The 230,686-nt window shown below is 43.7% G+C and carries 196 protein-coding genes, 7 tRNA genes, 1 pseudogene and 2 riboswitches (2 of these 206 only partly in view); of the genes and pseudogenes, 129 read left to right on the plus strand and 75 right to left on the minus strand.

What is annotated here, in order from left to right:
- From DS891_RS18075 to DS891_RS18100, 6 genes are all read left to right on the plus strand, one after another.
- Positions 1-31: the final stretch of a DUF1629 domain-containing protein gene (locus DS891_RS18075; protein WP_174170541.1), read on the plus strand. Its footprint begins 605 nt before the window's first position; 31 of the gene's 636 nt are visible here — the last part of the coding sequence; the start codon falls outside the window, past its left edge; the stop codon is at positions 29-31.
- Between the two features lie 47 nt (positions 32-78).
- Positions 79-714 (plus strand): DUF1629 domain-containing protein, encoded by a 636-nt coding sequence (locus tag DS891_RS18080; RefSeq protein ID WP_174170542.1) that lies wholly within the window; start codon positions 79-81, stop codon positions 712-714.
- A gap of 63 nt (positions 715-777) precedes the next feature.
- Positions 778-1,410, plus strand: coding sequence for a hypothetical protein (locus tag DS891_RS18085; protein WP_286122605.1), 633 nt, complete (start codon positions 778-780; stop codon positions 1,408-1,410).
- A 141-nt stretch (positions 1,411-1,551) separates the two neighbouring features.
- A complete protein-coding gene (locus tag DS891_RS18090) occupies positions 1,552-2,166 on the plus strand; it encodes a DUF1629 domain-containing protein (RefSeq protein ID WP_174170543.1) in 615 nt (204 codons plus the stop codon).
- Between the two features lie 14 nt (positions 2,167-2,180).
- Entirely contained in the window at positions 2,181-2,816 is a 636-nt protein-coding gene (locus DS891_RS18095; RefSeq protein ID WP_174170544.1) for a DUF1629 domain-containing protein, read from the plus strand.
- 47 nt (positions 2,817-2,863) lie between these two features.
- On the plus strand, positions 2,864-3,499 hold the full coding sequence (locus DS891_RS18100; protein ID WP_174170545.1) for a DUF1629 domain-containing protein: 636 nt from the start codon (positions 2,864-2,866) through the stop codon (positions 3,497-3,499).
- A gap of 68 nt (positions 3,500-3,567) precedes the next feature.
- Here DS891_RS18100 and DS891_RS18105 read toward each other — a convergent pair whose 3' ends face one another.
- The 3 genes from DS891_RS18105 to DS891_RS18115 all read right to left on the minus strand — a co-directional run bounded on the left by DS891_RS18105 (position 3,568) and on the right by DS891_RS18115 (position 5,010).
- Positions 3,568-4,224 carry a hypothetical protein gene (locus tag DS891_RS18105; protein WP_174170546.1) on the minus strand — a complete coding sequence of 219 codons (657 nt, stop codon included), beginning with the start codon at positions 4,222-4,224 and terminating at the stop codon, positions 3,568-3,570.
- A complete protein-coding gene (locus DS891_RS18110) occupies positions 4,221-4,502 on the minus strand; it encodes a hypothetical protein (RefSeq protein ID WP_254605947.1) in 282 nt (93 codons plus the stop codon). Before DS891_RS18110 ends, DS891_RS18105 begins: the two co-directional genes overlap by 4 nt.
- A gap of 157 nt (positions 4,503-4,659) precedes the next feature.
- Positions 4,660-5,010, minus strand: coding sequence for a helix-turn-helix transcriptional regulator (locus DS891_RS18115; RefSeq protein WP_174170547.1), 351 nt, complete (start codon positions 5,008-5,010; stop codon positions 4,660-4,662).
- A 346-nt stretch (positions 5,011-5,356) separates the two neighbouring features.
- On the opposite strand from DS891_RS18115, the gene DS891_RS18120 reads away from it, so the two are divergent.
- The gene (locus tag DS891_RS18120) at positions 5,357-5,590 is read left to right on the plus strand and encodes a hypothetical protein (protein WP_010607079.1); all 234 of its coding nucleotides are present in this window, start codon (positions 5,357-5,359) and stop codon (positions 5,588-5,590) included.
- A 125-nt stretch (positions 5,591-5,715) separates the two neighbouring features.
- On the opposite strand, the gene DS891_RS18125 is transcribed toward DS891_RS18120, so the two are convergent.
- Positions 5,716-7,794 carry a TonB-dependent receptor gene (locus DS891_RS18125; protein WP_174170548.1) on the minus strand — a complete coding sequence of 693 codons (2,079 nt, stop codon included), beginning with the start codon at positions 7,792-7,794 and terminating at the stop codon, positions 5,716-5,718.
- 111 nt (positions 7,795-7,905) lie between these two features.
- Here DS891_RS18125 and DS891_RS18130 point away from each other — a divergent pair, with 111 nt between their 5' ends.
- The 8 genes from DS891_RS18130 to DS891_RS18165 all read left to right on the plus strand — a co-directional run bounded on the left by DS891_RS18130 (position 7,906) and on the right by DS891_RS18165 (position 15,473).
- A complete protein-coding gene (locus DS891_RS18130) occupies positions 7,906-8,313 on the plus strand; it encodes a thioesterase family protein (protein WP_010607081.1) in 408 nt (135 codons plus the stop codon).
- Positions 8,314-8,417: 104 nt separating this feature from the next.
- Positions 8,418-8,837 (plus strand): META domain-containing protein, encoded by a 420-nt coding sequence (locus DS891_RS18135; protein ID WP_010607082.1) that lies wholly within the window; start codon positions 8,418-8,420, stop codon positions 8,835-8,837.
- Between the two features lie 68 nt (positions 8,838-8,905).
- Positions 8,906-9,036: riboswitch (TPP riboswitch) on the plus strand.
- A 118-nt stretch (positions 9,037-9,154) separates the two neighbouring features.
- The gene (gene thiC, locus DS891_RS18140; protein WP_010607083.1) at positions 9,155-11,107 is read left to right on the plus strand and encodes a phosphomethylpyrimidine synthase ThiC; all 1,953 of its coding nucleotides are present in this window, start codon (positions 9,155-9,157) and stop codon (positions 11,105-11,107) included.
- A gap of 58 nt (positions 11,108-11,165) precedes the next feature.
- Positions 11,166-12,179 carry an FAD-dependent oxidoreductase gene (locus DS891_RS18145; RefSeq protein ID WP_174170549.1) on the plus strand — a complete coding sequence of 338 codons (1,014 nt, stop codon included), beginning with the start codon at positions 11,166-11,168 and terminating at the stop codon, positions 12,177-12,179.
- Positions 12,176-12,373, plus strand: a complete 198-nt coding sequence (thiS, locus tag DS891_RS18150; RefSeq protein ID WP_010368823.1) for a sulfur carrier protein ThiS — start codon at positions 12,176-12,178, stop codon at positions 12,371-12,373. The genes DS891_RS18145 and thiS overlap by 4 nt, the downstream gene beginning before the upstream one ends.
- Positions 12,374-12,375: 2 nt before the next feature.
- Positions 12,376-13,173, plus strand: coding sequence for a thiazole synthase (locus DS891_RS18155; protein WP_102057619.1), 798 nt, complete (start codon positions 12,376-12,378; stop codon positions 13,171-13,173).
- Positions 13,174-13,207: 34 nt separating this feature from the next.
- Positions 13,208-14,731 carry a thiamine phosphate synthase gene (gene thiE / locus DS891_RS18160; RefSeq protein WP_174170550.1) on the plus strand — a complete coding sequence of 508 codons (1,524 nt, stop codon included), beginning with the start codon at positions 13,208-13,210 and terminating at the stop codon, positions 14,729-14,731.
- Positions 14,724-15,473, plus strand: coding sequence for a HesA/MoeB/ThiF family protein (locus DS891_RS18165; RefSeq protein WP_174170551.1), 750 nt, complete (start codon positions 14,724-14,726; stop codon positions 15,471-15,473). The genes thiE and DS891_RS18165 overlap by 8 nt, the downstream gene beginning before the upstream one ends.
- Before the next feature lie 23 nt (positions 15,474-15,496).
- Here DS891_RS18165 and asd read toward each other — a convergent pair whose 3' ends face one another.
- Together asd and rsgA are read right to left on the minus strand one after the other, a co-directional pair.
- Positions 15,497-16,363: an archaetidylserine decarboxylase gene (gene asd, locus DS891_RS18170; protein ID WP_045965938.1), complete on the minus strand. Its 867-nt coding sequence runs from the start codon at positions 16,361-16,363 to the stop codon at positions 15,497-15,499.
- Between the two features lie 97 nt (positions 16,364-16,460).
- Positions 16,461-17,513 carry a small ribosomal subunit biogenesis GTPase RsgA gene (gene rsgA / locus DS891_RS18175; protein ID WP_010607089.1) on the minus strand — a complete coding sequence of 351 codons (1,053 nt, stop codon included), beginning with the start codon at positions 17,511-17,513 and terminating at the stop codon, positions 16,461-16,463.
- Positions 17,514-17,674: 161 nt separating this feature from the next.
- Between rsgA and orn the strand changes: the two genes are divergently transcribed.
- From orn to alr, 20 genes are all read left to right on the plus strand, one after another.
- A complete protein-coding gene (gene orn / locus DS891_RS18180; protein WP_010607090.1) occupies positions 17,675-18,220 on the plus strand; it encodes an oligoribonuclease in 546 nt (181 codons plus the stop codon).
- A gap of 244 nt (positions 18,221-18,464) precedes the next feature.
- Positions 18,465-18,540 (plus strand) — tRNA-Gly (locus DS891_RS18185).
- A gap of 128 nt (positions 18,541-18,668) precedes the next feature.
- Positions 18,669-18,744: transfer RNA gene (locus tag DS891_RS18190), tRNA-Gly, on the plus strand.
- A 194-nt stretch (positions 18,745-18,938) separates the two neighbouring features.
- A tRNA-Gly gene (locus DS891_RS18195) sits at positions 18,939-19,014 on the plus strand.
- Positions 19,015-19,128: 114 nt separating this feature from the next.
- Positions 19,129-19,204: transfer RNA gene (locus tag DS891_RS18200), tRNA-Gly, on the plus strand.
- A gap of 48 nt (positions 19,205-19,252) precedes the next feature.
- A tRNA-Gly gene (locus DS891_RS18205) sits at positions 19,253-19,328 on the plus strand.
- Between the two features lie 206 nt (positions 19,329-19,534).
- Complete coding sequence (gene rpsF / locus DS891_RS18210) at positions 19,535-19,876, plus strand: 30S ribosomal protein S6 (RefSeq protein ID WP_010368810.1); 342 nt, start codon at positions 19,535-19,537, stop codon at positions 19,874-19,876.
- A gap of 38 nt (positions 19,877-19,914) precedes the next feature.
- Positions 19,915-20,244 carry a primosomal replication protein N gene (gene priB, locus DS891_RS18215; protein ID WP_010368809.1) on the plus strand — a complete coding sequence of 110 codons (330 nt, stop codon included), beginning with the start codon at positions 19,915-19,917 and terminating at the stop codon, positions 20,242-20,244.
- A gap of 11 nt (positions 20,245-20,255) precedes the next feature.
- Entirely contained in the window at positions 20,256-20,483 is a 228-nt protein-coding gene (gene rpsR, locus DS891_RS18220; RefSeq protein ID WP_002962753.1) for a 30S ribosomal protein S18, read from the plus strand.
- 35 nt (positions 20,484-20,518) lie between these two features.
- Positions 20,519-20,971 carry a 50S ribosomal protein L9 gene (gene rplI / locus DS891_RS18225; protein ID WP_010368808.1) on the plus strand — a complete coding sequence of 151 codons (453 nt, stop codon included), beginning with the start codon at positions 20,519-20,521 and terminating at the stop codon, positions 20,969-20,971.
- Positions 20,972-21,406: 435 nt separating this feature from the next.
- Positions 21,407-21,820, plus strand: a complete 414-nt coding sequence (locus DS891_RS18230) for a type IV pilin protein (protein WP_010607091.1) — start codon at positions 21,407-21,409, stop codon at positions 21,818-21,820.
- A complete protein-coding gene (locus tag DS891_RS18235; RefSeq protein WP_010607092.1) occupies positions 21,804-22,262 on the plus strand; it encodes a GspH/FimT family pseudopilin in 459 nt (152 codons plus the stop codon). The genes DS891_RS18230 and DS891_RS18235 overlap by 17 nt, the downstream gene beginning before the upstream one ends.
- Positions 22,253-22,675 (plus strand): prepilin-type N-terminal cleavage/methylation domain-containing protein, encoded by a 423-nt coding sequence (locus DS891_RS18240; protein ID WP_010607093.1) that lies wholly within the window; start codon positions 22,253-22,255, stop codon positions 22,673-22,675. Before DS891_RS18235 ends, DS891_RS18240 begins: the two co-directional genes overlap by 10 nt.
- Positions 22,672-23,160, plus strand: coding sequence for a PilW family protein (locus DS891_RS18245; protein ID WP_010607094.1), 489 nt, complete (start codon positions 22,672-22,674; stop codon positions 23,158-23,160). Before DS891_RS18240 ends, DS891_RS18245 begins: the two co-directional genes overlap by 4 nt.
- 4 nt (positions 23,161-23,164) lie before the next feature.
- Positions 23,165-24,904: a polymer-forming cytoskeletal protein gene (locus tag DS891_RS18250; protein WP_174170552.1), complete on the plus strand. Its 1,740-nt coding sequence runs from the start codon at positions 23,165-23,167 to the stop codon at positions 24,902-24,904.
- Between the two features lie 373 nt (positions 24,905-25,277).
- The gene (locus DS891_RS18255) at positions 25,278-25,829 is read left to right on the plus strand and encodes an RNA polymerase sigma factor (RefSeq protein WP_010607096.1); all 552 of its coding nucleotides are present in this window, start codon (positions 25,278-25,280) and stop codon (positions 25,827-25,829) included.
- Positions 25,822-26,301, plus strand: a complete 480-nt coding sequence (locus DS891_RS18260) for a hypothetical protein (RefSeq protein ID WP_010607097.1) — start codon at positions 25,822-25,824, stop codon at positions 26,299-26,301. Before DS891_RS18255 ends, DS891_RS18260 begins: the two co-directional genes overlap by 8 nt.
- A gap of 10 nt (positions 26,302-26,311) precedes the next feature.
- On the plus strand, positions 26,312-27,250 hold the full coding sequence (locus DS891_RS18265; RefSeq protein ID WP_102057612.1) for a DUF4097 family beta strand repeat-containing protein: 939 nt from the start codon (positions 26,312-26,314) through the stop codon (positions 27,248-27,250).
- Positions 27,251-27,374: 124 nt separating this feature from the next.
- Positions 27,375-28,754: a replicative DNA helicase gene (dnaB, locus tag DS891_RS18270; protein WP_174170553.1), complete on the plus strand. Its 1,380-nt coding sequence runs from the start codon at positions 27,375-27,377 to the stop codon at positions 28,752-28,754.
- A gap of 19 nt (positions 28,755-28,773) precedes the next feature.
- Entirely contained in the window at positions 28,774-29,856 is a 1,083-nt protein-coding gene (gene alr, locus DS891_RS18275) for an alanine racemase (protein WP_010368798.1), read from the plus strand.
- A gap of 4 nt (positions 29,857-29,860) precedes the next feature.
- Here alr and DS891_RS18280 read toward each other — a convergent pair whose 3' ends face one another.
- The 4 genes from DS891_RS18280 to DS891_RS18295 all read right to left on the minus strand — a co-directional run bounded on the left by DS891_RS18280 (position 29,861) and on the right by DS891_RS18295 (position 33,890).
- Complete coding sequence (locus DS891_RS18280; RefSeq protein ID WP_102057611.1) at positions 29,861-30,292, minus strand: secondary thiamine-phosphate synthase enzyme YjbQ; 432 nt, start codon at positions 30,290-30,292, stop codon at positions 29,861-29,863.
- Positions 30,293-30,315: 23 nt separating this feature from the next.
- Positions 30,316-30,786, minus strand: a complete 471-nt coding sequence (locus tag DS891_RS18285; protein WP_010607100.1) for a chemotaxis protein CheX — start codon at positions 30,784-30,786, stop codon at positions 30,316-30,318.
- Positions 30,787-30,866: 80 nt separating this feature from the next.
- Positions 30,867-31,301: a zinc uptake transcriptional repressor Zur gene (zur, locus tag DS891_RS18290; RefSeq protein ID WP_010368795.1), complete on the minus strand. Its 435-nt coding sequence runs from the start codon at positions 31,299-31,301 to the stop codon at positions 30,867-30,869.
- 126 nt (positions 31,302-31,427) lie between these two features.
- Entirely contained in the window at positions 31,428-33,890 is a 2,463-nt protein-coding gene (locus DS891_RS18295) for an EAL domain-containing protein (protein ID WP_254605949.1), read from the minus strand.
- Positions 33,891-34,153: 263 nt separating this feature from the next.
- On the opposite strand from DS891_RS18295, the gene ggt reads away from it, so the two are divergent.
- From ggt to DS891_RS18355, 12 genes are all read left to right on the plus strand, one after another.
- Entirely contained in the window at positions 34,154-35,848 is a 1,695-nt protein-coding gene (gene ggt / locus DS891_RS18300) for a gamma-glutamyltransferase (RefSeq protein WP_174170554.1), read from the plus strand.
- A gap of 112 nt (positions 35,849-35,960) precedes the next feature.
- Positions 35,961-37,976 carry an amidohydrolase family protein gene (locus DS891_RS18305; protein ID WP_174170555.1) on the plus strand — a complete coding sequence of 672 codons (2,016 nt, stop codon included), beginning with the start codon at positions 35,961-35,963 and terminating at the stop codon, positions 37,974-37,976.
- A 784-nt stretch (positions 37,977-38,760) separates the two neighbouring features.
- On the plus strand, positions 38,761-48,687 hold the full coding sequence (locus tag DS891_RS18310; RefSeq protein WP_174170556.1) for a non-ribosomal peptide synthetase/type I polyketide synthase: 9,927 nt from the start codon (positions 38,761-38,763) through the stop codon (positions 48,685-48,687).
- Positions 48,687-58,514 (plus strand): non-ribosomal peptide synthetase, encoded by a 9,828-nt coding sequence (locus DS891_RS18315; RefSeq protein ID WP_174170557.1) that lies wholly within the window; start codon positions 48,687-48,689, stop codon positions 58,512-58,514. The genes DS891_RS18310 and DS891_RS18315 overlap by 1 nt, the downstream gene beginning before the upstream one ends.
- Positions 58,514-70,582 carry a non-ribosomal peptide synthetase gene (locus tag DS891_RS18320; RefSeq protein ID WP_174170631.1) on the plus strand — a complete coding sequence of 4,023 codons (12,069 nt, stop codon included), beginning with the start codon at positions 58,514-58,516 and terminating at the stop codon, positions 70,580-70,582. The genes DS891_RS18315 and DS891_RS18320 overlap by 1 nt, the downstream gene beginning before the upstream one ends.
- A gap of 32 nt (positions 70,583-70,614) precedes the next feature.
- On the plus strand, positions 70,615-71,583 hold the full coding sequence (locus tag DS891_RS18325; RefSeq protein WP_102057605.1) for a TauD/TfdA family dioxygenase: 969 nt from the start codon (positions 70,615-70,617) through the stop codon (positions 71,581-71,583).
- An 81-nt stretch (positions 71,584-71,664) separates the two neighbouring features.
- On the plus strand, positions 71,665-73,041 hold the full coding sequence (locus DS891_RS18330) for a serine hydrolase (RefSeq protein ID WP_174170558.1): 1,377 nt from the start codon (positions 71,665-71,667) through the stop codon (positions 73,039-73,041).
- A 266-nt stretch (positions 73,042-73,307) separates the two neighbouring features.
- Positions 73,308-73,868, plus strand: coding sequence for a YcjF family protein (locus tag DS891_RS18335; protein WP_010607109.1), 561 nt, complete (start codon positions 73,308-73,310; stop codon positions 73,866-73,868).
- A gap of 80 nt (positions 73,869-73,948) precedes the next feature.
- On the plus strand, positions 73,949-74,125 hold the full coding sequence (locus tag DS891_RS18340; protein ID WP_017217212.1) for a hypothetical protein: 177 nt from the start codon (positions 73,949-73,951) through the stop codon (positions 74,123-74,125).
- A 155-nt stretch (positions 74,126-74,280) separates the two neighbouring features.
- On the plus strand, positions 74,281-75,942 hold the full coding sequence (locus tag DS891_RS18345; protein WP_010607110.1) for a cyclic peptide export ABC transporter: 1,662 nt from the start codon (positions 74,281-74,283) through the stop codon (positions 75,940-75,942).
- Positions 75,939-77,018, plus strand: coding sequence for a prohibitin family protein (locus DS891_RS18350; protein ID WP_174170559.1), 1,080 nt, complete (start codon positions 75,939-75,941; stop codon positions 77,016-77,018). Before DS891_RS18345 ends, DS891_RS18350 begins: the two co-directional genes overlap by 4 nt.
- A 69-nt stretch (positions 77,019-77,087) precedes the next feature.
- Positions 77,088-78,149 carry a DUF6765 family protein gene (locus DS891_RS18355; protein WP_174170560.1) on the plus strand — a complete coding sequence of 354 codons (1,062 nt, stop codon included), beginning with the start codon at positions 77,088-77,090 and terminating at the stop codon, positions 78,147-78,149.
- Between the two features lie 43 nt (positions 78,150-78,192).
- Here DS891_RS18355 and DS891_RS18360 read toward each other — a convergent pair whose 3' ends face one another.
- The 3 genes from DS891_RS18360 to DS891_RS18370 all read right to left on the minus strand — a co-directional run bounded on the left by DS891_RS18360 (position 78,193) and on the right by DS891_RS18370 (position 80,136).
- Positions 78,193-78,939, minus strand: a complete 747-nt coding sequence (locus DS891_RS18360; protein WP_010607113.1) for a hypothetical protein — start codon at positions 78,937-78,939, stop codon at positions 78,193-78,195.
- 339 nt (positions 78,940-79,278) lie between these two features.
- A complete protein-coding gene (locus DS891_RS18365; RefSeq protein ID WP_174170561.1) occupies positions 79,279-79,929 on the minus strand; it encodes a hypothetical protein in 651 nt (216 codons plus the stop codon).
- Positions 79,930-80,136: a hypothetical protein gene (locus DS891_RS18370; RefSeq protein ID WP_069021385.1), complete on the minus strand. Its 207-nt coding sequence runs from the start codon at positions 80,134-80,136 to the stop codon at positions 79,930-79,932. It abuts the gene before it with no gap.
- 416 nt (positions 80,137-80,552) lie between these two features.
- Here DS891_RS18370 and DS891_RS18375 point away from each other — a divergent pair, with 416 nt between their 5' ends.
- The 5 genes from DS891_RS18375 to DS891_RS18395 are packed head-to-tail and all read left to right on the plus strand — an operon-like array spanning position 80,553 to position 88,225.
- Positions 80,553-82,049 (plus strand): tyrosine-type recombinase/integrase, encoded by a 1,497-nt coding sequence (locus DS891_RS18375; protein WP_174170562.1) that lies wholly within the window; start codon positions 80,553-80,555, stop codon positions 82,047-82,049.
- 1 nt (position 82,050) lies between these two features.
- Positions 82,051-84,888: a VPA1269 family protein gene (locus DS891_RS18380; RefSeq protein WP_174170563.1), complete on the plus strand. Its 2,838-nt coding sequence runs from the start codon at positions 82,051-82,053 to the stop codon at positions 84,886-84,888.
- Between the two features lie 13 nt (positions 84,889-84,901).
- Positions 84,902-85,570, plus strand: coding sequence for a gamma-mobile-trio protein GmtX (gene gmtX / locus DS891_RS18385; protein ID WP_174170564.1), 669 nt, complete (start codon positions 84,902-84,904; stop codon positions 85,568-85,570).
- Between the two features lies 1 nt (position 85,571).
- Entirely contained in the window at positions 85,572-86,015 is a 444-nt protein-coding gene (locus DS891_RS18390; RefSeq protein WP_254605951.1) for a VPA1267 family protein, read from the plus strand.
- Positions 86,012-88,225 carry an AAA family ATPase gene (locus DS891_RS18395; RefSeq protein WP_174170565.1) on the plus strand — a complete coding sequence of 738 codons (2,214 nt, stop codon included), beginning with the start codon at positions 86,012-86,014 and terminating at the stop codon, positions 88,223-88,225. Before DS891_RS18390 ends, DS891_RS18395 begins: the two co-directional genes overlap by 4 nt.
- A 122-nt stretch (positions 88,226-88,347) precedes the next feature.
- On the opposite strand, the gene DS891_RS18400 is transcribed toward DS891_RS18395, so the two are convergent.
- A complete protein-coding gene (locus DS891_RS18400; protein ID WP_174170566.1) occupies positions 88,348-88,665 on the minus strand; it encodes a hypothetical protein in 318 nt (105 codons plus the stop codon).
- A 239-nt stretch (positions 88,666-88,904) separates the two neighbouring features.
- Here DS891_RS18400 and DS891_RS18405 point away from each other — a divergent pair, with 239 nt between their 5' ends.
- Positions 88,905-89,258 carry a hypothetical protein gene (locus DS891_RS18405; RefSeq protein WP_174170567.1) on the plus strand — a complete coding sequence of 118 codons (354 nt, stop codon included), beginning with the start codon at positions 88,905-88,907 and terminating at the stop codon, positions 89,256-89,258.
- Between the two features lie 282 nt (positions 89,259-89,540).
- Here DS891_RS18405 and DS891_RS18410 read toward each other — a convergent pair whose 3' ends face one another.
- Genes DS891_RS18410 through DS891_RS18445 form a run of 8 tightly spaced genes read right to left on the minus strand, consistent with a single transcriptional unit; the run spans position 89,541 to position 98,285 of the window.
- Positions 89,541-89,873 (minus strand): DUF6488 family protein, encoded by a 333-nt coding sequence (locus DS891_RS18410; protein WP_174170568.1) that lies wholly within the window; start codon positions 89,871-89,873, stop codon positions 89,541-89,543.
- Positions 89,874-89,914: 41 nt separating this feature from the next.
- Positions 89,915-90,439 (minus strand): hypothetical protein, encoded by a 525-nt coding sequence (locus DS891_RS18415; RefSeq protein ID WP_062566917.1) that lies wholly within the window; start codon positions 90,437-90,439, stop codon positions 89,915-89,917.
- Positions 90,440-90,482: 43 nt separating this feature from the next.
- Entirely contained in the window at positions 90,483-91,178 is a 696-nt protein-coding gene (locus tag DS891_RS18420; protein ID WP_174170569.1) for a HupE/UreJ family protein, read from the minus strand.
- The gene (locus DS891_RS18425) at positions 91,168-94,311 is read right to left on the minus strand and encodes an efflux RND transporter permease subunit (protein ID WP_174170570.1); all 3,144 of its coding nucleotides are present in this window, start codon (positions 94,309-94,311) and stop codon (positions 91,168-91,170) included. The genes DS891_RS18420 and DS891_RS18425 overlap by 11 nt, the downstream gene beginning before the upstream one ends.
- 10 nt (positions 94,312-94,321) lie before the next feature.
- Positions 94,322-95,554: an efflux RND transporter periplasmic adaptor subunit gene (locus DS891_RS18430; RefSeq protein ID WP_174170571.1), complete on the minus strand. Its 1,233-nt coding sequence runs from the start codon at positions 95,552-95,554 to the stop codon at positions 94,322-94,324.
- A gap of 16 nt (positions 95,555-95,570) precedes the next feature.
- On the minus strand, positions 95,571-96,896 hold the full coding sequence (locus DS891_RS18435; RefSeq protein WP_174170572.1) for a TolC family protein: 1,326 nt from the start codon (positions 96,894-96,896) through the stop codon (positions 95,571-95,573).
- A gap of 13 nt (positions 96,897-96,909) precedes the next feature.
- Positions 96,910-97,899, minus strand: coding sequence for a M56 family metallopeptidase (locus DS891_RS18440; RefSeq protein ID WP_174170573.1), 990 nt, complete (start codon positions 97,897-97,899; stop codon positions 96,910-96,912).
- A 2-nt stretch (positions 97,900-97,901) separates the two neighbouring features.
- Positions 97,902-98,285, minus strand: a complete 384-nt coding sequence (locus DS891_RS18445; protein ID WP_028834938.1) for a BlaI/MecI/CopY family transcriptional regulator — start codon at positions 98,283-98,285, stop codon at positions 97,902-97,904.
- Positions 98,286-98,368: 83 nt separating this feature from the next.
- On the opposite strand from DS891_RS18445, the gene DS891_RS18450 reads away from it, so the two are divergent.
- Together DS891_RS18450 and DS891_RS18455 are read left to right on the plus strand one after the other, a co-directional pair.
- Positions 98,369-98,722, plus strand: a complete 354-nt coding sequence (locus DS891_RS18450; protein WP_174170574.1) for a DUF3147 family protein — start codon at positions 98,369-98,371, stop codon at positions 98,720-98,722.
- Between the two features lie 281 nt (positions 98,723-99,003).
- Positions 99,004-99,735 carry a hypothetical protein gene (locus DS891_RS18455; protein WP_174170575.1) on the plus strand — a complete coding sequence of 244 codons (732 nt, stop codon included), beginning with the start codon at positions 99,004-99,006 and terminating at the stop codon, positions 99,733-99,735.
- 208 nt (positions 99,736-99,943) lie between these two features.
- On the opposite strand, the gene DS891_RS18460 is transcribed toward DS891_RS18455, so the two are convergent.
- From DS891_RS18460 to cutA, 6 genes are all read right to left on the minus strand, one after another.
- Positions 99,944-100,019 (minus strand) — tRNA-Ile (locus DS891_RS18460).
- A 766-nt stretch (positions 100,020-100,785) separates the two neighbouring features.
- Positions 100,786-102,132 carry an acetyl-CoA carboxylase biotin carboxylase subunit gene (gene accC, locus DS891_RS18465; RefSeq protein WP_045987969.1) on the minus strand — a complete coding sequence of 449 codons (1,347 nt, stop codon included), beginning with the start codon at positions 102,130-102,132 and terminating at the stop codon, positions 100,786-100,788.
- 20 nt (positions 102,133-102,152) lie between these two features.
- The gene (gene accB, locus DS891_RS18470) at positions 102,153-102,626 is read right to left on the minus strand and encodes an acetyl-CoA carboxylase biotin carboxyl carrier protein (protein ID WP_174170576.1); all 474 of its coding nucleotides are present in this window, start codon (positions 102,624-102,626) and stop codon (positions 102,153-102,155) included.
- A 19-nt stretch (positions 102,627-102,645) separates the two neighbouring features.
- The gene (aroQ, locus tag DS891_RS18475; RefSeq protein WP_174170577.1) at positions 102,646-103,107 is read right to left on the minus strand and encodes a type II 3-dehydroquinate dehydratase; all 462 of its coding nucleotides are present in this window, start codon (positions 103,105-103,107) and stop codon (positions 102,646-102,648) included.
- Positions 103,108-103,301: 194 nt separating this feature from the next.
- Positions 103,302-105,128, minus strand: coding sequence for a protein-disulfide reductase DsbD (locus DS891_RS18480; protein WP_174170578.1), 1,827 nt, complete (start codon positions 105,126-105,128; stop codon positions 103,302-103,304).
- A complete protein-coding gene (gene cutA / locus DS891_RS18485; RefSeq protein WP_174170579.1) occupies positions 105,128-105,448 on the minus strand; it encodes a divalent-cation tolerance protein CutA in 321 nt (106 codons plus the stop codon). Before cutA ends, DS891_RS18480 begins: the two co-directional genes overlap by 1 nt.
- 129 nt (positions 105,449-105,577) lie before the next feature.
- On the opposite strand from cutA, the gene DS891_RS18490 reads away from it, so the two are divergent.
- The 5 genes from DS891_RS18490 to DS891_RS18510 all read left to right on the plus strand — a co-directional run bounded on the left by DS891_RS18490 (position 105,578) and on the right by DS891_RS18510 (position 109,184).
- Entirely contained in the window at positions 105,578-106,090 is a 513-nt protein-coding gene (locus DS891_RS18490; RefSeq protein ID WP_017217203.1) for an FxsA family protein, read from the plus strand.
- A gap of 156 nt (positions 106,091-106,246) precedes the next feature.
- Positions 106,247-106,534: a co-chaperone GroES gene (locus DS891_RS18495; RefSeq protein ID WP_010368755.1), complete on the plus strand. Its 288-nt coding sequence runs from the start codon at positions 106,247-106,249 to the stop codon at positions 106,532-106,534.
- A 50-nt stretch (positions 106,535-106,584) separates the two neighbouring features.
- On the plus strand, positions 106,585-108,231 hold the full coding sequence (gene groL, locus DS891_RS18500; RefSeq protein ID WP_010607119.1) for a chaperonin GroEL: 1,647 nt from the start codon (positions 106,585-106,587) through the stop codon (positions 108,229-108,231).
- A 351-nt stretch (positions 108,232-108,582) separates the two neighbouring features.
- Positions 108,583-108,879, plus strand: a complete 297-nt coding sequence (locus tag DS891_RS18505) for a DDE-type integrase/transposase/recombinase (protein ID WP_174170580.1) — start codon at positions 108,583-108,585, stop codon at positions 108,877-108,879.
- Positions 108,880-108,953: 74 nt separating this feature from the next.
- On the plus strand, positions 108,954-109,184 hold the full coding sequence (locus DS891_RS18510; protein WP_349237919.1) for an IS3 family transposase: 231 nt from the start codon (positions 108,954-108,956) through the stop codon (positions 109,182-109,184).
- A gap of 64 nt (positions 109,185-109,248) precedes the next feature.
- On the opposite strand, the gene argE is transcribed toward DS891_RS18510, so the two are convergent.
- On the minus strand, positions 109,249-110,397 hold the full coding sequence (gene argE, locus DS891_RS18515; RefSeq protein WP_174170582.1) for an acetylornithine deacetylase: 1,149 nt from the start codon (positions 110,395-110,397) through the stop codon (positions 109,249-109,251).
- A gap of 177 nt (positions 110,398-110,574) precedes the next feature.
- On the opposite strand from argE, the gene argC reads away from it, so the two are divergent.
- The 7 genes from argC (at position 110,575) to DS891_RS18550 (ending at position 117,252) form a co-directional block, all read left to right on the plus strand.
- Positions 110,575-111,585: an N-acetyl-gamma-glutamyl-phosphate reductase gene (gene argC, locus DS891_RS18520; protein ID WP_174170633.1), complete on the plus strand. Its 1,011-nt coding sequence runs from the start codon at positions 110,575-110,577 to the stop codon at positions 111,583-111,585.
- Positions 111,582-112,361, plus strand: a complete 780-nt coding sequence (argB, locus tag DS891_RS18525; RefSeq protein ID WP_010607124.1) for an acetylglutamate kinase — start codon at positions 111,582-111,584, stop codon at positions 112,359-112,361. Before argC ends, argB begins: the two co-directional genes overlap by 4 nt.
- A gap of 9 nt (positions 112,362-112,370) precedes the next feature.
- Positions 112,371-113,291 (plus strand): ornithine carbamoyltransferase, encoded by a 921-nt coding sequence (locus tag DS891_RS18530; RefSeq protein ID WP_174170583.1) that lies wholly within the window; start codon positions 112,371-112,373, stop codon positions 113,289-113,291.
- An 11-nt stretch (positions 113,292-113,302) separates the two neighbouring features.
- Positions 113,303-114,514, plus strand: coding sequence for an argininosuccinate synthase (locus DS891_RS18535; protein ID WP_174170584.1), 1,212 nt, complete (start codon positions 113,303-113,305; stop codon positions 114,512-114,514).
- Positions 114,515-114,528: 14 nt separating this feature from the next.
- Complete coding sequence (argH, locus tag DS891_RS18540) at positions 114,529-116,394, plus strand: argininosuccinate lyase (RefSeq protein ID WP_174170585.1); 1,866 nt, start codon at positions 114,529-114,531, stop codon at positions 116,392-116,394.
- Between the two features lie 177 nt (positions 116,395-116,571).
- Positions 116,572-116,730: a hypothetical protein gene (locus DS891_RS18545; protein WP_167310205.1), complete on the plus strand. Its 159-nt coding sequence runs from the start codon at positions 116,572-116,574 to the stop codon at positions 116,728-116,730.
- A gap of 66 nt (positions 116,731-116,796) precedes the next feature.
- On the plus strand, positions 116,797-117,252 hold the full coding sequence (locus DS891_RS18550) for a hypothetical protein (protein ID WP_254605953.1): 456 nt from the start codon (positions 116,797-116,799) through the stop codon (positions 117,250-117,252).
- Positions 117,253-117,442: 190 nt separating this feature from the next.
- Here DS891_RS18550 and DS891_RS18555 read toward each other — a convergent pair whose 3' ends face one another.
- On the minus strand, positions 117,443-118,801 hold the full coding sequence (locus DS891_RS18555) for a capsule assembly Wzi family protein (RefSeq protein WP_174170587.1): 1,359 nt from the start codon (positions 118,799-118,801) through the stop codon (positions 117,443-117,445).
- A complete protein-coding gene (gene coaD / locus DS891_RS18560) occupies positions 118,798-119,280 on the minus strand; it encodes a pantetheine-phosphate adenylyltransferase (protein ID WP_010374242.1) in 483 nt (160 codons plus the stop codon). The genes DS891_RS18555 and coaD overlap by 4 nt, the downstream gene beginning before the upstream one ends.
- A gap of 185 nt (positions 119,281-119,465) precedes the next feature.
- Between coaD and DS891_RS18565 the strand changes: the two genes are divergently transcribed.
- The 4 genes from DS891_RS18565 (at position 119,466) to DS891_RS18580 (ending at position 122,467) form a co-directional block, all read left to right on the plus strand.
- Positions 119,466-120,122: a TetR/AcrR family transcriptional regulator gene (locus tag DS891_RS18565; RefSeq protein ID WP_010374241.1), complete on the plus strand. Its 657-nt coding sequence runs from the start codon at positions 119,466-119,468 to the stop codon at positions 120,120-120,122.
- Positions 120,123-120,339: 217 nt separating this feature from the next.
- Positions 120,340-121,797, plus strand: a complete 1,458-nt coding sequence (gene thiI / locus DS891_RS18570; RefSeq protein ID WP_010607129.1) for a tRNA uracil 4-sulfurtransferase ThiI — start codon at positions 120,340-120,342, stop codon at positions 121,795-121,797.
- Between the two features lie 138 nt (positions 121,798-121,935).
- Positions 121,936-122,184, plus strand: coding sequence for a type II toxin-antitoxin system Phd/YefM family antitoxin (locus tag DS891_RS18575; RefSeq protein WP_010607130.1), 249 nt, complete (start codon positions 121,936-121,938; stop codon positions 122,182-122,184).
- A complete protein-coding gene (locus tag DS891_RS18580) occupies positions 122,174-122,467 on the plus strand; it encodes a type II toxin-antitoxin system RelE/ParE family toxin (protein ID WP_174170588.1) in 294 nt (97 codons plus the stop codon). Before DS891_RS18575 ends, DS891_RS18580 begins: the two co-directional genes overlap by 11 nt.
- Positions 122,468-122,695: 228 nt before the next feature.
- Here the strand turns inward: DS891_RS18580 and DS891_RS18585 are convergent, their stop codons facing one another.
- Together DS891_RS18585 and DS891_RS18590 are read right to left on the minus strand one after the other, a co-directional pair.
- Positions 122,696-123,598 carry a ketopantoate reductase family protein gene (locus DS891_RS18585; RefSeq protein ID WP_174170589.1) on the minus strand — a complete coding sequence of 301 codons (903 nt, stop codon included), beginning with the start codon at positions 123,596-123,598 and terminating at the stop codon, positions 122,696-122,698.
- A complete protein-coding gene (locus DS891_RS18590; RefSeq protein WP_174170590.1) occupies positions 123,591-123,941 on the minus strand; it encodes a VanZ family protein in 351 nt (116 codons plus the stop codon). Before DS891_RS18590 ends, DS891_RS18585 begins: the two co-directional genes overlap by 8 nt.
- Before the next feature lie 152 nt (positions 123,942-124,093).
- Here DS891_RS18590 and DS891_RS18595 point away from each other — a divergent pair, with 152 nt between their 5' ends.
- The 3 genes from DS891_RS18595 to DS891_RS18605 all read left to right on the plus strand — a co-directional run bounded on the left by DS891_RS18595 (position 124,094) and on the right by DS891_RS18605 (position 127,947).
- Positions 124,094-124,576, plus strand: coding sequence for a YajQ family cyclic di-GMP-binding protein (locus tag DS891_RS18595; protein WP_174170591.1), 483 nt, complete (start codon positions 124,094-124,096; stop codon positions 124,574-124,576).
- 89 nt (positions 124,577-124,665) lie between these two features.
- Positions 124,666-124,912, plus strand: a riboswitch (cobalamin riboswitch).
- A gap of 34 nt (positions 124,913-124,946) precedes the next feature.
- A complete protein-coding gene (locus DS891_RS18600) occupies positions 124,947-126,809 on the plus strand; it encodes a TonB-dependent receptor (protein WP_102057583.1) in 1,863 nt (620 codons plus the stop codon).
- 160 nt (positions 126,810-126,969) lie between these two features.
- The gene (locus tag DS891_RS18605; RefSeq protein ID WP_010607135.1) at positions 126,970-127,947 is read left to right on the plus strand and encodes a hypothetical protein; all 978 of its coding nucleotides are present in this window, start codon (positions 126,970-126,972) and stop codon (positions 127,945-127,947) included.
- Between the two features lie 41 nt (positions 127,948-127,988).
- On the opposite strand, the gene msrA is transcribed toward DS891_RS18605, so the two are convergent.
- From msrA to DS891_RS18620, 3 genes are read right to left on the minus strand one after another with little or no spacing between them, the layout of a single operon-like run.
- Positions 127,989-128,525 carry a peptide-methionine (S)-S-oxide reductase MsrA gene (gene msrA / locus DS891_RS18610; protein WP_174170634.1) on the minus strand — a complete coding sequence of 179 codons (537 nt, stop codon included), beginning with the start codon at positions 128,523-128,525 and terminating at the stop codon, positions 127,989-127,991.
- The gene (locus DS891_RS18615; protein WP_039492778.1) at positions 128,522-131,620 is read right to left on the minus strand and encodes an efflux RND transporter permease subunit; all 3,099 of its coding nucleotides are present in this window, start codon (positions 131,618-131,620) and stop codon (positions 128,522-128,524) included. The genes msrA and DS891_RS18615 overlap by 4 nt, the downstream gene beginning before the upstream one ends.
- Before the next feature lie 6 nt (positions 131,621-131,626).
- Positions 131,627-132,679 (minus strand): efflux RND transporter periplasmic adaptor subunit, encoded by a 1,053-nt coding sequence (locus DS891_RS18620; protein WP_010607138.1) that lies wholly within the window; start codon positions 132,677-132,679, stop codon positions 131,627-131,629.
- Positions 132,680-132,907: 228 nt separating this feature from the next.
- On the opposite strand from DS891_RS18620, the gene DS891_RS18625 reads away from it, so the two are divergent.
- From DS891_RS18625 to DS891_RS18645, 5 genes are all read left to right on the plus strand, one after another.
- Positions 132,908-133,612 carry a DUF2982 domain-containing protein gene (locus tag DS891_RS18625; protein ID WP_017218431.1) on the plus strand — a complete coding sequence of 235 codons (705 nt, stop codon included), beginning with the start codon at positions 132,908-132,910 and terminating at the stop codon, positions 133,610-133,612.
- A 22-nt stretch (positions 133,613-133,634) separates the two neighbouring features.
- On the plus strand, positions 133,635-133,967 hold the full coding sequence (locus DS891_RS18630; RefSeq protein ID WP_102057579.1) for a hypothetical protein: 333 nt from the start codon (positions 133,635-133,637) through the stop codon (positions 133,965-133,967).
- 15 nt (positions 133,968-133,982) lie between these two features.
- On the plus strand, positions 133,983-135,668 hold the full coding sequence (locus tag DS891_RS18635; RefSeq protein WP_102057578.1) for a DUF1566 domain-containing protein: 1,686 nt from the start codon (positions 133,983-133,985) through the stop codon (positions 135,666-135,668).
- A 10-nt stretch (positions 135,669-135,678) separates the two neighbouring features.
- Positions 135,679-136,182, plus strand: a complete 504-nt coding sequence (locus tag DS891_RS18640) for a DUF1566 domain-containing protein (RefSeq protein WP_010607142.1) — start codon at positions 135,679-135,681, stop codon at positions 136,180-136,182.
- Positions 136,183-136,360: 178 nt separating this feature from the next.
- The gene (locus DS891_RS18645; protein ID WP_174170592.1) at positions 136,361-137,131 is read left to right on the plus strand and encodes a YggN family protein; all 771 of its coding nucleotides are present in this window, start codon (positions 136,361-136,363) and stop codon (positions 137,129-137,131) included.
- On the opposite strand, the gene DS891_RS18650 is transcribed toward DS891_RS18645, so the two are convergent.
- From DS891_RS18650 to DS891_RS18680, 7 genes are all read right to left on the minus strand, one after another.
- Complete coding sequence (locus tag DS891_RS18650) at positions 137,126-137,959, minus strand: amidohydrolase (protein WP_174170593.1); 834 nt, start codon at positions 137,957-137,959, stop codon at positions 137,126-137,128. The two genes, DS891_RS18645 and DS891_RS18650, sit on opposite strands and share 6 nt — an antisense overlap.
- A gap of 14 nt (positions 137,960-137,973) precedes the next feature.
- On the minus strand, positions 137,974-138,702 hold the full coding sequence (locus DS891_RS18655) for an SDR family NAD(P)-dependent oxidoreductase (RefSeq protein ID WP_174170635.1): 729 nt from the start codon (positions 138,700-138,702) through the stop codon (positions 137,974-137,976).
- Positions 138,703-138,704: 2 nt separating this feature from the next.
- The gene (locus tag DS891_RS18660) at positions 138,705-139,193 is read right to left on the minus strand and encodes a peptidylprolyl isomerase (protein ID WP_010607145.1); all 489 of its coding nucleotides are present in this window, start codon (positions 139,191-139,193) and stop codon (positions 138,705-138,707) included.
- Between the two features lie 101 nt (positions 139,194-139,294).
- Positions 139,295-140,653 (minus strand): LysM peptidoglycan-binding domain-containing protein, encoded by a 1,359-nt coding sequence (locus DS891_RS18665; protein ID WP_174170636.1) that lies wholly within the window; start codon positions 140,651-140,653, stop codon positions 139,295-139,297.
- Positions 140,654-140,818: 165 nt separating this feature from the next.
- The gene (locus DS891_RS18670) at positions 140,819-141,799 is read right to left on the minus strand and encodes a hypothetical protein (protein ID WP_174170594.1); all 981 of its coding nucleotides are present in this window, start codon (positions 141,797-141,799) and stop codon (positions 140,819-140,821) included.
- Positions 141,799-142,083, minus strand: a complete 285-nt coding sequence (locus DS891_RS18675; RefSeq protein WP_010607148.1) for a cell division protein ZapA — start codon at positions 142,081-142,083, stop codon at positions 141,799-141,801. Before DS891_RS18675 ends, DS891_RS18670 begins: the two co-directional genes overlap by 1 nt.
- The gene (locus DS891_RS18680) at positions 142,083-142,310 is read right to left on the minus strand and encodes a hypothetical protein (RefSeq protein ID WP_010374211.1); all 228 of its coding nucleotides are present in this window, start codon (positions 142,308-142,310) and stop codon (positions 142,083-142,085) included. The genes DS891_RS18675 and DS891_RS18680 overlap by 1 nt, the downstream gene beginning before the upstream one ends.
- Positions 142,311-142,544: 234 nt before the next feature.
- Between DS891_RS18680 and DS891_RS18685 the strand changes: the two genes are divergently transcribed.
- Positions 142,545-143,387 carry a 23S rRNA (adenine(2030)-N(6))-methyltransferase RlmJ gene (locus DS891_RS18685; protein WP_102057574.1) on the plus strand — a complete coding sequence of 281 codons (843 nt, stop codon included), beginning with the start codon at positions 142,545-142,547 and terminating at the stop codon, positions 143,385-143,387.
- A gap of 384 nt (positions 143,388-143,771) precedes the next feature.
- Positions 143,772-143,962: pseudogene (locus DS891_RS24595) on the plus strand (hypothetical protein).
- Positions 143,963-143,969: 7 nt separating this feature from the next.
- On the opposite strand, the gene DS891_RS18690 reads toward DS891_RS24595, so the two are convergent.
- Together DS891_RS18690 and DS891_RS18695 are read right to left on the minus strand one after the other, a co-directional pair.
- Positions 143,970-144,539 (minus strand): alkylphosphonate utilization protein, encoded by a 570-nt coding sequence (locus DS891_RS18690; RefSeq protein ID WP_174170595.1) that lies wholly within the window; start codon positions 144,537-144,539, stop codon positions 143,970-143,972.
- Between the two features lie 107 nt (positions 144,540-144,646).
- Positions 144,647-145,384 carry an ABC transporter substrate-binding protein gene (locus DS891_RS18695; RefSeq protein WP_174170596.1) on the minus strand — a complete coding sequence of 246 codons (738 nt, stop codon included), beginning with the start codon at positions 145,382-145,384 and terminating at the stop codon, positions 144,647-144,649.
- Positions 145,385-145,593: 209 nt separating this feature from the next.
- Here DS891_RS18695 and DS891_RS18700 point away from each other — a divergent pair, with 209 nt between their 5' ends.
- On the plus strand, positions 145,594-146,871 hold the full coding sequence (locus DS891_RS18700; RefSeq protein WP_029215901.1) for an EAL and HDOD domain-containing protein: 1,278 nt from the start codon (positions 145,594-145,596) through the stop codon (positions 146,869-146,871).
- Between the two features lie 122 nt (positions 146,872-146,993).
- On the opposite strand, the gene DS891_RS18705 is transcribed toward DS891_RS18700, so the two are convergent.
- From DS891_RS18705 to DS891_RS18715, 3 genes are all read right to left on the minus strand, one after another.
- Positions 146,994-148,478, minus strand: coding sequence for an exopolyphosphatase (locus DS891_RS18705; RefSeq protein WP_174170597.1), 1,485 nt, complete (start codon positions 148,476-148,478; stop codon positions 146,994-146,996).
- Positions 148,479-148,495: 17 nt separating this feature from the next.
- Entirely contained in the window at positions 148,496-150,592 is a 2,097-nt protein-coding gene (gene ppk1, locus DS891_RS18710) for a polyphosphate kinase 1 (protein WP_174170598.1), read from the minus strand.
- A 119-nt stretch (positions 150,593-150,711) separates the two neighbouring features.
- Positions 150,712-151,218 carry a glycine cleavage system protein R gene (locus DS891_RS18715; protein ID WP_010607154.1) on the minus strand — a complete coding sequence of 169 codons (507 nt, stop codon included), beginning with the start codon at positions 151,216-151,218 and terminating at the stop codon, positions 150,712-150,714.
- A gap of 305 nt (positions 151,219-151,523) precedes the next feature.
- Between DS891_RS18715 and DS891_RS18720 the strand changes: the two genes are divergently transcribed.
- The 10 genes from DS891_RS18720 to DS891_RS18765 all read left to right on the plus strand — a co-directional run bounded on the left by DS891_RS18720 (position 151,524) and on the right by DS891_RS18765 (position 162,258).
- Entirely contained in the window at positions 151,524-153,758 is a 2,235-nt protein-coding gene (locus DS891_RS18720) for an ABC transporter permease subunit (protein WP_174170599.1), read from the plus strand.
- Between the two features lie 15 nt (positions 153,759-153,773).
- The gene (gene pstA / locus DS891_RS18725; RefSeq protein WP_174170600.1) at positions 153,774-155,423 is read left to right on the plus strand and encodes a phosphate ABC transporter permease PstA; all 1,650 of its coding nucleotides are present in this window, start codon (positions 153,774-153,776) and stop codon (positions 155,421-155,423) included.
- Positions 155,424-155,450: 27 nt separating this feature from the next.
- Positions 155,451-156,278, plus strand: a complete 828-nt coding sequence (gene pstB / locus DS891_RS18730) for a phosphate ABC transporter ATP-binding protein PstB (protein ID WP_010607157.1) — start codon at positions 155,451-155,453, stop codon at positions 156,276-156,278.
- Between the two features lie 23 nt (positions 156,279-156,301).
- Positions 156,302-157,003 (plus strand): phosphate signaling complex protein PhoU, encoded by a 702-nt coding sequence (phoU, locus tag DS891_RS18735; RefSeq protein WP_010607158.1) that lies wholly within the window; start codon positions 156,302-156,304, stop codon positions 157,001-157,003.
- 142 nt (positions 157,004-157,145) lie between these two features.
- Complete coding sequence (locus DS891_RS18740; protein WP_010607159.1) at positions 157,146-157,823, plus strand: TIGR00153 family protein; 678 nt, start codon at positions 157,146-157,148, stop codon at positions 157,821-157,823.
- A gap of 36 nt (positions 157,824-157,859) precedes the next feature.
- The gene (locus tag DS891_RS18745; RefSeq protein ID WP_010607160.1) at positions 157,860-159,128 is read left to right on the plus strand and encodes an inorganic phosphate transporter; all 1,269 of its coding nucleotides are present in this window, start codon (positions 157,860-157,862) and stop codon (positions 159,126-159,128) included.
- Between the two features lie 108 nt (positions 159,129-159,236).
- The gene (locus DS891_RS18750) at positions 159,237-160,148 is read left to right on the plus strand and encodes a hydrogen peroxide-inducible genes activator (protein ID WP_039492743.1); all 912 of its coding nucleotides are present in this window, start codon (positions 159,237-159,239) and stop codon (positions 160,146-160,148) included.
- Positions 160,149-160,266: 118 nt separating this feature from the next.
- On the plus strand, positions 160,267-160,806 hold the full coding sequence (locus DS891_RS18755; RefSeq protein WP_010607162.1) for an RNA polymerase sigma factor: 540 nt from the start codon (positions 160,267-160,269) through the stop codon (positions 160,804-160,806).
- The gene (locus tag DS891_RS18760) at positions 160,799-161,371 is read left to right on the plus strand and encodes a hypothetical protein (protein ID WP_045962626.1); all 573 of its coding nucleotides are present in this window, start codon (positions 160,799-160,801) and stop codon (positions 161,369-161,371) included. The genes DS891_RS18755 and DS891_RS18760 overlap by 8 nt, the downstream gene beginning before the upstream one ends.
- A complete protein-coding gene (locus DS891_RS18765; protein ID WP_010607164.1) occupies positions 161,368-162,258 on the plus strand; it encodes a hypothetical protein in 891 nt (296 codons plus the stop codon). Before DS891_RS18760 ends, DS891_RS18765 begins: the two co-directional genes overlap by 4 nt.
- Before the next feature lie 107 nt (positions 162,259-162,365).
- Here DS891_RS18765 and DS891_RS18770 read toward each other — a convergent pair whose 3' ends face one another.
- Both DS891_RS18770 and DS891_RS18775 read right to left on the minus strand, forming a co-directional pair.
- On the minus strand, positions 162,366-162,563 hold the full coding sequence (locus DS891_RS18770) for a hypothetical protein (RefSeq protein ID WP_010607165.1): 198 nt from the start codon (positions 162,561-162,563) through the stop codon (positions 162,366-162,368).
- Between the two features lie 158 nt (positions 162,564-162,721).
- Complete coding sequence (locus DS891_RS18775) at positions 162,722-165,229, minus strand: EAL domain-containing protein (RefSeq protein ID WP_174170601.1); 2,508 nt, start codon at positions 165,227-165,229, stop codon at positions 162,722-162,724.
- 320 nt (positions 165,230-165,549) lie between these two features.
- Between DS891_RS18775 and queA the strand changes: the two genes are divergently transcribed.
- The 8 genes from queA (at position 165,550) to DS891_RS18815 (ending at position 174,583) form a co-directional block, all read left to right on the plus strand.
- Positions 165,550-166,587 carry a tRNA preQ1(34) S-adenosylmethionine ribosyltransferase-isomerase QueA gene (gene queA / locus DS891_RS18780; RefSeq protein ID WP_010607167.1) on the plus strand — a complete coding sequence of 346 codons (1,038 nt, stop codon included), beginning with the start codon at positions 165,550-165,552 and terminating at the stop codon, positions 166,585-166,587.
- Between the two features lie 214 nt (positions 166,588-166,801).
- Entirely contained in the window at positions 166,802-167,941 is a 1,140-nt protein-coding gene (gene tgt, locus DS891_RS18785; protein WP_174170602.1) for a tRNA guanosine(34) transglycosylase Tgt, read from the plus strand.
- 21 nt (positions 167,942-167,962) lie between these two features.
- Entirely contained in the window at positions 167,963-168,301 is a 339-nt protein-coding gene (gene yajC / locus DS891_RS18790; RefSeq protein ID WP_099642395.1) for a preprotein translocase subunit YajC, read from the plus strand.
- A 24-nt stretch (positions 168,302-168,325) separates the two neighbouring features.
- Positions 168,326-170,185, plus strand: a complete 1,860-nt coding sequence (gene secD / locus DS891_RS18795; protein WP_010607168.1) for a protein translocase subunit SecD — start codon at positions 168,326-168,328, stop codon at positions 170,183-170,185.
- A gap of 9 nt (positions 170,186-170,194) precedes the next feature.
- Positions 170,195-171,139 (plus strand): protein translocase subunit SecF, encoded by a 945-nt coding sequence (secF, locus tag DS891_RS18800; RefSeq protein WP_010607169.1) that lies wholly within the window; start codon positions 170,195-170,197, stop codon positions 171,137-171,139.
- Between the two features lie 132 nt (positions 171,140-171,271).
- Positions 171,272-171,799: a hypothetical protein gene (locus DS891_RS18805; RefSeq protein WP_174170603.1), complete on the plus strand. Its 528-nt coding sequence runs from the start codon at positions 171,272-171,274 to the stop codon at positions 171,797-171,799.
- Positions 171,800-171,911: 112 nt separating this feature from the next.
- Positions 171,912-173,693 carry a bifunctional diguanylate cyclase/phosphodiesterase gene (locus tag DS891_RS18810; protein WP_010607171.1) on the plus strand — a complete coding sequence of 594 codons (1,782 nt, stop codon included), beginning with the start codon at positions 171,912-171,914 and terminating at the stop codon, positions 173,691-173,693.
- An 86-nt stretch (positions 173,694-173,779) separates the two neighbouring features.
- Positions 173,780-174,583 carry an ABC transporter substrate-binding protein gene (locus tag DS891_RS18815; RefSeq protein WP_010607172.1) on the plus strand — a complete coding sequence of 268 codons (804 nt, stop codon included), beginning with the start codon at positions 173,780-173,782 and terminating at the stop codon, positions 174,581-174,583.
- Here DS891_RS18815 and DS891_RS24600 read toward each other — a convergent pair.
- The 5 genes from DS891_RS24600 to DS891_RS18835 form a co-directional block, all read right to left on the minus strand.
- Positions 174,580-174,891: a hypothetical protein gene (locus DS891_RS24600; protein ID WP_227386835.1), complete on the minus strand. Its 312-nt coding sequence runs from the start codon at positions 174,889-174,891 to the stop codon at positions 174,580-174,582. The two genes, DS891_RS18815 and DS891_RS24600, sit on opposite strands and share 4 nt — an antisense overlap.
- A 324-nt stretch (positions 174,892-175,215) precedes the next feature.
- On the minus strand, positions 175,216-175,338 hold the full coding sequence (locus DS891_RS24745) for a hypothetical protein (RefSeq protein WP_264484056.1): 123 nt from the start codon (positions 175,336-175,338) through the stop codon (positions 175,216-175,218).
- Positions 175,339-175,589: 251 nt separating this feature from the next.
- Positions 175,590-177,221 (minus strand): methyl-accepting chemotaxis protein, encoded by a 1,632-nt coding sequence (locus DS891_RS18825; RefSeq protein WP_174170604.1) that lies wholly within the window; start codon positions 177,219-177,221, stop codon positions 175,590-175,592.
- Between the two features lie 126 nt (positions 177,222-177,347).
- A complete protein-coding gene (gene rsuA, locus DS891_RS18830; RefSeq protein ID WP_174170605.1) occupies positions 177,348-178,058 on the minus strand; it encodes a 16S rRNA pseudouridine(516) synthase RsuA in 711 nt (236 codons plus the stop codon).
- 23 nt (positions 178,059-178,081) lie between these two features.
- Positions 178,082-178,411, minus strand: coding sequence for a 5-carboxymethyl-2-hydroxymuconate Delta-isomerase (locus DS891_RS18835; protein WP_102057560.1), 330 nt, complete (start codon positions 178,409-178,411; stop codon positions 178,082-178,084).
- An 81-nt stretch (positions 178,412-178,492) separates the two neighbouring features.
- Here DS891_RS18835 and DS891_RS18840 point away from each other — a divergent pair, with 81 nt between their 5' ends.
- From DS891_RS18840 to DS891_RS18860, 5 genes are all read left to right on the plus strand, one after another.
- The gene (locus DS891_RS18840) at positions 178,493-179,284 is read left to right on the plus strand and encodes a hypothetical protein (RefSeq protein WP_102057559.1); all 792 of its coding nucleotides are present in this window, start codon (positions 178,493-178,495) and stop codon (positions 179,282-179,284) included.
- On the plus strand, positions 179,268-179,891 hold the full coding sequence (locus tag DS891_RS18845; protein WP_010607178.1) for a LysE family transporter: 624 nt from the start codon (positions 179,268-179,270) through the stop codon (positions 179,889-179,891). The genes DS891_RS18840 and DS891_RS18845 overlap by 17 nt, the downstream gene beginning before the upstream one ends.
- Positions 179,891-180,421 carry a gamma-glutamylcyclotransferase family protein gene (locus DS891_RS18850; RefSeq protein WP_102057558.1) on the plus strand — a complete coding sequence of 177 codons (531 nt, stop codon included), beginning with the start codon at positions 179,891-179,893 and terminating at the stop codon, positions 180,419-180,421. The genes DS891_RS18845 and DS891_RS18850 overlap by 1 nt, the downstream gene beginning before the upstream one ends.
- 45 nt (positions 180,422-180,466) lie before the next feature.
- Complete coding sequence (locus DS891_RS18855; protein WP_174170606.1) at positions 180,467-182,029, plus strand: serine hydrolase; 1,563 nt, start codon at positions 180,467-180,469, stop codon at positions 182,027-182,029.
- Between the two features lie 104 nt (positions 182,030-182,133).
- Complete coding sequence (locus tag DS891_RS18860) at positions 182,134-183,054, plus strand: histone deacetylase family protein (RefSeq protein WP_174170607.1); 921 nt, start codon at positions 182,134-182,136, stop codon at positions 183,052-183,054.
- Here the strand turns inward: DS891_RS18860 and DS891_RS18865 are convergent.
- The gene (locus tag DS891_RS18865; protein ID WP_010607182.1) at positions 183,051-183,350 is read right to left on the minus strand and encodes a DUF4144 family protein; all 300 of its coding nucleotides are present in this window, start codon (positions 183,348-183,350) and stop codon (positions 183,051-183,053) included. The two genes, DS891_RS18860 and DS891_RS18865, sit on opposite strands and share 4 nt — an antisense overlap.
- Before the next feature lie 76 nt (positions 183,351-183,426).
- Between DS891_RS18865 and DS891_RS18870 the strand changes: the two genes are divergently transcribed.
- Complete coding sequence (locus DS891_RS18870; protein ID WP_174170608.1) at positions 183,427-185,943, plus strand: EAL domain-containing protein; 2,517 nt, start codon at positions 183,427-183,429, stop codon at positions 185,941-185,943.
- Here DS891_RS18870 and DS891_RS18875 read toward each other — a convergent pair.
- From DS891_RS18875 to rsmD, 12 genes are all read right to left on the minus strand, one after another.
- Positions 185,916-186,737: a DUF2797 domain-containing protein gene (locus DS891_RS18875; protein WP_174170609.1), complete on the minus strand. Its 822-nt coding sequence runs from the start codon at positions 186,735-186,737 to the stop codon at positions 185,916-185,918. The genes DS891_RS18870 and DS891_RS18875 overlap by 28 nt on opposite strands.
- Before the next feature lie 114 nt (positions 186,738-186,851).
- Positions 186,852-188,135, minus strand: a complete 1,284-nt coding sequence (purD, locus tag DS891_RS18880; protein WP_010607185.1) for a phosphoribosylamine--glycine ligase — start codon at positions 188,133-188,135, stop codon at positions 186,852-186,854.
- A gap of 15 nt (positions 188,136-188,150) precedes the next feature.
- Positions 188,151-188,987 (minus strand): class I SAM-dependent methyltransferase, encoded by an 837-nt coding sequence (locus DS891_RS18885; RefSeq protein WP_102057551.1) that lies wholly within the window; start codon positions 188,985-188,987, stop codon positions 188,151-188,153.
- A 100-nt stretch (positions 188,988-189,087) separates the two neighbouring features.
- Positions 189,088-190,674: a bifunctional phosphoribosylaminoimidazolecarboxamide formyltransferase/IMP cyclohydrolase gene (gene purH, locus DS891_RS18890; protein ID WP_174170610.1), complete on the minus strand. Its 1,587-nt coding sequence runs from the start codon at positions 190,672-190,674 to the stop codon at positions 189,088-189,090.
- A gap of 211 nt (positions 190,675-190,885) precedes the next feature.
- Entirely contained in the window at positions 190,886-191,176 is a 291-nt protein-coding gene (gene fis / locus DS891_RS18895) for a DNA-binding transcriptional regulator Fis (RefSeq protein ID WP_010374122.1), read from the minus strand.
- A 45-nt stretch (positions 191,177-191,221) separates the two neighbouring features.
- Positions 191,222-192,187, minus strand: a complete 966-nt coding sequence (gene dusB / locus DS891_RS18900) for a tRNA dihydrouridine synthase DusB (RefSeq protein ID WP_010374120.1) — start codon at positions 192,185-192,187, stop codon at positions 191,222-191,224.
- A gap of 303 nt (positions 192,188-192,490) precedes the next feature.
- Positions 192,491-193,363, minus strand: a complete 873-nt coding sequence (gene prmA / locus DS891_RS18905; protein ID WP_010607189.1) for a 50S ribosomal protein L11 methyltransferase — start codon at positions 193,361-193,363, stop codon at positions 192,491-192,493.
- Between the two features lie 74 nt (positions 193,364-193,437).
- On the minus strand, positions 193,438-195,288 hold the full coding sequence (gene rpoD / locus DS891_RS18910; protein WP_010607190.1) for an RNA polymerase sigma factor RpoD: 1,851 nt from the start codon (positions 195,286-195,288) through the stop codon (positions 193,438-193,440).
- A 121-nt stretch (positions 195,289-195,409) separates the two neighbouring features.
- Positions 195,410-197,149: a DNA primase gene (gene dnaG / locus DS891_RS18915; protein ID WP_174170611.1), complete on the minus strand. Its 1,740-nt coding sequence runs from the start codon at positions 197,147-197,149 to the stop codon at positions 195,410-195,412.
- 177 nt (positions 197,150-197,326) lie between these two features.
- Entirely contained in the window at positions 197,327-197,773 is a 447-nt protein-coding gene (locus DS891_RS18920; protein WP_010374111.1) for a GatB/YqeY domain-containing protein, read from the minus strand.
- Between the two features lie 20 nt (positions 197,774-197,793).
- Positions 197,794-198,009, minus strand: coding sequence for a 30S ribosomal protein S21 (gene rpsU, locus DS891_RS18925; protein WP_010362466.1), 216 nt, complete (start codon positions 198,007-198,009; stop codon positions 197,794-197,796).
- A gap of 186 nt (positions 198,010-198,195) precedes the next feature.
- Entirely contained in the window at positions 198,196-198,780 is a 585-nt protein-coding gene (gene rsmD / locus DS891_RS18930) for a 16S rRNA (guanine(966)-N(2))-methyltransferase RsmD (RefSeq protein WP_174170612.1), read from the minus strand.
- A 262-nt stretch (positions 198,781-199,042) separates the two neighbouring features.
- Between rsmD and ftsY the strand changes: the two genes are divergently transcribed.
- From ftsY to DS891_RS18965, 7 genes are all read left to right on the plus strand, one after another.
- Complete coding sequence (ftsY, locus tag DS891_RS18935) at positions 199,043-201,130, plus strand: signal recognition particle-docking protein FtsY (RefSeq protein WP_174170613.1); 2,088 nt, start codon at positions 199,043-199,045, stop codon at positions 201,128-201,130.
- A gap of 113 nt (positions 201,131-201,243) precedes the next feature.
- Positions 201,244-201,921 carry a cell division ATP-binding protein FtsE gene (gene ftsE / locus DS891_RS18940; protein WP_017218471.1) on the plus strand — a complete coding sequence of 226 codons (678 nt, stop codon included), beginning with the start codon at positions 201,244-201,246 and terminating at the stop codon, positions 201,919-201,921.
- Positions 201,918-202,904 carry a permease-like cell division protein FtsX gene (gene ftsX / locus DS891_RS18945; RefSeq protein WP_010607197.1) on the plus strand — a complete coding sequence of 329 codons (987 nt, stop codon included), beginning with the start codon at positions 201,918-201,920 and terminating at the stop codon, positions 202,902-202,904. The genes ftsE and ftsX overlap by 4 nt, the downstream gene beginning before the upstream one ends.
- A gap of 298 nt (positions 202,905-203,202) precedes the next feature.
- Positions 203,203-204,060: an RNA polymerase sigma factor RpoH gene (gene rpoH, locus DS891_RS18950; RefSeq protein WP_010374102.1), complete on the plus strand. Its 858-nt coding sequence runs from the start codon at positions 203,203-203,205 to the stop codon at positions 204,058-204,060.
- A 194-nt stretch (positions 204,061-204,254) separates the two neighbouring features.
- The gene (locus DS891_RS18955; RefSeq protein WP_029215903.1) at positions 204,255-204,968 is read left to right on the plus strand and encodes a 1-acylglycerol-3-phosphate O-acyltransferase; all 714 of its coding nucleotides are present in this window, start codon (positions 204,255-204,257) and stop codon (positions 204,966-204,968) included.
- The gene (gene rraB / locus DS891_RS18960; RefSeq protein WP_010374098.1) at positions 204,968-205,303 is read left to right on the plus strand and encodes a ribonuclease E inhibitor RraB; all 336 of its coding nucleotides are present in this window, start codon (positions 204,968-204,970) and stop codon (positions 205,301-205,303) included. The genes DS891_RS18955 and rraB overlap by 1 nt, the downstream gene beginning before the upstream one ends.
- Before the next feature lie 225 nt (positions 205,304-205,528).
- The gene (locus DS891_RS18965) at positions 205,529-206,803 is read left to right on the plus strand and encodes an HD-GYP domain-containing protein (RefSeq protein ID WP_174170614.1); all 1,275 of its coding nucleotides are present in this window, start codon (positions 205,529-205,531) and stop codon (positions 206,801-206,803) included.
- Here the strand turns inward: DS891_RS18965 and DS891_RS18970 are convergent.
- Positions 206,800-207,117 (minus strand): hypothetical protein, encoded by a 318-nt coding sequence (locus DS891_RS18970; protein ID WP_010374094.1) that lies wholly within the window; start codon positions 207,115-207,117, stop codon positions 206,800-206,802. The genes DS891_RS18965 and DS891_RS18970 overlap by 4 nt on opposite strands.
- A 373-nt stretch (positions 207,118-207,490) precedes the next feature.
- On the opposite strand from DS891_RS18970, the gene DS891_RS18975 reads away from it, so the two are divergent.
- Positions 207,491-208,747, plus strand: a complete 1,257-nt coding sequence (locus tag DS891_RS18975; protein WP_102057547.1) for an outer membrane protein transport protein — start codon at positions 207,491-207,493, stop codon at positions 208,745-208,747.
- 47 nt (positions 208,748-208,794) lie between these two features.
- Here the strand turns inward: DS891_RS18975 and mutS are convergent, their stop codons facing one another.
- Positions 208,795-211,386, minus strand: a complete 2,592-nt coding sequence (gene mutS / locus DS891_RS18980) for a DNA mismatch repair protein MutS (RefSeq protein WP_174170615.1) — start codon at positions 211,384-211,386, stop codon at positions 208,795-208,797.
- Positions 211,387-211,410: 24 nt separating this feature from the next.
- Here mutS and DS891_RS18985 point away from each other — a divergent pair, with 24 nt between their 5' ends.
- The 4 genes from DS891_RS18985 (at position 211,411) to DS891_RS19000 (ending at position 215,561) form a co-directional block, all read left to right on the plus strand.
- A complete protein-coding gene (locus tag DS891_RS18985) occupies positions 211,411-211,902 on the plus strand; it encodes a CinA family protein (RefSeq protein ID WP_174170616.1) in 492 nt (163 codons plus the stop codon).
- Between the two features lie 66 nt (positions 211,903-211,968).
- On the plus strand, positions 211,969-213,024 hold the full coding sequence (recA, locus tag DS891_RS18990) for a recombinase RecA (protein WP_095729681.1): 1,056 nt from the start codon (positions 211,969-211,971) through the stop codon (positions 213,022-213,024).
- A 339-nt stretch (positions 213,025-213,363) separates the two neighbouring features.
- Positions 213,364-214,680 carry an adenylosuccinate synthase gene (locus DS891_RS18995; RefSeq protein ID WP_010378944.1) on the plus strand — a complete coding sequence of 439 codons (1,317 nt, stop codon included), beginning with the start codon at positions 213,364-213,366 and terminating at the stop codon, positions 214,678-214,680.
- A 242-nt stretch (positions 214,681-214,922) separates the two neighbouring features.
- Positions 214,923-215,561, plus strand: coding sequence for a tetratricopeptide repeat protein (locus DS891_RS19000; RefSeq protein WP_010378945.1), 639 nt, complete (start codon positions 214,923-214,925; stop codon positions 215,559-215,561).
- A gap of 347 nt (positions 215,562-215,908) precedes the next feature.
- Here the strand turns inward: DS891_RS19000 and DS891_RS19005 are convergent, their stop codons facing one another.
- On the minus strand, positions 215,909-217,780 hold the full coding sequence (locus DS891_RS19005; protein WP_174170617.1) for a sodium:proton antiporter: 1,872 nt from the start codon (positions 217,778-217,780) through the stop codon (positions 215,909-215,911).
- A 571-nt stretch (positions 217,781-218,351) separates the two neighbouring features.
- Between DS891_RS19005 and proB the strand changes: the two genes are divergently transcribed.
- Positions 218,352-219,452, plus strand: a complete 1,101-nt coding sequence (gene proB, locus DS891_RS19010; RefSeq protein ID WP_174170618.1) for a glutamate 5-kinase — start codon at positions 218,352-218,354, stop codon at positions 219,450-219,452.
- A 3-nt stretch (positions 219,453-219,455) separates the two neighbouring features.
- On the plus strand, positions 219,456-220,703 hold the full coding sequence (locus DS891_RS19015; RefSeq protein ID WP_174170619.1) for a glutamate-5-semialdehyde dehydrogenase: 1,248 nt from the start codon (positions 219,456-219,458) through the stop codon (positions 220,701-220,703).
- Between the two features lie 144 nt (positions 220,704-220,847).
- Here DS891_RS19015 and DS891_RS19020 read toward each other — a convergent pair.
- A tRNA-Ala gene (locus DS891_RS19020) sits at positions 220,848-220,923 on the minus strand.
- A 129-nt stretch (positions 220,924-221,052) separates the two neighbouring features.
- Between DS891_RS19020 and DS891_RS19025 the strand changes: the two genes are divergently transcribed.
- Positions 221,053-221,448 (plus strand): hypothetical protein, encoded by a 396-nt coding sequence (locus tag DS891_RS19025; RefSeq protein ID WP_095729676.1) that lies wholly within the window; start codon positions 221,053-221,055, stop codon positions 221,446-221,448.
- On the plus strand, positions 221,445-221,957 hold the full coding sequence (locus DS891_RS19030) for a prolyl-tRNA synthetase associated domain-containing protein (protein WP_174170620.1): 513 nt from the start codon (positions 221,445-221,447) through the stop codon (positions 221,955-221,957). Before DS891_RS19025 ends, DS891_RS19030 begins: the two co-directional genes overlap by 4 nt.
- Here the strand turns inward: DS891_RS19030 and DS891_RS19035 are convergent.
- Entirely contained in the window at positions 221,916-223,049 is a 1,134-nt protein-coding gene (locus DS891_RS19035; protein ID WP_174170621.1) for an MFS transporter, read from the minus strand. The genes DS891_RS19030 and DS891_RS19035 overlap by 42 nt on opposite strands.
- A 188-nt stretch (positions 223,050-223,237) precedes the next feature.
- Here DS891_RS19035 and DS891_RS19040 point away from each other — a divergent pair, with 188 nt between their 5' ends.
- The 4 genes from DS891_RS19040 to DS891_RS19055 all read left to right on the plus strand — a co-directional run bounded on the left by DS891_RS19040 (position 223,238) and on the right by DS891_RS19055 (position 226,243).
- Positions 223,238-223,774: a DUF2058 domain-containing protein gene (locus DS891_RS19040; RefSeq protein ID WP_088531806.1), complete on the plus strand. Its 537-nt coding sequence runs from the start codon at positions 223,238-223,240 to the stop codon at positions 223,772-223,774.
- Between the two features lie 72 nt (positions 223,775-223,846).
- Entirely contained in the window at positions 223,847-224,170 is a 324-nt protein-coding gene (locus DS891_RS19045; RefSeq protein ID WP_174170622.1) for a c-type cytochrome, read from the plus strand.
- 121 nt (positions 224,171-224,291) lie between these two features.
- Positions 224,292-225,059, plus strand: a complete 768-nt coding sequence (locus DS891_RS19050) for a class II aldolase/adducin family protein (protein ID WP_010607214.1) — start codon at positions 224,292-224,294, stop codon at positions 225,057-225,059.
- Positions 225,060-225,067: 8 nt separating this feature from the next.
- On the plus strand, positions 225,068-226,243 hold the full coding sequence (locus DS891_RS19055) for a mandelate racemase/muconate lactonizing enzyme family protein (protein WP_088531804.1): 1,176 nt from the start codon (positions 225,068-225,070) through the stop codon (positions 226,241-226,243).
- A gap of 84 nt (positions 226,244-226,327) precedes the next feature.
- Here DS891_RS19055 and DS891_RS19060 read toward each other — a convergent pair whose 3' ends face one another.
- Positions 226,328-227,875 carry a S41 family peptidase gene (locus tag DS891_RS19060; protein WP_010607216.1) on the minus strand — a complete coding sequence of 516 codons (1,548 nt, stop codon included), beginning with the start codon at positions 227,873-227,875 and terminating at the stop codon, positions 226,328-226,330.
- Between the two features lie 240 nt (positions 227,876-228,115).
- Complete coding sequence (gene suhB / locus DS891_RS19065; protein WP_010607217.1) at positions 228,116-228,919, minus strand: inositol-1-monophosphatase; 804 nt, start codon at positions 228,917-228,919, stop codon at positions 228,116-228,118.
- Positions 228,920-229,134: 215 nt separating this feature from the next.
- Between suhB and trmJ the strand changes: the two genes are divergently transcribed.
- The 3 genes from trmJ to DS891_RS19080 form a co-directional block, all read left to right on the plus strand.
- Positions 229,135-229,863 carry a tRNA (cytosine(32)/uridine(32)-2'-O)-methyltransferase TrmJ gene (trmJ, locus tag DS891_RS19070; protein ID WP_010607218.1) on the plus strand — a complete coding sequence of 243 codons (729 nt, stop codon included), beginning with the start codon at positions 229,135-229,137 and terminating at the stop codon, positions 229,861-229,863.
- A 290-nt stretch (positions 229,864-230,153) separates the two neighbouring features.
- The gene (gene iscR / locus DS891_RS19075; protein WP_010378960.1) at positions 230,154-230,645 is read left to right on the plus strand and encodes a Fe-S cluster assembly transcriptional regulator IscR; all 492 of its coding nucleotides are present in this window, start codon (positions 230,154-230,156) and stop codon (positions 230,643-230,645) included.
- Positions 230,646-230,668: 23 nt separating this feature from the next.
- On the plus strand, positions 230,669-230,686 hold the start of the coding sequence (locus tag DS891_RS19080) for an IscS subfamily cysteine desulfurase (protein ID WP_010378962.1). It continues 1,197 nt past the right edge of the window; the window shows 18 of its 1,215 coding nt (coding positions 1-18); the start codon lies at positions 230,669-230,671; its stop codon lies beyond the right edge, outside the window.

A 230,686-nucleotide genomic window follows, 5' to 3' on the forward strand; every position in this document is an offset into this window, starting at 1 on the left:
ATCCGACTTTGAAGAAGGGATGCAGTTTTAGTTTGCCAACTAGTTAGGAGACTACTTTACATAAAGGTTGGAAGTGCAATGACAAGAGATTTTAACGACCAATATTACATCATTTTAAAAAATTATAGCGAAGTAACATTGCACCTTACTGCTTTGCAAAAGTCGGCGGATAGAGATTATGAGTTTGAACAGTTAGTTTGGGGGAAAGAACCGCTATTTTTCGAAAATGCGTATAGAGATAAAGATAATGCGAATGGAGTTATACGTCCTATCCCCAGTGTTTTACTAGACGCTACGATCCCTATCGTTAGCTCAAAAATTAGAGAACGGTTAAAGCTCTTTAATTTTGTTGGGATGCAGCTATATCCTGCTGTGTACATTGACGATGGTGATAACTATCACGAAGACTTTTGGTGCATGAATTTTTGGCAAGAGCTTGACTGCTGGGATCGAGCAAAGTCAAAAATAGAAAAATTCACTGCAGAGGAGATGTTAGAGCCTGACTATTTAAAAGGTTGCGATATATATAAATACCATATAGATAGTGAAGTCTTGGATAAAACCCCAGAGGAAGAGCGTTTGATATTTAAACAAGCTGGCGGTCTGAAATATGTCTTTGTCCATCAAAAAATTGCGGATATCTTTTTTGAGGAGAAGGCGACAGGCGTTAATTTAGTCAAAGTATCCGACTTTGAAGAAGGGATGCAGTTTTAAAGCTTTATAATTAAATTCTCATGTTATAATTTTTTCGTTGTATATTACAAAAAAGGAAGTTTAGTGAACTACAATGCGGCTTATTTTATAATTATTCCCAGATTTAATGAATTGGCAATGTACTTAAAACCGTTGAAGAAAACAGCGAGAAGGAATTTTGACTTTGAGAGGTTGGAATGGGGAGAAGAGCCTTTGTTTTTTGAAAATGCTTTTAAGGATGAGTATCAAAATTTAGGCCGTTGTTGCGTATTACCTGATGTATCATTTTATGCGACTATCCCGATTTTAAACGATAGTATAAGAAACAAACTAAAATTCTATAACTTTAGTAATGTTCAGTTATACCCTACGGTTTTTATTGATGACAATAATACCTACCATGAAAATCTTTGGTGTATGAATTTTTGGGAAGAGTTGGACTGCTTGGATAGAGAAAAGTCCAAATTTTCAAAGCGAGCGATGGAAAAACTAAAATTAGATCCTCTAGCTGACGGTTTGTCGACCTACAAGTACAGCCTTGATAGTGATGTATTAGATAAAATTCCAGAAGAAGAGCGGCTGATTTTTAAAATGGGGCCCGATGATATGGGTTATGTCTTTGTCCATCAAAAAATTGCGGATATCTTTTTTGAGGAGAAGGCGACTGGCGTTAACTTAGTCAAAGTATCCGACTTTGAAGAAGGGATGCAGTTTTAGCTTTATAGCATTAGCTGGATGCATCGAATTGTGACGTAAGTGATAGAGAGCATAGTAGTGAAATACATTCAAAGCTAGCAGTGGAAAATGTGTAAAAACTATCGAGATTGCAACGGTAAAATGTAATTTAAGGGCAAGGGAATGAGCGGGTTCAATGAAGTTTACTACGTTGCTTGTGGTAATAGCTATGAAGAGCAAATGAGATTATCGATTAATAAAAAGTCTGATGGCTATTTTTTTTATGGTGAAATAGCCAAAGAAGGAGAGCCTATATTCTTTGAGCCTAGCTTTCAAGAGCGAAATAAAAAGCTGGGTATTGCTTCAGTAAAAACAGACGTAATGTTCGACGGGCCGAGCTTTGTTGTTAACAACAATATAAAAAAAGAGTTGGATAAATATGATTTGCACGGTATTCAGCTATGTCCTGCTATAGTTATTGAATCAACAGGGTGGGATGAAGGATACTGGTATTTAAATATTTATCAGTATCTTGATTGTTGGGATAAAGATAAATCGATCACTCGACCTCTAAAAGCTGGAAGAGATATTGAAGATACGAAAGTACTAAAATATCACCTTGATAAAAGTGTACTAAATAAAATCCCAGAAAATAATCGTATGATATTTAAGATGGGTGGGGGTTTTTATAGCCATATATTTATACATGAAAAACTTGTCACCTACTTCTTGAAAAATAATATTACAGGAATACGCTTTTTTAAAGTATCTGACTTTGAAGAAGGGATGCAAATCTAGAACTATAAAATTAAATGTCAAAAAATTACAATGAAGAATACTATATACTTCTCACGGATTACAATGAAAATACATTGTATACAATGCCGCTAGAGCGAAGTGCGACTCGTCACTTTGGTATTAAAAAGCTTAATTGGGGAGATGATCCTCTTTTTTTTGAGAACTTTTACAAGGAAAGGGATGCTTTAAATAATTTTACACGTCCAATTTTGGACGTATTTTTTGATGCTACAGTACCTATTATAAACTCAAAAATAAGAGATAAGTTAAAGTTTTTATATCTAAAAGATATGCAACTTTATCCTGCTGTTTTTATTAATGATGAAGGAGCTTATATAGAAGACTATTGGTATATGAACTTTTGGCAAGAACTTGACTGTTGGGATCGGGAAAAGTCAAAGATAGAAACATTCACAGCAGAAGAAATGTTAGATCCAGATTATTTAGAGGACTGTGAGATATATAAATATCATTTAGACAGTGAAGTGTTAGACAACATCCCAGAAGAAGAACGTTTGATCTTTAAACAAGCTGGTGGTGTAAAGTATATTTTTGTTCATCAAACGGTTGCAGATATCTTTTTTGAGGAGAAGGCGACAGGCGTTAACTTAGTCAAAGTATCCGACTTTGAAGAAGGGATGCAGTTTTAGTTTGCCAACTAGTTAGGAGCCTACTTTACATAAAGGTTGGAAGTGCAATGACAAGAGATTTTAACGACCAATATTACATCATTTTAAAAAATTATTGCGAAGTAACATTGCACCTTACTGCTTTGCAAAAGTCGGCGGATAGAGATTATGAGTTTGAACAGTTAGTTTGGGGGAAAGAACCGCTATTTTTCGAAAATGCGTATAGAGATAAAGATAATGCGAATGGAGTTATACGTCCTATCCCCAGTGTTTTACTAGACGCTACGATCCCTATCGTTAGCTCAAAAATTAGAGAACGGTTAAAGCTCTTTAATTTTGTCGGGATGCAGCTATATCCAGCTGTTTACATTGACGATGGTGGTAACTATCACGAAGATTATTGGTGCATGAACTTTTGGCAAGAACTGGATTGTTGGGATAGAGAAAAGTCTAAAACAGAGAAAGCGACGAAAGAAGAATTAGCAGATCCATACTTTATGTCGAGAATCGACGTTTATAAATACCACTTAGATAGTGAAGTATTGGATAAAATCCCAGAGGAAGAGCGTTTGATATTTAAACAAGCTGGTGGTCTGAAGTATGTCTTTGTCCATCAAAAAATTGCGGATATCTTTTTTGAGGAGAAGGCGACTGGCGTTAACTTAGTCAAAGTGTCCGATTTTGAAGAAGGGATGCAGTTTTAGCCTTACACCTGAGTAGAATAAAAAATAAAACCCGCGGGAGCGGGCTTTATTTTTTACAAGCTATTGCCCTATTTGGGTTCGCTTTCTAATTCCTCATCTGGCGTATCAGGGCGCTGTCGTTCGACAAAAATGGTAGCTAGTATGGTGGTGACTACGCAGGAGAGTAAAATCGACTTTAGGATTTCGTAGTTATAGTATATTAAGCCCCAGCTCCAGAATTGTTTGGCAAAGCTTTCATCTACGCCGAAATGTTCTAAATTACGAATAATATTTTCACCGAAGGCCGCGAGGTCAACTAGAATAAACGCAAAGTAAATGCCATATAGGATAGGGTCTGCATGAGTCATATATATGGAACGCCAATTATTTGAACTAGTATGCTTGATATAGCGTAAAGACAAGCTAACGCGATATTTAAGAAATAACAGGGTCACGAAGTCTACAATAAAATGGCTCCCAAAAATAAAACCATTTCCTTGATACGCAGGTAACCCTGAGGCACTTAATTCCAAGATATACTTGATTAAAACATATTCAACGGCTGTAATTGCAAGGAGCGCCACTGATATATGTTGCAAATTCACTAACTGACGAGAGAGACATGTCAAAACAACCAAAAGTACCATTGTGTGAATTTGGTAGGCAAAATCAGTATAATAATGAATAGCTGCAAATGCAGCTGTCATTAAGATCACCAATAGAAAAAAGTACCAAGAGTTTTTCATTTATTTCCCTTTAGTAATGGACTAGTTGTAATTCCGCGAGATGAGGGCTTATCGAGCTTTGGATCATCTAATTTATCTCCATGACTTCCACCAGTCACTTGATTGATCGAATTTATATTCAGTGATAACTTTCTACTTGGCGCTGCCGAGTCACTTTCGAGTTTTGGATCTTTTACTTTTGGCCCAAGCGATCCACCAGATACCCTGTTAGCTTGTTTTTGGGAAAGTGCTGTTAAAGTTACGAGTCGGTTAGCTATATTTTTTATAAAAAAGCGCATAATGACGTCCTTTCTAAGTTAAGTTTTGCGGTGTTTAGTTTCCACTCCACTTTACTCCTTAACAATAAAGTTGAAAACATTGTGTTGCAAATGGACCTTATTCGTAACTTTATTGTTTGCCATTGTGGTGAGGGGCAATGAAAGTGCGCGTCTTTCATTAGCTATTATCCTCGTTACTTGATTTGCTATTTCGTGGTGTTGGAGACTTGCGCCATAACTTGGCGTCGTCAATTTTGTCTCTTAAGGCAAGGATTTGTTCTCTAAGTGGATTAAGGTTGATGCCGCAGGCGTCGCACCATACTTCAAAATATTCGTAGGGAAATTTGCTGACGCCTTTTTCGTAGTTTTCGTAAGTGCCACGCTCCACGCCGACCAAGTTAGCCATTTCTTGCGTGGTTTTGCCAGCGACTTTGCGCATGCGGCGCAGGTCGTCTCCTGTAAAGCGCTTATCAAATTTCCCCACCAACTCAATCCTTTTTGCCTGTCGCACTCGCGTCACAAACAGCATTAGTCCCTATGTAGCCGGATGTATGCTATTTGTTTGTCTCTATTGTTCGCTTAACCAAGTTGCATTTTTGTATCTAAACCGTAAACGCGAGTCTATCGTAGAAATTTTCTTTTTCAAGCCTATTCAGTCGAAAAATGAACATTTTGTTGCATTTAATGAGTCTTCGCTCGATTTTTTAGGCGAAGCCTGAGATGAGTAACTCTTGAGTCAACGGAGGTGTTGCTATGATGGTGCTGGCGTTTTTAATTAATTTACAAATAAATTCAAAAAAATTTTCTTCGCGCAGATTTTTGCCCGAAGCTTTTGTTACTTTAGTGTGAAATAAAGTGACATGTTGGAGAGCAATATGGATTATCTACGCCAATATCATGACTTAACGATTTATTACGATGCCCTCAAGAAGGCGGCAAGGCAGGGTGACGAGGTGCCAGACACCACAACCAAATGGTTAGCACTGGTGGAAACAACCTTGTTTGAACTGCAAGAGCTTGCCCATATGGAAAAGGCTTACATGCAGAAGTCAAAAACGATGAATAATCTGGTTGAGTTGGTGTATTCCAGTGCCCCAAGCATGGAGTAACTAAAAGGGTAATTGCTTTTTGAGTTTTTGCGGTGAGGGGGAACGTTTTACTCTAATTTTACGTTCCCCCTTTTTTCTTTTTGTGCCCGTTTATCGCCTGATGTGTAGGCGATAAACGGGTCGTACTACAGTTCGTAAGTAAAACTTAGACCATAAACGCGCGGCTCGCCGTACTGTACATAGGTATTGTCTTGCCAGCCGTCTAGTGGATTATTACCAAACCTAAAGCCACGTACTACAATGTCTTCGTCTGCTAGGTTTCTACCCCAAGCCGTTAATGACCAGTTGTCGCCATAGTAACTAAGGCTTGCGTTGATCAGGTTATGATTGCGTGCTTGCTCGTTGTGACTGTCCGAGAGGTAATAGTTGTCTTTGCCTTCCACCCCCAATTCAACCACGAGGTTATCCATTAACTCGTAATTGACGGCAAACGAGTATTGATAATTTGGCGCTTGTGCTTGGTCACGACCATCAAGGTTTAGGCCACTGGCAGCCACAAAGTCTTCAATCTCGGTCTCTAAATAGCCTGCGCTATAGCTAAAACCAAGGCGGTCCGTGTATTGTAGGTTGCCTTCAACTTCTAGGCCGTAGTTACTGCCTTTACTGGCGTTGTCGATGTAGCCTGCAAATTGTTGGTTAGAAACTTGCCATTGCTTTAACTGGATATCATCGCGTTGCATATAAAACGCGGTAACACGCACAAGGTGACGTTTGTCTTCAGATTCACCTTTTACGCCAAACTCAGCGTTCCAAACATACTCAGGGTCAAAGTAATGGTGTTCGGCCGGAATGTTTAAACCTTCATCTTTGGCTTTTGCCAGTGCTTCGCCGTTTACACCGCCGACTTTGTAACCACGAGTAAGGCTGGTGTAGATCATCGTGCGCGGTACAACTTGATATTCAAGTGCAACTTTTCCGCCCCACATTACATCATCGGTTTCAATGGTAAAGCCGTTACTATCTAAATAGTCAGCGTCATATTGCTCCGCGCGAAGGCCACCGATAAGACGGGTTTTGTCAGATAGGTGATGTACGTATTGACCAAAAATCGCTCTACTTTCTACGGTGTATGCTGACGTAAATGGGTTCTCAAGCCAAGTGTAATGACGGGTCAAATCAACATCGTTACGCTTTGCAAAAACACCTACCACCCAGTCATTTTGCTTATCTTTGATTAAAAACTCTATATTGCCATTTTCATGGTTACGCTCGTAGGCATCGGTTGAGCTGTATCCTTCTGGGTGCAAGCCTGCTGCACATAGCGCTGGTTGAGCTGCGTCGTTACATACCCAATCTTCGTCGTAGCTATATAAAGTATCAGCATCTAGCCCAGATACTTTAAATTCGACATTGAATAAGTCTGAGCGAGTGTAAATTCCGCGTAGTGAAAACGCATCGGAGCTGAGGTTGTCTTGGCCCGGGGTATCAGCGACGCTGTTACGTGAATTATCTAGGGTAAAACCGTCGTACCCGTTTTCAGTATCAATATGGTGATAAGCGAACTCTAGTGCGAGGTTGTCGCTCACTTGAGAGTTAAGTTTCACTCTTGCTACTTGCTCGTCTTGTTGCTGAGTGGGTTTGTTTAGGTAGAGGTTATCTACGTAACCGTCAGACTCTCGCTGATAAAGGCTGACGCGCACTGCGGTGTCGTCGCTTAATCCAGTGCCAGCAGCAAGGCCTGCTTCATAGCTACCGTAATTGCCTGCACCTAATTTCACTTTTAATGATGGCGCTGTGGTGGCGGCTTGGGTATTTACTTCAACGATTCCAGCTAAAGCATCTGAACCGAATTTAGTGCCTTGAGGGCCGCGATACACTATCACTGACTCAGTATCAAAAAGCAGCGCACTTGCGCCTAATCCTGAATAATTAATACCGTCAATTAATAAGCCAACGCTGGGATAAATAGGATCAACAAACTGTGAACGTAAGCCGATACCACGGATTTGCATAAAGCGACCACGAGATGCACCTGCCGTAAAGTTAACGTTAGCGGTGGCACCTAGTATCTCATCTAAATATTGCGCACCACGTTTAGCGATAGTGAGTTCGTCCACCACCGAAGCGCTTGCACTTAATGTCTGGATAGTTTCATTCTGAAAATCGCCGGTGACGACAATGGTTTCTAGGTTATCGTCGGCAAGTACCTGATGAGAGAAAAATGGCAGCAGTGCCAAGGTGATCGTAGAGAGTTTTAACTTCATGCTTAATCTTTGTCCCATTTTTAATTGGGCACAGTTTAACAAAAGCCAGACCAGTTGACAGTGAAATTGTGTTATATGTTAGCCCGAAAATGTTAAACAAATAGGCCAGATATGAGTTTTAAAGTCGATTTTAAAGTCCGAGATTACGAGTGTGACTTACAGGGAATAGTTAATAACAGCGTGTATTTTAATTATTTAGAGCATGCAAGGCATGAGTTTTTACTGGCGAATAACGTTGATTTTGCAGCGCTTGCTGAGCAAAAAGTGAACTTAGTCGTTATTCGGAGCGAAATGAATTACAAAGACTCGTTACGCCCAGGTGATGAGTTTTATGTTGAAGTCGCACTCGAGCGTGAAAGCAGAGTAAAGTTCGCATTTAAGCAAAAAGTAATAAGAGCGCATGACGATAAGCTCATGCTAGATGCTGTGGTAACAGGGACTTCGGTGAATGAGCGCGGTAGACCGTTTTTACCAGACGCTATTACGCACTTATTTGAAGAGCAGCAATTTGTGAAATAGTTGGTGTTAAAATATTCAGGTAAGACAATTTTACAGAATTTTACTGCAATTTTTGTGTCTTGAAACGTTATAATAAACTCAGGGCATAAAATAGATGGTTTACCATGAAATTCATCAGCATAATCGGCGCAATAATGGCGCTAAGTGGATGTATATCGACAGGGAAGGTAGACACGGAAGCGCTTAAGTATTCCGCTTGGCAGTTACAGAGTATAAATGGTCAACATATTACGCAGTTACAATCAGACGCTGGACTTGGTGAAAAGCCTATTGATATTCGTTTTATCGACGCACTGCAGGTCAACGGTTTTGCGGGTTGTAATCGCTTTTTTGGCGAAGGCGAAATTGTCGAAGGGCAGCTAAAAGTTAAAAACTTAGGCATGACGCGTAAATACTGTGGTGAAGAAATCGCTCAGGTTGAATCACAGCTTATCAACCAATTACAAATTGGTGTCTTGCTTGAAGTAAATGCTAATAAGTTGACCTTGAAAGGAAAACCTCAGTTTAGTTTTATTAAACAATAAGCTGAAAATAAGAATTCCAGTGTCAGTGCTTGCGAGCTTTCGTGTTAGCAAGTAGACTGGCGCTAATTCGTTACTTGTCGGAGTGCCTTGAGTTTTTGCAGCAAATTTGTGTGCAGATATTCGGGCTGAGATCGCATTTTGCGGGATCCGTGGACCTGATCAGGTTAATGCCTGCGTAGGGAACAAGACAGCAAACGCGTTGCGTTTGTCTGTAGCAATAGTGGTTTATTGCTATCCACCTTACCCGAGGACTATCCTCGTCTCTCTCCTTTTGGAGATCTGACAAGACACCTTTGTATGAAAATAAGAGGAACGTCATGTCAAACAATAGTAGCAAGCTAAGTCGTCGTGAAGCGCGAGCAGCCGCGGCAGAATTTATCCATAACCTTAAAGGCCAACCTTTTCCAAACTCACATAAAGTTTATGTGGAGGGAGAACAAGCAGGCGTACGCGTTGGTATGCGTGAAATCACGCTAAGTGATTCGTTTGTTGGTGGCACCGAAGAAAATCCGGTATTTGAATCAAACGATCCCATTCGTGTTTATGATACTTCAGGTCCATACACAGATCCTGAAGTGCCGGTTGACGTTCGTGCTGGTCTTCCTAAATTTAGAGAGCAGTGGATAGTTGAGCGCGATGATACCGAAATGCTAGAGTCGGTGACGTCACAGTTTTCTCAGCAGCGTATGGCGGATGAAGGGCTTGACCATATTCGCTTTGAACATTTACCTAAAATTCGCCGTGCTAAGGCGGGTAAAAATGTCACGCAAATGCACTACGCCCGTCAAGGCATAGTGACGCCTGAAATGGAATATGTAGCGATCCGTGAAAATATGGGACGCGCTAAGTTGCGTGAAGAATTGCTCGCGCAGCAACACAAAGGCCAATCGTTTGGAGCCAGTATTCCTGAGTTTATTACGCCTGAATTTGTGCGTGATGAAATTGCCCGTGGTCGTGCTGTACTGCCAAACAATATTAATCACCCTGAGACCGAGCCGATGATCATCGGACGTAACTTCCTAGTAAAAGTTAACGCCAATATCGGTAACTCATCAGTGACTTCTTCTATCGAAGAAGAAGTGGAAAAAATGGTATGGTCGACCCGTTGGGGTGCAGATACCGTAATGGATCTGTCGACAGGGCGCTACATTCATGAAACCCGCGAGTGGGTGGTACGTAACTCTCCAGTGCCTATCGGTACGGTTCCAATCTATCAGGCACTAGAAAAAGTAAATGGTGTTGCTGAAGATCTAACGTGGGAGATCTTCCGCGATACCTTGATTGAGCAAGCTGAGCAAGGCGTGGATTACTTTACTATCCACGCGGGAGTACTACTGCGTTACGTGCCGATGACGGCAAAACGCGTGACCGGTATTGTGTCTCGCGGTGGTTCAATTATGGCGAAGTGGTGTTTAGCGCATCACAAAGAAAACTTCCTCTACACGCACTTTGAAGACATCTGTGAAATCTTAAAGCAATACGATGTTTGTTTCTCATTGGGTGATGGTTTGCGTCCGGGTTCTATTGCCGATGCCAATGACGAAGCGCAATTTAGCGAACTGCGTACCCTTGGTGAGTTGACTAAGCTTGCGTGGAAACACGATGTTCAGGTCTTTATTGAAGGCCCAGGACATGTGCCGATGCATATGATCAAAGAGAATATGGAAGAGCAGCTAAAGCACTGCGATGAAGCTCCATTTTACACGCTTGGTCCACTCACAACTGATATCGCTCCGGGTTATGATCACTTCACTTCAGGGATCGGTGCGGCGCAAATTGCGTGGTATGGCTGTGCGATGCTGTGCTACGTGACACCAAAAGAACATTTAGGCTTACCGAATAAAGAAGATGTAAAAGAAGGTTTGATCACCTACAAAATCGCGGCGCATGCAGCGGATCTGGCGAAAGGCCATCCGGGTGCTCAAGTTCGTGACAATGCGCTGTCTAAAGCACGCTTTGAGTTCCGCTGGCACGATCAGTTTAATCTCGGTCTAGATCCAGAGCGTGCTCGTGAATATCACGATGAGACCTTGCCGCAAGAATCGGGCAAAGTTGCTCACTTCTGCTCTATGTGTGGTCCTAAATTCTGCTCGATGAAGATCACTCAGGATGTGCGTGACTATGCGAAAGCGTTAGAAGCGCGAGGCATCGACCCTAATAATGTAGGCGAAGAGATCAGCATTAAAATGGTGGATGTTGAAGCTGAGATGAAAGCAAAATCGGAAGAGTTTAAGCAATCAGGCTCTGAGCTTTACCACAAAGCGATATAACCTATCCCATCATAGCCACCTTGATCCCCGTCGGGTGGCTAATTTTAGGAGTGTAGCTATGTCTACTCAAGCACGTGTTGCTATCTTGGGTTTTGGCTTAACTGGGCGCATTGCTGCATTGATGCTCGCTGAGCGTTATCAAATCAGCGTGTTTGAACAAGCAAAGCAAGGTAGGGAGAGCTCAGCAGGTAGTGTGGCGGCGGCCATGTTAGCGCCCTTGGCTGAGTCTGTGATATGCGATGAAGCGTTGGCGCTGCAAGGGCTGGAGTCCATGAAACTTTGGCCACAATTACTGGCGAAACTGGAAAGCCCGGTATTTTTCCAGCAGCAAGGCTCTCTTATTGTGGCACATGGTCAAGACCGTGGTGATTTAGTGAGTTTTCAGCAGCGCTTAAAACCGTTAAAAGATCATAGCGCGGAAGTGGTAAATGGTGCTCAGATCGCGCAATTGGAACCAGAGCTTGGCGGTGTCTTCCATCAAGGCTTGTATTTACCTTGCGAAGGCCAGCTTGATAATCAGGCGCTTTATCAAAGTAGTGCGGCAACATTGACGCAGCAAGGGGTAGAGATTAACTACGGTGTTCATTGTGATGAAGTGCAAAAGGCGAAGCTTAGTCAAGCGTATGACTGGGTAATTGATTGTCGCGGTCTTGGTGCGAAAGCCACGTGTAATGGGCTTCGTGGCGTGCGCGGCGAAGTGGCGAGAATTTATGCCCCAGAAGTGACCTTGACTCGACCTGTGCGCTTGATGCACCCAAGATACCCCATTTACATTGCGCCAAAGCCAGACCATCAGTTTGTTATTGGTGCGACGGAAATTGAGTCGCAAGATAATGGTGAGATAACGGTACGTTCTACACTCGAATTACTCTCTGCTGCTTATTCAGTTCATCGTGGGTTTGCCGAAGCGCGAGTATTGTCTTTATTAGCAGGGCTTAGACCTGCGTTTAAAGATAATCACCCCAAAATTGAACAACAAGGTAATGTGATCAGTATCAATGGTCTATACAGACACGGTTATTTGCTGGCACCGCTTATCGTGAAACAAGCACTATCTAAGGAGTTATTATGAAAGTCGAATTTAATGGCGAAACGATTAATATCAACCGCGAGCAAAATATTCAGGAATTTATTGAAGCCAGAGGTGCCAAACCGCCTTTTGCCGTCGCGCTTAATGGTACTTTTGTTTCCCGTACGGAGCTGCCAAGCGTGACATTGAGCGACGGTGATAAGATTGAGCTTTTATCGCCAATTCAAGGGGGATAAATATGCAGTCTTTGACTGATACTAAGCTCACTATTTATGGTGAACAATTTACTAGCCGCATGTTAATTGGCTCGGCACTTTATCCTTCTCCGGAGGTAATGCAGGCAGCCATCGCCACCTCGGGTGCTGAGATTGTTACTGTGTCGCTGAGACGCCAGCAAACTAAGCAGGCGGGTGATGACTTTTGGTCGCTTATCAAAGAGATGGGACTACGAGTCTTACCAAACACGGCAGGCTGTCACAGCGTAAAAGAAGCGGTGACCTTGGCGCAGATGTGCCGGGAAGTGTTTGCCACGGATTGGATTAAACTTGAACTCATTGGTGATGAATATAACTTACAGCCAGACCCAATTGCATTGCTCGAAGCCACCGAAATTTTGCTAAAAGACGGTTTTAAGGTATTGCCCTATTGTACTGATGATTTGGTGCTGTGTCAGCGTTTGGATGCGCTGGGATGCGAGGTTTTAATGCCTTGGGGCGCGCCAATTGGTACGGGAAAAGGGCTGTTAAATCCATATAACCTGCAAACCATTCGCACACGTTTACCCCATCAAACCTTGATTGTCGATGCGGGACTCGGTTTGCCGTCTCATGCTTGCCAAGCACTTGAGCTGGGTTATGATGCCGTATTATTAAATTCGGCAGTGGCAGGGGCGGGCTGTCCTATCACCATGGCAAAAGCGTTTGAAGCCAGCACGGTTGCAGGGCGTCTGTCTTATTTGGCAAAAGCAATGCCACAAAAAGAGGTGGCATCACCTTCTACGCCAACCTTAGGCATGCCTTTTTGGCACACAAACTAACTTGAATTGCGGATAACTATATAAGGAGTTCTCTTTGTCACATATCGTTTGGAGTATTGCGGGTTCTGATTCTGGCGGCGGCGCTGGTATTCAAGCGGATATCAAAGCAACGCAGAGCTTTAATGTTCATTGTTGTACCGTAGTAACTGCGTTGACGGCGCAAAATAGTTTAGGGGTGGAGGCGTTAAACCCGGTTTCGACCACGGTTATCGACTCTCAGCTGACGGCGCTTTCGCAAGATATGCCTGCAACGGTGATAAAGATTGGTATGCTCGCCAATGTTCAGCAGATCCAACTGATTGCTGAACACCTCGAGCATTATAAAGCAACATGGGAAAAGCCGCCGCTTGTGGTTTATGATCCAGTAGCTATCGCGACCAGCGGGGATTCATTAACCGAAGAAGACACGGTGGATGCGTTAAAAACCCATTTATTACCGCTGGTGGATATCATTACACCCAATACACACGAAACTCAGCTGCTGACAGGCGTGTATTTGATAGGTCCTGATGCTGTCAAAGAGGCTGCTGCCAAATTGCGTGAATTCGGTGCAAAGTCGGTGATCATTAAAGGCGGTCATTGGGATTACCCAAAAGGCTACTGCATTGATTATGGCTTAGCGGATGATACCGAGTATTGGCTTGGCAATGAGAAAATTCAAACACCGCATAGCCATGGTACTGGGTGTAGTTTATCGTCAGTGATCGCGGCATGTATGGCCAAGGAGTACCCATTTAAAGATGCTTTTATTCTCGCTAAGGCATACATCAATGCAGGGCTAAAAGCGGCGATACGTTATGGTGAAGGCGTGGGCCCTGTTGCGCATACGAGTTTTCCTGTTGATCTCAATGATTACCCGCAAGTGATAGAAGCGGGCTCTTGGCTTGCTGATGAACTAGAGTTTGCATTACCTGAGGAGTTTAATTTTGCCGCTGGCTTTGCCAGCATTGACGACCCTATTGGCCTTTATGCCGTGGTGGACAGCGCTGACTGGGTGGAAAAGTGCCTTGCTTTAGGTGTCGATACGGTGCAGCTGAGAATTAAAGATCCAGAGCAAGCTAATCTCGAAGCTGAAATACAAACCGCCATTGCACTTGGACAAAAATACGATGCGAAGGTGTTTATTAACGACTACTGGCAGTTAGCGATTAAACACGGCGCTTATGGAATTCATTTGGGCCAAGAGGATATCGATAAAGCTAATCTTGTTGCCATCCAAGAGGCAGGGCTGCGCTTAGGCATTTCGACCCATGGTTTTTATGAAATGCTCAGGGCACATAACTATCGCCCTAGTTATTTGGCTTTTGGTGCTATCTACCCAACCACGACCAAAGACATGACCGGCCAAATCCAAGGGCTGGAAAAGCTGACACATTTTGTACCTTTGATGCAAAGCAGCTATCCAACAGTCGCCATTGGAGGCATTGATCTAAGTCGCGTGCCAGAAGTGGCTGCAACTGGCGTATCTAGTATTGCGGTTGTAAGAGCTATCACTGAGGCTCAAGACCCAGAGCAAGCTGTACTTGAATTAAAGCAAGCTATGGCGCGGCATGATTGAACTCAATGACAAAGAGCGGCTAAGGTATAGTCGCCATTTGCTGTTAAAAGAGGTTGGTGAGCAAGGCCAACTCGCATTGAAACAGGCGCATGTGGCTGTGATTGGCTGCGGTGGGTTGGGAAGTCCCGCGTTGTTTTACTTAGCGGCGAGTGGCATTGGTAAGCTTACTTTTGTTGATGACGACGACGTGGAATTGTCTAACTTACAAAGGCAAATTCTGTATAAGGTGAACCACCTTGGTCAGCAAAAAGCCAAAGCAGCAGGAAAGGTGCTGGCAAGTCTTAATAACGAGATCACACTAGTACCAATAAATGCGAGGTTGACCGATAAGAACGTCGCCGAGTTACTCCGTGATGCCGATATTGTCTTGGATTGCAGCGATAACTTTACTACCCGTTATTTGCTCAATAGGTATTGTCATCAAGCGAGCAAGGTGTTGATAGCTGGCGCTGCGATTGCCACGCAGGGCCAACTCATGTGCTTTGATTTTAGGGCTGAGTCACCTTGTTATGCTTGCGTTTTCCCTGAGGGTTCGCAAACACCAGTGGAGAGTTGTGACAACTTTGGCGTCATTAGTCCATTACTGGGGGTGATCGGTGCGCAGCAAGCTTTATTGACCATAAACGTGCTACTTGGACATCACCAAGGGAGCGTATTTTGTACGCTAGATGGTATGAGTTTGCAGCAAAAGCAGTATGGGCTCAGTAAAAACCCCGAGTGTGATTGTTGTGGCTTGAAGTAGTTTCAAGCCACTAATACAGTGGTCTACTCTGCTATTTTTGCGAAAGGCGTACCCATGCGTGTGACGGTCTCTGGGTTTTGGCCATCTAAGAACTCAGCCTTATTTGCCCCCCACGCTAAGATCACGGTAGAGCCAAGCTTAAAGCGACCCATCTCTTCGCCTTTTTTCAGCGTTATCGCGTTGTCACCTTCTGCTGGATATGTCCAAGTAAAGACATCTCTTCCGGCTGGTGGTGTCACTGTACCGGCCCAAATCGTCTCAATGCTAGCGACGATAGTTGCACCAACCAATACCATAGAAAGCGGACCAATCTCAGTGTCAAAAATAGCAACAACTCGCTCGTTACGAGCAAATAAATTAGGCACATTTTGCGCAGTAAGTGGATTTACTGAGAATAAGTCGCCCGGTACATAAATCATTTTACGAAGTGTGCCATCAACCGGCATGTGGATACGGTGATAATCCTTCGGTGCTAGATAAATCGTTGCAAACTTACCACCAACATAAGGCGCAACGTCTTCTTCTTTACCGCCTAGCAGCGTCTGTAAGCTGTAGTTGTGACCCTTAGCTTGGATAATTTGACCATCGACGACATCACCAAGTTGGCTGATTGCACCATCAACTGGGTGGGCAAGGATATCGCTATCTTCTGCCAAAGGACGGATCCCTGGCTTCAGTGGACGGGTAAAAAACTCGTTAAAGGTTTTGTAGTGAGCTGGATCTTCGTGCAATGCCTCGCTCATGTCGATTTTATATTGTTTGATAAACAGCTTAATTAGCTTTGTGGTTAAGGCGCCAGCTTCTGCTGCGGCAAGCTTACCAACCAAACGAGAAACCGCATGTTTAGGTAATGCATATTGCATGGCAATTTTTAGTTTATCCAAATTCACTTTTAACAGTTCCTAATTATTAGTCTTGTCACTTTCGGTTTTTGTATTGCGAAGTGACTATAGGGCTCAAGTCATTGAGCCAATTTAGCAAATATTATCAGACTCTCGGCGCGCGCGCACCTGCGCGGCCATCAGCCATAGATTCTAAAATACGATGGTAACTTTCAAAACGTAATTCGCTGATTTTACCTTCATCTACGGCTTCACGAAGTAAGCATCCCGGATCGTTCAGGTGTTTACAGTCTCTAAAGCGGCAGCCACCAATAAACTCTCTAAATTCTTTAAAGCACCAAGTGACGCGTTCCACGTCTAAGTGCCATAGGCCGAACTCACGGATCCCTGGGCTGTCGATCAGGTTTCCACCGGACGGCAAGTGGTGTAAGCGCGATACTGTGGTTGTATGTTGCCCTAAGCCGCTATTTTCGGAGACTTCTTTGGTGAGAATATCTGCATTGGGCAGTACCGTATTGACCAACGTTGATTTGCCAACCCCTGATTGTCCAACAAAAATGTTATTTTTGTCCTCAAGCATGTGTTTTAACTCGTCAATGCCTTCGCCTGATTTTGTACTGACTAACAGTACGCGATAGCCAAGCTCACGATATATATCTAAGACTTCATCAATATATTCGAGGCTTTCTTGGTCAAGCAAATCAATTTTATTGAGTAATAAAATCGGCTCTATCCCCATATCCTCACAAGCGACTAAATAGCGATCGATGATTTGAGGGGTGAATTCGGGCACAACGGCCGACACCATCAATATTTGGTCAATATTCGCAGCGACAACTTTCACACCGTCATAAAAATCCGGACGAGTGAGTTGTGTGCGCCTTTCATGTACAGCCTCAATTACGCCGGCTAAGTCACCATCACTGACCTTGGCACGACGAAAAATGACTTCATCACCGCAAACTAAGCTTGTTACGGTACGACGGATATTGCAACGCAAAACCTCTTGGTCTGTGGTTTCTATATCCGCATGTTGGCCGAAGCGGCTGATCACCACTGCGGCTTCTGTTGGCCCTAAGTTGTCGTTTTGCCATGAAACATCAGATACCTCTGTCTCTTTCGCTTTATCGATTCGCTTCTGATGATTGGCTCTAATCCGACGGGATTGGCCTTTACTGAGTTTCTTTTTCTTTGCCATGTTTATAATCTGTTTAAGCTTTGGCGTGCAGAGCGTTCAAATTTAGGCTATAAATCAATAAAACGCCGCGCATGGTAAAAAAAGCTTTAGGTCGAGTGTTTAAACTAATATGATATATCTAATTGCATTGGATCTAAAGGAAAGTACCGCTAAGGTAAAGTATGACTTTTCATGAATCAAACTTGATCTGGCTCGATCTAGAGATGACGGGGCTAGAACCGAAAACAGATAAAATCTTAGAAATCGCGACGGTGATCACAGACGGTGATCTCAATGTTTTAGCTGAAGGTCCAGTAGTGGCAATTCATCAAAGTGATGAGCTGTTGGACAATATGGATGAGTGGTGCACCAATCAACATGGTCGCTCAGGTCTGACTGCTCGCTGTAAAGCGAGTAAGTTCACGGAAGCAGATGCAGTTAAGCAAACACTAGATTTCCTTAAAGAGTGGGTGCCGCCAGGTGCTTCACCAATGTGTGGTAACTCTATTGGTCAAGACCGTAGATTCCTCAACAAATACATGCCAGAGCTAGAAGCTTATTTCCACTATCGCAATTTGGACGTCAGTACGATAAAAGAACTTGCGAGACGCTGGAAGCCTGAGCTATTGGGTGAGATAAAGAAAAAAAGCTCTCACTTAGCACTGGATGATATCAAAGACTCCATCATGGAGCTGAAAGTTTACCAAGAAAAATTCTTCAAAGTTTAAAAAACACTTGCAAAGCAAATTTTATCTTGTAGAATCCTGCCCCGCTTGAGATGACAAGCCTTGCGGGGTTTCTTGAGCATTAATAAAGCAGTATAAGCTCAGCTGTTATAGGTAAAACGCGACCTAGCGTAGTTACCGAACAATATAGAGCTAAATATTGTGATGCGGCACTAGCTCAGCTGCTAAAACGTTAGACGCGACCTCAAGGTTGCGCCCAGCGGAAAACTAAGAGCTATATCGGAATGCGGCACTAGCTCAGCTGGTAGAGCGCGACCTTGCCAAGGTCGAGGTCACGAGTTCGAACCTCGTGTGCCGCTCCAAACTTCTCAGTTTATATTCGACTGGAAAAATAAAGAATATGATGTGATGCGGCACTAGCTCAGCTGCTAAAACGTTAGACGCGACCTCAAGGTTGCGCCCAGCGGAAAACTAAGAGCTATATCGGAATGCGGCACTAGCTCAGCTGGTAGAGCGCGACCTTGCCAAGGTCGAGGTCACGAGTTCGAACCTCGTGTGCCGCTCCAAACACTTGCTTTAGGTGTATAAACTAAAAATGAAATGCGGCACTAGCTCAGCTGCAGTAGGTAATCAACGCGACCTTGCCTTTATTACCGACAACGTAACGAGCTAACTATGGAATGCGGCACTAGCTCAGCTGCTACAGGTAAGGACGCGACCTTGCGTTATTATCGACAACATAATGAGCTAACTATGGAATGCGGCACTAGCTCAGCTGGTAGAGCGCGACCTTGCCAAGGTCGAGGTCACGAGTTCGAACCTCGTGTGCCGCTCCAAACACTTACTTTAGGTGTATAAACTAAAAAATGTGATGCAGCACAGGCTCAGCTGCTACAGGTGAAGACGCGACCTAGCGTAGTTACCGACAAATCCAGAGCTAAATATGTGATGCGGCACTAGCTCAGCTGGTAGAGCGCGACCTTGCCAAGGTCGAGGTCACGAGTTCGAACCTCGTGTGCCGCTCCAAACTTCTCAGTTTATATTCGACTGGAAAAATAAAGAATATGATGTGATGCGGCACTAGCTCAGCTGGTAGAGCGCGACCTTGCCAAGGTCGAGGTCACGAGTTCGAACCTCGTGTGCCGCTCCAACTCTCCTAAATATCCTTGTTTTTCAATCACTCTAAAAAAACCTTGCAGATATAGTCTTATTCCACCAATTTTTCATAACAAACTGATTGCTTAATTTTAATGCTACGCGTAAAATACGCGCTCTTTCGGCCTTACTATTATCGTTCCTTGCCTTACCCCGACTGGCCGAAACGGGACAAGGCTATACTAACCGTAAGGAATATCCATGCGTCATTACGAAATCGTATTCATGGTTCACCCAGACCAAAGTGAGCAAGTACCTGGTATGATCGAGCGTTATACTGGTGCTATCACTGAAGCTGGCGGTACTATTCACCGTCTAGAAGACTGGGGTCGTCGTCAACTGGCTTACCCAATCGAAAAGCTTCACAAAGCACACTATGTTCTATTGAACGTTGAAGCACCAACTGAAGTAATCAACGAGCTTGAAACTTCTTTCCGCTACAACGATGCAGTGCTTCGTAACCTAGTTATGCGTACTAAAAACGCGGTAACTGAAGCGTCTCCTCTTGCAAAAGAAGAGAAAAAAGAAGCAGCTTCTGCTTAATCGTTGTTGATTTCGGATTTGACTAACCTTTCGAGGTAATGGTGAGTAATCAGGTTGACCTGTATACCAATCAATATCTGCTTTCGGGCGTGATTTGTAAAACACCTAAATTTAGTCAAAGCCCAGCTGGGATCCCACATTGCATATTTGTACTTGAGCACAAATCAATGCAATTAGAGGCTGACCTTACTCGAAATGCCTACGTGCGTATTCAAGTGGTTGCCAGTGGAGAACAGTTCCGAAACCAAACTGAGCATTTATACGTTGGGCAAGCATTACAAGTTCGCGGTTTTATAAATCGCCACGAGAGCCGAAATGGCTTGAGTCAGCTGGTATTGCACGCACAACATATTGAAAGAATTAATTGAGGAAATTACTCATGGCACGTTATTTCAGACGTCGTAAGTTCTGCCGTTTTAAAGCGGAAGGCGTACAACAAATTGATTACAAAGATCTGGCTACTCTTAGAAACTACGTAACAGAAAGTGGCAAAATCGTACCTAGCCGTATCACAGGTACTAGCGCTAAATACCAGCGTCAGCTAGCAACTGCTATCAAGCGTGCTCGCTACCTAGCCCTTCTTCCATACACTGACTTACACAAGTAAGCAGCTGATTACTAGTTTTTAAAAGGTGTAGAGACATGCAAGTTATTCTACTAGACAAAATTGCAAACCTAGGTAGCCTAGGTGATCAGGTTAATGTTAAATCTGGCTTCGCACGTAACTTCTTATTCCCTAAGGGTAAAGCAGTTCCTGCAACTAAATCTAACATTGAAACTTTCGAAGCACGTCGCGCTGAGCTTGAAGCGAAAATCGCTGAAGAGCTAGTTGCTGCACAGGCACGCGCTGAAAAACTAGAAGCACTAGCTGAAGTAACTCTAGTTTCTAAAGCGGGTGACGAAGGTAAGCTATTCGGTTCTATCGGTACTCGCGATATTGCTGATGCTATCTCTGCAGTAGGTGTTGAGGTATCTAAGTCAGAAGTTCGTCTACCTCTTGGTACTATCCGTGAGACTGGCGAGTTCGATGTAGCTATCCAAGTACACTCTGACGTTACAGCTACGATCAAAGTAATCGTAATTGCTGAAGCTTAATTTTTAATTGAGCTTAAAAAAGCCGTGTATTTTTATGCACGGCTTTTTATTCACTTAATTTACCTAAATGCGCCCGTATACCGGATAGTAAAAGCTTAGCTAACAGATGTTCTTAATGCTGAATGTATTGAATTTAAAAATATTAGCTTTGTTGTTATCCCAATCTTAGGTTGAATTAAGTAACCCCTCGAAGAAAATCATAATAATAATCTTATTCATACCAATTTAAGGTGTGACATGGATGATCCTCTCGCTCAAAGTTTGCCTTATATCAAAAGGTAATACTGTTGTAATGTGGTGTAATAAGTTTCCTTTTTAGAAACTTTCGCTCCATGTTATGTTTACATATTATAGGTTAATCCTTTTCTTTGTCTTTTGTCTGTCATAAAGTGGAATAAAATGACAGCGCTATCAATTTAGTGGTGGAATAATTAAATGTCGGTAAATAAAGGTTTTACGCTTACAGAGCTATTAATTGCGGTTGCAATAGTGGCGATCACAGCCAGCGTGGCATATCCGTCATATGTGGAATACGTTCAGGATGGACGTCGTTCGCAAGCACAACAGCAAATGTTGGAAATGGCAGGTGTGATTGAGCGCATATATAGCCGTAATAGTGGCTACCCTGATGCGAGTTTACTTACAGACCTGCCTGAGTCTAAATTCTACACGTTTAAATATATTCCCACTGATAAACCAAATGGCGCAGTTGGGCAATACCGTAACTTGGGGTATCAATTTACAGCTACGCCAATAGCGGGAAAAGCACAAGCGGCTGACAGGTGTGGTGTACTAAGTATCAACCATCTTGGTGAACAGGGACCGAAGAACAATGACTGCTGGCAATAGATATTTAGGGTTTACCCTGCTTGAGCTGCTTATTTCCATGGCAATACTTGCAATTTTAGCTTCGATAGCTGCGCCAAGTTTTATAAAGCAAATTCAGCAAGACAGACTCACGACGCATGCTAATCAACTGCAGGCGGTATATCGTCTGGCCCGCAGTGAAGCGGTTCGACGAGAGCAGCAGGTGTCACTGGTCGTAGAGGACAGCGACTGGGTTGTGAAAACCAATGAAAATGGCCAATTGACCGAAGTAGGGCGGTTTTCTATTAAACATAGCTCGATAGAAGTGGCACTTGCCGATCAAGTTGTGCGTGAAAGTGGCGAAGTGCTGGCAACAAACAATATATTGATTACCGACAACATTGCCAATACTCAGGATTATCGTTTATGTGTATTGGTCAGCGGTCAAAGTTGGTTAGCTGAGGCGGAACAAAATTGCAGTTAAGTAAGGGGTTTTCTCTCATTGAGGTCGTGGTGTCGATGTTGGTGGCTGGGTTAATGTTGCTTGGTTTGGCTGCGACGCAGCTTAAGTCATTACAGTTTGCCTCCAATAGCTTTCAATACACAATGGCGTTAATTCATGGTCAAAACGCAATTGAGAGAATATGGCCGTTGTTATGTGAATTGCAACATAACAACAATGATATGACGCTCGCCAATCCACTTATTCAACAGCTGCATCCTGCGGATAGTCGCTTTACGTTAGTGTTGCCTGCGACCTATAGCAATAACATGCAGCTTACGGTGAGCTGGGAAGATAAGCGAGTAAAAAACCCTGCTGAAAACCAAATTTCTTTAACTACCAGTTACCCAGAGGTTGCGGACACTTGTTCTCCGCCGGCAGGAGGGGGCTCATGAAACAGATAAATGGGTATACCTTACTGGAACTCATGGTTGCTATGGTTGTGGGGTTGGTATTGGTTATGGGGATTGCAACGTCGTACACGTCGATAAAAGAAACGGTGACGACAAGCCAGCAGCTTGCAACATCGCAAGAGATTGTTCGCTATACCAATCGAGTGATGATGCGCAGCATCAAGCAAACTCAGGAAGTCCCTACTGTGACGGCGACCGATATTACGATCCGCCAATTGGCAGGGGTCCCCGCTTGTGATGGCAGTGTCCCCATGGTTGACTACACTGAGCGCTATTTTTTACAAGATGGGTATTTAGTGTGCGATCGCGGCACGGGTGATATCAATCTTTTGAAGGGGGTAACTGGACTCACATTTGCAACCGATGCCAGTGGTCAGTTAATTACAGTCACAATACAGGGTAGTAGTTTTCCGACACAATATGGTGCAGGCATACAGATGAATTTTTACGCTGGATTAGGTAGCTAATACAATGAAACAACAACAAGGTTTTACACTGGTTAAAGTGATGCTGCTCGGCGGCATGGCTAGCGTTGTGGTATTCGCTTCCCTCAAGGAAGGTGTAGTACAAGAAAGATTAAGTGGTAACTTCCAAAAAGACATTAATGCAAGATTAGTGGCTGAACAAGGGATCAGAGAATATCGTCAAAAGCTGGATGCGGCGTTAAGTGGCAATCCGCAAGACGTCAATGCGCTGATAAATGGTATAAACAAAACGGGTAGCGGTGCAGTTCCTGATTCGCAATATCAGATCTCGGTTAATGCCAATGGCAATGAGTTTGAAATCGAAAGCTTAGGTCAACGTCATGGTGAGCACGCGAACCATCGGCTAGTTGCGCGCTTTGAGTTACAGCCAGCGGCGAAAGAGTCCATATTCCAAAATGCGGTTACTGGCTGTAAAGGGGTGAATCTATCTGGTAGTGGCTCTGTCGATAGCTATGACTCATCGAAAGGCACTTACGAAGAAACAAAAAGCCATGATGGTGATGTACACACTGTGGTAGGCGATGCAGATGTGGTGCTATCAGGCCACTCTCCGATTAAAGGTGATGTTGAAGCATCTGGTGTGATTTACTTAAAAGGCTCTTCACCGATTTTGGGTGACGTTAGGTCAAATACCGGGGTAGATATTTCGCCGTCATCGAGTGGTATTCGAGTGGAAGGTAATGTCTATAGCCGCGGCTTTTTCACGCATAGAGGCGGAAAGATCCAAGGTTATGTACGTGCAATGGGTGACGCGAAAATGGAGTGGGGCGCTGAGATCCTCAACCAAAATGGCGATGCGTTCGATATTCAATATACTGGCAGCGGTCAATTTAAAGATACTGGCTTGCAAGTTCAAGATGGTGTGCATTACTCCGATGCTAAATTTAGAGTCGCAGACTTAGTGGTTGAACCGGTAAAAGTGTACGATCCAGATTCTCCCGGCTACGACCCAGCAAGGCCAAATAAAGAATGTGATCCTTTGGCGTTGCCTTTTAATATGGATAGCATTATCGATCCTCGTAATCGATTCACTCCTCTAAATGTAGGCGCGCAACAAATCTTGCACTTTAAACCTAAACAGGCCGTGTACGAGCGTAATGGCTCAAGTGTGTATGTTGCAAAAGAGCACACCATTTATTTGTTCCAAGGGGTAGATCAGAATCTCGGCACAGCGACAGAAAAAACGCAGCTTGCGTTCCCTTTTAAAGGGTTGAAGTTAGGATCTGACGGAAAAATAAAGATCTCTGGTGGCGATGTGATTTGGTTGATTGATGGTGACCTCACATTAACTGGCGACACCCATATCTGGATAGAAAAAGAAAGTTCTTTGACCGTGTTCACTACCGGCAAAGTTTCTATTGGCGCAAGTGCTAAGGTTATTGCTGAGCAAGAAGGCTTAACCAAGAAGAGCAAACTGCCGGTATTTAGTGTGTATTCTTCATTTGATGGCCCTAATGGTTTTGTATTTAGCGGCGCATCGTCACTATATGCTGCTATTTATTCACCGTTGACTTCTATTCTGTTGAACGGCAGTGGGCAATTGTACGGTACAGTTCGAGGGGCATCGATTACTGGTACCGGTGGTACAGGGATCCACTTTGATCAAGCATTAAAAAATGCAGGCATTGGCGTGCAGCCGCCGGGACAAAAGCCGACATTGGTCTTTAAGGGCTGGCACTACAAACCGTACCAAGTTGCCGATGAGAGTGAAGCTAATACCAATTGAATTAATTCTCTAATCAATTTGAAGGGTGAAATAGCATATTAGCTTCGTTAAAAATTTCTCATTTAGAACAACTAAATAGCAAAATTTTTGCCTTGCTACTAAAGCTATTTCTCCGCTTCAAGATAGATCATTTACTTAATACAACTGGTATAAAAGCGCTGAGTAACTTTCCTAAGTGGAGCGCCAACGCTCCACTTTTGCTGCTAAATAAAAAAGTAAAAATTTTTTCAAACCCCTTTAAACCATTTCTGATTTCTCTCGCGTCTAAATAAGTACTTTATAAAAAAGTAGAAATTGGCAATTGAGCGTTGGTGACTTTGTTTGTTCCATTCGATATGCGAAGATGAAGGAATCAACCCAAAGGAACAGACGCATGATAATTAATGCCAAAGAGGCATTTACACAAGAACAAACCGATGCGCTAGTGGCTAGGTGCCAGCAAGGGGATCAAAGTGCATTTCGCGAACTATTTGAGCAACATCATCGTCGCGTATATGCATTATGTCTTAGATTGCTCGCTGAGCCTGCTCATGCAGAAGATGCATGTCAGGAAGTTTTTGTGCAATTGTGGCAAAAGATAGACCAATTTAAAGGGCAATCACAATTTACGACTTGGCTTCATAGTGTGACCAGTAATATTGCTATCAGCTATCTTAGAAAGCAAAAAAACTGGTTACAAAAGGTCGTAAGCTTTGAGCAGTCCGGTCTGGATGAGCAAGGTGCTGAGCAGCTAGGAGAGCTAAATGGCTTAGATAAACTCATTGTCAGATTGCCAGAACGTGCCAGGTTGGTTTTCGTATTACATGCTGTCGAAGGGTATCGCCACGAGGAAATTGCCAATATGTTAAACATGGCCGTAGGGTCGAGTAAATCGCAATATCACCGAGCACGTAACTTATTACAGGAGTGGTACAACAATGACTAAACCATCTTTTGATGAATTTATGCATACCGCACTGAATGACGAACAGTCGCAGCCAAAGCCACAACGTGACTTATGGCAAGGCGTTGAGCGTGCAATCAATCAAGCACAACCGATGCAGCCGCCGAAGCAAAATAATTGGCAAAAGTTATCTGGTATTGCGGCGTGTACTATTGCGGGCTTACTTGCTTGGCAAGTCATTATGAATCAGCCCAAGCAAGACTCACTGGCTAACATTAGCGCTTTTTTTGAGCAGCAAAAGCAGTCTTTACTGGTTCAATATGAAACGCAGCCAGCGCTGACTTCTGATTGGCAGACACAATTGCAAGAGCTCGAGCAGGCGGAACAAGCGATTAAGTTGTCTTTAAAGCAAGATCCTGAGAATGCTGCGCTGTTAAAAATGTTAGCTCAGGTTTATCAGCAGCAACTCGACTTAATCAATAAGGTTCACCAACCTCGTTGGCAACAAATTTAGGAGAATTAGGATGAAAGCATTAATTATTGGCCTAGCGGCGCTACCTGCAATAGTGTTCGCTGGAGAATCTATCGATAAAGAACTGTCGGTTCCTGCAAATGGTAAAGTTGTCATCGAGAATCAGCGCGGTGACGTAACGATAAAAACATGGGATAAAAACGTTTTTAAAGTGACAGGCGAGTTAGACGATAAAGCCGAGGGTTATAAACTAGAAACCTCTGGTGAGGTAACCGAGTTTATCGTGAAGATGCCAAGACGCTATAAAAGTTGGGGCGGTGGTGATGGCTCTAAACTCACCATTTACATGCCTCGTAGTAGTGAATTAAATTTTGAAGGGGTGGTAGTTGACGTTGAAGCTGCTGATTTAACGGCGGGCGCCCGTATCAAAACAGTCAACGGCAATATTAAAGCGAGTAAAATCAGCGGTAAAATTGCATTAGAAACGGTAAATGGTGATATTGATAGTCGTGACTTAGATGGCAATATTCAGTTTGAAACCGTCAATGGGGACATTGAAGATATCGCTTCGAGCGGTAAGCTAAGATTTAACGCCGTTAATGGCGAAATTAAAACGCAAACCACCGCAACCGAGCTGCGCTTAGAAAACGTCAATGGCGAAGTCGAGTTGAAGATGGCTGAGTTAAAAGACTTACGCTTATCTACCGTTAACGGCGAAATAGCAGTATATGCAGCAAAGTTACTGGATAACGCCAATATAAATATGGACAGCGTTAGTGGCGATATTGAGCTTTATTTCCCTGCAGATGTATCAGCAAGGTTTGAAATCAACGCGCATTCAGGTGGCCATATCACCAATGAGCTAAGTTCAGATCAAGTTAAAAAAGCCAAATATGGCCCAGCTCGTTCACTCGAGTTTGTGCTTAACGGTGGTAATGCAGATGTAGAAATCGATACTGTTAGCGGCAATATTGAGCTAAAGCGTAACTAGTGAAGCAATAGAGCAGTAAGAACAACAAAAGGCCAGAGTTTCCCCCAAACTCTGGCCTTTTGTTATTTGCACTTATGGGTAGACCAGATACAATAGAGGGCCTTCAATTTCTCAATGTTGTGATATGGCTAAACCAGATATACAAGTCGATACCTTAAAAGTTCCACCGCACTCAATTGAAGCTGAGCAATCTGTGCTCGGTGGCTTGATGCTAGATAATGAAGCCTTCGACCGTGTTGCGGAATTGGTGGTGTCTCATGACTTTTATACCAGAACCCACAAGCTGATCTTTGAAGCGATGGAAAAGCTGGTAGAGCTTAGTCAACCTATCGACTTAATCACGATTTCTGAGAATCTAGAAAAGAACAATCAGTTAGAAACCATAGGTGGTTTCTCCTATCTTGCTGAGATTGCTAAAAACACGCCAAGTGCTGCAAACATTGATGCATACGCGAGTATCGTCCGTGAGCGTGCGGTTGTTCGCGAAATGATTAGTGTGGCGAATGAAATAGCAGAGGCTGGCTTTAATCCTGAGGGACGAGATAGCCATGAGCTGTTAGATTTAGCTGAGAGCAAGGTATTTAAGATTGCTGAGCAGCGCACTAAAAGCACTGAAGGTCCGCAGAGTATTCACAGCATCCTAGAGAAAACCGTTGATAAAATTGAAGAACTTTACCAATCTCCACAAGATGGTGTTACCGGGGTAAGTACAGGCTACGGCGACTTAGACAAGATGACAGCAGGACTACAGCCTTCTGATTTGATCATTGTTGCAGCGCGTCCGTCGATGGGTAAAACCACATTTGCGATGAACTTGGCTGAGCATGCCGCGATGACGCAAGATAAGCCAGTACTGATCTACTCGCTAGAGATGCCTTCAGAACAGATCATGATGAGGATGCTCGCCTCACTCGGCCGTATCAACCAAACCAAGGTACGTACCGGTCAATTAGATGATGACGATTGGGCACGTTTGTCATCCACCATGGGCTTACTGATGGAAAAGGGCAAGATGTACATAGATGATGCATCCGGTCTTACGCCAACAGATGTGCGTTCACGCGCGAGACGAATTGCGCGCGATCACGGTGGGATCAGCATGATCATGGTGGACTACTTGCAGCTCATGCGCGTACCGAGCCTTTCGGACAACCGTACGCTTGAGATTGCTGAAATTTCTCGTTCATTAAAGGCACTAGCCAAAGAGCTGCAGTGTCCAGTTATCGCGCTTTCTCAGCTTAACCGTACGCTAGAACAACGTGCAGATAAACGCCCAGTAAACTCTGACTTACGTGAATCAGGCTCTATCGAGCAGGATGCCGACTTAATCATGTTTATTTATCGTGATGAAGTTTACAACGACGATAGCCTAGACAAAGGCACGGCCGAAATCATCATAGGTAAGCAACGTAACGGTCCGATCGGTAAGGTTAGGTTAACCTTCCAAGGTCAATACTCTCGATTCGATAACTATGCGGGTCCAGCAATGGACGACGAATATTAACTGTCAATTGAGTAGTGAAATGCGACTAGCAAGTGCTGAAATCGATTTAACCGCGCTGAGAGAAAACCTACAGCTAACACAAAAACTGGCGCCAAAAAGTAAGATTATGGCGGTACTTAAGGCCAACGCTTATGGTCATGGTTTGGTTAAAATAGCTCAGCATTTGCAAGATGCGGATGCATTCGCTGTGGCGAGAGTTGATGAAGCGCTCGCGCTTAGAACAGGTGGCATCACTAAACCAATTGTCTTGTTAGAAGGTTTTTTTCATCCTTCTGATTTACCTATTTTACTTGCCAATAATTTGCAAACCATAGTGCATGACATTTCTCAGCTTGAAGCCATTGAGCGTGCTAATTTAGATGCACCGCTCACAGTGTGGCTAAAAGTAGATACCGGTATGCATCGTCTCGGCGTTGAGCCTGAAGAGTTTGAAGCGTTTTATGCTCGCCTTAAGCGATCAAAAAATGTTGCTGATAAAATCCACTTAATGACACACTTTGCTTGTGCCGATGATATCAAAGACAATAAAACCGAAGTACAGCAAGTACTATTTAAGTCGTTAGTTGGCCAAAGTCACGCACCATTGTGTTTGGCAAACTCCGCGGGGATCATAGGTTGGCCAGAATCTCATGGCGACTGGATCCGTCCGGGCCTAATGCTTTATGGCGTTTCACCTATGCTTGCGCGTGTTGGCCAGCAACACGGTTTAAAGCCCGTCATGCGCTTGACTACTAAAGTTATTGCCATCAAGCGGGTGAGAGCACATCAGGCGGTAGGTTATGGCGGACGTTGGCAATGTGAACAGGACACCTATCTTGCCGTTATTGGTGTTGGCTATGGAGACGGTTATCCCAGACACGCTAAAATTGGCACTCCGGTGGTTATTGGTAACCAGCGTTACGGTATAGTCGGCACCGTGTCTATGGATATGATCAGTGTGAATATTGGTGACAATTCTAATGGCATTCAAGTTGGTGAAGAAGTAGAAATGTGGGGACCAAACCTGCCCGTAGAAGAGATAGCGCAATGTGCAGATACGATTCCATATGAGCTGCTGTGTAACGTCACCCCAAGAGTAAGCTACGAATACATCGAAGGCTAAGCGCCTAGCCTTTTCTGTCACCTTGAAGCGTTGCGATAACGCGTCTTGCACCACCATGGTCACGATGCTCACCGAGATAAATACCTTGCCAAGTACCTAAACGCAGGCGGCCCTCAGAAATGGGAATGGTTACTTCACATCCTAAGGTGCTGGATTTGATATGTGCTGGCATATCGTCATCACCCTCATAGTCATGGCGGTAGTAGCTTTGCCTCTGTGGTACAAAATGATTAAAGTGGCTTTCCATATCCATACGTACCGTAGGGTCGGCATTTTCGTTAATTGTTAGGCTGGCGGAGGTGTGTTGTATAAACAGGTGCAGCAGCCCTATACGATAGTCATGTAGTTCAGGAAGCTGCGAGATAATCTCGTCGTCTACCAAGTGAAAGCCTCGTTTTCGAGGCTTCAAGATAATTTGTTTTTGAGTCCAACTCATAAAGTAACGTGTGTTTTTAACTGTTAGGCGAGTTTGTCGAAGCTGACTTCGATATTGGCATTACCGTCAGGAGAGGTGAATGGCATAATAAGTTTAGGACCATCACATTTATGAGTGATGGTATGGCCTGGGCCTGAAACGACAACCGGTGTTGCCATATCAAACTCGTAGCCTTTTTCGCCGAGCAGGTTTTTAGCACCGCCAGTGACCATATTGGTGATTTCACCAACCATATCAGTGACGTCTTCATTTATGGAGTCTGGGCGTTCACCAAGCATACGCTCCATAATGGTTAGCGCTAAGTTTTCTTCAAAGGTGATCGAAAATGACCCTTTTGTCTGTGGACCAACCATACCAATCAGACCCGATACATCACCTTGTGCGACTTCGTCTTTCTTCACTTTTGGCTTACCCGGCGTCAATTCTGTTTGCGCCATTGTAGCCAATACATTGATTAGAGATGATAAAAAGGGGTTGATGAACTCTACATTCATATTGACTTTCCCTTACGCTTTTTTAATAAATTAGTGTCGCTCTTAGTGATAAGTGTAGTGGGCTTTTTTACTCACTGCACTTAATCTTTACATTTTTCGCAACGGCCATGAGCCTCGATGGTTTGCTCTGTAACCACAAATCCGGTTTCCGCAGCTAGGCTGTTCAGTTCATGCGAAATCGTGTTTGAATGTAACTCTTGAACGTTACCGCAACTATCACAGATCAGTAACTGCACTGGATGTGTGTGGTCGAAGTGATGGCAAAGCATAAACGCATTAGTGCTTTCTATTTTATGGATAAAACCCAACTCAGAAAGAAAGTCTAAGGCACGATATACGGTAGCTGGTTTTGCAGCCGCTTCCGTCAACTTGAGCTCTTCAAGTAAGTCGTATGCGCCAACGCCACCTTGTTTAGAGGCGAGTAGTCTAAATACTTTTTCTCTAATAGGAGTAAATCGTGCACCACGGTTGTCACATACTTGCTTGGCTTTGCTAACTAGTAACTCTATATTCATGATTCAAAATCCTTACACTGCCTTGCAATACTAACATATTATTTTTATTAGTCTTGTGTTTACCCAGATTTATTATCTTAAGTGGATATTCGGGCGCGATGTTGCTTTTAAAGTTTGTTTTGCTTGCTAAGATGAACGCTTAACTGGTTCGATCTTAGTATGGTAAAAGCTTTCAAATTGTGCAGCAGAAAGCGGCTTGCTGATCAGATATCCTTGACCAAAATCACACTCTAGCTGCTGCAATAAACGCAATTGCTCCAGTGTCTCCACGCCTTCGGCGACTACTTTCATCGATAAATTATGCGCCATGGCAATAATGGTTTTAACTAACGCTTTAGACTCGTGAGTGGTGAGCATATCGCTGATAAAACTGCGGTCTATTTTGAGTAAATCGAAGGGGTAATGACGGAGATAGTTCAGTGACGAATAGCCCGTACCAAAATCATCCAAAGATAATTTAAACCCTAACTGATGTAATTGGGTTAGGGTCTGTTTTACCTGTGCCTGTCCTGAGATCAGTACGCCTTCTGTGATCTCCAGCTCGATAAAGCGATTGGCAATCGGGATGTCTTTTACTAATAGCTCAATCTGTTTCAAAAGGTTTGGGTCTTTAAACTGCCTTGGTGATAAATTGATTGCGATACGGATGTCGGAGTCTAAGTGTTGCTGCCATTGGTGTGCTTGGTTAATAGCCGTTGAGAGCACAAACAATCCGATGTCGATGATCAAACCGCTTTGTTCCGCAACGGGAATAAATTCCGCGGGAGAGACATTACCCAGTGTTTTACTGTGCCAGCGAAGTAAAGCTTCCGCGCCAAATACATCACTGTTTTCAATATAAAATTGAGGTTGGTAAAACACTTCTAACTCGTGTTCATTTAGTGCTACGCGCAGTGCTTCCTCAATTTCAATGCGTCGAGACAACTGTTGACTCATCTTTTGATTAAATAGACAGTAGTTGTTGCGACCATTACTTTTGGCATTGTACATTGCGGTATCAGCGCAGCTAAGTAACTCTTGGGGGGAGTTCGCGTCTAAAGGATAGATAGCAACGCCTATACTGACTGAAATATTAAAATCTTTATCGTCGACAATAATGGGATGGTGAAAAAGTTTGATGAGCATATCGGCAACTGAGGTAATGTCTGCAGTATGTTTAAATCCTCCCATCAACACAATAAACTCATCACCACTAAGACGTGACACGGTATCTTGCTCACGTAGCGATTGCTTGAGTCTTTCTCCCGAAGCGATGAGAATTTGATCCCCCGTTTCGTGTCCGAGTGAATCATTGATCCTTTTAAAATCATCTAAATCAATAAAAAACACCACCGCAAGCTCATCGTTGCGTTCGGCATCAAACAGTTGCTGCGCTAGCCGCTCCATCGCTAAAAAGCGATTTGGTAAATCGGTCAATGAGTCATAAAAAGCGTGATGTAAAATGACTTCTTCTTGACGCTTTTTCTCGGTGATATCTCGCACTGCAATAACCAATTGATCTGTTCCTGGAATAGGGGATAACCGAGCTTCAAATAACTTCGCTTGATCAGCAATTGTCAGTGGATATTCTATTTGGGTTAATTGGTGGCGCTGATTGGCAGACTTGATGGCTTGGCTAAAGTGTTTAGCTGCGTGGGAGGGCAGTACTTCCGACATTTTCTTGTTGATAAATTGCTCAGGCGACATATACAAGTCGTCTGATTTTCCGGTATGACATTCTAAGATAGTGCCATCCGTATTGATTATAAAGAAAATATCCGGTAAAGCCTCAAAAACACTATTAATAAGAGCGTGACGGCGCTGTAATTCCTGGGTGCTTTGTAATTGTTGTTGCCAGTTTTTTTCTAACGTTTGTGCCATGACATTGAATTGCTTGGCAAGGACTCCAAGCTCGCCATGTCCCACAATGTCGGCTCTACTGCTCAAAGACTTTGTGGATAATGCATTGCCTACTTGGATCAGTCTTTTGATCGGTTTATGAATGAAGTAATGGGTAAAGCTTAGTAGCGCGATAATGATGAGTATCAAAAACACCGCTAAAATACCCGCCTTCGTTATCAACTGTTGCTTTAACGAAAGAAAAACGGTGCTTACGTCATAAATAGCAATCAGCCTAACTACATCAGCGGACTCAGCGACGGGCACTTTAGGAGAAATGGGAATAGCTGCGAGAAAGTGCTGCTGATTAGGGTCAAATGCCACTGTGAGGTCAAGTGTGCGTAGTGTTGCTGTCACTTGCGCCTGACTGATAACTTGATTAAATACTTGCAGTCCAACCGCTGAGTGTTGGGTCTCGTTGATGAGCGTTTCTCCTTGAATAAGGAAGAGCGCTTTATATTTACCGTCAGAATAATAATCCTCGAGAGTCAGACTTATCTGATTATCGTTGCCCTCCACAAATTCAGTGAAAAGATGTCTACCTAAATGCGTAAAGTTTTGTCTCAGCCTCGCCTCATAGCTTTCGAGCAGCATGTCTCGCTGGCTAACATATGAAATGGAGATAATAAAAGACGAGATCATCAAGCCACAGAGTACCGTGCCCCAAGTCAATGTTTGTTTTAAGTTTATAGAAATAACCCGATTACTCATAAATAACCAATTCAATTATCCTGATCTCGATTAGGTTTATTTTTTCTGCGTAGCACTTCAACATTTAAGTGTAGTCCAGCTGCAAAAGCTTGTATTAGATTTGAGCGAATACTCTTGTGGCAGAGCGAGTGCTATGGCGATGGTGTCTTGAGTTTTCGCATTAGGTCCAATCTCGTTTTCTTTCGCTTTGACCGCAAATGAATTGCTGTAAGCGAATTGGCTTTTTATATTGGTTAAAAAGAAAACAACAAAAGAGAAAAATAATGAATAAGGTCGTTAAGTGCACACTGGTTAGTATGCTATGTGCTTCTGTAAGCTCAGCGGCTCTCGCATATGACAGGATCACGGGAAAAGCTTTTGCTAGCCGTTCAGAGGTTATTGCAACTCAGGGCATGGCAGCAACTTCTCAACCACTGGCAACCCAAGTCGCAATAGAGGTATTGAAGCAAGGCGGAAACGCCATAGATGCTGCAATTGCAGCCAATGCCATGCTTGGCCTAGTGGAACCTACAGGTTGCGGTATCGGTGGCGACTTATTTGCTATTGTGTGGGACGCGAAGCAACAAAAGTTATTTGGTCTCAATGCTTCAGGGCGCTCACCAAAAAGCCTTTCGCTAGCAAAGCTACAGCAGCAAGGCGATACAATTCCAAGTTATGGGCCGCTTCCTGTTTCAGTGCCCGGTGCGGTCGATGGTTGGTTTGAACTGCACAAAACATTTGGCAAACTGCCAATGAAACAGTTACTTCAACCCAGTATCGACTACGCTAGAAGCGGCTTTCCAGTTTCGGAGTTGATTGCTTATTACATGCAGCGCTCGGTGTCAGCTCGTGAGCAATATTCCGGATTTAAAGAAGTATTTATGCCTGAGGGAGAAATGCCTAAAAAGGGAGAGATATTTAAGAATCCGGCACTCGCTAATACCTATGAGTTACTTGCAGAAAAAGGCCGCGATGCCTTTTATAAAGGCGAAATTGCTAAAGAAATCGACCGTTACATGAAGGCCAATGGTGGATACTTAAGTTACCAAGACTTGGCTGAGCACCACAGTGAGTGGGTTGACCCCGTAAGTGCTGATTATCGCGGCTACACGTTATGGGAACTACCTCCCAATGGTCAGGGCATTGCCGCCCAGCAAATTCTCAATATTTTAGAGGGCTATGATATCAAGGCTATGGGATTCGACAGCCCTGAGTATATTCACACCTTTGTTGAAGCAAAAAAACTTGCCTTTGCAGATAGAGCAAAATACTACGCCGATCCAGACTTTAATGAGATACCAGTCGCGACGCTTATTTCGCAAGCATATGCTGACGAAAGGCGTGCATTGATTGATCCAAATAAAGCAGCTAAACGCGATCATGCAGGGCCTGTAGAAGGGGATACCATTTATCTTACGACTGCCGATAAAGAAGGGAATATGGTGTCGCTGATCCAAAGTAATTTCCGTGGTATGGGCTCAGGTATGACTCCAGCTAAACTTGGCTTTGTCTTGCAAAATAGAGGCGAGCTATTTGCGTTAGATAAAAACCACTACAACGGTTATGCGCCGGGAAAAAGACCATTTCACACCATTATTCCTGCCTTTGTCACAAAAGATGGTAAACCATGGATGAGTTATGGCGTGATGGGAGGTGCGACTCAACCGCAAATGCATGCGCAGATCCTCATTAACATGATTGATTTTGGTATGAATCTACAAGAAGCGGGCGATGCGCCTCGAATTTTGCATAGTGGTTCATCGCAGCCAACCGGTGAAATCATGACGGATGGAGGGTATATCAGTCTCGAGTCTGGCTTTTCGATGGAAACCCGTAGAGAGCTGATAAAAAAAGGTCATAAGTTACAACAAGCAGTTGGTCCTTATGGCGGTTATCAAGCGATTATGCGAGATGGTAAAACTGGAGTGTACTATGGTGCATCCGAAACAAGAAAGGATGGCCAAGCAGCAGGTTACTAAAAGCCTGATTGGGTAGTGAAATCCACACGAATTGTAACAGTTAAAGCACTTCGCTTTTTGTTATCTTGATGTAATATTATTGTCGTTAAACGGAAATTTAAGGAACAATAACATGACAAAAATAATAACAAAGCGAAGTGCCTTGTCGACACTCGTTGCGGCGCTTTTAACTACGCAGAGTTGGGTAGTATTTGCTGACACCATTATCAATAATGTTTACTCAGAAAAGGGCTTAGCAGGTACGCTAACCCAAGAAAAAATCAACGAGCAAAACTATACAGCCAAAATTGAGTTTGGCTGGAACAACCGTCGGATCTTAATTGATGAAACCTTAAAGTTGAATGAAAAAGGGCTACCCATCAATTTTAGTCTTAAAGGACGTTCTGCTTTTGGCTCCACAATTGACGAAACGTTTAGTTATAACAGAGGCATTGCGCAGTGGAAAAGTGTCAATGAATCAGGCATTAAAGCTGACGCGACACTCGATTTCTACGTACCGTCTAATAACCACCTTGCACTAGATAACGCGACGATGCGTTATGTTCTAAAAAATAATAAATACGAATTAGATGTTTACCCTCAAGGTAAAATGCTTATCGAAAAAATGAAGACGATGAAGTTGGGGGAACAAACCGTTCATCTATTAGTAACGAGTGGCCTTAGTCTTACTCCTAATTTTGCATGGTATGACGACGATGGTAACTATTTCGCGCAAAGTTGGGGGCCAATGTATGTCTTGCGCGACGGCTACACCAAAGCACAGTTCGAAGAACTTGAGGCTATCCAAAAACAAGCCGAACAGCAACATCTAGAAAACCTCGCTAACAAGCTGACACATAATGTCCCTGTATTACTGATTGAAAATGTTGCCGTCTTTGATGGTGAGCAGAAAAAACTGCTGAAAAACCATGATGTGTTGATTAAAAATGGCAAGATTGTAGAAGTAGCTAAACATATTAAAAAGCAAAATGGTGCAGTTAGCCTTGATGGAAAAGGGAAAACCTTGATCCCAGGGCTTTGGGATATGCACGGTCATTTATCAAAAGAGAACGGTATTTTAAATATTGCGAACGGTGTTACCAGCGTTAGAGACATGGGTAACGAGCACGACAATATTATGGAAATTGAAGCGCTATTTAATACCAATCAGGTGTTGGGCTCGCGTGTATATCGTGCTGGCTTTATGGATAAATTCAGTGAAAACTCAGCAGGCTTAAGTGTGAAGTCATTGGAAGAAGCGCTCGAGACGGTCGATTTCTTTGCCGATAATGGCTATGTTCAAGTGAAGCTCTATTCTTCTATCGATCCGAACTGGGTAAAGCCTATTTCTGAACGTGCACATAGCCGTGGATTGAGGCTTAGCGGTCACGTGCCCGCGTTTATGACCGCAGAGCAAGCCATTGAAAATGGCTATGACGAGATTCAGCACATTAATATGCTATTCCTTAATTTCCTTGCTGGTGAAGAAGTGGATACCAGAACACAAAAACGGTTTTCACTGATGGGAGAGCAAGCTTCTGGCTTATCACTTGATAGTCCAGAGATGAATGCATTCATCAAGCTACTAAGTGATAAGCGCATCGTTGTGGATCCTACCGTATCAACATTCAGAAGCTTATTGATGGCAGAAGATCAAAAGATCAATCCGGAATTTGCTGCTATTTCAGAGCATATGCCAATTGCATTCGCTCGCGGTTTAAAAGGGGCTGAGATGCATGTTGATGAACAGTTTAAACTGAGCTATCAAGAGTCAGGTGAAGCAATGCAAAAAATGCTGAAAAAGCTCTATGATGCTGGTGTTCCAATGGTACCTGGAACGGATAATATTGCAGGCTTTACCTTGATCCGTGAGCTAGCACTTTACGTTGATGCGGGCATTCCTGCGGCCGATGTGCTGAATATGGCAACGCTTGAGAGTGCTAAATTGATGGGGGTTGCACATCAAACCGGTTCAATTGCCAAAGGCAAAGTGGCAGATCTAGTGTTGATCGATGGCGATCCACTTAAGGATATAACAGCACTGCAAAAAGCGACATTGGTGATCAAAGGTGAGCAAGCGTTTAAGCCTGCTGAAATTTACCAAGCGATTGGAGTGAAGCCGTTCACTACCTCGCCTTCGCTAAAGTAATTTTTAACGCAGTTAGCGTCAAATTTGCTCCTTCAAATTGAGCAAATATCAAGACAAATTGGTATTAAGCACATCACAAAAGTAATAGTTTGATGCTATAAAACCAGTGCAAAAAATATAACACTTGCACTGGTTCTATTTTCGTTACCTCGATATCAGACTAAATTGTATTTCTGAGTTTTACCAAAAGTGTTTCTAAAACAGAGGTTTGTTTAAAAAACAAACAAATTGTTCTGGCTTTCCTGTTACTACCTAATAAAAAATTCCTAAAAACGGTTTGGTGTAATCTTGTGTAATGGATAAATTTACTTTTTTGTTAATAAAGCGGTTTATTTATCAGTTTCTTGTGCTAGCCTTTTTCAGTACAGATCACGAGTCGTTGATGTGAAGCCATACAAATTGTGTGTGTTTTACCAGCTTCGGTATGGTCTTTTTTATAACTCTATTTGAGACTTTGATGTCGTCACCCTCGCGTACAAGGATGGTAAAAAAGTTGCCATATTCAAGCGTTAAAGTGACAGTGAGTGATTACAGCAATGTTGTATATATGCTGCAAGCAAATAGCAAAAGGTGCTGTTGATTAACTTGGCTCGCGGTTTTAGCGGTTAGTTAACCTTTATAGATATACCCTACAAACGTTTTCCTACTTAAGTGGGTACTGTGTTTGTTGCGGTTAAGTAATTGATTGGTTTTTTACAACGTTACTGATGGTTAACTGTCGCAAGCCAAATTGATACTGCTCGCGCTGTTGCCAAAGGAATCCCAACCAAGTTATGGGGATGGCATGAATACAAATATTGTTACTATACTCGCGAGTTTAGCGCGTACTCGATCTCAAGATATTGCCTATCAGTATTTTTACGATGAGGCATTACCAAGTAAAACTATTTCCTACCAAGAACTGCATGAGCGTGCAGCCTCTATTGCTGAGACATTGAGTGAATATTTTGAACCGGGTGACAGAGCATTATTACTGTACAACTCTGGATTTGAATTTATTGAAGCCTTTTTTGCTTGTTTATACGCAGGGATAATTGCGGTACCGGTTTATCCCCCTAAAAAGAATCAAAATGTTGATCGTCTGCGTGCCATCATCGAAGACGCAGGTGCCAAAGGTGCGCTTACCAGTGAAAAGATCAATGAAATCGCCAAGCCATTGCTTGATTCTGAGCCAAGTCTAGCGCAGTTAGCACTATTTACTACCGATAACATTGCACTTAAATCGATCACTCAACAGTGGCCTCGTGCACAAATCCGTGGTGAGCAACTGGCATTTTTGCAATATACCTCAGGCTCGACGGGCACACCTAAAGGCGTAATGGTAACTCACGACAATATTCTTGATAATCAGGCGCTAATGAAAGAAGCGTTTGGTCATGACAGCAACTCTTCGATTGTAAGTTGGTTGCCTCATTTCCATGATATGGGACTGATTTTTGGCATTATGCATCCAATCTATATCGGTGCGACAGCGGCGCTGATGAATCCGGCTTATTTCCTGCAAAAACCACTACGTTGGCTAAAACTGCTTTCACAAACCAAAGCATTAACGTCAAGTGCGCCAAACTTTGCCTATGATCTGTGTGTGGACACCGTCAAAGATGAAGACCTTAAAGACTTAGATTTGTCCCATTGGCGCTCAGCATTAAATGGCGCGGAACCAGTGCGTGCCAGCACGTTAGAGCGCTTTTATCAAAAGTTTAAAGTGTGTGGCTTACAAAGAGAGAGTATCGCACCTTGTTACGGCATGGCAGAAACCACTTTATTTGCAACTGGTGGACGTCTTCTAGAAAAGCCAAAGATATTACGTATTGATGCAGCCAAGCTACAGCAGGGCATAGCCGAACAAGTCGCAGATGAAGATACAGTAGATGCGTTTTATGCATTAGATGTGGCTGATGAACAGCAACCTTATTACGCCGTATCTTCTGGCGTGAGTTGGGGCGAGCATTGTATTGCGATTGTTAACCCTGAGTCTTTTGAAGCATGCAATGATGGTGAAACCGGAGAAATTTGGGTAACTGGTCCAAGTGTAGCAAAGGGGTATTGGAATAACCCAGCGGCAACTGAGGCTACATTTCATGCCAGAATTAAAGGTGCTGACGAGCGGGCTTATCTCCGTACTGGTGATTTAGGCTTTATCCAGCGTGGGGAATTGTTCGTTACAGGACGCGCCAAAGACGTGCTTATCTTCCGCGGTAAAAACTACTACCCGCAAGATATAGAGCTTACGGTTACACAAGCAAGCGATAGCTTAGAACAAAATGGCGGCGCAGCGTTTTCGGTCGCCGCTAATGGTAATGAAGAGCGTTTGGTGATAGTACAACAAGTAAAGCGTACTGCACTAAGAAAGTTAAATGCTGAGCAGGTATTACAGCAGATCACCGCTGCGATCGTTGAGCACCACGGCATTACGCCCTATGACATCGTATTGATAAAGCCCGGTCGCATTCATAAAACATCGAGCGGTAAAATTCAGCGCCAAGAGAATAAGCGCAGCTATTTAGCCGATAACTTTGAAGTAATTGCGCGCGCCCGTGAAGCTGCTGTACCACAGCAAGCTGAGGCGCCATCGTCCTCATCGTCACTACAACAAATTCAGCGATTATTACAAGATTTAGTCGCACAAGAAATAGATAAGCCCGCGCGTAGTTTGGATATCGACGCGCCATTCTTGGCATTAGGTGTGGATTCGATGAAAGCGGTGCGGATCTCAGGGGAGTTAATGGAAGTACACGAGCTAGACCTTGAGCCTACGGTACTTTACGAATATCCCTCCATTCGCGAATTAGCCCAGTATTTAAGTCAGTTTAGTACGCTAACTCAAGCTCTAGGGCAGACAGAGCTTAACGAGTCGAAAGGTGCCACTGAGCAAGCGAATAAGACGCAGCCTACTCGCCGAGCTGAAGATATTGCGGATACAGATATTGCCGTGATTGGCATGGCCTGTCGTTATCCTTTAGCAAATGGATTAGATGCATTTTGGCAGCTGTTAAGCCAGCAGGGCGATGGGATCACCACGCCAGATCCTAAGCGCCAGCAGCTTTGCCCGAATCTTGAAGCCGACCGACTCGGTGGCTATTTAGAGAATGTCGATGAGTTTGATGCTGCATTATTCGGCATCTCGCCACTCGAAGCTAAGCATATCGACCCACAACATAGATTACTGCTCCAAACGACTTATCACGCTATACAGCATGCCGGTTACCAACCCGCCACGCTCGCAGGTAGCAATATTGGCGTGTATGTCGGTATATCGCAAAATGATTACTTTTTATTGTCGCAACAACAGCAAAAAAGTACCGCGTATTTAGGCACGGGCACAGCACTGAGCATTGCAGCAAACCGTATTTCTTATAGCTTTAATTTTACCGGCCCGAGCGTGGCGATTGATACGGCGTGCTCGTCATCGCTGGTGGCACTTCATCATGCAATTCAAGCACTAAGAAATGGAGAAACGAACGCGGCGTTGGTGGCGGGCGTTAATCTTATTCTGAGCGATGATGTGACTAAGGCCTGTGAAAACGCACAAATGTTGGCAGCAGACGGCCATTGCAAAACCTTTTCACAAGCAGCGGATGGCTATGTGCGAAGTGAAGGAGTTGGGGTGGTGATGCTAAAGCCGCTACAACAAGCCATGGCAGACAACGACCCAATTGTTGGTGTACTCAAAGGCAGTGCAATTAATCAAGACGGCCGCAGCAATGGCATTACCGCGCCAAATAGTGCCGCGCAACAGGCTGTGATCAATGCCGCCCTTGATAATGCCAAGATGCTGGCGGGAGATATCCACTATGTGGAAACCCATGGCACGGGTACGGAGCTTGGCGATCCTATCGAGATCACAGCATTAAACCGCACGTATGGAGAACATCATAGTCGTCATGATCCGGTTATTCTCGGTGCGGTAAAAGCGAATATTGGTCACCTTGAATCCGGTGCGGGTATTGCTGGGCTTATCAAAACGCTACTGTGTTTACAGCATGGGCAAATTCCTGCGCAGCGTTACAGTGAGGTGTTAAATCCGCATATCCCATGGCAAAAGCTCCCATTTATGGTGCCGCAAAACATGCAGACATGGTCTGTACAACAAGGGGGGATAAGAGCCGCTGGATTAAGCTCTTTTGGTTTTGGTGGTACTAATGCACATGTGATCTGCGCACAAGCGCCTGTACTTGAACTCAGCACACAAGCTGAAGTAACACCGCCTTCGTTTTATCTATTGCCTCTCGCTGCTAAATCTAAAGCTGCATTGCAGAAACTTGCTGGTCACTATAGTGAACGATTGTCGAGTTTGACTCCTCAAGCATTTGATGACTTCTGCGCACAAAATGCCGAGCAAGTGCCGCTTAAAGGTGTGCATAAAACGTTTGGTGGTGTGAGTAGAGAAGCACTTATTTCGCAACTGAATAGTCCCATTATTGCTGAACAGTCCTCGGCAAATACTGCACCAGAAGTTGCGCTTTTGTTCACCGGGCAAGGTTCACAATACCCCTTGATGGCCCTCTCTTTATATCAACACTATGCCGTGTTTCGCAGTCACTTAGATGACATTGACAGCCTGATTGGCGAGCGCTTTGGAGCACGCCTGTTGGATGTGTTATTCGATGAAAAGCATAGTGAACTGCTGGCACAAACCCGTTGGACGCAAGTGAGCTTGTTTGCCGTTGAATACAGTGTGGCAAACTTATTGATGCATTATGGGGTGAAGCCATCCCAGCTACTCAGTCATAGTGTTGGTGAGTATGCAGCGGCTTGTATTGCTGGCGTGTTCTCGCTTCGAGATGGTGTTGAGTTGATTGCAGCGCGCGGTCAACTAATGCATGAATTACCGATAAAAGGCAGCATGATCGCCGCAAGATGTGATGAAATAACCGCACGTAATTGCTTGAGTGAGATTCAGGAGCAAGTGGTTATCTCAGCCTTCCATGGTGAGGCTGGGGTAGTATTCTCCGGTGCTGATGAAGCAATCACTGCCCTCAGTGACATGCTTGCAGCACAGCAAATTAAAGTAAAATCTCTGCATACGGCAAACGCTTTCCACTCTCCACTGATGACTCCCATGTTAGACGCCTTTAGGGAAGTCGCTGAACAGGTTAGATTTCAACAGCCTCGGCTGCCTTTTGTTTCGTCCATGACGGGGCAAGTAGAGACCGCACGCATTGCAACAGCTGAGTATTGGGTTGAACAAATTAAGGCACCGGTTCGCTTTGTTGACTGTGTAACTGCGCTTGAGTCACTAGAGCATGGCTTAGCGATTGAGCTTGGTCCCAAACCTATTTTGAGTGGCTTACTACAAGAAAACAGCAATAACAAAGCGCTCAGTTATGCCCATGTATTGCACCCCAAAGGCGATGACAGCAAGAGGTTCGCCGAGTGTTTGGGCACATACCTCGACTTAGGCGGGGCGCTCGAATGGCAACAGGTGTATGGCAATCGTCCAAGCGCTAGAGCGAGCTTGCCGCAATATCCATTTGATTGCAGCTCATACTGGATTTTTGGTACTGAACAATCACAGCCCGAAGCTCTGACTGTGGTGGATACAAGTGACCGTGATGCTCAGATCCGTAGCTTTGTGCTCAATACCCTAGCGGGACTCTTGTCGATGCCCGCTAATGCTATCCAAACCAACCTCCCTTTGCTAGAAATGGGGGTTGATTCGTTGATGATCATGCAGGCCGTTAGAGTATATGAGCGGGAATTCGGTTTAGAGTTTAGTGTTCGTCAATTTTATCAAGAGCTCAGCGATGTCGATAAGTTAGTGGCCTATATTCAAAGCCATAGTGACTATCTCAAAGTGCCGCAAGGTTCACAACAAGCTGGCAGTTTGCCATCACCTGCATCGGTGACGACTGATACGCCAAAAGGTAGTGTAGTAGAGGCTGACAACCACACGCTTGTCGCTATCTATCAGGCGCAATTGCAGGCGGCAAGCACAGTGACCAACGCTGAAGCGAGAGCTGCGTTAGAAGCGGTGGTGGGACAGCAGTTACGCCATATTCAGGGCGCGAAAGTTGAAAACAGTGCAGTCACCTCGACAGCAACCTTGGTATCAAAGCCCCAGCCAAGCAGAGCCCAATCTGTATTACCAGGCGCACAACAAAAACAAGTACAGCGTGCCAATAGCAGCCCGGCCATACGCCAACATCTTGCTGCATTGAGTGATGCTTACATTGCGAAAACGCACAGTTCAAAAGCGCTAGTGAGCGAATATCGCGCACGCCTTGCGGATTGCCGAGCATCGGCAGGTTTTAGACTATCGAGCAAAGAGCTACTTTATCCGGTGTTCTCTAAGCGCTGTGAGGGCGCATATATCTGGGATATTGATGATAATCGCTATATTGATATCACCATGGACTTTGGTACTAACTTATTTGGTCATAATCCTGATTTTATCAAAGCAGCGCTGGCGCAACAGCTTGAATCCGGGATGCAACTTGGACTTGCAAGTCCTGATGCGCCCGAGGTCGCCGCACTTATCTGTGAGCTGACGGGGCTTGAGCGGGCATCGTTTTGTAACTCTGGTACAGAGGCGGTCATGACGGCGCTACGCTTGGCAAGAACGGTGACCAAGCGCGATAAAATTGTTCAGTTCTCAGGTGCGTACCATGGTCACTATGATGGTACTTTAGCAACTGAGTCGCCAGAGCAAGGCGTAGAGACAATGTGTGCTGGAGTGCGTTATGGCGCAATCGCCGATAATCTTGTTTTACCTTATGGTGATGATGAGGCGCTAGAGGTTATTACCCGAGAGGCACAACATATTGCCGCGGTGATTGTTGAGCCGGTGCAAAGCCGTCATCCTGAAAATCAGCCTTGGGCGTTTTTACGTAAACTACGTACGCTTACCGAAGCGTATGGTATTGCCCTCATTTTTGACGAAATGATCACTGGCTTTAGAGCACACCCCGGTGGTGTTCAAGGCTTGATAGGGGTTAAGGCCGATATGGCAACCTATGGCAAAATCGTCGGTGGTGGTATGCCTATCGGTGTAGTCGCGGGGGCCGCTACCTATCTCGATGCCATTGACGGAGGAAATTGGCAATACGGAGATGACTCCTACCCTTTGACCGATACCACCTTCTTTGCCGGGACTTTCTGCAAACATCCAATGACCATGGCGAGCGCCAAAGCGGTGTTGCAAGCTATCCAGTCGCAAGGTCCAACGTTACAACAAGGGATCAACGACAAAACCACAGCATTTAAAGCACATCTCAATGCGTTTTTTGAAACCCATGACGTACCCATTCGAATAGAAGCGTTTGCCTCATTATTCCGTTTTCGCTTTTCGCAAAATCTTGATGTGTTCTTTTATGAAATGCTAGAGCGCGGTGTGTTTATCTGGGAAGGGCGAAACTGCTTTTTCAGTGCCGCGCATACAGATGAAGACATTGCAGCGGTGATAAACGCAGTTGAAGCCAGTGTACTTAGCTTAAAACGTGCGGGCTACTTTGGTGAAACGAGTCAAAGTGATGACGATGCTGCATTTCCACTTAGCCATAGCCAGCAGCAGCTATTAGCGATGGCGTTGACCTCAAGCGATGGAGCGAGTGCATATCAACTACAAGCGATATTAAAGCTCTCCGGCAAGCTCGATTTACCGCGGCTGCAACAAGCCGTTACCGCGGTCTGCCGCGACTTCCCAATCTTGCGTTTTGGTGTCGATAGTGACCGCTTAATGCAATATTGCCGAGTGGAAAAAGCCGAGTTGCATGTTGAGCCATGGAGTGAGGACGACCAAGTAACATTGCAAACGCGGTTATCCGCGCTGCGTTATCAACCATTTGACTTTGCAAAAGACCCACTTTGTAGAGTGACGCTGTTGAGTGATGGCAAAGCGCAGCACTATCTAAGTGTTGTAGCCCATCATGTGATCTGCGATGGGCTTTCACTACAAATGGTGCTGGCAGCAATCGCTGAGCGCTACAATCAAGATGCAAAACAAAATGAGGTGGCAAGCCGAGCTGTCTCCTTTAGTCACTATGTTAATAGCTTGCAGGCATATTCGCATTCACCAGAAGCTGCAAAAAACCAAGCTTTTTGGCATCAGTGCTTAGCTAATTCAACACCACTTGAGCTGCCAAAATCAACGACGGTGAGCGTGGCTTCATATCAAGTTAACCAGCTCACATTACCCATTTCATCGAGTGCAATCCGAAACACTGAGACCCTAGCTCAATTTATGCGTTGTGGGCAATTTGCAACCATGCTTGCACTGTATTGCTTGTGGCTACACAAGTTAAGCGGCCAGACTGTGATAAGTGTAGGAGTGCCGGTATCAGATAGGCAACGACTGGCATCGCAGTTTGAGCCTGAGTTACTCGACCAAGCGTTACTGGGTTATTGCACCAATATCTTGCCCATTGTGGTGGATATAGTAGGCCTTAGCACTATCGGTGAGCTGGTACAGCGGGTGCAAAACACCTTACTTGATGCCTTTGATCACCAAACTCATCCGTATGCAAGCCTTGCCGATGAACAGCTAATTCTACCTAGTACTTTGTTTAATCTAGATAAAGTTACTACTTTGCCGAGCTTTAACAGGTTAGAAGTTGAGGTACAGCCAAGTGTCGCTAAATTTGGCCAATTTGAACTGACGACAAATATGACCTGTGTTGCGGGACAGTGGTCACTGTTAGTGGAATATCACACAGCAAAATTTGATACTGAACTAATGACCCAGTACGTGGCTAAGTTTGTCCATTTGCTGTCGCAGGTTCAAGGCAACACACCGATAGGGGCTCAAAATGAGCTGATACAAAGTAGTGATGATGTGTATCGATTGGTTGAGTTACCGCTACAGCAAGAGAAATCGGTTAAGGTCGCGACGAGTTTCGTTGAAACTTGGCAGCACAATGTGTCGCGTTGCAGCGCACGTACGGCACTGGTAACGGATGATGTGAGTCTCAGTTATGAGGCACTAGATTCGCGTGTTAACCAACTCGCTCACTACTTGATGAAGCAGCAGGTAACGCCCAATAGTATCGTGGCGGTGGCATTACCACGCAGGGTGGAGCTGTTGATAGCACTCATGGCGGTGATGAAAGCTGGAGCGGCATTTTTACCACTCGATCTCACCTTTCCTGACGAGCGCATCGCGCATATCTTAGAGGATGCCAAAGCGAGTGTTGTGCTGTGTGATGCCAGCAGTGCAGAGTCTGCGTTATTCAATCATGGTCGTTTCAAACGAGTCTGTATGGATAGCGATGCCGAAGTCATTGCCAAAAGTTCGACTCGCAGCCCAAGCTTGCTAATTCAAGCTCAGCAGCGTGCTTACGTGATTTATACCTCTGGTTCCACGGGGTTACCCAAGGGCGTTGAAGTCGATCACGGGGCATTTGCTAATCTGCTTGCATCTATGTGTCGTGAGCCGGGGCTGGTGGCAGATGACCGCTTATTGGCCATCACCACGGTGGCATTTGATATTGCCTTGCTAGAGTTGTTTGGGCCATTACTGGTTGGTGCGTCGGTGGTGCTGGCAAGTGATGAAAGTATTAGCGATCCTGCTGTGCTTGGCGCGCTTATTGAACAGCAGCAGATCACGGTGATGCAGGCAACGCCAACGCTATGGCAATTAGTGTTAAATGCGGCACCAGCATGCACTTCTGGCATAAAAGTATGGAGTGGCGGTGAGCCTTTACCTCAGGCACTGGCCGCGCAGTTACTTAGTCACAGTAAAGCGGTTTATAACTTATACGGGCCAACCGAAACCACGATTTGGTCGGCGGTGGCACATATCGACAATGCCGCAGAGATAGCCATTGGTAAAGCGATACAAAATACTAGCTTATTTGTGCTCCCAACAGAGTGCCATGGTGAAGGGCTGCCTTTACCCGACGGCGTATGGGGCGAGTTATACATTGGTGGCAGTGGTGTTGCTATGGGTTATTTACATCAAGCGGAGCTGACCGAGCAGCGTTTTATCAATCATCAATTTACAACTTCCATTAGCCGCCGCTTATACAAGACGGGAGACAAAGCGAGGCGTTTAGCTGATGGCCATTTTGAATTAAAAGGACGCTTAGATAATCAAATTAAACTCCATGGTCATCGTATAGAGCTTGGCGATATTAGCCATCACCTAGGGCGGATACTCAATACTAGTGAAGTCGATGTTTGCGTACAAACGCTAGAAACTGGCCCATGTCTGTGTGGTTATATGATTGATGATGGTGAGCTATCAACCGAGTGGTCTTCGCCTCGGCTGCGCCAAGCGCTCGGTGAATGGTTACCAAGTTACATGGTGCCTGAGCATTTTGTTTGGTTAAGTCAATGGCCGATGACACCAAATGGTAAGCGCGACCGAAAAGCACTACCAATGCCTGCTGTTGAGCCAGTATCAGAAATATGCACGTTGGCTCCTCGCACTGAAACAGAAAAACAGCTGCATCAACATTATATAGCGCTTCTCCCTGTTGAGCAGTTGGGCGTCACAGCACGTTTTGTGGATAGCGGCGGCAATTCGGTGATTGGTATGCAGTTGGTATCGAGACTCAACCGAGCTTTCAATATTAAATTGACCATTGGCGACATCTTTGAGCACGCCTGTATTGCAGAGCTTGCTGAGTGTATCGAAGCGCTAAAACAAGCTCATGATGCTATTTCGGTGGAGGTGCAAACTCCAAACGTAGAGAAAGTCAGTGATATTGTAAGCGACCGAGATTTGAGTGCTGCGCTAAGTGATAAATCTATGACGGAGATGGACTTGTAATGATGGAAAACTTTGCAATAAAACAGTGGTTAGATGAGCTGGACCGTCAACAGATTTATGTTTATTTACAGCAAGATAAATTAAAACTTAGAACACCGCTTGGGCAGGTGCCTGAGGGTATTCTGGATAAGATAAAGGCGCACAAAACTGCGCTTATCACCTACCTTCAGGGGCAACAAAAGCAATCTGCTGCGCTCTCGGCAGCACAGCAAAGAATGTGGTTTATTGATAAATATGAAGGGGGCACTGCGGCATACAACATGGCTGGGCTAGTTAAATTATCGCAGCCATTTTCAGTCACGGACATTGAACAAGCGTTGAGCCGCTTGATAGCTAAGTACGATATTTTGAGAGCACGATTTATCACGGTTGAAGGGAAGGTGGTGCAGCAAATTGAACCTGCTGAGGCGATGAAAATTGCTGTGATGACCGTGGATGAAGAAGCGCTACCCAATCAGCTACCAGAGTCGACTAAAGAGGCTGTGGGGTATCAGTTTGATCTTGCCAACGAGTCGCTGCTGCAAGTGACGGCTTTAGTGAGTAACTCTCACACTGCTTGCCGCTGGTTACTCGTTAACATGCATCATATTATTAGTGATGGCTGGAGCGTGACTATATTTATCAACGCACTGCTGTATGAGCTATCGGAGGCGTGTGTTGAGCTTCCCGATTTACAGTATGTTGACTATGTGCACTGGGAGCAGCAATTAAGACAATCCCCAGACTATCAACAACAATTGGCTTATTGGACTGAGCAGTTAGAGGCATTTACACCGTTTGAATTGTCCACCAGCTATCCAAGAAAAAAAGAAAAGCAGTACCAAGGTGACACGGTTCGTTGTTCGTTTAACGCAGAACAAATACAACGATTAGATAAAGCTTGCCACAGCGATGGCGTAACACATTTTACCGCCTTGCTGGGCGTGTTTTACATCTTGCTTTATCGCTACAGTGAGCAAGCCGATATTACCTTAGGGGTGCCGGTTGCAAATCGTCAGCAAAGCGAGTTTGAAGCTATGCTTGGCTGCTTTATTAATACCTTGCCACTGCGTATGCAGATAAACGGACATCACTCCATGAGTGAGGCGATTAAGGCGCTGCAATACAAAGTATTGCAAGGGCTTAGTAATCAAAACGCTGCCGTGGAAGACATCATTGAAGCGCTAGAGCTACCCAAATCCGCCGCGCATTCCGCCTTGTTTCAAGTGTTATTTAACTACAATGGTGTAGCCAGTAGTAAGGTGTCGGTAAATAACCAATTAGAAGCCGAGTTAATTGCCCTAGATAATGGCACTGCGAAATTTGACTTAACCCTATCTGTTGATGATACAGATGATGCCCTTGTGTGTGACTTTGTTTATGCAACAGGGCTTTATGACCATGCGCTTATTCAGCAATTTGCCGATGATTATTTGGCACTTGTCCAGTGCTATTGTGCTAAAGAGGCGCTGCCGATTGACGACTTGGTGCTCAAATCAACGAACTTACCGACAAAGGCGGCAAATATCAATCACAACATCAGCCAGCCGGCGCTGGTGTCACAAGCAATCAGAAGTATAGCGCAAACTCAAGGTGAGGCGATTGCAGTGGTTGTGCCAAGCACCAATGGCGAAGCATCGCGGGCCCTAACGTATCAGCAGCTACAATCTCAAAGCCTACAAATTGCCAACAACTTAGATGTTCCAGCGTCAATCATTGCGCTGATAACAACGGGCGATATGAGTGACATTGTCACTATGCTTGGCGTAATGCAAAGTGGCCGTGCGTATTTACCTATTGATGGCAATATGCCCACTGCCAGAGCGCTACAAATGCTAGCGCAAGCTGAGTGTAATACGGTGGTGGTAAGTGTCGAAACGCCACTTTGCCAAGCGCTACGAGAAGCTGACATCAGAGTGCTTACATATAGTGAGCTGAGCCAAAACAAAGGAGCGCCGCAGCAAACTTATTCACCAAGTTTTGATGATAGCGCGTATGTGTTGTTTACTTCTGGTTCTACTGGTGTGCCCAAAGGGGTTGAGATCAGCCATGGCGCGCTGAGTCACTATTGCAGCAGCATCGCGGCGAGATTGAGTTACAACCAAGATACGCGAGCGGGCGTGGTCACAGGACTTGCCACGGATTTATGCTTAACGGCTGTGTATCCGGTGCTTACTCATGGCGGCACTGTGGTACTCACCCTTGCAAACCAAGCGCCAGAACCGACTGAAATTGCAGCCAAGTTAGTGGCTGAGCAAGTTAACTTGATAAAATTAACCCCTTCTTTTGCCGCGGTGCTGTTGCCTCAATTTGCTGAGCAAAAGCCCGCTATTTCGCAGTGGGTGTTAGGTGGAGAAGCATTAGGTGAGCAGCTTGTTGATAGCATTCGCGCGCTGACGCCAAGGGCGCGTATTTTCAACCATTATGGTCCGACGGAGGCTTGTGTTGGAGTGGTTTGTCATGAAGTCACAGACAGCAGGCTAACCGGCCACAGTTATCCGATCGGTGCGCCTTTGGCACATGTCACCACCTGCGTATTCAACAAACAGGGGAAGCCAACACCCGCTGGCATGCCTGGAGAGCTCTATATTGGCGGGCCGAGCCTCGCCAAAGGATATATAAATGCGCCTTCAGAGACCGCAGCTCAGTTTACAAGTAGCTTGCAACATAGTGCCCAATGCGCCCGTTTTTACCGCAGTGGTGATAGCGTTAGGCTGAATGTGAGCGGCGAGCTTGAATTTCTCGGTCGAATTGACAAACAAGCGAAAATTCGCGGTTACCGCGTTGATCTCAATGAAATAGAAGCTGCACTGTTAGCGCTTGATGAGGTATCGCAGGCAGCAGTCGTGGTGCGCAAGCTCGGCAAGCAAGATGCTTTGGTTGCTTTTGTGGTAAGTGGTGGTGGCAGCCAGTGCGCCGCAACCAATCTGCGCGAGGTGATCCGCCAAGGCTTGAAGCGTCGCTTGCCCGAGCCGATGATCCCAAGTTGGATAGAGCTTTGCCAGCACTTACCCACCCTGAGTAATGGCAAGATAGACCGCCAACAATTACAGTCTTTGGCATTAACTTCTCAAAGCCAAAGTAGTGAGGTGACAAGTGCGTTGCAGCGACAGTTAATCACACTCTATCAAACCTTAACGGGCGCACCAGAAGTGGGGCTGCACGATAGCTTTTTCAGCATCGGTGGTCACTCTTTATTGGCAATGCAATTACTCAATGAACTAAGAGCCCAGCTCTCGGTGGAGGTGAGCTTAAAGCAACTGTTTGCCAATCCTAGCGTATTTGAACTAAGCGAGATGTTGGTTAACTCTCAGTCTCAATCTTCATTACCAAGTCTACAACCTGCGCCACCACAGCCCAATTATCCTTTGTCATTTGCACAGCGGCGCTTGTGGTTTGTAGACCAACTGCAAGGGCACAGCAACCAGTATAACCTACAGGGCATATTTCAATTGCAAGGCAAGCTGAATACTGAAGCCTTAGAGCAAGCCTTTATTGCAGTGATTAAGCAACATCCAGTCTTGGCGTTTAATTACCATCAAAATGAGCAAGGAGAACCGCACCAAAGCATTAACCTTGATGCTCGATTTACCCTGGTTAAGCACGACTGGACAGATAAATCTGCTGAGCAACAAGCACATGCGTTAGAGCAGGCCATCGCAGAAGATTACGCAACCAGCTTCGATTTAAGCCGTGATTTAATGCTGCGCGCCAGTCTTTATCAACAAGAGGCGATGCAGGCTACCCTTGTGATCACCTTACATCATATCGCTGCCGATGGTTGGTCTATTGCGTGTTTGAGTGACGCTTTAAGACAGGCATACAAAGCTGCTCTCAGCGGCGAAACCTTATCGCTACAAGAGGTGCATTACGTTGATTATGTAATGTGGCAACAGCAGCTGGAACAGGGGGAGTTATGGCAACAGGAGCTCGACTATTGGCGTATGCAATTACAAGGTCTGCCCAAGGTGCATGAACTACCGCTTGATTACCGCAGAGAAGCAACAACTTCTGCACGCGGCGCGTTAGTGAGTGAGCCCATACCTGCGGCGCTAGTCAGTGCGCTTCGAGCGTATCAAACTCGCTCAGGGCAAACCTTATTCGTGTTACTGCAAACGCTATTTTCCTTGTGGTTAAGCCGCTTTTCTCAACAGCGCGATGTGGTTGTTGGTACGCCAGTATCAGGACGTCACCTTAAAGCGTTTGAAAATATGATTGGTAACTTTATCAATACCTTAGTACTTAGGAGCGAATGGAGTGAAGATACTAGTTTCACGCAAGCGTTACAGCAAACCCAAGGCTTACTCAACGACGCATTGCAACATCAACATATTCCCTTCGATGTGTTAGTGGATGAGCTAGACGTTGAACGCTCAAGCGCCCAGCATCCGCTGCATCAAATCGTGTTCCGGGTAAATAATCAGGTAAATGAAAACCTTACGCTAGCGCAACTGGAAGTGACGCCCTGCCAAAGCAAAATACGCGGTGCCAAACTAGATTTAGAAGTCGCAGTGATAGACGAGGGGGATGTACTCACCGTTGAATGGCTTTATGACAGCAATTTGTGGCAAGAAGCGAGTGTGGTTAGTTTCCATCAGCAGTTTTGTTATGTGTTATCGCAGTGTCTTGCAGAGCCAAATACCCCGTTGTCAGCATTGTCATTGTGGCCCGCTGAGCAGCAGTTAGCGCTATTAAAACAGCTGCAAAGTGTTGCGGTAGAAGTGACAGAGCAACAGCCATGGGTGACTCAGTTTAGTCAGGCGGCTCTTCAGACTCCACTACAGACTGCGGTGCGCATGGGGGAGTTTACTTGTAGTTATCTCACCTTAGAAAAATGCGCGAACCAACTTGCTAATAGCTTATTAGAAATGGCATTTGCCGAGCAAAGTCGCATTGCTATTTTACTGCCGTCTTCGAGTTACATGGTGGCCGCGGTGCTGGCAATATTAAAAGCGCGCCATACCTATGTGCCCATTCATCATGACACGCCAACCGATACCTTAGCCTATATCATGAATGATGCAGACATCGTATTGACGCTGGCGCTAAGTGAAGATGCCGAGCGCTTGATTGAAGCCGGTAGTGACTTTTTGTTGCTTGATGATCTGTTCGAAGCCGAGGGGAACTTTGCGTTTTACGATACCTGTTTGCTGGTAGATGAAGACGCATCTGCATTTAACCAAGCCGAGCTTGCCTATGTTATTTATACCTCAGGTTCAACCGGGCAGCCAAAAGGGGTGCCCATTAGTCATGGCAACCTCAATAATTATCTGCGCTTTGCGTGTCAGCGCTATCTGCCACAATCCGGTGATATAACCAAGGCAGTACTCAGTACACCGCTGGCGTTTGATGCGACGGTGACCGCCTTAGTGCCTATCTTAATGCGAGGTGGTGAGCTTGAGTTGCTTCCCACAGGCGCAGAATTGTTGCCCGCCTTACAAACGCAGATTTTTGCAGCTAACGAAGCCAAGTTATTCAAGTTAACACCGGCTCACCTACGCGCGGTATTTGCATTAAGTGACGCACAAACTCGCAGTAATATCGCCCACCGATTTGTGGTTGGGGGTGAAGGGCTGAGCGCAGCTTTGGTTGATAAGCTGATGGATAAGATCCCTAATGCCCTGTGGGTAAACGAATATGGCCCAACTGAGGCAACAGTCGGCTGTAGTATCTATGCTGTAAGCCGTGAGTCGCGCCACTTGTTAGCGGGCCATGAAGAAGTGCCTATTGGTCATGCTATCGATAATATGACCCTTGCGGTAGTCGACGATTTTGGCGAACTGGCTTTACCTAACATGCCCGGAGAGCTTTGGCTGGCGGGAGATGGCGTGTGTGAAGGCTATATTAATCTCGCGAGTGTGACGCAAACACGCTTTGTTGAGCAAGCAGTGCCTGCGTCTGGTACTTCAAGCATGCGTTGGTATCGCAGTGGCGACAAGGCAAAGTGGCATGCGAATGCGCGCGGTGAGGCAGACTATCTTTGTTATTTAGGGCGGTTAGACGAACAAGTAAAACTGCGAGGCTACCGTATTTCTCTTGTGGCAATCGCCCATCAAATCGACGCGTTGGCGCAAGTAAAAAGCTGCGCTGTGAGTGTTGATGAAGCACAAGAAAGCCTAGTGGCTCATGTGGTTTTAAATGGTGAGGCTGAGCTCACACTTGTGCAGTTGCGCCAAGCTTTATCGCAGTCGCTGCCCAGTTACATGTTACCTGCCGCACTGGATATCGTTGCTGATCTTCCACTGACTGCAAACGGAAAAGTAGACAAGCAAGCATTACAGCTTGCCTATCAGGCTCAGGCGAAAAGCCAAGAGGTCGCTGAGGTAATTGATGGATCTAAGCTCACGGACATACAGCGTTATTTACTTGAGTTATATCGTGAGCTACTGCCGAGCCAAGTACGGAGTATTAACGATAGTTTCTTTGACTTAGGCGGGCATTCTCTGCTTGCCATAAAAGTGATCAGCCGAGTGCGCAGTGAGCAGCGGCGAGATATCACCTTACCACAACTCTTTGATGCGCCAAGTGTTGCAGCGTTTGCTGAAGTGATAACCGCAAGTTCGATGATTGCGCACAGCAATACCATTGAGCCGGTATCAAGAGCCCAAGCGTTACCTCTGTCTTTTGCTCAGCAGCGTTTGTGGTTAATCGATCAGTTACATGAGCAAAGTCTGCAATACCATATGCCAGCGAGCTATTGGTGTGAGGGAGCCTTAGATATTGATGCTTTAACACAAGCGTTAAGCGCGATTGTTGCGCGTCATGAAGTGCTCCGTACGGTCATCGTTCCTGCAAGTGGTGATCACGGTGCTGTGCAGCAAGTTCGTGCTCAAGTAGCTTGTCCTGTGGAATTAGTAGATTTGTCTGGGCTGAATACCGCCGAGCAACAGCAGCGTTGGCAAACATTACAGCAGCAATCGCTCAGCAAGCCTTTTGATTTATGCCAAGACACTATGCTGCGCGTTATCTGTGTACAGTTTAGTCACAACCGATTTGGACTCTTGTTTAACATGCATCACATTGCCAGCGATGGTTGGTCGATGGCGCTGCTTGCCAAAGAATTTGTGGCGTTTTATCGGCACTTTAGTGAAGCGCCAGCGTATCCGTTGCCAGAGCAATACGCTAAATCGCTAGCGGTGCAGTATGCAGACTTTGCCTACTGGCAGCAGCAACAGCAAGATAGCTATCAGGCAGATCTTTCTTATTGGCAAACTCAGTTACAGCAGTGTCCTGTTGTTCATGAATTACCGCTGGACTTTGAGCGACCACAAGTTCAGTCCCTTGATGGTGAATGCATTCGTCATACTCTTACAACGTCGCAAGTTGAGGCGATAAAAGCGCATTGCCAAGCACAAGGGGTGACCTTGTATATGTGGTTGCAAAGTGCCTTTTCGCTGTTGATGCTTCGTCTAAGTCAAACGCAGGATATTGTCATTGGCTCGCCCATTGCAGGACGTGAGGTGAAAGAGTTAGAGGGGTTACTGGGGTGCTTTGTGAATACCTTGGCTATTCGCGCTCGCAAAGTGGGGTCGCCTTCATTTAACGACTGGCTAAGTGAACAAAAACAGGTGATCTTGTCGGCTTTTTCCCATCAGAATCTACCCTTTGAGCAGCTTGTTGATGCCATTAATCCACCGCGCAGCTTAGCGCATTCGCCCGTATTACAAATACTCTTTGCACTACAAAATAACGAACAAAGTAACTTCAAGCTACCTTACCTAAAAATCGAGCAACAGCTTGATCTTAAGCCTGCAATGAAGTTCGACTTAGAAGTCAATGCACAAGAATCGGGCTGTGAGATCACGGTGCAGTGGAATTATGCCAAAGCCTTGTTTAAACACACTAGCGTACAGGCGATGGTTGATGCTTTTGTGACCTTAATTGACGCGGCGCTGACAAGCCCTGAGCAAAGTGTGAATACCTTACCATTAGTTGATAGCAAAGTACTCAGCGAGTTAGGGTTTGCCACGCAAGCGCAGCCGCAATCTCCTTGGTTTATCAGCGATAAAATACGGGACTTTGCTCAGCATAGTGCACAGCAAAATGCTGTACGAGATATGACTGGCAAGCGGTTAAGTTTTGGCGAATTGGAGTCACAAAGTAATCAACTTGCGCGTTACTTGATTGAACAAGGCGTAACGGCAAGGTCGCAGGTCGCAATAAGCTTAGCGCCAAGCTGTGAGCAAGTTGTGGCACTTTTGGCAATCTTAAAAGTTGGGGCCGTGTATGTGCCGCTTGACCCAAATGCACCGAGTCAGCGTCAGCACTATATATTGCGTGACAGCAAAGCGACTTGCCTTATCACTACCTCAGCGCTACTTCCGAACAGCGCAGAACTTAGCTGCCGTTTGGTGCTAATGGACACCGCACCGCATTGGCAGAACATGCCTGTAGAGGCGCTAGCGCCATTAAGTGATATTGATGCGCCTGCTTATATGATTTATACCTCTGGCACTACAGGACAACCCAAAGGCGTGGTGATCAGCCATCGTAATCTGCACCTTTACCTTGAGCACGTCAGCCACAGTTATCTCCAAGGCGATATACACGAGAGCGTTGTCAGCACGCCTTTAGCGTTTGATGCGACTGTAACGAGCTTATGGGGAGCGCTGGTTAATGGTCTTAGTGTAGTACTGCTAAGCGATGGTGAGCAATTAATCACAGAGCTTAGTGCGTGTTTAGCGCGTGATGAGGCGCTGCTGTTTAAGCTGACTCCAGCCCACTTGCAAGGCGTGCTGGCGCGATTACAACCGAGCAATGCTGCGCACCAAATTGTGGTGGGGGGAGAAGCTTTATCTAGCAGCGTGGTTGCTCAAGTTGGGGCACTGTTGCCACAGGCTTATTTTTATAACGAATATGGCCCAACAGAAGCAACAGTCGGGTGCTGTGTGTATCGCTGTAACGGCCAAGATGCGGTTTCCCTTGCGCAGCAATCGCAGCGCTTTGTGCCAATCGGTAGCGCCATTCAAGGCACTCATTTGGTGGTGCTGGATCAGCATCAACAGCTTGTTCCTATGGGCATGCCCGGAGAGTTATACATCGCGGGCGATAATGTGGCTCAGGCGTATTTTGGGTTGCCTGAGCTCAGCGCCAGTAAATTTGTGTCATTGTCTTTGAGCAATAACTTGCAGCGTTATTATCAGACGGGCGACCAAGTGCGTTGGCTGCTAGATGAAGAGGGCTGCCCTTGCGTGCTGCAGTTTATTGGTCGTCGAGACAACCAAGTTAAGCTGCGTGGCTATCGCATCGAGCTTGAAGAGATCGCGGCGCAACTTGAGCAACTAGATGCAGTGCAACAAGCACATGTGTTACTTAACGAAAGTAAAGATAACTTACTGGCTTGTGTGGTGCTAACTACGCCATCCCAAAGAGATACCATCTGTGAGCTTGAACAGGCGCTACACACTCAGATTTTAACCTCGTTAGCAGAGGTCCTACCAAGTTATATGTTGCCTTACAAGCTGTATGCACTGGCTGCTATGCCGCTCACTAATAATGGCAAAGTAGACTCGGGCGCGCTTGCACAACTGGTGCAATCGCAACAGGCGCAAGCGCTTACAGCACCTTTAGCTCCTATGACTGAACTACAAATGCTGCTGGCAGAAATTTTTGCTCAAGTGCTCAACACTCAAGTTCGAGATATTAACAGTAACTTCTTTGAGTTAGGGGGGCACTCTTTATCAGCAAGCCAAGCGGTTGCCTTAATTGAGCAGGCGCTTGAGGTGCCCATTACCTTAAAAATATTGTTCGAGCGGCCAAGCGTAAGCGCACTTGCAACTTGGTGTGAGATCCATCGTGCAGCCAAAGCGGCGGACGAAAACGGTCAGTCTGAGGAGATGTTTTTGTGATGAATGAACAGCAAAGACAGATAGAGGCATTGATCGCAGAAGCATTAGCAGCTGGCGTGACCTTGTATGAAAAAAACGGTGGCTTGGCATTTAAGCAAACCGCTGGGTTTCCTCCACAGTTAAAACAGCAGGTGGTTGAATATAAATCAGAGATCATTGCCTATTTTCAGCAACAAAGCCATGATGTGGCGAGCTCATCGCCGAAAATAGTCGCGCAGCCAAGCGCGGGGAAAATCTTACCGCTGAGCTTTGCGCAGGAAGGACTGTGGTTTATTGAGCAACTGCAAGGTAGCAAGCAGTATTATATGCCCGCCGAGTTTTTGTTACGCGGCAAGCTTAATATTCAAGCAATGCGCAGCGCCGTACAAGATGTGGTGCAGCGCCACGAAATACTGCGTGCTAGGTTTGTAAAAAATGAACAAGATGGCCAACCCCAGCTGCAAATAACGGATGATATTAGTGCGCCGTTCGAGTGGCTTGATGCCAGTGTAGCAGCTGAGGAAACACGGCAAGCCTACATTGCTTCGCGCATCGCAGCACATCAGAACAAGCCTTTTGATTTGGCTCATGATTGTTTGCTTCGCGTGCTGGTGGTAAGTAATGGCGATGAGCATCACCTTGCTTTTAATATGCACCATATTGTCTCTGACGGGGCGTCAATGGCGCTACTTGCACAAGAGATAGAGGCTGGCTATTGCAAACACATAGGCGCATCTTATACACCGCTTGCAACTATGCAGGTGCAATATAGTGATTTTAGTCAGTGGCAGCGAGCACAGCTAACGCCAGATCGCATCGAGGCACCACTGGCGCAACTAAAACAGCAATTTGGCGAATTAGCGCCGTTGCAGTCATTGCCTTGTGATTTTGTCCGTCCTGCGGTGCAGTCGTTAACGGGGAAGGTATATCGCCAAGCGCTTGATGCGTCGTTATTTGCGGCGATCTCGACACAGGCGAAGTCGCTCCAGCTCACACCCTTTATGTGGCTGCTCAATACCTTTATGTTGTTTATCGCAAGGCTTACGCAATCGCAGCAGGTAGTTGTAGGCACGCCAGAGCTTGGCCGTCATCATCCTGAATTAACGCCGTTAATTGGCTTGTTCGTTAATACCTTAGTGATGCATGCAAAGCTCGACAGTGATATGCCATTTAGCCAATGGTTGCAGCAACAAAAAGCCCTCAACCTAGCGGCGTTTGAATATCGCGATATTCCTTTTGATAAAGTGGTGGAAGCGGTTGGTGCTCCAAGAGATTTAAGTCACCATCCGCTAGTGCAAATATTATTTACACTGGAAACCCGTGATGAGCGTGCTTTTACGCTTCCGGGATTATCGGTTCAAGAAGTGCAAAAACAACAGGCGGATAGCATAGCAGTAAAATGCGACTTAGAACTCAATGCCGTAGTTGATGAGCAGGCACTTTATTTACATTGGAAGTTTGATAGCAACCTTTACACAGCAGAGACCATCAAGCATTGGGCGGATTGTTTCCATACGCTGCTTCAAGCTTGTGTTACAGCCCCTCATACCGCCGTTGGTGAACTTGCGTTACTGAACCAAAAACAGCAACAAGCATTAATAACGGGCGCTCAATGCCAAGCGGCAACTTGGCCTAAGCAAGACACCATCACCAGTTTATTCACGCGCTACGCCGAGCACTTTGCCACACGTACAGCCGTGCAAGATAGCACGACTATGCTGAATTATCGTGAGCTTAACGATCGAGTCAATGCGCTGGCGGTAATGCTGTTACAACAAGGGGTCACGCCACGAACCATACTGGTGGTGAGTGTATCACGCAGCATAGAGATGATAGTGACCTTGCTAGCAGTGCTTAGAGTGGGTGCTGCCTATGTGCCGGTAGATCCCGACTACCCGCAAGAGCGCATTGAGTATATTTTGGGAGACGTGCAAAGCCCATGGCTGCTTTGTGACAACGCTACGCAGGCACAGTTTAGTCAGCTTTCATACCAGCTAATTAATGTGTCACAGGCAGAGCATCAGGCCAGCCGCGAAGCCCTTAAGCAGCTTGATGCTATTCAGATTGAGCCGCAAGACTTGGCGTATATGATCTATACCTCTGGCACCACAGGGAGACCAAAAGGCGTACAAATTGAGCATCGTCATGTGGTGCGCTTACTTCATGTAGAGCCCAACTTATTCGATTTTAATGAGCAAGATATTTGGACCTTGTTTCATTCCTTCTGCTTTGATTTCTCTGTGTGGGAGATGTATGGCGCGTTACTCTTTGGTGGTCATCTTGTGGTTGTGGATAAAGCGACTGCGCAAGACACTCAAGCTTTTGCTCAGTTGTTGGTTGATGCTCGTGTTACGGTCTTAAATCAAACACCAAGTGCGTTTTACGCACTACAAGCCACGCTACTCAATGACAGTCAACTGGCGAGCCAATGTGCAGTGCGGTACGTGATTTTTGGTGGTGAAGCGTTGCAGCCAAGTAAGCTACAACCTTGGGCACAGCACTTACCAAATTGTCAGTTAATCAATATGTATGGCATTACCGAAACCACGGTACATGTTACGTTTAAGGCGCTGGAGCCTGCGGATCTGACGCTCGGCACCAGTAATATAGGTCGTGCTATTCCGACCACCAGCTGCTATGTGCTTGATGACAAGCAAAGGCTCTTGCCGCAAGGTGTCGTGGGCGAGTTGTACGTAGGGGGCGAGGGGGTTTGTCGGGGGTATTGGCAACGTGACGAATTAAACGCGACCCGCTTTATTCAAAACCCATTTAGTGAAGCGTCCGAGCAGCGATTATATCGCTCAGGCGATCTCGTGCGCTTAATGGCCAGCGGTGAGCTGAGCTATGTTGGCCGAATTGACGACCAGGTAAAAGTTCGGGGTTATCGCATTGAATTAGGCGAAATTGAAAACCAGTTGCGCCATCATCCCGAAGTGGCTGAGGTCACTGTGCTGTTAAATCGGCAAGACCCAGAAAATGTCTGGATCTGCGCTTTTGTGGTGTTACACAAACAGGTCGAGTTCGACGACATCACTTTGGTCATGCAGCAGTTTTTAAAACAAAATTTACCTGACCATATGTTGCCGGCCAAAGTGCAAACGGTGACAGCTATGCCACTGACCAGCAATGGTAAAGTAGATAAAAAAGCACTATTGCAGCAACTTGATATAAGCTTTAACGAAAACACTTATGAAGCACCGATTGGCGAGCTTGAAACCCAACTTGCAAGCTATTTTGCCGAGATACTGCAGCGCGAGTCAGTTGGTCGCTATGACGACTTTTTTAGACTCGGCGGGCACTCGCTGCTTGCTGCAAAACTGGCAAATCATATTCGCAAGACGCTGCACATTGAGTTACCGCTGCAAGCGATTTTTACGCACCCTACGGTGCAAGGTTTAGCTACAGCACTTGAAAAGCAAGACGCGCAGCTAAGTACAATTGCTGTGGTAGATAAAACTAATGGTGTGGTGCTGTCTTTTGCTCAGCAGCGTTTGTGGACATTAGATCAAATGCAGCAGGGCAGCCAGCAATATCAAATTCAAGCGTTATTGGCGTTTTCAGGGGAGCTTGATCTGAGTGCATTCGAGCAAAGTTGGCAAAAGGTGTTGTCACGGCATCAGGTGTTGCACTCGGCTATCATCAACACTACCGATGAGCCCAAACAGTACCTTGTCGCTTTGCCTGAGCATTTTGTTACGCTCATTGACGTCTCCACACAATCGCCGCTTTGGCAAAATGTGGTTTGGCAGCGCGCGGTACGAGACGACCAAGCGCAGGGTTTTGATCTTAGTAAAGATCTAATGATCCGCGCAACCCTAGTTCGCTTTTCATCAGATTACCATCGGCTTATCGTCAATATGCATCACATTGCTAGTGATGCTCGCTCCATTGAAGTATTAATGCGAGAGCTGACGCAATTTTATGCCCGTTACGCCCAAGGTTGTGAACTTGCCCATGACTTGATTGCGCCGCCTGAAGTGCAATACGCGGATTATGCCCATTGGCATCGATCACAGTGCCAAGGCACGCAGCAAAGTGCAGACATGGCATTTTGGTCTGCGCACCTTGACGATGCGCCGCCACTGCACCAATTACCGCTCGATACGCCTCGTGGGCAGGCCGTGAACAATAGCGCGCAAGCATTTAATGAACAGCTAAGCGTAGAGACATGGCAACGGCTGCAACAGTTTTGTCAGCGTTTGGGAATAACCCCGTTTATTTGGTTGCATAGCGCGTATGCGGTGATGCTCGCTAAGTTTAGCCAAGTGGATGATATTGTGATTGGTGCGCCATTTTCAGGGCGGCATCACCCACAAGTGGAGCAGTTGATTGGCTTTTTCGTCAATGCCTTACCTATTCGCGTGAAGCTCGATTGGCAGCAGAGTTTCAGCCAACTACTCGATATACAAAAAGAGCAGATTGAGCAAGTACATCAACACCAATCTTTGCCCTTTGAGCAGCTCATTGATCATCTTGGTGTTAGCCGAGAGTTGAGTCACCAGAGTGTTTTCCAGTTGAGTTTTGCGTTTAATCCCGAGCCACAGCACACGCCAGAGTTTGTAGGCCTTAGTACGGAAGTTTTAACGTCGGAAAATGCGCGTGCCAAGTTTGATCTCGAGCTCAGTGCAACAGAAAGTGGGCAAGGGTTGAGACTGCACTGGCTATACAACAGTGGACTATTTGAAAGAGAAACTGTGGCTAGCATTGCAGAGTGTTTTAATGCCGTGATAGTGCAATTACTCGCGCAACCTGAGTGCCCGCTTGCGGATATAAAACTTTGCAAGGATCAGCCGCTAGAGAATCATGCGATTTCAGGCAACTCAGCGCCGGAACACTTTGAGCAGTCAGTGCTTGAGCAAATTGAGCGACATATGGCAGAGCCTGCACAAGCCGAGCGAGTTGCGGTAATTGACACAAACTCAAATCAAACCTTGAGTTATGGTGAGCTTACTGAAAGAGCCAAGGCATTGGCGGCGCTGTTATTAAGTGAAGGGCTGCAACCAGAGCAGCCTGTGCTTGTTGCGATGACGGGTAGCGCAGATCTCATTGTGGCGATGTTAGCTGTGTTAAAAGCGGGTGGGTGTTATGTACCTGTGGACCCTCATTACCCTCAAGCTCGGGTTAACTATATTGCCAAAGACAGCGGTGCAGCGCTGGTTTTAACAAAGTGTGAGTTTGCCGCTCGCTTTGAGATAGCTGAGTTAGATGATAATCACCTTGAGGCTGAATATCGCTCCTCACATGTCATTTGTGTTGATGACGCCAACGTGCAAGCGCGCCTTGCGACAATACTACTACCTCAGCAGTTTCCAAAAGTTAAAGCGGAGCAGCTGGCCTATGTGATTTATACCTCAGGCACAACAGGTAATCCTAAAGGCGTGATGATAGCCCACCAAGGGTTGGCGAATTTATGTGGTTGGCACCGACGAGCTTTTGCGGTGGATAATCATAGCGTTGCGAGTCAAACCGCCAACCCCGCCTTTGACGCGGCAACATGGGAAATTTGGCCTTATTTATGTGCTGGCGCGAGCCTCGTGTGTGTGACAAAAGCGGTGCTACAGTCACCGGCCGAATTAACAGCCTGTTTCAATACACACCAAGTCACGCATAGTTTTATTGCAACGCCAATCGCTCAAGCGCTGCTCACTGAGTCTTTGTTTAACCCGCAAAGCTTGCGCTATTTATTGGTTGGCGGCGATAAACTCGGTGCGCTTCAAGCAAAAGAATACGGATTTACCTTAGTCAATAACTATGGACCCACCGAAGCCTCGGTGGTCGCGACTTCAGGTGTGGTTGAGTTTGACGGAAAGGTGCCAGATATCGGCTTGCCCGTCGACAATAGCCAGCTATTTATTTTAGACCCACAACTGCGTGCTGTGCCTCAGGGGATGATTGGGGAGTTATACGTAACAGGGGCAGGACTTGCCAGAGGATATTTACATCAACCACAGCTTAGTGCTGAGCGTTTTGTTGAGCTACAAGTCTCTCCCTCGCACATGGTGCGAGCCTATAAAACGGGAGATTTGGTTCGCCTGCTTAGCAGCGGCCGTATCGCCTATATGGGTCGTAACGATGGACAAGTAAAACTGCGAGGGTATCGTATTGAGTTGGCCGAAATTGAACAGCAAATTGGGCTGCTATCGAGCGTACAAGAATGCGCAGTTCAGATAACCACAAGTGCGTCAGGGCAGCCACAGTTGCAGGCATTTGTGGTGGCAAACACTGAGCCTCAAGTGCTTCAAGCCCGGCTAAAGGAAAGACTACCAAGTTATATGGTGCCAGAGCATTTTGTTATGCTCGCAAGGCTACCTTTGACACCGCATGGCAAGGTTGACCATCGTGCCTTGGCAACACTTGGTAAAACTCAACAGACTATCACAGTAACCGAGCAGAGCGCGGTCACACCACAGGCTAACAGCATCGTAGCCCAGTTACTGGCGATTTATCGGCAGGTATTAAATACACCATCGATGACCGCTGAAGACGACTATTTTGCTTTAGGCGGCGACTCTATTTTGAGTATTCAAATCGCAAGTAAAGCCAAAGCACTCAAGTTACCTGTTAGTGCTACCGACGTGTTTACCTACCCCAGTGTTTCGGCACTTGCAGCAAGACTTGCCCAGCAAGATATTCACCTGACTATGGGTAAAGAAAGGCAGCCATTGGTTGGTCAACTCGATAAATTACCAATTCAGCATTGGTTTTTTGCCCAACAATTTGCCAAACCCAGTCATTGGGATCAAAGCGTGCTGGTGAGTGTAGATAAATCCGTCACACCAGCGCAGCTCAAGCAAGTGATAGGGTATTTGATAGCTCAGCACGATGCGCTACGTTTGGTGGTTGCGGATGAAAATACCCTATTTGTACGTGATGGCATTGATATTAAAAAGGTATTTACGGCGCATACGCTTGAGCGTGACGCATGGCAAGCTGAGCTGAGCGAGTTCAGTGAGCAAGTGCAGCAAGGTTTTGCGTTTACTGGCACGCCACTGTTTAAAGCTGTGTTATTTGTTACACCTGACGGCGAAGCCAACAATCGCTTGCTGTTTAGCGCACATCACTTGCTAGTGGATGGCGTCTCTTGGCGTGTGTTACTTGAAGATGTAAGTCAGCTATTACAGCAGCAAACAAACAATGTGCCGCTGGAGCTTCCAGCCGCAAGCGCAAACTTGGCAGAACTTGCAGGCTTTTATCGTGAACTTGCTACCAATGAGCGCAATTTGCCCAAATGGCAGAAGGTGGCTGCACTGGCTGAAACTTCGCACTTATTGAGTCTTAAAGATACAAGCGCGACCCCAACCATAGCCAAAGTTCGCCACACATTGTCAGCAGCGCACACCCGTGCGCTACTGGGATCCGCCAACACCAGTTATGGTACGACGGCGCAAGCATTGCTGCTTAGTGCGCTTGCCTGGTGTGCGCAAAAGTGTGGTGCAGGCAGTGAAGTGATCATGCTAGAAGGGCATGGTCGCGAGTTACTGACGGAGGCACTGGATAGCAGCCGAACCATTGGCTGGTTAACGGCGCTCTATCCAATGCAGTTATTTAGTAATGGTAGCCGCTTGCATGATGTGATTTGCAGTATCAAGGCAGAGCTTGAAAGGAGCGCTAAAGTCGCCAGTAGTTATGGTGCAGCGCGGTATTTACACCCAGAACCAAACGTTCGCTCGTCGCTTGAGATTGATACCCGAGGCTTACTGTTTTTCAACTATTTAGGCCAGCTAGATACAGTCATTGAGCAACAAGGTTTGCTGGGAGATGCTCGTGAGTCGACTGGCACTTTGGTTGCAGAGTCAAACCTCAGTTACTTTGGAGCACAACTAACGGCGGCAGTTGTCGATGGTCAATTGGCGTTAACGTTAGAGTTTGACAGCCTGCGCTTAGCGTCTGAAGCAGCAGAGCGATTAAGTAAAGAGATACTCGAAAGTCTAATTCAGGTTATCGAGCATTGCCAATCCCAGCCTCAACGTCATTACACAGTCAGTGACTTTGCACTTCTCAGCGGCATTTCTGAACGGCAGTTACAGCGCATAGTTGGGCAGGTTGAAGGGGAAGTTGAGGATATTTACCCTCTAACAGGCTTACAGCAAGGCATGTGGTTTCACAGTCAAACTGTACATGAGGCGCACGCTCAAAGCACGCTACCTTACGTCGAGCAAACCAGCTTATTGTTGCAAGGAAGTATAGATATTGAAGCGCTGAGTTATGCTTGGCAGCAATTGATTAAGCAGCACAGCATATTACGCTCGGCATTTATAGACGTTGCTGGCGAGCCGCTGCAAGTGGTCTGTAAACATGCCGATGTGCCACTCAAACTGCTGCACAGCAGTGTCATTGCAGAAGAGCAATCGCAAATAGTGAAATCACAGGCCGCGGTGGAGCTTGCCGAGCCGCTTAGGCTTTCACAAGCGCCTTGTATGCGATTGAAGTTAATTGCTTTTGAGGATGGCAATGTTGGGGTGGTTTGGACTTATCATCATCTCATCATGGATGGTTGGTCGCTGCCGGTATTATTTGCTGAATTATTGGCATTTTATCAAGCCCGTTGCCAAGGTGAGTTACGGCCCATTGTGGTAGATAATTTCCGCGATCATATCGAATATTTGCATACGCATGTTGACCGCGACGAAGCGTTTTGGCGGGAGTATCTGGGTGGAGTTACCGCGCCCACATTACTCAGCGAAAAGGTACTTCACACTGAAAATCACACTGAAAATAAAGCGGCTGGTGTTAAAGAACTTAGTGTGACTTTACCGCAATCGCTGCAAGATGCCGTGACTCGCTTTACAGGCGAACAAGGACTTACCGTCAATCAGTTTATCCAAGGGCTCTGGGCGTATTGGGTGGCAAATTGCTGCAACGAACCGTATGCCTTATTTGGTCAAACCATTGCGGGCAGACCTACAGCGCTTAGTAGAATGGCGCAGCGCGTTGGCTTGTATATCAATACGCAAGCGGTCCATGTCGCGATAGATCAAGCTGCGCCTGTGAAAGATTACCTGCAAGCGGTGAAGTCGCAGCTTACGGCATTGGCGCAGCACCCGCATACACCACTGACACAAGTTCATCAGTGGTCGGGTATTGAGAACGACAGTCCATTGTTTGATTGCTTGTATGTTTTTGAAAATTATCCGCAAGATCCGTTGCAAAATAGCGCTGCGCTGCCATTTATTGCAACAACCTTAAGCGAAGTTGACGAAACACACTACCCATTGACCTTTGTGGTCGGCGTTGGGGCGAGTTTATCGCTCACGCTGAGCTATCAGCAGCAATGCTTTGATGAAGTGTTTATCGAGCAAAGCCTTGCGGCGATGCAGCAGCTGATGTTAGCTGCGACACAACAGCCCGAACAAACACTTGGGAAATTGTCTTGGCAGCCTCAACACGCGCAGTACAGCAAGGCATTGCCTCTACCTACTTTTTCACTGACGCAAGCGGTGCAATATCAAACGCCAAATTTACCAATTCAGCAATTATTTGCTCAAGTTGTTGCTGAATTTCCTGAGCATATTGCTATTCGTGAATATAGTACCGCCTCTGGGGAGGCTCGCTGTTATCGCTATTCACAGCTGGATAAAGACGCCAATCAGCTCGCCCATTACCTTGCTTCACGACTAGAGCCGAGTACAGCCCCCGTTATTATTGGCCTGTGTCTAGAGGCGAATTACCAGCTTATTGTGGCTATGCTTGCAGTGCTCAAATTGGGCGCAGCTTATCTACCAATTGCACCAACACTACCCGAGTCTCGACGTCGTTTGCTGTTGCAAAATGCCAATGCAGCCATGCTGGTTACTAAAATAGAATATTGGCAGGGTAGCTCGGAGCAAGTAGTGCCTCAAGTCGATTTAGATAGTATTCAGGGCGCTTTGGCCGAGCAGCCTAGCCGTTGCTTTACTGCGCCATGCCAGATTGACGACCTCTGTTATGTAATTTATACCTCGGGCACCACGGGCATGCCAAAAGGGGTGATGGTGGAGCATGCCAGTGTCGTTAATTATGTGCAGGCATTAGCCGCGCAATATGCGATTACGCCAAGCGACAATTACCTGCAATTTGCTAGCATGAGTTTTGATGTGTTTGCCGAAGAAGTCTTTTGTACTTTACTTCGTGGCGCAACCTTGGTGATGGCACCGACAGACGACATGTTGGACCCCAATAAGTTGGCGCAATTAAGCCAAGATGCCGAGTTAACACTGATGAGTTTACCAACGGCGTATTGGCATCAACTTGCAGCGACTTCAGTCACCTTGCCAAGCTCGCTGAGGATCATCACCATAGGTGGCGAGCAAATGCAGATTGCCGCGCTCACCGATTGGCAGCAGCGCTATGGCGACCGTATTCGAATTATTAACGCCTATGGCCCGACTGAAGCAACCATTTCTGCAACCCTTAATGATGTCACACACTTCAGCGGTGCACGCGTGCCAATCGGTCAGCCCGTCGCGGGTTTGTCTTTATATTTACTTGATGAGCAGCTTCGAGCGGTGGCTACCGGTGTGGAAGGGGATTTATACATTGCAGGTATTGGCCTTGCCAGAGGCTATCTCAATGACGAAGAAAAGACGCAGCAGGCCTTTATCATTGAGCCAAATAGCAGCCAGCGATTTTATAAAACTGGCGATCGCGCTTGCTGCTTAGCCTCAAATGAATTGCTGTATCTAGGTCGTGGTGATGACCAAGTTAAAGTGCGCGGTTACCGCATCGAATTGGGTGAGATTGAGCGGCAACTTCAGCTGCTAGACGAAGTTGCTGCTTGTGCTGTGGTGGTGCGTGAAGATAGCTGTAACAACGCGCAATTAGTGGCATTTGTGCAGCCAACGCAGCATACGGAAGTGAATGATGCAGCTCTGCGAGCGCAATTACGCGCAGTACTACCCACTTACATGGTCCCTGAGTTGTTTCAATCAGTTAGCCAACTTCCGCTGACAACGAACGGCAAAGTAGATCGCAAACAGCTCATTGCGCTGGCCGGATCATACACTCCGCCTCAACCCTTGGGGCAAGAGGCTAAGCTGGAAAGGCTTACACCACTACAAACTCAATTAGTGCAGCAGTTTGCTAGTCGTTTGCTGGTGGATGGAGTGTACCTTGACGATAACTTCTTTAATTTAGGTGGTCATTCGCTATTAGCGATGCGTTTAGTGGGTGATATTAATCAGCACCTACAGCTCAATTTGCCACTGTCGGCACTTTTTGAGCATCCGACTGTGCGTGGGCTCAGCCAGTATATTCAAGCATTGAGGGATAGTTTCGGCGAATGTCATGGTAAACCTCAATCGCTTGAAACCTTAGTGTGTTTGCAAGAGGGCGAGCTTGGTTTTACACCAGTGGTGTTGATTGCGGGAGCGGGGGGTTGGTTAATGGCATTTCATGCGTTAGTGAATGGGCTTGATAGCCGTATACCCGTTTATGGCTTGCAGCCAGAGGCGCTAGCCGAGGAACCCGAGACGCTAACCTCGATTAGACACACCGCAGCGTATTACTTGAGTGTATTAGCAGGCGCTGAACTTGGTGAGCAAGTGCATTTGGTCGGACATTCTTTTGGCAGCTTTATCGCCTATCAACTTGCCACTTTACTTGAGCAGCAAGGTCGAATTGGCTGTTCGGTAACTGTGATTGATACGCCTGTACCGAGCAACCCAGCGCTTAACTTAGATGAAGCGCAAATCGCACAAATGATGCTGGATAATCTGATAACGTTTTTTCGTCTCAGTGTCTCTGATGCTGAAACCAGTGCCTATAAGCAAGGTGATGCTTCAGCACGCATTGCCTATCTCAATCACTGGATACATCAAGCTGGATTTAACTTTAGTGATGCGCATTTACGCCACTTTCAACAAGTTTTTAGTGCCCAACTGCGAGCAAATATTGAGATGCCGTCTATGCTTAGCGACACCCTAATCTGTGTTGTAAAAACGCAGCAAACGCAAGAATTTGAAGGCCATCCTGTGAATAAAGACATGGGATGGAAACCATTTAGTCACTCTCTCTCTTGTTATGAAGTCAAAGGAGATCATTTGTCCTGCCTGCAAGCCGAGCAAGTAGGGCAGTTGGTTAACATAATTGAGCGCAACTATGTGTTGCACTAGCAAAAGTACATACTTTTAAGGATGGGAAAACAATGGATCACGCACTTTCTTTGGAATTGGATCCGACATCGATTGCAGCAGACCCTCGGATACATGACTTATCTGAGGTTAAACAAAGCGGCATGGCATGGGTGAAAAACCACGTTCAAGAGGTGAATAACTGGGTTGAGCGAGATGGTTTTGCATTGCTTCGTGGCTTAAATATTGTGAGCACGAATCAGTTTAGCGCCATACTTGAGACCTTGTTTGGTGAGCGTTTAAGCCAGTATGTTTATCGCTCTTCGCCACGAACGGCACTGAACAACAATATTTACACCACCACGGAATATCATGCCGATCAAGTGATCCTGCAGCATAACGAAAATGCTTACTCCAATGTTTGGCCGATGCGAATGGGCTTTTTTTGTGTGATCCCAGCAACCACGGGTGGGTGCACACCACTTGCCGACAGCCGTGAAGTATATCGTCGTATTCCTAGTGAATTAAGAGACAAGTTTGAGCGTTTAGGTGTGCAGTACGTGCGTAACTACGGTGATATCGACCTACCTTGGCAAGAGGTTTTTCAGACTGAGAGTAAAGCCGAAGTTGAGCAATATTGCCGACAAAATGAAATCGAATTTACTTGGCTTGATGATAAAAGGCTACAAACCAAGCAATGGCGTCCGGCGGTCATGCGCCATCCAAAAAGTGGTGAAAAGGTATGGTTTAATCAAGCTCACTTGTTCCACTGCTCGAGCCTAGATAATCAACTCAGTGCACAAATGCGTGACAGTATCGGCAGCGAATTTTTACCTCGTAACGCCTTTTTTGGTGATGGTAGCGAAATAAGTGACCAAGACATCAAGCTCATCAATCAGGTTTATCAAGACCTCACTTTTGCTTACCCGTGGCAAAGAAACGATATTTTGCTGCTGGATAATATGCTGTTTACTCATGGCAGAGAGGCCTATACAGGCACTCGTAAAGTACTAGTTGGCATGGCAAATATCGCGTCAGCATAACTAGTTGGTACTCATTCCGATGAAAATCGGGCAACAACATTTGTTAGTGGTTACGTGGTTGGCAATGTAAGGAATGAAAAAATGAAATGGCTAATACAACTACGGCTAAGAATGATGATGCTATTTTGCATCACCTTAGCACTGGCTTCTTGTTTGCAGAAAAAGAGCGTCGCAGATAATCACACCATTATGCCTAATCAATTAGAAATGATAGCGGCGGTGGTGAATGAATATTGCGATGCCAACCTATTCTTTGGCACGGTTTATATCACCTCGGTTGATAAGGTGGTGTACCAGTCCAACTGCGGACCACAGAACATGCAATATGATGTAGATAACAGCGTTAAGTCCAAGTATCGCATTGGCTCCAATACCAAAGCGTTTTCGGCTGCTATTTTAATGAAGATGTTAGATGGTAAGGACTTACGGCAGGAAACCATTGGTGATCACTTGCCTTGGTACCCAGATAACCAATGTGCGGATGTTTCGCTGCATCATTTGCTTACCATGTCATCTGGGATCAATAACTACAGCGACAACGAAGCCGTGTACGATAATTACGGTTGGCGGCCTTATTTATATAACTCGAGTCTAGATCTTAACGGTCCGGAAGATTTTAGTAATCGCTTTTGCACCTGTGGTGCCGAAGCGGGGCAAAGTGGCACACCGTCATTTACGCCTGGCAGCAAGTATGAATACAGCAACTGTAACTATTATCTCATCGGTAATATCATTGAGCAGCTAGCGGCTGGCAAACAAGGCAATATTAGTCGTGAGTATTGGTTTGCTAATATCGTTCAAGAGCAAATTCTAAACCCGCTTAGCATGACGGACAGCGGCTCTTACAGTGCGATTGGTGTCTATTCAAATATGACCACAGGCTATATCTATAATCAAAACCAATACTTACCCCTTGCCAATGGTCGTCCACCAGCTACAGGTGGACCTGCACCTTACGAAGACATTTTAGTGAATCCATATAGCAACCCTTTGGTACTGTATTCCGCTGGAGATTTGTATTCCACAGTGGAAGACATGCATAAGTGGGATCAAGGCTTGTATGGCACTCAAATCTTAAACGATACCCAGAAACTAGCGGCCTTTGCTCCCTACTCTAACACTGGTAGCAGCGACGAGTGTGAATACTATGGCTATGGTTGGTTTGTGACTTATGTCGACCCAAACCAGTACGGCAAAGTGACAAATTGCCCCGAAAACCCAGCCGATGCAAATCTCAGAATGTATGAAAAATTTTTACAGTACTCTGGTAGTTACCCCTATTCATGGGTGACCAGTTTCACCCGTTTACTGGAACGAGATCAAAGCATCATGGTGTTTAGCAACTATGTGAAAGAGGGGATTGAGTCAGATTGTATCGCCAAGGAGATCCGCAACATTATCTTCTATAGTGATAAACACCGTACCGAGCAATGCCAGCAAGATTTGAATCAGGCATAACGCGGTAGGGAAAAATACCGAGCTTTCGTGCTCGGTTAAACAAATTAATAGAACGCCTGCAGTAGGTGGCAACGTTTCGCTCAGTTGTATTTGTGACACTGTGCAGATCCTTGGTTGTTCTTAGGTTTACTTCTTCATCATGGATGAAGGCGGTAAAGCTCAGAGTTGAATAAGTGCTGCTTGTTTGATTTTGGGTACTAGGGCAAGTGCCAACATGGTGCTTGATGAGTTCGACAACTGTTTAAATAAATCATAGAGGATGAATTATGGCAGTGACAAAAACAGCGAAGGATGACAAGGCGAGCGATGCTCCAGAACAACAGGAATCACAACTTGTTGCTGATGAAGACAGAGCAGCCGTTGCTCAGCTGATTGTCGACAAATACACAAAATGGTCGTTTGGCTCTGGGTTTATTCCCGTTCCTGCGGTTGATTTAGTGGCGTTGACAGGGATCCAAATGAAGATGATAGGCGAAGTAGCAAAAGTCTATGGTCAATCATATGGTGACAACAAGCTGCGTGGCACAGTAAGCGCATTGATCGGCGGCTCTTTTCCACAAACCTTAGGGGGCGCGGGACTAAGCAGCTTTTTGAAGGCGGTTCCTGTCCTTGGCACGTTAAGCGCAATCGCATTTATGCCTGTTGTGTCTGCAGCATCAACACACGCAGTAGGCGCAACTTTTGTTCGACACTTTGAAAATGGCGGCACGCTGATAGACCTGAATCTAGCAAGTATGAAAGGGGATATCGCAGACATCGCAGCTAAGTATCGTGCAAATAAAGGGAATGCGGACGCAACAGCTACAGCGGAAAAAGCCACAGTATAACCGATACTGGCTGACATAAACCGGCAGGCAACTGCTGGTTTATTCTTCGCACCGAATTTATCAACAACTTGGAGAAAATTATGCTTATCGCTTTATATTTAGTGTTATGCATTTTAACTGGTTATTGGGGACGAAACACCTTTGCCGGACCTGTGGGCTTCTTTTTAATTTCGTTGATGTTTACGCCTATTGTTGGCTTGATCATTTTACTAGTTGGGCAAAAGCGCAAGCCCACAGAGGTGAATGACGAGGAATGAGATCTTACATTGCCGGTAAAACTGGGCGATTTATAAATATAACTTAATGTTTTAATGCAATATTTATTTAAATCCAACAGGCAGTTTTGATTTTTAGGGACTATGCTAAGTAGCATGCGCGGGCGGTAGCCCAATAACAATAAAAGATAATAACAATGGTATTGTACGAATTAATTCGCCGACATATTCAGATAAAGAAAAGGACCTTTATTGCACTGGGGTGTATTTCTGGTTTGGCCAACGCGTTGGTGCTTGCGCTTATCAACAACGTAGCTGCCAATATCTCTGATATTAATAAAGAAAATCATATTCTTTACTACTTGGTGCTATTTACACTGACGATTGCAATATATGGTTTCACTCAGCAAAGATTGATGACTAAAGCCGCGCAAATGGTGGAGCGTGCTATAGATAAATTGAGAGTCGATCTGTTTGAAAGCATTCGTCATACCGAACTGTCAACGCTAGAGAAAATTGGCAAGGAGCGGATCTTTAATACCATCAGCAAAGAGTTACAGACCATATCTCAGTCGGCGCAGCTGTTTGTGATCATTGGTCAATCCATCAGTTTGGTGTTTTTCACATCTCTTTATATTGCCTGGCACTCTTTTGTGGCTTTTATGGTTATCTCGACACTGATTTTGGTCGGCGCCAGTATTCACCGATTACGCGCCAATGAAATCCAGCGCAACATGCGCATTTCTTTTGAAAGCGAAAACCAGCTTATTCAACGCTTATCTGACTTGCTCGATGGCTTTAAAGAAGTAAAGCTCAGTGAGCCAAGAGCGGAAGATTTAGAACATGAGTACCGCCGTGATTCGAATCGTGCAAGGCGTGCAAAAACCAAAACCCAAACCTTGTTTGCGACCGACTTTATTCTGTCGCAAATCACCTTTTTCGCAGCCACAGGCGCGATGGTGTTTATCGTCCCTATGCTCTCTGACGTGTATACCGATGTGGTCATTAAAGTCACCACCGCATCGCTATTTTTAATCGGCCCTATTACCAGTATTGTTGGTGGGATCCCTGTGTTCACCACCGCAACAGAGGCGGCGCAAAACGTCTTAGCATTGGAGCGCGATTTAAAAAATGTCCAAGATGAGCAAGAGGTTAAACGACCTGAACCGAGTGAAAGCCTAACCTCATTTAGTGCCATCACCTTAGCAGGGGCGTTTTATCAACATCAGAAAAAATCGAGCGATCGTCCGTTTGCTGTGGGGCCGGTGGATATCACCTTTGAACAAGGAAAAACCACTTTTATTACCGGTGGTAATGGTAGCGGTAAAACAACGTTTATACGGATGTTGACTGGCCTTTATGAATTACAGAGCGGACAAATCCTTTTGAATGGCAAAGCGGTTACGGAAGATAATCGCCTTGCTTATCGAAGCCTATTCACAGCCGTTTTTGCGGATTTTCATTTGTTCCAGCAGCTCTATGGTATTCGTGATTTGAGTACTGAAGAAATCGACGAATGGTTGGACTTTTTAGAGATGCGCGCCAAAGTGGGTATTCAAAATGGGGCGTTTAGCACCATAGATTTATCATCAGGTCAGCGCAAGCGCTTAGCGCTTTTGAGTACCATTTTAGAAAATCGTCCCATTTACATCTTTGATGAGTGGGCGGCAGATCAAGATCCTATCTTTAGACGAAAATTCTACGAACAAGTGTTACCTCGTTTAAAAGCGCGTGGTAACACCATTATTGCCATCACCCATGACGACGCCTATTTCCATTTGGCCGATGTGCACTTAAAAATGGAGGAAGGTCAGTTGTTAGCACACCTTGACAGTGAAAGTAATGGAGTACCATCATGAACATTAATATTTCAGGGGATTTTGCCTTACTCGTCGCCGGCGGCTTAATACTGGCACTGATCCTATCTAATTTGCTCATGCGGGTGTTAAAGCGTTACAAGCCCAAGTGGCATAAGCGTATTTTGTCTTGGCGTTTTCGCGCAGGTGTGACGTTACTTATTCTACTGTTTATTGCCGTTGCATTGGTCAAAGTTATTTTTATTAAAGTCGACTCAGGTCAAGTTGGAGTGCTGTGGAAGCGCCTTGGCGGCGGTACGTTCGTAGAACATCCATTTTATGAGGGCACGGTGCTGGTTTATCCCTGGGATACGTTGACGATTTATTCGAGTCGATTTCAAACTGCGACCACAGAGATCCACGCCATTACCTCCGAGGGGCTCAGGATCAAAATGGAAATAACAGTGCGATACCGTCCTGTTGTGGAACATATTCCCTACCTACATAAATTAGTTGGAGAGGATTATTTAGATGAAATTGTGATCCCTGAAGTTGCATCAGCGGTTCGCATGATTGTTTCTGATTATACCGCTGAAGAGGTCTATGCTAATCAGCGATTAAAGATCCAAGATCAACTGTTAAGCACTGTGTTGAGAGAAGTTCAGCTACAAGAGAAGTCGATACTCAAACAAGAAAAAAGCGAAATGCAAGGGCACAATTTGGTTAATTTAGACGATATGCTTATTCGTCAGGTTGATATTCCTGAAGGCGTGCATAGTGCGATTGTTGCGAAGGTAAATCAAATGCACTTATACCAAGAATATAAAATGCGTTTAGATGTTGCTGAAAAAGAGGCTGAGCGAAAGAAAGTGGAGGCTCAGGGGATAGCCGACTTCCAAGAAACAGTGAGTGGCGGGATATCTGAAACCTACCTAAGGTGGCGTGGCATAGAAGCAACCATAGAATTGGCGAAATCTAATAACGCAAAAGTGGTGGTAATAGGCAGTGGTAAAGATGGCCTACCATTGATCTTAAATACGGAGGGCAGCACATCCGCTTTGCCTGCCTCGGTTAACCCAAATGCTACGGATCCACAAAGCCAAGAGCCACAAACGCCTAATGCGACTAAATCAAAGTAAGGAATAGTTACATTTTCAGTGTCACGGACTACACTGTGGCGATAAAGGAAAAGAGAAGGACAACGAAAAATGCAAATTGATTTACATCATGGCATGACATGGGTGGTCGCACGCGCGGCGGGATTCACTGACCAAGAGGCTGAAATTATTGCTCACGCGGCACAATACGTAGATGATGCAACAAACTATGGTCACATCAAGTTTGATAACGGTGCTGCTTACGAGCGCATCGCAACCGCCCATAAGATGCTCGATTATAAAAACCTAGACAGCTTAAAGAACATGAAAGTGTGGGTACCTTTTCATTTCCTACCGGGTAATGGGGGGTTACCTGCTGGGCAAAATCCGTCGGGCACCTTTATTCAAAAGCTAGTGTGTAAGCCACATTCCCATGTAGCAAAAGATATGGTCGCTGAGTGTATTGCAGATAAGCATAGGCCTTATGGACTGCACCGTCTTGGTATTACCTCTCATGTCTTTATTGATACTTGGGGGCATCAGGGATTTGCTGGCATACAGCATAAAGTTAATGAAGTGACTGAAATAACGGACTTGAATGGTGAACCAGAAGAGACTTGGCGCGAGCGAATAAGTGAGTACTTTTCTGATGTTTTTCAAGATGATATTCCAAGTTTAGGACATGGGCAGGCGCTTTCTCACCCTGATCAGCCTCATCAGCAGTGGAGTTACTTCAACGGATTGGGCGAGAAAGTGGTGCGAGATAATCCAAGCGATTTTCTGGTCGCGGCCGATGAGCTTTGCAAAGTCTATCAAGACTATCGAGGCGAGGCTATCAGTGGCTTGAGTGAGTCATTAAAGCAAGAGATAGCGCAGTGCTTTGCTGAATTTGATATGGATGATGGTGAAGAACGTCATCAACTGTGGCTTGATGCCATCGAAGCTAACCGATTTGGGCTTGGAAGTTATACCCTAACTTACATTGCCAAAGGTGAAGGGTCGTGGAAACACCAAGCGCTAGGTACAACCCGTGCTAAAGGTGATGACGATAGCTATTCATTTCGCAGTGAATTCCTAACTTCTAACTGGAAGTATTTTCACGATGCAGCCAAAAAGCATCGCCTCTGTGTCATTGATGATATTCTGCCCAAATACGGAATTTGTGTGAGCTAAACTTCAGTAAAGTAAGTGCAGCTAGGCTGCACTATTCTTGTGTTTAAAATAGCTCGGAAGAAAGCTCACGGGATTGTGAGTTTTGGTTTATATGCCAAGTTTCGACAAGGCGAGTCGTACCACCCGAGTTTTTACAAATTAATTCCGTCACCAGCACTTTATAAAAACCACTGTATTTAGCCTCACCGACAACATTCAAGACATCACTATAAAATCCACCTTGATGTCTTTCATTGAAAAATTCTGGGTTACCACTGACATAATTGGCTTTGCGGCACTGGCCTTGGTGCGAGTTGTTATTAATATTAATCAAGCCGGTATATTGAACATCCGCAAAATACCCTGGGCCATTGCTCGGCGTTTGCCAATCAGCCACTGTGATTTCACTGTGCCATACAACGGCGGGAGCCTTGGGTATCTTGTGATAAACAATCGCCTCTTCACCTGAGGGTAACGTGCAGCTGAGTTTAACCGACTTTTCTGTCAGCTTATGCTCCGCAGGCAGTGGGCCAGAAATAAAGGGCGCGTTGAATGTGAGAGGAGCAATCAAATCGCCGGTTTGTGTATTAACCACTTCAAATTGATGGCACTCATCCGCCGCTAAGCCGCCCGTGAGCGCATTAAAGAACTCAGTTGTGCCTGCACGAGCTGAGATAAAATCAACAGGTGCGCCCTGATACTGCGAATGATCTCCCGCACCATCCTGATCATAAAATACCTGTGTAGCCAAAACAGAAGTGGAACTACAAGCCAATGCCATCGCAAGCAGTCGAGTGTTGAATGTAACCATAGTCTTTCCTTTACAGTTGTGTTTATTTTTTATTCAGTCTCAATATAAGGTAAATGTAACTTCATGCAACTTTTTGATTTTTCTGGTTTTGGCAACTATCTAATTGCTGCAACTACTATTTGGAGTGGTACGTGATGTGGATATAAATGCTAAGAGTTTAGCCAGCGTTAGATGAATGGAGTTCAAGTGGGTAGAGGTTCAACTCATCTGACGCTTTGGGACAATAAAGGTAGTCTAAATGCAATAAAGTCAATTTTGGCCGAGTTGTTGAAGGAGGAGAAGTTGTGGCGAATAGCTTTATTTTATAAAAGGATGGCAGCTGGAGGCGAATAGGCTAGCTTAAAGTTGTTTGAACCAAGAGTTGGCTTTCCTTGGTTCAAAATACCCTAAAATACAGTTTGGATTGATTATGCATAGCTGTATGTGATTTCTTTCTCGAAAACCTGCGCCATCATATAAGTGGGAGCCTTCAGGAAACATACCTCGAACAGAATCAATGAAATTAGGATGTTTTTGGATTTTTCTTTTATTTTCAGGAGCCGAATGATTCGTTAATTTAAGGTCTTCAGCGATAAGGTCATTATTTAATTGCTGTAAGCGTAGCATTACTTTGCAATCAAGTTCGCGGACGTAGGTGATATCTTCATAGATAACTCGATTTTTTGGTAGCGGCTTACCAACTTTGTCGAGTTCATTTTTTAGTATTTGATAGGTAGTTGCGACTTTATTGATATCTTGGCTATCCAGAAGATCGACACAATGTCCTAGCTTGATAAATGCTCCAATAACAGTAGGGTTGTCAATGCTGTCTTTATTTTTAGCCCAATCTAGAGCTCTCTCGTAATCATTTTCCCAAAAGTATATACCATGACCTAACCAGTCATAGTCATTTTCACTTTTGGCGATCGAGGCACCGTTCTTGATTACTTCATCAAAGATTTTTTGGTCACATCCGTGAAAACCAACAACTACACCAGGAGATATATACATCTAGGCCGAAATTTTATCTAGCAGTTCACCCTGTGCGTCTAAAATACCAGCTCTTTGTAAGGAGTCTGTAATAGCATCTACAGAAATGTTAGTAGCCACAGTTGAAGCCTGAGGGTGGCTGACAGTGCGACGTACTCTGTGTCCCCGACGAGTTCTTGGGTTTAATTCTTTAGCTCGTGACTCTAGTTCCGCCTGTAAATCAAACATTGCTTACCTTCAAAAAAATATTTACTACTTTTCATTCTACCCTAATTGACTATATCGTCAATTTACCACAATACATTGAAAGTTTATGGTACTTGTTATGTCACCTTTGCTTATAGCTTTTTTCAATGAGCAAGCTTATGTATGCTCAGCATATTACATGCTTTAAGAGAGATAGTACCGAGTGGATTCGGTTAGTAGTTAATAACGTGGAAGAGTAGGAAAAATGGTGGCCCCACCTGGACTCGAACCAGGGACCTAACGATTATGAGTCGTGCGCTCTTTTATCCCCCTATCTTTAATGTCATAAATGTTACTATAAAGGCTATTTGAATTGCAATACTAATTTCCAAATACATTTTAAAAATTTTAAATACCCCCTATAATAGTGTTACTTTTTAAGCGCTTTGAGGGTGGCGATGGCTACAAGTAAATTTACTCCTATTGGCAGATATCATGTTGTAATGAAGTCTCAGTCGGATGAATTTTCGGGGGAAAGTAAACCAGTATTATTTATTGATACAGGTGATGAAGCTCTGCACGTAAAATCACTTTCAGACTATTTTGATGATAAAAGTAATAAGGGTCGTGGTTATCAATGGATGCGTGAACGAGCTAGAGCTGTTGGTCTTTTTTACGATTACCGCCTTGCGTATATAAAGTCAGGTAGCCCCGCTATAACTCCGCTTAAAATGATTACAAACTTTGGTAATGCAATAACTCTAGGCACTATTTCTCCTAAAAATGCTACCGACCCACTGGGATTAAATTGGCCTGCTACTTCTTTAACTACTTCACGAAAATTATTAAAAGCGCTTAAAGGCTTCATTGATTGGTGTGTATTAAATGAAATTGTTGATGAAAATGCATTTAAGATAAATAGCTCGACTAGCGGAGAGACTAATTACTTAAAATATTTATACCAAGCATACAAGGTAGAACTTAAGTCAATCTACTCACACCTTATTGATCCAGTCGAACTAGCAAAAAGGTTGGCAAAACAAGCTGAAGAAAATTTACTATTTGGCGATGATAAATCGATAACTCCAACTAGTAGAGCAATCAAATACTTTCCGAGTTGGTTGGTGCCAGATCTGTTGTTACATGGTTTTAAAATACGAGGAAGGAATGGGGAAGAAGAGGAAAATATTACCGCAAAATTGATTACACTCATTCACTTTTTCTGTGGAACTCGGATATCCGAACCATTTCACTTATGGTTCAACGATATAATTCCTCAAGTCGATGGTTCAACAAAAATTTTACTGCGCCACCCATCTGACTCCTTAACCAATATAATTGGAGAAAAAAATATAACGAGAAGATTATATCTATCAATGCGTAATCTTTTCCCAAGAAATACGAAGGGCCTTCCAAAGTCGTATTATGCTGGATGGAAAGATTTAGCAGTAGATCAATCGCTTGAAGCTCCTGTGTTTTTTCTTCATGGAAGTGCAGAAAATTTAATTAGAACAATGTTCTTAAATTATTTGAATTACAGAAAAAATTTAATGAAACATTATTCTGACAGGCATGGTTTTGAACATCCATTTTTGTTCGTCAGCGGTCAGGGTAGCTTTGCTGGTGAGCCATATTCAATGGGAGCATATAGAACAGCTTTAGATGACGCTTATGACAGGTTAGAAAAAAGGTTTGGCTATAAAATTCCAAGAGGAAGGAAGCATGGGACAAATCCACATGGAATGCGTCACTTTTTTGGGCAAGGTTTAAAGGATGCTGGAATGGACGCTAAAGAAGTCCAAAAAGCTATGCGTCATCGAAGTCCAATTTCACAGTTGGTTTATACCGAAGCAAAAGATAGTGATGTTCAAATGGCACTAGACAAGGCCAAATATGAGATCGAAAACAACTCGAACAAAACGATCACACCTAAAATAATTGAGGCGTTAGGATAAAATGGACAGTTATAAGAAGTTTTTTACTGAGTTCGACAAACCATCAGAATTAGAATATTTTCCTAGTCTATTTAGAGAACTGCTAGCTTTTTTAAAAGATGAAATATCTTCTTCCAGAAAGGCGAAGTTAAATGTCAACTATATTCAAAGTAGTTTATTTAGGGATATTTTAAGCCAAAATTCCAAACACTCTGTTTTTAAAGAAGCAAACAAAAATAACTATAATGGCGTGGCGCAATTCTGTTATGTCATAGAAAAGCTATTTAAAATTAAAAGTATAGATGGTATTTCCATGTCAGTATGGAATATAGTTTTTTCGGAAATGGTGAAAGGGGACACTTTTTATCCTGAGACGGGCGCTAAGTTCCTAAATATATTTAGATTACTATCTAATTTATTGGTTAAGCATACTGATAATAATGAATTTAAAGTCAGGAATATTTCTGACCCACATAAAAAAAAGTCAGGAAACAAAGGCAGTCAAACAACATTTGGAAAGTTATTGGTAAAACATCCTACCTATTCACAATGGTTTGATGCTTCAAATAAATTTATAAATGAAAAGATATTAAAAAGTCAGAAAAGCCAAAAATCTGCTCTTGCTAAGTTTATTACCTTTGTTATTGAAGAACATAAGATTCTAGATCCTATTGTTTATTTTTCAGAAAAACGATCTGATTTCCTAGTTTGGTTAGAAAATAATAATGTGAAAGACAAGTTAGTAACTTGTAAAACCTCACAAGAGTTTTCAATCTGGTTTATAAATAACCATATGACAGACTATACAGACGAGCCAGTAGCTCTGGGATACCCCTTGTTTGATGACATTCGTTACCAACACGTTTTAAAGCAGAGTAACGATTATAATAAAAAAAGGTTTGAGACAAACAAGCACCCGATGCCAACCAAATATGTCCAATTATGTCAAAATATCATTTCAGAGAATGATTATAAATGGCCTAAATCCTTGGATTCTGAGAACTATTATCAGTTCAATGAATTCTTGGGAATCAATGAGAAAAAGTGGTGTCCCGTAAATTCTATTTTATTCTCTTTAATGTTCGAACTACCATTGAGAAAAATTCAGTTTACTTCTTTAGACTCTGGTGAAGGAGATGAATTGACATATAACCATAAGGCTAAAAAGTGGGAGGATAACCAGTCAACTAATTCAGGTTATTGGTTGAATATTGGTGCGAATAAACAGTCACGAGGCTTTTTATCGCAGAGTGAAACTGATCAAACCAAAGTTGATTTATATGTCAATACCAATAAAACGGAAGATCAAAAGAATCAATTTGATGAAAATAGTGGTTATCGAATTCCTTGGCACAATGAATCTGCTATTGAATTAGCTAATTTTTTAAGGAAATGGCAAGAATTAAATAACCCAATAAATGGCCCAACAGCTTATAGTGAACTACCAAAAAACACATTTTCATCCGAGCCTACTGACGCAGCCATAGAGATGCTTCCTGACAGATTCTATTTATTCAGAAGTCATTTGAATACTTCTTCTTCGGAGGCACCTATTGCAGATTATAGAACTTTCAAGTTTTGGCACCAGCTTATGGATGAACTTGAAAAAAGGCTTAAAATACAAGGCGAAGAACATAGAATTGTTATAAAAAGAGATAAAAACGGATTCCCTAAAGAATCTATTTTTACGCCACACGGACTTAGGGTTACAGGGCTTACATCTTTTATGGAAGCTGGTGTGCCAATTGAAATATTAAGCAAGATTGTTGCTGGTCATAAATCAATTCTAATGACACTTCATTATATAAAATACAACAATACCCATATCAGCCAGATTCTCAGTGAAGCTCATTATAAAATAGAGCAAAAAGCGCAAGAAAATTATGCCAAGTGGTTAATGGAAGCATCATGGACAGATGCCGAAAAATATAGTGTTTTCAACGATGAAAATACTTTTAGTACATTTTGGAATAGCAAAAATACATCATCAACTGAAATAAGAGAGTGTGGCATTTGTCCAACAATGGGTACGACTTGTAACATAGGCGGAAAATTAATAAGGAGCAATGCAAGTAACAATAATAAAGGCTTGTATGAGGCTGTTGAAGGAGGTGAAGGCAACTGCATTATGTGTCGTTTTTTTATAACAGGGAAAGCGTGGCTAATCCCTTTATGGATTAAAACTAATGTCCTGTTGGCAGAATCAAAAAAATTGGCAATTACTTTAGAAAGTCATCAATGCAAATTAGAATTATTGAAAAAAGAACGTTTTAAATTTGTAAAGGAACAAAATCCTATACCACCAGAACTTAAAGCTAAAATTCAGTCATTAGATGGCATTGTATCAAAAGAAAGTACCCGGCTAGATAAGAAACTTAGAGAGGCCCATAGAGCATATAACTTACTTGAAAAAGTTCGATGTTTGGAAGAGTTAAAGGAAAAAACTGAAGATAATTCACAATCCTTAATTTTGCTAAACTCTGAGAATTCTGGTGATTTTATTTTTGATGAAACATCAAGTTTTAGACAGCTTGACTTTATCGTGCAAGGAGGAAGGCTGTTTGACGAATTGGACTTAGAACTATTTGAAAAAGATAGAAATAATTTTATCGACACGTTTTTGTTTAACAGTGGCATGACTCCAATAACACTTTCACCATTAACTGAAGATGAAAAAAAAGCTGCAACCGATGCTGCCGCAAAGCTATTAACAACCCAATTAACGGATGCTGAACTTGAACAATTAGAGTCAAATTCTGTAACGCTGAAAGAATTAGGCTACGCATCTAAAATTCAAAACGAAATGCAACTATCTGTTGAGCAACAAAAATTAAAAATTCCAGTTGTTAATTTGGATTAGAGTAATAATAGAAATGAATAAAGACAGCGCAAAAGAAAGAGTTCAAAACTTAATAGAAAAAGCATCCAGAGAAGATCAAAAGTTAAGACTTAAGGCTTGGAGTGATATTTGCGAAAAAGCCATAAGTGAAAAATTAGACTTTAGTGTTGCGAATCTGGTCCGACAAATAAAAAACAATGGCTTCAAGCTTACAAAGAGAACAGTATACAACAAAAACAATAGTAATTTATATTTACCTATTTATGAAATTTGGAGTAACTATAAGTTAGACAATGAAATAAGAACAAAACCAAGCAATACTAAAACCACTAACTCCGATCTAGATGGCTTATTTAATATTGATATTAATGAAATTAAAAACCCTGTTACTCGATATCAAGTAAGCATTGCCTTGGGGCAATTAAAATCATTTAAAAATCAACTTGATTTAGCCACTAAAATAAACAACCCGAATGCACTAATTGGTCCAGAACAGACTCAACTTGAACATAAAGAACAAGCTAAAATACACTTTCATCGATTTTCAGATTATGAACTAGAAATTATAAAAGAATTCTTAAACAGCCAATTTTTTGAATTTGATGAAAACGGGAAAATGTTTAGTGCTTCCAGCATAAAAAAAGGGACAAGCCTAACATCTGAGGGTTTTAAACAAGCTTTAGAAAAAGTATTAAGTGATTAGTATGAGCGGCATGAATGGACAGCAACTAAAGGAGTTCTATGCCAATGCTTTTGAAGTATGGAAAGAGACTCAGAGTGATGATGATTTCATGCAGATCATCTATCGAGGCCAACTTTCAAGAAAAGAAATGGCAAAGGCAATTGGCTCTCAAACAAGTGTCTTTCGTCAAAATCCAGTAGTTAAAGAATCACTGCAAAACCTCGAAGATACCCTACGAGAGCGTGGTGTACTGCCTCCTCTCGTGCAGTCAGCCAAAACCAACACAAATGAACCTAAAGAGTACTCTAACAAAGCAACGACTGACATATTAAACATTAAGCGTTTAGCTGAACTTGAAGCAGAGAATATTGAACTTAAAGCTAAAGTTGAGCAGCTAGAGAAGCAGCTTGAAAAATATGGTGAATTATCAGAAACACTGTCGGAAATGGGGTTTATCCCGAGATGATAAATTCAACTGCTGAGAGCGTATTTAATGAAAACTTTAGAGTAACGAGTATTCCGTTTTCGGCACCGAAACTTGTCATTTTTTCAGGAGTACCAATTAATCCAAAGTCTTATCAAGTAAACTCTGGTAAGTATTACGTCACGATTAAAGCGAACCCTCAAGTATTGCCAGTTATGCCTTCTGTGGGCCAACATTGGAATGTCGCAGGTCTAAGAAAGATTGAAAATAAAGAAATAGATAATTATGTGATGCAACAGCATACATACGAAAAATCTTTCCAAACTATTAGCTGCACACTGCCAGAATCAAACGAAGAGTTAATTAACTTCATTGCCAAAGAAAAAGACTTTCAGGGCATTGGTGCAAAGAAGGCTAGATTGCTCTGTAATGCTCTAGGGGATGATTTCTATGAAATAATGAACAATGATAGTCTTACATCAAGAACTCGCCTCAGAAGCTTTCTCAGCGACCATTCCATAAATGAACTTTTCAAAGGTTATGCTAAATATCGTAATTTGTCGCATTGTAATTGGATGTCTAAAAACAAAATTCCATCTCGAATTCAGCAGCAATTACTTAAACATCATGATGAAAAAACTATTGATGCCATCAAGAAGAATCCATTTATTTTGGTCAGCTTCGGTATGACATTTAAAGAAGTTGACTCGCTAGTAAAAAATAGTGAGTTCAATTTTGAAATGACAGATTACGATCACCGAAGATTAAGTGCGGCATTAGAGTTTGCATTGAGAAAGCAAATTGAAAAAGGACATACATTCACAAGTCAGACTGACTTGAGACCGCAGCTTAGTAAGTTATTTAACAACGACAAAGAGCTGATATCAGCGACATTTCGGGCTGGTTACAACAAGGCTCAATATGTCTTAAACCCTGATACTGGCAACTTCCACCCTACTGCACAACTGTTAATGGAAAATACTATTGCTAAGCGCTTAATAAAACTAGCTAAGCAAAAAAATTTATATGATGAGCATTCAAATGCAGCATACCACTATGCAGTAGCGCAACTGCCATACGAGATGAAAAACAAGCTGACAAAAATGCAAATTGAAGCAATCGTGACATGCTTAGATAATGCTGTAAGTTGTATCACAGGTGGAGCAGGCACTGGTAAAACAACAGTACTTAACACTGTGTTAAAAGCATACTCCAAATTAGGTTACGATATTCACGCTATTGCATTAAGCGGCAGAGCCGCTATGAGGCTTCATGAGAGCATCGGTTTTGATACGCTTACGATTGCCCGTTTTTTGAAAAATAAGCCCATAGAGATTGATTTAGCAACAGAAAAAGCCCTTTTGGTCATTGATGAAGCATCAATGATTGATGTACCAACTATGTATCGTCTAGTAACGCACATTCATCCAAGCGTGAAAATCATTTTCACTGGAGATCCCAATCAGCTTCCGCCTATCGGCTCTGGCAAAGTACTTTCTGATATCGTTGAATCACAAGTTATTGCAAACACCATGTTAGATATTGTTAAAAGATCAGAGGAAACAACAGGTATACCAGAGTACTCACGCATTATTAATGATGGGGAAATGCCAGATAAACTCAGCACTGGGAATATTCATTTTCATCAAACACAGGAAAAAGATATTGCTGATGTGTGTTGCGAACTCTACTCTCAAGCCCCTTTTGATAGTAAAATTATTGCGCCTTCGAAAGCGTTGGTAGCAGAGATAAATAAGCTGACTCAAGACCTTGTTAACCCTTATGGAGAAAGGCTTGAGTTTAATATGGATGGTGAACGTCAGTTTGTTAATTACAGACAAGATGATGTGATCATGTTTACTCAAAATCATTATGACAAAGACATCAGAAATGGTTCGCTCGGAACACTAAGTAACGTTGAGTCAAAAGATGATTATTTTGGTGAGATAACGCTAGATACCGCAAAAGTGCTTAAAGTTGACCAAACTATTCTAGACTGCATTCAGCTTGGCTATGCAATAACGTTACATAAAGCCCAAGGCTCACAATTTAAGAGAGTCATCATTGCAATACCAAAATCGAATATCATTGATCGAGCTTGGATATACACTGCAATAACACGTGCGGAAATGGAAATTCATATTGTTGGTGATGCTCATAAGCTAAAATCATTTATCGAGACACCGAGTAAATCACACCTAAGAAACAGCTATCTACTGAATTTACTTCGTCAATTCAACGAGCAAGATTAATTAATAACACCGTTCAAAAAATCAAATCGCTAAAAATGATCAAAACGTTTTTTGTTTTGATCATTTTGGGGATTCAACAAGCGAAGCGCGTTAGCAGCTTAAATTATGGTTACCCCGTAACATTAATGAAAATAGCTGATGTTATATTCCCTCACGAATTTAATTTCCTGCGGACTTAAACCAGCCCTGAGCATTTCAAAATCTTCAAACTTTATTTCGGACATACAACCACCTCCCAACAATTGATAGGTTGAGCCAGATTTAGTTTGAAGCAAAGTCCCGTCTGAGTTGAACTTTTCAATTGAAGATGTAGTAACATAATCACCAGCGTTAAAGCGACATGAACTATCATGGACAACTGTGCCATAGAGCACTCTACCAAGTTCGCCCTCGTGCCCTAGAATAGCTACGATTTGCCAATTTTTTACTACCGTATTCATTTTAAGCCCCACTCATTTCCTCAACAAAGACTAAGACTTTTCTTTTTAAAAAGATAACGAATCCGTGGAAGTAATAATGACTTTTTTCATGAGATTAGGTATGTCAAATTCACTTCATATTAATAATAAATTAGACTCCCCATTATAAGTGGTATTGCGATTGAATCTTATTGATTACATTTTAAAAAGAACTTTTTTGAACATAACAAACGATTATTATCTTTTAGGAGAAGTCTGGAATGGCAATTATTTACTCAAAGCAACAAGCGATGGATGATTTACCGTTTATTGGTGATAAAGACTTATTCCGCGCAGTTGATTTAGCACTGTGGCTTTATCTTGAACAACGTAGAAGTTTAAAATATTCTGTAGATAAAGCATCAGAAAAGCGAGGTTATAAACCCAAAGTAGCCATAGAACGGTTAATGAGGCAGGTTATACCTGAAGAAGTTATTTGGGATAGAATGGAAGATTCACGACCAGTAGTTAATACAGGCAAAGTTTCAAAGGAGTTTGCTATTCGCAACCAAAGAATGAAAAAAGTTGAACAAGATGGCAAACAGCACGTAAATGATTTCACTAGCGAGAGTTAGGTTTCATGCTTACTGAAAGATACACCTTCATAAATACAAACATTGTAGCTCATTTAGATTAACGAACTAGAAATGATCACGCTTAGCGTGAGGGACACTTTAAAATAACGATCTGAGCTATTTATTAGTTTTCTGATGTTCATGTGAATAATTCTTAACTCGAACTGTCAGGCTCGATTAACAGAACTCAATCAAATCTGACAGTCGCATAGGTGCCAAAAGCGGACTTGGTACAAAACAAAGACACCTCATGTTTTTATCAAAAGGTGCCTTCTTATTTTGTTAAAAGTCGTTTTTATTTTTAACCGCTAATACTTGACCGTTTTTAGCAATTTGGAAATAAAGCTTATTTTCATTGTTAGGATTAGAGGCGCTAACAACGTAGAAATTGTCTTCAACGCTAGCAATCGAAAGTTGCGACTTATCAATATTTTTCCATGATTCATCTAACTTACCGACTTCAAAACCAGCGTCTTTAAAAGTCATTTTTTGAATATGTGTCGCAGCGATGCTAACAGCTTTTTGACCGCTGATGACACCATGATCTCCATGTGCCTGTACATTACCTGTTAGCAAGGCACCACAAAGCGCAACGATTGATATTAGTTTGTTCATTTTAGTCTCCATTTCGTATGAAATTCGTAAAGTTAAATTCGTTATTGTTTAAGGCCAATAACTTCGTATTGTCCTTTAACCAGTAACTGCACTGACACTGGCTTATCTGATTTGTTTTTCCAGTACCAACCATGAGAGCCAGCAAATGGCGTGGTATAGCTGCCTTTCATTTCATTAGTTGTAGCAATAGCATAGCTTTCAAAATATCCCGTTGTGTCACCTTCAGGCTCACCATGTAAATCGAAGTACAATGGAGCACCATCGGTTAACCATTCATAAGTCATTTTTTCATGCTGCTTCATATAAAATTTATATTCGATGCCGCGTCCCGCAGGGACTGTCACTTCTATTGTTTGAAACTCATCCGTGCCTTTAGTTGTCTCTAATGATGTTGTTTCCACTTCAGTCGCTTGTGCAAGTGCTGTTAAACCTAACTTGTTGCCAATACCTGTCGGATCGATGTTGTACTCTGCTGGTAAGATAAAAGTAACCAGTGCAATAGCCGCGACAACGACTGCTGAGATACTCGCTTTAACGAGTGTTTTGGTACTAACTGTATGTTGCATAAAATTCTCTTTTATTTCTGTATTTCTATAAGTTAAAAATCGATTAAATAGTAAAGTAACCAGTAAGTTGTAAGCCCATCAACATCATACCAGCACTCATTAGTGCAGTATTCGTGACTGTCGAAAAACGTTGAAATGACGGCAGTTTTCTCCATGCATTTATCATGATCAAAATAAGTGCGAGCGCAGCAAATTGACCAAGTTCAACACCTAAGTTAAAGGCAATCAGGTTGGTAATAAGACCTTCATCAGCTAGGCTAAATTCTTGTAATTTGGTAGCTAAACCAAAGCCATGAAACAGACCGAAAATCAGCACCGCCCACTGAGTATTAGGCTGCCAATTAAAGCAACGCTTAAAGCCTCCTAGATTATCGAAGCCCTTATAAATTACGGAAAAACCGATTATGGCATCAATTAAATAAGCGTTGACTTGTATGTCACTTAACACACCAAATAACAGGGTTGTACTATGCCCAATAGTAAACATGGTGACGTACAACAGTACGTCACGGCTACGATATAAAAAGAAGATAACACCGACTAAAAACAGCAAGTGGTCATAGCCCGTTATCATATGCTTAGCGCCTATATATAAAAACGGGATAAACTGTACTCCATTATTTTGCTCTAAAAATGCTCTGGTTTTATCATCGACTCCGTGAGCAAAAGCTTCGATACTGAGAAGCGCTAACAGCGCAATCGTCAGATAGGTCAGTACTTTAATCATGTTACTTGGCATCTTGAGACTCCAATACTTCAACATCAGTCAAAATAGACTCCTTTTCTTTATGTAAAATTCTGTATAAGGCAGGAATGACAAACAGAGTCAAAATCGTTGACGAAATAATGCCACCAATGACTACTGTTGCCAGAGGTCGCTGAACCTCCGATCCTATGCCTGTGTTTAACGCCATAGGAATAAAACCTAATGAAGCAACCAGTGCGGTTGTTAACACAGGGCGAAGACGCGTCAGCGCACCATCAAAGATTGCATTATCAAGTGCTAAGCCACCTTTACGCAGCTCTCTAATAAACGACACCATAACCAGTCCATTAAGGATAGCGATGCCCGATAAGGCAATAAAGCCAACTGCTGCCGAAATTGAGAATGGAATGTCACGTAATAACAGCGCAGCAATACCACCTGTTAATGCAAGCGGAACCCCCGTAAAGATGATCATGGCATCTTTAAATGAGTTGAGCGCGAGGATTAACAAACCAACAATCATGATTAAAGTGACAGGCACAACGATACTCAGACGCTCTGAAGCGGATTGCAGTTTTTGGTAAGTGCCGCCATATTCCACCCAATAACCAGCAGGTACTTCAACGTTTTCATTAATAGCTGCTTGTATGTCTGCAACAAAACTACCTAAGTCCCTACCACGAACATTGGCAGTTACTACCACTCTGCGTTTACCATTTTCACGATTTATTTGGTTAGCACCCGATATCAGCTCAATATCAACCAATTCTTTAAGTGGTACTGTATGTCCATCAGCCAAAGCTATCGGTAAATAAGGTATTGAATCGATATCATTACGTTTGGACTCTGTGAGCCTTACTACAATATCTGAGCGCACATCGCCTTGATAAAACTTACCTGCAACTGTACCACCCATAGCTGTTGCCACTTGAGACTGTACTTGGCTAATACTAATACCAAACTGCATCAGTTTTTCACGATTTGGCACAAGATTAAGCATAGGTAACCCTGTCGTTTGCTCAACTTGTATATCTACGGCACCTTCAACTTGAGAAATTGCACCCTCTATCTCACTGCCTAACGTAGTCAACGTATCAAAGTCATCACCAAACACTTTTATCGCAAGTTCAGCTCTCACCCCAGCTAACAATTCGTTAAAACGCATTTGTATTGGCTGTAAAAACTCATATCGGTTCCCCGGAATTGGCTGTACTAGCGCGGCTAACTCTTCTACAACTTGAGTTTTTGTCTTATCTGGATCAGGCCACAACTCGCGAGGTTTCAGGATAATGAAGTTATCTGCGACACTTGGCGGAACGGCATCCGTTGCAACGTCGGCAGTGCCTATTTTGGCAAAGACGCGTTCAACTTCTGGCATTTGTTTAATTTTATCTTCTAAAGATTCCTGAAGCGCGATTGCTTGAGACAATGACGTACCCGGAATTCGCAGCGCGTGCATGGCAATATCACCTTCATCCAAATTAGGCGCAAATTCACTGCCTAACTTAGTTGCCTGATAACCTGTAAAGCCAACCAATACTGTTGCGACTACAACAACTAACCAGCGGGCTTTTAATACATAGTTCAAAGCGGGCTTGTAAAGAACAGCAGCACCACGAATTATTGGGCTATGTTTTTCTTTCACGGGCTTTTTAAATAACAAGGCAACCATAGCTGGTACAAAGGTAACCGATAACACCATAGCGCTAAGTAACGCGATAACTACGGTGATCGCCATCGGGTGGAACATTTTGCCTTCAACGCCTTCTAAGGCAAAAATTGGTAAGTAAACAGCGGTGATAATAAACACGCCAAATAGAGCTGGGCGTATGACTTCTTTTGTTGCTTCGAACACGAGTTCCATGCGTTCTTTTAGCGGCAGAGGATTGTTTCCTGCTTGACTTAGCCTGCGAAGACAATTTTCTACAATGATAATGGCACCATCGACTAACAAGCCAAAATCTAACGCGCCTAAACTCATCAGGTTTGCACTCACGCGAGTTTGTACCATACCTGTCACTGTCATCAACATGGCAAAAGGGATCACTAAGGCAGTTAAGAATGCGGCTCGGAAATTCCCTAACAAGACAAAAAGTACAACGATAACCAGAACCGCCCCTTCGGTCAGGTTAAGCTGAACCGTTTGCAGGGTTTTATCAACTAATTTAGTGCGATCATAAACAGCGGTTGCGACAATACCTTCTGGTAAAGTGGCGTTAATTTCTTTGAGCTTTTCTCCCACGGCATGGGCAACGGTGCGGCTGTTTTCACCAATAAGCATGAACACCGTACTCATTACCACTTCACGACCATTTTGTGTAGCAGCACCAGTTCTTAGCCCTTTGCCGTTTTCAATATCAGCTACGTCTTTTATATAAATTGATGAACCATCAAGCGACTTAAGCGGAATATTACCAATGGCAGTCATATCAGTAACCTGACCGGGCAGCCTTAACAACCACTGTGCGCCATTTTGCTCAATAAAGCCTGCACCTTGGTTTTGGTTGTTTTGCGAAATTGCATCAACCACATCGGCTTGTGACAGCCCAAAAGCAAGTAACTTTTCAGGTTTGAAAGCGACTAATATTTCACGCTCAAATCCGCCTATCGGGTTCACTTCTACTACACCCGGCACCCGCATTAACTGTGGTCTTATTGTCCAGTCATGTACGGTTCGTAAATCCGTTGGTGTAATAGGCGTGCCATCAGCATGTGTAGCATCAGGCTCAGCATCAACAGTGAACATGAATATTTCACCAAGACCTGTCGCAATTGGTCCAAGTTGAGGCTCTAAGCCCAGCGGTAACTCAGCGCGTGCCGCTGATAAACGCTCATTAACAAGCTGACGGGCAAAATAGACATCAGTATCATCATTGAATATTGCAACCACTTGAGATAGGCCATAACGAGAAACTGAGCGGGTATAGGTTAACCCCGGTAAACCCGACAACGCGGTCTCTAACGGAAAAGTTACCCTTTGCTCAACTTCTAATGGCGTAAACCCAGCCGCTTCGGTATTGATCATTACCTGCACATTGGTGATATCGGGCACTGCATCAATCGGTAGTTTGGTAAAATTCCATATACCCAAACCTGACACAGCTAACACCATCACCATGACAAGGAATTTGCGCTTTATTGAAAAGCGTAAAATTGACTCCAACATTTATACGCTCCTAGTGATCGTGTGATGCGCCAGACTTTTCAATGTCGGCTTTTAAGATGTAGCTATTGTTGGTCACGTATTTTGTTCCCGCTTTTAGGCCACCTAATACTTCAATCCATTCGCCTCCAGCGCGGCCCAACTCAAGCATACGAACTTCATACTGCTCACCCACTTTGGCGTAAACAACAGTAAAGTCTCTAAAACCTTGTAAGCCAACACGCTTTACAGCCAGTGGCACATCAATGGTTGCAACTTCAATGTCAGCTTTTACAAAACTTCCTTCGGCAAGGTTACTATCTTCTAATTCGACCCAAACAATTCTTGCCTGATCATCTCTCACGCTAGGCTCAATAAATGACACCTTACCTGCAAAGCTTTCCTCATGACCTTCAACGTTTAACGATACTGGAGTTTCCAGTTTAACCTTGGAATAATCCGAAGGATAAACCGCTAATTTGGCAATATGGCGATTAAAATTGGTAATGGTGAGTAAGGTTTTACCATTGGTTTGCTCACCCGCGTTTGCGAATAACTGGGTAATAACACCGTTAATGGGCGCTTTAATAACGTAGGGCTTAAGACTTTCATTACTTTCTACTGTGAATAGCGTTTGCCCTTTTTTAACAATTTCACCGTAATTGACGTGTAATTTGGTGATTTCACCATCGAAACGCGCAGCAATGTTTCGCTTAGCGTCCACAGGTAAACTTAATTTTCCATAAGCGGGTATGGTTTGATGAATTGTCGCAGAGCCTGCGATTTCAGTGTTGATTTCCATTGCATCGGCAACTGCCTGTTCAATTGTGGTGCGACCCTCGAAGTTGTCATATCGCCAATTGTACTTTTTACCCTGATAAGTTGCTTCAATGGCAACAACAAAAGAGTGAGGCTCATAAATCACCATATCACCGCGAAGAAAGTCACCTTGAGCATTGAAGTTAATATCATCAGTGCCATCGCCTAGGCGAATTAATTTTACGTTTAAATCGACATTCTTTGGGTCTATAGGTTGTCCATCATTTGTCGCCCAAACACGAAACTCTGGTGGCACACCAGTTTCAAAAATAGAGAGTTCAATGGCAAAATCACCATCTCGTAACATGCGCCCACGGTGTGGACCTTTCTCTGGTTCAGCTTGCTCTGCCGCAGGTGTTGATGCTGCAATAGCATTAGGTGCGACGACACCTGTGAATGAGATAATAATCGCCAAGCTTAATGACGACAGAATATTTTTATTTTTCATAAGTTTACTCATGGTTTTACTCGCTATCACTAACGGGCACGCCAGTTAGGCGTTGAATTTCAATATGTTGTAAATGCAAAGATTGATAAGCATCAAGTAACTGATTTTGGGCGCTGAGCAGCTCTCTACGTATATCACTCCACTGGTTGTAGCTAAGCTTACCGATATCAAATGCTTGACCGGCTTCCGTCAACGCGTTTTCTAGTACGGGAATAATTTCTAATTGAATCGTTTCAATGACATGATGGGAATGTGCCATTTCTTGCAATAGCACATAGAGCTGCGCATCGAGTTTCTGCATTAGGGCTTGTTGCTGACTTGCCAGAACATCTTGTTTTGCGCGTAAGGCAGCCATTGTTCCTGCATTTCTATTTTCACTTCCCCAAGGAATAGAGACACCCGCCACTAAACCAAAATCATCGGTCGTTTCATATCGTCTTAGTCCAGCAGTGAATTGCCACTGAGGTTTGGCTTCAATACGTGCAAGTTCCATTTGAGACTGGGCGATACGTTGTTCATTAGCGAACTGCTGTATTTGCGGGATTTGCTTAAGCTTGTTTAGCTGGCTTTCTACAGATGGAATTTCCGGCTTTAGCATTAAATTTCCCATTAACTTAAGCTCAGCCTGAGGCTTACCCCATAAGGATGACAGTTGATAATGGCTGGCTTTTAATTCGTGCTCTAAATCTTCAACAGCTAGATTTCTTCGAACCAATTCAGCTTGAGCCAAGCGCATTTCGACATTAGAACTTTTGCCTGCTTTTACTCTTTTGACAATAGCGTCAACCACTTCCTGTGCCTGAGATACCGCTAATTGATTGAGTTTCAAGCGCTCTTGCTTTATCAAGATTTCAACAAACTGTTTAGCAACAATCGCAGATAAATCGAGGGCTTTTATTTTTTGCTCTACTATTACTGCATTTGCTTGGCTTTTTGCCGCATTAACTCTGCCATCAATTTGATCTTGTTGAAGCAACCAAGAGTATGTGAGCGTTGATTGCATACTTTGTAATGCGCTATGCTCACCTGTCCCTAACGCATCTTCAATCATTAAACCTATTTGAGGACGCTCTCCAATGCCAGCTTGCTCGATATTACCTTGCCACACAGCTTCTTGAGCTATCAAGGCTTTTAGCTCAGGATGACTTTCTAGAGTCATGGTCACAGCCTTGCTTAAATTTATAACCTGATGTGATGACTGTGATTGCTGCTGGATTTGCGCGTTTGCCAAAGAGGGGGTTGATGTTACTAAACTAACCCCCGTTGTTAAAACTAGACCAACAGCCAAAAACCGATTGCCGATCGGTTTTTTTCCGTTGCTTTTATAAAGATTAAATCTCATTCCATATCCTTAATTAATGGATGAAAAAAGTTTCGATAAAGTGATGAAAACTATCGACAGTGGATGCCGCTAGTACTGGCATAGTTGCCAATAATGCTAGAGTAATGATGATAGTAGTAAGTGACGGTTTATTAATTGGATTCAATAACCCCTCAACACGAAGACTCGTGTAATCATGTCCGAAGTAGCTAACAGACGCCTGATCGCAATCCGTAGGAAGTGCTTTTTGAAGTCTAGCGACATCAATTAATGTCTGTGCGATATCAAGATGGTCGTATTCTTTAGTGACCTCATTGTCGGCTATCTTTTCCGTCATTAAGACATATTGCTCGATTAGGGTTTGTTTTATACGTGACGGATAGAAGCTGGCAAGTGCCGTGAAAAGCACTTTAAATAACGGGTCTCTTGCCGTTACATGGGCCAGTTCATGATTAACGATGATATTAAGTTGTTCATCGCTAACTTGGGTTTGTAGTCCGGTTGATACATATATCTTGGGAGATATAAAACCTGTAGTAAAGGCAACAGGCACTTTAACAGGCATCAATAAATATTGATTGCCATTAGTCGTCCTAGCATCTTGTGCATCAGTAAAGCTTAGTAAACTCGATAATGCGATGGACTGTTTGGTTCTAACAAAGGTAGTCTTAGTTACGCGCCAAGCTAAATAGATTAGTGCTAAAAGTAAGGTTACCGCGTGCCAACTTGAAAAGCTAAAAATATCGATATGGTGCCAATGGGCAAAATCTTCGAACCAGCTTATGTTAAAAACTTTATCAAACCCTAACGAGTAAGGCATAAAGTAACCAATACAAGAAAAGGCTATCCACCAAGGTGCACTCACTAGTGACCACAATATAAACTTTTGACAATTAAAACTGACTTGTTTGAGTCTGAACAACACGAAACGAGATACGACAGCAACAGTTGCAATACCGATCACAAATGCAAGCACTGAAACACTGAGCAAATTTAGAACGATTGCCATATCTCCAACTAACATAATTAAGCCCGCTCCTTTCTAAGCTGGCGTTGTTTCTCGATCATTTTTTCTAATGTATCGAGTTGTTCGTCATTAAGCTGTGCCGAAGCAGAACTGAACGCAGCAATTAAGCTATTTTCACCATCATCAACAAAGTCACTGGTTACATTTGAAATAAGTTGAGCAATTAAGCCTTCACGATCTACTCTGGCTGAATAACAATACGCATGGCCTTGTTTAGTGCGTTTAAGTAATTCTTTTTTAAATAACCTATCAAGCGTACTTTGGATAGTATTTAACGAATTACCACGAGCTAACCCCAGTACTTTATGTACTTGCTTTGCATCCGCTTCTTTCACATTCCAGAAATGTTGAAGCACTAACTTTTCTAGTTCACCTAACTGCATAACACTTTACTCTATTTAATTCGTTGGCTATATTGTCACAACAAAAACCGATAGGCAATCGGTTTTTCATTTAAGGACATTATATGGGTTGGCTAATAACTAAGTATTTGATCACCGCTACGGTCATTGTCGCGGCATCGGAGCTAGCAAAACGAAATGATAAACTAGGCGCACTAATAGTGGCCTTACCGACAGTCACAATTTTAGCCATGATTTGGTTATATGTTGAAAAGCAGCCATCAGAGAAAATAGCCAATCATGCTTGGTACACTTTTTGGTATGTACTTCCGACATTGCCCATGTTTTTAATTTTCCCTGCGCTGATGCAACGCTATAGTTTTTGGCTGTCGTTACTCATCAGCTCATTAATAACGGTAATTTGCTTTTGGCTGTTTTCTTTATTGCTAAAACAATTTGGTATAAATTTGCTTCCTTGAGCGTAGCAGCAAGGTCCGTTCTTCGTTTATAACTGTCAGTCAGATAACAGTCTAAACCTATTCATCGAAACTGTTAGATGAGATATGAGCTACTACAGTAACGTCTTGTATAAAAGTTTTGTTTTTTGTACATTAGCACTTAGGGATTTAAAGCACCCTGTATAGCCGCCCTTGGCAAAAACCCCATTAGGTTAGCTTCATAATTTCATTAAATAGATTTTTTATACGTATTACTTCGTGTGTGCGTTGGCGGCTGCGTGTGCATTTGCGAGGATATGCTAATGAAAAATACTAAGCCCAAAAAAAATGACCACCTTCAGTTCCCATCTGGCAGAAGCATAAAGCGCTGTAAAGAAGATGCGAAGGCGTTGAGAAAAGCTTCAAAAAATGGTGATAACTACCTTAGTTATAATAAGGCTCTTGATGTGATCGCTTTGCAAAATGGTCTCAATATGTCATGGGATAAAGCTACAAATTATTTAATCAAGCAAGCTGAACTTGAAAGCGATCTGCAATCAAAACAATTATTTAATAAGTTAATTGGCAGAGGCCGAAACGAACAAAGTAATCACAAAAAAGAAGTGGTTGAAAGGTTTGGCTTTGCAGGAAAAATTTACCTTCCTGATGGTGAGGGAAACAAGCTAGAAGTACATCCTCATAAAAATAGTAAATATGGCTTACTAATATCAAAAAATGTCCAAAACCTTGTAGAGTCAGATATTGAAAAATTGGGTGGACTTGAGAATCTGAGAGGATTTGATGAGGGAAATATTCAAATTCTTTATGAAAAACCAAATAGCCAGAATCACTTAGCATATGAGTTTCATGTAAATAGTGATGGAGTTATCCATTATTTTTGCAGATGTAAGCCGTGGGATAGTTATGAAGCGGAACTTCATGTTAGGGGGTACTCGATAAATAATGTTGGTATGGGAAACAGGTCGGCTGACACAGCGTTGCATTGGCTAGGGTTTTCTTTCTGGCACTCTCACATGATGCCAAAAGTAATGTAAATTATTTACTTACTGAATATAGCAAGCACTATATAGTGTTTGCTTACCTTTGAATTGAAATATTTTTTGATGGTTCATAGACGGATACATAACCGTTGATTGCAAGTAACTTCCTCATCAGAGTCACATAGAAGATAAATACATACCCATAGTGCATTTAGGATATAAATTATAGATATTGAGAAGGATAAGAGAAATACTATTGGAATGGTGGCCCCACTTGGATTTGAACCAAGGATCTCTCGATTATGAGTCGATTGCATTAACCGCTATGCTATAGGGCCACAAATAGTAACTAATTTTTATTGTATAGTAATGTTACTATACACTCAAGCCCTTTACTCACTCACTCATTGGTTAAATAGTAACTTTTAGGGGGTTACTTGCGCTCTAACCAACTGAGCTATAGGGCCATTTTGTGTTGTAAGTGCTCATTAAATTCATCCATGAAGCAATATCCTGTCGGCGTCCTGCCTCCACCTCATCAAGCTGCGAAGCGGTGCTTCGGTCTTGATTCGCCCAACTGAGCTATAGGGCCATTTTGTGTTTTTGCGCGTTATATTCGTCCATGAAGCTTGGTTCCGGTCTCGGATTCAACACTCAGGGTCGCTGCGCTAATATCCCTTCGCTTCCTCGACGTAAACTTTCTTTGAAAGTTTACCCAACTGAGCTATAGGGCTATTTGCTGTAGTGATTTAAAGGTAAATCACTGAAAGCGCAGGCAGTATAAAAATTTTTAACAGGCTTGTCACTATTAAAACGTGAAAAAGTCGGGGCGAATGGATTGATTGCTCAATAATAAGCCAATGTTGTAGTGGTTAGGGTGTTGAGCTGTGCGGACCATTAAAATGGCGAGGTAAGTATTAGTCTGGTTTTACGGTGAAAAAATCGAGCCACTTAGGAGCCGGGTTGGATTTTTGCTGCAAACACGAGATGAGCAAGCTGTAAGGTTGGCTTATGATAAGTTGAATTTAGTAATATTGGGTGGAAGTAGGGCAGAGATAAAAGAAGCCGGCAATTGGCCGGCCTCTTTTAGGAGAACGAATTAGGTTATTGGTGCATGCCTAGTTTTTTCTCTAGGTAGTGGATATTTGTGCCACCGTTTTGGAAGTTCTCGTCTGACAAGATCTTCTTGTGAAGCGGGGTATTGGTTTTAATCCCGTCAATTACTAGCTCATTTAGTGCGTTTTTAGCACGAGCGATCGCAACATCACGGTTCTCACCATAAGTGATTAACTTACCGATCATCGAGTCGTAATGTGGCGGTACCGTGTAATCAGCGTAAATATGGCTGTCCCAACGGATCCCAAGGCCACCTGCTGGGTGGAAGCGTGTAATTTTACCCGGTGAAGGGATAAAGCTCTCTGGGTCTTCTGCGTTAATACGGCACTCGATTGCGTGACCACGGATCACCACGTCTTCTTGTGTGATAGAAAGCGGTTGACCAGCAGCAATCTTAAGTTGCTCTTTGATTAAGTCTACGCCAGTGACCATTTCTGTTACTGGGTGCTCAACCTGAATACGAGTGTTCATTTCAATGAAGTAGAACTCGCCGTTTTCGTATAAGAATTCAAACGTACCTGCACCGCGATAACCAATCTCGATACATGCACGAGTACAGCGATCACCAATGTATTTACGCATTTCTGCTGTGATCCCTGGTGCAGGTGCTTCTTCCACTACTTTTTGGTGACGACGCTGCATTGAACAGTCGCGCTCACCTAGGTGGATTGCATTGCCTTGACCGTCAGCGAGTACTTGAACTTCGATATGGCGTGGGTTTTCTAGGAATTTTTCCATGTAAACCATACCGTTACCGAAGAACTGCTTCGCTTCTTGTTGTGTTAAGGCGATAGAGTTTGCAAGTTCTTTTTCGTTGCGAACGACACGCATACCACGACCACCGCCGCCGCCAGCCGCTTTGATGATAACTGGGTAGCCGATACGCTTAGCGATCTGCGTATTGCGGTCGTTGTCATCTGTCAATGGACCATCAGAACCTGGCACGCAAGGTACGCCTGCTTTTCTCATCGCTTCAATTGCTGATACTTTATCGCCCATTAGGCGAATAGTGTCGCCCTTTGGACCGATAAAGATAAAGCCACTTTGCTCAACTTGGTCTGCAAAGTCAGCATTTTCAGAAAGGAAACCGTAACCTGGGTGAATAGCAACCGCGTCAGTGACTTCTGCCGCTGCGATAATACGAGGAATATCAAGGTAGCTTTCGCTTGCCGCAGGTTTTCCGATACAAATGGTTTCATCTGCAAGAAGAACGTGTTTTAGGTCGCGGTCAGCTGTTGAGTGCACAGCAACCGTCTTAATACCTAGCTCCTTGCAGGCACGCAATACGCGAAGTGCAATTTCACCTCGGTTTGCAATGACTACTTTATCTAACATAACGTTGACCTTCTGCGTAATTATTCGATGATGAATAGCGGTTGGTCGAATTCTACTGGCTCACCGTTTTCAACTAGGATTGCTTTCACTACACCAGCTTTGTCTGATTCGATCTGGTTCATCATCTTCATGGCTTCAACGATGCAAAGTGTGTCGCCAACATTTACTTTTGAACCTACTTCAACGTATGCCGCTGCTGTTGGAGAAGAAGCGGTGTAGAAAGTACCAACCATAGGAGACTTAACTTGGTGACCTGCTGGTGCGCTGCTTTCTGCTGGTGCTGCTTCTACTGCTGCAGGAGCCGCCGCTGGTGCCGCTGGTGCTGCTGGTGCAGGTGCCGCTGGAGCTGCCATGTATTGTTGAGGTTGTGCATAAACTGGTGCACTGCTGTGGCGATTGATACGTACTGACTCTTCACCTTCAGTGATTTCTAGCTCTGCAATACCTGATTCTTCTACTAGCTCGATAAGTTTTTTGATCTTGCGAATATCCATACAATGACCCGCCTGTTAGTTAATTTGAGTTATTTTGTTTTCGCAATTGCGCTAACGCTGCATCAAATGCAGCACGATAGCCCAACGCGCCTAATCCACATACCACGCCTTCCGCCACATCAGAAAAATAAGACTTGTGACGAAATGGCTCTCTGGCGTACACATTGGTGATGTGTACTTCATAAAAAGGGATGTCCACACTGAGTAAAGCGTCTCGAAGGGCAATGCTCGTATGGGTAAATGCGGCAGGATTAATGATAATCGCATCGCATTGTTCATATTGAGCGTGAATAGCCTCAATTAGCTGCGCTTCACTATTACTTTGAATGTGTGACAAGCTGACTTGCTGTGCTTCTGCATATTCAGTTAATGCGTCAACAATTTCGTTGAGAGTCTGCGTGCCGTATTTGTGCGGCTCACGGCGACCTAGCATATTTAAATTAGGGCCGTTTACTAATAAAATCTTTAATTTTGCAGACATATTACGCGAACTTCCTTTAACTAAAGCATTAGCCAAAAATTTAGACTGTATGGCTTGTTAACTTAAGCCGAATTCCAGCAAATAGCAAATATTTCTCCATTTCGTGGAGTATTATAGAGAGTTCGAGGTAAATAGCAGCAAAATACTGGTCTAATCAGAAGGGAGAGGGGCAAACAAGCTTGCCCCTAAAATGGTTACTTTGCGTCCTGCTTGGCCTTTTCTAGGTGGGCAGCAAAGTCTTTTGCATCTAAGAAGCCTGTGATGCGGTGTGCTGGCATCTCATTACCTTGGCTATCAAAGATTAAAATAGTCGGTAAACCAAACACCGTGAATGCTTCCATGATCTCTTGGGTGTTGTCATTGGCTTTGGTCAAGTCGAGCTTTAATAGCTCATAATCTTTGAACTGTGCTTGTACTTCAGGTTTCGGGAAAGTGTATTTTTCAAACTCTTTACACGCAACACACCACTCTGCGTATAAATCAACGATAGGCACTTTGCCTTTAGCATTGGCCTCAGCAACGGCGACTTTAAGCGCGGCTAAGTCAGGTAGTAACCTAAACTTCTGTTCTCCCGTAACGACCTCGGCTTGAGTCGATGTAGTACTTACAATAGCTGCAGGTGCTGGAAACAGGCTTGTTTTTAATGCATATAAGCCAACAATAAACAGAGTGATCGCAAAACCCCACAATGTGGTTTTACCTTTGCCTGCCTGTAATTGGCTTTGCCAATAATGCAAGTAGAGTGCTGTCGCTACGGCGAGGCCACCGGCCAGTGAGATAATCACTGTCGCATCGAGTATACGCTCTAGAAGGATAAGCGGTACGAAGAGCATCACAAAACCAAATAGCGTTTTGACCTGATCCATCCAGCCTCCTGCTTTTGGCAATAATTTTCCACCTGAGGTACCTAGCAGTAATAGCGGTAAGCCCATGCCCAAGCTAAGTGCGTATAGTGTTACCGCGCCCACCACATAGTCACCACTTTGCGCGACAAATAATAGCGCACCAGAAAGTGGAGCTGTGGTGCAGGGCGATGCAATAAGTCCAGATAGCACACCCATTATGAATACGCCCCAGTAATTGCCGCCTTTTTGCTTGTTACTGAGCTGAGTGAGTTTATCCATCATGCCGCTAGGTAAACGAATTTCGTAAACCCCAAACATAGATAGCGCGAGTGCGACGAACAATATACTAAAGCTGATAAGTACCGCAGGATGCTGCAAGTAGCCTTGAATTTGGCCACCGAAATACGCAACGACTAACCCAAGCGCCGCGTAAGTGACCGCCATACCTTGCACATAAACAAAAGATAGACTGAAGGCTTTTTTAGTCGAAAGGCCTTGTTGACCAGCGATGAGGCTCGACAAAATAGGGAACATCGGGAATACACAAGGGGTAAACGCAAGGCCAATACCCAGGCCAAAGAACGTCAAAATATTCGCAAGTAAGCTGCGCTGCATTAACTGCTCAGTGAAAGACAAATTATCGTTATCCACAGGCGCGCTTTCGCTTTGAACTTCTGCTTTTGTCTCAGGTGCTTTTGTTTCAGGAGCTTTGGTTGGCGTGGTCTTTGGCTTTTCTCCTGCAATCGTGCTTAACGGCACTTCTACAATTTTTGGCGGGTAGCAAAGTCCAGCTTCGGCGCAGCCCTGATAGCGTATTTTTACGATTGCACCTTGCTCGATATTACTGAGCTTAGAGATAACAGATAAGTTATTAAAGTAGACTTCTGTGCGACCAAAAAACTCATCTTCAATCATCTTTCCTGGTTCAAGCTCCGGCACTTGGATGTCGGCTTGTTTGGCGATAATTTGAAGATTCTTCTTATATAAGTAATAGCCGTCGGCGATGTCCCAACCCACAAACAAGGTGTTGCCTTGCTGATCAAAATCGAACTTGAATGCTTCTTTTACTGGTAAAAAAGTCTGTTGTTTAGGAGCCAGTAAGCTGTCTAGCACCGCATTGTTTGCTTGCGCGGGAAACCACATCAGCAATGAGAAAAGAACTACTAAGAGTCGCATTACAATAATACCTCGTCCATCCATTTGAAATAAGCTAAGTTGCCGCTAGTGACGTCCACGACTTGAACTTCTGGGACATCATAACTGTGTAAGTCGCGAATAGCGGCCATCACTTGCTCTAGTTTTTCGGATTTTGTCTTGATTAACAGCTTGGTTTCTTGTGCATGTTCAACCTGACCTTCCCAAACATAAATAGATTCCACTGCTGGGATTAGGTTCACACAAGCTGCAAGTTTTTGCGTTACAAGTTGCGTTGCAATCTTACGCGCTTCTGCAACCGAATCGCATGTAGATAAGACGAGTTTATATCTTACGCCCATTGCCATTTCCATTTTAGGGTTAGTAATGGCATCTTAGCGGATAGCTCCTCTTTTCTAAAGCGTCTTACTTGTATCGCTTGAATTAAGACCTTAGCACCCATATTTATCTTTCGTAGATTTGGAGAAAGTATGTTTAGATTCTTATTTATTTTATTTATCGCTATTCCGATTATTGAAATTGCTTTGCTGATCCAAGTCAGCGAGGTGATAGGCGGTTTTGCTACCATTGCGCTTGTAATTGGTACCGCCATTTTAGGGGCAAGACTGGTTAAACAGCAGGGTCTTGGCGCTTATGTCAACGTACAGCAACAGATGTCTCGTGGGCAATTGCCTGCACAAGATTTATTTACCGGTTTGTGTGTGATCATTGCCGGTGTGCTATTGATGACGCCTGGGATCATGACCGATGTATTAGGTTTTTTACTGTTAACCCCAGCCGTTAGAAAAAAGCTGGCGCAGTCGCTTTTAGCCCATGCCACCGTAAGAGTGCAAACAGGCATGCACTCAGGTCAGTCACCGTTTGCTAATCAATCACGCGACGAGCGTGCGGATCAGCAGGAAGAAATTAGAGATCCATTTAAAAATCAATCGGGTAGAAATTCTTCAACAACGATTGAAGGTGAATACGAAAGAAAAGACTAAATTTTTTTGGTTTTTTCTCTTGGGTTTTAATTTGCCCATCCCCATAAATGAAAGCAATTAAAATTGCGTGTGTTAACCACAGCCTGTGGATGTAACAGCGCCTTAAAAAAGCATTATTTCTGTCATTGTTCAGAAACTGTTAGGAGAACTATATAAATGAACATTCGTCCTTTACATGATCGCGTCATTGTTAAGCGTCTTGAAGAAGAAACAAAGTCAGCTGGCGGCATTGTGTTAACTGGTTCTGCAGCTGAAAAGTCTTCACGTGGTGAAGTAGTTGCAGTAGGCAACGGCCGCGTGTTGGACAATGGTGAAACTAAAGCACTACAAGTAAAAGCAGGCGACACAGTGTTGTTCGGCTCTTACATCGAAAAAACTGAAAAGATCGAAGGTCAAGAGTACCTGATCATGCGTGAAGATAACATCTTAGGCATCGTAGAATAATTAATACTTTTTAGTTTAATCGACAACAGAATTTAAGAGGAATTTATAACATGGCAGCTAAAGAAGTTCGTTTTGCAGGTGACGCTCGTACAAAAATGCTAAAAGGCGTAAACGTACTAGCAGACGCAGTAAAAGTAACACTAGGTCCTAAAGGCCGTAACGTTGTTTTAGAAAAGTCATTCGGCGCACCAACTATCACTAAAGACGGTGTATCTGTTGCGAAAGAGATCGAGCTTGAAGATAAGTTCGAGAACATGGGCGCACAAATGGTTAAAGAAGTTGCGTCTAAAGCGAATGACGCAGCGGGTGACGGTACTACCACTGCAACTGTACTTGCTCAAGCTATCGTGAACGAAGGTCTTAAGTCAGTTGCTGCGGGTATGAACCCAATGGACCTTAAGCGTGGTATCGACAAAGCAGTTATCGCTGCTGTTGAAGAGCTAAAAACGCTTTCAGTGCCTTGTTCAGACGCAAAAGCGATTGCACAAGTTGGTACGATTTCAGCTAACTCTGATAAAGAGATTGGTGACATCATTGCAGAAGCAATGGAAAAAGTAGGTCGCGAGTCTGGTGTTATCACTGTAGAAGAAGGCCAATCACTACAGAACGAACTAGATGTAGTTGAAGGTATGCAGTTTGACCGTGGTTACCTATCACCTTACTTCATCAACAACGCTGAAAAAGGCCAAGTTGAGCTAGATAACCCACATATTCTTCTAGTAGACAAGAAGATCTCTAACATTCGTGAACTTCTTCCTACACTAGAAGCTGTTGCTAAAACAAGCAAGCCGCTACTAATCATTGCTGAAGACCTTGAAGGTGAAGCACTGGCAACTCTAGTTGTAAACAACATGCGTGGTATCGTGAAAGTTGCAGCGGTTAAAGCACCTGGCTTTGGTGACCGTCGTAAAGCAATGCTACAAGATATCGCGACACTAACTGGTGGTACAGTTATCTCTGAAGAAATTGGCCTTGAGCTTGAGAAAGCTACGGTTGAAGACCTAGGTACAGCTAAGCGCGTGGTTATCACTAAAGATGACACAACTATCATCGACGGTGCTGGCGAGCAAGAAGCAATCGATGGTCGCGTATCTCAGATCAAAGCACAAATCGAAGAAGCAACTTCTGACTACGACAAAGAGAAACTACAAGAGCGCATGGCAAAACTTGCAGGCGGTGTTGCAGTAATCAAAGTTGGCGCAGCAACTGAAGTTGAAATGAAAGAGAAAAAAGACCGCGTAGAAGATGCACTACACGCAACTCGCGCAGCGGTTGAAGAAGGTGTAGTACCTGGTGGTGGTGTTGCGCTAGTTCGCGTAGCGAGCAAGCTTGAGTCGTTAACTGGTGACAACGAAGACCAAAACCACGGTATTAAAGTGGCACTTCGTGCGATGGAAGCACCACTTCGTCAAATCGTTTCAAACGCAGGTGACGAAGCATCAGTTGTGGTTAACGCAGTTAAAGCTGGCGAAGGTAACTACGGTTACAACGCTGCAACTGGCGAATACAGCGACATGATCGAAATGGGTATCCTAGACCCAACTAAAGTAACGCGTTCTGCACTACAATTTGCAGCATCAGTTGCTGGTCTAATGATCACTACAGAAGCGATGGTTGCTGAGATTCCGAAAGAAGAAGCTGCTGCTCCAGATATGGGCGGCATGGGCGGAATGGGTGGTATGGGCGGCATGATGTAAAACATCATCTCCTAAGCACTACACGCTTTAGAAAAAATCTAGCAGTTTGAACTGACCCCCAATAGTTGGACACCAACATTGGGGGTTATTTTATGTCTACATACATCAGAGAATTAAAGCTGTGCATCGCACAGCGTTGTCTTGATGGTGAATCATCGACTCAAGAGTTTTCTATCAGTTTTAGACTGATTAGGTATTGGACTTCTGTTTATATAATCCATGGTTCATCTTCATTTTACCTCTGATTATGAAAATTCCGCAGACTTTAAATGCTCGGTATGGTTGTTGGCGTATTCATTATGTTTTGCGTAAAGAAGGTATCTACTTAATCATAAAGCGGTTCAGTGTTTAATGGCAAAACTAGGGTTAAAATCGACTGTAAGGCCGAAGAAATATCGTTCATATAAAGGGTTGGTTGGACGTATTGCACCAAATATCATGAATCGAAACTTCACATGGACTAAACCAAATGAAAAGTGGATGACCGATGTGACAGAATGTAAAGTGGCAGGTGAAAAAATGTATTTATCTCCTATTATCGATTTATTTAATCAAGAAATCGTTAGCCATACTGTCGCGACCACACCTAAATTGCATCTCGTGACTGAGATGCTAGATAAAGCGATGAGTGAATTAAGTCAGGTATGATCCTTGGTTCTACATAGCGAACAAGGGTGGCAATTCCAGCACCATGGTTGTCATAAGATTTTGAAAAATAAAAAATTAATCGGAGTGTATTGAGAAAAGGAAATTGTTTTGATAATACAGTGGCTGCAAATTTCTTCACGCTTTTAAAATCAGAAATGTACCATGGTCACTACTTTGACAGTGCCGAGCAACTTATGGCATGCATTGATGAATATATTGATTATTACAATAACGATCGGACTAAGGTCAAATTAAAAGGCCTGATTCCGGTAGAATACCGGAATCAGGCGTTGGAAGTCGCATAATAGAAATGTCCAACTTTAATGGGTCACTTCAGCTAAGGTGGCTTTTCTTGTTCGTTCGGAATGTTTAACTAAAGCAGCAATCTTTGATTAGCGCTTTAATAATCGCTTGAGATGGTTTTATTTTTTCCATATTGAGATATTCATTTGGCTGATGTGCTTGATTAATTGAACCTGGGCCCATGACGATAGTTTCGCAGCCTAGCTGTTGTAGAAATGGTGCTTCGGTACAATAGTTTACAGCAATTGCTTGTTGTCCTGACAGGCGCTCAGCCATTTTCACCAAAGCAGAATCCGTCGAGCCGGTAAAAGCCGGAATAGGTTCGTGCATATCTATAACCGAGACGCTATTCGGATAATGTGTATTGATTGGTGCTACAGCTGCCGTGAGCATGGCTTGTAGTTCTTTGATGCTCAGACCAGGCAAAGGGCGCATATCAATATGTAGTTCACAACAGCCACAAATACGGTTGGCATTGTCGCCGCCATGAATGTGTCCAAGGTTTAAAGTTGGGTAAGGAATAGCAAAATGTGGAGTTGAATATTTATTCTTTAATTCTTCTCTTAATTTTAATAAATTTGCAATCACCTGATGCATGATTTCAATAGCATTTAAGCCACGCTCTGGATCTGAGCTATGGCCTGAACGACCAACTATACGGATGGCGGTCGTCATATGGCCTTTGTGGGTAAATACCGGCACCATATCGGTGGGTTCACCAATAACGCAGCGCGCCGGCTTCAAGCTTGGATGTTTAGCAATTTCCTGAGCGCCAGCCATGGTGGTTTCTTCATCGGCGGTGGCTAAAATCATGATAGGAGCACTTTGCTGTAATTCATCAAGCTCTGAGATTGCATTCAATACGAAAGCAAAAAAACCTTTCATATCAATACTTCCAAGACCATATAATTTATTATCTTGCTCGCTTAATTTAAAAGGATCAAATTGCCAGCGGCTATCGTCGAATGGCACGGTATCCGTGTGGCCGGCCAACATTAATCCACCATCGCCATTACCTCGTCTTGCAATTAGATTATATTTTCCTTTTGCATGTTCAAGCTCTGTTACTTCGACAGTAAATCCTAACGTTTCGCACCACTGTGCGAGTAGCTGGATCACATTCTGATTACTCATGTTGAGACTTTCTTCTAATGCACTGATAGATGGCGCGGCGATCAGTTGCTGATACATTTCCATAAAAGCGGGCAATTTCATAAAAATTCCTAAAATACTTATTCAAAGTTCTTGCATAAAAATATAAAGATGTTTAGAGTGAATATCAATTCACTTTTTTAGCATAAATATATTTTTGGAACAGCAATGCGACGATTTGACTTCAACAATTAGCAGAACCAACCCTAATCAAACTTTTTTAATCTTGAGAACACTATGTTGAAAGTATCTATAATCGGAGCGAGCGGCTACAGTGGCGCTGAGCTTGCTAAGCTGGTTGCCAAGCATCCTGCCTTCACACTTGCACATTGCTTTGTATCTGAGCAAAGCTTAGACAAACACAAATTCATCAGCGATTTATATCCAGAATATTCGGGCTTGCTAGATATTGAGCTGCAACCCTTAAATGAGCAAGCTTTTTCGTTGATAGAGCAATCATCGGATTATGTGTGTTTATGCACGGATCACAAGGTTAGCGTAGAGCTTGCACCGATATTTTTACAGATGGGGAAACGGGTTTTTGACCTATCTGGAGGTTACCGTTTATCTAGCAATGAAGACTACGAAAATTACTACGGCTTTTCTCACCCGCATCAAGACTGGTTAGCGCAAGCGCAATACGGACTAGCTGAATGGTACGGCGATGCTATTAAAACGGCGAAGTTGGTGGCGGTCGCGGGCTGTTATCCGACTGCGGCACTCAATGCACTTAAGCCATTACAACAAGCTGATCTGATAACAGAGCAGCCAGTTATCATCAATGCTGTTTCAGGTGTTACTGGCGCAGGTAGAAAAGCGAATGTCGCCACACACTTTTGCGAAGTATCTCTTGCACCGTACGGTTTGTTTACGCACAGACATAGTCCAGAAATAGAAAAGTACCTTGAGCACCCAGTGTTGTTTACGCCGCATTTAGGGAATTTTAAGCGTGGTATCTTGGAAACGATCTACGTCACTCTGAAAGAAAATGTCACACCAAATCAAGTCGATGCCGCTTACCAAGTGCTTGCCGATGAGCCGCTGATCAGATTAAAGGGGAGTCAACTTCCATCAATCAAAGCCGTTGAAAATCAGCCTTTTGTTGATATTGGTTGGCAGCAAAAGGGCAATCAACTGATCGTGGTTGTCGCGATTGATAACTTGCTTAAAGGGGCTGCAGGCCAAGCATTACAATGTATGAACTTGGCGGCAGGACTTGAGCATTATCAAGGTTTAGGAGTATCAGCATGAGCAAACAAACTTGGGTGATAAAACTAGGTGGTGCGGTGTTGAATCAAGAGGGTGCAGCGCAAGCATTGTTTTCAGCTATCAAGCAAATTCAACAGGACGCACCACACAAGCAGTTTGTGATTGTTCATGGTGGCGGGGCGCTGGTTGATAAGTGGCTTACCGATGCTGGTTTTGCTACTGCAAAACATCAAGGACTGCGGATCAGTCCGCAAGAGCAAATGCCCTATATTGTTGGTGCACTTGCAGGCTGTGCTAACAAGCAACTGATGGCGGATGCCATTACCGCCACGCTCAAGCCCGTTGGGCTGTGCTTATATGATGCAGGATTTACCACAACTCAAAAGCTTAAAGCGCTTGGCCGTGTGGGTAGCTGTGAAGCGAGTGAAGGGGGCATGCTTGAAGCGGTGTTGGAGTTTGACAGGTTACCTGTTGTTAGTTCAGTTGGTATTGGCGCTGACGGCCATTTATACAACGTGAATGCGGATGAAGCAGCAGCAGCTATCGCCAGTAAGCTTGGTGCAGAACTTATTTTTATGACTGACGTTGAGGCGGTACTTGATGGCGATAAACAGCCATTAAATCAACTTAACGCGGAACAGATCTCAACGTTAATCGCGCAAAAGGTCATTGTGGGCGGGATGGAGGTCAAAGTTAAGACCAGTCTTCACGCTGCCCAACACTTACGACGAGGGGTGTACATCTCTAGCTGGCAAAAGCCAGAAAATTTAATTGCGTTGCTCAATGGTGAGCACGTAGGTACACAAATTCTGCCGTAGGAAAACACCATGACTAAGCATTTTTTAACTGGTTTGGAATTAGACCAAACTAACGTTTTGAACTTATTAAAGCTTGCAAAAAATATTAAAAATCAACCGCAAGAATATAACCAAGCCTTAGCAGGCAAATCGATTGTCACGTTATTCGAAAAGCCGAGCTTAAGAACGCGGCTGTCGTTCGATATCGGTATCCATAAACTGGGCGGCCATGCTGTGTATTTAGATCAGCAAAACGGTGCAATGGGGGCGCGTGAATCCGTAAAAGATTTTGCGCTTAATATTTCTACTTGGGCCGATGGCCTTGTGGCTCGCGTAAATCATCATAGCACGCTTGAGACGCTCGCTGAGTTTTCGTCGGTGCCTGTTGTGAATAGCCTATGTGATTTATATCACCCTTGCCAAGCGTTGGCTGATTTTCTCACCTTATTTGAAACTTACGACGATGTCAGCCAGATCAAAATCGCTTACCTCGGTGAAGGCAATAACGTAACACATTCATTAATGTTGCTTGCGGCAACGTTAGGTACTGATTTTGTGGCGGTTTGTCCTAAAGGTCATTCTCCAGATGCACAGATTGTAAAGCAAGCTGAACAAATTGCGGCGGTAAATGGCGCCTCAGTTCTGGTCAGTGATCGGGTAGAAGCGGCGGCTGGTGCCAATGTGCTCTACGCTGATACTTGGGTTTCGATGGGGAATAAAACGCCAATTGAACAGGTGAAAGACACCTTTATGCCATATCAAATCAACCAACAATTAGTTGAAGCGTGTGGCGCACAAGCCATTTTGCATTGCCAGCCAGCACATCGTGAGTTTGAAATTACTTCCGAAGTGATGGATGGGCCAAAGTCAAAAATTATTCAACAAGCTGAAAACCGCATGCATGCTCAAAACGCATTGCTGGTATCGCTGTTAAACAAAGATTACGTTTGAGGTTAAAGAACATGAGCAAGATTAAAAAAGTGGTACTGGCTTACTCTGGTGGATTAGACACATCAGCGATTGTGCCATGGTTAAAAGAGAACTACGGTTGTGAAGTTGTCGCCTTTGTTGCCGATGTAGGTCAGGGTGAAGAAGAACTGGTTGGGGTTGAAGAAAAGGCAATCGCATCGGGTGCCTCTGAGTGCCATATCGTCGACTTAAAAGAAGAAATGGTTAGCGACTATATTTATCCAACTCTTAAAACTGGTGCTATCTATGAAGGGACATATTTACTGGGTACTTCGATGGCGCGTCCTATTATCGCCAAAGCACAAGTTGAAATCGCTCGTAAAGTTGGCGCGGATGCACTTTCGCATGGTTGTACAGGCAAGGGGAATGATCAGGTGCGTTTTGAATCTTGCTTCTCAGCGCTTGCGCCTGATCTTAAAGTGATTGCACCATGGCGTGAATGGTCACTATCAAGTCGTGAATCTTTGCTTGACTATTTGGCCGAGCGTAATATCCCTTGTGCAGCCTCTGCCACCAAAATTTACAGTCGTGATGCCAATGCTTGGCATATTTCTCACGAAGGTGGTGAATTGGAAGATCCATGGAATGAGCCAAGCGATCAGGTTTGGACCATGACTAATTCTCCAGAAGCAGCTCCGGATCAGCCTGAATATGTGTCTGTATTAATCGAAAAGGGTGAAATCACCGGTGTTAACGGTGAGCGTTACAGTCCTTATCAGTGTCTAGTTAAGTTAAACGAGATTGCAGCACCGCATGGTGTTGGTCGTGTGGATATCGTTGAAAACCGCCTGGTCGGCATGAAATCTCGTGGCTGTTATGAAACACCGGGAGGCACTGTGATGATGGCTGCGTTACAAGCGATTGATGAGCTGATCTTAGACAAATCTTGTCGTAAATGGAAAACCGCGCTTAGCGAAGAATTTGCACACTTAGTTTATGACGGTCGCTGGTTTACCCCACTGAAAGATTCAATTCTAGCTGCAGCAGAGTCTTTCGCACAGCAGGCAACTGGCGAGGTGGTGCTTAAGCTTTATAAAGGCCATGTACATGCAGTGCAAAAGCAATCAATCAATAGCTTATACAGCGAAGATTTTGCCACATTTGGTGAAGATGACGTATATGACCAATCTCATGCGGAGGGATTCATTCGTCTATTCTCACTATCTAGCCGGATAGCGGCGTTAAACAAGCAAAAGCAGTCTTAAGGTAGGAGAGCGAGATGGCATTATGGGGCGGCCGTTTTTCATCAGGTCCTGATGAGGCATTTAAGCAATTTAATGATTCTCTGCCATTTGATTATCAATTGGCAGAGCAAGATATTGTTGGCTCTATCGCTTGGGCGGGTGCGCTAAAGCAAGTAGATGTATTAACTGAAAGCGAACATCAGCAGATCATCTCAGCGCTGAAACAGCTTTTGGATGAAGTGATTGCTGATCCGCGCAGTGTAGCAACCGCGGGACATGAGGATATTCATTCTTATGTTGAAGCTAAACTTATCGACAAAGTGGGTGATTTAGGTAAAAAGCTGCACACAGGTCGAAGCCGTAACGACCAAGTAGCCACAGACTTTAGATTGTGGAGCCGGAAAACGGCGCAGCAATTGCTTGTGGCACTGAGTTCACTCAAGCAAGCTCTTGTGGTACTCGCAGAGCAGGAGCTTGGTACTATATTGCCAGGCTACACCCATTTACAGCGTGCTCAGCCCGTGCTCTTTAGTCATTGGTGTATGGCCTACGTTGAGATGATTGAGCGTGATGAGTCGCGCTTAAATGATGCGCTTGAAAGGTTAAATGTGTGCCCACTTGGCTCAGGTGCACTAGCGGGGACTGCTTATCCTATCGATCGTGAAATGTTAGCTGTAAACCTTGGCTTTAGAGAAGCCTCTCGTAATAGTTTAGATGCGGTCTCTGATCGTGACTTTGTGGTTGAGCTACTCAGTTGTGCGTCTATTTCGATGATGCATTTATCTCGTTTTGCAGAGGATTTGATCTTTTACAATTCTGGTGAATCTGGATTTATTGATTTGGCCGACAGCGTGACGTCCGGCTCATCCTTGATGCCACAGAAAAAGAATCCTGATGCCTTAGAGTTGATCCGTGGCAAAACAGGTCGAGTTTTTGGCGCCTTTAGCGGCATGATGATGACGCTTAAAGCTTTGCCCTTGGCCTACAACAAAGACATGCAGGAAGATAAAGAAGGCCTATTTGATGCCATGCCAACTTGGCTTGCGTGTATTCATATGGCTGAAGCATGCGTTAAAGGCATTAAGGTTAATGGTGATAAGACGTTAGCGGCTGCAAAAGGTGGTCACGCCAATGCGACAGAGCTTGCTGATTATCTCGTTGCTAAGGGAATACCGTTTAGGGAAGGCCATCACATCGTCGGTGAATTAGTGCAGTTAGCAATTAGTAAGGGGCAAAACCTCGAGGATCTGAGCTTAGAAGAATTCCAGCAAGTCAGCGCAGTAATTGCAGAGGATGTCTACCCAGTACTAGAAATTGACGCTTGTATTGCCGCTCGTAACGCATTAGGCGGCACCTCATTGCCACAAGTGACCAATGCCATTAAAACGGCAAAAAAAAAGCAAAAAATCCTAGTGCGTGATGCCAATTTAGATGATGTTGAAGCCATTGCCGGACTGATCCAATATTGGGCTAAAGTAGGTGAGAACCTACCGCGAGCGAAAAGTGATATGATCCATAGTATCAATGAGTTTGCGGTAACAGAGGTCGGTGGCAGGGTGACAGGATGTGCATCTTTGTATATTTACGACACTGGGCTTGCTGAAATTCGCTCTTTGGGTGTAAATCCCGAGAGCGAAATAAAGGGACAGGGGCAACTTTTAGTCGAGCATTTACTGGTGAAAGCCAAAAAATTGGCACTCAATCGTATTATTGTGCTAACTAGAGTACCTGGCTTCTTTATGAAACAAGGTTTTAACAACTGTACCAAAGATAGCTTGCCTGAAAAAGTGATGAAAGACTGCGAGTTGTGTTTGCGCAAAGATAACTGTGATGAAATTGCGATGGATTTCATTATAAAACAAACATCTAGCTTAAGTATTCCATGTAAATTTGTGGCTTAACACTAAGCTTTTACAGAATCAGAAAGAGCGCTAGTAAGCGCTCTTTCTGTATGTAAATTAATCGATTGAAATTGGTTTAATAAATGTTGGCGTGTTTCGTGCTAAGTAAATCTCGATAATTTTTAGATGACTCACTTTTAGAGTTAAGACTAATTTGTAAATATTGAGGGAAATTTCATGATAAAAACAATCCTAGCGAGAAAAAATCAAGCTAAAACAACTGGTCAAGCAAAGCCACTTTCTGATAAGGTGATTCAATCTGTAAGTAAACTTGAGATGGTATCTGGCGCACGTGGAAGTGCAATAATTCCGCCTGGGTCTAAAGAACCGTACTAATGATTAATGTTAATTTATGACTTTTTTGGTATGAGTATAGGAGCCCTTGTAATATGGGGCTTCTTGATGGCCACACTGCTACATCTATTTTTTTATATACTAAAAGTCCAGAAAAATTTACAGCTACTCTTTGCTTCTATCCTGTTATTTACCTCCTACTTTGTAAGTGATTTTATCATTGCTTCTGATAGCTACAATACGGCTATTCACGGAATATTTGCTTTGTTTGATCTCTTTACCTTATTGATTCTTTTTCTAGTCGCGTATACTTTTTTTAAAGATGAAAAGCTCGAAGTTGGCGTTTTATATATTACGGTAGGTTTGGTTATTAATACTTTAATGTTCTTCTTTATGTTTATAGATACATATATTTATGAAAATGTAACACGCTGGTTCTTATGGTATTTATACTCATACATAGTGATTTCTGTGGACTTTATTATGGTTGCTTCTTTATTAGTCAATAAAGATTGGTTAGGTATTAAATGGGCTATAAGTAATGTGAGAGCTAAGGTAGCTTGAAACTTTAGTCGATTTAAATTGTAATTTTTACTTATTTATCATAGTCTTGTGTTTGTACCGCTTTTTCGTGCTTGCTGGTTATACATTGTCGAAATGTATATAACCGATTGGCTTTTAATTGTCGTTTGGCTTATTCCTAAGGACTTTCTTGGATTATACGCCATAATAAAAGAGCGGCGATGGCCGCTCGTTAAAACTGATATTCCACGCTCAACGTGAGTGCTGCGTGGCTTTCGTCTTCTTCCTGAGACTTATCTTGCCATGCTTTTACGCCAATTTTAGCAAGCGCGCCAAACACACCTTGTTGGTAACCGAGCTCGAGCTGGTTTCGCTCAACGTCTAATGTGTCAAATTCAACTCGCTTCAGTTTGGCATAAGCACCAATGCCATCTGTGCTGAAGTAATCTAACGCGAAAGTGAGGTTTTTAGCGTCCAATCCCGAGCTTGCTCCAAGCCAGAGGTCGCGTTCACGGTAGTTCGCTGAATCCACGGTATTGTCTCTTGGGCAAAGCGCGAGCTTTAGCTCGTCTTTACAATCAATGCTTGTATCTGAATATTCAATAAAGCTTTTAAGGCGATAGTCTTTACCACCCCAATAACTTTCAATACCTAGGGTGTACATTGGATTGCTTGGTAATGCACCACTGTCGTTATTGCCTGCAAGCTCACCGTATAAAGCGAGTGGTTGACTTGCTATCCGAGTGGAGTATTTGAAGTCAACGCTGGTGAGGCGTTGCGTTTGCTTTTCGCTTTCAAGGTTTTGTTGTTGATAAACAAAGTCGCTGGATGTTGTACTAAAGCCAAGCTCTAGCCCTTGAATTGGAAAAGCAGCCGCTCTAAACCCCCAAAAGTCGCCATCCTTTTTACTGGCTATATTTGGGCGTTGTTTTGCCATAATGGCCGTCACTTGCCAAGGACCAACGAAAGAGAAAAAGCTCGGTCCAATATAGTTGTTATTGGCACGACTTAAACGAACCGCCTTCATGGGGGCTGCGTTGTTTGAAAGCATCAGCGCATTTTCGTTGCTCGGGCCCCACCAGTAACTCAGTCGCTCAGCGCTGAGAGACCAATTACCAAACAACACTGCAAGGTGGCTGCCGTGGTGATTCACGTATTTTCCATCTTGGCTTTCATCTGCGTAGTTAACCGCAACTTTAGCGCTAACAGCACCGCCGGTAATAACGCCATAAGTACGCAAGCCTGAACGTTCATTTTGACGTTCACCAAAGCCTGTTGAGCGCTCTTCAGCACCGTTAAAATGTGCTTTTACACTACTGTATCTTTCTCTTTTTGCTTGTTTTAGTGCATGGCGTAAATGTGCCAATGCAAAGCTTGCGGTTTCAGAGAGATTGCTGTCATCAATAGCGGCAAGGTCATTAACAATGCCGCTCCACAACAGAGGATATTGATTAACTGGGCGATTTATCACGCCTTCTGCAACCAGTAAATCTATGCTGTGTTTAAGCTCACTTTGTGACACCTCTATCCAAGGTGAAGCATGCGCATAAGTACCAACCAATACGGCTAGGGATAATAGGCACTTTTTCATCCGTGTAGTTTTTCCTCTAAAGCTTTGGCAACCAGCGGGTGAACAAATTCACTGACATTGCCTTTATGAAGTGCAACTTCTTTTACTAAAGTTGACGAGATAAATGAATTCTTTTCAGATGGCGTTAAAAATACGCTTTCCAAATCGGGATGTAAACGGCGATTCATATTGGCCAGCTGGAACTCATAGTCAAAGTCAGACACCGCGCGAATACCGCGGATCAGCACGTTGGCTTTTTGCTCTTTCGCTAAATCAACGAGTAATCCTGAAAACCCAATCACCTTTACATTTTTATGTGACTTTAAAATTTCTTCAGCCAAAGCAACACGTTGCTCTAGTGAGAAACAAGGCTGTTTATTTGGGTTATGGGCAATTGCCAAGATCACGGTATCAAACATTTTTGCTGCACGTTTGATTAAGTCTTCATGTCCATTAGTGAGGGGATCAAATGTGCCAGGGTAGAGGGCGATGACTTTCATAAGCGTAACTATGTTGAATTTTTTTGTATGGTAACAAGGTTTTTTTGAAAAAACACTGGTCAGCTTTGTCGGATCTAAGCTTATCTAGAGGTAAAATTAGTGCTATTTTTTCACATGGAGCGCGCAATAGCCTATTAACACTAGCAATAGCGCGACCACGTTATCAACAAAGATAGAGAATCGTAATGAATACCAAGGAAAAAATAATACGTACCAGCATCGCGTTATTTAATTTGCATGGAGAGCGCGCGATTACGACAAACCATATAGCGTCCAGTTTGGGGATTAGTCCTGGCAATTTGTACTATCATTTTAAAAATAAAGAAGACATCATTCGGCAAATATTCGCGCTTTATAGCGAGCATTTAAATACGCACTTTAAGCCACTGGAGCAGCACAATGAGCCGCTTGAGCAGCTAACTCAATATTTAGACTCCTTGTTCGACCTGATGTGGCGTTATCACTTTTTCTACGACAATCTGACAGACATCTTGGCTCGTGATGATGAATTGAAAAAAAACTACATTGCTTTTCAGTCACGCTTACTTGAGCAAGTAAAAGCTGTGGTAATTGGTCTAAGAGATACAGGCGTGATCACCATAGATGATGACGATGCTAAAGAGCTCGCGCATATGTTGAAAATGACCGTTAGTTTCTGGACTCCTTATGTTAAAGCCAGAAGAATGACAGGCGTCCTTGAGCAACAAGATATATACAATGGTATTGTTAAAGTTCTGATGATTTTTAAACCTTACGCGACGCCCATGAGCGCACCGAAAGTGGCACAACTTCAGCAGCATTATCAAGCACTGGCAGAGGCGAGCTTACCGAGTATTGCTTAGCCTGAAATAATTAAGCGGGCCTTTTGCCTGGGTGAGCACGGCAAAAGGCTTTGTAGAGCACAAAGGGAAAAGGTTTGTTTATTTCCTAATCGGCTCTGAGTTTGATATACTCGCGCGCCCGAACTGTCCTCGGTCAGTGTGCGCCACGATAAAGTCCGCTTAGGTCAAATCAGTGCGTCATCGCAACCGATAATCGATCTGTAGTAGAGTGACTTTTATGCTTAAATTTATCGTCAAATTACATCCCGAAATTGCTATTAAGAGCAAATCCGTCCGTAAGCGTTTTACCAAAGTATTAGAGAAAAACATCAAAATGCTGTTGGTTCGCGTTGACGAAAACGTAAAAGTTAAAAATAACTGGGACAATATCTCAGTGACGAGCGAGCTAAGTGACGAGAAAACCCGTCTTGGTCTAATTGACCACCTTAAACGCACGCCAGGTATTGTGCAGTTTATTGAGGTGCAAGAAACACAGTTCGACACGCTTGATGATATCTACCAACAAACGATTGCTTTGGTTGAGCCATTGATCAAGGGCAAAACGTTTTGCGTGCGTGTAAAGCGCCAAGGTAAGCATGAGTTTACTTCAAGCGACGTGGAGCGTTATGTTGGTGGCGGTTTAAACCAAAATGTAGAGGGTGCCAGTGTAAGACTGAAAAAACCTGATGTGACGGTTAAAATCGAAGTCAAAGACAATAAAGCCTACATCGTTCGTCACCAGCACTTTGGTCTAGGTGGCTTCCCACTACCAACGCAAGAAGACGTGCTGTCTTTGGTTTCTGGCGGATTCGACTCGGGTGTTGCGACTTATCAAATGATGCGAAAAGGCGCGCGAACGCACTTTTTGTTCTTTAACTTAGGTGGCGCAGCCCACGAAATTGGCGTTAAGCAAGTGAGCCACTATTTGTGGAAACAATTTAGCTCTACCCACAAAGTTAAATTTATTACGATTGACTTTGAGCCGGTTGTTGCAGAAATTCTTGAAAATATCGAAAGCGGACAAATGGGCGTGGTACTAAAGCGCATGATGATGCGTGCAGGTGCTGTGGTTGCAGAGCGTTTAGGGATCCCTGCGCTGGTAACTGGTGAAAGTATTGGTCAGGTATCGAGCCAAACCTTGGCTAACCTTAACGTGATTGACCGTGTTACAGAGATGCTGATATTACGACCGCTTATTCAACACGATAAAGAAGAGATTATTCGTATTGCCAGAGCGATTGGCACCAATGAAATGGCAGAAGCAATGCCTGAATATTGTGGTGTGATCTCTCAAAAACCAACGGTAAAAGCACAGCTTCACAAGATATTAGCTGAAGAAGAAAAGTTTGACTTTGATGTATTGAATACAGTTGTAGCGAACGCGACGGTAAAAGATATTCGTGATATTGAAGCTGAAGCAAAAGAAGAAGTGAAAGAAGCGGAATCGGTAAGTGAATTACCTGACAACGCGGTGGTACTAGATATTCGTTCCCCTGAAGAGGAAGATGCAAACCCTCTAGAGCTAGATGGTGCACAAGTGATCCACTTACCTTTCTTTAGATTAGCCACTAAGTTTGGCGACTTACCACAGGACAAAGCATACTACTTGTACTGTTCGAAAGGCGTAATGAGCCAGTTACAAGCACTTATTCTGCATGAAAATGGCTATGCAAACGTCAAGGTGTACCGTCCTTAAAAAGCGTGTTAACAAGCGTTGGGTGAGACTTTAGGATTTACCCAACGTACGTCTTGTGGGGAGGCAAGAGGGCGCTTGTTATTGCTTATTTATACGACTAATATAGTCGATATAAAGACCAGTTAAGAGACTGATTTTATGACCACTAGAATATTAGCAGATGTTGCTGCGAGCATTACTGAACTAAAAGCAAACCCTATGAAAGTTGCAACAAGTGCTGACGGAGAACCTGTCGCTGTGCTTAATCGAAATGAACCTGCTTTTTATTGTGTGCCTGCAGAAGCATACGAGATAATGATGGACAGGCTCGAGGATCTTGAGCTACTCGCTATTGCTAAAGAGCGTGAATCTGAAGAAAGTATCTCAATAAATATTAATGATTTATAAACTCGGTTTTAAAAAGAGTGCACTCAAAGAATGGAGTAAACTAGGCTCTACCCTGCAATCGCAGTTCAAGAAAAAGTTAATTGAACGCCTCAAGGATCCCCATGTGCCAGCGTCGAAGCTATCTGGTGCTGACAACATGTACAAAATAAAACTACGCCAATCAGGTTACCGCCTAGTCTACAAAGTTGAAGACGACATTATCGTTGTAACTATGCTAGCAGTGGGAAAGCGTGAACGTAGTGATGTTTATCATAAGGCTATGAAGCGAATAAAAGATGATTGAGTTTCTAAAGGAATCGCTGTGTAATACCAATTGAATTAATTCTTCAATCAATTTGAAGGGTGAAATATCATATTAGCTTCGTTAAAAATTTCTCATTTAGAACAACTAAATAGCAAAATTTTTGCCTTGCTACTAAAGCTATTTCCCCGCTTCAAAATAGCTCATTTACTTAATGCAATTGGTATAAATAGTTTTGTGGGAGGCGGTTTACCCGCCGAGAAGTTAAGTCTATTGTCGCGCTAGCTGCCAGCGCTTATTCACTTCCTCAAGTAACTGTTGATTAAACGGCACATCGATATTTTGCTTCGCTGCTAGCTCACAAATATACCCGCACATGGCGTCAATTTCTGTGCGTCTGTTATTCGCGATATCCTGATTCATTGAAGAGCGATTGTTTGCAGTTTGCGCCATTACGGTGTAAGCAAGCGTGACTAGCTCGCTAAGCGCTAAGTTCACGCCTGTACTTGTGGCCACAAGTTGTACTTCATTCATTAAATTAAGGATTTGGGCCGCGTATTTGGGCTGTCTTAGCTGACCATTTGCGACTTGTTCCAATGCACTTAACGGGTTAATGGCAATATTAACCGCCAGCTTTTTCCAAAGTGTTGGCATGATGTCAAACGTGGTTTGAGCATTGTCAAATGTGCTAAACAGTTGCGAGAATACGCGCTGGTAGTGGCATTCAGCTGGTAAATTTAACGGCCCAAACCAAGTTGCACCTTGTCCTGTATGATGCACAGTGTCTGCGACTTTATAGCCTGCGATGGATGTGCTTAAGAAGTAGGCTGATTGTGTTTTATCAAGCGCTGCTAACTCACCAGACCAATCTACCATGCCATTATGACTAAGGATTAGCGTTGCATTTTTTGAAAGTGTAGGGCGAAGCGCTCGGAGTGCTTCGATGACCTGATATGCTTTAACGGGAATGATTAGCGTATCTATACTGCTGGCAGGGAGTTCTGCAAGTGTTTTGGTGCTGCATGGGATGGTTTGTTGAATACTTGCTGTTTGATAGCGATAAGTCGCCGCGCGTTTATTTCGAGTGATCAGCGTAATTTGATGAGATTGACTAAGGTGCTGGGCGAGCAGTAATCCTATCGCCCCTTCACCTAAAATATGTATATTAGCCATGTTTTCTGTTGCGCCAACTTGCCCAAATATAAAATAGAACAAAATAACTGACCGCACCGGCTAAATCAGCGAAAAAATCAGCGGTAGATGCTTGGCGATACGGTAATGAATGTTGCATCCACTCAATTCCTGCACCATACAAGGACAGCAGTACTATGTGTGTCCATACTTTCACTTTAAAAGCATGGTGAGAGATAAACGCAAGCACAAAAAATACACCAAAATGCGCCACTTTATCGATATTTGGGAACAGCTTTGGAGACAAGCTAATTTCCTTTGCGAATAGCACCGTACATATAATTAAAGAGATAATCAAAAGAGCTTTATAAACGCGCCGTGTCACAATACATCCTACTTCTGTATGACTAAGCGAGCAGTATACCATCGAAAACTGTCCATTGGGTGAACATCCTAATACGCTGTTTAAAAACTTAAAGTAACTCAAATTAAGCATAAACTGCTATAATCGAGCCAAAATGACTTTAGGAGAGAAGCATGCCTTCATTTGATATTGTATCTGAAATTGATATGACAGAAGCAAAAAATACTGTAGACAACGCGGTTCGCGAGCTTGATACGCGGTTTGATTTTCGTGGCGTAGATGCATCAATCGAGCTTAACGGTGAAATGATCAACCTTAAAGCGGAAGCAGAACAGCAAGTTATGCAGTTGTTCGATATGTTAGTGGGTAAAGCGGCAAAGCGTGGCCTTGATGTGGCAAGCTTTGAGCTAAAAGACATTGAACGTTCAGGCAAATACGTATCGCGCAAGGTGGCGTTAAAACAAGGCATCGACAAAGAGATGGCGAAAAAACTGGTTAAGCTTATTAAAGACTCAAAAGTTAAAGTTCAAGCATCAATTCAAGGCGATACGGTGCGTGTAACGGGTAAAAAGCGTGACGATTTGCAAGAAACGATGCAATTGATTCGTACCGGTGAGCTTGGCCAACCATTTCAATTCAAAAACTTCCGCGACTAATTACGCTTTACTCCATTCCAAAAGTGCATAGATTGCACTTTTGGATTTCTAGACGTCCATTGACAATCATTCCGAAACCCAAGACAATAGCCTCGCATTTTCAAGGTGCTGTACACAACCTAGTGTGGTTGCTAAGTGTATAGATAATCGGGAAACTGGTGCGAACACAAGGGAACATCTAATTGCGTGAATCAATAATAAATTGAGTAAGACAGTTTATTACACGTGATTAGCTTGGATCGGTTCTATGCCAGCGCTGCCCCCGCAACGGTAGAGTGAACTGCTAATCTGCAGATTTACTGAGCCCGGAGACCGGCCTTGAAACAGTCACTTTGTGTTCTTGTACGGTGGGTACAAGTTAGGGGAAACCATGTTAAATAAAACTGCTCTAAGCGCGGCGATAGCGACGGCGCTCTCTTTTTCAGCATTTGCGGATCAAAATGTTGAACATATCACTGTTACTGCCAATAAATTTGAACAATCTCTAGAAAGCGCACTGTCTGCCATTACGGTTATAGGTCGCGCTGAAATTGAAAAAAGCAATGTTCAAGATGTCGTATCGCTACTCGATAATGTCGCTGGTATTCAAGCTGTTAGAAACGGTGGCTTTGGCCAAAGCGTGAGTTTATTCCTACGCGGTAATGACGCTAAGCATACGCTAGTGTTAATCGATGGGGTTCGAGTGACGGATGCAAACTCCGGTGACAATTCGCTCACTAATTTACCACTTAATAGCATCGAAAGAATTGAGATCATTCGTGGTGCCAAAGCTGCGATTTATGGTTCAGATGCCATTGCTGGCGTGATTAACATTATTAGTCGCGAAGGGAATAACAATACTATCGCGTTTACGACTGGGAGTAACAATTACTCCAAGACCGAAGCGACGGTAAATTACAAAAAAGACAAGTTTAGTATTGCAGCTAATGCGGGTTACACTCATACCGATGGCTATGATGTGATTGAGAAAGACCCTGAAGCTGCAATCACAAAAAACCATGACCGTGATGGATATTATAACGGTAATGCCGGTTTAAATGTGCAGTATGGTGATGAAGAAAGTGGCATTTTTAGCTTACGTTCACAGTACAGTGAAGGTGAGGGGGAGTATGACTCTTTTGGTAGTGATGCTTACCGTTTCCATAACTACACCAATAAGTTGGCGTGGAAAAGACGTACTGATAAGTTTAGCCAAAGTGCGTCATACAGCTTAGGTAAGGAACAAAATGTTCAAATCGGTAATAGTGCTGACGATAACGCTTATGTCACCAAACGCAGCCAATTTGAATATCAGTCGCAATATAGTTTAACTGAAGCTTTGATCTTCACGGGTAACTTTACCTTTCTAAATGAAGATGTTGGTGATTCTACCGCCTCTTTTTCAGAGCCTGAGCGTGATAATTTATCTTTAGCACTCGGTGGGTTTTACAACGATGAAAATTGGCTGGCAGAGGTTGTACTGAGAACGGATGATTATGATTTTCATGGTCGTGCAAACACCTACACGGTTGCTGTCGGCAAGCAACTCATGGATGGCCTAAGTGTTAAGTTGAATCATGGTACTGCCTTTAGAGCACCTTCTTTATCACAGGCGTTTGTGATTGATAGTCCTTACTATTTACCTAACCCAAATATTAAGCCAGAAGAAGCTACTAATAACGAAATTATTGTTACATGGAGCGGCGAGAACTTCCGTGTGGAAGCTGCGGTATACGATAACCGTATTACCGATAAAATCGTTTATCAGCAAAATGATAAATGGAAATACATCCCTTACAATGTTCAGCGCGCTGACTTTGAAGGTGCTGATCTTTCTGTTGAAATTGAAGACAACTTTGGTATCGAGCATACGGTAAATGTGAGCTATGTGAGTGCTAAAGACGCAGATACCGATAAGCAATTACAGCGCAGAGCGAGACGCACCTTAACTTATTCAGTCAGTAAAGAGTGGGAAAATGTCGACGCAACACTGACCTTAGTCCATAGAGGTAATCGCGACGATAAAGTATGGGGAGCTGAAGGTGCATATACAGTGACTTTACCGTCATATACGCTGTTTAACTTAGCTGCTAACTATACGTTTTTCGACGGATTCAAGTTAAATGGCCGTATTGAAAACTTAACCGATAAGCGTTATTTCAATGCCACAGCGGGCGAAGCAAAAGATGGCTCTTTACTGGGCTATAAGCCACTAGGTAGACAAGCCTACGTTGGTGTGAGCTACAGCTTCTAATACGTTAAAAGCTTTTCAATACCCAGAGTGATCCATCGTGAGTAATGGATCACTTTTCTTATTTATCATTTAGTTGCATTACATTTGTAACTGGTGTTCTGCCTTATGTGTGGTTGATAATAGATTTGATTTGTATTATTACTACCTTAAGGAAAAGAACATGAAGTCACTATTATTTGGGTTACTCACGCTTGGGATTGTCACATCAGCGCAAGCTTCGCTACCTGAAAACCAGCTTGAACCTCAATTTTCAACACAATCAATGGCGGGCGATTTCGCTTGGTTTAACGCGCCATCGCAAACCTGTAGTCGGATCCGCAGCATGATGTACTATCGTCACCCCGGCAACGATCACCTAACGCCTATATCTGTGCCTGTGATTTATACCGGTGGCGAGTGTTGGTCTACTGGCAGGACAACATCTAGCCAAGGTCCAAAGGAAATGTATACGCAGGTTTCAGATATTATTCATCAGCAATTTTCGAATGTGGAACATAACTACAAAGAGTTGACGACCGATATCGTCAACAATATTGCCGCACAATCTAGTTCAAATAAAGTGAGCCACACGACTAGCCTCTACGGCACTATGCATATGAAAATCGCAGGTAGAGTTGATGCGCAAAATAAAGTACCGGTGTTGATCGATGGTTTCGATTTGAAGTCTTACGCTAAGTTCCGTAAGAAGCAGCTTGGGATGAATATTTATATCCATGTCTATATTAACAACGAAAATGTCACCATCAAAGGTAAGTATGATGTACGTACCCAGCAGCTTGAGTTAGATCCTTTAATTTCTAGCTTTAAGCCTGTGGTGACGACAAAAGTAGAGCTGCCGTGGATCCTCGATTTGATAGATACCTTGACTCCGGGGATTTTTGACAAGCTTTATACTGAATTTAGCCGTATTGTGATTGATGTGTTTGAATTCTTAGGTGTGGATATGAGCGAAGATATTCCGCAGGTCATTAAACACAATGCCCAGTTAATCAATTCAGGTGTTGTTCCGCTTAAAGGCTTAGATACCTTAAGACCTGGTGATACTGCGAATTTAGAAATGGAAGTAACGCGTGGGCATTTGCGGATTAAAGATGGCCGCACTAGTTTTTATGTATTTGCTATACCTATGTTGCCGTAAGGCGTAAGCCGAACGCAATCTATTGCGTTCGGCACACAAGTTTAGTGCTTTAAATTTGCCGCAAAATAGCTTTCAAATTTTGCAATTTTAGGGGCAATCATCACACTGCAATAGCCTTGGTTTGGGTTTTCAGTGTAATAATCTTGGTGATAGTGCTCAGCAGGATAAAATTCAGGCGCTGGGCTAACTTCAGTCACTATTTTTTCACTTAACTGGCTTTGAAGCTGCGCAATACAATCTTGAGTTTGCTGCTGTTGCTGCTGGTCATGATAAAACACCACACTACGGTACTGAGTACCAATGTCGTTGCCTTGGCGGTTCAACTGCGTTGGATCATGCAGAGTAAAAAACATATTAAGCAAAGTATCAAAGCTGACAATATCGGCATCAAATTGCAGTTGGACTACCTCAGCATGGCCACTGTCTCCCCGACATATCATTTGATAGGTGGGATTATCTGTGTGGCCACCTGCGTAACCTGATTGCACTGACTCAACGCCATTGACGCGGCGAAATGCCGCATCAATACACCAAAAACAACCACCACCAAAAGTTGCTGTTTGTAAAGTTGCCATTATACCTCCTGCTCAGGATGTTGTTGCGACTGCTCCTCAAGACGTTTTGTCGTCTCTTCTGGAGATTGCGTCTTCTTAGCTAGTAAAGTATAGGCGGTTGGGATAACAAACAAGGTTAAAATGGTGGCAACACTGACACCTGCAAAAATCACGACACCGATCACCATGCGGCTTTCGAATCCTGGGCCTGTTGCAAACACAAGCGGGATGGAGCTCATCACGGTTGTTAGCGAGGTCATGATAATAGGTCTTAATCGCTGCGCTGCAGCATCGACAATGGCTTGTTCGAAGGCAATGCCTTTGTCACGCAATTGGTTAGCAAATTCCACGATTAAGATACCGTTTTTGGCGCTAAGGCCAATCAACATGACAATACCAATTTGGCTATAAATATTTAGCGTGCTGTCGGTGATAAATAATCCATACATCGCACCGACTAAGCCCAGCGGTACGGTGAGCATGATAACCAGTGGATGGACAAAGCTTTCAAACTGTGCGGCTAATACCAAGAAAGTAACGGTGAGCGCCAGAATAAACACATAGGTCATTGCTGATGCACCTTCATAAAACAGCTGTGATTCGCCTTTGTAGTCGATGGCGCCGTCGATATCATTCTCTTCGGCGGCAACTTTATTTAAAAAGTCGAGGGCTTGCTCCAGTGTATAGTCGCCAGCGAGGTTTGCCGTGATAGTGATTGCGCGCATACGGTTGTAGCGGTTTAATCGAGAAGCTGTGGCTTCTTCTTTTATGGTGATCAAACTGTCTAATGGCACGAGCTCATCGCTACGAGATTTCACATAAATATCAGAAATATTATCTGGGGCAGAGAAGTCGGCTTTGGTGCCTTTTAAGATCACATCGTATTCTTCACCGCGGTCAATAAAGGTGGTAACACGACGTTGTCCCAGCATGGTTTCTAGCGTTTGGCCTATAGCACTTACCGACACGCCTAAGTCTGCAGCTTTGGTTTTATCAATGCTTATCAAAAACTGTGGGAAGGTTTCTTTGTAATCGTGATCGAGACGAACCAGTCCTTTATTTTCTCGTGCGCGTTCTAGAATGCGATCGCGCCATGCAGCTAACTCATCGTAGTCGTTACCTTGCAGTACAAACTCAATAGGGCGTGAGTTACCGCCGCCGCCAATACCACGGCGCATAATAGCGAAGGCGCGAATATCTGTAACATCTTGCATTTTACCGCTGATCTCATCCATGACTTCCCAAGTAGAGCGTTTTCGCTCATCCCAGTCTGGCATGCCGATAATAGCAACACCGCCTTGACCACCCCAACCAGGCACCCGAATAAGCACGCGGCTAAGTTCCTCTGAGTCTACATAAGGTAGTAGGCGCTCTTCAATTTTTGCCATATTTTGCGAGTTGTTTTCGTAGCTTGCCCCTTCTGGGCCATTCATCATAACGAAGAAAGTACCGCGGTCTTCTTTTGGTGTCAGTTCAGACGGGATCTGTTTAAACAGGCTGTAGCTGGTAAAACCCGCCAGTGCCAACATCACGATCAGGCTGTATTTGCGCGATAAGTTGTCTTGTAAAACACGGCGATATCCTTGTTCTAGTCGTCCAAATTGACGGTCCATCCACTGACTAAAGCGGTTTTCTTTATTGCTGGGCTTTAATACTTTGGAGCAAAGGGCAGGAGATAAGGTCAACGCGGTAATACTGGAAAACAGCACCGCAGCACTTACTGCAAAGGCAAATTCGGTAAATAGGGCACCAATACGACCATCCATAAAGACTAAGGGAATAAACACGGCAACCAAAACCAGCGTTGTGGCAATGATGGCAAAGCCTACTTCTCGCGCGCCACGGTATGCCGCCAGTAACTTGGGTTCGCCAAGCTCGATGCGGCGGTAGATATTTTCTAGCATTACAATGGCGTCATCGACCACAAGGCCGATGGCAAGCACAAGTGCAAGCAGCGTCAGCAAGTTGATAGAATACCCCATGGCCAGTAAGAACATAAAGGTTGCAACTAAGGCTACCGGCACGGTAACAGCAGGGATCAGCGTAGCGCGGATATTGCCAAGGAAGATGTAGATAACGAGTACCACCAACGCCATGGCAATCGCAAGTGTGCTGTATACTTCAGCAATGGACTCACGGATAAAAATAGAAGAATCGTAGCTGTCTTCTATGGTGGTGCCTTGAGGCAGGTTGCGCTTTATTTTTTCAAGCTCTTTACGAGCGTTGTCGACCACTTCTAGCGTATTGGCTTTGGCTTGCTTAACAACACCAAGGCCAATCATATTTTTACCATTACCACGGAAGGTACTTTCGTCGTCAGCGGCTTCAAGTACCACCTGCGCGACTTCACCAAGTCGCACCAAATAGCCTTGTTCACCGCGCTTAATTACTAGGTTGTCAAAGTCTTCTTGAGTCTTATAGCTTCTGGCAATACGAACAGAAAAATCACGGTCAACGGATTCAATTTCGCCAGCGGGTAATTCTACGTTTTCTCTGCGTAGCACTTGTTCAATATCACTGCTTGTGACTCCACGAGCGGCCATCGCCTTTCGGTCTAGCCAAATCTTCATGGCGTATTGACGTTCACCGCCAATACGTACATTCGATACGCCATCAACAACCGCCAGACGGTCAACGATAAAGCGCTGGGCGTAGTCTGAAAGCTGCAAGGTATCCATGGTTTCGCTGTTGAGTACAAACCAAGCGATAGGGCTTTCGTCGCTGTTTGATTTCGATACTTCAGGCGGCCTAACTTGCTCTGGCAACCTATCCAGCGCTCGAGAAACGCGCTCACGCACATCATTTGCAGCAGCGTCGATGTCGCGATCGATATTAAATTCGATAGTGATATTGGAACTACCATTGCGGCTACTGGAATTTATGCTTTTGATCCCTTCGATCCCCGAAATCCGGTTTTCTAATACTTGGGTGATCTTGGTTTCTACTACTTCCGCTGATGCGCCTGTGTAGTTAGTGCTTACACTGACTATTGGGGTTTCAATATCAGGATATTCGCGCAGCGGTAGCATAGTAAATGCCACTAAGCCAAAGGTCAGCAGCAGTAAGTTAATAACGATCGCGAAGATCGGGCGCTTTACCGCCGTATCAGTGATTCTCACGTCGCCTTACCCCTTTATTTCAACTTTTGAGCCTGAGCGGATCTTCAGGGTGCCTTCCGTGATCACCTGTTGTCCCTCTGTAAGCCCCTCATCGATAGCTACCCAGCCGCTAAAGCGAGTTTGCAGGTGCACTTCACGTTGTTGCGCTTTACCTTGGTCGTCAATGACAAATACAAAATGCTTATCTTGTCTTGGTATGATGCTTTTTTCTGGCACCACAAGGGCTTGTAATCGAGCCAGTTCCAATCCCATGTGTAGTAGCATACCTGGGCGGAGTTTATGGTCTAGATTGGTGAAACTTGCTGTCACTCGTACCGAGCGCGTTTGTTCATTAATACGCGGGTCAATATGGGAGACCTTACCGGTAAATAGTTGCTCTGGGTAAGCTTCACTTTGTGCATTCACTTGCATACCAAGCTGTAGTTGCGCTAGGTATTTTTCTGGTACCTGAAAATCCACTTTGATGATGCTAATGTCATCGAGTGTGGTGATCACAGTATTGTTGTTTACGAAGCTACCGATAGAGATATTTCGAGTACCCAATAATCCATCGAATGGCGCATAAATGGTCATCTCGGCGAGTTTTGTTTTGGTGGCTTCCAATTGTGCCGTTAAGGTGTCAACCTTTGCTGATTGTGCTTCTAATTGAGAGCGAGCCGCCGATTGGGTTTTTGCGAGGTCTTTAAGGCGGTTTAGTTGTCTAATTTCTTCCTTTAGCGTCACTTTCAGCGCTTCGATATCGAGCTTCTCTTCGGCATCACGCAACTGGACTAGCTTGTCACCTTTTTTTACTACGTCTCCGTCATCGAAAAAGAGGGCTGCCACATAGTCGCTTTGGGCGCTACTCACGTTGATTGCTTGATTTGCTCTGGCGGAACCAATAGAGTGAACAGCAATAATACGCTCCTCTTTAGTTACGGTATGAGCTTGAACGGAGGTTACGGGTGCTGAGTTGCCACTCATTTTGCCTTCCGAGGCTGGTAAATATAAATAGCCGCTGATGACGACTAGCACTACAATGATAAAAGGAAACAGTGCTTTTCCTGATTGATGACGCATAAAAGTGACCCAGATTATAATTTGTCTCTAGTTTACAAAATTAAAGGCTAACAAAGTCGACGGCATATCCTGTAAATTTGTGCATTAAACGAAAATGTAATTCAATTTAAGTGTTTGTACCTAAATTAAATATTATGAAACGCAGTCATTCATGTAAACGATGCATCACAATACGTAAATTAGTCGCATGGGCGATCATCATGTATATCTTTTATGCTTGGTATACCCATGCTTGAAGCAAAACTACGTGCAACCGCTGACCGCAATGGCGTTGAATTTATGCTGGTTGGTGCAATTGGTTTGGTTGTTATCATGCTTTTTGTCAACTTGCGTGGTACAGCTATTACTATTGTAGAAATATTTCTTGCCAGTGCCATGTTAGTGGCTATTTTTGTTGGCTTTCTTAAAAGTCAGCAACCATATTTTAGTTTATACTTTACAGAACAAGAGTTTAGGTATGTGCATAAATATGGAGCTTGGCCGCTATCCATTGTAAACTTCCACTCCAGCGGCATTCCCAAAGTTCAACAAGGTGTTGAAACACTTGAGTTAAATGCAGTTGGTATTAAACTTAATGATATTGATGCGTTTTTATTAAATTTAACACCTCGACTTGCGGGTAAATTATTGATCGAGCAGCGGCATATTTTTTTACAAGCTGTTAAAATGCATTGCGAAAATGGCAACTGCCCATCTGAATGGTTGATAGAAGAAACCGTTTTTCGCTCCAAGGCGGGAAAAGAATATACTGGTTTAATGGCAATGTTTGCAAACCGGATGGATAATTTAAAGACAGTGACGGGATATGATTTATTGATCCCCGCGACTGCCTTAGACAGGGATATTTGGCAATTTTCAGTCATGTTAAACCGCTGGAAACTTAACCCTAAAGAGGTGGTAAAAGCATTGTTAGAAGAACAAACCACCTACTGAAGATGTAACAGGATACACCAATATGAGCTTAGAAACGGCCTATATTAAAAGTGGGCGTAATACCATTATTCACAAAGAGAAGAAGTTAGATCTTGTGATTGTAAATGGTGAAGCACACCCAAAAATCAAGGTGACTGCAAACGGCTTGGTGCCTTTTAAGGAAGAGCTGCCGAGAAATCGAAGAGAGGCTAAAGAGCGTTATTTAGAAGTCGTCCACGTTTCGAGTATTGATGTGTTTGGTGAAGTGAAGCGGTTGTTGTTTATTCAGGCTTTAGATGGTCGAGAATACAAAGTAGATTATAGTAAAGTTGGCACTAAGTTGTTTGTGCGGATACATCAAGAAAGTTATCTATAATTCAAAAGGAATAATATGAATGCATTCAAGGGAAGTTGGGTTGTACTTGCACTAATATTAACGGGTTGTGGTGGAGGCTCTGGGAGTGATGAACCGAGTCAAGTCAGTGCGTCGGTTAATGCGGGTGCTGATATCCAAGTGACCGAAAAAACAGAAGTCACCTTGAATGCTCAAGCATCACCTGCTGGCGGCACCTTTAACTGGCAGGTTATCTCTGGTGCAAACGTCAGTGAATTTCCAATTACGGAGCAACAAGCCGCTTTTGTTGCACCGGATATCAAAGCCGATGTCAATTTACTTATTCAGGTTGACTATGTTGCGCCTGATGGCAGTCTTGCAAGCGACCAAGTGACGGTTGCTATCAAATCTAACAACCAATTACCTATACCAAGTATCAGCCAAACTGCACCGGAAACACTACCAGCCAAATATAAAGATACTATTGTCCTCAGTGGCGCAGGCTCCTCCGATCCAGACGAAAATGGCCAAGTGGTTGCTTATCAATGGCAACAAGTGAGTGGTCCCACAACAATACAGCCAATTGGTTTGAATACAGCTACTTTATCTTTTGTCCACCCATTATTGGCTACCTCTCAGGCGTCAATCTGGCAGTTGACGGTTACCGATGATGAAGGCGGACAAGCCAGTACCCAGTTTACCCTCGGGCTACTTGAGAATTCGGATGTAGTAGTGGCGGATGCTGGGAGCGACCAGCAAGTGCAAGAGTTTGATGAGGTCACGCTTGATGGTTCAAACAGTGATACGGTATCTGGTCAGAAACAGTGTGTATGGCGGCAAGTGACGTCTGGCACTCAGGTAGCATTAAGTTCTGTTACCGGGTGTTCAACAACTTTTAACGCACCAGATCAAAATATTTTGTCGCAAGTGGAATTTGAGCTGACCGTTACTGACTCACAAAACCGTTCAGCTACCGACACCGTGCGCATTGATATAGAGAAAAAGCCATTAGGTAAACTAAACGACAGTGGCCAAACCGCGTGTTTTAACAATACGGATGTGATCACCTGTAGTATGACGCAGTTTACGGCTCAAGATGCACAGCGTGGGCGTGATAATTTTGCCACTCAGGTGGCGAAAGAAGGCAGTGGTCGAGCAGGTTTTGACTTTACCAAACTAAATCGCTTTGCGGATGAACTGCCTGATGACGCTACCGACTTTGCTTGCGTTCGTGATAACGTCACGGGACTTATTTGGGAAGTAAAAGAAGCGAGTTCGGGTACATTACCAAACACTTCTTCTCGCAACGCACAAAATAGTTATACCTGGTATGTTGAGGTAGATGGAGCGATTGCCGAGGGGAGTGTGCAGGCCGCAGCAAATACAACCTGCCCGCAGGATAGTCACTGTGGTATTCAAGCTTTGATTGATGAAGTAAATAACCCTGCCGTTGGAGAGCAAAGTTACTGTGGTGGTAACAATTGGCGCTTACCAACTTATATGGAACTACTTGGACTACTAGATTACGGCAGTGCAGGTACTGCGGTGATAGATGAAGCGCTTTTCCCTAACTTACCTAGCACAACAACACTTGGTCATCGCTATTACTGGACCTTGCAGTCGAGTTTAGATGGTACCGGTGGCACGCTGAGAAGGGCTTATGTTATCGACATGGATACGGGCAATGATTTTGCAGTAGAAAAGTCTAGCAGCGCATTTGTTAGGTTGGTTAGGAATCCTTAGGGAGCGTGGTATGAAAATTATTACAACTATACTATTTACTCTGTCATTCACGGCTGTTTGCCAAGCGCAAACTTGCGTTGGTACTGGCTCCAATACCAGCCGTTATACGATAAATAGCAACGGTACAGTGCTGGATAGCCAAACGGGATTAATGTGGCAGCGCTGCAACTTTGGGCAAAGTTACAACGCGACTTCTCAAAGCTGTGAAGACAATGCTCAGCAACTTACTTGGCAGCAGGCATTGGTGGTTGCCAACGAAGACCAATTTGCAGGGTTTACAGACTGGCAAGTACCTAACGTTAAAGAGCTTGCCAGTATTGTGTATCACGAGTGTGTGACTCCAGCGATAAACATAACGGTATTTCCAACGACCAAAAGTAATAATTACTGGTCTGCGACGACCCAGACTAGTCAACCTCAGTTTGCTTGGGTGTATCAGTTTGCTGATGGTAAAAATAATCCAACTATTAAAACTGCGGATGCCTTTGTCAGGTTAGTGAGATACTATCAATAGCCCTTAGTTAGTGGTATTGCTACTGCCTTTAATGCTGACGGGTATGGATCTCTAATATTGCCAGTAAGACATAGCTTGTTACTTTCATCCGTCTAAAATGGCTTTGGGATTGTTTGATCTTTTGGTACTCTCCTGAAGCACCCCTTTCCCGTCTTACGTTCTGCACACAGGAGGCCATATGAATCGATTACTCAGCGCGATAGCCTTGTCTTGTGCCGTATTGGCGTCTTCCGTACATGCAAAAAATAAGTGCGATGTTGAACTTGGGCATGGTCTTATCATCACCGACAACGAAATTCGTATCGTTGATGATGGTCAGACTCGAATCCAAATCAACAATGATAGTCAGCTCTTTATTCTAGGTCGCTGGATTGAGTTAGATCCGGAAGGGGAGAGAGTTGTGCGCGAGTACTCTTTAGGAATACGGGATACCGTTCCTGAGCTGGTAAATCTGGCAACCGATGGCGTCAACCTCGGATTGAGTGCGATTGAGCAGGTGGTTGAGGGAATGTCCGACAAAGAGCCCGAAGTGCTCAAAACGCAGTTGCAATACGTTGAACGTGCGCTGATGGATAAGTTTAAGCGTGGAGATGATTTCTTTTTTATCGCACCACAGTCACTTTCTAAAATTGATGATTTTTTTACTAAAGAGATCAGCCAAAAAATTCACTCTGCTGTTCATGGTTCGTTGGGCTCTATTTTAGTCTCTTTGGGGGATGCATTTAAATCTCGCGAAGGGAATATCGAAGATCGCATTAACGATATGGGACAACGCATGGAGATTATTTCGAAAGAGATAGATAAATCGCTGCAGAAAAAAGCCCATCAATTAGAAGAAAAAGCAGAAGAATATTGCGAGTGCTTAAACACCTTAGATCAAACGGAAGAAAAACTACAGCGCATAGTACCTGAGCTAGTTGCTTACGATCTCGTCCAGATCCGCTCATAATCCATAGCAACTTTTGGCATTGTCTCGGCTGAGTTTATGCCAAGTTGACGATATGCCTATCACGTCTAAATAATCCTGCCATATTTGCCAATAGCTTTTTTGCATAAGAGAAACCGGATAATTCGAACCTAGCATTAGGCTCTCTTCTCCCGCATGTGTGATTAAGTGAGTAAGCCACTCAGAGAGTGGGAGTGGGTTTGCTAACATTTCGTGGCCAGAGCACTTGATCATGACATTATTAAGCGCTCCAATGCGCCTTAATATATCTGTACAAGGGCTGTTAGCGTCAATAAACCCTGCATGGTTAAATACGATTTTAAGGTCAGCTTTTTGTTCTGCAAGTTGTAATAAAAGGTCGACTTTTTCGCTTTGTTTAAATTCTAATTGCGCCTCAAAATGTAGTCCGTGCTCGGCAAGACTGGTGAGATTTTTGAGCACGAAAGGCGCGGATAAACGTTGGCTATCACTGCCTTCGGTGATGTCTCTTATCGCCACGAGATGAGGATGTGCTAACTGTGCTATGGCTGCACTAAATTGCTCAGGCGTTGCGTTAATAGGGGCGTAACCGACGGCTTTAAAAGGAAAGCTGCTTAGTTCCTGATTTAACCAATGTAATTCGTTGATGGGATTGTGATTATCAAAACCGGCTTCCACATGCACCAAGGCTTCGAGTGTAAACTGTGCATGTTGGGGAAGACTAGTAAGGGTATGATTCTGCCTTATTTTTTCCAGATTAGGCCAAGCGGGCGGGTCGTGTTTGAGCCAAGAATATTGTCCTAACGCTAAATCGAAAAAGTGTAGGTGGCTATCAATAACTCTCAGACTCATCACGCATTCCTTTTTTACTGTGCAGTATAACCGCCATCAATGCTTTGTAGGCTACCTGTGATAAAGCTCGCATCCTCACTTAGCAAGAAAGCAACCAGCGCTGCAACCTCTTGCGGTTGCCCTAATCTACCCAATGGCTGCAACTGGGCTTCTTCTGCAACAATTTCTGCTTTATCAGCGCCGCTGCGCGCGCAGTAACTATCAATGGCATGATGGAATAACGGAGTTTCAATTGTGCCAGGGCACACTGCATTCGCGCGAATGTTAAATTTGGCGTAATCCAATGCTGTGGTTTTCGCCATCGAAGCAAGTGCACATTTAGAAAGGTTGTAAGCGAAAGAGTTAGGTTTACCAATAATTGCCTGATCCGAAGACATCAATACGATGCTACCGCTACCTTGTGATTTCATGCTTGGTAATACGGCTTGTATGGCAGCGTAAGCGCCTTTCACATTCAATGCAAAAAGGGCGTCAAGTGTGGCTTCGTCGGTATCTTCGATTGTTGCACTCAGATGTTTCCCCGCGTTTGAAACAAGCGCATCTATTTTCCCCGTTTCTGCGACTATATCTGCGATTGTTGCTTTTACATCGGCGACTTTACTGACGTCACAATGGCGAAAAATCCCTTGTTCACTGGGCTGAATATCGAGGTTATAAACGGTGTATTGTTGCGATAGCAGCTTGTTGACAATGGCGGCGCCAATGCCAAAGCTGCCACCGGTAACGATGGCAACTTGGTTCATCATTAGTGTCCGCAGCCGCCAGCAGCGTGTACGTGACCATGTGAAATTTCTTCTGCAGTTGCTTCGCGTACAGAAAGGATCTCAACATCAAACGTTAATGTTTTGCCTGCGAATGGGTGGTTTAAGTCGCAATCCGCATTGAAGCGTCCTACCTTTACTACTTTAACCTGATGACGACCTTGGTTTGAATCGACAATAGCAGTCATGCCTGGCTTCCAAACTTTGCTGTCACCAAGACCTTGAAGGTGCTTAATAGGGATGCGCTGTACTAGACCTTCTTGATATTCGCCATAAGCTTGCTCTGGCGTTAAGGTTACCGTAAAGCTATCGCCACCGGTTTTACCTTCAAGTTCACTTTCAAGACCAGGTAGCATGCCTTCAGTACCGTGCAGGTAGTTTAGTGGCTCGCCTTCTTTGCTTGATTCGATTTGGCTGTCACCTTCGTGAAGTGTGTAGTGAAACTCTACCACTGTGTTCTTTGCAATTTGCATAAGTAAACCTTAAATAAATAGTATTCGGTGACGCCATTTAGCATCCACCTGTAAAGCGTGTAGTTTACGTGAGTGCGCTTCTTGGACGCAAGTCTATCCCTTTAATTTGGGCTCTCACTTTGCTTTGGCTTGCCATGGCGCAGTATTGATTGGAGCGCTTCAATGCTAGAGATTGAGGAGCTAGCTGGTTGAGTCTTATTGCTTTTTGGTGCAGCAGGAGCTGGTAAAAACACCATTAACACTTTGCCAGGTTTTAATAGACTCTGCGCCGTGAGTGAATTCCAATTTAATAAATCTTTTACCGCGACCTTGTAGTGACGGCTGATAGTCCACAATGACTCGCCTTGTTTTATGGTGTGGTGATGTTCCACTTGAGGTATGGGCTTGGCTTTTATTTCTTTAATATAAGGGCTTACGTCATAGTCGATGAGTAAGTCTAACTGCTCATTACTCTCGGAAACTAATAGCTTTTCGCCAACTCGGATCAAATCAGAGCGCTTATTGTTCAGCGCTTTTAGTGCACTAACACTCATCCCCGCATTTAATGCGATGCGGTAGAGTGTGTCGTTAGCTTTGACAGTGTAGCCTTGGCTGAAGTTTTCCCTGAAAAATGCACTTTCCAATAATGCTTGCTCGGATAATGGCAATAACACTTTGTGTGGACCGTTTGGAGAGCTTCTATGTTTTAAGATCCCTTGATTGAGTGCGTATAGTTGACGCTTTTTGATACCACTGAGTTTTGCCAGTTGATTGACGTCAAATTGCTGTCCAATATCAAGTATCGACGTAGTGGCCTTGTTGGGCAAACTTGGTATCTTAAAACCCTTGGGTGAGGTTTTTAGTAAGTGGCTAAGCGCTAAGAGTTTGGGCACGTAGTCTGCGGTTTCTTTTGGTAATGTTAAGTGCCAAAAGTGGGTCGACTTTCCTGCTTTTTTATTCTTTGCGATGGCTTTTTTGACACGCCCTTCACCTGTGTTGTAGGCCGCAAGCGCGTGTAGCCAGTCACCATCAAAGCGTTCATGCAAATACAGCAAATAATCAAGCGCGGCGTCAGTCGATGCTAACACATCCTGTCGACCGTCATACCATTCGTCTTTCTTGATGCCGAAATGGTAGGCAGTGGCATCCACTAACTGCCAAACTCCAACAGCATTTTGTTGCGATTTGGCCTTTGGTCTAAAGTCACTTTCGACAAAAGGAAGTAATGCGATTTCAACAGGAAGACCTTTGCGCTCTACCTTTTTTACTACGTGATAAAAGTAGGGGGCGGCGCGCTTATTTACCACATTGAGATAATTAGGCTGTGATAAATACCATTTTATGCGCTTATCAAGCCTTGGGTGAGATGCAGTATTAAAACTGAGCTTTTGGCGTATGTGTTGCCATAAATCATCGTCTCTGAGGGGGGCTTTAACGGTAGTGGCTTTGGGTGGTTTTACCTCAACTATAGCTGGAGGCATGACTGGCTTTTCTACGGGCACTTGTGTGAGAGCCGACAAAATGGCTTGCCTACTCACTTGTGGACTGCTACTGCTTTTACACCCAGAGAGCATGGTTAGTAATATTAACCCGCTTAGCTGTATTAATACTCTGTTCATCCTTTAACTATACCGAGAGGTTAAGTTTTATTCAAAATTTCTTTGCTGCTGAAAGTGTTGCCACTGTAATAACGCGCGTTGCTGCATGTGTTTATTTGGATATAGAATGCTTATCTTTTCAACCACTTGTTGACTATCTTGTAACGCTAATAAAGCCAAAAATTGTGCTGGAGTGCTCAGCATTTCAGGACGATAGGGTTTTCCTGTTGCAGGTAATATCCAATCAAGTGCATAGCGATTAAAGCGAGCAATAGTTTGCTGCCACTGTGTAGTATGCGGTAAATGTGCAAGTGGGATCTGATCCACGCTATAACCTGCTATCAAGCCTTGATATTTTGGCAGATAAACACTGATGTCATGACCGCTAAAGCCCGTGACTTGAGTAAGCTCAACCACTACACCTCCTAGCTCCACGGTTGTAGGCGCGTTATCAATGGCTTTACTTGATGGCGCTTGTGTGGCGAGCTTGGACCACGTTGCAATCCTACTTTTTGCCAGTGCAAGTTTGGTTTGCCACTTCGTTCGTTCACTTGGTTCTAGAGACGCGATACGATTTTCACTAAGCATGACGCTTTGGTTAAAAAGCTCAAGCTGTGCGTGAAAGGCAGTCGTCAATGCGTTGGCTGATGTTGCCGTTGGGCTTAGCCATTGTAAATTTGGATAAGCATGCTTGAGTAGCACTATGCTGGTGTCTTGTTTGATATCGGCATGCAAAGAGATTACGTAACAAAGCGGAACGGTGAGGCGCTTTTCTAATTCGTGGATCAAGGCCTCTGTGGTGACAAGATCGCCATGTATGGATGCCAACAGTGCACACTGTTTGCCGATAACTAAAGCTTGATTGGGCTGTAAAGCGCTATCTTTTCCTTTGATAAAATAAACCGCGTCATTGACTTTATGGAACTGATTAGCATTGGCGGCAGTACTTTGAAAACTCGCCGCCAATAGAATGAGACCCCAAACTAGAGAGATGCTACATAAGATAGGGTTGCTCCAGTATGTCGGCATTATTCGCCTGCAGGCAGCACTAACTTGTCGATGAGCGTGGAAACGAACTCTGCGTCTTGCTGTTGCTTTGCTTCCAATGCTTGTAAATCATGACAAAGGTGTAAGGCTGCGAGTAGTAACGCATTGTGATCATTGCGAACGGTTGAGCGTTTACGCATTTCTTCTACACGTCGGTCTAAAAGCGCTACGGCGTTATGCAGCGCTTCTTCTTGATCTGGCGCACATGCAAATTGATGTGACTTGCCAAGTAACGTCACTGTTACTTGGTTATTCTGCTCAGACATTAGCTAGCCTGTTGAGTTTGCAACTTATCAAGTAGGCCAGATAAAGATGAACTAAATTCTTTTTGCTTTTCTTCGCTTTCTAGCATTTCAAGCTGTAGGGTTTCATTTTCATCGATGAGTTTTTGATTTTGTTCTTTCAGTGCCGAAACTTCCGATTTTAACTGGTTATTTTGGCTCAAAAGTTGGTCAATCAACTGGTCGAGTTTTTGGAGATCTTGGTTATTCATAAATGCGCTCATATGACTGTGATTTGTCATGCAAATGTAAAACAAAGCGGCTAAGGATGCTAGTGTTTACGCGACTTTCTGCTGATTTTTCTCAACTTTTAAGAGATAATGCCGATATTGGAATATTTTGTTCAGAAGTGATTCAGTCTAAAGTTAAAAATTGATGAATCATTGCTCAAATTTAGCTCAGGTTTATTTCACCTGTGTTGTTATTATTTTTATCAAGGCGGGGTTATGCTCAGTTACCGACATTCTTTTCATGCAGGAAACCCTGCCGATGTGATCAAACATTTAGTATTGGCAGAAGCTTTGTCATACATGGCTAAAAAAGATAAGCCGTACGATTACGTGGATACGCACTCTGGCGCTGGTTTTTTTGAGCTAGCGAGTAGTGATGCACAAAAAACTCAGGAGTATCTGCAAGGCATCGCTAAGCTGTGGGATTATTCTGGATCCGTGTCGGCAATTAGCGATTATGTTGCATTAATCAAATCATTTAACGAAGGCGATAAATTAAGCCATTATCCCGGTTCTCCTAAGGTAGCGGAGCACTTCTTACGTCGTCAGGATAACGGTTGGTTTTTTGAGCTACATCCAAAAGATCTTGAGCTGTTAAAGCAAAATACGGCACATAAAAAGTCACTGCGCGTCACTGGGAGTGACGGTTTTAAAGGGCTATTAGGATTGGTGCCTCCAGCTTCACGCAGAGCCTGCGTGCTAATGGATCCTCCTTATGAGATCAAATCCGATTATGATGTTGCGGTCAAAAGCATCATAAAAGCGCACAAAAAGTTTGATTCCGGCGTCTATATGATCTGGTATCCCGTTGTTGACCGTGAACGCATTGATGCAATGGAGTCGAGCCTGATTGAATCTGGAGTGCGTAATATTCAAGTGTTTGAACTTGCCACCCGCGCAGATACACAAGAACGAGGCATGACGGCTTCTGGTATGATGGTGATCAATCCGCCTTGGACCTTAAAGAAAATCATGGATAAAGTGTTGCCTGAGCTGGTTTCGTTATTGGCTGAGGATGATGGTGCGTTTTACCGCAGCATTCAATTAGTAGAAGAATAGTAAAAATAAACTGCTAAGCTATCTAACCTGAGGTTTGGATAAGGAATGTTCCAACTCATTGTTTCTAAAGAACAGCTTAGTTATTTCCTTTTCTAGCCAGAGAGTTTTAGGGAAAACACCGCTTCCGCGTCCTGCTCTCGCTAAGGTACCTACATCCTGTAGGCAAGGCGAATTTACGCACCAATAGCTGGCTATTGGAAGTGAATTCAACGCAGTTAGCGCTAAAACTGGCTGCTAGAAAGGCATTAATTATCCGCAGCTCAGGTTATCTAGGGCCTGTTTACCTTTCAAGTTTGTTTTTGCAGCAGTTTGATTGGTATTTGTACAAGGCAGAGCCTGCGTAGCATAGTTATTCTATGTGAGTCAGGCGATAACACAGTAGAAATGCTAATCAAGCGCTGCCCTTTGGGTTCACCTGAGTGCGCTTCGTTCATTGTTGCTCAACTTTTGCCTAGATTACTAGGCAAAAGTCGAGCGTCGCGACCAAAACACACTCAGGAGAACAAAAATCAAACAGCAAAGATCAACAGGCCCTAGTCGATAAAGTATTGAAGAGACTTAGCAGTTTATCTTAGGGCCTAGTTATTTCTTAACAAACTTCGTTAAAATAACGATGTTTTGACCTTCTACACGACCTTCAATATGCTCTGGGTTTGAAGGCGAGAGGCGAATGTTACGTACCGCAGTGCCGCGTTTTGCAACTAGGCTACTACCTTTAACATCCAAGTCTTTAATCAAAGTCACTGTGTCACCAGCGTTCAGTTTCACCCCGTTACTGTCTAGGTGAACAAGGTCGTCATCCTCTGCAAGTGCTTGATCTGCCCATGCTCGAGTCTCATCTTCTAGATACAGCATGTCTAATGCATCTTGAGCCCAACCATTATCTGGCGCGAGGCGTTTAAGCATACGGTAGGCAACAACCTGAACGGCAGGAACTTGGCTCCACATACTATCGTTTAAACAGTGCCAATGGTTGGCTTCTAAATCCTGTTGACCTTCAACCTGTGGTTTGCACTGGCTACAAAGATAAACACATTTGTCAGAATGCGCCTCGGCGACTGGTGGTACTTCGTATACTTCGAGACCATCCGTTGAGGTACATAGCTCACATTGATTGTTACTGCGCTCAGCAAGCGCGGCAGCGATAGTCATAATGATTTCCCAAGCTGTAAAAGCGCCATTATACCAAATGCGTCAATTGATGCTCAATTTATGGGAAGAATTTATGCGTATAACTTGATCTATGTCCAGAGCAGAGGTTATCTGCCACCTTTTGCGTGTATAGGTAGTTGGGAAATATACTGCTGTTCTATTTTTTCGATTTCACCTGAGAGTTTGAGTTGTGCGATAGCTTGATTTATCCGCTTAAGTAATCCTTGATGCTTAGCTAACAGGCGTAGCTGCAACATCCCTTCTGAATGTAGCTGGTTGAAGCTAAAAGTAATACCAAGTTGTTCTGACCAATATAATGCGGGTAAATCACCAATGATAATATACTCAATCCGCCGTAAGTTTAAGGCCTGAAGTAGTTCCTTTTCGGATGCGAAATCAACTCGCTCGAATAGTTGGTCATCATGGTAGTAGTAGCCTCTCACTGTGCCAACTTCGATACCCGCTAGGGTTAGTATTGGAGGTTGGGACTGACGGGTAACAACGTACTCTTTAATAGGTAGAATGGGGTCTGAATAGATAAATCTATCATCTTGCTTTTGCTGTTCGTTCAACCAATCTGGGCTGATAATATCAAAATCAATTTGCTGCTTTTCTAAATAAAAGTTAGTACGTTTAGCTGGGAGAAGTAAGTTTTCGCCTTTGATATTTGCCTTTATCAAAATGGCTTCCACCATTTCGGGTAGGATCCCGGGCGCATCTTCGCTGTGAGTAAAATAAGGGTAAAAGCTTCCCGAGCCACTTAAACTGTATTTTAAGTAGGGGACTTGTTCTGCCTTAGTCAAACCGGCAAAGGCGAATAACCAGACGATCAAAACTTGCTTCATGCACTCATCTTAGCTTAACTTTTCTTAGACAGGCAAGCCGCTGGCGTTCTGTGAATTAAAAGCCTACTCTTTATAAGGACTTAGTTTAATAAGTTGGTAACTTTTGGTTATAAGTGTTGTAAAATAGCGAAACTTTTTTATTGCTCGGGGCGTTACCATATTATACGCTCCATGATACGTGGTTTCCTTTTACTTAATAAAGGATACGAATGTTAATGAGTGGTCCGGTGACTGAAGTACGTAAATCAGCAGTGCAGTATATTGCACGACAGGCCATTTTGCGGCCAGATCAAGAAGTCTTTGCCTATGAGTTGCTTTACAGAGACTCAGATAACAATGCTTTCCCTGTAGGGGTGAGCGATGGGCAAGCGACTGGGCGAATGTTTTTTAACTCCTTAATGTTTATCGGCGTAGACCGTTTGGCCGCGGGACAGCTTGCCTTTATAAACCTATCCGACGAATCCTTGCTGCAGGAATTACCTAGCTTATTAGCGCCACAGAAAATTGTGGTGGAAATCGTTGAGCGCTCTAAAAATATTCCTTCACTGGTGAATACGGTGACTAAGTTAACAGAGAAAGGCTACCGCTTTGCGCTAGATGACTACGATGGCACGTCAAAGTGGGATCCGTTGTTACCACTCATGGAATTCGTCAAAATAGAGGTTGAGCAGCCAATTATAAAAACCAATATGACGGTAAAAAAGCTCAAGCGTCAGTATCCAGATATTAAGGTGATTGTTGAGCGTATCGAATCAAAAGAAGAGTTCGAGATCATCAAATCATCTGGAGCAGACTTTTTCCAAGGTTTCTTTTTCGCCAAGCCTGAAATGCTCAACCATGGCAACGTGGAACCGTCGAAAATGGTGGTGTTTCAGCTGCTACAAGCAACAGCAAGAAAGTCTTTATGCTTCAAAGAAATACAAACTAGAGTAAGTAAAGATCTGAGTTTAACCGCACGACTGCTAAAACTGGCGAACGCGAAAGCCGGTGAAGACAGGTTAGAAATTAAGTCTATCTCTCAGGCCGTAGTGTATTTAGGTGAAGACGCAATTAGGCAGTTTGTTAAAGTACTCGCGTTGAGCGAATTGGGTTCAGATAAACCCAGTGAGCTGACAAGAATGGGGTTAACTCGTGCCAAGTTTGTGGAAACATTTTTGATGCCAGGGGGCGAAGAAATGGCTGAAACCGGCTATTTGCTTGGTCTTATGTCCATCCTTGACGTGATACTTGATGTTGATCTTGCTGTGATAGCAGCAGAATTTTCTCTCGATGATTCGCTTTCCAGCGCGTTACTGAGTTATCAAGGGTTGCTTGGTGGAGCGCTACGTTTAGCATTCGAAATTGAGCGCAATGACTGGCGAGAAGCTGAGCTTATTTTACAAGCCATTCGACCTGCTACACCGACCAATTATCTCTATGATATGGCGCTTTCTAGTCGAGCTTATGCAGATGAAATCCTCTCTATTGTGGCAGGTGATGAACAGTAGCTCTCACCTGTCAATGTGAGAAGGTAAGTAACTTGAGCTGTGGATAATTAGCGCCTTTCTAGCAACCTGTTTCAGTTCTAACGACGTCGAATTCTCTTCCAATAGCCAACTATCGGTATTACTTATCCAAAGCTCAGGTTAAATTGAATACCTATTGTTTTTAAGTAGTTTTGTTCTTGCTCTAAATCTGCTTGAAACAGTGAATGTGATTCGAGCCATTCAGTTGCTATGTGAAGTATCAAGGCGTTATCAACAGCCGTGATGCTGAGCTCTGGAAGTTGGTCTTGTTGGCGTTTTTGGTTCACTAAAACGCTGAGACGAAACACAGCCAAAATACGGTTGAAGTGGATTAGCTCTTCTTCGATTAACTCTGTTAACTCTGGCATTTTTATCTTTTTTCGATAAAAGCGTACAAGTGCACTTAGCCTTAATTGCTGGGCTTGAGTAAAGCCTGGAAGTTGACTGTGCCTGACAATATAAGCACCGTGTTTATGCATGCCAGAAGAGTTAATGGCAAGCCCAACTTCGTGGAGTTTTGCTGCCCAACATAACATTTCGACATCATAAGAGGATAGTTGCCATTGCTCTTTTAGTTGAGTGGTAAAAAGTTTGATGGTTTCACAAATATTTTCGGCGTGTTGTTTATCAATATTATAGTGATCGCTGAACGTGTTAATTGTGCGAGTTCGAATATCAAACTCGTCGGTTTGATGCATTTCAAACAATAAACCTTCTCGCAATGCATATTCACTAAGGCGCATGCGCTCGAGTCCTAACTGTCTAAACAGTGCTATCAATACAGCAAGGCCGCCAGCAATACTGGTTTTTCGCTCCTCTGGTAGTGCTTTTAAGGAGACGTTGTCTATGTGTCCTGCATCAATAAATAACTGCTTAATTTGCTCCAAAATAGGCAGGGTAATTTCATCGGCTTGAATGAGTTCGTGAACCATGGCCGCAATCGCTTTAATGGTACCAGAAGTACCGATAACGGTATTCCAGCCGAGTCTTAAGTAGCTCGCGGTAATACTTTCAATTTGTTGTTCTGCTTTTATTTCTGCCTTTTTGAATCGTTTTGCAGATAATTTACCGTCAGCAAAGTAGGCTTTTTGCATGGTTACGCAGCCCACATTGCGACTACTTAACAGTTTGTGTGTAAGGTGCTGACCAATGACCAACTCTGTGCTGCCTCCACCGATGTCGATAACCAAACGGTTATGACTATCATGTTCATGGTTGGCGACCCCTTGGTAAATAAGACGAGCTTCTTCTTGGCCTGAAATCACATTGATTGGATATGGAAAAACTTGTTTTGCCTTCGCGAGAAAATAATTAAGGTTTTTGCAGTTTCGCAGCGTATAGGTTGCTACTACTTGCACGGACTCTTTCGGAAAATCATGTAGTGTCGTCGCAAATTGCGAGAGGGTATCTAATGCTCGGGCGATCGCGTCGTCACTTAAATTAAAATCATCATCAAGGCCCGCGGCCAAGTACACACGCTGCTTTTCTTTATGGAGGAGTTGAAGGCGACCATCTACTTCTCTTGCTACAACAAGGTGAAAACTATTCGAACCTAAGTCCACTGCGGCAATAGAAGGGTAGTCGCGCATATATTCTTCCTCAACGGTTATTCTTTCGCTTCATTTAATTGGTGTAACTCCCATTTTTTTAAATGGTCATAAATCGCGATCTGAGAGCGAATTTTTTTACGGTTACCTCGGCGAACGTACAGATTCTTCTGTTCGGCGTCAATAATTCTGGCTTTGGTGCGATCTTTAAACTGCAGTTCAATAATATCGATAATTAGTTTCTTCAAATGCTCGGCATAAATAGGCGTGCCTACTTCAACTCGGTGGTCGAGGTTACGGGTCATCCAGTCTGCTGACGAAATATACACCTTGGGGTCGCCGTTATTATCGAAAATCATCACTCGCGGGTGTTCTAAGAAACGATCGACGATACTAATGATCTTTATATTATCGCTAAACTGTGTAAGGCCTGGTACAAGGGCACACATACCTCGCACAATGAGGCGGATCTTGACGCCTTTACGTGATGCTTCGTAAAGTTTATCAACGAGCTGCTTGTCAACTAAATTATTGATTTTAATTGTTACTTTTCCTGTTCTCCCTTGCTCTGCATGAGTTATCTCTTCATCGATCAACTCTACAATTCTACTGCGTGCATTGATGGGGGAAATCATCAGGTGTTCGAATTTAAACGGTAGATAACTACTCTCAATAAAGCGAAACACGCTATCGCATTCTTCCGTAATATCGGGGTGTTTGGTAAACAGACTGAAATCAGTATAAATCCGAGCCGTTTTTTCGTGGAAGTTACCCGTTCCTATGTGTGCATATTTGACGATTTTGCCTTTTTCTCTGCGGTGAACCACACAAAGCTTACTATGGACCTTAAGCGCTGGTATGCCAATCATGACCTTAATACCGTATTCACTCATGAGTTTTGCCCACTCAATATTATTTTGCTCATCGAAGCGGGCTTTCAATTCAACCATCACGGTGACTTTTTTGCCATTTTTTGCTGCATTGATCAATGAAGCGATCAATCGAGATTGCTTTGCCACACGATAAATGTTGACCTTGATTTGCGTCACTCTGGGGTCAAACGCCGCTTGGCGGATATATTCCAGCATGTGATTGAAGGTATGGTAGGGGTAGTACAGTAAGATATCTTGAACTGAAATTGCGCGAAAGACACTGCTATATTTTGAAAAGGCTGCGCTTTTAAGCGGCGGCAGGGGCTTGTTTTCTAGATAGCCGCGACCAACATTTGGAAAAGAAATAAAATCCCGAAAATTGCGATATCTACCGCCTGGGATCATGGCATCTTGACCTGTCACTCCTAAGCGCTTTTTCATCAGCTTGATCATTTCTTCCGGCATAGATTCTTCATATACCAAGCGCACTGGTTCGGCATATAAGCGCTGTTTGAGACCTTTAGACATGGTATCTAACACGCCTTCTTCAAGCTCATCATCTAAGTTGTATTCGGCGTCACGAGTGAGTTTCATCGAATAGGCGTCAATGCGTTCAAATTTGAAGAAGCTCTTAAACACATCGGCTATAAAAAATCGAATAACGTCATCGAGCAACACAATCGTTTTATGCCGACGAGTTTTTTCTGGCGGCAGTTGGACAAAACGATTCAGGCGATCAGTAGGGACTTCCAAAAAAGCGTGATGCTGCTTTTCACCATTTAGCTCCACAAAAAGGTGGGTCATGGTGTCATTGATATTGTCTGAATAGTCCTTACTTTCGTTAATCATCATTGGCAATAGGTGAGGTAGTACTTGGTCTTTAAAATAGTTGGCTAGCCAATTCTTATGGAAATCCGATAGCGCATCCGGTTGCTTAATATGAATGTGATGCTCATTTAAGTCGATGAGGATCTGGTCATAAATAGCATTAAACTTTTTACCTAGTTCCAACACTTTCTTCTGAATGTCGGCGAGCAGTGCTTCGTCTTCGTCGAAATTCGTTTCAGGAAGGTTATTTAATAAGATACGGCGTTTTACATCTGCAACTCGTACTTGGAAAAACTCGTCTAAGTTGTTGGAAAATATACCAAGAAACCGGATCCGTTCAATGATCGGGTTGGTTGGGTCCTTGGCTTCTTGTAAAACACGTTCGTTAAAAGAGAGCCAGCTTAATTCTTTGGCAAAGTACGTGATAGTTTTATGCTCTGGAGATACGGCCTGCATGGTTCTTTCCATAGGTACAGCTTATTTTTACAGCTTAAGCAGGGTGTGTGACATAATTATGACAAACACAACGCGCCTGTCGTGTTTGTCATGTAACTATCATGAGTATAGTGAAGGTTTTAGCTTTCTTCTATGTCCACGATCAAATCACTGGTGATTGACTCGAGTGCTTCAATTACGTTTTCCTTGACCGTACCTGCAGGTAAAGTCACGGTTGCGAAAGCGCTGAAAATAGGCAGTCCCCAGTTTGGAGCACTACGTTGTTTTGAGGTTAGATGCGTGATGTTTGCGCCTTTGTGACGAATAACCGTAGCAAGCTCTTGCACAATTCCCGGTCTATCGTTGCCTGTAATGATTAAATTTAATGTGTCTGGCTCATCCTGCACTTGCAAGCTTTCGCCTGATTCAACGCTAACGTCTAAACCAGGCAACTTATGCAATGCATCTTGTATTTCTTGCAAATGTTCTTCTGCAACTTCAACCTGTACGATGCCCGCGAATTGTCCGGCAAGATGGCTTAAGTTACTGGTTAACCAGTTGCCATGGTTAGAAAGAATAGTGGAAGAGATTTCCTCAACGAGACCCGGTCGGTCCTTACCTATAAGTGTTAATATTAACTGCTTCATATCATGTCTCTTTTTTTGTGGCGCCCGTGGGCGAAAAAACGAATTCGGCGCATGATTTAGACTAGTCTAAAAACTTACTTTGTCCAGTGTCTAAAAACACTTAATGTAAAGAAATGCAACGGAATTTTTGTATTTACTCTAGGCTAACAATCAGAGCACTTTTTGAGCCGATTAGTTCCATTATTTTTATAATGAATTTGAAGGCCAAGACCGATTGAAGAAAGTGCAATTGTGTCTCGGGTGTAACACAACTGTCATCTTGATGAAATATAATGCCCTCAATTTTTAAACCAAAGGGTATATTGATGACTTCAAATCCGCAAAAGCCATCCTTTAAAACGGATAGAAGCCGTCTCTTTAAAGACAGGTTTGCACAATTTGGCATTACTTCTGGTGGAGTAATGGTATTAGTCGCACTTTTACTTATCTTCTTCTACTTACTATATGTTGTTCAACCAATCTTTGAATCGGCAAAGGTTGAGAAGCGTATGGATATTCAGCTTACACAAGACAAAACATATTTAGGTGTAGGGGTAGAAGAACAGACGGAAATTGCGTACTTACTCGGCAGCAGAGGTTCGGTAGATTATTACCAGATAAAAGGTGAAAGCGCCGGTAAATTACTAGATACATTGGATGTTGAACTTGACGGTAATATTACAGCATTTGCAGAAAGTGCGCCTTTCTTAGGGCAATATGCATTTGGTCTGGATAACGGTCAGGTACAACTGGTGAAGCCGATGTTCACGGTAAGCTTTCCGGGAAATCAACGTGTCTTAACTCCTCGCTTAAGTTATCCACTTAATGCGAAGCAACTGATTGTTGATGAACAAGGGCAAGCAATTCGTAAATTCGCCTTTAGTCACTTCGAAGACAAAACCGCTGTTGTTGCACAGACTGCGGATAAACGTGTGATTTTTGCCTCCTTTGTTGCAGAAGAAAATATGTTTACTGGAGAGGTTGAATGGGTGGTTGAGCGTACCGAGCTAGATATTGATGGTCGCGTTGATGAGTTACTTATTTCTCCAGACACGTCGCGCACATTTGTTCGCTCAGCAAATCAAGTTTACGTCTTTGATTCTCGCTATGCTTCTGAAGTTGAGTTATTCCAGTTGCTTGCTGCAAATGAAGAAAATGCCAACTTGGTCGATATGAACCTACTAGCGGGCGCCAACTCATTAATGCTTGCTAACGACAACGGTGAGGTTTCACAGTGGTTTGAAGTCAATACCGATGATGGACGCCAGTTTGCTAAAATCCGCTCTTTTGAGACGCCAAAGAGCAAACAGGTCAAACTATTTAGTGAATATTATCGTCGTACTTTCTTCACGACTAATGAAAATGGTCAATTAGGTCTATATTACACCACCAGTGAAGCGCACTTATGGCAAGGTAAAATCACAGATAAAGCTGTACAAAAGTTTGCGGTAGCACCACGTGCTAATGCGGCTTTGTTACTCGCCGATGATACGTTAACGGTGGTAGAACTACACAATGAACACCCAGAAGTAACTTGGTCTGCTTTGTGGCAAGAAGTGTGGTACGAAGGGTATCCTGAGCCTGCTTACACTTGGCAATCAACCTCTGCGAGTGATGACTTTGAGTCGAAATTCTCATTAGTGCCTATTTCATTTGGTACCATTAAAGCGGCGCTTTATGCCATGTTGTTTGCTGTTCCTATTGCATTAGCGTCAGCAATCTACACTGCCTATTTCATGTCGAGTGAATTACGCCGCGTGGTGAAACCAACGGTCGAGATAATGGAAGCACTACCAACGGTTATCTTGGGCTTCTTGGCGGGCCTTTGGCTTGCTCCTTTAATTGAAACGCATCTACCTGCCGTGGTTGCTTTATTGGTGCTATTGCCAATCGCGATGATAGCAACGGCATTTGGTTGGACTAAGCTACCTGCAAAAGTGAGACACGTTGTGCCTGAAGGCTGGCATTCAATCTTACTGATCCCCGTGGTGCTTATCGTAGGCTGGATTTCATTTGCCATGAGCGCTGGTATTGAGTCTTGGTTGTTTGGCGGTAATGTGCGTCAGTATCTAACCAATGAGTTAGGTCTAACATTTGACCAGCGTAACTCGCTAGTCGTGGGTATCGCGATGGGTTTTGCGGTTATTCCTACAATCTTTTCTATTGCAGAAGACGCGGTATTTAGCGTACCTAAGCACCTTTCTAATGGCTCATTAGCACTCGGTGCCACGCAGTGGCAGACTTTGGTTCGTGTTGTATTACTAACAGCAAGTCCTGGTATCTTCTCTGCGGTAATGATGGGTCTTGGCCGCGCCGTAGGGGAAACGATGATTGTATTGATGGCAACCGGTAACACGCCAATTATGGACTGGAGTATCTTCCAAGGTATGCGTACGCTTGCTGCAAACATTGCGGTGGAAATGCCGGAGTCTGAAGTTGGCAGCTCTCACTATCGCATCCTGTTCCTAGCTGCCTTTGTATTGTTTATTTTTACTTTCGTATTTAACACCGTTGCTGAGTTTGTTCGCCAGCAGCTGCGTGAAAAGTACAGCTCAATGTAATTGGAGTGACATGACATGGTAAAACAGTGGTTTAAGTCAGGTTCTCCGTGGATCTGGATGACAGGTGGCGCGGTCAGTATTAGTTTGATTTCAGTAATTGGACTACTTGCGATGATAGCGTGGAAAGGACTGAGCTTCTTTTGGCCATCAGAAGTTGTAGAAATGCATCTCGACGGTTCTGTTGCTAAGCAGACTGTTATTGGTGAAATATACGATCGTGAGATGGTACCAAAGTCTCGCCTTGAAGCGGCTGGATTCGACCTTTCAGGCTACAACAGCGAGCAAATCGAGCGTTTACTCATTAAAACGGGTAACCGTGAATACGTAGAACTTGATTTCCGTTGGGTGTTATCAACAGACATCAAAAGCCAGTCTACGCCAGCGGAATTAGCGGTATTTGAGCGTAGTAAAAATGGTAATTTCTATGGTTATGTTGCTCGCGTTTTAGAAGACGGTAAAGTAGTAACTGACCAGCCGATAGAAAGGTTACATGAGCTTGTTGAGCGTGCCGTTGACCTTAATGACGAGGCGCTTGATCTACAAAATAGCGAAATCGGGCACATTAACTATGAGCTTGAACGTCTACGTTTAAAAGAAAAGTCGTATCAACTCGGTAATGACCTGACAGAGGAAAAGTTAGCAGAGTTAAATGCACGCCGTGCTGAGCTACGTGAAGATTACAAAGTCTTCGAAAAACGTTTATTTGAGCTAAGGAAGCAAGCAAAGCGTGACCAAGTTGTAGTGCGTGATATGCGTGGTGAAGAAGTGACTTTGCCGCTGTACCAAGTGTTGGACGTTTGGTTTCCAAATGACATGGGCTTTTTTGCCAAAGTGGGTCACTACTTAGTGCAAATCAGCAAGTTTGTGAGCGATGACCCGCGTGAAGCAAATACCGAAGGTGGGGTATTCCCTGCAATCTTTGGTACGGTATTTATGGTTATGCTGATGGCGGTGATCGTGACCCCATTCGGTGTTATTGCCGCAATTTATCTTCATGAATATGCAGCAAAGAACGCTGTGACTAAGATGATCCGCATCGCGGTGATCAACCTTGCAGGTGTTCCATCCATTGTATATGGGGTGTTTGGCTTAGGATTCTTCGTTTATATGCTAGGTGGGTCAATTGACGAACTTTTCTACCCTGAGGCTGCGCCAAGTCCTGTATTTGGTACACCAGGTGTGATTTGGTCTGCACTTACACTTGCTATCCTTACTTTGCCTGTGGTTATTGTATCCACAGAAGAAGGTCTGTCTCGGATCCCAAGCTCAGTGCGTCATGGTTCACTTGCGCTTGGTGCGACTCAAGCTGAAACCCTATGGCGGATCATTGTACCAATGGCAAGTCCGGCAATTATGACTGGTCTTATTCTTGCTGTTGCGCGAGCAGCGGGTGAGGTAGCTCCTCTGATGTTGGTTGGTGTAGTAAAGATGGCACCTACACTACCACTAGACGGAAACTTCCCCTATATTCACTTGGATCGTAAGTTTATGCACTTAGGGTTCCATATTTATGATGTTGGCTTCCAAAGCCCGAATGTTGAAGCTGCTAGACCTTTGGTTTATGCAACCGCGTTCCTACTGGTTACGGTGATTATTGCACTGAATATCACAGCGATTGGTATTCGTAACCACTTACGCGAAAAATTCAGATCGTTAGAGCATTAATAGTAAAGATTTTTAATAGGTAAAAACATGATTACAGTAGCGCCAGAAGTCAATCAAGCAAACGGCAATAACAAGCTTGATTTAGCAAACTTAAGTCCAGAACTCACCGCACTAGAGATCAAAAACCTAGATCTTTACTATGGTGATAAACAAGCCCTTAGCAACGTTAATATGTTGATCCCAAAAGGGCAGGTAACCGCGTTTATCGGTCCATCAGGTTGTGGTAAGTCAACGTTACTGCGTTGTATTAACCGTATGAACGACCTTGTTGATAGCTGTCGTATTGAAGGAGAAATCAACCTTCAAGGACAGAACATTTATGACAAGAGCGTAGATGTTGCGGCACTGCGCCGTAACGTAGGTATGGTATTCCAAAGACCAAACCCTTTTCCTAAGTCTATTTATGAGAATGTGGTTTATGGTCTGCGTCTGCAAGGTATCAAAGATAAGCGCAAGTTAGACGAAGTGGTTGAAAAGTCACTCCGTGGCGCCGCACTTTGGGATGAAGTAAAAGACCGACTTCACGACAGCGCATTTGGTTTATCTGGTGGTCAGCAGCAGCGTTTGGTGATTGCTCGCTCTATCGCGATTGAACCAGAAGTATTGTTACTTGATGAACCAACATCAGCACTCGATCCGATTTCAACATTGGTTATCGAAGAACTCATTAACGATCTGAAAAACAAGTATACTGTAGTTATCGTTACACATAACATGCAACAAGCTGCGCGTGTATCTGATCAAACTGCGTTTATGTACATGGGTGAGTTAATTGAGTATGCAGATACCAATACCTTATTCACCACGCCGTCTAAGAAGAAAACAGAAGACTATATTACAGGTCGTTACGGTTAAGGCGAGCTTGCGAGGAGAATATAATGGAACACAATATTAATAAGCACATTTCTGGCCGCTTTAATGAAGAGCTAGAAAACGTGAGAAATCACGTACTCAGTATGGGTGGATTGGTAGAGCAGCAACTAAACACTGCGCTTGATGCGGTTAACCACAATGATGCTGAAAAAGCGAAAAAAGTCAGTCAGAACGATTACAAAGTCAATGCGATGGAAGTGAATATTGACGAAGAATGTACACGTATCATCGCGAAAAGGCAGCCTGCAGCCAGTGACTTGCGTTTGGTTGTTGCCATCGCAAAAACGATTGCAGATCTTGAACGTATCGGAGACGAAGCGGAGCGTATTGCTAAAGTTGCATTGGATTCGTTTACCAAAGATCAGCAAGATCTATTGGTGAATATTGACAATATGGGTCGCCAAGTGTCACAAATGCTGCATGATGTGCTCGATGCGTTTGCCCGGATGGACGCGCAAAAGGCATTTGAAGTGCATAAAGCCGATGCTAAAGTGGATCGTGAATACGAAGCAGTAACACGTCAAATTATGACCTATATGATGGAAGATCCACGCTCTATTCCAAAAATTATGGATTTAATTTGGTCTGTGCGCTCACTAGAGCGGATTGGCGATCGTTGTCAGAATATTGCGGAATATGTGATTTATTTCGTAAATGGCAAAGATATTCGTCATACATCTCAAGAAGATATCGCAAAAACCTTGTGATGCTTATCAATTAGTTGCGCGCTTTCGGCGCGCAATTTCATAGTAAGTTCATCTAAACTTGCAATAAAACCGTTCACAACAGCGCTCAATGCTGTAAAATTACACTTTGCACATGCATACAAATATGATTTAAGGGTCAGTTATGCCTAGTAACGCGTTTTTAGGAGTATTTGCTAAATCTCCTATTAAGCCAATTGAAGAGCATATAAAAATAGTCCATCAAGCCAGTGCGGCTTTGATCCCATTTTTTAACCATGTCTTCAAAGGGGAGTGGACAGAAGCGGATGCAATTCGCATTGAAATCCGCAACCTAGAGCGTGAAGCAGATGAACTAAAACGTGAAGTACGTTTACATTTGCCTCGTGGTTTATTCATGCCAGTAGAACGGACTGACTTACTGGAACTTATCACCCACCAAGATAAGATAGCCAATAAAGCGAAAGATATCGCAGGTCGCGTTATCGGTCGTGAAATGGTCATCCCTGAATCCATTCAAAAAGACTTTCTTGCTTACGTCACTCGTTGTGTGGACGCAACTAAACAAGCATCAGAAGCGATTAATGAGTTTGATGAACTGCTTGAGACAGGCTTTAGAGGCCGTGAAGTCACTTTAGTTGAAAAAATGCTAGTTGAGCTCGATGCCATCGAGCAAGATACCGACGATATGCAAATTAAAATTCGTCGAGAGTTACGCGCTGTTGAAAGCGAGCTTAACCCAATTGATGCGATGTTTTTATACAAGATCATCGAATGGGTCGGTGGGCTTGCAGATATCGCAGAGCGCGTTGGTTCACGTCTTGAGCTGATGTTAGCTCGTTAATAAAAATCGATCTTTTAAAATAAAGTAAGGTTTCTTATGGATATCATTGCATCCTACGGCACAGTATTGGTTTTAATTGCCGCAGCAGTTGGTTTCTTTATGGCTTATGGTATTGGCGCAAACGATGTTGCGAATGCTATGGGTACTTCGGTAGGTTCAAAAGCACTTACCATCAAACAAGCAATTATCATTGCTATGATCTTTGAATTCGCTGGTGCTTATCTTGCAGGTGGTGAGGTAACATCAACGATCCGAAAAGGGATTATAGATTCAACCCCTTTCATTGATATTCCTGAACTGATGATATTAGGAATGATCTCCGCGCTTTTTGCTGCAGGCGCATGGTTATTAATGGCTTCAATGCTAGGTTGGCCGGTATCTACGACGCACTCAATCATAGGTGCAATCATTGGTTTTGCGCTAGTAGCTGTGGGCAGCGAAGCAATCCAATGGGGCAAAGTTGCTGGCATTGTTGGGAGCTGGATTGTCACCCCTGCCATCTCTGGCTTTATTGCTTACCTCATCTTTATGAGTGCCCAAAAGCTCATTTTTGATACAAATAAGCCACTAGAAAACGCCAAACGCTTTGTGCCTATTTACATGGGTCTAGCGGGCTTTGTTATGTCTTTGGTTACAATCAAAAAAGGTCTTAAGCATATTGGTATCAAGCTTGGCACATTCGAAGGTTTTGCGCTTGCTATCGGTATCGCTATTATCATTGCTATTATCGGTAAGATTGCGATTTCTAAGCTGAAAATGGATCCTAATGCAGACAAGCAAATGCAGTTCAACAATGTTGAAAAAGTATTCGCTATCCTTATGGTACTAACAGCATGTTGTATGGCATTCGCGCATGGTTCGAATGACGTTGCTAACGCAATTGGTCCATTAGCTGCTGTGGTAAACATTGTTGAAAACGACGGTGAAATTGCTAAGAAAGCGGCACTCGCTTGGTGGATCTTACCGCTAGGTGGTTTAGGTATTGTTGCGGGTCTTGCGATTCTTGGTAAGAAAGTTATCAAGACCATCGGTGAAGGCATCACGCATCTTACTCCTAGCCGTGGCTTCGCAGCAGAGCTTGCAGCTGCTTCAACAGTCGTAATCGCATCAGGCACAGGCCTACCAATCTCTACAACTCAAACCTTAGTTGGTGCGGTATTGGGTGTGGGTATGGCACGTGGTATTGCGGCATTAAACATGGGTGTTATTCGTAACATCGTAGTTTCTTGGGTAATTACATTGCCAGTTGGTGCTGCCCTTGCTATTGTTATATTCTATATTTTGAGATTAGTGTTCGGCGTATAAAAATAAACCGCACTTTTCAAAAAGACAGACTTTTAGCTTGAAAAGATCTCAACACCTTTGGTGTTGGGGTCTTTTTATTTGTGCTGTTGAAAATTAAGAGTAAAGCTTGTGACGAATTTACCTAGTATCAAACAACTACAATACCTGCTTGCGGTGCATCAGCACCAACATTTTGGTCGTGCAGCGGAAGCATGCTTTATCGGCCAATCGACGTTAAGTAGCGCGATACAAAACCTTGAAGAGACATTGGGATGTCAGCTAATTGAACGCGAAAATCGCAGCCTAATGTTTACCGATATTGGTGAGGAAGTGGTTGAACGAGCACGGAAAATTATCGACGACACCATGAGCGTTAAAGAGCTGACTAAAAGCTATAAAAATCCATTATCTGGCAAGTTGACGTTAGGGATCATTCCCACCATTGCGAGTTTTATTGCTGCGCCACTTTATCAGGCGTGTAAAAAGGAGTTTGCAGCACTTAATTTGGTACTGGTTGAAGATACCAGTGATAACTTACTGGACAAATTAGAGCATGGCCATATTGATATGGCCATGTTAGCGCTGCCATATAGAACCGATAAGTTTCATACTCAAGTGCTTGCAAAAGATCACTTTAGCTTGGTTCGCCATACCGAGTACAGCGTACCAGAGCCGATTGAGGACTTTAACCTGTTACCTGAGCAAAGTGTATTTTTACTCGAAAAAGAGCACTGTATGACGGGACATGCTCTTAGCGCTTGCCACTTAAACCGTAGCGCGTGCATTAATCCATTTGAGGCGGCAAACCTACATACTTTATTAAGTATGGTGGAATATAAAAATGGCGTAACGTTTTTACCTCAAATGGCGATCAATGCAGGGATTTTGGAAGGGAAACCTTTAGTGGCTATGCCACCACAAGATCATGCATATCGTGAGATTGGCTTGATCTGGCGTCGTACTACCGGGCGGATCAGAGATTTTAGACTGTTTAGCGACTTTGTTGGTGGCTACATCAGTGGCCAATGTCAGTCGCAGTAATGATGATGAAAGAAGCACCTTAACGGTGCTTTTTTTTCAAAAAATTTTCCTGTCTGAACAACTTTTTTTGCAGCCGCTACGATTAATAGTTAGTGAGAAGATTGGATGAGTGAACTGCGTGTTTTTTAATAGCGAAAAACAATTAATAAAAAGAGCACTGCAAGGTAATCAAAGAGCATGGTCAAAGCTTTGCGCCCAGCATCATAGCCGTGTGTATAACCAATGCTTGAGGCTGGTTGGTAACCCGCAAGACGCGCTAGATATAGCTCAAGATGTATTTTTAAGTATGTATCGAAATCTGCATACCTTTAATGGTGATGCTAAGTTCTCGACTTGGGTATTTAAAATCACCCATGCAAGGATAGTGGATCACATGCGAAAACATAAGTTTGAATCGATTGAAGGTAAAGAACCTGAGACGCCGCAACACGGACCTGACAGCAAAATAGCGCAACAACAAAGTAATGAAGAGATATATATCGCGCTGAAACAACTACCATTTGAGCAGCGCATTGTCGTGGAGCTAAAGTTTTTCCAGCATTACACCTTTGATGAAATTGCGCTGCAGCTTGAGTTATCAAGTAATACGGTGAAGGCTAGGCTATACAGTGCGTTAGGTAAGATGAAAGGGCAACTAGAGGTGCAAAATCATGGCTAAATTAGCACACTTATTTGAGCAGTGGTTAGATGGCAAAGTGCTGTCTGAGGCAGAGTTGGCCGAACTTCAGGCAGATAGTGAATATCGAGAAATGATGAGTGCTGCTATTACTTGGCAACAGCGAGCTGCTAGCTTCGAAGAGCAAGCGCCACCCCCACAGCTCACTTTGCAGCATCAAACTCGCGCTTGGCCAGTGGCTGCCGTCGCAGCTTGGCTGGTCGTTGGGCTTGGTGTGTCAGGACTTTGGCTACAGAACTTAGGCTTACATCAACAGTTGAGTGCTCAACAAACACAACTGGCACAGCAGCAAAGCGCTATGCAGGCCATGCTTGCAAAACTTGATGAGACTAAGCCAATAGATCAAGCTACGCTTGCCAAGTTAGCAACGCAAGTGGTTGAACAAAATCGTAAAGAGCGCAGTTTGGCAATGAATAATCTCGTTGATCTGATCCAAGCACAAAGAGCGCAAGATCAAGCCCTACTTAGGCTGCAATTGAATGAATTGGCAGAGCAAGTAGAGCAAACACCGACACAAAATTTAGCACAGTATCGAGGTAAACCATGAAGTTAATTCCACTTTGTTTTGGCGCTGTCGCAGCCATTGCTACAAGCTTTGCTCAGGCCCAAGTTGTTGATGAAGCGCTAAAGCGTGAGGTTGCTATTTTTGAGCGGGTATTAATGAGTGCACTACAGCATGACACACAAGATCAAGTTCGTAGTGTTTCTGGCTATTATTTAAAAGATCAGGGAGTTGTGTTTGAACTGGCATTAAAACGTCGGCACCGTTTAGAGTGGATTTCTCATATCGACAATCTGGATGATGTGGCTGCAATAGGGGAGTTTGAACTGCCGGAATTTGATATGGACATCGCGGAGATCGAGATTTCACAGCCGATAGCTGAAGCTTTTTCTCAAGCTTATTCGGATGCTGCTGAGAAAGTGAGAGCAGGAGCCGAGAAGGTCCGCGAAGCCGTAGAGCAAGAAAGAGAGAATAGAATTCAATTGAGGGAACTTGAACGCCAAAAAGCGGAGCTGGAGTTTGCGAAAAGGCACGAAAGTGACGATCAAGTAAAAGAATTTACGGAGTCATTGAGAGAAGTTGAGAAGCGCATAGAAAAGCTTTCACTTAAGGATTCGGAATTAAAAGACCTTAAGGATAAGCTGAAAGCAAGTCTTGAAGCTTCTCGGGTCAAACGCGCGAAGGAGAAAGCGGAAAAGCAGCAGGCGCTTGAAAAAATGCTAGTTACCAGCTTAGCCCGAAGTTTATGTGACTATGGTGCAGGTTTAAGAAGTTTACCTAGAAATGAGCATATAAGCTTTATTTACAATGAACTCAGCAACCCAAATAATAAACAGGTGTTTGTTTATCCAAAATCCTTGGTGCAGCAATGTGTAAAAGGTGAGAAAACGGCTAAGCAGCTTGCCGAGATAGTAACTAGCTATCGCTTTTAGTTAGCCTAATTTTGGGATAAAAAGCGCCTTCTTCGAACTTGGGGGCAAGAAAATGACAACACAAAAAACAGCATGGCTGCATGCTGTTTTGTTTTAAAAAGGAGCTATTAAGCCTGCTCGATGTTTTTTGCAGTAGTTAAATTTGGTAAAAAGAGTAAGTAAACCCAAACCACTAGATTAAAGTAGGGTAGCAAACCGAGCCCTGTGAACAATTTTACCGGATATCCTTTTGTGTTGGCATAGCGGTAACATTGATAAGCAATGAGCAAGTTTGCAAGTAGTAAAAACAGTGATAATGACAGCATAATTTACCCCTTGAAGTCCATAGCAAGATGTAACTCAATCCTTTGAATGTCTATAAAATTAAGGTGTTACCTTAAAATTTGGTGACATTTTAAACTGGTATCTTTAATTATAGTGGACTTTGCAAGAAGTAAAAGTAACCTTTAGTATAAAAATGTTACTACGCTGTTTTTAGAGATAAAATAGTTTTTGCACTGCTCGCTAGTTGTTCAATAGGGAGCGGTCTAGAGATAAAGTAACCCTGTCCATAGTCCACACCTATTTCCTTAAGTTGTTGAAATATTTCTTTGTTTTCGACATATTCGGCAACTGAACACTTATCTAACGAGTGACTAATATCGTTTACAGCTTTGACCAGCGCCAGGTCAATTGGGTCGTTGAGCATGTCTCGAACAAAGGAGCCATCTATTTTAACATGCTGTGCGGGTAGCTGTTTTAGGTAGCTAAAAGTGCTGAAGCCTGTCCCGAAATCATCAATAGCGAAATGACAACCAAGATCGTTCAGATTTTTAATCATTGTCTGGGTTGCGTTAAGGTTATTGATACTGGCAGATTCTGTGATTTCAAAAATAACGCGATTAGCTGAAACTTGATGCTCTTTTAAACAGGCCTGAATGTGGGGTTGCAGTCGTTCATCTAAAAATGAATGAGCAGATAAATTAATCGCCACTTGGCTCAAAATCTCATGTTCAGCCAGTGCTTTAATGGCAGTTCTGATCACACATTGATCCATCAAAAATGTATCATTAAGTAGCTCTAATGCAGGAATAAACTGATTTGGGTAAACTGTCTCACCGTTAATCTTTAATCTAAGCAGTGCTTCGTAATAGGCTATTTGTTGTTTTTTGAAATCCCAGATCGGTTGATAGTGGAGTTCTATGCTGTCGTTCTGAAGCGCTTGCCTAACACTATGGCCCCATTCTAAACCGGTTTGCAGTGTTTGGTTTTGTTCATCTTCTTTATTATAACAATGAACCAAGTTGCGGCCGAGATTCTTGGCGATATAAAGGGCTATGTCAGCTTGTTTCAAACACTCGCTGGGATCCGCATTTTCATTGGTAATTTGCGTTAACCCGATAGAACAACTGAGAGAGTATGCATTATTTTCAAAGTGAAATTTATGTTCTTCGATAGCCATGCAAATGCTTTCAGCGCACATATGAGCATCAAGTAAATTGGTGTGCTTAAGCAGTACAGCAAATTCGTCTCCACCAATACGGAAAGTGAGATGCTCTTCACCTATTTTGTCACCAAACAACTCAGATACTTCTTTGAGTACAATATCTCCTTGCTGATGGCCTTTACTGTCATTGATGATCTTAAAGTGATCTAAGTCGATGTAAATTAGTGCATGTTCTATCTCTTGTGCAGACTTTACTTCATTGCACAGCTGATTCAGTTGTTGGTCGAAGTAGTAGCGGTTGTGTAAGCCGGTAAGCGTATCATGCAATGCTAAGTGTCTGAGTTGCAGCTCAGCTTGCTTGCGTTCGTGAATATTATCGAGTGTTGCAGTTATTGCGACCGAACTTGAGGTATTCTTGATAAGTTGTAGGCGACACTCGACCCACACTAGATGTCCTGCTTTGTGGCAGAGTTGCAGCTCTAATTGCGCATGTTGCCTGACTCCATTTTGAATTTCTTGAATGACTTTGTTGAAGGTCGGCAATTCATCTTTGGCAATATAATCGCGGAGCTGGGTATTGAGGCTTGACTTAATACCAAAGCCTGAGAGGTATTCCCATGCTGGGTTTATAAAGCGGATCGCGCCTTCCAATTCCAATTCAACGACAACTGTTCTCAGGTGGAGTAAAATCCGTTGGTGTGCAGAAAACAAATCTTTATAGCGACTTTCACTGCGACTGAGTTGCTCGACTTTATTAGCAAACTCGGCATAGCTCACCATAAAATCTTCTCGCCGCGCTGCATGGTCGCATACTTTGCTTAAAAAGGGCATATCGTATGGTGCTCGAACAAAGTCGGTAACACCTAACAATAATAGTTGTTCGGCATGGTCGGCATCGCGTTTGTCAATAATGGTTACAATGGCTTGGCTTGGACGATGTTTGAGAATACTTTCGACTAAGCTTTCTGCGGAACCTGATAAATCAGACGTAGTGTCCATTAAAACAATGGCGTAATGATCTTGTAGAAATAGTGATAAAGCGCTGGCCGCCGAGCTTACATGTGTGCAAACGAAATTGTGCGATAGGTGCTCACATATTTTTTGCGCACGTTGTTGGTTGGGCTCTAACAACAGCAAGTTGAGGCGGCTGCTTTTATCTAAATGCGTTGACAACACATTGGCCAAAATTTGCGGCAACATGTCTTGACGTTCAAATGGCAGCACGGCATCAATACTGTAGCTACGAGCGGTGGTTTCGGCTATTCGTTCACAATAAGTCGGTGGAATAAGTACGATGGGTGTATTTTTGGGCGTTGCCAGCAGACCTGAGCGGATCATGCGCGAGAATCGCCATCCGTCAATTTTGCCAACATCCAAGCCGGTGATCACTAGATCTACAGCTTGCGTCTTTAGTAAGCTTAGGGCATCTTGAGAGTCGGATTTGGCAATGATAGTAAAGACATCTAATGCACTAAGAGTTTTAGTCAAGGTTTGACGCTCGTGAGCACTGGCGTTAACAATGAGCAACGTTAGTTGTCTAGACACAATAAAAAAACCTCACCAGATACTGCGACACAATCATTGGGCTTGTCTTAAAGTTAGCAAATCGTACTTAACCGCTGCTTGATAATAATCAAACAGTGACACGAACTTTGCTCGGTAATCATAGCCGATAGCGATAAGTTATTGTTTAAACGTAAAGAATAAAGAACGTACTAAACAAAGGTGCACACCGTACAAAATTTTACATGGTGATTACCGTTTTAGACTCGCTAGGTTAAAGGTATTTACGCAAGGTTACAAGCACTTGATTTCGCCAAAACACCGCACTAGACTTGGCGCACTTTTAGAAATGAGGCCTTTCCATGCGCGTAGCAGACTTTAGTTTTGATCTTCCTGATGAGTTGATTGCCAGACACCCAATGAAGGAACGCTCTAGCAGTCGTCTTCTTACCTTAAATGGCAATAGTGGTGAAATAGAACACAAAGTATTTAGAGATATTTTGGCACTCATTAATCCAGAAGACTTAATCATCTTCAATAACACTAAAGTTATTCCTGCGCGTATGTTTGGTCAAAAAGCCAGTGGTGGAAAACTAGAAGTATTGGTTGAGCGCGTTGTAGATGAGCGGACTGTGCTTGCTCATGTAAGAGCGAGCAAGTCGCCAAAACCTGGTACTAAAATTGAGCTTGAAGGCCAAGCAACCGCAGAAATGGTTCAGCGCCACGGTGAATTATTTGAGTTGAGATTCGAGGGCGAAGAAAATGTATTGGCTATTTTAGATAAAATTGGCCATATGCCTTTACCTCCTTATATCGACAGACCGGATGATGAAGAAGATAAAGAGCGTTATCAGACTGTGTATGGTGAGAAACCAGGCGCAGTCGCTGCACCTACCGCCGGACTGCACTTTGATGATGAATTGATGGCTAAGCTAAAAGACAAAGGTGTTGAGATGGCCTTTGTTACTTTACACGTGGGCGCAGGTACGTTCCAGCCGGTGCGAGTCGATTCGGTGGAAGAGCATGTTATGCACTCAGAATATATCGAGGTCTCAGCAGAAGTCGTGGAGGCAATCAAAGCGGCAAAAGCCAGAGGAGGACGCGTCATCGCGGTAGGTACTACGTCGGTGCGCTCACTTGAGTCTGCGGCTAAAGCAAACGGCGGTGAAATTGCTCCACTTTACGGCGATACCGATATTTTTATTTATCCGGGCTACCGTTTTAACGTGGTAGATGCAATGGTGACTAACTTTCACTTACCAGAATCAACGCTAATCATGTTAGTGAGTGCGTTTGCAGGGCAACAGCATATTATGAAGGCTTACCAAACCGCCATTGAACAGAAATACCGCTTCTTTAGTTACGGTGATGCGATGTTCTTGCAAAAGCAAGATAAGTAACTCACGCCATACAACTATTAAAATGCCCAGTGTTGCTGGGCATTTTGCGTTTTATGGCTGTAAAGTTGCAAGCTCGATATGGACTTTGTGTTTTTTATCCCAATATTAGAATTGCGCTAGTAATCTTGGTAGAATCGAAAGATCACTGCCCTAAGCATTGGCTTAGCACGTTTTTTAGTCAAGGTTGGACTGTTTTTCCGACAACGAGGTAATAATGAAATTTGAATTAGATCGCAAACAGGGTAAAGCTCGCCGAGGTCGCTTGATTTTTGACCGTGGTGTAGTAGAGACGCCAGCGTTTATGCCTGTTGGTACTTATGGCACAGTAAAAGGCATGACTCCAGATGAGTTAAAAGAAACTGGTGCGCATATCTGTTTAGGAAATACCTTCCATTTGATGCTAAGACCTGGTACTGAGATCATCAAGCAACATGGCGATCTACATGATTTCATGAATTGGGACCGACCTATTTTGACTGACTCGGGTGGTTTCCAAGTATTTAGCTTGGGTGCGATGCGTAAAATCTCAGAAGAGGGCGTACTATTTAAGTCACCGGTAAATGGTGAAAAAATCATGCTATCTCCTGAAAAGGCAATGGAAGTACAGCGTGATTTAGGTTCAGATATTGTGATGATTTTTGACGAATGTACGCCATACCCAGCCACTGAAAAAGAAGCAAAAGATTCAATGGAGTTGAGCTTGCGTTGGGCAAAACGGTCTAAAGCGGCACATGGTGATAATCCTTCGGCATTGTTTGGGATCATTCAAGGTGGTATGTACCCAGAGCTGCGTGCCGAGTCACAGCAAGGCCTAGAAGAAATTGGCTTTGATGGTTATGCGCTAGGTGGCTTATCGGTTGGTGAGCCAAAAGAAGACATGATCAACATTCTCGACCAGTGCGCTTACAAAATGCCAGAGAACAAGCCTCGCTATCTAATGGGCGTTGGTAAACCAGAAGACTTGGTTGAAGCGGTACGTCGCGGTATTGATATGTTTGACTGTGTAATGCCAACACGTAATGCTCGTAATGGTCACTTGTTCGTGACAGGCGGCGTGGTAAAAATCCGTAATGCAGCACACAAAACGGATACCAGCCCACTAGATGCAGAGTGTGATTGCCACACCTGTAAGAATTACTCTAGAGCATACTTACATCACTTAGATAAGTGTAATGAAATACTAGGTGCTCGACTCAATACCATCCATAACTTGCGTTATTATCAACGTTTGATGGAAGGAATGAGAAACGCCTTATCTGAAGGCACATTTGATGAATTTGTCGAAGACTTCTACGCGCGCCGTGGCATACCGGTGCCAGAGTTGGCTGACGTTGGTTTGACAGAAAATAATTAATTTTATAAACGAGGAAGTGAAATGAGCTTTTTTATCTCAAGCGCGCATGCTAGCAACGCAGCAGCGGCACCAGCAGGTGGCGGTATGGAAATGCTAATCATGTTAGGTATTTTTGGTTTGGTATTTTATTTCTTAATTTACCGTCCACAGGCCAAGCGTGTTAAAGAGCACAAAGACCTAATGGGTGCATTAGGTAAGGGTGACGAAGTACTAACTCAAGGTGGACTTGTGGGTAAAATCACAAAAGTAGCTGAAGACAAAGACTTTGTTGTAATCGCACTGAATGACCAAATGGAAGTGACAGTGCAAAAGTCAGCGGTTTCAGCTGTGTTACCTAAAGGTACAATGAAATCTCTATAAGAATAACAATAAAGGGATAGCCCAGTGTTAAACAAGTTTCCAATGTGGAAGTACTTACTTGTTCTCGCTGTGTTGGCTATCGGTATTCTTTATGCCACACCTAACTTGTATGGTCGTGATCCGGCCATACAAGTTTCTGGCACAAAAGGTGCTGATGCGACGCTCAGTGTATTAGATCAAGTTAACGAAACCCTACAAAAGAACAACCTTGCCGTAAAATCTTCTGTGTTAGAAGACGGTCAAATCCTTGTTCGCTTCAAAAATGTTGAAGATCAGCTTAAAGCACAAGATATTTTGCGTAATAGCTTAAGCGATGATTACATTTCAGCAATCAATATGTCTCCGGCACAACCTGAGTGGTTAAAAGACTTAGGTGCAAATCCAATGAAGCTTGGTCTAGATTTAAGCGGTGGTGTTCACTTCACTATGGAAGTGGATATGGTCACGGCGATGGACAATGCACTTGAGCAAATGGAGCAAGATTTCAAGAGTGATTTACGTGAAGAAAAATTGCGTTATCGCTCGGTGCGTCGGGTTTCTAATAGTGAACGTGTACAAGTAACGATGCGTTCGGAAGAGGACAAAGACGCGGCAATGAGCTTCTTGAGAAAGCGTTACCCGGGTAACGACTTTATCAATGATAGCAGCGACAGCCTTGCTTTCTTCTCAAGCCTTAGCGACCTTAAATATAAAGAGCTGCGTGAATACGCTATCAAGCAAAACGAAACCATTATTCGTAATCGTATTAACCAACTAGGTGTTGCTGAACCAAATGTTCAACGTCAAGGTGGTGAGCGCATAATTGTTCAACTTCCAGGTGTTCAGGACACGGCTCGCGCGAAAGAAATTCTCGGTGCCACGGCGACGCTTGAGTTCCGTGAAGTAGACGAAAATGCCGACGTGCGTGCAGCAGCACAAGGTCGCATTCCTCCAGGCACAGAAGTGATCCCGCATAAAGATGGTTATCCTGTCGTGCTTAAAAAGCGCGTTATTCTTGAAGGTACGCATATCACAGGTGCGCAATCTGGTATGGATGAATATCAGCGCCCTCAGGTGAATATCAAACTTGATAGCAAAGGTGGGGCAAAAATGAATGCCTTTACTAAACGCGCCATCGGCAAGCGTATGGCGACGGTTTTCATCGAATACAAACCATCTGGCAAGAAAGATGAAAATGGCAAAGCGTTACCACCAATCAAAGTGGAAGAAGTGATTAACGTTGCCACGATTCAAGCGCGTTTAAACAGCTCTTTCCGTATTACCGGTATTGATAGCCCAGCAGAAGCGCATAACTTAAGCTTGCTACTACGTGCAGGTGCACTGGTTGCGCCAATTCAAATCGTTGAAGAACGTACTGTAGGTCCAAGCCTTGGTCAGGAAAATATCGAAGCGGGTATGACTGCGGTTGTGCTTGGTTTTGCTTTTGTTCTTGCCTTTATGTTGCTGTACTACAAAGGCTTTGGTCTGGTAGCAAACTTGGCGCTTGCGGCTAACCTCATCATGATTGTGGGTGTGATGTCGATGATCCCAGGCGCGACGCTGACGCTGCCAGGTATTGCCGGTATCGTATTAACCGTCGGTATGGCCGTTGATGCTAACGTACTTATCTTTGAGCGTATTCGGGAAGAAATTGCGGAAGGTCGCAGTCCACAGCAAGCCGTTCACCATGGTTACGATAGTGCATTTAGTACGATTTTTGATGCCAACATCACCACTTTAATTGCTGCGGTGATCCTATTCTCTGTTGGTACAGGTCCAATTGCAGGCTTCGCGGTAACCCTAGCTATCGGTATCATTACCTCGATGTTTACAGCGATTGTTGGTACGCGTGCAGTTATTAATGCCATCATCGGTGGCAGACGTATCACAAAGCTATCAATCTAGGAGACGGACATGCAATTATTAAACTTAAAAGGCACTATCCGTTTTATGTCGGCAAGAAAGCTTTCAATGGCTTTCTCTGCATTGTTGATCTTGGCTTCAATCGGCTCATTTATGGTGAAAGGACTAAACTTTGGTTTGGATTTTACCGGTGGTACGGCAGTTGAAGTTGGATTTTCACAGCCAGCAGACTTAGCAAAGGTACGTAGTGTATTAGCCGAGAGCGGTTTTGCCGATGCCTCTGTGCAACTTTTTGGTTCAAGCCAAGAGGTATTAGTACGACTCGCCCCTCGTGGGGACGACGTGAAAGCTGAAGTATTAGGTAACCAACTCATCTCCGCGCTGAAACAAGCGGATGAAAGTGTGGTGATGCGCCGCATTGAATTCGTAGGTCCAAGTGTTGGTGAAGATCTCAAAGAGCAGGGTGGCTTGGCGATGCTAACCGCGCTTATCTGTATCTTGATTTACGTTGCTTTTCGTTTTGAATGGCGCTTTGCAGTAGGTGCTGTATTTGCACTTTTCCACGATGTTGTACTGACAATGGGTCTGTTCTCAATCTTAGGTCTGGAATTTGATTTAACGATTTTGGCGGCAATATTGGCGGTAATAGGTTACTCACTCAACGATACTATTGTTGTGTCTGACCGTATTCGTGAAAACTTTCGTAAAGTACGTATTGATGACACCTTAGAGATCATCAACATTTCACTGACACAAACGCTTAATCGTACATTAGTGACCTCAATCACGACTATTCTCGTTTTGATTGCGCTATTCGTATGGGGTGGTCAAACCATTCATGGTTTTGCTACGGCCTTGCTGTTTGGTGTGTTTATCGGTACATATTCTTCTGTTTATGTAGCGAGCTCAGTTGCAGTAGCAATGGGCGTTAGCAAAGAAGATTTGATCCCGGTAGAAGTTGAAAAAGAAGGTGCAGACCTAGACGCTATGCCTTAATCATGGAATTTGATGTAATAATCGAAAGCGGCTTTTTGGCCGCTTTTTTGTTGCCTGTAAAACGTCATTTTATTGTTTCTAAAATATTACATTACTATATAATGATAATCGTTATCAATAAAGGAGATACTTATGTACAAATTTGCGATGGCGGTTGGTGCACTGACATTAATGACCGCATGTTCTAAGCAACCTGAGCTTGAGCAACAAACCGGATCTGTAACTACAGAAGCAACCTCATCTTTAGCACAATACAAAGTTCAAGCAGAGGCCTTACTTGCAGATATTCGTATCGAGAAAGATGCTGCAGCACTTGAAACACAATCCGCCGATCTTGTGGCTCTCTCTAGAACTTTGCTAAATGAGTTTGTGGCTAAGTACCCTCAGTGCCAGACTTATCTAGATGCCTTGGATAAGGCTGCGGATATCATTCCTACTTTACCACTTGAAGAGATCGAAACGGGCTATCACGCAGATGGTAAATTACCCAAGTTTGATGACCCTGTTTGCTACCATGCAAAAGATTTATTAGTGCATCCAGCAACGGTTCAAGCGATTGCGATGAAAGGGTTTAGTGGCGCTGAAGACTATAAGAGCGCAGAGATGGAAATTGTGGAAGTGATTGCACACTTTGATCAGGTAGAGCGGGCGCTAAAGTAAGCGGTTGAAAATCATTCAATTGCAAATTGGGTACATTTCACCCGATTGACATATATCTGTCATACTCTGTTGCTACCGTGCGCGATTATACTTTTACAGTGAGTTTAATGCTGTGGATCCTTCGCGCACGTTAGTACTTAATACAATAATAAAAGAAAAAGCTGTATTTACTCTGTTTCAGCCAATCTACGATCTTGCGAAACGGCAAATCTTAGGGTTTGAAGCATTAAGTCGTGGCATGTCCGGCTCATTGTTGGAATCTCCAGACAAGCTTTTTGCGATCGCGAGTAAGCAGGAGCGTTTGTCAGAGCTGGAGATTATCTGTCGTGAAGCTGCTATTAAGCAGTTCGTTTCACTCAACCTTCCTGGTAAGTTATTTTTAAACGTTAGTCCAAAAGCGTTACTTGATCCGAGCCACCCAAAGGGCGAAACCAGACATCTTACAGAAGTGTATGGGCTCGATCCCAAGCGTGTCGTCATTGAAGTGACTGAGCAAGACAAAGTAGATGACGCGAATCTGCTACTAACTACAATTACCCATTATCGTGAACTTGGGTTTCAAATTGCGATTGATGATTTGGGAGCTGGTTATTCTGGTCTCAGAAAGTGGTCGGAGTTATGCCCTGACTACGTCAAAGTCGACAGATATTTTATCGACCATTGTGACCAAAGTGTGGTGAAACGCGAGTTTTTAAAGTCTATTATCGAGCTTGCTAAAGCCACTAGCACTCAAGTAATTGCCGAGGGAATTGAGCGGATGGAGGAGCTAAAGCTGATAGAGCAGCTCGGTATTGTAAACGCTCAAGGCTTTCTGCTCGCGAAGCCAACTCGAAAGCCACCGACAGAGCTGGCGTTGTTAAAATCCCTTCATTCGGAAGTTCGTTCCAGTGTCAATCAATTTGAGCAGTCGATGGCAATCGGTTGGCTTGCCAAAGAGGCCAATGCTATCCATGAATGTACGCAATGTATCGATGCTCATAGGCTGTTTGAACAAGATCGCAAGCTAACCAGCCTTGCAGTGGTTAATGATGCTAGAGAGCCTGTTGGGCTGCTACACCGAGATCAACTGACTGAGGTCTTTGCGGCACCATATGGCCATGCACTCTTCGATAAGAAATCAGTGATTAAGTTGATGGATAAACAGCCGTTAGTGGTGGATGAGCAGCAAGAGCTTGATACGGTGAGTAAGCAAATAACCGACCATGAATTTGATATTCGACGTCATATCATTATTACTAGAGATGGTCGTTATCTTGGCTTAGCGCCCTTGAGAGACATACTCAAGCACATCACAGAAGAAAAAATTCGTCATGCTCAACATGCCAATCCATTAACCATGTTGCCGGGCAATGTCGCGATAAATGAGGCAATAGAGCAAAGGTTACGTTCACATCATGACTTTTCTCTTGCATATATCGACCTTAATCATTTTAAACAGTTTAATGATTTATATGGATATGCCAGTGGCGATAGCGTGATTAAGCTACTTGCCGAGGTGACAGTTGATGTATGTGTACAGAGCTCAAGTTTTGTTGGGCATATCGGGGGTGACGACTTTATGGTGGTGTTCGATAATAATGATGCAGAAGTGTTGTGTCATGAGATCATCACTCAGTTTGAGCTTAAATCAAAAGCCTTTTTTACTCCCGAGCATGTTAGTGCTGGCGGTTACTGGGCAACAAATCGTGAAGGGCAAAAGCAATTTGTACCTTTACTCACTTTATCGATTGGTTTAGTGAGACCAGATTTACAACACTGTATCAATTCGCACCAAGTTGCAGCTTTAGCAACGGATGCTAAGAAAGAAGCAAAGCGCTATCGTAATAGCTATTTATTTGTATGTAACCGTCGCAAGCCGACAGTATCGACTGTACGATTGGAAAATGCAGGTTGACTATATTTTTAATTACGCAATAGTAATAGCAATCCGTAAGAATACTCTTGATTGTAGTATTGTTTCCCCTAAAAGAGGGTTGTGCGATGAAGTTAAAGTTGAGTGTAATTATCTCTGCTCTGGTGTTTCAAAGTGCTTGTATTGCAGCGCAATCCCCCGAGTTAATCTATGTCGCGAAAGAAGCGCGAACCTTGTACGATCGCGATCTTTATCTTTATGAATTACTAGAAAAGGCACTGGCTGCTGCTAAGTACTCAGCTCAAATCGAACACATCAAGATCCATCCTCATCAACAGCGTACGTTAATGGCACTAAGCCGAGGTAAGGTTGATTTACACTGGTCTATGACCAGCCCCGCACGCGAGCAAATCGCTATTCCCATTAAAGTCCCACTGTATGATGGACTTATTGGTAAACGCGTGCTGATTGTTCATAAAGATGTTTATCCAGCCATAAAAACGGTTCGTTCGCTTGATGAATTAAAGCGCTTTACCGCTGTACAAGGACACGATTGGCCCGATACTAAAATTCTTAGTTATAACGGTCTGAAGGTCAGGCCTATTTCCGATTATCAAACCATGTTTAATTTAATCGCGGATAAAAAAGCGGATTATTTTCCACGCTCGGTGATTGAGGCAAATTCAGAATTGATCGCACAAAATAACGAAAACCTCATGATCGTACCTGATTTTCACCTTGAGTATTCAACCGCTTTTTACTTCTTTGTGAATAAAGACAAGCCAAAACTTGCTTATGCACTCGAGGAGGGGCTTGCTAAGCTTAAAGAGTCTGGTGAATTAAAACGATTAAAACAAAAATATCGTTTAGTGTTACCGCCTGAAGGTGAAGGCATCAAATTGAATAACCCTTACTTTGCAAAAAACTACTAGCGTTTCTTGCGCAAGCTTGGGAGTGCGTAATCGTACTCTTCTTTGTATGTTAGGGCTGTTAAAGCTATCATAATTCCACATTTTGCTGAGTACAGAATATATCCTGCAATATCGGAAGAGTAGAAAAAGAAAGTCACATCATAGCCTTTACCATTTCTTAGGTAATTTTCGACAATAGTAGCGAATGTGAACAAAGCTCCTAAGATAGCCAACCATGGAAATATATTATCCGCAAAGGTGTATTTAATTTTATATCTTGGGAAAAGTTTTTTGGTTAATTCTGTCCGGTAAGTGAGTGGGGCGAGCACTATTAACTCGATAATTAGGTGAATGCCGAAAATCAAACTATTCTGAAATAATCTATTCTCAGGGGAAGATGATAGGCTAATTAATCCGGTTGAAAACACGAGTGTTTCAAGAACAAAGGGAGTCAGGCATAAGATGGACAGAATACATATGTTCACATCCTTCAGTCGTAATCCCACACCAAAACAGAGAGATATAAGTGCCGTGTACGTCAGAAAAAAGTGAAAATTAACATCGTGTATAATGAAGACTCCTACTACAACTAAGACATATGGTAGTAGTAAGTCTCCGAGTGCGAATTTTCTTTCCATAACTAACAATAATCTTTAATTGGCTTTGCTAGATTTGGTATTTGCATTAGCTTCAGCACTGTTAGCTGCTGGTTCATCTGGCATCCAAATACCACCACCAGAAACTTTTTTACATTCTTTCAAATTTAGTTTTTGCATTATCATAGTCCTTATTAAGTTTGCTTGATCTCTACGCAATCAAGCATTCAAACTTTAGGTTGCATATATTATTGCAATTATAACAAACAAAGAAGTCTCTTGAGACTACTAAAACTGAAACTCTCTGTGGGTACAAACTTAACACCAAATAAACACAAGGTGAATGAAAAATTAAAGAAATTTTTCAATTAACAGTTTATATAAATTTACACTTGGCTAATTGTATGAAAAATAAGAATAAAGTTGACTTGTTACACTTTGAATTTGGCCATCTCAATCTCTAGATTTCCAGATAAAGATTTAATTGTATCAGTCGCTTTATGTGCTTTTTCAGACACACTTGCCGTCTGTGAGGCCGTGTCAGAGATAACAACGACACGTTTGGCTGTATCTTCTCCTGCATCCAACTGTTCTTTGGCTGCTTGAGCTATTTGATGACTCATCTGCGATATAGATTTTAAAGAATCGGCGACTTGTACAAGCGCTTGAGATGCCTTAGATGACATACTCACCGTTTTTTCGCTTGTTGCAATGCTCAAGCTTACAGAAGCCTTCGCATCTTGAGTTGCACTTTGCAGTTTAGTGATCATGGTACGGATCTCTTCTGTACTGGTTTGAGTGCGCTGAGCAAGCTGTCTGACCTCGTCCGCTACGACAGCAAAGCCTCGTCCTTGCTCTCCAGCTCGAGCAGCTTCTATTGCAGCATTGAGGGCTAATAAATTGGTTTGCTCGGCGATAGATTGGATAACGGTAAGTACATTAGCGATATTAGATACTTCTTCATCTAGTACTTGAATATTATTACCAGCGCTGTCAATTTGTTGCTCTAATAATGCAATTTCAGTTGCTGCTTGAGCTGTCAGTTTGTCGGCAGCATTACCTTGCTTTTCAGCCTCTTGAACTGAATCCGCAGCTTGCTCCGCATGTTCGACAACGGTTTGTGCTGATGCTGTGAGTTCGGTAATTGCTGAAGCCACCATTTGAGTTTCTGCATTTAAACTACGAGTTAGATTCTCAAGTTCTACTGAGCGTACCTCACTGTCTGATGTTTGGTTTTGTAGCGCCTTAGTTGCTTCTTTAAGCCCTTCAACTACTCCTTTTAATCCGCCTTGCATATAGTCCATGGCTGCGAGAATACTATAATCTTGGCAGTCAGCAGTATTGATAGGTGTAGTTAGGTTTCCTCTTGAAACATGTTTTACGATTTCGAGCACATCATTGATTTCAGCACCAAGTTTGTTATTCAAAGACAGTCCAAACCGCGCAAGTGCGGTGGTCAATGCAACGGCAACCGCTAAAGAAAGTGCGACTAACCAGATTGCGGTGTCCCAATAACGATCGTTTACTTCTTTGTAGCTAATACCTGTGCCGACATACCAGCCAAACCCTGGTGTTTTTTGTACCACTGAAGTCAGGTCGACAACTTCTCCATCTCGCAGTGAAGTCCAATTGTAGGTAATGATCCGATCAAATTGGTTACCGACTAAGCGCTTCACCATGCTGCCTATGCTTTTGCCGTCAGCATCTTCAAAGTCATTAAAGCTGGTGTTATGCAGCTGGGGGTCATGCGGTGTTGCTACGAAGTCCATTTTGTCATTAACAACATACACATACTCAGAGTCATGGTATTTATTTTCTCTTAAAACCTGAATTGCCATCTCTTTTGCTTGTTGCTCAGTCAGTTTCCCTTGCTCTGCAAAGCGCTCAAACTGTTTAACAATATTAACGGTGCTTTTCATTAATTGGTTGATACGCGCAATATTATCGCTTTCACTGGCATGGCGCAGAGCTTGAAGACCTACAAAGGCAACGGCAAGTAATGAAACAAATATTGCGGCGGCAAAGGTAATTATTTTTGCTTTTAATGTGAAACTAGAAAACACAGGATCGCCCCCTAAAAATACTCTCACTACATGATTTAGCATGTTTAGGGGGAAGTTGTAAGTAGGTTAATGCCCTAAGGAGGCGATTTTGAGATGATATTTACTCATACTACCTAAAGACGATGACTAACTTGCATTAATTATGCTTATTTCTTCATCAGTTAATGGGCGGTATTCGCCCTCAGCAAGGGTTGGATCAAGTTCGATCCCTGCAATATTTTCTCTATGAAGTTCAACTACTTGGTTGCCAACTGCGGCAAGCATGCGTTTTACTTGATGATACTTTCCTTCGCAAATAGATAAGCGTAGTGCAAATTTATCAATAAGCTCCGCTTTTGCTGGCAGGGTTGCTTGTTTCTCACCATGTAGTTCAACGCCTTGTTCAAGCTGTGTTAGCGCTTCTTCAGTGAGTTCGTCGCGACTTTCTAGTACATAGGTTTTAAACTTTTGTTTCTTCGGCGAGGTGATTTGATGAGACCAATCACCATCGTTAGTGAGCAGTACTAAACCCGTGGTATCGATGTCCAGTCGACCTGCAACATGAAAATCTTTTAAGTTAGGTTCTTCAATTAAATCGAATACTGTTGGGTGTAATTCATCACTATTTGCACATACATAACCTTGTGGTTTGTTTAGCATATAGTAGCGTAAACCCAAATACTCTAGGCGTTCGCCATCAAAAGTAATGTGGTCTGCTGGGGTGACTTGGATGTCGCCTTTTTTGACGATATTGCCATTGACGGTAACGAGACCTTTTTTAATATTAATTTTGACCTTGCTGCGTGGCATCTCTGCAACGTGGCTCAAAAATTTCTCCAATCTACATGGAAATTTCATAGTTAAATAACTCGAATAATAAATTAGTTTTTGCGATAAATATCGGATAATAAATCATAGCAATGGACACTGAGCGCAAAATGCTCCCCGACCTTTGCGAGCAAAAGCTTCAGAGCACCTTCCGTGAGCATTTGTTTTTGCTCTAATGTTCTACCAGCCATCATATGGATCTGCAGGTGAATAAACCCTTGTTTGCCATCGCCTAACTGAAAATGCTCAAAAGCAACAGCACGGGTTTTGACGGAAGTTGGATCAAACAAGCCACATGCACAGGCAAATTGCTGCACCTGTGATACTAACGCCTCGGTTTCAATTGGCAAATTAGCTGAGTGTTCAAGAATAAAGTGTGGCATGTGAAACTCCATGTTTTTGCATTAGGCTCAGAGTTTATGCTATTTATCAGGGGTTATTCCAGAAAAGAGTGAATTATTAGCATGCTGTCCTTATTTAAAGTCTCACCTTTGCTTAGCGATGAAGAAACCCAATGGTTAATTGATACCTTTGTCTGGGCATTTGAGCATTTTGATGGCGAGTACTTTTTAAATGAAACGCAGATTATTACTCCGACTCCTAGTTGTTTTCCAGAGCCGGTATCCAGTATTGAAGAGATGGCGGCGGTGGTTTTCTCCCGCGTAAAGTCCTACGCGGGGTTACAACAGTGGCCAATCACTTTGGTTGCGCCTGAACGCATGCTCGCGTCGACCAGCATGACTAAGCTAAACATTGCAGGGCGTTGGCGCGGTGAGCAAGCGGTTATCGCTGAATCGGCTGCGCCTATTTTGATTTCTTATAATCCTAACCAAATAAATCAGCCTCAAGATCTGATTGCCAGTTATGCAGGTGTCATGGCAAAAGTTTTAATTTTACAGCGTGGCGTGTTACCTCCGGGTGGGGAAGCGCAATTAGACGCTGCTTGTGATGTGCTGGCGAGCTTTTTTGGCTTTGGGGTCATGGTGTCTAATACCGTATATCACTTTAGGGGAGGATGTGGTTCTTGCTACAACCAATATGCCAACCGAAAAGCTGCACTGACGGAGCAGCAGAGTGTTTTTGTGCATGCCCTCGTATGTCATTTTAAAGGGGTGAGAGATGGTCATAAGCATCTTAAGTCACACCTTGTGAGCCAGTATAAAAAGGCGAAAAAGCAAATTAATACCTTAATGGATAACTCAGAGCGGGGTGATTTACTGGCCTTACAGGAGCATGCACATGCTCGTTTATCTTGATGAGTTTATTTTAATTGCGCTGGCACATTTTTTTGCTGTCGCAAGTCCAGGTCCCGATTTTGCGATAGTGCTTAAACAAAGTGTACAGCAGGGCAGAGCAAACGCCCTTTGGACAAGTTTTGGGGTTGGTCTTGGTATTTTAGTACATGTCAGTTATTGCTTATTGGGAGTTGCGTTACTGCTATCTCAATCTGAAACCTTGTTCACAGCAGTAAAATATATAGCCGCGCTTTACCTTGCTTACCTTGGTGTGCAAGCGTTGCGATATGCAAAACCCAATTCAGAGCAAGAAAATATCACTGCACATGCTGTTACTGAGTCTAATTGGACTGCGTTAAAACGGGGTTTTTTGGTCAATGCCTTAAATCCTAAAGCAACGCTGTTTTTCTTATCGCTTTTTACCCTAGTGATTGAGCCAACCACACCAAGCAGTGTGCAGTTGTTTTACGGTGTTTATATGGCATTGGCTACGTGGGCTTGGTTTTCGTTTTTATCTTTAGTTTTATCAAAAACAACGGTCAGACAATTTTTTCGTCGTGCAGGACATTGGTTTGATCGCGGGATCGGTGTGATCATGTTACTGCTTGCAGTAAGATTGGTGATCTAATGTGTGACAAAAACATTATTAACTTTAGCTTTGGTTCAAATATGTCGACTGCACGTTTGCTTGCTCGCTTACCACAAGCGAAGTTACTTGGAGTGGGGAAATTGCATGGCTATCGGCTGACTTTTGATATGTTGAGCACCGATGGTTCAGCCAAGTGTAGTATTACGCCGAGTACTGAAGCAAATAGCCATGTTTATGGCGTTTTGTATGCCTTGGATGAGCGAGAAAAAGCGCGTTTGGACGACATTGAAGGGGAGCGATACAACTGTCATTGTTTGCCTGTTGAAAGGCAAGGTGGCGGTATGGTGGAGGCCTGGTGCTATATTGCTAACACCTTTGTGGAACATCAATTACCTTTCGATTGGTACGTACATCATGTGTTGGCCGGGGCAAAGGAGCATCAGTTTCCGACCAGCTATTTACAGGCTATTTCGGCACAATCACACGTTACAGATAATAATAGTGACAGACAACAACAAGAATTAGCCATCTATCAATGTGATATTACGAAGTTAAATCGCAAAGCTTGACTGGTAACATCATGATTGGTTGTGGCAAAAAACCAAGGAAAAATAATGAAAATAAAACAATGGCTATTAACCTCAGGCCTAGTTGCTGCGAGTTTTCTTAGTGCACAGGCAAGCGCGGCAGTAAACCAACAGGATGTTGAAACTGCGGTAAAAAGCGCAATGACAAAGTTTAATATTCCAGGTTTGGCAATTGGTATTGTAGAAGATGGTAAGGTTGTGATGACCAAGGGCTTCGGGGTGACGCATTTAAATAAGCCAACTAAGGTCAATGCGGATACCTTGTTTGGTATTGCATCCAACACCAAAGCTTTCACGGCAGCAGCGCTGGCGATGTTAATTGATCAAGGCAAACTGAGTTGGGATGACAAAGTCATTAAACATATTCCAGAATTTAAGCTTTACGATAGTTATGTTACTCAAGAGATGACTATCCGAGATTTATTAAGTCATCGAAGTGGATTGGGCCTTGGGGCAGGCGATCTTATGATCTGGCCTGATACTGATAAAACCATGCCAGAATTGCTAGCTGGTATTTCACATCTCAAACCTGATTCAAGTTTCCGTAGCCATTACGCTTATAACAATTTGATGTTTGTTGTTGCAGGAGAAGTCGTAAGCCGAGTCAGTGGCAAAGATTGGCGCGATTTTGTTGAGCAGGAAATGTTTACTAAGCTGGATATGGATGACTCAAAGGCTGGATTCTCTCGGATCCAGGCTAACAATCGTAATTGGGCGACTGGCCATATTCCGATGGATGGCAAACTTACGCCGTTCTTTGTTAATTACCTAGAAGATTTCCGTGGTGCTGGTGCCATTGCGTCTAACGTGGATGACATGACCAAGTGGTTACAAACTCAGCTTGAAGGTGGTCGCTTACCTTCTGGCGAGCAGCTATTTAGCCAAGAGCAACAAGTGCAAATGTGGCATCCACACATTACGCGTATTCCCGCAGCAAAAGCCGCAGAAGTATACCACCAACAGTTTAGAGGGTACGGCCTTGGCTGGGCGGTAGAAGACTACTTTGGTTATAAAAAGGTAGGTCACGGCGGTGGGATTTTAGGTATGGTGTCGCAAGTTGCGATGATCCCAGAGAAAAAACTGGGTGTGGTGGTCTTATCAAACCAACAAAAATACCCCGCACTTTCCGCGATTATCAATGAAGTGTTTGAAGATGCGCTTGGCCTAGAAGATAAAGACTGGGTGCAGATCATCGCCGATGATTACTTTAAGGCGCAGCAAGATAAATACGCTAAAGCTGGGATAATCGAAGTTGCAAAACCACAGCCTGCTTTACCATTAAACAACTACACGGGAACACTAAATAGCGCTTGGTATGGCGATGTGGTAGTGGAAAAGCTCGATAAGGAACTGCGCATTGATTTTACGCACACGAAGCGCCTAAAGGGGAAACTTGAGCACCTAACCGGTAACACCTTTGTGGTACGTTGGGATGAGCCATTACTTGAAGCAGATGCTTACATCAATTTTGTGATGGGTAAATCACAACGGGTTGAGTCTGCTGCGATGGAATTTGTTAATCCGGAAATAACCGACTTTAGTTTCGATTTCCATAACTTGGATTTAAAGGCGAAAGAAATCCAGCATTAAGATATACCAAAGTATCAAAGCCACAATTATGTGGCTTTGATATAGTGAAAGGATAGCTACTTAAATCAACCTCGTCGCAAACTAACATAGGATGTATATTCGTTATGCATACTGCAATTATTACTCATCCATATTGCCGCAAGCATAAAATGACCGAGGAACATCCTGAGTGTCCTGCGAGGTTAGATGCGATATCTGACAGGTTGCTAGCGTCTGGACTTGATATCGCCATTGAACACAAAACGGCGCTGAAAGCCGATACGTCACACTATGCATTGGTTCATGATCAAGCCATGATCAAAGAAGTAATGGATAAAATCCCTAATGAAGGGTTAACCGAGTTAGACGGCGATACTTGGCTTTGTCCTGATTCTATGAAAGCGATTGAACGCGCTGTTGGCGCAGGAATACTGGCGGTGGACGAAGTAGTTACTGGTAAACTTGATGCTGCATTTTGTTCTGTTAGACCTCCTGGGCACCACGCCAATCAAAGCACTTCATCGGGATTTTGTGTCTTTAATAATGTTGCCATTGCTGCCGCTTATGCCAAGACGAAGGGTGTAGAGCGGGTAGCTATATTGGACATCGATGTACATCATGGTAATGGCACACAAGATATTTTCAAAGACGATCATAGCGTGTTACTTTGCTCTTTGTTTCAACACCCTTTTTATCCAAATACCGCGATTGAGAATCATCAAACGCTAATCAATTCCCCGTTGAGTGCAGGAGCGGATGGCACAGACTTAAAAGCCTTGGTGGAGCAGCAATGGTTGCCTAAGCTGCGATCATTTAAACCTCAGCTCATTTTTATCAGTGCGGGGTTTGATGGTCATTTAGAAGATGATATGGGCGGACTCAAGTTTGTTGAACAAGATTATCAATGGTTTACTGAGCAAGTAGTCGAGTTTGCAAACTCATCGGACTGTTTGGGGATTATTTCCTACTTAGAAGGGGGCTATGATCTTTCTTCTTTAGGCCGCAGCGCCGTGACACATATCAAAGCGCTGGTTGAAGCCGGTTAGCTTAGACTTAATAAATCAAAAGCCTGCTGAGTATTGCTCAGTTGGATTTTGCTGACGCAACACTGGCCTTCGTCAACGAGATATTGTTGCACTAATTCGGTTAAATATTTCAAATCAATACACTGCACGGGCGCACCTTGTGCGTTGCTGCAGCAATCGTTTGGGTATACTAGAATTAACCGTTTGAGTGACGCATCATCGAGCAGATGCGTTGCATCCCTAAGTGCTTTTTCATCTTCGATAAACTCTATACTTTGGTCTAATACCAGCAATAAAGGGTAGGTTTTTATCGCCATAATTTGTTCTTGGTCAAGTTATCAAAAGTGTCGCCCAGTATACTTCAAATTGGAATAATATTGCGAGAGTGTGCTTATGGTTGGTGATTCACGTCAGTTACAGATCAAAGAAGTATTTACCAATAGCTTGTTATGTTGCGATGAGCAAACCAGTCTATATGATGCGGTTGCGCAAATGCGAGCGAGCAGAGTGAGCTCGATCTTTATTACCCGTGCCGATGACATTATTGGTATCTGGACTGAGTCGGATTGCGTTAAGCTCAACTTTAACGACCCTGATTTTGCTCAGGTGCCGATCCGGGAAGTGATGACTACACCGGTGCAAAAAATTCAAATTGATAAAACCTTGAGCGAGGCGACGGTCAAGTTCCACCAACTAGGGATCCGTCACTTACTCGTGGTGGACTCGGATAATCTGCCTTGTGGTGTGGTCTCTTTATCCGATATTGTGCGCAGCCAAGGGCTCGACCATTATTTACATTTTAGACCAATTGAGCAGCACTTTGACTCGAGCATTGTGATTTTAGACAGTGAAGACTGCGTCTCTGATGTTATCAATAATATGCGTGAGCTTAAGCTGACCGCTGTGCTGGTGTATAACCGTGAATTAAATGAGTATGGCATTATTACTCAGCGCGATATTGCGTATATTATTCTCAACCCTGATTGGCGCCAGCCTTGCTGGCAATTAGCCAGCTATCCGATGCTCTCCATGACGCCAAAAGACAGTCTATTCGATGCTTACCGGCTGATGACGGTAAACTCCATTCGCCATTTGGTGGTGACTTCCCCAGACTCGCAACAAGTGATAGGGCTATTAGCGCTTAAAAATGTTTTGACTGAAATTGAAACTGCGTATTGTAGCGAGCTGGAAAAAGTCCTAGTACAACGTGATATTGCACTGCAAAAATCGGAGAAGAATCTTTATTTAGCTAACCGCATCATTGATGCTTCTCTCGATGGTATTATGATCACCAAAAGTTCAGGTGAAATAATCCAGATCAACCCAGCGTTTAGTGCGCTTACCGGCTACAAAGATTACGAAGTACTAGGGAAAAACCCAAGCATATTGAGCTCTGGGCTACATGATGAATGCTATTATCAGAGCATGTGGCAAACGCTCAGAGAAACAGGTGTGTGGCAGGGCGAGATCTGCAATCGTAAAAAGAGCGGTGAGATTTATGTTGAATGGCTCACGATTATTGAGATCAGAGAGCCGTACAGTGATGACATGCTTTACGCGGCCATTTTTAGTGACATTACGGAGCGTAAAAATGCTGAAGAAAAAATTGCTCGCTTAGCCTATTTTGATGAATTGACTGGGCTGCCTAATCGCCGCTTATTTTACGACAGACTCTCTATGGCATTGGCATCAGCGCACCGCTACAAGCAAAAACTCAGTGTGATGTTTATAGATTTAGACCGCTTTAAGGAAGTGAATGACTCTCTTGGCCACAGCGCCGGAGATGAATTATTGGTTCAGGTTAGCGAGCGGATAAAGTCTATTCTAAACGAAGGTGACACGTTAGCGCGACTTGGGGGCGACGAATTTGTTGTGCTACTGAGCGAAGTGAATGGCATGTCGGAGGTTATTGAGTTTGCCGACCAAATGTTGATGGCATTGTCGAGTCCATTTCAACTTGGTGATATGCAGGTGGCTGCGACGGCCTCGATGGGGGCTGCTATTTATCCTGAGGATGGTCATGACACGGAAACATTGCTTAAACACGCCGATGTTGCTATGTATCGCTCCAAAGAAGTAGGGCGCAACTCCTTTCAGTTATTCGAAGCTTCGATGAATGCACGCTCATTTGAACGTTTATCCATGCTAAGCCGTTTTCAGAATGCCTTAGAAAATGATGAGTTTGAACTGCATTTTCAACCCTTGCAGTGCTTAACCAGCAGTCGCATTTCCAGTGTTGAGTGTTTGCTGCGATGGCGCGACCCAAATCTTGGGATGATCTCACCGGCTCAATTTATTCCACTTGCAGAGGAACTTGGACTTATTATTCGCTTAGATCAGTGGGTAATAGATAAAGCCTGTCAGCACTTGGCTAAATGGCAACGCGCAGGTGTTGAGATTAGGCGCATGGCGATTAACATCTCGGCGTCTCATGTCACTCAAGGCGACCTTTATCAGTGTGTCGCGCAGGCATTAAAAAAGCATAACGTCGACGGTAAGTATCTTGAGCTTGAGCTTACCGAAAATAGCTTTATCGGTAATCTGCTTGAGGCTAAGTACACCTTGAAAAAACTCAAGGAGCTGGGTGTAAAACTGGCGATTGATGACTTTGGTACAGGGTATTCTGCGCTGAGTTACTTGGCTAAACTGCCCATCGATATCCTAAAAATAGATGCTAGTTTTATTGCTAAAGTGCCCGATGAATATGGCAACAGCGAAATTGTTTCGGCAATTGTGGCGATGGCTAAGGCGCTAAACCTGCAAGTTGTAGCTGAGGGCGTAGAAAAGCCTGTACAGAAACGTTACCTGCGCAAGCTAGGTTGTCATACAATCCAAGGTTACGTCTTCTGTAAGCCACTTACAGAAGACGATTGGCATGCATTTTATTCGTCAGAGAAGGTGATTTCGTAAGAAGTAAACTTACGGATATTGATCACGCCATTATCAAAAATAAGGTATTGGCCTTTGATCCCTTCAAGCACGCCTGATACTACAGGGTCTTTATCAAAGTTAAACGAGCTGATTTTACTCGGGTGCTGCTCTACAGGGAAAGTGAGATCAACCACTTCCTCGTCCAGCACTTCAATGGCGGTTGCACCAAAGAGTTCAGCAAGTTCGTCGAGCTTTGCTTGGATCTCGGGAATAAGCTTAGCAGCTTCTGCTTTGAGGTCTATTTCAGGATTGATGCCTTTGAGCATATTGCGCCAGTTAGTCTTATCGGCAATAAACTGAGCCAGCGCCACTTCCACTAATCCTGACTGGTGACGGGTCTGCACCTTAAAAATCGGCAATGCTTGCGTTGCGCCTTGATCTACCCAACGCGTTGGGATCTGCGTATGACGGGTGATCCCAACTTTAAGGCCTGAGGTATTGGCCAAATACACATAGTGCGGGATCATACAGTTCTGTTCGCCCCATTGGGGTTCACGACAGGTACCTTGATCATAGTGACAGGTCTCTGGCTTCATAATACACATGTCGCAGCTGGCGAGCTTTCTCATACACACGAAGCAGTGCCCCTGCGAATAGCTTTTTTTGGTTTTTTTACCACAGCTACTGCAAAATATATTGCCGGTGAAGGTAAGGGTGACGGATTTACCAAAGTAGTCATTGAGTGATACTAAGTTATCACCCACGGGTAATTGATATTGAATAGGTTCAACAAGCGCTGACTTTAACTTGCTGAGCGTACCTTGTACTTGCATCTTTGCCCCTAAAAATGCTCATAAAAGGGTAGGATACCATTACAAACTAAGAAACGCAGTGTGTAAAAATGAAAAAGGCCAGCATCGAGCTGGCCTTACAAAACTGAACGCGAATTAGCTTTCGCGTGCGATTGCGCGATATGCGATATCTGTGCGGTACTCTACGCCATCCCAGTGAATGTCTTTCACTAGAGAGTAGGCGCGTTTTTGCGCTTCAGTTACCGTGTGGCCAAGGGCCGTTGCACATAATACTCGACCACCAGCGGTGACTACATGCTCGCCATCTTGCTTAGTACCGGCATGGAACACTTTTTCACCTTCAGGATAGTTCACCTGAAGACCTGAGATAGCGTCACCCTTAGGGTAGCTCCCTGGGTAGCCACTAGCTGCAAGCACAACACCAACGGCAGCTCGTGGATCGAATTCAATCGATGTTTGATCAAGCTCTTCACGGTTTGCCGCTTCAATCAGCTCAACTAAATCAGATTGTAGGCGTAACATGATAGGTTGTGTTTCTGGGTCGCCAAAGCGGCAGTTATACTCGATAACTTTTGGTGTGCCATCCGCTGTGATCATCAAACCAGCGTATAGGAAACCTGTATAAGGGTGACCTTCTTTCGCCATACCTTCAACCGTTGGATTGATCACTTCAGCCATGATGCGTTCATGAATATCTGGCGTGACTACAGGAGCTGGAGAGTATGCACCCATACCACCTGTGTTTGGGCCTTTATCACCATCGTATGCACGTTTGTGATCTTGGCTGGTGGCAAAAGGAAGTACATTTTTGCCGTCAACCATGACGATGAAAGAGGCTTCTTCACCTTCTAAAAACTCTTCAATAACCACACGACTGCCCGCTTCGCCAAAAGCGTTACCCGCAAGCATATCGCGGATTGCTTCTTCCGCTTCCGCTTCGGTCATTGCCACAATGACCCCTTTACCAGCAGCAAGCCCATCAGCCTTAACGACGATAGGTGCCCCTTGTGCTTTCAAGTAGGCAAGCGCAGGCTCAATCTCTTCAAACGTTTGATAAGCCGCTGTTGGAATATCATGACGTGCTAAAAAGTCTTTAGTAAACGACTTCGAACCTTCCAACTGCGCTGCCGCTTGAGTAGGTCCAAAAATAGCTAAGCCTTCTTCACGGAAACGGTCAACTACACCGATAACCAGTGGCGCTTCAGGGCCAACAATGGTTAATTGCACATTGTTTTCTTTAGCAAAGACGACCAAGGCATCGATATCTTCAACGCCGATAGCTACGTTTTCGAGTTTAGGCTCAAGCGCAGTACCTGCGTTACCAGGTGCTACAAAAACCGTTTTTACAGATGGGTTTTGTGCGGCTTTGAACGCAAGCGCATGCTCACGTCCACCGCTGCCAATGACTAGTACATTCATGGCGAAATTTTCCTATTAAAGCTTTTTGAATTTTAAGGTCATGCGGTCGCTTTCCCCAATCGCTTTATATTGCGCTGCTTTTTCATCACCTAGCGCTAAGCGAGGTGGCAGAGTCCAGACGCCTTTTGGGTGATTGGCGCTGTCTAGTGGGTTGGCGTTAATGTCGCTGCTTGCAACTAATTCAAACCCAGCTTGCTTGGCGATATCAACAACATAACTTTGCTTCATATAACCTGACGACTTTTGATCATCAAGTTGACGGTGCTCAGGTAGGCGGTGTTCAACCACACCTAAAATGCCACCAGGTTTCAGTGCCTTATTAAACGCGTTGAACGCGCTAAGTACACCTTCATCCCCTTTACCCATGTACCAGTTATGTACGTTACGGAAGGTAAGTACCACGTCTGCACTGCCTTGTGGCGCAATATTACTGTGCGTCACTGGTGCAAATTCCGTGATCTTTACTTCACTATAGTCTGGGTTGGTTGCTACTTTTTCTTTGTAGCCTTTTAATGAGCGTTGATAGTAGCCAACATCTGAATCAGCAGGGAAGTGCGCTGCATAATAGGTGCCTTGACCTTTAACCAGCGGCGCTAAAATCTCACTATACCAACCACCACCAGGTGCAATTTCTACCACGGTCATTGATGGCTCAATGCCAAAAAAAGCAAGCGTTTCACTTGGGTGGCGATATTGGTCTCGGGCTCTATTGCTCTCAGCTCGATTGTCGCTAGCAACGGCTTTTGCAATCGCGCTTGGTACTGCTTGGCTGGAGTTAGATTCTGTCGCGTTACAGCCCACTAAAGTGGTAAATACTGCAGCAGCGATAAGAGATTTCATACCTAGATTCATCGTTAGCTTCCTTCATTCTGTTATGATTATGCTGTAGCCAGAATACTGGAAATTAGCTGAAACAAAAAGCGCGAAACTCATAAGTTTCGCGCTTTATTGATTAATGGCGGAAGTGGCGCATGCCGGTAAACACCATTGCCATTCCCGCTTCATCAGCGGCGGCAATCACCTCTTCATCACGCATTGAACCACCCGGCTGAATTACCGCAGTGATACCCGCAGCCGCAGCGGCGTCAATGCCATCACGGAATGGGAAGAACGCATCAGAAGCCATCACAGAACCCGGAACTTCTAGGTTTTCGTCTGCGGCTTTGATCCCTGCGATTTTTGCAGAGTATACGCGGCTCATTTGGCCTGCGCCCACACCAATAGTCATGCCATCACGGGCGTAAACAATCGCGTTGGACTTAACAAATTTAGCGACTTTCCAGCAGAACAGTAGATCTTTTAGTTCTTGCTCTGTAGGTTGACGTTTTGAAACCACCTTAAGGTCGTCCAAACCAACCATACCTTGGTCACGATCTTGTACTAAGATACCGCCATTAACACGCTTAATATCAGTACCTGTGGTTTTGTTTGACCACTGACCACATTCTAGTAAACGTACATTTTGCTTTGCAGCAACGATTTGTGCGGCTTCTTCTGATACGCTAGGTGCGATGATAACTTCAACAAACTGACGCGCTACGATGGCTTCCGCCGTGTCGCCGTCTAGCTCTCGGTTAAAGGCGATGATACCACCGAAGGCAGAAGTTGGGTCGGTCTTAAACGCGCGGTCATAGGCGGCAAGAATGTTTTCATCTACCGCAACACCACAAGGGTTTGCGTGTTTTACGATAACACAAGCCGGCTTATCAAACTCTTTAACACACTCAAGTGCGGCATCGGTATCAGCGATATTGTTATAAGACAGCGCTTTACCTTGAAGTTGTTTAGCCGTCGCGACGGATGCTTCTTCAATGTTGTTTTCAACATAGAAAGCAGCGTCTTGATGCGAGTTTTCACCGTAGCGCATATCTTGCTTCTTAGTGAATTGCATATTGATAGTGCGAGGGAATTTGGTTTCCTCTGCTGCTTCTTCCGTATAATCCGGAACCATTTTACCGAAGTAGTTGGCAATCATGCCGTCATACTGTGCGGTATGCTCGTAGGCCGCAATAGCAAGGTCGAAACGTGTCTTGTATGTTGTAGAGCCAGAGTTCGCCTTCATTTCTTCAATGACGCGGCTGTAGTCACTCGCATTTACAACAATGGTCACGTCTTTGTGGTTCTTAGCCGCAGCACGAACCATAGTTGGACCACCAATATCGATATTTTCGATTGCATCTTCTAGGCTACAGTCAGCTTTCGCAACAGTTTGTGCGAAGGGGTATAAGTTGACTACTACCATATCGATTGCTGAAATATTGTTTTCAGTCATGACGTCTTCGTCTTGACCGCGACGTCCTAAGATACCGCCGTGCACTTTTGGGTGAAGCGTTTTAACGCGACCATCCATGATTTCTGGGTGGCCAGTGTAATCAGATACTTCTGTTACTTTAATGCCGTTGTCTGCAAGTAGTTTGCAAGTACCGCCAGTTGATAAAATTTCTACGCCTTGAGCTGCAAGTGCTGTGGCGAATTCAACGATACCGGTTTTATCTGACACGCTTAGTAGGGCGCGACGAATTGGACGATGTATATCCATGATGGTTCAGGTTTCCTCAATGATTAGTTAAGGGCTAGCTTAGAGAGCCGGTATTTTAGCGCATTATTGTTAAGATGACGATGTTAAAAGGCGAGATAAACATGAGAAAAGTGCGATATGAAAAGGATAAATGTCCGCTAGCTGCTGAATTTTAAACAATAAAAAAGCACCCGAAGGTGCTTTTTTATCAACTAAATTTTACCAGCAGTGCTTAGTTCATGCCGTATTTTTTTAGCTTCTTGCGAAGTGTGCCACGGTTGATACCTAAAAGGATCGCTGCACGAGTCTGGTTACCACGAGTATAAGTCATAACCTCTTCAAGTAGAGGCGCTTCAAGCTCAGAAAGAACTAACTCATAAACGTCTTGTACGTCTTGACCATTAAGCTGCTTTAGGTAGTGATGTACAGCTTTTTTAACTGCATCGCGCAAAGGTTGCGGTTTCTCTTGTGACTGAACATGAGCGTTAGTAATAAATGGAGAAGTCACATTTTGTTCGAACATCGTTATGTCTCTTTCTTAGTTAGCCTGAAGGATGAATAAATTCATTCACCCTAATGTTTCAAAATAGTCTTCTAATGCCTCGATTTGCGCTTCTGGCGTCTCCAAGGCATTGAATACTCGCCTAAATTGACCTTCTTGGTCATGGGCCTGCAAATACCAAGATACATGCTTGCGTGCGATGCGCGCTCCCATTGGCTCACCATAGAATTGATGAAGATTTACTAAGTGCTCCATCAATATTGCTCGAACCTCTGCTATTTCAGGTTCTGGCAAATGTTCACCGGTTTGCAAATAGTGGTCTATTTCTCGGAAAATCCAAGGACGACCTTGGGCGGCTCGACCAATCATAATGGCATCTGCGCCCGTGTATTCCAGCACCTGCTTCGCTTTTTCAGGAGACGTAATGTCACCATTTGCTACTACAGGAATAGATACTGAACGTTTAATTTCTCTGATCGTGGCGTATTCAGCTTCGCCCTTATACATACATGCTCTTGTACGGCCATGCACGGCTAGCGAAGCAATGCCTCGACGTTCAGCTATGCGAGCAATCTCAACACCGTTACGATTGTCTGTGTCCCATCCTGTACGGATTTTTAACGACACAGGTACGTCAACGGCAGCAACCACAGCGGTGACGATTTCGTCAACCAACTCTGGATATTGCAACAATGCTGAGCCTGCAAGCTTCTTGTTCACTTTCTTAGCGGGGCAGCCCATATTGATATCTATGATCTGCGCACCGTTTGCGACATTAAATTGTGCTGCTTGCGCCATCAACTCAGGATCTGCTCCTGCGATTTGTACCGAGCGAATGCCCGATTCACCGCTGTGATCCATGCGATTTTGCGACTTATCGGTTTTCCACACTTTTGGATTTGAAGACAACATTTCTGATACCGCAAGCCCAGCACCTAGACGTCGACACAGTTGTCGAAACGGTCTGTCGGTGATCCCAGCCATTGGTGCTACGATAAGATTGTTTTCAAGTTGGTATGGACCAATACGCACTACAGTTTAATCCGCCTTACCTCAAGGGGCGCTAAGTTTACGGTTTTTTTCGCAAAAATCAAAGGTTATAAATTGAACATAATTGCTTTTTTTTTGAACTTTATGGGTTGACATTTGATAACAACCTGAGAGCCCAGATAATTTGCACGAAATTTATGCAAAAACAATTTTAAAGGTACAATTTGAGCCGAAAATTTAAGCTGTGAAAAATGCGTAAAGCCTGTTAATTACAGGCTTTACCAGTTAAAACTTACTAACTTTCATTGACTCGCTGATACTTTTGTCAGCGTTACGTTAGCAGCCTTATTTTTTCACACCGCTGACGCGCGTCCATTCACCCTGTTGAGCAATGTTGTCTAGCTTTAAAAATGGCGCATAAACATCCGCAACAGATTGCGCTTGCTCTTCTAAAATACCAGACATGGCGATGGCACCTTTGTCGCCCAAGAAGCCGAGAATGATTTCGTGTAGCTCTCTCAGCGGCTGTGCAAGAATATTAGCAACGACGATATCAGCACTGAATTGCGGCTGATTTTCAGGTAAATACACTTCTAGTTTATCTGCAACGCCATTGCGCTCGGCATTATCGCGGCTTGCGATAAGCGCTTGTGGATCGATATCAATACCAATCACACGCTCAGCGCCTAATTTGATTGCTGCGATGCCTAAAATCCCAGAGCCACAGCCAAAATCAACGACCGTTTTGCCGCTGAGGTCTTGTTGTTCTAGCCATTGCAGGCAAAGTGCGGTTGTGGCATGGGTACCAGTGCCAAATGCAAGACCAGGATCCAGTAGCACATTGACGGCATTGGGATCTGGCACATCACGCCAGCTTGGGCAAATCCATAATCTCTCGCCAAACTTAATTGGGTGGAAATTATCCATCCACTCGCGTTCCCAGTCTTTGTCTTCTAGCTGTTCAAGCTTGTAGTTTAACGGCTTGTCATATTGTGACTGGACAAAGTCAACGACTGCTTGCATATCATGATTCGCTTCAAATAAACCGATCACCGTTGTCTCAGGCCATAAGATGACTTCGCCAGGTTTTGGTTCGTAAACGGGATTGTTTTTACTATCCATGAATGTGACAGACGGACAACCGACATCCATAAGCATATCGCTTAACGCATCGGCATCGGCTTTATCTGAATAAATTCGGATTTGGATCCAAGCCATGTGTGTATACCTATTTAATCCAATTACTATAAAAAAGGCCGCTGAATAGCGGCCTTAATCTTATTTGCTACTTTTTAGCCCTTAACGTCTAAAAAGCTCTTTAATAGATCTGAGCGAGAAGGGTGGCGCAGCTTACGTAGTGCTTTAGCTTCAATCTGGCGAATACGCTCACGTGTAACATCAAACTGTTTACCCACTTCTTCTAACGTGTGGTCTGTATTCATATCGATACCAAAACGCATACGTAGTACTTTAGCTTCACGAGCTGTAAGACCTGCGAGTACTTCGTTGGTCGCGCCACGAAGACTTTCCATCGTTGCTGAATCAATCGGCGACTCGATAGTTGTGTCTTCGATAAAGTCACCAAGATGTGAATCTTCATCATCACCAATTGGCGTCTCCATTGAGATTGGCTCTTTGGCGATCTTTAACACTTTGCGGATCTTGTCTTCAGGCATCATCATACGTTCTGCCAATTCTTCAGGACTTGGCTCTCGGCCCATTTCCTGTAGCATTTGACGAGAGATACGATTCAGTTTGTTGATTGTTTCAATCATATGCACTGGAATACGGATAGTTCTTGCCTGGTCCGCAATTGAGCGAGTAATCGCCTGACGGATCCACCACGTTGCGTATGTTGAAAACTTGTAACCACGACGGTATTCAAATTTATCAACCGCTTTCATCAGACCGATGTTACCTTCTTGGATTAGATCCAAGAACTGCAGACCACGGTTGGTATACTTTTTAGCGATTGAAATTACAAGACGTAAGTTCGCTTCAACCATTTCTTTCTTCGCACGGCGAGCTTTTGCTTCACCAATACTCATGCGACGGTTGATGTCTTTAATACGCTCAATGCTAAGACCAGTGCTATCTTCAAACGCTTTAAGCTTGTTAACACAACGCTCGATTTCAGGTTTTACTTCAGCAAGTTTTGCTGAGTGTTTTTCACCTGATGCAATTTCAGCATCGATCCATGCGGTATCGGTTTCGTTATTAGCAAAGTGCTTAACGAAAACCTTTTTTGGTACCTTGGCAATTTGAACTGCTTGTTTCATGATGATGCGTTCTTGAACACGCACTTTATCCATCATGTCGCGCATGTTATTTACCATGCGGTCAAATTGCTTAGGAACTAACTTGAAAGTACGGAAGTGATCGCCGATTTCCTGAATTGCAGCTTTCGCATCTGGGTGCGAGCGACCTTTACTTTCAAAAATTTCTCGCGCGGCATTGTACAGCGTACGAAGATGTTCAAAATGCTCGCGAGCTTCTTCAGGATCTGGGCCAGAATCGCCTTCTTCTGAGTCGTCATCGTCATCATCTTCATCATCATCTTCGTCATCCAAGTCTTCATCACTTAGCTCAGAACCGATGTGTGTTGCTGAAATTGGCGCTTCGTTTTCCTCGACAGCATTAGGATCAAAGAAACCAGAAACAATGTCGCTTAGGCGCATTTCTTCCGCTTCGTACTTGTCCCATTGTTCTAGAAGATAAGTAATGGCTTCAGGGTATTCTGCAACAGAAATCTGTACTTGGTTGATCCCTTCTTCGATACGCTTAGCGATTTGGATTTCGCCTTCACGAGTTAGAAGTTCAACCGTACCCATTTCACGCATGTACATACGAACAGGGTCAGTTGTGCGGCCAATTTCTTTTTCTACTGTTGCTAAAGCCGCAGCTGCTGCTTCCGCAGCATCCTCATCTGTTGTTGTTTCTTGCATCATCAACTCGTCAGCATCAGGCGCATTTTCAGAGACCTGAATACCCATATCGTTGATCATGCTGATGATATCTTCTACCTGATCTGAGTCTATGATGTCTTGTGGAAGATGATCGTTAACTTCTGCAAAAGTTAAATAACCTTGCTCTTTACCTTTCTGAATCAGAAGTTTGAGTTGTGACTGAGGAGATTGATCCATAGAGAAATTTGCTTCCACTCTGAAAAGTTGATACAACAGGCGCCAGCTATTTAACAGCTAAATTTTGATGACGCAGTGAATAGACCATTATAGCACCGAAAATTGCTATTGACTAGAACTTCTACTGTTTAAGCGCTTGGGTAAGGAGTGCGCATTCTAGCCGCTCATCATTTGTTAGGCCTTCGGTTTTCTCCTTTATTAATAGGGTCTCTAGGCGATAATTTAAACACTGATCTTCAATAAATTGAAAAGTATTTTTAAATTCGTCTTCTAGCCTATCTTCAGCAACGCCATGTTGCCACACCGCAAGCTTTTTCAAGGCATCGAATTCAGCTTGGTCGCGATAATGTTCAAGTAACTGCGCTGTGTTTATTTGCGGGTTATCGTGACATAACATTTGTAAGCTCAGTAGCAGCTGAATACCTGGGATCGCCATTTCACCGAGTTCAGGCATATACTCAACCGTTTGCGCAAGCTGTGGATGTTGGAGCAGTAAGCCAATCGCTCGACGCATCGGCGTGACTTTAAATTGGCGTTCAATTTTATTCTGCTGTTTGTTACTTGCCAATTTAGCACTAAGTTGCTCACGAGTACGACCAATTAACCTGGCTAAGGTCGTTAATAAACTCTCTTGGTAGTAGTCACTGGGTATTTTGCTGATCAGTGGAATGGCATCGGTAAGCAGCTTGGATTTGCCTGCATCATTTGTAAGGTCGCATTGCTCACGTAATTTGGTAAACAATACTTGCGTATAATCGGTTGCTGTTTCTAGCCGTGCTTCAAATGCATCTTTGCCTTCTTGCTGTACCAATGAGTCTGGATCTTCACCATCAGGTAAAAAGACAAACTGTAGAGACTTACCGTCTTTTAAGTTAGGTAAAGCATGGTCAAGTGCACGCCAAGCCGCATCGCGGCCAGCTCTGTCACCGTCATAGCAGCATACCACTCTGTCGGTATTTCGAAACAAAGTTTGCATATGTTCAGCTGTGGTTGCAGTGCCTAACGCGGCAACAGCGTAATCAATGCCTTTTTCTGCAAGGGCAACGACGTCCATATAGCCTTCCACAATCAACACTTTATCTAATTGCTTATGGGCTTGTTTAGCTTCATAAAAACCATAAAGTTCGAAACTTTTATGGAAAATGCGTGTTTCAGGCGAGTTTAGATATTTAGGGCCTTGATCTGCACCCATTATCCTTCCGCCAAATGCGATGACACGACCACGTTTATCACGAATAGGGAACATCAAGCGATCGCGGAAGAAGTCAAATTGGCGGCCAGCTGACTTTTCTGATGCTAACTTTAAATCAAGTAGCTGTTGTTTGTGCTCAGGCTTGCGGGCTATTTGATTACACAATGACTCCCACTCAGGTGGTGCATAACCAATCATAAACTTTTGTACAGTTTCGCCACTCAGGCCGCGGCCTTTTACGTAGTCAATTACTTGAGTGGCATTGCTATGGTGTTTTAACTGATGCTGGTAAAACTTAGCGGCTTGGAGCATTAAGTCATAGTCAGACTTTTTTTCTTCCATTGAACGCTGCGGCCCTTGCGGGGCGTTTTCGCGTGGTACTTCTAAGTTTAATAGGGCGGCTAATTCTTCAATAGCATCGACAAACTCAAGCTTGTCGTATTCCATTAAAAAGGAAATTGCGTTGCCATTAGCACCACAGCCGAAGCAATGATAAAACTGTTTATCACGTGACACGGTAAATGAAGGCGTTTTTTCATTGTGAAATGGACAGCAGGCTTGATAGTCTTTTCCTGCTTTTTTTAATCCCACACGACCGTCTATGAGCTCGACAATGTCCGCTCTTGCGAGCAAGTCATCAATAAACTGTCTAGGGATTTTGCCTTTCATTTAAGTTCCGAAGTTGTACTAGTGAGTGAGCGCATTATATCAAGGAGCAACGAGAAAAAATCAACTTAATTCAAGTGAGATATTTTATCAGCGCTGCATTGATACGAATGACGCCTAAAACGAAGAAACCGAGCACTAGGCTCGGTTCACTTATCAATCATACAATTGTATGCGGGCTTAAGCGGTAAGTCTTTGCTTAATTAAACCAGAGACTTTACCCATATCAGCACGACCTTCAGCTTCTGCTTTAATCGCACCCATTACTTTGCCCATGTCTTGCATGCCTGACGCACCAGTTTGTGCAATCACGGCATCAATTAGCTCGACAATTTCATCTTCGCTAAGTGGCTTAGGAAGGAATGTCTCAAGTACGCTAATTTCGTTAGCTTCGATATCAGCTAAGTCTTCACGCCCTGCATCTTTATACTGGGTATAAGAATCGCGACGCTGCTTAACCAACTTAACTAAAACCGCAGTAATGCCTGCGTCGTCTAGTGTAGTTTGGTTGTCGATTTCTCGCTGTTTAATTTCAGCAAGTACCGCACGAATCGCGCCAAGACGAAGTTTCTCTTTGGCTTTCATCGCTTCTTTTTGCGCGTCTTTTAGCGTAACTAATAAGCTCATTGATACAAGACCAATACTGATTAGTATAATTTAACGCGACGTGCGTTTTCGCGAGAAAGCTTCTTCATGTGACGCTTAACCGCTGCAGCTTTTTTGCGCTTACGCTCAGCAGTTGGCTTCTCGTAGTGCTCGCGACGACGAACTTCAGAAAGGATACCTGCTTTTTCACATGAACGTTTGAAACGACGTAGTGCAACGTCAAACGGCTCGTTTTCTCTTACTTTAATTACTGGCATTAAAAATTCACCTACCTAATTAATGAGCTTAGCTCTATCTGGCTAAAAACTAGCCAATTGGTTCAAAAATGGTGCGGTATTGTAATCTGAAGCAAGACCGCATGTAAAGCCTAAATTATAGCTAAAAACACCAGCCCTGTCATGTCATACGCTAGCGGCTGTTTTTTCATTCTTTATGAGGGAATTTCAGCGCTGATACAGGCGGCAGATCACTTGTCCTGCATGCTTTTCTTTAATCACTTGCCAATTTTCTGGTGTTTCAGGCTGTGCCTCTTGTTCAAATTCAACATAGATGAGTGCTTCTTCGCTGAGCCAAGATTGTGACTCAAGTAAGGCACAACAAGGAGTCACAAGCTCTTTGCGAAAGGGTGGGTCAATAAAAACCAAGTCATATTGCTGTTGCTTAAGATTATTTGCCAGCATGGTTAACGCGTCGGTATTAATGATTTCAACGTTATCCAGTTTGAGTAAAGTTGCATTATTGCTAAGCTGCGTCGCCGCGGTTTTATCCAGTTCGATAAAAGTTCCGCTTGCTGCGAAGCGTGAAATAGCCTCAAATCCTAGACTGCCAGCACCAGCAAAGCAATCGAGTACTTTTGCGTCTCTTACGTCCTGCATGAGCCAATTAAAAACGGTTTCTTTCATTCTATCTGTTGTTGGTCTTAATCCCGCAACATCATGAACTGGTAATTTGCGACCTTTATGCTTACCACTGATCAGGCGGATGAAACCAGACTGTTTGGTATTTGACTTAGGCTTAGATTTTCTCATAGCGACGTAATTTGCTTCTTTATTAAAGGTTCTTGGTGTCAGGATTTTTCATCCTTACGGAACATGGTACACTTGCACGCAATTTTGTCTAAGCACTAAGGTTGCCATCCTCGGCTTGCCTTTCGAGCCCAAAATTAAGTGTGATATCAATCCAAGTAAAAGCAATAAGCTGATGCGGATTGGCGTTTTCGAGTATGGTAGCAAGATCATCAACATTTTGCTTTGGGTTTATGCAATTTATCTAACACGGTCATAAGTGAATATGGGAAAGAAAAACAAATTTTTATCTTGGTTGGGCTTTGGTAAATCCGATAAAGAGCAACAAGAAGCTGAACGCCAAGAACAGTTAGCAAAAGAACAAGCTGAGCGTGAGGAAGCAGAACTTCAGGCACAACTTGCGAAAGAACAAGCTGAGCGTGAGGAAGCAGCACGCCAAGAACAGTTAGCGAAAGAACAAGCCGAGCGTGAAGAAGTAGAACGCCAAGAACAGTTAGCAAAGGAACAAGCTGAGCGTGAAGAAGCGGAACGTCAGGCACAATTAGCAAAGGAACAAGCCGAGCGTGAAGAAGCGGAACGTCAGGCACAACTAGCGAAAGAACAAGCTGAACGTGAAGAAGCAGAGCGCCAGGCACAATTGGCGAAAGAACAAGCCGAGCGTGAAGAATCAGTGCATCAGGCACAACTTGCGAAAGAACAAGCTGAGCGTGAGGAAGCAGCACGCCAAGAACAGTTAGCGAAAGAACAAGCCGAGCGTGAAGAAGTAGAACGCCAAGAACAGTTAGCAAAGGAACAAGCTGATCGTGAAGAAGCAGAACGTCAGGCGCAACAAGCAAAAGAACAAGCCGAGCGTGAAGAAGCRGAACGCCAGGCACAATTRGCGAAAGAACAAGCTGAGCGTGAAGAATCAGTGCGTCAGGCGCAACAAGCAAAAGAACAAGCTGAGCGTGAGGAAGCAGAACGTCAGGCGCAATTAGCAAAAGAACAAGCTGAGCGTGAGGAAGCAGAACGTCAGGCGCAATTAGCGAAAGAACAAGCTGAGCGTGAGGAAGCAGAACTTCAGGCACAACTTGCGAAAGAACAAGCTGAGCGTGAGGAAGCAGCACGCCAAGAACAGTTAGCGAAAGAACAAGCCGAGCGTGAAGAAGTAGAACGCCAAGAACAGTTAGCAAAGGAACAAGCTGATCGTGAAGAGGCCGAACGTCAGGCGCAATTAGCAAAAGAACAAGCTGAGCGTGAGGAAGCAGCACGCCAAGAACAGTTAGCTAAAGAACAAGCTGAGCGTGAAGAGGCAGAGCGCCAGGCGAAATTAGCGAAAGAACAAGCTGAACGTGAAGAGGCAGAACATCAGGCACAGCTAGTTAAAGAACAAGCCGAGCGTGAAGAGGAAGAGCGTCAAGCACAATTAGCTCAAGAACAAGAAAAGCCGAAAAAAGAAGGTTTCTTCTCCCGCCTTAAAAAAGGCTTGTTGAAAACCAAGGCCAATATCGGCTCAGGCTTTGCTTCGGTATTCAAAGGCAAGAAAATCGATGATGAGCTGTTCGAAGATCTAGAAACGCAATTGCTAACGGCTGATATTGGTGTTGAAACCACGATGAAGCTGATAGATAACCTGACTGATGCCGCTGATAGAAAGCAGTTAAAAGACGGTGAAGCTTTATATGATCTAATGAAAAAAGAAATGTCAGAGATCTTAAAGACGGCTGAGCAACCGCTTGAGATCCCTGCCGATAAGAAACCTTTTGTTATTTTAATGGTCGGCGTAAATGGCGTTGGTAAAACGACAACAATCGGTAAGCTTGCCAAACAGTTTCAAAGCGAAGGTAAATCCGTCATGTTGGCGGCTGGCGATACTTTCCGCGCGGCCGCGGTAGAGCAGTTGCAGGTATGGGGTGAAAGAAATAGTATCCCTGTTGTTGCCCAGCACACAGGTGCTGATTCTGCGTCGGTGGTATTTGATGCCTTCCAAGCCGCTAAAGCGAGAAATATCGATGTATTAATAGCGGATACAGCGGGTCGATTACAAAATAAAGATAACCTAATGCAAGAGCTTGAGAAGATAGCTCGAGTAATGAAAAAGTTAGACCCAGACGCGCCACATGAAGTGATGTTGACGATTGATGCCGGAACTGGTCAGAATGCGATTAGCCAGGTAAAACTGTTTAATCAAGCGGTTGGCTTAACTGGTATCACGTTAACTAAGCTTGATGGTACAGCCAAAGGTGGGGTTATCTTTGCTGTGGCGGATCAGTTTAAGGTGCCAATTCGATATATCGGTGTAGGTGAAGGCATTGATGACTTACGCACCTTTAAGAGTGATGATTTTATCGAGGCATTGTTCAGTCAAGAATAAATAGAGACATCAGTTGCAATAAAGCGGGCAAATTTGCCCGCTTTATTCGATTGCCGAATTGCTACAATGCCACGGACTGAGTGTCATGGTTAAAATAAGTATAAGAGGCCAACATGATTAAATTTGAGCAAGTGAGCAAAACTTATCCTGGTGGGCACAAAGCACTGGAAAAAGTGAGCTTTGAACTTGCAAATGGAGAACTCGCATTTTTAACCGGCCACAGTGGCGCTGGTAAAAGTACATTATTAAAGTTGGTTAGCGTGATGGAAAGGCCATCAGCAGGCCGTGTCTACATTAATGGTGTCGATCTCAATACGGTATCTAACCGGCAAGTTCCTTTTGTTCGCCGAGATATTGGGATTATTTTTCAAAACCACCGCCTACTCGAACGTTACAGCGTATTTGATAACGTCGCACTACCTTTAGTTATTGAAGGTACTCACCATAAACAGATCACCAAAAGAGTACATGCCGCTTTGGACAAGGTGGGTTTGCTTGATAAAGCAAAGTGCCATCCGAGTGTGTTATCTGGAGGTGAACAGCAACGTGTTGGCATAGCAAGAGCGATTGTTAACTCGCCGCCTTTGCTGCTTGCAGATGAACCTACGGGGAACTTAGACCCAGAACTATCGATGGAAATTCTGAACCTATTTGAAGAATTTAATCGCCGTGGTACATCCGTTCTTATCGCTACTCATGATTTGGGGTTAATAGCACGTATGAAATACCGTAGCTTCACGCTTAATCAAGGACGCATGCTACAAGATCCGCTAGCGGAGGACACGCTATGAGTTTGCTGTTTAAAGGACGAGGAAATCAGGCTGAACAGAGTAAAAAGTCGATATTTCATCATTTTTACTTTTTTTGTTTGATGATTATTCGTCAAGGTGTACAGAGCCTTGGGGAAATGTGGCGTACGCCAATGGCCTCTTTAATGACTATTCTAGTTTTGGGGCTCAGCCTGACATTACCTGCGACGCTTTATGTGGTAGTGAAAAATGTACAGCAGGTAAGTAGCGGGTTTAAAGAGGCATCTGAAATATCATTGTTCGTTAAAGATGAAATGACTGAGGCACAGACACAAACTCTGGTGAAGCGACTTGCACTCTATCCAGAAATAGAAAAAGTAGTACTGATAAGTAAAAGCCAAGCTTTGGATGAATTTAAGTCAATGTCAGGCTTTGGTCAGGCGCTTAACTATTTAGAAGAAAACCCGCTGCCTAATGTCGTGCTGGTAACGCCTGTTAGTCGTTTTAGAAAACCACAAGCCGCAACAGAGCTTCTCACTAAGCTTGAAAAAGAGCGCGAGGTTGAATTTGGTAAGCTGGATATTGAATGGCTAGAGCGCCTAAATGCACTACTGGGGTTACTAAAAGAAAGTGTGATCACCGTGGGGTTTCTATTGCTTAGCGCCGTTATCTTGATTATTGGAAATACCATACGCTTATCCATCATGGACAAGAAAGAAGAAATTCAAGTGCTAAAACTGGTGGGAGCGACCAATACCTTTATTCAGGCTCCGTTTCTTTGGACTGGTGTATGGTATGGGATAGTTGGTGGTTTGGTTGCCTTTATCTGTGTTGGCCTTATGTTGTGGTGGCTGGAGTCAGCTGTATCTACAGTTGTTGGGGTATATCAAAGCAACTTTGTGCTTCAGGGAATGGCAGGGAATGAACTGTTAGTGCTACTTGGCACTGCGATTACTTTAGGGTTTGTAGGCTCTTTTCTTTCTGTACACCGTTATATCAAAGAGATTGAACCTGAAAAAGTATGATTTAACGCTACAAACACCAACCGACTGCTAAAGTGTAGCAGTCGGTTGCCAATTACTATCAGGTTTTAGCACTCAAACAATCAGAACTATTTAAATTTAGCACTGTCATAAAAAAATAATATCGTAAAAAGAAGCCTAGTTAATTCAATATTTTTAATATTATTCAGTAGGTTATATTTTACTTTTGAAGTTCTTCTAAAAAGGTTGATTTTAAAAATCAGATAAAGTAGATTGCATTTAGCACTCTAGATGTTAGAGTGCTAAATATACACGAAACGGTTTATCACTGAGGTGAAACATGACTAAAGATTTATACGCATTAGCACTAACTGGGCAGCAAAGCGCAAGCGTTGAAGGTTACCTTCAATCTGTAAGCACAATACCTATGCTTGGCGCTGAGGAAGAGAAAAAACTTGCGACACGTCTTCAGGAAGAAGGGGATCTTAACGCGGCTAAGCAACTCATTATGTCTCATTTGAGATTTGTTGCTCACATCGCAAAAAGTTATTCGGGCTATGGCCTACCTCAGGCTGATTTAATCCAAGAAGGAAATATTGGGTTGATGAAAGCAGTAAAGCGTTTTGACCCAAGCGTGGGTGTGCGCCTTGTTTCTTTTGCGGTACATTGGATTAAAGCAGAAATCCATGAATATGTATTAAAGAACTGGCGTATTGTTAAAGTTGCGACGACAAAAGCGCAGCGTAAATTATTCTTCAATCTACGCAAAAATAAAAAGCGTTTAGGTTGGTTTAACCAAGACGAAGTGACAACGGTTGCAAACGAGCTTGGTGTAAGTGAGAAAGAAGTTCGCGAGATGGAGTCTCGTATGGCAGGCCAAGATATGGGCTTTGACCTATCTGCTGACGATGATGAAAGCCAAGCGGGTAACTTCTCTCCAGTACAGTATTTAACAGACACAAGTAGCGACCTTGCCGAAGAAGTTGAGCAAGAACAGTGGCAAGAGCAGTCACATAATCGCCTATTTGCAGCACTGAAAACGCTTGATGAGCGCTCTCAAGATATCGTAAGTGCACGTTGGCTTGCTGACGAAAAAGCAACATTACAAGATCTTGCTGAGAAATATAGCGTGTCGGCAGAGCGTGTACGCCAGCTAGAAAAGTCAGCAATGAAAAAGCTGCAAAACGCAATGAGCTAAATTTTGCAAAAATGATAAATCGTGTGTCAAATGCCGCTACTCAGCGGCATTTTTATTTTCTATAAATAGATCAGTATCTTAACTATCATACTCTGAGATTCCTCTGGCAGCCTCTAAACTATCATCATTTTGAGCTTACAAGTGTTCGCTTATTTTACTATAATGCGCAAGATTTTAATTCTGGAGTGGTTAAATTGATTGCCATTATACGAATTCTCTTATTAACAGTGTTTATCATTGTTAGTGGTATTTGCGGATTGTTATTGTGCATTGTGCGCCCTTTTCACGCTAACAATGTGCACACGATAGCCAAATGGTATGGCTATATGTCAAAGTTGATAGGCGTTGAGTTGGTGATAACGCAGCATGAAAATGCCAAGCATGTTGTCCCCGCGATGTATGTTGCAAATCACCAAAATAATTATGATCTCTTTACGCTGCCGGCCGTGGTGCCAAAAAACACCGTCAGCATGGGGAAAAAAAGTTTAAAGTGGATCCCGTTTTTTGGACAAATGTATTGGCTATCTGGCAACATTTTGATTGATAGAGCCAATCGTTCTAAAGCCTTAGGAACACTGACCAAATCAGCAAAAAAAATCACCGAGTCAAAACTATCGGTTTGGATGTTCCCTGAAGGGACCAGAAGCTATGGTCGCGGTTTGTTGCCATTTAAAACCGGGGCATTTCACACCGCAATGAGCGCCAATGTGCCTATTATCCCAGTATGTATGAGTTCAACGCATGAGCAGATAAAGCTCAATCGTTGGAATAATGGTAAGGTCTATATCGACATGCTAGAACCGGAATATTTAGACCCTGAAGTGCCAGCAAGGGATCACGCTGCTCAGATCCATGCTAAAATGGCTCAAAGAATAGCTGAATTAGATGCAAAAGCGAGATTAAAATAATGGAAAACTGGCGTGAGATAAGTGAAGATATCGTTTCTTCATTGCTAGAAGACGGTTCAAACCCTGAAACGCTTTATGAAGTAGAACATCACTTTGTAAGTGAGGATTTTGACAAGCTGGAAGCAGCAGCATTAGCGGCATTTAAATTGGGCTATGATGTTGAAGAACCAGCAGAGCTTGAGCTCGAAGACGGCGGTAAAATTTGGGGCTTTGATGTTGTAGTAGAAGCCGAACTGGATACCGACGTTATCATGGAAGACGTAGACAAGTTAGAAAAGGTTGCACTAGACGCTGGCGTTGAATACGACGGCTGGGGAACTTATTTCCAAGAATAGCAACTGTATAAAACCCAGCATGTATATGGTGTTGGGTTTCCCCTTCTGCAACACTTCATAAATACCTCAAATTAAATCACTTAATTAAGTAAACTGGTATAACAAGCGTTTCTGAGTGGTTGTAATTTCACCATACCTTTGTGTGAATTTAATCTGAATAGATGGTGTTTCACCTCATTCAATGGTATTAATATTCATTGGCTAACTACGTAGTGTAAGCGATTCATGCAGATTGTCCTCCCAATTGAAGATCTTAGACCTGGCATGTTTGTGGATAATGTTCACAAGCATAAGTCTGACGCGGGTATTAAGATCAAATCTCGGGGAATGGTCAGAGATGAAGCCATCATTCAAAAGCTGATTGACAAAGGAGTACTGGAGCTCACTATAGACTTTACGCAGAGCGATATTCCTGTACCACAGAAATACCAGCAGCCAGCAGAACCGGTCACTGAAGCGCCACAAACCCCTGAAGAACCTGCCGCCAAAAATGGCATGGATGGCAGTCTTTCCACCGCTCGCAGCAAGCCAAAATCCAAAGCCAAAACGGTGAGTAAAGAACAAACTTTGCAGCAAGAATTTGCGGTTGCGATGCAAAAGTTTGAAAAGAATAACCGTCAGATCCAAAGCCTCTATGGAGATGTAACATCGGGTTTGAAGGTCGATATGAGCCTCATCAATGAGGTAAGTAAAGACATCGTCGATTCGGTACTGCGTAATTCAAATGCGATGGCGATTTTAACTCGGATCAAAGACAAAGATGCCTACAATTGGCGTCATATGACCAACTGCGCCATTCTGATCACCGTATTTGCCAAGCACCTCGGTTTGCAACATCACATTATTGAACAGTTAGCCATGGGGGCGATGTTGCATGACATTGGTCACGCTAAGTTACCCCAGGGGCTGATCAATAAGCCGGGCAATTTTACCGATCTTGAGTATCGTGCGGTCAAAAAACATGTGGCACAGTCTTTAGGGTTGAGCAAAGGTGAGTCTGGGATCACGCCTATTATGCTGGACATGATCATCAACCATCATGAACGCTTAGATGGTACAGGTTATCCGAGAGGGATTAAAGACGACGCACTCAGCACCGCGGCAAGAATGATGGCGATTGTGGATGTATACGACGCCATAACCTCAGATCAGCACCACAAAGAGGCTGATGAACCAATTAATGCGTTACGTTTTTTACTGTCGAGTAAAAAGCAATTTGATCCTATTTTAGTGCAGCGTTTTATTAAGTGTATGGGGGTTCACCCCGTAGGGACTATTGTTAAACTGACCAACGAGCGATTAGGATTGGTACTAGAAGGCAATAAGCATGCACCAACCGCACCTCTTGTACGAGTGTTTTACAATACCAAACATCTCCACCATGTTACGGCAAAAGATTTGGATTTAAGCGAGTCAGAGATAAAAGTGATCGCAAGTGTCAGGCCGCTTGATTATCAAATTAACCTCTCACGATTGCTAAGAGATCAATTACTGATTTAAGGTTTGGACTGCGCGACAGGGAAGAAAGCGTTTTTACAGCGTCTTTTGAGATTTTGCCATCTAGCAGAGAGCATCGCGCCAGTCATACAGCTTGCCATCATTAATATCCACAGTAATGTTCCCTTTTCCGAATGTAACGCCGCACAGCTTAGCAGCAGTGATAGCAGCGCTGCAACAATAGCACCTAACCAGTATTGACTGACCGGGTTATCGCACTCTCCCGCGTGGCGACAGGCACAGTAGTTTGCTTTACACAGGCAATATACGCTGAGACCGCAAAATACCAATGCGCAAACGATTAATGCTATCGACATGTTGTTCTCCTTAGCACGATTAACACACTGAATGACTCATACTCAGATTGAAGAGTGTATATAAGGGATGAAGGTACGTCAATGATATTGGTAATTATTATCATTTGATAATTTATCTCATCCGATGAGTTTACAAAGTGCGTAATTTGTTCGTTATATGTTCACTTAATCAACGAAAAGTCGCAAAAAAGGAGATTTCTACTCCACTTTTAGGTAGGGTGTCATGAATTTATTATTCTGCCAATTTGGTGGGTGTGTGGCATAGCTGGATATTGGCTAGGTGAGCAAGGTCAAAGTGAGGCTGCGCAGTGTTACTCGAATTGGTTTTTTTAACCATTACTCAGGAAATGGTTAGTTCACAGGGGATTAGAGTATGAACAAAGTATTATTAGGTCTTATCGCATCAGGTGCGATTTTATCGTCATCACAAGCACTAGCTGCCGCCTTCCAACTTGCGGAACAAAACGTCTCTGGCCTTGGTCGTGCTTATGCGGGTGAAGCATCTGCAGCCGACGATGCGTCAGTGGTTGCACGTAATCCAGCATTGATGGGTAAGCTATCAGGCACGCAATTATCAGTAGCAGCTATGTATGTTCAACCGGACGTAAGCCTGACGGGAACAGGTACTAGCAATGGTATCCCTGCATCAGCGTTAAATGACAACAGCATCGCACCAAGTGCTATTATTCCTGCTATTTATGCAACGCACAAATATAACGACCAATGGTCGATTGGTGCTGGTATCTATTCACAGTTTGGTCTATCTACAGAATTCGATAAGGATTATGTTGCAGGTCAAATCGCGGGTGAAACTGAAATTAAGACCGTTAACTTAGGTATTTCTGCTGCTTACCAAATTGATGAGCAATGGAGCGTAGCGTTTGGTATTAATGAAGTTTATGCCGATGCTAAAATCGTTCGTAACCTTGGTGCGACAACGACAGGTTTGCCAGCCAGTACTCAGGCGGTACACTTAGAAGGTGACGATTATGGCTTTGGTTGGAACCTAGGCGTTGCTTATCAAATCGATGAAAACAACCTAATCGGCTTCCATTACCGCAGTGAAACAGATATCACATTTGATGGTCACTTTAGTAACGACTTACCAGCAGCGATGGGCGGCTTGAATGGCGCGTCACTACCAGGTTCAGTGGATGTAACGTTACCTGCGATTGCTGAGATCTCAGGTTCTCACAAATTAAACCAAGAAACCTCACTACACTACAGCGTACTTTGGACAGGTTGGAATAGTTTTGATGAACTTGAAGCTGTAGTTGGTAACGCAGGTTCAGTATTCACTAAAGAAGAGAATTTCTCTAATTCATTACGTTTTGCAGTTGGCGCTGACTATCAGCTTAGTAATGCGGTGAAACTACGTGCAGGTATGGCATATGATGAGTCACCAGCGGATGAAAACCATCTATCTATCTCAATTCCTGATACAGACCGTACTTGGTACTCATTTGGTGCGGAGTATACACTTGCTAACCAAGCAACTGTAGATTTCGGGATCAGTGTTTTAAGAGGTAAAACACAAACTTTCACTGAAGCTGACAGATTCAGTGAGTGGGGCTATCGCTCTAAAGGCCATGCGATGATCTTTGGTCTTCAGTATAACCACAAGTTCTAATTGTAAGAGAACATTAAAAAAGCGGCTTTTAGCCGCTTTTTTACTTTCTACAGCATAGATTTAAGTTGATATAGCAAAGCATGAGCTTGCTTTGGTGTCATATCATCGGGATCCATATCTGCAAGTAGCGCTTCAACCTCAGAAGGCTCATTGGCAAGCATTAAGCTCTGTTGTACAGGCGCTGCTACATGAGCAGACTTATCGCCAACGACACTCTGATGTTGCTCTAACAAAGCGAGTTTCTGTTTCGCTAACTTAATCACTGCTTTTGGCACGCCGGCAAGACTTGCTACCTGTAAACCAAAACTCTTACTTGCTGCCCCTTCCATCACTGTGTGTTTGAAGGCAATAGTATCGTTATGTTCAACGGCATCCAAATGCACATTAACAAGGCCTGCTTGCTGCTCAGCCAATTCGGTTAACTCAAAATAATGAGTAGCAAACAGTGTTTTTGCTGCAATTTTGCTGGCGAGATAATCCGCTGTCGCATAAGCGAGTGATAAACCGTCATAGGTGCTTGTCCCACGACCAATTTCGTCCATTAGCACCAATGATTGGGCGGTTGCATTGTTTAAAATGGTTGCAGTTTCGGTCATTTCAACCATAAAGGTTGAGCGCCCAGAGGCAAGGTCATCACTGGCACCAATGCGAGTAAAAATACGATCGACAATTCCGATGGAGGCTGCGCTTGCCGGTACATAGCTGCCAATATGCGCCATCAACACAATTAACGCGGTTTGACGCATATAGGTCGATTTACCACCCATATTTGGTCCAGTAATAATGAGCATTTTACGTTCATCGTTGAGTTTTACTGGGTTGGCAATGAATGGTTCTTTACTTACTTGTTCTACGACTGGGTGGCGACCATCCACTAAATCAATTTCAGTGCCCTCGGTAAGCGTGGGCTTGCAATAGTCTAGTGTTTGAGCACGTTCGGCTAAGGTGTTTAATACGTCCAGATCGGCAAGCGCTGCAGCCATGACTTGCAATTGTTCAATATAAGGAGCGATGAGTTCAAAGAGCTCTTCATATAGGCGCTTTTCAAGTGCTAGTGCTTTCGATTGGCTACCAAGCACTTTGTCTTCATGTTCTTTTAGCTCAGGAATAATGTAGCGTTCGTTATTTTTCAGTGTTTGTCTGCGAATGTATTCCGCAGGCACTAAGTGCGAATTGGCCCGGCTGATCTCAATATAAAATCCGTGAACGCGGTTATACCCAATTTTTAATGTCGAGATCCCTGTGCGTTCGCGCTCTCTTTCTTCAAGTTTTTCTAAAACATCCGTGGCACCTGCGCTTAATGCGCGTAGCTCGTCAAGCTCTGCATTGTAGCCCTGTGCTATTACTCCACCATCACGAATGAGAGCAGGGGGATTGTCGATAACCGCTCGTTCTAACAAATCTTGTAACTTAGGTAATGCAGGTGAATGGCTAATAATAGACTGAAGTCTCGTATCCGTCGCATCTTGTAAAATATCATGCAGTGGCGGTAACGCTTGTAATGCACTTCTTAAGCGCGTTAGATCACGCGGACGAGCGGTAAATAACGCTAACCGGGCTACGACTCGTTCAATATCGCCAATGTGTTTTAGTGCATCGTAAACTTCCATGCATAGTTGTTGTTCGATAAGGCTCGCAATCGCATTGAGTCGAGCATTGAGCTCTTTGCGTTCGCGCACGGGCGTATGAATGCGGCGTTTTAGTAAGCGCGAACCCATGGCCGTTGAAGACTTATCTAAAATCTGCGCTAAGGTGTTTTCAACACCGCCAGAGAGGTTTAGAGTTAGCTCTAAGTTTTTGCGCGTCGCGGCATCTAAGATCACTGCGTGCTCATTCTTTTCTAGCGTGATCGCACGAATATGAGGTAATGCAGTGCGTTGCGTGTCTTTCACGTATTGCATGACACAACCCGCGGCGATTAAACCCATATTGGCATTGTCGACACCAAAACCGACTAAGTCGCGGGTTGCAAACTGCTGACAAAGTAAATGCTTTGCTGTGTCTAAATCAAACTCCCAATCTGGACGGCGACGACTGCCTTTAATGCTTTCTAGCACTAAAAGGTTCTGAAATGATTCTGGATATAACAATTCTGCGGGCTGCAAGCGCTGTAACGTGGAATTAAGTGCTTCGTCAGTCTGTAGCTCTACGATATTAAATCGGCCCGAGTTAATATCAAGATAGGCAACGCCATAACCTAAGTTTTTTGGATGTTGGTAGACCGCCGCAAGTAAATTATCTTGGCGTTCTTGCAATAGTGCTTCGTCGGTGACGGTACCTGGAGTAACAATACGCACAACTTTACGTTCTACAGGACCTTTACTGGTCGCTGGGTCGCCAACTTGCTCACAAATAGCAACAGATTCACCCAGTTGTACCAAGCGAGCTAAGTAGTTTTCAACTGCATGATAGGGAACACCTGCCATTGGAATTGGATTGCCACCGGCTTTACCGCGATAGGTTTGAGATATATCGAGAAGCTGCGCCGCTCTGATAGCATCGTCAAAGAAGAGTTCATAAAAGTCGCCCATGCGATAGAACAGCAAGATTTCTTGATGCTGAGCTTTAATTCGCAGGTATTGCTGCATCATTGGGGTTTGTTGGTTTATAGTGTGTTCTGAATATAGATCTGACGACATTGTTGATACCTAAAAGGTTTTCCTATGGAGCACTACAAAGAGATAGCCGAATATGCGGCACAATTGGGCGCTATTCTAACGAATAACGGCGTAACAATCACTACCGCAGAGTCATGTACAGGTGGTGGGGTGAGTTATGCGTTAACAGATACGCCGGGGAGCTCTGCTTATATCGAACGTTGTTTTGTGACATACAGTAATCAAGCTAAGCACGAATTATTGGGAGTATCACAACAAACCCTAACGCAATTTGGTGCCGTGAGTGAGCAAACGGTTTTGGAGATGGTCAAAGGTGCTCAGCAGGCAGCTCATGCTGAAGTTGCCATTGCTGTATCTGGTATCGCTGGACCAACTGGAGGCAGCGTTGATAAGCCCGTAGGTACTGTATGGTTTGCTATTGCGAATAGTGATAGAGTTCAGGCATTTCACCAAGTATTTACTGGGAATAGGGCCGAAATAAGACTTCAAGCCATTGAATTTGCATTAAAAAATACTGTAGCGATGGTAAAATCATAAAATTCTACTTGATACTGTAATTTCATACAGTATACTAGGTGTCATTACGCTGAATTGGAGAAGCAAATGAACGATAACAAGCAAAAGGCATTAGACGCAGCACTATCACAAATTGAGCGTCAGTTTGGTAAAGGCTCAATCATGAAACTGGGTGAGAACAAGGCGCTAGATATTGAAGCCATCTCAACGGGTTCATTAGGTCTGGATATTGCACTTGGTATCGGCGGCTTACCAACTGGTCGTATTGTTGAAATCTATGGTCCAGAATCATCAGGTAAAACAACGCTAACATTACAAGCGATTGCAGAAGCGCAAAAAATGGGAAAAACATGTGCGTTCGTTGATGCTGAACACGCACTCGATCCAATCTATGCCGAAAAGTTAGGCGTTAATGTTGATGAGTTATTAGTATCACAGCCTGACACCGGTGAACAAGCGCTTGAAATTTGTGACATGCTAGTTCGTTCTGGTGCGGTTGATTTGGTTGTTATTGACTCGGTAGCAGCACTTACCCCTAAAGCTGAAATTGAAGGCGATATGGGTGACTCACACGTTGGTTTGCAAGCTCGACTCATGTCACAAGCATTGCGTAAGCTTACAGCTAATATCAAACGCTCGAACACATTATGTATTTTCATCAACCAAATTCGTATGAAGATTGGTGTGATGTTTGGCAACCCTGAAACCACAACTGGTGGTAACGCACTTAAATTCTATGCATCTGTACGTCTTGATATTCGTCGTATCGGTTCAGTGAAAGAAGGTGATGAGGTTGTTGGTAACGAAACTCGTGTTAAGGTTGTGAAAAACAAAGTAGCACCACCATTTAAACAAGCTGAGTTCATCATCATGTACGGTGAAGGTACGTCGAAACAAGGTGAGTTGATAGACTTAGGTGTGAAACACAAACTGGTTGATAAAGCGGGTGCTTGGTTTAGCTATAACGGCAGTAAAATTGGCCAAGGTAAAGCAAACTCAATTAAGTTCTTAAAAGAAAATGTTGAGATTGCCAATGAAATTGAAGGCAAGTTAAGAGAAATGCTCCTAGCGCAAGCGGTTATTATGCCTGAAGAGGGTGAAGATAAAGGCCTTGCTGAAGTTGAAGATGATTTAGAGCTATAGGCTAACCACTCAAGCTTAACGGCTCGCCAGCAAGCTTGAGCTATATTTTAAAAAGCCCAAAGGTTAACCTTTGGGCTTTTTACATTTTATAAAAGTTTACTTTTGATAACAAAGAGATAGTTATCGATTAATCCGAACAATACAGCTATTTTGATATAAAAATAAAATACGTTGTTTGATTTTCAGCTATTAACCCACCTTTTCAACAAGTTATGTAACTTGCCTTGATGCTTTACATCATCAATCTTATTGAAAGCAGAAAAATTAGGCAAATTGGGGTGATTTCGACTATGGTTTTCTGGTAAAATCTGCGCCTAATTTTTTCTAAGTGAATTTGCAATGGGTAAAAACGTCGTTGTATTAGGCACCCAATGGGGTGACGAAGGTAAAGGTAAAGTAGTTGACCTACTTACAGATAAGGCTTCTTTAGTTGTTCGCTACCAAGGCGGACACAATGCTGGCCATACACTAGTAATTAACGGTGAGAAAACGGTACTACACTTGATCCCATCAGGTGTACTACGCGAAGACGTTAAATGTGTAATTGGTAATGGTGTAGTACTTGCACCAGATGCGCTAATGAAAGAAATCCACATGCTTGAAGCGCGTGGCGTTCCTGTACGTGAGCGTCTATTGATCAGCGAAGCATGTCCTTTGATCTTGCCTTACCACGTTGCACTAGACCAAGCGCGTGAACTAGCGCGTGGTGAAAAAGCCATTGGTACAACTGGCCGTGGTATTGGTCCTGCGTACGAAGATAAGGTTGCACGTCGTGGTTTACGTGTTGGCGATCTTTTCAACCCAGAGCAATTTGCTGCGAAGCTTAAAGAAGTACTAGAGTTCCACAACTTCGCCTTGGTTAACTACTACAAAGTAGATCCAGTAGACTTCCAGAAGACATACGATGATGCAATGGAAGTAGCAAAAGTACTTAAGTCAATGATTGTTGACGTTACTGAACTACTTGATCAAGCGCGTAATGCTGGCGACCATATTCTATTTGAAGGTGCGCAAGGTACATTACTTGATATCGACCACGGTACTTACCCGTACGTAACCTCATCAAACACGACGGCTGGTGGTGTTGCGACAGGCGCAGGTTTTGGTCCGCTACACTTAGATTACGTTTTAGGTATTGTTAAAGCTTACACAACTCGTGTTGGTTCAGGTCCTTTCCCTACAGAGCTTTACGATGGTCAAGACAAGCAAGACCCAGTTGGCAGACACTTAGGCGAGAAAGGCAACGAGTTTGGTGCAACAACTGGTCGTTTACGTCGTACAGGTTGGTTTGATGCAGTGGCAATGCGCCGTGCAGTTCAAATCAACAGCATCAGTGGTTTCTGCTTAACTAAACTAGATGTACTTGATGGTTTAGAAAAAGTGAAAATCTGTACTGGTTACCAATTAGAAGACGGCACTGTGACTAATGTGACTCCTCTTGCTGCTGAAGGCTATGAGAAAGTGACTCCAGTATACGAAGAAATGCCTGGTTGGAGCGAAAACACCTTTGGTGCAACTTCTGTTGAGCAGCTTCCAGAAGCCGCTATCAACTATATCAAGCGCCTAGAAGAAATCACTGGCGTGCCAATTGATATCATCTCAACAGGCCCTGACCGCGTTGAGACAATGATTGTTCGCAACCCTTTTGCTGAATAATCCTGCTGTCGATTGATAAAGAAAAAAGCTGCTACGGCAGCTTTTTTTGTGTCTATTACCCTACAAGTTTTTGTCTTCCTGCCGATAAGTAAGCGAATGTTTGCTCATATGATAAAATTAGACTTCGCTTTGGCGTAAATAATGCTTAATCAAATTTGAGTGTCGATGTTGCTGCAGAGCAAGTAATTTGCCTTTGTAGCCTGCTATAGTTAAACAATCAGCTTTACTTTGATGGGTCTTCGATGAATTACTTACTTCGTTATTTTGCAGCTTCAGCATTGAGTGTTTCCTTAAGTCTCAGTATACAGAGCAAAGTATCTGCCGAAGAGGCTATCGAAGCTGTGCCTTTGTATACGCAACAAGAGCTACTAGCGCTCATTGAAAAAAATCAACACCTTGCTCGGGTTAAAGCGGATGAGTGCCAGCTGGTTAAAGATATTGAAGCGCGTGCTGAGATCATGGCGCTGCCTTCGTATCAGTTTCTTTATGGTGACATGTTAGCTTATGCCGTGTGTGTAGACAGAGATGTTGAGCTCGGCCTTTATTATATGAAAAGGGCTGCAGAGCAGGGCCTTGCCGCGGCGCTTGAACAATTAGGTCGCTACTATGATGTTGGCCAGTTAGTGCAAGAAGATAAAGCGATGGCGGTAACCTATCTGAGAGAAGCCGCAGCACTTGGCAACTTAAACGCTCAATTAAGACTCGTAGATGTATTTAATCAAGGTCATGGTAGTCCTAGAGATTATGAAGACGCCTATCGATGGCTGTTCCATTCCGCAGTTGCAGATAAAAAGCTACATAAGCGGATTCAGGTAGCACTAGGTCAACTGGCAAACAAAATGCCTGATAGTGTGGTCAAGCGTGCGAGATTGCCTATATAACCTGAACTCGGGATAACAACTTGTTCTCTAGCAGCTGCTATCCCTTACTACTGCGTTAAATTTGCTTGCAATAGGCCAGCTATTGGCGCACAAATTTGCCTTGTATTAAGAAATAACTTCTGGCTAGAGTGACACTACGCTTTTGAACTTAGTGATTTTAGTGGATTAACTTACTTCTTATCCCGAGTTCAGGTTGTATAACCTGAGGCTCAGGTTAACTCCGTTGGATCAATAGATATTACTTCAGCAGGTTTTGAGTGCAAAGTAAAAGCGGCGTAAGTGACGCCGCTTTGCTTGTTTCTAAATAAAGCTCGTAAAGTTAGCTTATTTCTTATCCAAATCTCAGGTTAAGTAATTTGCTGGCTGCTAAGCTTTGCACCAATTTGGCTTTCTTTATTCACATTTGGATCTTTAAGCACCGTTAACTTAGGCGGTTGTAACGCCAATACGCGGTCGCCTTCCTCTGGAAGCTTTTTCATGTCAGAGGTAAACGGGCGGATCAAGATGGGTTCCTCATCTTTGTTCTGCTCTGTGAGTACAAACAGCGGGATTGCTTCACTGTTAACCTCTTTATACTGTTCCCATTTAAACTCTTCTGAGATCCGCGTTACGCTCACTTTGCCGCCCTTAGCCATCATGCTACTTAGCTTGGCGTAATTACCTTCGTCACCAAACAAAATTTGGCGAGAAAGGAAAGTGGCGCTATCTTTGTTCGCCTTGGCGTGGTTAGTGGATGATTTGAGCGAATAAACACATTGATCGCCAAGTAAGTGAGAAAAGTACTGTACACCTAAAGCGTTGTGATGACGGTTAGGTGAAAGCGCTAGCACTGACTTTAAGCTGGTCAATGGGAGGTAACGCTCTGCATGTTCCGACTGTGGGTTACCATAGTAACAAGGCAGTCCGTCCATTCTCGCCATCTTGCAGTTTTCCCAAGCGGGATCGGAGAGATAAACATCAATATTTTGGTCTTTTAAGCCTTTAGCCACCGCTCTAGCTACATGGTTTGCACCAATGATAAGTAAGGTATTGGGCTTTGGTTGACGCACTCCTAAAAGACGTGCGAAAGGCGTTGCCGTTAGGCTTTGTAGTACCACGGTGACAATGATGACGGTGAAGATAAGCGGCACCATTTTATCCGCATCTGCTATCTGTGATTTGGTCATACTCAACGCAAAAACTGAGCCTACAGCTGCAGCAACAATACCTCGAGGAGCTATCCAACTTAACAGAATGCGAGACTTTATCGGTAAGTCTGTATTGAACGTCGATAAGAATATCGACAGTGGTCGAGCAATAAATAATACTACAGCTAGAAAGATAAAGACGTCGGTGTCTAACAGCATTAAATCTTCTAACTTGAGTCGTGCCGCGAGTAATATAAATAAGCTCGAAATCAGGATCATTGAGAGATCTTCTTTAAATTCTAACACTGAGTCTATTTCCAAGTCATCTTGGTTAGCGAGCCAAATACCAAAGATAGTCACGGCTAGTAAACCCGACTCATGGCTCAGATGATTCGATAGCGTAAAGCTAAACAACACTAGCGCTAAAATGGCGAACTTGTGAAGCTCGAAAGGAAGCCACTCTTTTCTTATTAGGTAAGTGGTAAGGTAACCTGATGCGACGCCAATACTTATCCCCACACCAAGTGTTGATACGAGCGCCCACAGGGTATGACTGAAGATACCTTCGCCACCAACTAAAGAGACGGCTTCAAATACGAGTACCGCAAAGAGTGCACCAATTGGGTCTATGACTATACCTTCCCAACGTAAAATACGGTCTATGTCTTTGTCTGGGCGCATGGCGTTCAGCATCGGGGCAATAACTGTTGGACCAGTCACGACAAGTACTGCGCCCAAAACGGCGGCAACTTGCCAGTTAAGCTCCAGCACAAAAATTGCGGTCGTTGCTATCACCGCAAAGGTTGCTAACATCCCGATAGAACAAAGATTCCGTACAACCTTACCGATTCCTTTGAGTTCTTTAAAATGCAGGGTTAGTGAACCTTCAAAGAGGATTACAGCAACGGAAAGTGAGACGACGGGAAAGAGTAAATCCCCGAGTAAGGCATCTGGGTCCAGCGTGCCACTAAATGGCCCCAAAGCAAGACCTATAAGAAGTAAAAACAAAATTGCTGGAACCTTAAAGGCCCAAGCAAGCCATTGTGCTATTACAGAACATACTGCAATACCTGCAATGTAGATTGCTGACATAGATTCTCCCCGGTTGGATTATCCCAACATTTTTATCAGTATAGCTAGCATCCAGTTATAACACAGCGCGAATGAGGGTAAAGTGAATAAATTACTGAAAATAAGGTATTATAAAATTGATTTATGGTGGTCATAAATAATTAACATGGGATAGGGTTGCAATCTTACCCTTGCTTACGTTAAGGTAATAAACGTTCAAGGCGTGGAGTAAATCGCGCCGTCATTCACAATCTACTCATTACGCAATTATTCATTGCGGTACAGCCTTTCCGGCCGCACCAAACCATGGTGGCCCTGTTGGAAACGGCTCGACATCAAAGGTTAAGTACTTGATGTCACAATCAATCTTCTATTAGTGAAATGTCAGCCAGTTAACGATTGTTACTGCGTCTGGGTTTAGCATGTGTGGCGACATGATGGGACTAAGGTCTTCGCCGCCGCACGTCTGTTTGTTTTATCTATTTGCCGACTTTTTGGTCGATGCATTGCGCTTTCTGTTGTCTTCTAATAGGAGATATTTGGAGTACCAACTCGTGAGTGGGTGGTTAATTTAATGCAGGAATTTATGTCGATGAAACAGTCAAAACGTATAGTAATCAAGATCGGGAGTGCGTTGATCGCGCCAGAGCAAGATGGGTGTCGATCCCGCTATTTACTCAGCATCGCGCAATTCATCGTGCGTTGTCGAGCTCGAGGTATCGAGGTGATCCTCGTCTCTTCAGGTTCAGTCGCAGCAGGGTCGCACTTATTTCCTAATTCAGAGCAGCCGAGCATTGCGGTGAAAAAAGCGATGGCGGCAGCTGGCCAAACTGAGATGATGGCTACGTGGGACCGTTTCTTTGACTTCCCGTCGGCGCAGATATTGCTGACTCACGGCGACCTGCGTGATAGGGAAAGATATACCAGTATTCGTGAAACAATATTCACTTTACTCGATCATGGAATACTGCCTATTATCAATGAAAATGACACCGTGACCACAGACGATCTGAAGGTAGGTGATAACGATAATTTGTCTGCCATGGTAGCTGGGGCTGCAGATGCAGATGGGCTAATTATTTGCTCCGATGTCAGTGGTTTATATAACAAAAATCCTAATTTACATGCTGATGCAGAGCTGATCTCTGAGGTGACAGAGATCACTGAAGAAATCTACGATATGGCAGGTTGTCCAACGAGCAAGGTTGGCACCGGTGGTATGAAGACCAAAATTGAAGCTGCTGAAAAGGCGACGTCTCACGGTATAGATACCTATATTGTTAACGGCTTCGAAGAAACAACCTTTGAATTATTGTTGGCGGGAAAAAATCCAGGCACGGTATTTACAGCCTATGATAAACCGATGCAAGAAGCGGTGCATTGGATGACTCACACAGCATCAGAGCAAGGTGAGCTGGTCGTTGATAGCGATTATGGCTCAGGCGAAAATCAAGTGGTGGGTCAGTTAAGTGGTGATGAAATCACTGAAGTAAAAGGTGAGTTTTCTGTTGGAGATACCGTGCTCGTGAGGAGCAAAGATGGTAAGCGCTTAGCCAAAGCAACCACCAATTACAGTAGCTGCCTATTAAACTTTTTAACTGAACGCGAAGAGAATCCGATCAGCGAAAGAATTCAAGATAGTATCGGACCCGTTATTTCAGAACAAGATATTGCATTATTGGAGAAGTCATAAGACATGAGTTTAATCACAGATATTTCATCACAGGCTGCAAAAGCAGCGAAACAGTTAGCACTATTATCTACAGAGCAAAAAAATGCAGTGTTAGCAGATATGGCAAAAGGGATCCGTGATAACAGCGATGCCATTATTAAAGCCAATGAAGCTGACTTAGCTGCTGCTCGTGATAACCAGCTTAGCGACGCCATGATAGATAGATTAACGCTTAACCAAGCGCGGATTGAAAGCATGGCTGAGGGCATTGAGACCATCATTCAACTGGACGATCCAGTGGGTGCACGTAGAGACATGGGTGTAAGACCAAATGGCATTAAAATCAGTAAAATGCGAGTGCCACTTGGTGTTGTCTGCATGATTTATGAGGCGCGCCCCAATGTCACCGCTGACGCCGGTGCACTATGTTTTAAATCAGGTAATGGTGTTATTTTGCGTGGTGGTAAAGAAGCGTTATCAAGTTCTTTAGAGATCGCAAAAGCGATGCATCAGGCGCTCGAAAAACATAATCTACCTGCCGCGTTGGTTTCTGTTATTCCGGATCCAGACCGCGCGTTGTTAATGGAGCTGATGCAGCAAAAAGAATATATCGACCTTATCATCCCACGTGGCGGTGAGGGTCTAATCAATTTCGTTACTGAGAATAGTACGGTGCCAGTGATCCAGCATTTTAAGGGCGTGTGTCACTTGTATATAGATAAAGCGGCCGATCTCGATAAAGCAATGGCGCTTCTGTTAAACGGTAAAACGCAGCGTACTGGTGTATGTAATGCGCTTGAAGGGTTAATCGTTCATCAAGATATCGCTCCGACTTTTTTACCGAAAGTTGCTGCAGCACTAGCAGAAAGGGGTGTGAAAATTAATGCGTGTAAGCAAACCGTAGCTTATTTTGATAATGCAGTTGAGTTAAGCGATGACGAATTTGGCGAAGAATACTTGAGTCTTGAAATAGCGGTTCGTCAGGTTGCTGATTTTAATGCAGCGCTTGCACATATTGATCGCTTTGGTAGTCACCATACCGAAGTTATCTGTACGGAAGACAAAGCAGCTGCTGATTTGTTCCAACGCGGTGTAGATGCTTCCGTCGTGATGGTTAACGCCTCTTCACGCTTTAGTGATGGTTCAGCGTTAGGTTTAGGTGCCGAGATTGGTATTGCTACCACCAAATTGCACGCTTACGGACCTATGGGCTTGGAGTCGCTAACAACCGAAAAGTTTTTAGTGAATGGTGAAGGCCAAATCAGAGAATAATGAACTGATGCTGCTTGAGTAGATGGAAGAATTATACTCAGTGGTATACACAGAATGACATAAGTAACTGCAAAGCTCGGGTCGAAAGACTTGGGCTTTTTTCTTTTCGATTTAGAGGGTCAATTTTGTAAGAAGTGCGGAAAGTGGTGGAGCTAAGCAGGATCGAACTGCTGACCTCCTGCGTGCAAGGCAGGCGCTCTCCCAGCTGAGCTATAGCCCCACATTCCGTCAGTGGACGAAGCGAAATTTAATCATTTTTTATATTCCCGTCAACCCCAGACAAAAAATTTCGCTATTTTTTTATAGTCTTTGTTACACTGAACTGAAAATAAAACGAATTAAGCGAATTATGGTTCTGCGTCATATCTTTTCTATTCTCATTATTGGGCTGCTAGCGAGTTGTGCATCACAGCCTGATGAGCCTGAACTTATTATCGAAAAACAATCTCTTCATAAGCGTCTTTCGCCAACTGGTGATAAAGAATTTGCTTTCATTGTAACGGTACAAGCAACACCTCGAATGGAGCTGGATGCAAGTAAGCCAATATCAAGAAGAGAGTTAAAACGCTTTGCCGAGTTTGAGCGTATTGAAGATTCTCCCGCTCTAAAACTCAAGCTAGAAGAGCAAGCTGTCGCCTTATTAAAACCGGCTTTGATTGAGGCGGACTACTGTAATTCAGGTCATAAAATTACCGATGTATACTGGCGACAGCGTAGCGTTCAGTTACGAGGTAAGTGTTTGTGATCAGAAACAATCCAAGTGCACTTGCAGAGCGGCTCGCTCAGTTAGATATCAACTATCTCAATTATGAGCATCCACCGTTACATACTTGTCTAGATGCTGACAACTTGAAGTTAGAGAGAAAAGGGACGCGACTGAAAAATCTCTTCCTCCGAGATAACTATGGAAAGCGACACTTTCTTTTTATTATTCCTGCAGATAAGCAAGTCGACCTAAAAGCGCTGTCTAAATCTCAAGGGGTGTCGCGTTTAGGTTTTGCATCGACGGACAGATTAGCGAAGTATTTAGGGGTGGAACAAGGCTGTGTGTCAGTACTCACACTGCATAACGACAACGAGCAACGAGTCGAATTATGGCTTGATAGTGAACTGCAATCTGCGCACTTATGGCAGTGCCATCCCCTAGTGAATACTAAAACTTGGGTGTTAACGCTCGAAGATTTAAAGCGCTTTTGGCAAGTCACAGGACATTCACCTCACTGGGTTGACTGTGTTTCTCAAACTCAGAGCTAAGCCGACTGTACAAACGATAAAAAGTGACGCACAAAACCAAGCGATACCAGCTTGCTCATAAATCAAACCCGGAAGGTAAGATCCCAGCACGCCTCCGGAATAATAAAATGAAACATAAGCGCCATTGGTGACGGTTGCAGGTGCCTGACTAATACTGTTGGCTAATGGTGCAGCGGTAGAATGGATCACAAACATACAGCCGCAGAACAGCGTAAATAAGACTACAAAAAAGAACACAGACGCCACGGGTAATAGCGCAATGGTTGCAGCGTAGACTAAAAACATCACAGCTAAAAATCGCCAGGTAGAATGAAATTTACTTTGTAGCCAAGGTGTAACAATAGACCCTAAAGCACCAACCAAATAGCCTGTATAGACCCAGCCCACTTTACTGGGATCGGTTAAATTAAAGTCGTACTTGAGTATAAACGGTAAAAAGTTGAGTAGTCCCGCGAAGCAGAAAAACATACAAAATACAGAGCTGTATAATCTCACTAGGCGCGATTGCTTGAGTGGTGCCAGGTAGTCTCTGATCCTTGTCGCGTGAATTATTGGTGGTTTGTTCTTGCTGGCTCGAATGCTAAATGCCAGCACAATCAATAACAATGCGTTTAGGTAATAGAAACTTCGCCACTCAAACCAGACAGTAAAGTTGGCCGCAAGTGTACGGCCAAAATAACCTCCGGCTATGGTACTTCCGATGTACAAGCTCATGTTTCTTTTCAACTGTGAGCCACTAAACTGTTGGCCGATATAACCCGTCATCGCAGTGAGTGCAGCAGGTAATAATAACCCTTGAATTAACCGAGTAAACAAGAGCCCTGAAAACGAAGTCATTGAAGCAAATGCTAAACTGCTGAGTGCCAAGAGCAGCATGGTCCATTTTAAAATGCGCAGCGGATTGGACTTTGCCAGCAATAATCCGTAGCAGATTGGCGCGATAGCCAGAGGTAGCATAGTTGCTGACATCAGCATGCCCGCATCTGACGCTGACACATTAAATTGCTCCGCAAACTCAGCCAGCAGCGGCTGCGGTGCATAGAGCACAAAAAAAATGGTAACGGAGCAAAGCAGTAGATGAATGACAGGCATTAAGCTATAAGGCTTTTTATTTCGATGAGTTAGCTTAAATTAAAGCAAACTAGATGACAATTTTTTGCGCTAAATCACGGTGTGCAACAATAATTTTGGTAGTTTTACATTAGATTGACCGATTCCTCTCTGGTCAATCGAAATTGCTGAGTTAAAATAGTGAAAAGTCTATTTTACGGAGTTGCATGATGGGTTCACTGCAAGATCAGTTGCTAAAAGCAGGCCTAACAACTGAGCACAAGGCGAAAGTTGCAAAAACACAAAAGCGTAAACAGCAGAAGAAAAAGAAAAAGGGCGCAACGAGCGACCAAACAGACCTTCAAAAACATATTGAGCAGACAAAGCTTGAGCAGCAAAAGCGTGCCGAAGAGCTAAATAAAGCGAAGCAAGAAACGCTAAAAGATAAAGAGCAAATTGCTCGCGTGAAGCAGATCTTAGAACACCATAACCAAGATGAGATCCGCGGTAATGTGACTTTTAACTTCACATATCAAAATAAGGTGAAGGAGTTAGAAGTTAATTCCGAAACACAAAAAGCGCTATCAAAGGGGCGTTTAGCGATTTGTGTTTTAGAAGGGCAATTCTATGTGCTACAAGATGAACCTGCTAGAAAGATTGCAGAGGTAGACGAGAAGTATATCGTTTTCCATGTTGAGGACAACCAGCAAGGTGATGAGGATGATCCTTACGCTGACTTTGAAGTCCCAGATGATTTGATGTGGTAGTGATTAGGCTTTAGGTCAAACTTTAGTCTACACTGACTTACAACGTTAACCGTCAATAAAAAGAGTAATGATATGAGCAAGATGAAAAAACTACTAGTAGGGACTACGGTGGCAATTTGCGCACTAGGTTCAGCAAGTTCAATGGCTGCAGATGGTAAAGCATTGTATACAGCAAAGATGTGCCAAACCTGTCATGGTGCAGAAGGTAAAGCACCGATCATGCCTCTGTATCCAAAGGTAAATGGTCAAAGCAAAGAGTATTTAGCGGCGCAAATGAAAGATATCAAATCAGGTAAACGTAATAACGGTATGACAGCAGCAATGAAGGCGATGATTGCTAATGTCACTGACGCTGAAATCGATGCGATTGCAGAGTATCTATCTAAAGTTGAATAACATCAAAGTTAGATATCAAAGATGATAAAAAACCACCGTTCGCGGTGGTTTTTAGTTGAAGATATAATTAAGCTAATTTAGACTTCTATACATCCAAATGTGGAGTCAATAAGGGATCCCCATGTTCGAATTACCTCAGTTAAATTTAAAAGACAAAGTAAGCGCAGAAGAATGGCAGCTGCGTGTTGACCTTGCCGCTTGCTATCGACTGGTTGAGCACTTTCGTTGGGGAGATCTAATTTATACGCATATGTCGGCGCGTTTGCCGGGTACGGATCATTATTTAGTAAACGCCTTTGGCCTGACCTTTGATGAAGTCACCGCTTCTAATTTGGTGAAGGTCGATCTTGAAGGGAATATTCTTGATGATACACCATTTAAGATTAATCCAGCGGGCTTTACCATTCACAGTGCAATCCATGAGGTGCGAGAAGATGCGCATTGCGTTATCCACCTCCATACCAAAGAGACGATCGCAGTCGCAAGTGTAGAATGTGGTTTATTGCCTTTGAGTCAGCATAGTATGTTCTCCTTACCATCACTGTCGTATCACGGCTATGAAGGCTTAGCAGTGAATATGGATGAAAAAAAGCGCTTGCAAGATGACTTAGGTACAACCAATCATATGCTGCTGGTGAACCATGGTGGTTTAACTGTTGGACCAACGGTAGGCGATGCCTTTATGCGTTTTTATGATTTACAGCGTGCATGCGAGATTCAAGTTGCGATTCAAGCAACGGGACAACAAGCCGTACCTGTACCACAACCCATTATTGATAACATATATAACCAAGCGAATGTCGTGCATAGCGGTAGCACCGGTGGTCAATTAGCATGGCCCGCAATGCTTCGTAAAGCTTACCGCCTAGACCCAAGCTTTGCTCAATAGGAGTCAACATGAAAGTTAATCGCGTCGAAGTTTTCGATATTCATTGTCCAGATAGACCTGCTTGGACACCCGTTTTTGTTCGTATTCACACCGATGAAGGCATTTCAGGGGTTGGTGAAGCTGGGCTTGCATACGATCTCGGCCACAGCGCTGCGGCCAGTATGATCAAAGAAATGGCTGAAGCTTTTTTAATTGGTCATGACCCGTTTCAAACCGAGCTGCTTTGGTCGCGTATGCTCAGAGAAAGCTTTTGGGGTTTAGGTGGCGGACCTGTGGTATATGCGGCAATGTCAGCAATAGATACCGCGCTTTGGGATATTAAAGGTAAAGCCTTAAACCTACCTGTTTATCAGTTGCTTGGTGGTAAAGTGAACCCTGAGCTTCGCACCTATGCCTCACAATTACAGTTTGACTGGGATAGCGAGTTTAAAGCACTAGTTCAACCACACGAATATGCTGAAGCGGCTCACAAAGCCATTGCTGAAGGGTACGATGCGGTTAAAGTTGACCCAATTCAGTACGATAAAGATGGTAACACCTATTACGATAGAACTAAGCTTATCTCGCGCGCGGAAATGAAATTATACCGTGCAAGAATGAAAGCAATACGTGAAGCGGTAGGTGATGAAGTGGACATTATTTTTGAGTGCCACAGCTTACCAGGCGCGACATCAGCCATTCAAATTGCAGACATCGCTGAAGAATTTGATTGTATGTATTATGAAGAGCCAGTGAATTATCTTAACCACTCTTTACATGCAAAGGTAGCCAACAAGACCTCTGTACCAATCGCTGGTGGTGAGCGTTTGTATAATCGCTGGGGTGTTCGCCCTTATTTTGAAGATCAAAGTATTGATGTACTGCAGCCAGATATTGGCCTATGTGGTGGCTTTACGGAAACTAAGAAGGTATGTGATTACGCCGATATCTTTGATATCCGTATTCAGGCGCATGTCTGTGGCGGCCCGGTAGCAACCGCAGCTTCATTACACTTGGAAACCGCGATCCCAAACTTCCTGATCCATGAGCACCATACTTACGCAATCAAAAAGTGGAACAGAGAGCTATGCTTGCAAGACCCACAGCCTAAGAATGGTATCTTTACAGTGTCAGAAGAACCGGGGCTTGGTATTGAGCTAAACGATGAAATCGTGATGCGCTCAGCCCGTGTTGAAATTAAGTAGGTATCTGACGCTCTTAAAGCAGTGAAGCCGCTATCTTGGATATAGCAGCTTCACTGTATTTCGTGTTCTAGCTAATCGGATGCTTTAATCACGCAAGGCATTTACCAAGTTATCTAATTCCAAATTAACATAGTTTAGTTTGCTTACAGGCAATAAGTTGTCAAGTACGCTAGCATTTCCTTCCAACATTTCTCCGTCAAAGCTCACTGTTTTAGAAATAGGGAGTTGATAAGTCAGTAACAAAGTTCCATTATCACCTGCAGGGTGCTCACCTTCCCCAGTGATAATAGTAATTATCTTCCCTGTTTTAGTGATAAATAAGTAACCAGTTAATCTGGCATAGGCGCCATCTGTAGCCGGCAATTGTCCAAAGGTTTTCGCATTTGCATACTGGCGTGTTCGCCAAATAAAATCATCACAAGAGCTAACGCATCCAGCATTGACTACGAGTTTTAAGGACTCGTATTTAATAGGCGTGGAAGACGAGTCAATCATGCGAATGTCGCACTGGGAAGAGCCACGGCAAAAGTCAGGCCGAGGAGGCAGAAAGTCATTGCGACTGGTGATGTCAGCGACAATATTTTGATACCAACGTTCGGCTCTTTTACTTTGGTAAAACGCACTATCCCGGATTTCTTTATTCTCCAAAAGTGGTGTATTTCGATACTGGATCAAATTGTCTCTGAACCCATTTCGGGTCAAAGCGGCGATCCAAGGCGTATTTTCTGAACCACCTTTATTATTCTGGATATCTACAATTAGGGGCTTAGCTTGTGAGCGATGTGTAATTTGCTTTATTTCGTTAATATCGAAGCACATACCTGGTTCTTTAGCTTCGTCACAGTAGATATCATCGCTGTGAGAACCCCATTTACCAAAGTAGAATATCTTAAGCACAAAGGCACCGTCGCTTTCATATAGGCATGACTGACTGCCTTTGTAGAGTAAATTTAAGCCAAGCGGTAAATACATTTCTGAACATTTAGAAGAAGCTTGCTGCTTGCTTTTTTGTTGCCCCTGTTTTACAAAAACATCTGAACTGTTATCTGTGTAACTAACGACGAGTTTGTCTAGGCCACCAGAGAAGAAGTAGCCCGATTTCATGTAGCTGGAGAACAGCCGCAGGCAACCTGATTTATGTACATCATTACAATAAAAGTTGAAAAACTCTTCAAACAAATCTTCTATGCTACGCTCGTTTATAAGTCTGATTGACTTTTGGTTTCTTGTAGAGAAAAAGCTAATTTGAGGCCATGTATAGCCTATTTCGAGCTTCGGCCACTTAGGGAAGTTCGTGACTTGTTGGCGTGCCTTTTCATCAACTATCAAATAGGAGTGACGATTTAAAATTCCATAATGTAGGTTGTCTAGGGCACGGTATAAGGTATCCCAATTATTTGAGTTTATGATACGTTTACTTGCTATGGTTTTGTAGGTTTTCCAGTCTATACGTCTCGTTTTATTGCGCAGTGTTATTGTTATGGCATCGATGCTTTCTATTCCAGAAAATAGCTGTGTGGTAATCTCTGTTCGTTGTTTTTTATCAGGAAAGGGTAGCGCATTATTAATTGTTGGTTGCGAAAGTGCGATTGGGGCGAATACTGTAAATACAAAAACAATGAGTTTTACCATCACTTTTCCTTGCTTAAATGGGGAAACTCTAGCATATGGTGCTTATGTACTGCTGGCAACAGCATTTAGCGATTTGGATATAAGAAGAAAAGAGCCATTTTTGTGGTAGTGACAGGCTGGCTCGTCGTAAGTTTTACGAAAGGAGGTGGAAACAAAAAGAGCCACCATAATGAAATAGTAGCTCTTTCTTAATTTACTAGCCTAAGGTAATACTTGGCTCTTTTGTCTAAGCCAGAGTTATTATTTTAACAATGACTCAGTTAATACTGGGCGAATTTCTTTTACAATCGCTTGGCAAAGCTTAGGCGCGCCACAGATGATGTTGCCGCTACGGTTAAAGTTAGCACCGCCTGCAAAATCAGTGACCATACCGCCTGCTTCTTTTACTAACAGCTCACCGGCTGCTGTATCCCAAGGCTTAAGGCCAATTTCAAAGAAGCCATCCATACGACCTGCAGCAACATATGCCATGTCTAAAGCTGCAGAGCCCGCACGGCGGATATCAGCTGTATGAATGAATAATGCTTTGAACGCTTCTAGGTAAGCATCCATGTGGTGCTTTTGCTTGAAAGGGAAACCTGTTGCAAGCACAGTGCCTTGTAATTCAATAGACTTAGATACACGAATACGTTTGTTGTTTAGCTGTGCGCCTTGGCCACGAGAAGCAGTAAATAATTCATCGCGAATTGGATCGTATACAACAGCTTGCTCTACGCGACCTTTAACTCTTAGCGCGATAGAAACAGCATAATGAGGGATACCTTTAACGAAGTTAGTTGTACCGTCTAGAGGATCGATAACCCAAAGGTAGTCTGCATCTTTGCCTTCGTGATGACCAAATTCTTCACCAACAATAGCGTGATCAGGGTAAGATTTTAAAATTGTGTCACGAACGATTGATTCCGCATCTTTATCGATGTTAGTTACTAAATCATTTGTGCCTTTTTGAGTAGCTTCAACGCGCGATAAATCTTCACTTGCACGTAGGATAATCTTACCTGCGTTACGCGCAGCGCGTACCGCAATGTTCAACATTGGATGCATAGCATTACCTTTAGGTTGTAAAAGAACAGGATCATTTTGAGCCGGCGTATTCTAGCGGTTTTTTCTCTAAAGTAAATAACCAATTGTGAATTTCTCTGGTTGTTTTTTGTACTTCGTTGCTACATAAAGATTTTTAATTTCTGGTTGTGGAGCTTGGAAAAACGCAAATTAGATATGCTACACTGCGCCATTATTTTTGTTTGAGACTCGTGTAAATGGCTTTAGAAGATATTCGAATTGTATTAGTGAACACCTCACACTCTGGCAATATTGGCTCTGTTGCGAGAGCGATGAAGACGATGGGGTTATCTAAGCTTTACTTAGTTGACCCTGCATGTGAAGTGGACAGCCATGCAAGTGCATTGGCGGCTGGCGCAACCGACGTGTTGGGTGCAGCGACTAAAGTCGATACACTTCAAGAGGCGATTGCTGATTGCGCTTTAACTATTGGCACGAGTGCGCGCTCACGCACTTTGTCGTGGCCAATGGTAGACCCGCGTGAGTGTGCACAAAAATTGGTTGCTGAATCGGTGAATGGCCCAGTTGCATTGGTATTTGGTCGAGAAAACAGTGGCTTGTCGAACGAAGAGCTGCAGTTATGCAACTATCACGTATGTATTCCGGCTAATCCTGAGTATAGCTCGCTTAATCTTGCGATGGCAGTGCAAACGTTGGCCTACGAAACGCGTATGACATACTTAGACACGCAACAAAAGCAGCCAGAAGAAGTGGATGAAACGATTTACCCATCATCAAAGCAGATGGAGTTATTCTACGAGCATCTTGAAAATACCCTGAATGACACTGGCTTTATCATCAAACAGCATCCGGGCATGGTAATGACCAAGCTAAAGCGTTTGTTCAACCGTGCTAGACCGGAAGATCAAGAACTTAATATTCTACGTGGGATCCTAAGTTCGATAGATAAATCTACTAACAAGTAAACCAGACAAGATGCAGTATTGGCCAACTCAGCGCGCCAATACTGTTATATTTCTATTGTCTAAATATTAACCATTCCTTTTGTGAAATCTTGCATAAATCTTCATCACTAATACTTGACTAAAATACTCAGGTAATTACAATATCCATAATACCTGATTAAATTACTCAGGTATTTCGGGTAGGCATACGAGGGTTACAGATTTAAAGCCGTTATTATGCTTGGTTAATACTTGACTATCTTAGTCAAGTAATTAAAATTTGCAGCTTGGTAAATTAGCGGGGGTTATGCATGAAACTGACATCAAAAGGCAGATACGCCGTGACAGCAATGTTAGATGTTGCGTTACACGCAAGTATTGGCCCTGTTCCACTAGCCGATATCTCTGAACGACAAGAGATTTCGCTATCTTACCTTGAACAATTATTTGCCCGTCTACGTAAACATGGCTTAGTTAGCTCTGTACGTGGTCCAGGCGGCGGCTACTTATTGGGCCGTGATGCACACACAATTTCCGTTGGTGATGTGATTAATGCTGTTGACGAGTCCGTTGACGCAACACGTTGTCACGGCGAAGGCGGCGGTTGCCAAAGCGGTATGCGCTGTCTGACTCATTCATTGTGGTCTGATTTAAGTGTGCGAATTGAAGAATTTTTAAACAGTATTTCCCTAGCCGAGTTAGTCGCCGACGCGGATGTTCAATCCGTAGCAACGCGGCAAGATAAGCACGTTAAACGTGTTATCGAGCAATTAGACAATATTCAAGTGAGCTGTCAACTCTAGGTTGACGTCAAGCGGAGAGATAAATGAAATTACCGATATAT

It is taken from the genome of Pseudoalteromonas sp. JC28 (assembly GCF_013319255.1).
In the GTDB taxonomy this organism is placed as follows: domain Bacteria; phylum Pseudomonadota; class Gammaproteobacteria; order Enterobacterales; family Alteromonadaceae; genus Pseudoalteromonas.

Coding starts and splice junctions, on each gene's coding strand:
- DS891_RS18080 (WP_174170542.1), top strand. CDS start 79: ATGACAAGAGATTTTAACGACCAATATTACATCATTTTAAAAAATTAT.
- DS891_RS18090 (WP_174170543.1), top strand. CDS start 1,552: ATGAGCGGGTTCAATGAAGTTTACTACGTTGCTTGTGGTAATAGCTAT.
- DS891_RS18095 (WP_174170544.1), top strand. CDS start 2,181: ATGTCAAAAAATTACAATGAAGAATACTATATACTTCTCACGGATTAC.
- DS891_RS18100 (WP_174170545.1), top strand. CDS start 2,864: ATGACAAGAGATTTTAACGACCAATATTACATCATTTTAAAAAATTAT.
- DS891_RS18105 (WP_174170546.1), bottom strand. CDS start 4,224: ATGAAAAACTCTTGGTACTTTTTTCTATTGGTGATCTTAATGACAGCT.
- DS891_RS18110 (WP_254605947.1), bottom strand. CDS start 4,502: ATGCGCTTTTTTATAAAAAATATAGCTAACCGACTCGTAACTTTAACA.
- DS891_RS18115 (WP_174170547.1), bottom strand. CDS start 5,010: ATGCTGTTTGTGACGCGAGTGCGACAGGCAAAAAGGATTGAGTTGGTG.
- DS891_RS18120 (WP_010607079.1), top strand. CDS start 5,357: ATGGATTATCTACGCCAATATCATGACTTAACGATTTATTACGATGCC.
- DS891_RS18125 (WP_174170548.1), bottom strand. CDS start 7,794: ATGAAGTTAAAACTCTCTACGATCACCTTGGCACTGCTGCCATTTTTC.
- DS891_RS18130 (WP_010607081.1), top strand. CDS start 7,906: ATGAGTTTTAAAGTCGATTTTAAAGTCCGAGATTACGAGTGTGACTTA.
- DS891_RS18135 (WP_010607082.1), top strand. CDS start 8,418: ATGAAATTCATCAGCATAATCGGCGCAATAATGGCGCTAAGTGGATGT.
- thiC (WP_010607083.1), top strand. CDS start 9,155: ATGTCAAACAATAGTAGCAAGCTAAGTCGTCGTGAAGCGCGAGCAGCC.
- DS891_RS18145 (WP_174170549.1), top strand. CDS start 11,166: ATGTCTACTCAAGCACGTGTTGCTATCTTGGGTTTTGGCTTAACTGGG.
- thiS (WP_010368823.1), top strand. CDS start 12,176: ATGAAAGTCGAATTTAATGGCGAAACGATTAATATCAACCGCGAGCAA.
- DS891_RS18155 (WP_102057619.1), top strand. CDS start 12,376: ATGCAGTCTTTGACTGATACTAAGCTCACTATTTATGGTGAACAATTT.
- DS891_RS18165 (WP_174170551.1), top strand. CDS start 14,724: ATGATTGAACTCAATGACAAAGAGCGGCTAAGGTATAGTCGCCATTTG.
- rsgA (WP_010607089.1), bottom strand. CDS start 17,513: ATGGCAAAGAAAAAGAAACTCAGTAAAGGCCAATCCCGTCGGATTAGA.
- orn (WP_010607090.1), top strand. CDS start 17,675: ATGACTTTTCATGAATCAAACTTGATCTGGCTCGATCTAGAGATGACG.
- rpsF (WP_010368810.1), top strand. CDS start 19,535: ATGCGTCATTACGAAATCGTATTCATGGTTCACCCAGACCAAAGTGAG.
- priB (WP_010368809.1), top strand. CDS start 19,915: ATGGTGAGTAATCAGGTTGACCTGTATACCAATCAATATCTGCTTTCG.
- rpsR (WP_002962753.1), top strand. CDS start 20,256: ATGGCACGTTATTTCAGACGTCGTAAGTTCTGCCGTTTTAAAGCGGAA.
- rplI (WP_010368808.1), top strand. CDS start 20,519: ATGCAAGTTATTCTACTAGACAAAATTGCAAACCTAGGTAGCCTAGGT.
- DS891_RS18230 (WP_010607091.1), top strand. CDS start 21,407: ATGTCGGTAAATAAAGGTTTTACGCTTACAGAGCTATTAATTGCGGTT.
- DS891_RS18235 (WP_010607092.1), top strand. CDS start 21,804: ATGACTGCTGGCAATAGATATTTAGGGTTTACCCTGCTTGAGCTGCTT.
- DS891_RS18245 (WP_010607094.1), top strand. CDS start 22,672: ATGAAACAGATAAATGGGTATACCTTACTGGAACTCATGGTTGCTATG.
- DS891_RS18250 (WP_174170552.1), top strand. CDS start 23,165: ATGAAACAACAACAAGGTTTTACACTGGTTAAAGTGATGCTGCTCGGC.
- DS891_RS18255 (WP_010607096.1), top strand. CDS start 25,278: ATGATAATTAATGCCAAAGAGGCATTTACACAAGAACAAACCGATGCG.
- DS891_RS18260 (WP_010607097.1), top strand. CDS start 25,822: ATGACTAAACCATCTTTTGATGAATTTATGCATACCGCACTGAATGAC.
- DS891_RS18265 (WP_102057612.1), top strand. CDS start 26,312: ATGAAAGCATTAATTATTGGCCTAGCGGCGCTACCTGCAATAGTGTTC.
- dnaB (WP_174170553.1), top strand. CDS start 27,375: ATGGCTAAACCAGATATACAAGTCGATACCTTAAAAGTTCCACCGCAC.
- alr (WP_010368798.1), top strand. CDS start 28,774: ATGCGACTAGCAAGTGCTGAAATCGATTTAACCGCGCTGAGAGAAAAC.
- DS891_RS18280 (WP_102057611.1), bottom strand. CDS start 30,292: ATGAGTTGGACTCAAAAACAAATTATCTTGAAGCCTCGAAAACGAGGC.
- DS891_RS18285 (WP_010607100.1), bottom strand. CDS start 30,786: ATGAATGTAGAGTTCATCAACCCCTTTTTATCATCTCTAATCAATGTA.
- zur (WP_010368795.1), bottom strand. CDS start 31,301: ATGAATATAGAGTTACTAGTTAGCAAAGCCAAGCAAGTATGTGACAAC.
- DS891_RS18295 (WP_254605949.1), bottom strand. CDS start 33,890: ATGAGTAATCGGGTTATTTCTATAAACTTAAAACAAACATTGACTTGG.
- ggt (WP_174170554.1), top strand. CDS start 34,154: ATGAATAAGGTCGTTAAGTGCACACTGGTTAGTATGCTATGTGCTTCT.
- DS891_RS18305 (WP_174170555.1), top strand. CDS start 35,961: ATGACAAAAATAATAACAAAGCGAAGTGCCTTGTCGACACTCGTTGCG.
- DS891_RS18310 (WP_174170556.1), top strand. CDS start 38,761: ATGAATACAAATATTGTTACTATACTCGCGAGTTTAGCGCGTACTCGA.
- DS891_RS18315 (WP_174170557.1), top strand. CDS start 48,687: ATGATGGAAAACTTTGCAATAAAACAGTGGTTAGATGAGCTGGACCGT.
- DS891_RS18320 (WP_174170631.1), top strand. CDS start 58,514: ATGAATGAACAGCAAAGACAGATAGAGGCATTGATCGCAGAAGCATTA.
- DS891_RS18325 (WP_102057605.1), top strand. CDS start 70,615: ATGGATCACGCACTTTCTTTGGAATTGGATCCGACATCGATTGCAGCA.
- DS891_RS18330 (WP_174170558.1), top strand. CDS start 71,665: ATGAAATGGCTAATACAACTACGGCTAAGAATGATGATGCTATTTTGC.
- DS891_RS18335 (WP_010607109.1), top strand. CDS start 73,308: ATGGCAGTGACAAAAACAGCGAAGGATGACAAGGCGAGCGATGCTCCA.
- DS891_RS18340 (WP_017217212.1), top strand. CDS start 73,949: ATGCTTATCGCTTTATATTTAGTGTTATGCATTTTAACTGGTTATTGG.
- DS891_RS18345 (WP_010607110.1), top strand. CDS start 74,281: ATGGTATTGTACGAATTAATTCGCCGACATATTCAGATAAAGAAAAGG.
- DS891_RS18350 (WP_174170559.1), top strand. CDS start 75,939: ATGAACATTAATATTTCAGGGGATTTTGCCTTACTCGTCGCCGGCGGC.
- DS891_RS18355 (WP_174170560.1), top strand. CDS start 77,088: ATGCAAATTGATTTACATCATGGCATGACATGGGTGGTCGCACGCGCG.
- DS891_RS18360 (WP_010607113.1), bottom strand. CDS start 78,939: ATGGTTACATTCAACACTCGACTGCTTGCGATGGCATTGGCTTGTAGT.
- DS891_RS18365 (WP_174170561.1), bottom strand. CDS start 79,929: ATGTATATATCTCCTGGTGTAGTTGTTGGTTTTCACGGATGTGACCAA.
- DS891_RS18370 (WP_069021385.1), bottom strand. CDS start 80,136: ATGTTTGATTTACAGGCGGAACTAGAGTCACGAGCTAAAGAATTAAAC.
- DS891_RS18375 (WP_174170562.1), top strand. CDS start 80,553: ATGGCTACAAGTAAATTTACTCCTATTGGCAGATATCATGTTGTAATG.
- DS891_RS18380 (WP_174170563.1), top strand. CDS start 82,051: ATGGACAGTTATAAGAAGTTTTTTACTGAGTTCGACAAACCATCAGAA.
- gmtX (WP_174170564.1), top strand. CDS start 84,902: ATGAATAAAGACAGCGCAAAAGAAAGAGTTCAAAACTTAATAGAAAAA.
- DS891_RS18390 (WP_254605951.1), top strand. CDS start 85,572: ATGAGCGGCATGAATGGACAGCAACTAAAGGAGTTCTATGCCAATGCT.
- DS891_RS18395 (WP_174170565.1), top strand. CDS start 86,012: ATGATAAATTCAACTGCTGAGAGCGTATTTAATGAAAACTTTAGAGTA.
- DS891_RS18400 (WP_174170566.1), bottom strand. CDS start 88,665: ATGAATACGGTAGTAAAAAATTGGCAAATCGTAGCTATTCTAGGGCAC.
- DS891_RS18405 (WP_174170567.1), top strand. CDS start 88,905: ATGGCAATTATTTACTCAAAGCAACAAGCGATGGATGATTTACCGTTT.
- DS891_RS18410 (WP_174170568.1), bottom strand. CDS start 89,873: ATGAACAAACTAATATCAATCGTTGCGCTTTGTGGTGCCTTGCTAACA.
- DS891_RS18415 (WP_062566917.1), bottom strand. CDS start 90,439: ATGCAACATACAGTTAGTACCAAAACACTCGTTAAAGCGAGTATCTCA.
- DS891_RS18420 (WP_174170569.1), bottom strand. CDS start 91,178: ATGCCAAGTAACATGATTAAAGTACTGACCTATCTGACGATTGCGCTG.
- DS891_RS18425 (WP_174170570.1), bottom strand. CDS start 94,311: ATGTTGGAGTCAATTTTACGCTTTTCAATAAAGCGCAAATTCCTTGTC.
- DS891_RS18430 (WP_174170571.1), bottom strand. CDS start 95,554: ATGAAAAATAAAAATATTCTGTCGTCATTAAGCTTGGCGATTATTATC.
- DS891_RS18435 (WP_174170572.1), bottom strand. CDS start 96,896: ATGAGATTTAATCTTTATAAAAGCAACGGAAAAAAACCGATCGGCAAT.
- DS891_RS18440 (WP_174170573.1), bottom strand. CDS start 97,899: ATGTTAGTTGGAGATATGGCAATCGTTCTAAATTTGCTCAGTGTTTCA.
- DS891_RS18445 (WP_028834938.1), bottom strand. CDS start 98,285: ATGCAGTTAGGTGAACTAGAAAAGTTAGTGCTTCAACATTTCTGGAAT.
- DS891_RS18450 (WP_174170574.1), top strand. CDS start 98,369: ATGGGTTGGCTAATAACTAAGTATTTGATCACCGCTACGGTCATTGTC.
- DS891_RS18455 (WP_174170575.1), top strand. CDS start 99,004: ATGAAAAATACTAAGCCCAAAAAAAATGACCACCTTCAGTTCCCATCT.
- accC (WP_045987969.1), bottom strand. CDS start 102,132: ATGTTAGATAAAGTAGTCATTGCAAACCGAGGTGAAATTGCACTTCGC.
- accB (WP_174170576.1), bottom strand. CDS start 102,626: ATGGATATTCGCAAGATCAAAAAACTTATCGAGCTAGTAGAAGAATCA.
- aroQ (WP_174170577.1), bottom strand. CDS start 103,107: ATGTCTGCAAAATTAAAGATTTTATTAGTAAACGGCCCTAATTTAAAT.
- DS891_RS18480 (WP_174170578.1), bottom strand. CDS start 105,128: ATGCGACTCTTAGTAGTTCTTTTCTCATTGCTGATGTGGTTTCCCGCG.
- cutA (WP_174170579.1), bottom strand. CDS start 105,448: ATGGGCGTAAGATATAAACTCGTCTTATCTACATGCGATTCGGTTGCA.
- DS891_RS18490 (WP_017217203.1), top strand. CDS start 105,578: ATGTTTAGATTCTTATTTATTTTATTTATCGCTATTCCGATTATTGAA.
- DS891_RS18495 (WP_010368755.1), top strand. CDS start 106,247: ATGAACATTCGTCCTTTACATGATCGCGTCATTGTTAAGCGTCTTGAA.
- groL (WP_010607119.1), top strand. CDS start 106,585: ATGGCAGCTAAAGAAGTTCGTTTTGCAGGTGACGCTCGTACAAAAATG.
- DS891_RS18505 (WP_174170580.1), top strand. CDS start 108,583: ATGGCAAAACTAGGGTTAAAATCGACTGTAAGGCCGAAGAAATATCGT.
- argE (WP_174170582.1), bottom strand. CDS start 110,397: ATGAAATTGCCCGCTTTTATGGAAATGTATCAGCAACTGATCGCCGCG.
- argB (WP_010607124.1), top strand. CDS start 111,582: ATGAGCAAACAAACTTGGGTGATAAAACTAGGTGGTGCGGTGTTGAAT.
- DS891_RS18530 (WP_174170583.1), top strand. CDS start 112,371: ATGACTAAGCATTTTTTAACTGGTTTGGAATTAGACCAAACTAACGTT.
- DS891_RS18535 (WP_174170584.1), top strand. CDS start 113,303: ATGAGCAAGATTAAAAAAGTGGTACTGGCTTACTCTGGTGGATTAGAC.
- argH (WP_174170585.1), top strand. CDS start 114,529: ATGGCATTATGGGGCGGCCGTTTTTCATCAGGTCCTGATGAGGCATTT.
- DS891_RS18545 (WP_167310205.1), top strand. CDS start 116,572: ATGATAAAAACAATCCTAGCGAGAAAAAATCAAGCTAAAACAACTGGT.
- DS891_RS18550 (WP_254605953.1), top strand. CDS start 116,797: ATGGCCACACTGCTACATCTATTTTTTTATATACTAAAAGTCCAGAAA.
- DS891_RS18555 (WP_174170587.1), bottom strand. CDS start 118,801: ATGAAAAAGTGCCTATTATCCCTAGCCGTATTGGTTGGTACTTATGCG.
- coaD (WP_010374242.1), bottom strand. CDS start 119,280: ATGAAAGTCATCGCCCTCTACCCTGGCACATTTGATCCCCTCACTAAT.
- DS891_RS18565 (WP_010374241.1), top strand. CDS start 119,466: ATGAATACCAAGGAAAAAATAATACGTACCAGCATCGCGTTATTTAAT.
- thiI (WP_010607129.1), top strand. CDS start 120,340: ATGCTTAAATTTATCGTCAAATTACATCCCGAAATTGCTATTAAGAGC.
- DS891_RS18575 (WP_010607130.1), top strand. CDS start 121,936: ATGACCACTAGAATATTAGCAGATGTTGCTGCGAGCATTACTGAACTA.
- DS891_RS18580 (WP_174170588.1), top strand. CDS start 122,174: ATGATTTATAAACTCGGTTTTAAAAAGAGTGCACTCAAAGAATGGAGT.
- DS891_RS18585 (WP_174170589.1), bottom strand. CDS start 123,598: ATGGCTAATATACATATTTTAGGTGAAGGGGCGATAGGATTACTGCTC.
- DS891_RS18595 (WP_174170591.1), top strand. CDS start 124,094: ATGCCTTCATTTGATATTGTATCTGAAATTGATATGACAGAAGCAAAA.
- DS891_RS18600 (WP_102057583.1), top strand. CDS start 124,947: ATGTTAAATAAAACTGCTCTAAGCGCGGCGATAGCGACGGCGCTCTCT.
- DS891_RS18605 (WP_010607135.1), top strand. CDS start 126,970: ATGAAGTCACTATTATTTGGGTTACTCACGCTTGGGATTGTCACATCA.
- DS891_RS18620 (WP_010607138.1), bottom strand. CDS start 132,679: ATGCGTCATCAATCAGGAAAAGCACTGTTTCCTTTTATCATTGTAGTG.
- DS891_RS18625 (WP_017218431.1), top strand. CDS start 132,908: ATGCTTGAAGCAAAACTACGTGCAACCGCTGACCGCAATGGCGTTGAA.
- DS891_RS18630 (WP_102057579.1), top strand. CDS start 133,635: ATGAGCTTAGAAACGGCCTATATTAAAAGTGGGCGTAATACCATTATT.
- DS891_RS18635 (WP_102057578.1), top strand. CDS start 133,983: ATGAATGCATTCAAGGGAAGTTGGGTTGTACTTGCACTAATATTAACG.
- DS891_RS18640 (WP_010607142.1), top strand. CDS start 135,679: ATGAAAATTATTACAACTATACTATTTACTCTGTCATTCACGGCTGTT.
- DS891_RS18645 (WP_174170592.1), top strand. CDS start 136,361: ATGAATCGATTACTCAGCGCGATAGCCTTGTCTTGTGCCGTATTGGCG.
- DS891_RS18650 (WP_174170593.1), bottom strand. CDS start 137,959: ATGAGTCTGAGAGTTATTGATAGCCACCTACACTTTTTCGATTTAGCG.
- DS891_RS18655 (WP_174170635.1), bottom strand. CDS start 138,702: ATGAACCAAGTTGCCATCGTTACCGGTGGCAGCTTTGGCATTGGCGCC.
- DS891_RS18660 (WP_010607145.1), bottom strand. CDS start 139,193: ATGCAAATTGCAAAGAACACAGTGGTAGAGTTTCACTACACACTTCAC.
- DS891_RS18665 (WP_174170636.1), bottom strand. CDS start 140,653: ATGCCTCCAGCTATAGTTGAGGTAAAACCACCCAAAGCCACTACCGTT.
- DS891_RS18670 (WP_174170594.1), bottom strand. CDS start 141,799: ATGCCGACATACTGGAGCAACCCTATCTTATGTAGCATCTCTCTAGTT.
- DS891_RS18675 (WP_010607148.1), bottom strand. CDS start 142,083: ATGTCTGAGCAGAATAACCAAGTAACAGTGACGTTACTTGGCAAGTCA.
- DS891_RS18680 (WP_010374211.1), bottom strand. CDS start 142,310: ATGAATAACCAAGATCTCCAAAAACTCGACCAGTTGATTGACCAACTT.
- DS891_RS18685 (WP_102057574.1), top strand. CDS start 142,545: ATGCTCAGTTACCGACATTCTTTTCATGCAGGAAACCCTGCCGATGTG.
- DS891_RS18690 (WP_174170595.1), bottom strand. CDS start 144,539: ATGACTATCGCTGCCGCGCTTGCTGAGCGCAGTAACAATCAATGTGAG.
- DS891_RS18695 (WP_174170596.1), bottom strand. CDS start 145,384: ATGAAGCAAGTTTTGATCGTCTGGTTATTCGCCTTTGCCGGTTTGACT.
- DS891_RS18700 (WP_029215901.1), top strand. CDS start 145,594: ATGTTAATGAGTGGTCCGGTGACTGAAGTACGTAAATCAGCAGTGCAG.
- DS891_RS18705 (WP_174170597.1), bottom strand. CDS start 148,478: ATGCGCGACTACCCTTCTATTGCCGCAGTGGACTTAGGTTCGAATAGT.
- ppk1 (WP_174170598.1), bottom strand. CDS start 150,592: ATGCAGGCCGTATCTCCAGAGCATAAAACTATCACGTACTTTGCCAAA.
- DS891_RS18715 (WP_010607154.1), bottom strand. CDS start 151,218: ATGAAGCAGTTAATATTAACACTTATAGGTAAGGACCGACCGGGTCTC.
- DS891_RS18720 (WP_174170599.1), top strand. CDS start 151,524: ATGACTTCAAATCCGCAAAAGCCATCCTTTAAAACGGATAGAAGCCGT.
- pstA (WP_174170600.1), top strand. CDS start 153,774: ATGGTAAAACAGTGGTTTAAGTCAGGTTCTCCGTGGATCTGGATGACA.
- pstB (WP_010607157.1), top strand. CDS start 155,451: ATGATTACAGTAGCGCCAGAAGTCAATCAAGCAAACGGCAATAACAAG.
- phoU (WP_010607158.1), top strand. CDS start 156,302: ATGGAACACAATATTAATAAGCACATTTCTGGCCGCTTTAATGAAGAG.
- DS891_RS18740 (WP_010607159.1), top strand. CDS start 157,146: ATGCCTAGTAACGCGTTTTTAGGAGTATTTGCTAAATCTCCTATTAAG.
- DS891_RS18745 (WP_010607160.1), top strand. CDS start 157,860: ATGGATATCATTGCATCCTACGGCACAGTATTGGTTTTAATTGCCGCA.
- DS891_RS18760 (WP_045962626.1), top strand. CDS start 160,799: ATGGCTAAATTAGCACACTTATTTGAGCAGTGGTTAGATGGCAAAGTG.
- DS891_RS18765 (WP_010607164.1), top strand. CDS start 161,368: ATGAAGTTAATTCCACTTTGTTTTGGCGCTGTCGCAGCCATTGCTACA.
- DS891_RS18770 (WP_010607165.1), bottom strand. CDS start 162,563: ATGCTGTCATTATCACTGTTTTTACTACTTGCAAACTTGCTCATTGCT.
- queA (WP_010607167.1), top strand. CDS start 165,550: ATGCGCGTAGCAGACTTTAGTTTTGATCTTCCTGATGAGTTGATTGCC.
- tgt (WP_174170602.1), top strand. CDS start 166,802: ATGAAATTTGAATTAGATCGCAAACAGGGTAAAGCTCGCCGAGGTCGC.
- yajC (WP_099642395.1), top strand. CDS start 167,963: ATGAGCTTTTTTATCTCAAGCGCGCATGCTAGCAACGCAGCAGCGGCA.
- secF (WP_010607169.1), top strand. CDS start 170,195: ATGCAATTATTAAACTTAAAAGGCACTATCCGTTTTATGTCGGCAAGA.
- DS891_RS18805 (WP_174170603.1), top strand. CDS start 171,272: ATGTACAAATTTGCGATGGCGGTTGGTGCACTGACATTAATGACCGCA.
- DS891_RS18815 (WP_010607172.1), top strand. CDS start 173,780: ATGAAGTTAAAGTTGAGTGTAATTATCTCTGCTCTGGTGTTTCAAAGT.
- DS891_RS24745 (WP_264484056.1), bottom strand. CDS start 175,338: ATGCAAAAACTAAATTTGAAAGAATGTAAAAAAGTTTCTGGTGGTGGT.
- rsuA (WP_174170605.1), bottom strand. CDS start 178,058: ATGAAATTTCCATGTAGATTGGAGAAATTTTTGAGCCACGTTGCAGAG.
- DS891_RS18835 (WP_102057560.1), bottom strand. CDS start 178,411: ATGCCACACTTTATTCTTGAACACTCAGCTAATTTGCCAATTGAAACC.
- DS891_RS18840 (WP_102057559.1), top strand. CDS start 178,493: ATGCTGTCCTTATTTAAAGTCTCACCTTTGCTTAGCGATGAAGAAACC.
- DS891_RS18845 (WP_010607178.1), top strand. CDS start 179,268: ATGCTCGTTTATCTTGATGAGTTTATTTTAATTGCGCTGGCACATTTT.
- DS891_RS18850 (WP_102057558.1), top strand. CDS start 179,891: ATGTGTGACAAAAACATTATTAACTTTAGCTTTGGTTCAAATATGTCG.
- DS891_RS18855 (WP_174170606.1), top strand. CDS start 180,467: ATGAAAATAAAACAATGGCTATTAACCTCAGGCCTAGTTGCTGCGAGT.
- DS891_RS18860 (WP_174170607.1), top strand. CDS start 182,134: ATGCATACTGCAATTATTACTCATCCATATTGCCGCAAGCATAAAATG.
- DS891_RS18865 (WP_010607182.1), bottom strand. CDS start 183,350: ATGGCGATAAAAACCTACCCTTTATTGCTGGTATTAGACCAAAGTATA.
- DS891_RS18870 (WP_174170608.1), top strand. CDS start 183,427: ATGGTTGGTGATTCACGTCAGTTACAGATCAAAGAAGTATTTACCAAT.
- DS891_RS18875 (WP_174170609.1), bottom strand. CDS start 186,737: ATGCAAGTACAAGGTACGCTCAGCAAGTTAAAGTCAGCGCTTGTTGAA.
- purD (WP_010607185.1), bottom strand. CDS start 188,135: ATGAATGTACTAGTCATTGGCAGCGGTGGACGTGAGCATGCGCTTGCG.
- DS891_RS18885 (WP_102057551.1), bottom strand. CDS start 188,987: ATGAATCTAGGTATGAAATCTCTTATCGCTGCTGCAGTATTTACCACT.
- purH (WP_174170610.1), bottom strand. CDS start 190,674: ATGGATATACATCGTCCAATTCGTCGCGCCCTACTAAGCGTGTCAGAT.
- fis (WP_010374122.1), bottom strand. CDS start 191,176: ATGTTCGAACAAAATGTGACTTCTCCATTTATTACTAACGCTCATGTT.
- prmA (WP_010607189.1), bottom strand. CDS start 193,363: ATGGCTTGGATCCAAATCCGAATTTATTCAGATAAAGCCGATGCCGAT.
- rpoD (WP_010607190.1), bottom strand. CDS start 195,288: ATGGATCAATCTCCTCAGTCACAACTCAAACTTCTGATTCAGAAAGGT.
- dnaG (WP_174170611.1), bottom strand. CDS start 197,149: ATGAAAGGCAAAATCCCTAGACAGTTTATTGATGACTTGCTCGCAAGA.
- DS891_RS18920 (WP_010374111.1), bottom strand. CDS start 197,773: ATGAGCTTATTAGTTACGCTAAAAGACGCGCAAAAAGAAGCGATGAAA.
- rpsU (WP_010362466.1), bottom strand. CDS start 198,009: ATGCCAGTAATTAAAGTAAGAGAAAACGAGCCGTTTGACGTTGCACTA.
- rsmD (WP_174170612.1), bottom strand. CDS start 198,780: ATGAGAAAATCTAAGCCTAAGTCAAATACCAAACAGTCTGGTTTCATC.
- ftsE (WP_017218471.1), top strand. CDS start 201,244: ATGATTAAATTTGAGCAAGTGAGCAAAACTTATCCTGGTGGGCACAAA.
- ftsX (WP_010607197.1), top strand. CDS start 201,918: ATGAGTTTGCTGTTTAAAGGACGAGGAAATCAGGCTGAACAGAGTAAA.
- rpoH (WP_010374102.1), top strand. CDS start 203,203: ATGACTAAAGATTTATACGCATTAGCACTAACTGGGCAGCAAAGCGCA.
- rraB (WP_010374098.1), top strand. CDS start 204,968: ATGGAAAACTGGCGTGAGATAAGTGAAGATATCGTTTCTTCATTGCTA.
- DS891_RS18965 (WP_174170614.1), top strand. CDS start 205,529: ATGCAGATTGTCCTCCCAATTGAAGATCTTAGACCTGGCATGTTTGTG.
- DS891_RS18970 (WP_010374094.1), bottom strand. CDS start 207,117: ATGTCGATAGCATTAATCGTTTGCGCATTGGTATTTTGCGGTCTCAGC.
- DS891_RS18975 (WP_102057547.1), top strand. CDS start 207,491: ATGAACAAAGTATTATTAGGTCTTATCGCATCAGGTGCGATTTTATCG.
- mutS (WP_174170615.1), bottom strand. CDS start 211,386: ATGTCGTCAGATCTATATTCAGAACACACTATAAACCAACAAACCCCA.
- DS891_RS18985 (WP_174170616.1), top strand. CDS start 211,411: ATGGAGCACTACAAAGAGATAGCCGAATATGCGGCACAATTGGGCGCT.
- recA (WP_095729681.1), top strand. CDS start 211,969: ATGAACGATAACAAGCAAAAGGCATTAGACGCAGCACTATCACAAATT.
- DS891_RS18995 (WP_010378944.1), top strand. CDS start 213,364: ATGGGTAAAAACGTCGTTGTATTAGGCACCCAATGGGGTGACGAAGGT.
- DS891_RS19000 (WP_010378945.1), top strand. CDS start 214,923: ATGAATTACTTACTTCGTTATTTTGCAGCTTCAGCATTGAGTGTTTCC.
- DS891_RS19005 (WP_174170617.1), bottom strand. CDS start 217,780: ATGTCAGCAATCTACATTGCAGGTATTGCAGTATGTTCTGTAATAGCA.
- proB (WP_174170618.1), top strand. CDS start 218,352: ATGAAACAGTCAAAACGTATAGTAATCAAGATCGGGAGTGCGTTGATC.
- DS891_RS19015 (WP_174170619.1), top strand. CDS start 219,456: ATGAGTTTAATCACAGATATTTCATCACAGGCTGCAAAAGCAGCGAAA.
- DS891_RS19025 (WP_095729676.1), top strand. CDS start 221,053: ATGGTTCTGCGTCATATCTTTTCTATTCTCATTATTGGGCTGCTAGCG.
- DS891_RS19035 (WP_174170621.1), bottom strand. CDS start 223,049: ATGCCTGTCATTCATCTACTGCTTTGCTCCGTTACCATTTTTTTTGTG.
- DS891_RS19040 (WP_088531806.1), top strand. CDS start 223,238: ATGGGTTCACTGCAAGATCAGTTGCTAAAAGCAGGCCTAACAACTGAG.
- DS891_RS19045 (WP_174170622.1), top strand. CDS start 223,847: ATGAGCAAGATGAAAAAACTACTAGTAGGGACTACGGTGGCAATTTGC.
- DS891_RS19050 (WP_010607214.1), top strand. CDS start 224,292: ATGTTCGAATTACCTCAGTTAAATTTAAAAGACAAAGTAAGCGCAGAA.
- DS891_RS19055 (WP_088531804.1), top strand. CDS start 225,068: ATGAAAGTTAATCGCGTCGAAGTTTTCGATATTCATTGTCCAGATAGA.
- DS891_RS19060 (WP_010607216.1), bottom strand. CDS start 227,875: ATGGTAAAACTCATTGTTTTTGTATTTACAGTATTCGCCCCAATCGCA.
- suhB (WP_010607217.1), bottom strand. CDS start 228,919: ATGCATCCAATGTTGAACATTGCGGTACGCGCTGCGCGTAACGCAGGT.
- trmJ (WP_010607218.1), top strand. CDS start 229,135: ATGGCTTTAGAAGATATTCGAATTGTATTAGTGAACACCTCACACTCT.
- iscR (WP_010378960.1), top strand. CDS start 230,154: ATGAAACTGACATCAAAAGGCAGATACGCCGTGACAGCAATGTTAGAT.